We start from the raw sequence: 230686 nt of genomic DNA, 5'->3' as shown, positions 1-230686 counted from the left end.
CAGCACGATAGCTGCCACGACCAGCAATACATTCTGATAGATGAAGCTTTCCACGATGATCTCCCTATCTTGTTTCATAGAGGATTAGTTAAGACTTATTCCCTCTGCGAACCTTCAGCTGCTTGCCCTTCACTGTCGTATTTCGCATAACCTCCAGCACTAGCGAGCCTTTGCCATTCAAAATTTCAACATCGGTAACATTATCCAAAATCGTAATAATACCGATATCTTCTGCAGACACGCCTTCTATTTTGGCAATGGTTCCGACAAAATCGACCGCTCTAAGCTTCTTTTTCTTGCCGCCGTTAAAGTTAAGCTTCATAATCTGTTTGTTCAGCTGCTCGCGCTTGTCTTTTTTGAGAACGGGACCGATATTGAGCTTCTGTTCAAAATCTTCTCTGCGAAGGTCAACCGCTTCTTCCGATGGCGCCTTCGCTTTGTTAATGCTAAATCCGATGTAGCCTTCTATTTCAGCTAGACGCCTTGCATCCTTAGATGCTGCGAAGGTGATCGCTTTACCCGTCTTGCCAGCCCGTCCCGTTCTGCCCGTACGATGAACATAACTTTCCTTCTCCAGCGGAATATCGAAGTTGATGACATGCGTAATATTCGTAATATCAATGCCTCTTGCTGCTACATCCGTTGCAACCAAATAACGGAATTGCCCTCTGCGGAACGCATTCATTACTTCAAAACGCTCATCCTGCTCCATGCCGCCATGGATGCGGTCGCACGGATATTCGAGCTCCGCCATTTGTCTGAACACTTGATCCACGTTCTCCTGTGTCCGGCAAAAAATAATACAGCTGTCCGGATTTTCGACGATCATCACGTCTTGGAGCAGCTTAAACTTGTCTGCTTCCTTCACTTCAATAACCGAGTGCTCAATCGTAGCAGTCGTAAGTCCCTCTGCCTTGATCTCTACTTGTACAGGAGTGTTCATATATCTATGCGCTAGCTTAGCTACATCCTCAGGGAACGTTGCAGAGAACAGCATTGTCACTCGATCCGTAGGCAGCTGCTGAATAATAGCTTGTACCTGCTCGATAAAGCCCATGTTCAGCATTTCGTCCGCTTCGTCAATGACTAAATATTTGATTCGTTCGATGGGAAGTGTTCCACGCTCAATATGATCATGTACGCGTCCAGGCGTCCCTACGACCATATGCGTTCTTTGCTTAAGCTCGGCTCTTTGGATATGGAAAGGCGCTTTACCGTAGACGGCCATCGATTTGATTCGCTTGAAACGGCCGATATTGGTAATGTCCTCGTTGACTTGCAGTGCCAGCTCCCTCGTTGGTGTCAGCACAAGCACCTGAGGTTTGTTTTCGTTCCAATCGACCAGCTCGCATAATGGAATGCCGTAGGCTGCTGTCTTACCGCTGCCCGTCTGTGATTTAACGACCAAATCCTTTTGCTCAAGCGCAACGGGAATAACCTCTCGCTGCACCTCTGTTGGCGTTTCGTAGGACAGGCTCTCCAACGCTCGAACGATTTCTTGGCTTAACGCATAATCCGCAAACTTTATTTCACTCATCTATAGACCTCTTCCGCACTTTAGTAGTTAAATCTTTCGTAACCTTAAGAATAGCATAATAACGGCCCATTTGATTCATAAACCTTTGTACAGCCCCGCTTTCAAAATTTATTTGTTAGATCAGCCGCTAAATCGGGTTATATCGTATAAGAGCTTGCTTCGCTCTAAACAAGGCAGTACTACAAAAAGTGAGTACTAGTTCACTTTAGATTGGGTCATTATAATAAAAGCAAGATCAACTAGAAAGGCTTGTGAGTGCTATGCTTCGATTAAATGTTGCACGTGTTGGATTTCTAATGGGCGTTTCACTTCTGCTTGCTTCCATCATCTATTTCTTCGCGGCGAACTGGGGCGGCCTAGTCCGCGCCGATAAAATTCTCGCGTCAGCCGGCATCATGGTGTTATTCTATGGCGCAGCTTTCGTTTTTTCCAAAATGAAAATAATGCTTGGGCATCACGATTTTTTGTCTGTTACTTTTCTAGTCGGCGGCTGTGTTGCGTTTGGCGTGGCGGTTGCCCTTCTAAATCAAATATATAATTCACATGCGGACACCTATGAGCTGTTTCTCGTTTGGTCCATTCCTGCTCTGCTGCTCGCGTTCATTACCCGCTTTAATCCTTTTTATATCCTTGCCTATATACTCGTTCATCTAACCCTGTGGCAATACTTTTTCCCAAGCGCGTATTCTATCGTCCATAGCGACCAAGAAATTTTGTTGATTGGCTGGTTATTTGCGCTTATCAATCTTATTCTATTCGCATTAATAGAAGCCAAACGTCTCACATCAGCGCCGCTTAAATATATTAGCTTTATTGCCTTTCATATTTCTTTGCTCGTCTTGACAAGTTCCGATCTATACGAACATTATGGCGCATGGATGAACGTCGCAAGCGCTGCGGCAATCGCGTTCGGATTCTATTATTTCACCCAAGTGCGTCTGGACAAAATTATGCTTACCCTTAACGCGCTAGCTGCTTCCGCTTTCGCTGTATTTAAATATTTCGAGCTGATGTCCGAGCATTATTCCACCTTGTTTTTTATATTCGGACTCCTCTTTGTCGCTTTATTACTCACAGCCAACGTCTTTTTCTTCCGTTACTTAAACAAGCTCGGCAAGCATCAGTCAAGCTCTAATGAACGAGATGACCAAGCATCCCATCCATCAGAAGAACATAAGAGCACTCTTGTTGGCAAAATCGCATTCACAATCGTTACCGTAATCGGTGTTTTGATTGGCAGTATCTCCTTAGTAGGCTTAGTACTATTAGCCGCTGGTGAAATCCCGCCCGAAAACATTTTATTTGTAGTGTCACTGCTGTTTATTATTCCAACACTGCTGCTGACTCGCTTAAATACGGCTGTACGCTACACCGTGCTTACGATTGGATATATAGCTGGACTTATCTCTACCGCTTGGATTGATACTTCAGCCTTATCTATTTTTTTCATAGCGGTACTGCTGGTCGGATGGTTCAAATGGCAAGGAAGGGTACCGCATTTCTTTATCTATACCTTACTGAATATCAATATCGCTATTCTTCTGTTTCAGTTATTTGGATCTGTTCATAATGCAGCTTCCTTCATCGTGTTCATCGTGACGTCGCTCAATGCAGTCATTTACGCTAGTCACCATCTGCTCAGAGAAGGCGCCTTCAAGATTCATGTAAGAGAATGCGGTTGGTTCTTTACTTTGCTGCTTCTATTTTGGCTAACCTTTATGGATAACATTTTCCCTTACTCATATGAGCTATTTAATATATTGAATTTCATTGTAGTTACGATCGCAGCCTTTCTATTTGTTAGGCGCAGCCAAGCTCTTGAAGCAGCCATAAGCTTCGTATTCTGGTTCATTTTCCTTGCGTTCAAATATTACGACTTGTTCTGGACGTTATTGCACAAGTCGATTACACTCGCCCTGCTTGGCGTGATTATCATAGCAGCTACTTATATTTACGCCTATAGAACACGCGCAGCAGTGTCTGAACAAGCGGACTCATTCAGCCGATTGCTGCGCAGAAGCCCCGCTCTCATTGCTATCGTTGTAGTGCTGCAGCTCGGTTATGTCGGTTACCATGCCGCAGTAAGCGAAATATTGCTCTCGAGCGGCACTCCGATTAAGCTTGCCATCGTGCCGCTTGATCCACGATCCATTTTGCAAGGCGATTATGTAGCGCTCCAATATAATATTTCGGTACCGCCAGATCACATCACTCAGGAACTGGAAAGACGTCCAAGCAACAGCCGAATTAAGGTTGTGCTTCAACAAGGTGCCGGCGGCGTATACAACTTGGATCGTTTATATAAAAAAGGTGAGCCTTTAGCTGACAAGGAAATCATTATTAACGGTTCCACTAGCGGCTGGAGAAACATCCAGTACGGCATAGAATCTTATTTTGTACCCGAAGGCACTGGGCTGGAAACGGAGCAAAATGCCCGCTTTGCGTATGTAATGGTTGGAACAAAAGGCGACGCTATACTAGAGAAATTAACGAAAGAATAGTGCTGTATAATTGACCGCCCATAAACAAAAAAAGAAGCAGGACCTATACAGCGCAACAGCTGTGAAGGTCCTGCTTCTTTCAAAATAGAAGGAAATATTTCATTTGCTTCTACTTAGCTTATATTTGCCCAACAACGCTGCTACCGTTTGCTGAGGACGTTGATGGCTTTTTTGCATATTCTTTCGACTATCCGTGCATCAATTTGTTCAATTCCGTAAATTCCTCTAAATAACCGTTTCTCTCCAGCTCCATCAATGCCTTCCGAATGCTGATCTCATCCTCGCCAGATTGATCTGATAATGCTAAGAGCTCAGGCAATGTAATGTTTTTATGCTCCTTGCAATACGTGAGCAGCCCTTTGGCTGCCCAAGATAAGCGATCATCCTGGAATTCACCGATCATTTTACGGAACAATTTATGTGGGATTAGCTGCTCGTCAACTAAGGCTTGCATCGCTTTTATTGCAAGTTTTGTCGTCATACGGCCTTTTTTGGCAACCTCGTCTAAGGTGAGCGATGCGGAATCCGCCGTGCTTGAGCTGAGTACGATATAAATCATTTGCGAATAAATATCCAAGCTTTGGTTATAAAAGATTTCGGTGGAAACAGTGAAGTTTCTAACGTTTCCCGGTGCAATTTCTGTTGTCATGTTCTTTCTCTCCCTTCCGAATGGTCTATACCATAATAAAGGTTCGGATACGGGGTTTCAAATGGGGCTTCATTAGAAAAAGTTAATCGCAGCCGCTTAACCGCGAAGAAACATAATTTTCATCCGGGTAAGGTCATCTTTCTTCTTCTCTTTCCGGATTGTAGCGGTATTTTTCCAAATCAATTCGCCCGTTCTCGCTTGCTGAAACGCCTTCCTCTTTTAAATAAAAGATCTGCATGTAACGAGCTTCCTCCTCTTGAATCGATATCTCCCCTTTTGCATTAACAACTCTGTGCCAGGGAAGATTATAAATGCCGCTCATCGAATGCAGAACTCGGATAACCTGCCTTGCCCCCCTGCGATTGCCAGCCAGTTCTGCGACTTGACCATACGTCATTACGGTGCCTTCCGGAATCGCCTTAATGATGGATACAACTCTTTGCGTATAGGGCTGCATATTAGAACTCCTTTATGTATGTTTTTAATCATTGTTTTTTATTATCATAACTGAATTGCGCTTCATTTACGCTTATTGAACGATAAAGCGTTTAAAATCACGGTACATCATTCGATTTAATATCCATAAATTGGATGATTAATCAACGAACAGCAGCTATATGCCTGAATGACAGCAATATTCCAAATCTTTTTACCGAAAGCAATAAATTTCTTTTTAACTTTTGGTGAAAACGATGTAGAATAGAAACAAAGGGTTTAATCCGATTACGTCATACGCGCATTCACATCCTTCTGCCTCACGCAGAAATAAGACTGTTACGTCCGCATAAACATTTTTCGAATAACTATGTGAAAAGTGTAACAATCTTTCAGGATGCATCTTTATCTTTAGCGGCTGACACAATTGAGACTACAACTTACTTTCAAATTTACGTAAAGGAGGACATTCTATTATGTCACAACCATCTGCTGGACAAGAGGTTGCAGCTAGCCTCGTCGAAGAAAAACAAACGTTGGATGTACTTGATCAATTGATGAAGCCGGAGGTTCAAGAGTCTCTAACTGTACTCGTGGACAGCCTGCCAAAATTAGCTGAAATGGTTACTCTAATGACCAAAGCTTATGATTTTGCACAAAACATCGCTACAGACAAAGTGTTGATCAACGATTTCGCTCAAGGTATCGGTGAATTCGTTAAACCGGTTCAAGAGAAAGCAAAAGGTATCGCAACAGCAGCTATTGAAGCTGGCGAGCGCTCGCAAGAAGCGGCTAACTCTTCTGTTGGCCTATTCGCTATGTTGAAAATGCTTAAAGATCCGGAAGTTCAAAAAACGCTTCGTTTCGCGCAAGCTTTCCTAAGTGTTTTGTCTGAACGCAAAAACGATAAAGTATAATACACCGAATACGTATAGAACGAACGGAGGATGAACATGTCGAAGCAAATACTAATTCTTGGTGGCGGTTATGGCGGTCTTCTTACTGCTCTAACAGCACGCAAACATTTGACTGCAGCAGAAGCTAGCATCACAATCGTAAACCGTTTTCCAACTCACCAAATCATTACTGAGCTGCACAGACTTGCTGGGGACACAATTGCTGAGCAAGCAGTTGCTCTACCGCTTAGCAAGCTTCTAGGCGACAAACAAGTTAACATCATCGTTGACTCGGTTAAAGAAATTAAACCTAACGAGAAGCAAGTGGTTCTTGAAAGCGGACAAGTGCAAAAGTACGACACTCTTGTTGTAGCACTTGGAAGTGAAACAAACTACTTCGGCATTCCAGGATTGGAAGAGAACAGCCTTGTTCTTAAATCCGTTGCTGATGCTAACAAAATCCGCAAGCATGTTGAAGATCGTCTTGACGCTTACAAAAAATCAGGCAATAAAGCTGACGCAACAATCGTTGTTGGCGGCGGCGGCTTGACTGGCGTTGAGCTTGTTGGCGAATTCGCTGACAGACTTCCTGAGGTTTGCCGCAGCAAAGGCATCGACTTCAATGATATTTCGCTGTATTGCGTAGAAGCCGGCCCTGCCGTTCTGCCAATCTTCCCGAAAGTATTGATCGATCGCGCTGTAACAAGCCTTGAGAAACGTGGCGTTAACTTCATCACTAGCGTAGCGATTACAGAAGCGACAAAAAGCTCCGTATCGCTTAAAGACGGTCGTACGATTGAATCCAGCACAATCATTTGGACTGGCGGCGTTAAAGGTAATCCAGTTGTCGGCAGCAGCGGTCTTGCAGAAGACCGTGGTCGTTCACTTGTTACACCAACGCTTCAATCGACTTCACACGCTGATGTATTCCTTGCTGGCGACTGCGCAGTTGTATTCCCAGAAGGCAGCGAACGTCCTTACCCTCCAACAGCTCAGCTTGCTTGGCAAATGGGCGAAACGGTAGGCTACAACCTAGCGGTTCAAATCAAAGGCGGCGTTATGGATAAGTTTGTACCTGTATTCTCCGGAACACTGGGCAGCCTTGGCCGTAAAGATGGCGTGGGCACAATCGGCGGCAACGCGACTCAGCTTAAGGGCTTGCCTGCTTCCCTAATGAAGGAAGCAAGTAACGTTCGTTACTTGTCGCATATTCACGGTTTGTTCGCACTAGCTTACTAATATACACAAACAAAAAGAAGGAGGGCAGCGGCCCTCCTTCTTTTTGTTTTACCCTTCAGCTAACCTTACTTCTGCAATGCCTGCCATTCTTTAAATTGCTTCTGATATTCAGCGACAACCTTGTCTAATCCAGCAGCCTTTAAGCTTTGAAGAGCTGCCGGGAAGTATTTATCGTAGGATACCACGCCCATTTTAATTGGAATGATCTTCGATTTCACTTCGGATAGCACATTCGCATATTCAACAGCAATCGGCTCCGTATTGAGGCGGAAACCAAGAACAGGTGAGAATTCAACTGGATTCGAAGGCTCTGTCGTTTGCATTTTCAAATAATCTTCCGGCGTCTTCACATCAAACAACATGTAGTTAATGTTGCCGATTAGTTTTCTGATCCCAAGCATCCTAAGGAATAAAATTTATTTCCAGCTTAACGTTAACGCCGTCAGCCTTCAGCTTCTCATTTACTTTTTGGACAACCTCATCGGTATGAGGTTTGGCTGTACCCAGAATCAGCCCTTTGGTTATCGATGATATTAGCGTTTAAGCACTTCACGAATTTCAGAAAAATAAGACTCTACCGCTTCAAGGTGATTGCCGAGTATTCTGCTGAATACCTCAGAATCATACGTTTTCCCCGCATAATAGGAAGATCGGAATCTTAACTCGCCATCCTCATCATCCAGCTCGAAGCTGCCACTTAACAAGTCCATGTTCTCGTTCAATAATAACAAGGCAAGCTCCTGGCGCTGATGCTCAGGGACGAGCTCCGGATAGACGGAATACACCGCACAATAATCCTGGACTTCCTCGATCCGAATGAGACCAACCCAGCTTTCGCCTCTACTAGTAAATATAAGCTTGTACAGTTGATCGTCTATAACCTCATATTTCAGTTCATTGTCCGTTAGAAATGATGTGATATGCTCATTCAAAGCCCCATTTGCAATAGAAGGCTCTTCGGGTACTGAATTTCCTTGATCCATTTCTGCAGCCCACGCCGTCCTGAATCCTATCTTTAAGATGCCTTCATCCTTCAACGCTTCAGGCAAAACGACGCTTTGCTTTAATCCCAGCGCAAGCCAGCTCTCGGTATGATCTAAGCTCAGCAGCTTGCTCGTTGGCTCCGTACTTGAGCGCACACTATCGAATATAGCTTCTGCATCGAATCCATGCTGAGCAGCCAGCTTCGTCAGACTTGGCCTTAGCGCGACATGAACTTCTACGGGCTGATTCTCATCCATAGCCGTGCTGCTGCCTGTCCTCATGCTGGCGAACAAGTTAAACCACTCGTTTTCCATAATATCTTGATAAGTTTGGCCGCTAACCTCGATCATCATCTGACAAGAAAGCGACTCCTCGAAGCTTTGAAAATTAATTTTTCGCAAGACAGCAGGCACTAACTCTCCCGTCAGCGTATGGAAATTTATCGGCAGCTCTGTAGTAATGCTTGTATCTCCCGTATACTTATGTTGTTTGGACATGACTACGATCACTCCTAGCAAATATTAACCTATTTCGTGCCCTGCCAATTCTCCTGAAATGGATCCCGATCCACTCGCATCCTGCTCATATTGCAGCTTTCCAAGTCGCTTGGACTTCTCTACCGCTACATTCACGATGCCTGCTTCCACTTCGAATGACTTCGTTTGCGTAACTTCCAATGCAATTTCCCAGCCTTTGGACTTATTATCCTTATCCCACTTTTTGCTAAACCCAATACTCAAATCTAGCGAGCTTGCGAGCGCTATTTTGTTGCCTTGTTCAATCGCGCTAGCACTTGAATCACCCGTTAGCCAACCGCGAATCGTATCATTGACGGTTTCGTCGCCTTGGATTTTTGAGGCAAGGCTTTTGCCGGCTGCTTCAAATTGCGGAACTACAAATAACAGATCCGTCCCGGTATCCAAAGCTGAGCCTGCACCCTTCGCCACCAGATCCTTATCCTTTTTCACTTTGCTAGTGATAAGGCCAACGAGATTTTTGGCCGAGCCAGCTACAGGTGTCGCTACTTTCGATGCAATCTTCACCCATTCGCCCGCATCTTCACCGAATTGGAATGGAATAGAGCCGCTAGCTGTAATTTCGAGCGATCTCAAATTATTATTGATGACGGAACCTGCTGCTTCGAGTCCAAAGGCGATGTCGTTGCCGCCCAACTTCACCTTCGCTTCGGCAGAGGCTTCCATAACATGCACATTCATACCTCTGCGGAGGGTTGCTGCCTTTTCCTTCAGCTTCGTCAGATCCGTTGCTCCGCCAAATCCGTTAGGCGATTGTTTCTCAAGAGCTTCTTTGTCAAAGCGGCCTAAGAACTTATAGCCAAGGGCTGCTCCCATCTCGGCTACCCCTGCATTCGCTTCAGCCTCTCCCTTAAAGGTTAAGCCAATATCAACATGATTGCCTGCTTTTTGCAGCTCCTTTTCCTCGATCATAGCTGCCCATATTTCCGCTTCTTCGACCTCGGCCATACCGGACTTACCTCCCATACCCCAGAGATAATCCGCTGCCCTATCGGAAATGTTTCTTATTTGCCTGTACATACCGTACGAGGTTAAATTCATGACACCGGCTGAATCCGTTCCTATACTCTCTAGGAAGAAGCCCGCACGGAAATTGGCGTCGAAGCCAAACGACTGGAAGCCTGCTCCGAAAGTAATTTCAGCAGCCATCGTTAATTCTTTGTCTTCTCTGCCTACCGAGCCTGCCAGTCCGAACAGAACATAGACGCCGCTAGCATGAACGGGTATTTTCAAATCAAAGCTGAACGAGCTGGAGTCGCCAATATTCGGCGCGGCAAGATCAAGCACCTTGCCTATAACGAAGAGCCCTTTGTTTAGCGTAGGAGCCTCTACTGTTTTTTTAATGGCTTTGCCGGCTATATCATCCGCCGTAACCTGCTCCTTCGTTTTCTCAGCAAGTGCCGCAAGCTGCGCAGCATCCGGCTTCGAGCCTGGCACCTTTTTATCGCCTTTCGTAATGCTTCGAACAGCGTTCACCGCTTCGGTTTGTTTGCTCTTCAGCAGTTCAATCGCTTTCTTCTCAGCACCAACTAAAGCAGCTTCATTTACTTTTACACCCGGAGCGTTTGTACGTGCTACGCCATATGCTGAGGTTTGTGCTGCTTCTTTCAGCAGCTTCTTAATATCCCCTTCAGGCAGCACTCTTTTCGTGATATTGACTGCCTCAGTAGTCATAGCTGCATCGACAGAGCCCTTGGAGGTTGCATGTGATTCCTTCTTTGCCATCATGCCGGTAAACTTCTTATCGAGCTGCGTTTTGCCCGATGTTAGTGCATTCGTGTCCAATTGATTGTCAATATCCGTTCTCGACTGCTCTCGCGCAGCATCTTTCATCTTCTGACGGAATGCATTAAGTTCTTTGGATCTTCGCCAAGCGCCTCGTCCTACGCCGAGCTTCATAACGACAGCTTCTTTGATGGGTTCATACAGCTTATTCGTATAAACCGTATTAATAACAGCTGGCTGAACAAGCGTACTATCCATTTGATGCCGATTTTCCACTTCTGCCTTACCCAAATCGCCAACGTTTACACTGCTATCGAGAAATGCTGCACTTTGCTTAACCTTGTCCACAGCATCTTTTTTAATCTGTGCAAGAGATACATTAGACAACCGTTCAGCCTCAGCAGTTGCCTCCCTCGTCGCCTGTGCGTTCGCAGCTAACACTTGTTTAGCTAAAGGAACCTCAGGCCTTGCCTCCGTCTTGTTATAGCCTTCAATGAACTTATTCGCCAGCAGGCTCTTTTGGCTCGATGGAAGCTTGCTCACGACAGTATCGCTCGCATATTTCTTTAACGTATCGGATACGATGCCTTTTGCAGCTACATGTTCTGCAGCATAAAGCTTTTCATCTGCCTTCTCATGGGCCTCTGCTACACCGTTCTGATCGATATTCGCTTCTACCGCCGTCTTGGCTTTAGCCTGCAGACTGGCTCTTAGCGATGCTGTTTGTTTATCACTATTTAAGAACGTATGTATATGCTGACTCGTTTGCTGAATAAGCCCATCAAAGAGCTGCTGTGGTTTGACAGTGACCTGCGCATCACGATCTGCTTTGAGCTCATCCTTTCGCACATCTTTAGGTGACTTCTGAGGGGCAGTCGCAGCTCCGCCTACTTGTGCACTCGTAGACTGATTGCCTGCCGTCTGCTGCAATTGCAGGAGCTGCCCAGGATTCACAACCGGTGATTGAGGCGATTGCTGTGGCTGCGCAGGTGCAGTGCTTTGCGCTGGAGGAGCTGGTTTTGGTTTAGCAACGGTTGGATTCGAGCTTCGTGAGAAAAAAGGCATGGACGGCCCACCTCTATATAGTCTTATATACTAAACGGATATGATGAAAATAAATGGAACATATTACTATTATACACTAGGGTTACTAGACTTAAAGAACTGTTTTACGTAAAAAAACACCACAAGGAATGATCAAACCTCCCTTAGTGGTGTTTTGTATTATTCGGTAATACTTTGAATTACTTAGTCATACATAACATAACTAAGTAATTCTCTATATTACCTTTTTTTATTAGCTCCATGCTTCAATATCATCATCATCAATTTCTTCCTCTACAACCGGAGAAGCTTTTGGGTCAGGAATGGGAGCAGTGACAGCGGCGCTAACTTCAGCGATCGCTGCTGACAATTGTTCCTCCCCTGTTAATGGAGACCTGATTTCGCTGCCTTGCTGCAAGGCCGATGAGCCTTGCAATCGACTTCTCTCCATCGGAACAAAAGCTTGCAAATTCCGAACGCCATTTACGGCGATCTCATTTTCAACCAAATATCGAAGAGAATCCATGAGATTCGATTGTGAATTCAACCATAGCATAATTAAGGGATCCTCTGATTTCTTGGTTTTCAAGCTTATATTTTCACCGGGCAGTTTTGTTTTCTTCATACCTCTCACCTACCAGAATCCGTTAGATTATACCTCAACCTGATGATTAAGCTTATGCAGGCTGAACCGCTTTATTTTTTAATGCCTCATAGATTTTGCCACGCACAAATGCATCAAGACCCATTGCATTCAGCTGCACTGCGTACTCGGCAGGAATATACAGCAGCTGCATCTCTCTTTCCGTACACAGCTCTTTCAGCTGTCCGTAGAGTACTGAGCGCATAAGTATGCTTCCGCCGCCGTAAACGCAAATCAGATCGATTTCATTGCGTGCTTTGGTCAGCTGTTTTTTGACATGCTGCACAATTTGTCTAACCTGGCTCTCAAGCGGTCTTCTTAATGTTTTAAGCGCACGTGCATGGTATTTATGGTTAGGATTTTTGATGACATCGCTGAAAAATTGACGCGGGCTGTCCGCCAAATGAATGAGGCGGTTAAACTCCTGCAGCGCTTCTTCAATCGCATAACCGGCGCCATGATGGCTGCCATGCACGAATTGACGCAGAAACTTATTACCCTCCGTAATCGGATACTCGGTAGAGCCATCTCCAATATCGACATGAAGAATGCGCTTCTCTTTGAAATAACTGCCGTTGAATTTCTTATCTACTTCGTAAGATTCGAGGAAATCCCCAAAAATTTCGCCCTCTCTCCAGCCGCCCGCCGAATCCTTCTGCAGCGTGAAAATAACCGGAGTGGCTTCTGGAACGACCTTCGCAAACGGGAACACGATTTTTACAGCTACGCGCTGCATGCCCAAATGAACCGTCACATGGTGCAAGCCAGACGTAAATCGTTTCTCAAACTTAGCAGAGGTCTCATCCGTGTGCTGCGTAACCGGAAGCGCCGTTGCCATATCTACTTCCACATCGATTTGTGCAGGTATTTTTTTCTCTTCCTCGTACGCCTTCTGAACAGCCATCGCCGCAATTTGGGCAAGCGTATTGATAACCGGCAAATCCATATCGCTCTTCAGATCAATTCCGATTTGCAGATTGTCCAGCACTTCTCCGCTCTCTAGAGCGAACTTCCCGACATAGTACATCCCTGGTCTTGCTGATGGCGAGTCGATGGTTACAACCAGCTGATCCTGCAAATTCTTAATAAAGCTCTCTGGTGTTTGCTCTTCGCTCCATGGAAGCTCGTCCACCGTACAATTTACATTAGGCTGCTGAACCAGCTTGCCGTCAATGATAAGATCATGCTCACTGTTTCCGTTATCGTTGCCTACAAAGAAATGATAGTTCATAATGGCTTTCCTCCTAGAAAAGGTTTTTGGAAACTTGTACAGCTTCCAAAGATTATGTTTTTTTGTTGCAACAGTCATGGTAATACTTTGCCATACAAAGTATTAGTTTACATCAAGCTATAGTCCCAATGCCCGTTAATCTTTTCTCATCTGTTTCTGTCGCAATATGTTTGTATCGATCGGTTCTTTAACGATGCTGTCGTTTCTGCCCTTTTTCGTCAAAAAAAGCTAACCCGCTTCAGGCGGATTAGCTGTGATGCAATGATCTATAGGATAATGAATTATGCTCTGATTTCGAGAAGCTCGTATTTAATAACACCCATAGGAGCACTTACGTTAATGATGCTGCCTACCGTCTGACCAAGCAGCTCTTTGCCCAGTGGACTCTCGTAGGAAATTTTGTTCTCCGCAACATCTGCTTCCTCAGTACCTACGATTTTGTACTCGATCTTCTCAGAAAATTCGATATCGTTTAAAATGACGGTTAAACCGATGCTTACTTTCGATAGGTCTAAGGTTTTCGCTTCGATCACGCGAGCCTTCTTCAGCATTTTATCTAAAATAAGAATTCTCGTTTCCATGAAGGACTGATCATTTTTGGCTGAGTGATATTCGCTGTTTTCCTTTAAGTCGCCATAACTGATCGCGAGTTTAATCCGTGCAGCCAATTCCTTGCGCTTCACATATTTTAGATCATCCAGCTCAGCTTGCAGCTGCTCTAAGCCTTCTTGCGTCAAAATTACTTCGTCTTTCGACATTTAAACAACTCCTATCTGCTATCTTGTTTTAATTTTACTCTATATCCCGAAAATAAGCGAAATTCCACGACCTTCTTTTTTATACCAATCGCTGTAATCATTTTGAAATATCAATAAACCCTTCGCCAAATACGTCCCGCACATCATGAATTGTAATAAACGCATTTTTGTCGCATGTCTTCACAATTTTTTTCAACTGGCTCAGTTCCTGCTTGCTAATGACAATATATAAAATTTCCTGCGGTGTTTTCGTATAGTGCCCGCGGCCATAAATAACAGTAACTCCTCTATCCATCACCACATTAACCTGCTCAGCAATTTTGCCTTGCTCCTTGGATATAATGGTGACCGCTTTTTTCGGATTAACCCCTTCAATGATGAAGTCCATCACCTTGGTACCGATGTATAACATGACAATAGTAAGCATCAGCGCCTCGGCACCGATAATGAAATAAGAGGAGAACGCGACGATTAAGTCAAAAAACAACAAGGCATAGCTAATGTTCCAGTCCAAATACTTATTCGCGATACGTGCCAAAATTGTTGTTCCTGCAGTCGTGCCTCCAACGCGGATAATGAGCCCAATTCCCGCTCCGCCAAACAAGCCGCCAAACAGCGCATTTACGATTAATTCATCGGATTGAATACTCCAGTCTGCTGTTAAATGGAGAAATAAAGAATGGAAAAGCACCGCTGCGATCGTATAAATGACCGTCTGTCGATCCAGAAAACGATAGCCTACAATGAGCAGAAAGGAGTTGAAAATTAAGCTCATTAACCATGGTGCCCATCCAAAAACATAATATAAAATAATCGTTATCCCGGTAACCCCGCCTTCGCCAAACTCGTTCGGAATAACAAATAAGTTGATTGCTAATGCAAAAATAAGTGCGCCAACCATAATTGTAATGACATCCATTATTCTCTTCTTCATATGCATACACCCTTCTTATCTAAAAATATATGATCGTAGTATGTCCATCTTATCCGAAATTGTAAATATTCAGAAAAAATGGCTGTATAAACAAATAAAAAGAACACCTCTTTTAGAAGGTGTTCTCATATTATTCACATGATTATCTTTTAAAAGCAGCAGCTGCAAAGGTATGATACGCTTCTAGAGGGACGCTGCTGCTGAGCTTTCTTGCCCCAATTTCTGCTCTTTGGATTTTTTGATCTGTTTGCTCCGCAGCTGTCCGCAAGCGGCATCAATATCCGTACCATGCTCAAGGCGAACGCTGCAGCTGATACCCTGTTTCTTAAGCGTATCATAGAAAGCTCGCACCGTTTCGCGATCCGTTCGTTGGTATTGACTATGCTCATCCACCGGATTGTAGGGAATGAGGTTTACATTAGCGAGGTTACCTCTATGACCAATAAGCTGTGCAAGCTCTATTGCATGCTCTCTTTGGTCATTAACGTCCTTCAGCAATATATATTCAAGCGTAATTCTCCGATTCGTTTTCTCCAAATAATAATCGATGGATTGCATCAATTTCGCAATGGGAATCGCTCGGTTTATTTTCATAATACGTGTTCTAAGCTCGTCATTCGGTGCATGCAAGGAAACGGCAAGGTTAACCTGTAGATCCGAATCGGCGAACTCCACGATTTTGTTCGCTAAGCCACTCGTTGATACGGTAATATGTCTAGCGGCGATCGCAAGCCCCTTCTGGCTCTTAATTACACCGATAAAGTCTGTCAGGTTCTCAAAATTATCGAATGGCTCGCCGATGCCCATGACAACGACGTGACTGACATGCTCGCCCTTCTGCGCCTGATCCAAATGAAGCTGCACCTTCATAATCTGCTCCACGATCTCTCCGCCCGTTAAATCACGGCTCTTTGCAAGCAGACCGCTCGCACAGAAGCTGCAGCCAATATTACAGCCTACTTGTGTCGTCACACAAACCGATAAGCCGAATTTATGTCTCATTAGTACCGTCTCTATTAAGTTGCCATCATGCAGCTTGAACAAAAATTTATTCGTTCCGTCCGCTGATTCCTGCCTCGTATGCTCGGTAAGCGTTTGAATGACAAAATGCTCGGAAAGCAGCTGAATGATCTCTTGCTTCACATCCGTCATATCCTCAAAAGCCGTTACACGCTTCCGATAAAGCCAATCCCATACTTGTGATGCCCGAAACTTTGTATACTCTCGTTCTTTCAGCCATTCCGTCAGCTGATCAAACGTTAATCCATATATAGATGCTTTAGTCATAACTAATCCTCTTTTCAAAACTGCTAAAAAGCAGCCCTATTCTAGCTAGTAGGCCGAAACAAACAATCTGCTTATTATTGTCCCAAAATTACCTCATTAAAACAAGGGGGGAAAGCGCCCAATTATTATGTTAATGCCCCTCCCTTGGCCTATAATGTTACATTTCTTTTAAAAGTACCGTCTTCCTATTTTAAAATAGACCCGTTAGGAGGTGCCGAATTGCCGTTCACCTTTGCTCATCCGCTATATATTGCACCTTTAAAAGCGATTAAGCCTGCTTATTTTAGCTTAACTGGTCTCGTTCTCGGGAGTATGTCTCCTGACTTTGAATATTTTATTGCGCTTGAGCCCTATCAGACGATCGGCCATTCCTTTGGCGGGTTGATCTATCAAGCGATACCGCTGAGCATTTTGCTCGCTTATTTGTTTCATTGTGTTGTAAAAGTTCCCTTAGCTATAAACCTGCCTGCGCTTGGGAGTTTAGATCGTAAAGCCTACAGCCTCGCCCATGGATGGAAACTTAACACAGTGCAGAGCTGGCTGGTGTTTCTCATCTCCGTCATCATTGGCTTCTATTCACATCTTTTAATCGATGCATGCACGCACTATTCAGGCAGGTTCGTTACTACATTTCCTGTTCTTCGTGAATCAATTGCCGGGATACCGCTATACAAATGGTTTCAGCGAACGTTATCCATCGTCGGTCTAGTTATAGAAGCAATGCTGTTATACCGCTTTATAAATAAAGCTAAATTGGAATCTGTTTATACAGGCGCTGCCACGAAACACAAAATGGTATATTAGGCAATTGTTTTATTTTGTATATTGCTGACTTTAACGTTAAAGCTCATCTTCACGTCCAGCTCCAACTATATCGGGATAGCTGTTGTAGCTCCGATTTCAGGGTTTATACTCGGCATTCTCATGGCAAGCATCGTTCATCGTCTGTATAGGAGAAAATGAGTCTATCCCAATTTAGCATGAGCTCTCCTGATAAGGGCTTATTTTTTTTGTAAATAGAACCGCTATTGCATGACCAAATGCCGTAAATGATTTTTGCCATATTGGTGTAACATTCAAACTTTATGCTTGTTCTTATTCATCGTTCAGATAAACGGGAGGAACAAGCTTTGAAAAATAAAACGATCGTCGTTACAAAGCCGTATATAGGTTCAATTTTGAAGCAAAGTTTAAAGTCGGACAATATTCAGCGCGCGCTCCATGCTTGCGGCTTTACTTCCGATAAGCCCGTTCTACTAAGAATGGGCGGCAGCCTAGAGGCCGATAGCATTAACCAAATGGTGGAAACAACAAGGCATGAGCTGCTTGCGCTGCAGAAGAAATGCTGCTTATTTCGCATACAAGGGGGGAAGCCGCGTAGGGCAGCTTATGAATGCACAATATTTTGAGCAGGCCGGCTTTGCCAAGCTGCTGCTTCAAGAGCAAATGACCGCTCAAAGCTTTGTTAAGGCGATTATGCAGCTGTATGAGCACCGATTCGTATACGCCGAGCATATGAGCAGCTTTGAAAATGGGGAAGGTGCCTCTAAAATCATGGAGCTGATTAAAGTGGCCGGGAACCGAGAAGAGCTGATCAACGAGACAGGTTTATAATAAGATGAAAATAGCTGCTTGCTTGGTTGTCTTATTTTTTCTCATTGTCGTAGTCGTATTTAGTTATGGTTTTCTTACAGCCGCTTGACCTGAGGCTCCGCTGGTATGAAACAAAAACAAGATGTACAGCTTATTCTAATAACAGGTATCATATTCCTTACGTATTCTATCTCTCTACATTGCTGGGAAGGAGCCTTTAATGAATATATTAATTGCCGATGATGAGCCCTTTATGCTCAAGATTTTAAAAGCGTATTTTGAGAAAGAAGCCTTTCATACTTTCCTAGCACAGGATGGAGAGGAAGCGCTGAACATTTTCTATTCAAACAACATCCATTTAGCGGTATTAGATTGGATGATGCCTAAAATAAATGGTATTGAGGTATGCAAAGAAATCAAAAAACAAAGCAAAACGAAGGTATTGATGCTGACGGCAAAAGGGGAAGACGAGGATGAGCTCATCGCCCTTCAATCTGGAGCAGATGAGTATGTCAGCAAGCCGTTTGACCCGCGTATATTGATTTTGCGAGTAAAGAAGCTGCTTCATATGGACAATCAAATTGCGATAGGAAATATAAAAGTAGATATCGATAGCCAAAAAATTTTTAGAGATGAGACCGACCTACAGGCTACGAATAAAGAGTTTCATTTAATGAAGTACCTCATTGAAAACAGAGGGATCATCGTTTCACGGAAAGCTCTGCTCGATCGTATTTGGGGATTCGATTATTTTGGCGAAGAACGAACTGTCGATACGCATATCCGCAGGCTTAGAGCAAAGATCGGCGATCATTTGATCAGAACACATAGAGGGATGGGCTACAGCCTGGAAGAACCGCATGAATAAGCTAAACAAAAAGTTGATTGGGCGAATTTTGTTCGTGTTCTGTATCGTCGTTATTTTCTCATTTGTGATGAATTCGTTTTTCTTGCCCAAATATCTTTTGTATAAAAAAAAGCATGCCCTTGCAGCTATAACTGAGCAGCTCGATGCCATGGATACAAAGCAGTTATTGCGTAATATGGAGGCTCTTGAGAACAAATACGATGTTACCATTGTAAACACACCAGTCACAGCAAATTTGAATGCGCTAAATGAAACAATTATAGGTCTTTTAAATAAAAAAGGCATTACGCTGAGCAAGTTTTGGATCACGAATGAAAGCCTTGAGAAGCTTAACGAATATCAAATGGTCAGAAAAATTTACAATCAAGAGAAGCTGAAATCCAGCTTTCTCGTTACCTTTATGAAAAAAGATGAGATCGTTTTTGTAGTCGGTGAATCGATATCCCACTCGGCAGAAACATTAACCATCGTCAATCAATTTACCCTCTATACTTATGCAGGCGAGCTGCTGCTGCTGATCATCCTGTCAGCACTTTTCACAAGAAGCATCGTTCGACCGCTTGCCAAAATACAAGATGCAGCTGAAGGCATTTCAAGCTTATCGTTTACCAAGGTTCATATTCGTACGGGCGATGAAATTGAAGCCTTAGCAGAGAGCATCAATCAAATGAGTGATAAATTAGAGCATGCCCATCATGAGCTGGAAGCGAGAAATGAGAATTTACGGCAATTTATAGCCAACATTTCGCATGAACTGAAGACCCCTCTATCCTTAATAAAGGCTTATTCTTCAGGAATAAAAGACGGAATGGACGACGGTACCTATATTGATGTTATCCAGCAGCAAACCGATGACATTGCGATGCTGGTGGGCAAGCTGCTTGAGCTCTCCAAGCTGCAAACTGATCTTTATCGGATGAACACCTTTGATTTCAAACAGCTGCTCCATCGAACCTTGCAAAAATATCGTTTTTCCATTCAACAGGAAGCTATTCAGCTATCTGTAGATGACAGCTTGCTAAACCAGCACCATATATTCGCTGATGAGCAGAAGATAGAGATGGTTTTGAACAATTTCATTTCCAATGCAATGAAATATTCAACCAATCAACAAATTCGTATTACTGCTCTGAATAAAGATGATTTTTTACATTTCTCGATCACGAATGGGATTGAAAATGATGAGCAGCGACAATGGGATTTGATATGGGAACCCTTTTATGTAATGGAGAGCTCCCGCAACAAACAGCTTAGCGGAACGGGCTTAGGCTTATCGATCGCGAGAACGATTTTGCAAAAGCATGAAGCACCGTTTGGCTTTCATATCGAAAACGAGGAAATTACATTTTATTTCTCGTTGCCTATAGATACGAGTACGAATTAAAGGCACTGCGACAACCCTGTTGCGGTGCCTTATTTTTTTGTCACATTGACGTAACAAAAAAGGACTATGATTGCACTTAAAGATCATCATTGGAAGACATCAACAAGGAAAATGGAGGCATTATGCAATCAACTTCAGCACCTATGAGTAGACGGACGTTTTTGAAGAAGAGCTTGCATGTAACTTTGGGGCTGATGGGAACCGCTGCTTTATCCGGCGTATATTCGAATCTAGTTGAGCCGTATTGGATTGAGGTTAAACAGGTGAAGGTTGCCATCCCAAAGCTGCCTCCCTCCTTCAACTCCTTTCGCATCGTTCATTTCAGTGACCTGCATCTCGGCTTTCATTCTAAACCTGAACTGCTGACTGAGCTTGCAGAGCAAGTTAGGCGGGCAAAACCAGACCTTATTTGCTTCACAGGTGATTTGCTCGATCAATCCACCGCGTATATGCCGGAAGCCATTGCCTTCCTCTCGAAGCTCTCGAAGCTGCAAGCGCCATTTGGGCAATATGCCGTTCTAGGCAATCACGATGCCTTCGGCAATCGAAGAGCAGTTACCAGGGGGCTATCAAAAGCTGGATTCCATGTGCTCGATAACCAGCATGTCGCGTTAACAAAGGGCTCAGCGCATCTCTATATTGCCGGGGTCGATGATCCGATGGTTGGACACCCAAATATCGATCAGGCTTTGCAAGGCATTCCAGACGGTTCCAGTACCATTCTGCTCGCGCATGAGCCGGATTTTGCTGATGAGTATGCCCGCTATCCGGTCGACCTGCAATTGTCAGGCCATAGCCATGGCGGACAAGTGCGTATTCCTTTAGTCGGGGCACTGTATACACCTCCCTACGGGAGCAAGTATACTGCCGGTTTGTATCAGGTACTGAACAGCAAATTGCAAGTGTACACCACTCGCGGGATAGGAATGACACGCATTCCCGTTCGTTTCCATTGCCGGCCAGAGCTTACCGTTCTTACGTTAAAGGCACAATAAAGGAAATTGGATACTAGCACCAATTCAACATGGAAATAATACGATGGAGTATGCAGCATGACATTAGCCTAGGAAGGTGTGACGGTTATGACTGGAATCATCAAAAACTTCTATGTGAACGGAAATACAGCTCGCGGCTTGACCAGCCTGTTCGACTCGTCTTTGCAAGATTTGGAGCGTTTATTTATTTTGAAAGAAGGACCTGCTTTAGAACGATCAAACCTCATTCGTTCTATCGCTGACGGCATCGCGCAGGGTGGCTATGACATTTGGCTGCTGCACTCCCCCTTCGATAATGGCTCGCTAGATGGACTCATCGTTCCCGCACTCCGTCTCGGCCTTGTTGATGGAACACCGCCGCGCTTTATTGATCCCGCTTTGCTTGGAGCATCCGTTCAATACATTCATCTCGGCGAGGCCGCAGATGCAGCAGAGCTGCAGGCGCTAAAGCCAGAGATCGAGATTTTAAGTACACAAATTACGCAGGCGTACGATCAAGCTTATGCTGGCTTTGCTGAGGCGCTTCGTATTCATGACGACTGGGAGAGCGTCTATATTCAGAACATGAATTTCCAAGCAGCCGATGAGCTGACAGCTTCGTACATCAATACATTTTATGGCGATAACAGGCTGGAGAAAACAAGCCGTGTTGATCACCGTTTTTTGGGCGCTGCTACAGCTAAGGGCTCATTCGATTTTGTCCCGAATCTGACGGATGGTTTAAAACGATATTTCGTTAAAGGCAGAGCCGGCTCAGGCAAATCCACCATGCTCAAAAAAATAGCTGCAGCCGGGGTCGATCGCGGACTAGATGTTGAGATTTATCATTGCGGCTTCGATCCAAACAGCTTAGATATGGTCATCGTTCGTGAGCTTGGCTTCGCAATTTTCGACAGTACAGCGCCACATGAGTACTTTCCCGATCGTTCAGGCGATGAAATGATCGATATGTATGCCAGCTGCATTACACCTGGAACAGATGAAGCGCATTCAGAAACCATTACCGAAATAAAAAACCGTTACGCTGCGCAGATCAAAACATCAGTTCAGCAGCTAGCTCTAGCCAAGACATTGCAAGATGAACGGGAACAATTATACTCGCAAGCTGTTGATTACAATCAACTTGAACAAATCAAAAATGATGCGAAGCAAGCAATCGGCAATATTTTAGCCGCAGCCGCTCGTTAACATACATGCATTTTCCATAATAAAAAGCCTGCAAAGCTCCACCAATTGGTGAAGCCTGCAGGCTTTTCTGAATAAAAGTTATGATTATTTCGTTTTGTTAAGCAAACCAATAATGAGTGCTACTGCTTCTGCTCTAGTGGCAATCTGCTGAGGAGCGAAACGGTTCTGGCCAACGCCGCTAACAAGTCCCGCCTCTACTGCGGTTGCAACGTATGGAACAGCCCATGCGGGAACAGATTTGGAATCAGCAAAGGAAAGCTTAGCATTTGGATTTACTTTTATTCCACTTGCACGAACAATCATAGCGACCATCTCTGCACGAGACAGCTCCTTCTCAGGACCAAATGTGCCATCAGCATATCCGCTAATGATACCTGATTCAACAGCCTGCGTAACAAACGATTGTGCCCATGCAGGTATTTTATCAGAGTCCTTGAAGCTTAAAGCTTTGCCTGAGTCAGAGAGATTCAGCGCACGAGCCAGCATCGTGATAAACTCTGCACGATTAACTGATTTATTCGGGCGGAACTGGCTGTTTTCATAACCCTTAACGAAACCAATTTTTACAGCTTCATTGATAGCTGATGCTGCCCAGTGGCCTGCAATATCCTTCAATACAACTTCTGACTCATTACCGCCGCCAGTTCCAGTACCAGGATTTGTACCTGGGTTAGTTCCCGGATCTTTTCCTGGATTCGTTTCTGGGTTTGTACCCGGACCTGTTCCTGGACCTGGTCCCGGATCTGTTTTTTCCTTCTTCACAATACCGAATTGATCTACGATAAATGGTTTAGCATCGTTCAAGGTTTGGTCAATTTCATATGTTACAGCCGTTAGCTTGTTGCCATCGATCGTGATGCCAACGAAGTTTTGTACTTGACCGCGAACTGGGCGTGTGCTGTCGTTCTTATCTGGGCCGTATTTAGCCGCATGGTTCTCTTCCGCACGCTCGAACAGATTGTAATAAGCTTCGCCAAGTGCTGGTTTTACATTCTTGTAGTATACCTTCGGACCTGCTGTTGCAGGAATCATGTAGATTGAACCATCCGGATTCACCGTATACTCAATCTTTTCACCGTTCAGTGTTTCAGTAATCTTCTCTGTTGCTGCTGCTGTTCCATCCTTTTTGATCGGTTTTGTACGAGCATAGATATGGTCATGACCTTGTACTACAAAGTCAATTCCGAGCTCTGCCATAATCGGTGCGATTTGGTTTCTTACGCCGTTAGCGCCCATAATATCGCTGTCCGTTGCATGGTTTGAAGTCGTATATGGACCTTTGTGAATGTTGACAATAATCCACTGCGAGCCTGCTGCTTTCGCTGCTTGCACGTCTTTTTTCAACCACTCGACTTGCGCCTCGGAGAAGTTCGCATATTTTGCCGAAGTTTCATTCGAGTTCAGCACAACAAAGTGTGCGTTGCTGTAATCGTACGAGTAGTATGCACCCGTTACCGTTGCAGAGTTCTCTGCTTGTTTGATATTAAAATGCTCGTAGAATGCATTGTTCTTATCTTCATGGTTACCTGCTGATGGTGCAATGGTTGTGTTAAGCAAGCTTTCTTGTGAATGGCCAAGCAGCCAGTTCCACTGCTCTTCTTTTGTGCCTGTATCTACAATATCACCGTTGTGCACAACGAATTGTGCGCTTGGTACTGTAGCCAGTGCTTTCTCCAGCGTCTCAGCCGAAAGCTTCGCCTCATCTTCTTCTTTGGCTTGCGTATCCGCCAAGTCGATGAATGTGAATGCTCCGTTTACTGGTGCGGTTTGGAATGTTCCTACTTCACTCCAAATGTTCAGTGCCGCATCACCCACACGGAAATTGTAAGACGTATTTGCCTTCAAGCCCGTTGCTTCTGCCTTATGGACAAGCTCAGAAGGTGAGTTGGAAGAAACGGTAGAACGCCCTGCAAAATTAATTGCTTTTGTGAAATCTGGCGCTGCGTTCGTCTTCTCTACCACTTGCAGGTCATTGCCTTTAAGAAGCAGTGAAGTGTACCATGCAAAACCTTTGGAGCTTACTGGATCACCGTTAAAAGTTACCGTTACTTTGCTTACTTTTTCTTTGCTGTAGTCTGGTTTTTCTTCTTTTAGAATCCCGAATTGATCCACGATGAATGGCTTACCTGCATTTACTTGCTGGTCAATCTCATAAACAACTGCTGTAAGTTTACCTCCGTCAATGTTAACGCCAACGAAGTTCTGTACCTTTCCACGTGCAGCACTTGTCGTGTTGCCATACTTGCGAGCATGATTTTCATCCGCTTTGTCGAAGAGATTGAAATACGCATCGCCAAGCCGTGCATCTTGGTTTTTGAAATAAACCTTCTCACCCGCTGTAGCTGGAATCATATAAATCGTGCCGTCAGGCTTTACTGCATATTCAATCGTTTGTCCATTTAGAGTTTCTGTAATTTTTTCAACCGATTCTGCAGTGCCATCCTTTTTAATTGGTTTTGTACGAGCAAAAATATGGTCATGTCCTTGAAGTACAAAATCAATGCCTAGTTCATTCATGAGTGGAGCGATTTTGCTTCTTACGCCGTTAGCGCCCATAATATCGCTGTCTGTCGCATGGTTTGAAGTCGTATATGGACCTTTGTGAATATTTACGATGATCCACTCTGCGCCTGCCGCTTTCGCTGCTGCTGCATCTTTCTTTAACCATTCTACTTGGTCTACTGAGAAATTCGCATACTCAGTTGAGTTCTCGTTCGAATTCAGCACGATAAAATGAGCATTGCTGTAATCGTACGAATAATAAGCACCTGTTACCGTTGCTGAATTCTCAGCTTGCTTCACATTAAAATGATCGTAAAACGCATAGTTTTTATTTTCATGGTTACCTGCTGAAGGCACAATCGTTGTATTCAGCAAGCTCTCTTGTGAATAGCCAAGCAGCCAATTCCATTCCTGCTCGGATGTCCCATTCTCAACTACATCGCCATTATGAACGACGAATTTTGCATCTGGCACAGTTTCCAGCGCCTTAGCGATGGTTGAGCCCGATGTTTGTGCCTCATCTTTTTCCTTCGCCTGTGTATCTGTTAAATCAATAAAGGAGAACGCTCCGCCTGTTGGTGCGGTTTGGAATGTACCTGTTTCACTCCACAAATTCAACGACTGATCGCCGACACGGAAGAAATACGTCGTGTTCGCTTTCAAGCCCGTCGCTTCAGCTTTATGAACAAGCTCTGCTAAGGAATTGTTGGCAACGGTTGAACGACCCGTAAATGCTATTGCGTTCGTAAAATCTGCTGCAGCACCTGTTTTTTCTACAACTTGCAAATCACTTTGACTAGCTCGATTCACATCCAACGGCGTGTACCATGTAAATCCTTTGGAACTGACGGGATCACCATTGAAAGTGACCGTCACTTTACTTACTTCTACCTTAGGTGCCTCTTGCAGAGCAATCAGCTTCATATCAAAGAAGAGATCCGAGCTGCCGTCGCTTTGCTGATGAATCTCAACAGCAAGCTCATTATTACCGTCTTTTAAGGTATCCTTTAATGCTGTTGTAAGGTCTACATCCGGATAAACAACGGGATCACTCGCATTCGAAGATGCCGCTGTAGAATACTTAATTTCGCCTGTCGGCATGCCCAGACGGACAACCTCTACTCCATTTACATAAACCACTGCACCATCATCAATGGCAAAAGTAGCTAGCAGCTGTCCATAATGATCAATACTGTTCTTATCTACATTCAGATTCGTCCGAAAATATGTCGTCCGAGGTTTTTTACTTTTATTCGTTCCATAATCTACAACTGTTTTCAGTGCGCCAAAGCCAGCTGCACTAATTACAGCGCCAGAATCCTTATAACCAAGCGGGGCATTGCCTGAGCTCCATGCCGAGTCGTCATAAGTAGACCTCCATACTGTGCCTTGATCCATACCTTTATCGTAATATTTCCAAACCGAATTTCCCGGCAGTAACGTCACCGGCTCAGTCGCAGAAGCAGCAGCGACCGGGGATGGTGCGGCTGCTCCGAGCAAACCAAGCAATAATGCCAAGGATAACAGAATAGATAATACCTTTTTGTTGACGTAGTTCATAATAATCTCCTTTGTAAACAATTTTGACAATCCACATAAACATGACTGCCTCATCATAACAAGAAGATATCATTGCTCTATTATCTCAGGGTGAAGGTATTGTAAATATCGCTGCAACTTTTTTCCATATGGTTCCGTATAGAGAATGCCATTATTCATACAGATAAATAGGAGGACTTTAATTGTCAAACAAACCGGTTGGTGCGGCTGCTATTATCGTTGATTCTGAAAATCGTGTTCTGCTGGTGAAACATAACTATGGTAAATACAATTGGGAAATACCCGGCGGGTTATCCGAACAAAACGAGTCTGCGCAGGAAACGGCAAGAAGAGAAGTATTAGAAGAAACAGGTCTCGAGGTAACCGTAGATCGCTTAACGGGTGTATACTACGAGCCGCATCATGATATGCACCACTTTGTTTTCATTTGCAAAACCGTAAACAATCAAGCTCCTCAGCCTTGTTATAAAGAAATTACTGCCTGCCAGTATTGCAGCATTGATGATCTGCCTAGACCATTGAGTGACTTTACTTATAAACGTATCCAAGATGCTTTGAATCCAGATCAGACGGAGAGCTTCCACACGATAGGGCCGAGACAGTGGTTCGAATAATGAAAGGCTATGAAAAAAGTCGGTGCAGGCGTAATCCCTGCACCGACTTTTTTTTCATATCACATTCGATTTCACTCCGCTTGTCCGAGCAATGATTTCATCAATAAAGCATTGTAATGTACTCGTTAAATAGGAATCCTTGCGCCGAATAAAAATTGTCGTAATATCACGATATGGCTCAGGTACACTATGACAGTAAACGGTGCCGTTAGCAGCCAAATCAATAATCGAGGATTCGGGAATAATCGTTATGCCTACACCCGCTGCCACACTGCCAATAATCGTCCCAAAAGTGCCAAACTCCATAATTTGTTTTGGAATAATGCCTTCTACCTTCATCCAGCTTTCCAGTCTCCCGCGGTAGCCGCAGCCTTTGTTGTAGAGCAAGAGCGGTTTTGTCGTAATGTCGTCCATCGAGAACGCATCACCTTTGGTCACCAGCACTAGCTTTTCTTGAATAACCTCTACCTGCTCGATTAAAGGATGCCTGATTGGTCCGGTAACAAAAGCGCCATCCAGCTTCATATCGAGAACCTCCTGCAGCAGCTGATCCGTCACTCCGGCTGTCAACGATAACTCTACATTCGGATACTTGCTATAATACGACGATAAAATATGAGGAAGTGCGATAACGGTTTCCACAATTCCGATTTCTAGGACACCGGAAGGATTGGTTTTATTGTGAAAGGTACGCTTCATTTCTTCCATTTTGGACAAGATCTCTTTCGAATGCTCGAGCAGACGTTTACCTTCCGTATTTAAAATCATTCCGCGCTTATGGCGATAAAATAATGGCGTATCCAGCTCTTTTTCCAGCAGTTTAATTCTTGCTGTTACATTTGATTGCACGTAATTCAGCTCGAGCGCTGCTTTGCTGATACTGCCGTGTGCAGCAACGGTTTGAAAAATTTTCAAATCCTTAAATTCCAAGCGCACCCCTCCACTGCCATTCGATTCAGATGATCTTATATGTTAGATATCATTATAAATGATGATAAACTTTATTTTCAATCGTTTTACTATCATCTTGCAACCCCCTATCATTGGAAATAGACAATAACTCGGCATAATTTCTATTAGGGAGAGAGACCACTCGTGCTTAAAAAACAAGTCATTATCGGCTCTATACTTTGCCTCGTTGCAAGTATGTCGTGGGGAGCCATGTTTCCTGTAGCCCACGTTGCTTTACAGCAAATTGATCCATTTTATTTCTCGTTTATTCGCTATTTTGTCGTTGCAATCATTCTGAGCGTGCTCTTGTTAGTGAAAGAGGGTAAATCTGCATTCCGCTTAGAGGGCAGAGGTAAATCTCTGTTGTTTTATGGGACAATGGCCTTTACAGTCTACAATATGGCCGTATTCCTTGGACAGCATCTCATGGGGGAATCCGGCACCGTCGCCGCTTCAATAATGGAAGTACTTATGCCGATGATATCTATTATGGTATTGTGGGTCACTAAAAAAACCGCACCAAAAAAATATATGCTGACGAGTGTTGCCATCGCCCTTGTAGGCGCCTTACTCGTCATTACGAACGGAAAATTAGCGTTCTTCATGATGGCTGGCCAACATATTTTCCCGCTTCTGCTCATCTTTATAGGAGTTGTTGGATGGGTGATCTACTCCATGGGCGGTACGCAGTTTAAACAGTGGTCCATACTCCGCTATTCCACGTTAACCTGTTTGCTCGGCAGCGCCGTATCTTTTGTTATCGTTACACTAGCATCCACCTTTGGCGTGCTGCCTGTACCCACTTGGGAAGCGATACTTTCAATCAAATATGAAATGTCCTTTATGATTCTATTGCCTGGATTAGCCGCTTTGTTATGCTGGAATGCAGGCATCAAATTATTATCGCCGCTAAATGGCATATTGTTTATTAATTTCGTTCCGATTACTACTTTCGTCATTATGGCTTTTCAAGGCTACCACATTAGCGCTTATGAGTTTTTCGGTACCTTGCTCGTCATCTTCGCGCTTGTTCGAAACAATGTGCAGCAGAGAAAAGCAATGAACAAAGCTAATCCGAGCACTTATGCTGCTCCTCGTCATCCCAAAGGTCAGGCGGTCAAAGCTACCCCTTAACCAAACTATAAGATAAATATAAAACAACAACACCACTCCTGATGGAGTGGTGTTGTTGTTAACTTCGTTATTGTAAAGAAAGCGGATGGAAAGCTTGCCGTTTTATCCCGTAATTTTCCTCATCAGCAGTTCAATCGGCCCTCTTGAAAATCTCTTACGCCAAAGCACGCTACATAGAATGCTAAATAAGAAAAAACAAATTGAGTATATAGAGGCGAATATCAACGATTGGTTTTCTAGTCGATTTAATGCGATTAAAACACCAATACCGATCACCACATGACTAACATAATGAGTTAACGTTAACTGGCCAGTGTGAACAATGGCGTTTATAAACCAGCCCTTATCATATTTTTCAGTCAAGAACAGACTTAGAATTAAGAAGGCAATAGCCGAACCCGATGCAGATAAGATGTACAAAACATTCGGCAGAATCGGACCTGTGCTGAACAAAAACTCAGCACTTTCGCTGCCCATGCTCGGGATGAACAAATAAGTTAGCATTTTTGACAGCAGCTCCATCGTTATCGTGACACTTGCTCCAATGATCAGCAGCTTCATTCGAAGCGCCTTGTTATGAAAATCTATTCTTCCTATCAAGAGTCCGATGATGAAGAAACAAAACCATGGAAATATAGGATGATAGCCATTAAAAAATAAATTGCGAACAAAACCTTCCAACGTCCAAAAATCCACATAATGCATAAACGGTACAGGACCGCCCCATCCTTTAAAGGTATCGAATACAAGCTGAAGGCATTGTGCTGTTATTAATATAGCTGCGCCCAGTCCATACAATATCCTGTCTCTTACCGTAATTAGCACTGCTGCCATGAACAGATAAACACCATAATAATGTAAAATATCGCCTGTCCATTCCATAACATATAGCAGTAATCCGATTACAAACAAGAACAGCGATCTTTTCCAAATCATTTGGCGAATAGCTATAATCTTTGCTTTATTTTGACTAGCAACAGCTTTCCGAGACATGAACGAAATGCCTATGCCAGCAAGTAAAACGAATAAAGCCGAGGCTCGTCCTTGAAATAACGAAGTAACGGTAATCAACCACGCGGGGCCATTATGCTCAGCATTTGTAATTACAATAAAGTTTACGATAAGCATACCGAACAGCGCCCATGCACGGGCAAAATCCAGCCCAATCAATCGTTTACTTGCTTCCACTAGCATCACTTCCTTTGAAAACGCCGCTTACAGCCTCTACCCAGATCTGTTTATAATCAATATGTTCAACTAGCATCATAAAGTTGCCAATGTTATCAAGCACTAAGGCAAGCATATGTGCTTTGGCAGCACTCGCCTGATCTGAAACAAGTCCAAAATGTTTAGCTTTCTCCATCAGCATCTCAAAGCCGTGCAAATACCCTTTTTGGATCATAAGCAGCTTCTCGTGATAAAAGGGATACCTTGTTGCCATTAACATATATTCCTGTAAGACACGATTATAATAAGGGTCCTTAGCCTGCTCATCAATCATATGGATTCCGAGCTCAACAAGCTTCTCCTCAAAATTATCTTTTGTAAAAGTATCCATTTCAAAAAATGTCGAGAACTGAATCGCGCTGCACAAGTCTTCAAAAATTGCCGCTATGAGATCTTCTTTCGATTTAAAGTAATAATAAATGGACGGCTTAGCTATTCCAACCGCTTTAGCAATCATCGAATAAGTCGTTTTCGTAATGCCCACCTCTGCAAATAGTTGATAGCTCACTTCTTTGATGGATGCCAATGTTTCCTCGCTTTTACTCATTGCAACTCCTCCTGTACCTTGAATTTGTTTTAGAATATCACTCTTATTATTATTTTTCAACCTATCGTTAGGTAGAAATTTATGAAAAGTGAATGATCTACTCATTCTTTTTTATTTACTAATTGTTTTTATTTCTATATATTGACACCGCATATATCGGAGTGATATATTATGGATCGTAATATAAATATGGATATTTATTACACCTATACCCATTCTATCCTAAGTAAAATGACAAGGAGGAACATTTACTTTGAACAGTCAGGACGTTATTTTAGGCATGCTTATGAAACGATCATTATCCGGTTATGAAATTAAACAATTGTTCGAGGATATTTTCTCTTATTTCTATAGCTCAAGCTATGGAACGATTTATCCGATGCTGCATCGGATGGAAAAAGAGGCATTGATCACGAAGGAAAATGTGCTGCAAGAGGGCAAGCCGAATAAAAATGTGTTCACCATCACAGAGGCTGGAAAAAGCAGATTTTACGAATATCTGCACAGCCCGATGGAAACGGATACGGTTAAATCAGATTTCCTGATGCGGCTTTATTTCGGCCAGCTGGTAGGTAATGACATGGTAGTTATGTGGTTGAAGCAGGCACAAGAGTATACACAGACACAGCTCGATCAGTTGCGCGATAAATACGCCATGTATAAAAGCACCATGCAGCCTGGACATATCATATGCATTGAAATCGGAATTAAGGAATATAGTGCTAAGCTGGAAGCGATCCAAGAGGGGCTCGATCGTATGGATAAATTAGAACAGGAAAAGAGGGTTTAGGATGGAAAAATCACGTTCAAACAATAACCTCATCATTCTTGCCATGGCACTAGGGTTATTAATGGCATCTTTGGACAATACGATTGTCGCCTCCTGCATTAACAAGCTCAGTCAGGATTTTAACATTTTCGATAAAGTCAGCTGGGTATTTACCGCCTACATGCTGGCAGCAACAAGCACGATGCTCGTCTTCGGCAAAATGTCCGACCTATTCGGCAGAAAAATGTTTTATATGATTGGTATTGGCATGTTCTTGATCGGCTCCGCCCTATGCGGTATAGCTCAGAGCGCTGATCAGCTCATCTGGTTCCGCGTCATTCAAGGGATTGGCTCCGGCGCCTTGTTCCCAATCAGCTTCACCATTATTTATACGATATTTAAAGACCCGAAGGATGCAGCAAAAATGTCTGGCGTATTCGGTGCGATCTTCGGCCTATCCTCCGTTGCAGGCCCGCAGCTCGGCAGCTTCATTGCCGAACACTTTGGTTGGAGATGGAACTTCTATATCAACATCCCCATCGGTTTGGCATCCATGATTGTTCTGATGATTGCGCTCAAAGAAACACGTTCCGAGAAAAAACCAAAAATCGATTATTTGGGAACCTTGTTTTTGATCATTACTACGGTCTCCTTAATGCTAGCGCTCGAATGGGGCGGCAAAACCTACGCATGGAGCTCCTGGCAGGAAATTAGCTTATTCACGATTTCAGCTGTAATTGGCGCTTTGTTTATTTTTGTCGAGCTGCGTGCTCCTGAACCCGTCCTTCCTCTGAGCATCTTTAAAAATAAGATGGTCTTGGGCACAAGTATTCTTTGCTTCTGCCAAGGCGTCATTATGTTCTCCGCCATTACATATTTGCCTAGCTTTACGGTAGGGGTGTTAGGACATAGCAACTCAAACGGCGTATTGACGCCTATGATGGCCTCGTTAATCGGGGGTGCTATTCTATTTGGTTTCCTGCAATCCAAATTCGCCTTCCGTACACTCATGCTGTTCACTATGCTAATGACCATTATTGTAGCTACGCTGCTATCTACAGTTAGCGCCCATGCTTCCAGCGGCTATATGATTGTACTTATGATTCTGCTTGGTTTTGGCGCCGTTGGCCCTCTAATGAGTGTCGCACAGAGCTCGATTGCTGCAAACGTTGATCCTAAATATATGGGCGTCAGCTCATCTATCGTCGGCTTCTGGCGCAACATTGGCGGTATATTGGGTGCGTCCATTATGGCGACTATTGTGAACAACAACTTGCATCGGTTAATTACGGCGGGTGCAGATAAGGCTGGCATTCCTTCTGACAAAATCAATACACTTGCCAATCCTGAACTGCTCATGCGAGCAGGTGGTCAGCTAGACCCGCAAATACGCAAGTTTCTGCAAGAGGCGCTGGCAACAGCAATCAATCACGGCTTTATACTCAGCATTTGTGTTGGCAGCATTGGCTTAATCACCGCTATGTTTGTTGGTGCTAGCAGACTCGGAACCACAAAAAAAACAACGACCAGCGCTACACACATATAGAGGTAAACGGACATGCAACGGTAATCTGTGATCTGCGATACAAATTACCGTTGCGTGCATCCTTATTCTTCATCCGTAGGTTTATGTATACCGTCTTCATAAAAGTCAAAAATGAGCTTTCTTTGTCCCTCTGACCGCGTAGAAAACGTCAGATATTTTCTTCCCTTTTTTTCTCAGTTCGTTTTCCAGCCATTCCTTCGTCAGCCCATTCTCTTTCATTTCTTTTTCCAAAAGTGAACCATCCATAATCAATTCAATTGGAAACTCCAGCTTGTTTAATTGAAGCTTCATGTCCTTTTTCGTGACAAGCTGATACTCGTCTTTTTTTAATACAGACACCATTCCATTATCCTCAAGAACTGCATATTCAACCTCATCCATATTAAAAATCCCATTTTCTCTTAAAGCTTGATCCAAAGAATCCAACGTATATCTAACTTTCTTCATATTATTCTCAAGAATCTTCCCGCCTTCAATGAGAACGGTTGGGGAGCCTGAAATCCAGCTTCTTAATTTACGGCTCTTTAAGGCAACGACAGATAACAGATAAGACGTAACCGTCATAACCGCGAGTGATAAAATAATATGCGACCATTTCAATGTTTCATTGAATGCCAGGTTGGCTACAAGTGCCCCTATCGTAATGCCGGTCACAAAATCATGAAATGTCATGTTGGAAATCGTCTGTTTCCCCAATATTCTAGCTACTAATAAAAGCAGTAAAATAGCAACAATCGTACGTATTAAAATATCCATATAGGTATGCATGCTGTGATTCCACTTCTACTCTTATTGTTACCCAAGCGATTTGAAAAAAATCATGGAACAGCGTATCATCTTTAAAGTGAACAGATTAGAGACCACTTCTAGTGACGATGAAGATACGTCGCTTTTGTATTGTATTTTGCTATATGACTATTTGTATTGGAGCTGAGAATGATGAAAACCGAGATTATAAACAGATTTATCACTTACGCGCAGGTGGACACACAGTCCGATGAAAGCAGTGAAACCTGCCCTTCCACGCCTGGACAACTGACGTTAGCTAACATGCTAGTAGAAGAATTGAAAGCCCTCGGCATGCAAGAGGTGACGATGGATGCTAACGGCTATGTCATGGCTACCCTTCCAGCCAATACGGATAAAGAAATCCCAACCATCGGTTTTCTTGCACATATCGATACAGCAACTGACTTTACTGGCACGAACGTCAAGCCGCAAATTATTGAACAATATGACGGGAACGACATTATCTTAAATGAAGCACAGCGCATCATTATGTCGCCGAACGATTTCCCAGAGCTGCACGGCTATAAAGGCCATACGCTGATTACAACAGACGGCACGACACTGCTTGGCGCAGACGATAAAGCAGGCATAACTGAGATCATGACAGCGATGGCTCATCTCATTAATCATCCTGAGTTGAAGCACGGTAAAATAAGAGTAGCCTTCACGCCAGATGAAGAAATCGGCAGAGGCCCGCATAAGTTTGATGTACAAGCCTTTGATGCGGTCTATGCCTATACAATGGATGGAGGTCCGCTGGGCGAGCTTCAATACGAAAGCTTTAATGCCGCTGGCGCCGTCATTATATGCAAGGGCAAAAACGTGCATCCCGGAACGGCCAAAGGCAAAATGATCAATGCTGCCAAAATGGCGATGGAACTCCACGCAAAACTGCCGGCTAATGAAACACCTGAGCAGACAGAAGGCCATGAAGGCTTCTACCACCTGTCATCCATTCAGGGCGACGTCGAGCAAACAGAGCTTCATTATTTGATACGTGATCATGACCGCAACCGATTTAATGAAAGAAAGCTGGAGCTTGCTCGTATCGTAGAGGAACTGAAAGCGAAGTACGGAGAAGAACGTATTGTGCTTGAAATAAAGGATCAATACTACAATATGAAGGAGAAAATCGAGCCGGTGATCCAAGTCGTAGACATCGCAGAGCAAGCGATGATCAACCTTGGCATTACCCCGCTAATCGAGCCGATTCGCGGCGGCACAGACGGCTCGCAGCTTTCCTACATGGGGTTACCGACACCGAATATTTTCACCGGCGGAGAAAATTATCATGGCCGATTTGAATATGTATCGGTTAACAATATGGTACAAGCCGTCAATACGATTATTGAAATCGTTAAGCTGTACGAACAAAAAGCTTAATGATCGTCATAAACAAACAGGCTGTCGTCCACATGACGACAGCCTGTTTGTTTTTTGATGGTTTAACAAAGCACATCTTCTTCCTGTTCGACGATATCCATCTCAAGATTATTTAGGCCATTGTCTTCCAATACGGCAGCCTTATTGCCGTATTCTTTAATAATATGAATCTCACCCCATGAGCAAAGGGAGTCCAATATTGATTTTAAGCTCCATCCGTATTCACTGAGCTCATATTCAACCCGCGGCGGGACCTCATTGTAGCTTATTCGATTCACGATGCCATCTTGCTCCAGCTCTCTCAGCTGCTGCGTTAACATCTTTTGTGTAATGGAGGGCATAATACGTTTGAGATCACTCGTTCTTTTTTTGCCATGCGTTAAGTGACAAAGGATTACACATTTCCATTTTCCTCCAATAACCTCGAGGGTCGCTTCCACTGAAATATTGTATTTTTTCTTAATCATAGATATATCCTCCCCAACCGAGCTATCGCCTACTGTTCATACATTTATTACTTTTTAGTACCTATAGCACTTCAAAGTACGTACTGTTCATTACTGCCTAAACCCATCATAATAGCACTTACCGGCCGGCAATACCATACAAAAGGGGTTATACAAATGGCATTGGATAAAAAAAGAAGTACCCTTGCGCTTCTAGCGTTAGCCATAAGCGCCTTTGCGATTGGGACAACAGAGTTCATCAGTGTAGGGCTTCTCCCGCTTATCTCTGAAGACTTGAATATATCGGTTACAACATCGGCACTAACCGTTACGTTGTATGCTCTTGGAGTTACTTTTGGAGCTCCAATATTAACATCTTTAACATCTACGATTCCGAGAAAAACATTATTGTTTTGGATCATGATTGTTTTTATTGCTGGGAACAGTCTTGCGGCATCGGCAAGCGGCGTTGGTATTTTACTTACCGCACGCGTCATCTCAGCACTGGCTCATGGCGTATTTATGTCAATAGGCGCTACCATTGCAGCCGATCTCGTTCCCGAGAACCGCAGAGCTAGCGCAATCGCAATTATGTTCTCAGGACTCACTGTAGCAACCGTTACAGGCGTACCGTTAGGTACTTGGATTGGACAGCATATGGGCTGGCGTGCTGCTTTTGTTGGCATAGTTCTTATTGGCGTTATCGCTTTTATTGCCAATATGGTGTTGATTCCTTCCGATTTGCGCAAAGGAACTCGAACACCGCTGCGCGAGCAGATAAAGCTGGTTACGAATGGACGATTGCTTCTTGCATTCGCGATTACTGCTATTGGGTACGGGGGTACGTTTGTTGTCTTTACTTATTTATCCCCGTTGCTTCACGATATAACCGGATTTAAGGAAAGTACGGTAGCGGCCATTCTTTTGGTATACGGCATCGCCATCGCCATCGGCAATGTCATTGGTGGGAAAGCTGCCAATAAGAAGCCGATTTCCGCCTTGTTTTACATGTTTATTTTGCAGGCTGTCATACTCTTTGTTCTTACCTTCACCGCACCATTTAAAGTGGTTGGCTTAATTACGATTATCTTGATGGGACTGTTTGCATTCATGAACGTACCCGGCTTGCAAGTGCATGTCGTGATGCTCGCTGAACGTTATGCGCCGAAGGCGGTAGATGTCGCTTCGGCTGTCAACATCGCTGCGTTTAACGCAGGTATCGCCATTGGCGCCTATTTGGGCGGTGTCGTTACGGACTCGATGGGACTTATTCATACGGCATGGGTTGGGGGATTGATGGTTCTCGGCGCTGTTATTTTAACCGGCTGGGCTAGAGCTTTAGAGAAAAAAGATGAAACAAAACACAGGAGGGCTTCATTATGATCGCAAAAAATTTACAGGATACAACTACACTTCACAACGGTGTTCAAATGCCTTGGTTTGGTCTTGGCGTCTTTAAAGTTGAGGATGGCTCGGAGCTGGTTGAGTCCGTCAAAGCAGCGATTAAAAACGGTTACCGCAGTATTGACACCGCAGCTATTTATGGCAATGAAACAGGTGTCGGACAAGGCATTCGTGAAGCTATGGCTGAGTATAACGTGACCAGAGAAGAGCTTTTTGTCACATCAAAGGTTTGGAATGCTGATCTCGGATATGAATCTACACTAGCGGCTTACGAAACTACGCTAAATAAACTCGGTTTAGACTATCTTGACCTGTACCTGATTCATTGGCCTGTAGAAGGCAAATTCCAAGAGGCGTGGAGAGCTTTAGAGACCCTTTACAAGGATGGCCGAGTCAAAGCTATTGGCGTAAGCAATTTCCAGATTCATCATTTGGAGACGTTAATGAAAGACGCTGCCGTTAAACCGATGATCAATCAAGTGGAGCTCCATCCGCAGCTAACGCAGAAAGAGTTAATCGACTATTGCAAGAAACAAGGCATCCAAATTGAAGCATGGTCTCCGCTTATGCAAGGTCAGCTGTTAGATCATCCCGTTCTTAAAGAGATTGCTGAAAAGCATAACAAATCCATTGCTCAAGTCATTCTGCGCTGGGATTTACAGCATGGCATTGTAACGATTCCGAAGTCAACGAAAGAGCATCGCATCATCGAAAATAGTAATGTATTTGATTTTGAACTATCTGAGAGTGAGCTGTCCCGGATAGACGCTCTGAACCAAAATCTTCGGGTGGGTCCAGATCCGGATAACTTTGATTTTTAATATAATAGCGGAACAACAATAGGGCTGTCCCAAACGCAGATACATCTACGTTTGGGACAGCCCTTATTTAATAGTGCCTTATTGCAGGATAATGCGGAATGATATCGAAATGAATGTACGTATAACGTATTTTTGGCGAAAATCATTCGAATGAGATCCAAGTGGAGGGTACTATGGCGAACTTAAACTTTCGAGAAGACGGCACATTCAAAATTGTTCAATTTACCGATCTGCACTGGCAAAACGGGCAGCAAGAGGATTTACAAACATATTCTCTAATGAAGAACGTCCTGCAAGAAGAATCACCGGATTTGGTGATCTTTACCGGTGACGTTATTTATAGCGAGCATTGTACTGATAGACAAGAGTCCTTTAAAAATGCTGTCAAAGCAGCGGAAGAATTTAATATCCCATGGGCAGCTGTATTTGGCAATCATGATACCGAGGTTGGCACCACCAGAGAAGAGCTTATTCGCTTGCAGCAGGAAAGACCGCTCAGCTTAACCGAAATGGGCCCTAGCCTAAGGGATCGTGCTGGAAATTATGTGCTAGAAATTCATTCTAAAAATAATAGCAGCCCCGCTGCCGCATTATATCTATTGGATTCAGGCGAGTATGCCGATCAGCCCGTTGGCGGCTATGCCTGGGTAACTCATAGCCAGATTGGCTGGTACAAGGAGCAATCCGCTCGTTTGACCAAACAAAACAATGATGTGCCACTGCCCTCGCTTGCTTTTTTCCATATCCCTGTGCCCGAATATAACGAGGTATGGAACGAGCATACCTGCTATGGGCAGAAGCACGAAGGCGTAGCGAGTCCAAAAATCAATTCCGGACTTTTCACAGCATTTCTTGAAATGAAAGATGTCCGCGGTACGTTCGTAGGGCATGATCATATCAATGATTACTGGGGTGAGCTTCACGGCATTCGTCTATGTTATGGAAGGGCTACAGGCTATAACACCTATGGAAAAGAGGGTTTTCCGCGTGGTGCAAGGATCATACAATTGACCGAAGGGGAAGCTGACTTCCAAACATGGCTGAGACTAGATGATGGATCTGTTGTCGTCAATCAGCCTGAACATCTTCCTGAGAAAGGTTAATGGCAGCCATTAGGACGATATTAATACGAACCGCCAATGTGTAAACAGAACTGATGTAATAATACTGGAATCTCAACGACGTAGATAGTTTTTATATAAAGTGACACTGTATATCTTAATAGAGCATCCCTGTTGTCGATGGGGGTGCTTCAGATTTTTGCGGATTTAGTAGTTCCCTTAACTTTGATTGTTGTTACTTCTCCACTTTCAGGTTTGCCTACGCGATATTCCAAAGCTGGATACTCAAGATCAATCTTTTTTGGGAAATTATATATGAACAGGAATGCAGAAACGGCTACAAGTGGTAATGCTGTACACAACATAATTACTTTTAACCTTTCTTTTGGTGGTTCCATAATACCTCTTCCCGCTTTATGAGCCATGAATTTGAATATCCTTCTCTTACCAATTATCCATTCGATCATTTATATTTATCTATTAGTTAAACTGAAATTTGTTACTTGTGTTCTTTCCATTGGCATTCAGTAAATTTCATTTCTGTGAAAACGGCATTAAATGAAGAGTCTTCTGGACTGCAAGCATAAATACCAATCTGAATATTGTCTGCTCCTTCAAAAAGGTGTGCAATACGCATTTGCTTATAGTGAATGCCATCATAAGAATTTTCAATACAATAATCGCTTTCACGTCGGCTCAATCTGTAATACATAAATTTCTTTGTTGCAGAAATATCCGTAGTTGCCCAATCAGAATATCCTAAGTTCGTTACAACACTTCCTAATCTCTGATATTCTTCATTTTCATATTCAATAGAAGCCTTTATCCAGTTATCACTATTTTGATAGATAATTACACCGCACTGGTCGAAGCGTTGTTTACTGTCAAATTCCGTTTTTACTACAAACGAAAAATATTTCTCATTGGTTTTCATTAACAAAGCAGGAGCATTATTGTTTTGAAAGCCATAATAGGTTCTTTGCCAAAAATCTGTTCCAGCTTCTGTTTTAATCACAATTTCTCCATCTGTAATCGTATATTCTTTAGGCTCATGTACCCAGAATAAGTGATCTCTTTGGAATGTTACATCCATTTTGATTCCTCCATAAATCAAAATTTAACAAACATATTTTTCTTATTCGACGCTGTATTCACAATTTAGATAATACTTCGCCAATATTGCTCCACTCATATATAAGAAGATTCAATTCATTGCCGGAAATTGTTATCTTATCCGATTTAAATAAATGAGCACCGTAATATTCGTAGAAATAACGGGTTTTATTATCTTCTAATACTTCAACAAAAACTCTATTGTAGCCGAGTTCTTCAAATTGAAGAAAAAGTTGTTTGAAAAGTTGCTTCCCCACACCTTTTCCTTGATATTCTTCAAGCAAATATATAGATTTTAAATCACCAGAATTATCGATATTATTACTTTCTCTTTTCCCGCAATCTGCAAATCCTACGACTTCTCCCTCATTATTTACTGCGACAAATGTATAATTCTCCTTATCAGAGATATTACGATTCCACAAGTTCTTTCGTTGGTCATAAGAAAGGTTCTTTAAAAACTCATCTGAAACAATGTTTTTATACGTAGACTTCCAACTATCAACATGAACCTTGGCAATACTCTCTGCATCCTCTAAACAAGCTTTTCTTATGTACATTGAATCTCCCCCTCCTTACGGAAAGTAAAGCTCAATGTATATATTCCATCTCAATACTAATTCCCCTCCCTCAATTTAAACTGACCTGCCCGCTAGATTAATAAAATGGTATTGGCGGAGGCGAAACGTGGCTATGCAAAAAATATTTGTCGCAACGTGACGCCTTTTACCAATTGCTCAAGAAGGAATAACCCTCAGACGCTTCGAACTCAACCACATGCCTCCTGCTAAGACAGAGATTAAATAGGCTATGCCACAAGTAAAGAACAAAGGCTTCAAGTCATAATCAACATAAAGTAAGGAGCCGATCATCGGGCCAATTGCCATGCCTATATATCGGATCAAGTTATACACACCGATGGCAGTGGCGCGTTCCTCTGGAAACTGTTCCGCCAAAATAGTAGTTGGCATGGACACAGTCAGCCCCATCGTGAGGCCGAACAAGCAAACATCCACGATCAAAATCGGTAACGAGAGATTGGCGGTTAAAGCAAAAAGAACGACTGTAATCGATTGTAAAAGGAATGCATACATTAATGCTCGTCCACTTCCCATTCGGTTACGCATCCAACTGCCGACTCTAATACTCAGAATCGTACAGGCGGACATAATAAGCAGTACAATCCCAACCATCCCCGTAGACATGTTATACGACGTACTTAGGATTTGAGGCAAGAACACAAGATATACTAAGTAAACTACACATTGTACAAATCCATATAACAAAACAACAGCACCGAGATGGTTTTTAAAAATTACAATAAACGAGCTAAGGCTGAACCTTGTCGCGGATACATTCTGTGGCTTTGTCTCGGGCAAGAGCTTCATATTGGCGAGCAGAAGCAGCAGGATTAGGATTGACAAAAAGAAAAACACGCCTTGATATCCGAGTTTTTCCCCGATGAGTCCTCCGAGAAGAGGTCCGATAGCTGGAGCAAGCAAAAGCATAAGTTGGTAAGTAGCCATTCCCTTTGCCAATTCTTTTCCACGGAACAGGTCACCGATTACTGCTGCTCCTACAACGGGAACCGCTGCGGAGCCCATGCCCTGAAAGACGCGGAAAACCAGAAATGATTCAATGGAATAGGAAAATGCACAGCCTAAAGATGCTACACAATATACGGCGAGTGCAGGCAACAGCACTTTTCTCCTTCCTTTTGTATCTGCTAGTGGTCCGAATACGATCTGCATGACAGCTAAAGCAATCAAAAATAAAGAAATCGTCAAGCTCATTAAATAACTTGTTGTTTGCAGATCGTTCTGCATGTCGGCAAGTAAAGGCGTATATAAGTTTTGCCCCAGCGATCCTGCAAAGGCACTAAAGCCGATGAGATATAATATAATGCGCAGATTCATGAGTATTTTCTCCTTTTTATCCTGACTGACTAATAGTCGGTTTATCTTGCCCAGCCAATTTTATTGACTTTTAGTCAGTTTGTCAATAGAGTAAATACACGAGGAGGATGAACAACTTGTCGAGAGTTAATAAAAAACCAGAAATTAGGCGCGCCGAAATAATAGAAGCCTCATTAGAGTTATTCAGAGAAAATGGCTACAATCAAACTGCTGTGGACGATATAGTCAATAAACTGGGCATTGCTAAGGGTACATTTTATTATCACTTCAAAACCAAATATGATATTATGATCGCCATTGTAGAACGTTTGGCTGAAGAAAAAGTTAATATGGTGAAAGTTCTAGCGGAAACCGAAGGAATGACTGTAGAAGCAAAGATGTATACCATCTTGTGGGAACAACCATACGAGGATGAGAGCAAAATTATTGAATTTCTGCATCATGAACATAATGCATCGATTCACCAGAAGGTTCTCGTACAAGCTGTACAAGACAGTGCCCCTTACGTGACACAAATTCTGAATCAAGGAATGGCGGAAGGAATCTTTCAAATTCAAGACCCACAGGAAACTGCCGAATTCATACTAGTTGGCATCAACTTTATGTTTGATCCCGGAATTTTCTTATGGTCCGAAGATATAGTAGAACGTAAGAAGCTGGCATTCACACGAATAATCGAGCGTATGCTAGGAGATTCCTTTACCTTTTCCAACCTTTCAAAAACCTCACTAAAACAAAAATAGCGTCAAAAGCGCAGCCGAGACGCAATTGACGCTATTTTCTCTTGAACCAACTTTTAATGAGTAAAAAGGTTGCCGTGCATGCTGCTGTTCCAGCCATTACAGCGCCTTCGTTAATCAAAGACGGATTTCTCATGATTAGCTTAGTATCTAAAATGGACTGATGCGACTTCGAGGTTGTATTCCCTGCTGACCTCAAACTCGATTGTTAGTTCAACGAGGCTGCCGTTACATACCGGCAGCCTCGCCATAGTGATTGTTAAGTTGTTGTTACCCGTTTTTCTCCCAAAGTTCGATCAATCGACCTTCTGGGTCTTCAATCCAAATAAATTTCCCAAATTCACTAACCTCTAAGTTCTTTGCAAGAGGTACATTCATATGTTCAAGATGCTTAATAGTCTCGTCTAAATTATGTACTTGGAAATTTATCATCACTTGTTGTTCTAATGGAAAATAACTGTCATTCTCGTTAAAAAAAGAAAAAATAGTCTCATTTCCGGATTCGGGTTTTATCATCGCCCCATTCCAATTTCCTATTTCAAGCTTCAACACTTCACTGTACCATTTTGTTATCATTTCAAGATTTTTAGTTCTCCAAAATATACCGCCAAAACCTTTTATCATTGTATCTAACTCCTGTCTGTCATTAGATATTCGAGATTTACATTTAAGTTCCTTTTTCAATTTCCCTGCCCCGCACAATTTCTCCACATACTACTACATTATACTTTTCCACTTTTGTGCTATACTAGCTTGTCAGCATTTTAGCAACAAATATTGTTAAATTATCAACTTACTCACGAGGTGCATAAATGTCTCAACCGCCAGCTAAGAAGGCGCTTTTGACTGAGCTTGAGAGCCTACGCGCATTTGGCATACTTGCTGTCATTATGATTCACGCGACATCCTCTTCAGTAGTCAATTCCGATCCTAACTCCACACTGTTTTTGATTCTTGTCCTATTTAATACGTTATCCAAATTCGCCGTACCTCTCTTCATTCTGATCAGCGGCATATCTCTTTTCTACAATTACAATGATAAACCATTAAACAAACAAACAGCTACGATGTTCTACAAGAAACGCATCACTAAAATTATGCTGCCGTTTCTCCTATTTTCGTTTATGTATTATGCCACTATCATCTATTTCAGATACGGATTTATTAATTTCGAGCAGTTTATCTCTTATTTTCAAACTTGGGATTTTCTCGTTAAATTGCTGATTGGAAAAACCTATGCTCATTTGTATTTTATCTTTATTATTATCCAGTGTTATTTGCTCTTCCCTGTACTTTGGTATGTGATGAGAAAATGGCCGCGTCTCGTCAATTGGCTGATCACAGGCGGACTTCTCATTCAGTGGGTTTATATGCTGAACGCCAAGGAAATGGGAATCAAATACGTCACCAGCGGTTTTTTCGCATACAGCTTGTACTTTTGTATCGGGGCTTATATAGGAATCAACTATACGAAGTTTTATGCCTTCTGGGAGCGCAAACGCAGCAGCATTGCTTTACGCAGCACATTAATTGTAGTAGTAGTCATTTCCGGCACGATCAACGTGATCTACTTCTTGCGTGAGGCGCAGGGAAAACTACTATTTAACGATAGCTTTTTGGTGCAAATAAAAAATGAAATTTATATTACTTCGGCTTGTTTGCTGCTTATTCATCTAGCCCTTCGGATTAAGGCATCCCGTATGGAATATTTGAAATCGGTACTTATTCATCTCAGCCATGCATCATTTGGCATGTACTTGCTGCATCCGATGTTCCTCAGATATTACCGTATGATGGATGTGAATGGGAGTCCGCTCGTTTACGGAGCATGGATTGCAGGAGGCTTCTTCCTGGCTTTAATTGGCTCATGGATCATCGTTGCTTGGGCCGGAAAAGTGAAAGGACATTGGGTTTTATTTGGGCCTATCCCCAAACAGAAATCGCTCGGACAGTAGCCAAAAGTCTGAATTTAAAACATTTATGTGACGCCCCTCTGCTGAAACAAGGCAAAAGGGGCGTTTTCAATAATTTTCCCCTATGCGAGCTAGGTCTTTTCCGTTAAACTAGAAATTCTGGTATCGGCAGAATCAACTATACTATTGCAGGTTTACCCCTGAAAACTATTGGAGGTTTCTTTTCTAACATGCATAATGAACATCATTCCAATGTCAAAATTGTAACAGCCGACCCAAGCGCCATCGGCTTATTTGGGCTGGCTATCGTTACGCTCGTAGCTTCCTCGCAGAAGCTCGGCTTAACTGACGGTCTAAGCCTCGTTATTCCATGGGCGATTTTTCTAGGCGCCTTTGCTCAGCTCTTTGCTTCTATTCAAGATGCAAAACATAACAATACATTCGGTATGACCGCCTTTGGCGCTTATGCATTCTTCTGGATGGCGATGGCCGGCAGCTGGCTGATCAAGCTCGGTGTGTTCGGCGCTGAGCTGGCTGCAATCGCAGATAGTAAGCAGCTTGGTTTTGCTTTTGTCGGTTATCTCATTTTCTCGCTGCTGATGACTATCGGAGCTGCAGAGACCAATAAAGTATTATTCTTCATCTTCGTTCTAATTGATCTGCTTTTCCTTGGACTGAGCTTCGATGCATTCGGAGTAGCACCAGACGTGTTCCACGCACTAGCTGCCTATGCTGAAATGGGGATTGCTCTCCTATCGCTATATGCCGCAGGCGCAGCTGTATTGAACACCCATTTTGGGCGTGTGTTTCTGCCAATCGGTCGGCCTTTTGGCATCTTCAAGCCTCGTTCATAATCGGAATCTCATCATTAAACAATGTTAAAGCCAGCCGCTCTTCGTGCCGATCCCCGATAGAGCGGCTTTTTCTATGAAAATCAAAGAGGTAGAGTGCTTAACGATCGCACTCTACCTCTTTTTGTTCACCGTAAGCTTTATAGCAACTTCACAGCTACCGACGCAGCCGTGCTTTCCTTATTCCTTATTGAATCTTCATAGGTTCTTTTAAAATATTCCACATACAAAACATCGAGCAAGTAAAGCTGTGAAATTTTCGCAGATAATGAGCCGCCCTGCAAAGGTCCTTCATTCGCTCCGCACAGCAGCGTCAGATCAGAGTAAGAGGTCAGCGGCGACTTAACGAACCTCGTAATCGAAATGACGGTAGCACCGCTTTCTTTAGCCCTTTTCGCTACTTCAATCGTATCCTTTGTAGAACCGGAATAAGAAATTACGACAGCGACATCCCGTTTCGTCATCAAAGCCGCTGACATCATCTGCAGATGCGAATCGATGCTGCATTCCATTTTGTTTGTGATACGCATAAATTTGATTTTCGCTTCCATCGCCGTCATTAAGGAGGAGCCTACGCCAAAAAATATGACCCGTTCCGCTTGGAGCAAATGCTCGATCGCCTGATCCATTTTTTCATTATCGATTAAGTTATAGGTCTCGTTCAATGCGCTTATGTTCGATGACAGCACCTTAGAGGACACTTGATCCATCGTATCATTCATCAGAACCTTGTCCGTGAGCTGCGGTATTTCGTTTTCAGCAGTGATGCTGTGTGCAAGGGCAATTTTAAAATCCTGATACCCTTTATAGCTTAACGACCTGCAAAACCGGAATACGCTGGACTCGCCCACTCCACAGTGATCTGCAAGATCGGTAATCGACATGTAGACGACACCTTCCGAGTTATCCAGAATGTAGTCTGCTACTTTCCTTTCGGTATTCGTCAGGTTGTTGTATTTCGAATGAATCGTTGTAAAAATATTGATAGTGCGCAACCGATCACCTCCCTAAATCCTGTCCATTCAGCGTAGAAATAATGATGCCGCACCTAATAAGCCAGCTTTATTTCCAAGAGAAGCCTTTACGATGTTCACACCCGCAAAGCTCTCCATAATTAAGGCTTTGGTTTGTTTCTCAACCATTCGAACAAGCTCATCCTGCTCCATCACTCCGCCTCCTACAATAATAGCAGGTGGATTGAAAATATGAATGAGTGAAGCCAGACCCGCGGATACTTCGGTCGTCCATGCATGCAATATTTGTTGTAATGGTTCGTTTCCTACCTGTATTTTATCAAAAAAACCTTTTCCGTCTACAATTTCAGAATCAGCTTCTTGGGCCATTCGAATTAAGGCTGTCGTTGAGGCATAAGTTTCATAAAATGATTTGCGCGTGCCGCCATCCGTTTGCGACAATGGACGGGTAAACATATGACCGAATTCAGCAGCTGAGCCGCTCGCACCACGATAGATCTGACGATTCATGACGATAGCTCCGCCAATCCCCGTCCCAAACGTTAAGCATAAAAAATCAGTAAACGACTTTGCCGCTCCAAAACACGCCTCGCCTAAAGCAGCTGCATTCACATCATTTTCAACCTTCACAGGCTTATGGAACCGATTCTCTACGATCTCTCTGACCTTCATGCCTGTATAGCTTGGGATATTCTCGTTGGCATACAAGATGCAGCCCTCATCCGCGTTCACTTGTCCGGCCGTACTAATAGCGACAGCATCAAAATGCTGATATGACTCCATTTGGGAAAGCAGCTTTTCCATGAGATGCTTGCCGCCCATATGAGCTTCGGTCGCATACTCCTTGAACTGAGTGATTCGGCCTCGTTCATCGCAAATGCCTATCTTCGTATGGGTACCGCCAATATCTGCTGCTAAAATATTCATTCCCATGGGCTATTCAACAGCCTTTACGAATTTTTTGGTTATTTCCATCGGTCTAGTAATGGAAGAGCCCACTACAGCCGAATATATCCCTTGGTCAAATAATCGTTTTAGTTCCTCAGGTGTTGAGATGCCGCCCTCCGCAATAATCGGAACGGAAATTGTATTCACGAGCTTCTCTATCAACTGAAAATCCGGCAAAACATTATCTTTTGTTGCTTCCGTATAGCCACTAAGAGTCGTCCCAATAATGTCAAACCCTAGCGCTGCAGCCTCGATAGCTTCAGCATAGGTCGAGCAATCCGCCATAAAGAGCTGATCTTTATACTTATCTCGTAGTAAAGGAAATAATTCCGATATCGTTGAACCGTCCGGCCTCACACGATTTGTTGCATCCATTGCGATGATATCCACGCCTTCGCGGCAAAGTTCATCCACTTCCTTCATCGTAGGGGTGATAAATACGGAAGAGCCCTCATAATCCTTTTTTATAATACCGATGATCGGTAGATCTACCTGCTGCTTAATTTCCCTAATATCCTCTACGCTGTTGGCACGAATTCCTGAAGCACCGCCTAAAAAAGCTGCATATGCCATTCTCCCCATAATAAATGGACTATGAAGCGGTTCATCTGGCAAGGCTTGGCAGGAAACGACCAACTTTCTTCTTATCATATCAAGTACATTTCTATTTGTATTCATTGGACTCCACTCCGCTGCTGTTTTTATTTACTCACTGACTGCTGCTGCCATCTAGGCAAAATCAACATATCATAATACCCTCATTTTGTAAATTAATTTCACCACTATTTAATTTATGAAAATTATTTTCACCTAAACATCAATAAAAAGGCCCGATAAGCTCTAAAGAGCCAATCGGGCCTCGCCTATACTTGAATTAAAAGCAAATCCTAAATCTTCTTAACAAATTCCGACTTCAATTTCATAGCGCCAAAGCTATCAATTTTACAATCGATATCATGATCGCCTTCAATTAAGCGGATGTTTTTTACTTTTGTGCCTATTTTGATAACGAGCGAGCTGCCTTTAACTTTAAGGTCTTTAATGACCGTTACAGAATCGCCATCGTTCAGCACATTTCCATTCGCATCTTTAATTATCCTTTTATCTTCATTGTTATCGGATTCTGATAGTAAGCTCCACTCATGACTGCATTCTGGACAGATTAGCAGACTGCCATCCTCATACGTGTATTCAGAATTACATTCCGGGCAATTTGGCAAACTAGACATAAGTTCATGTCCCCCATTCCTTATTATACATTCAAGTTCTCCTTGAAGTTGCCTTACAAGTATAGGGGATATTGTCCAATCAATCCACTGCCTCTGTCTATTTCTGAAACATTATTCTTTAATGAACTCCTTCGTACTGCGAACCGTATCGATTGGACGGACTAATTTTTCGATTTCTTCACGCTTAGGCTCTAGGAAAGGAGGCAGCGATAATTTTTCACCAAGCGTCTCATAAGGCTCATCACCCATAAACCCTGGACCATCCGTTGCAAATTCGAATAAAATTTGCGGAGCCACTCTAGCGTACAACGATTCGAAAAAGTGACGGTTTACATAGCCGGAAGACGGCAATCTGAAGCTCTCTAGACGCTCGATCCATTCATTTAATACGCCGCGGTCTTCAACACGGAATGCCACGTGGTGAACGGTACCGAAGCCTTGATGCGCTTGTGGAAGCACAGCATTGTATTCCACAATAACTTGAGCTCCGTTTCCGCCTTCACCAACCTCAAATAGATGGAATGAGCCGTCTTGGTCAATTTCTTTGAACAACAGCACTTTCTCCAGCATCGTTTTGAAGTTCTCGAAATTAGAAATGCGAATGAAGATTGGTCCTAGACCCGTAATCGCGTGCTCTAACGGGATTGGTCCTTTTTCCCAAGGCACCCCTGAAGCTATCCCTTTATTATTTTCATCCGAAATCAATTGATAGTGTTGGTCATCAAAGTCAACGAACGAAAGTGACTTCTTGCCAAACATCTCTTGAATACCGGTATGTTTCACATCTAGACGGTTGAATCGCTCTACCCAGTATTGCAAAGCCGCATCATTCGGAATTCGGAATGATGTTTTTGAAATTTCATTCGTTCCATGCACGCCCTTCGGAATATGTGGAAAATCGAAAAATGTCATGTCAGTGCCTGCGTTGCCTTTATCATCTGCAAAAAACAAATGATACGTTTGAATATCGTCTTGGTTCACCGTTTTTTTCACTAATCGCATACCTAACACGTTTGTAAAAAAATCATAGTTGCGCTCTGCACTGCTTGTAATTGCCGTAACGTGATGGATACCTTTTAATTGATTCATTATATATTCCTCCATTCAATTTTAGCTTTCCCGTGGTTCATGAATACAAATCATTTTCTAAAAACAATCTTTAATTTAATTATCTTTAATTTAAGATAAATATAACAGGTTTACTTTCCGATGTCAACAAGCCGCCATCTCACCTAAACAAAAAAACAATAAGCCTCGTCCTAATGACTGCGCTCATTGCTTTGTGTTTGTCGATCTATTTATTTAAAGAACACTTTTTCTACATTGTATTTCGCTCTGAATTTGTTTATAAGGTATGTTTCGTAAATCTCGCGATCAACCGAATCCTCATTAACATAAACCTCAATTTTAGTAACCTCATTGCGATGATTTTTCATGACGGATACGGAATCTTCAAAATGTTTTTTGATACGGGGTCTTAGCTTCCGTGCCTTGCCGACAAATAGCAGCTCGTCCTTATCGTTGTAAAACATAAAGAAACCGCCATGCTCCCTTGTAATCAGGTGAAAATCAGTAAAGCCATAAATATTGCTCAGCTGTGGATTAACCTGCTTGGTTATGGTTACGTCCGGCGCCGGAATCGTTATGTTGATCATAATGGTTCACTTCCTTCTTAGCGTATAGGTCTATATACTATCATAAAACGACAAATGAAAACCATTAGCAATGCAAATTAGGGGCGAATGAGCCGGTATATTGGGCTGCATTGCGTTTACAGGATCATTTCCTCCATAATGGTGGTAATTAGTGAGCTTCAACAATATGAATCATAATGCCCCTATGACAGTGCAATGACAAGGGCTAAAGAGGAGATTGAATCCAATATGGTGAAACAGCCCTTAATACTCATCGTTGAGGATGAGCCTCGCATGCGGGAGCTTGTTGCAGATTATTTGGAAGAAGAGGGCTACCACATCATACAAGCAGCAAATGGCTATGAAGCGTTAGAGCATGCTCGCCATACGCCGCCTGATCTCGTTGTGCTTGATATTATGATGCCCGGTATAGATGGTTTTGAAGTATGCAAGCAGCTTCGCAGTCACTCCCAGACTATAATTGTTATGCTAACGGCTAGGTCGGAGGAAGAAGATAAGTTATATGGCTACGAATTGGGCGCAGACGATTATGTAACTAAGCCATTTAGCCCCAAAGTATTGACCGCGAAAATTAAAGCCTTATTAAGCCGATGGCATGTTCATGATGGGGCCGCAGAGCTGAAGAAGCATCATGATTTGGAAATTAATGAACAAGCCCATGAAGTTTATCTTTACGGCAAGCTTCTCGAATTGTCGCCAAAAGAATATGAACTGCTGCTGTTCTTCTACCAGCATCCAAATATCGTATTAACAAGAGACACTCTTCTTGATCGCTTATGGGGGATCGATTATTTCGGCGATGCCCGTACAGTCGATACGCAGATTAAACGTCTACGCAAAAAACTAGGAGACAAGTCTGATTACATCCAAACCGTGCGCAACAATGGTTATAAATTTCAAAACAAAACATGAGGTATTTATGAAGAGAGAGCGATTGGATTTCAAAATATTTTGGGTGACCTTGGTCGCTTTGATGTTATTTATCATTCTTTGGATGGTGCTTCAGACTAAGTTTTTCGGAACGTTTTATATCGAGCAGAAGTCGAATGAGCTATCTCAGCAGATGGAGAGCATTTATAATAAGTATGCATCCGGTGTTTACGATCTAAACGTCAAGCCAGAAGAGGTCGTCAGCTTCGAACAACGCTTTTACGGTGTAACAGCCACGTTGTACAAGCAAGGAAATAAAATCGACGTGTATGCTGGGGGCTACAAAGCCATTCCTGCTATACCTGTGACGCCTTCCATCATCCTTAATAATAATTACGATATATCGATTCAACTCGATCCCGAGCCTTACGTCCAGCCTCATCTGGATGATAAGAACATTAGAAGCCAACCCCTCGTACCTGCAACTTATGTTAATCCCTACAGTAATCGGCTGTCAGATGCCATGAGCATTTGGCTGCAAAACAACGACCGATTCAGCACATTATCCAAAACAGGACATGTGAGCGTGACGAAAATATCATCCTTTAATGCTGATAACGAAAACATGCTACTTGCCGCAGTGAAACTGCCGAACACAGTAAACAATAGGGGTGGAGATGCGTATTTGATTGCGCTGGCAACACTCCAGCCCGTCGGCGATGCTGTTCAAGTTATGAGCCGATTTTATATGTATTTTTACGCGCTTGCCGCCATCCCTATTTTACTTTTTGCTTATTTCCTTTCACGCACCATTACATTGCCGCTGATGCAGCTGAACAAAGTAGCGAAGCGTTTAGCCAAGCTCGATTTCACAGCATTCGTACGTATGAACCGGAAGGATGAAATTGGCCAGCTCGCGGGAACGATGAATAGCCTTGCCCGTAATCTCCAGCAAACGATGGCCGAATTGCAGGAAGCGAACATGAAGTTGCTTGATGATATTGAGAAGGAAAAGCAGCTAGAACGCATGCGCAGGCAATTCGTAGCAAGCGTATCACATGAATTAAAAACACCGGTCAGTCTAATCCAAGGTTATGCAGAAGCGCTCCAAGACAATGTAGCAAACGGACTGAAACGCGATAAATATACGGCCGTGATTATCGAGGAATCGGAGCGGATGGCCCGTCTTGTCGCCGATTTGCTGGATCTATCCCAACTAGAGAGCGGCCGGTTTGCACTGCATTGGTCAAGTGTCCCGCTTTATGAAACCGTCCAATCAGTACTAATGAAAATGGCTCCACTCTTGCATGAGAAATCCATCCGTCCCCAGCTGATTGGGCTAGATGCTGAAGAACTATGGGTGCTATCAGATCGGCAGCGGCTGGAGCAAGTGCTGATCAACCTGCTTGGCAACGCTATACGCCATACCCCCGTTCAAGGACGTCTTGAAATTCGTTTAAAGACGGAACAGTCATCCGCCGTACGGATAGAGCTTAAAAATGAGGGCACGCCTATTCCCGAAGAGGATCTGCCTTATATTTGGGACACTTTCTATAGAGCTGACCAATCAGGCAGCCGTGAGCTTGGAGGAACCGGCATAGGCTTGTCAATCGTAAAAGCGATTTTACAACGACATGAAAGGGAGTACGGCGTGTTTAATGAAGAGGATGGTGTAACATTTTATTTGACCCTTCCTCTTCTGGATCATAATTAACTAAGGTCAATTAGCTGAAAATATAAAAAAACAGTCTATCCCCTTATCATTCGGGAGTATAGACTGTTTTCGTTTGCAACACGATATTGCCTTTAAACATCACTAAGTATTACTTCGTAATCCTTTATTTCCGAAGAGCATCCGCAGGCTCAGCAGCAATTAGTTTCTGACTAACAATCGTACTCATTAAAAGAATAATGATAAATGTTGAAATGACGGTAATCCCCATTTGCAGGGCTTGTATGATCATTCCGCCCCCTAGCAAAAGACTATATACATAACTGATGATGAAGAACATTCCGATACTGAAAATCGTTGATGTACTAGCTAAAAGGATGTTTTCAGCAGCTAATATCCCCCTGATCCATCCCTTGTTGTAGCCGAGAGCTGCTAAAATTCCGATCTCACGATATCTAGCGTTTGTTTGTTTAGCAAGCAGTACAATACTAATAAATAGTGCGATGGATAAAATAAGAATGGACACAGCGAGAAAAAGCTTCTTTACGCTGTTAAAGGTTTTCTCCAGAGCAGCGACTTGCTCCACAGCCGTTTTGGTCGTTATGTTTTGTTTTTCCAAACCCTCTGTTACCGGCACAATATCCGAAAAACTTGTCACATCATAAGAAACTGAGAATGGCTTCTCTCCTCTCTCATGCTCATAAAGTGATTGCTCCACATCGGAGCTGATGAAAAAATCATCATAACCTGCGTTATAGATACCGCTGATTGTGAGAGGGAAACTGTGTCCGTTATATTTAAGCATTATTTTTTGGCCAATGAGCTCACGAATATTATCGGTAAGTTTTCTCCCTACACTTGGCGTAATTGAAATCTCGTTCTCCCCATATCTCGGCATTATGCCATATGACATATTTTCAGTGGCTCTTGGCATGGGTATTTTCTCTTTAAAGCTAACGATCCCTACACTTAGAGTAAGTTCTACGTCCTTGAGTACATATTGATAATAGACATTTTCAATTCTATGATCCTGGCTTAGTAGTTTGAATGGATCTAGTTTCTCATTTAACGCGATGTATCCATTATTGAACGCGGTGTTTTTGTCTTTAAAATCAGTAATAGACTGACTCATGATGTTGCTGGATGAGAGTGAGACAACAAACAGTGCAATTCCTATTGCAATGACCAAGCTAACTGCCATATAACGAAATAGCCGCACTCTAAAATTTTTAACAGCACGTTTCCAAATGGAAACCTGGGCACGGTTACTCGTATGCTTTGCTTTGATTTGCTTTTGGACTATCGTTTGTTCTGCTGATATTGCTTGTGATGAAATAACCTGTATCTTCCCATTTTGGGTAGACAAAACTTCATCAGCCCACGAACATATCTTTTTATCATGGGTAATGACAACAACCAACCGATCCCTTGCCACTTCCTTTAAAATATCCATGATTTGATTAGCTAACTCACGATCAAGTGCTCCAGTAGGCTCATCTGCGAATAATATTTGTGGATCATTCACAAGTGCTCTCGCAATCGCAACGCGTTGCTTCTGCCCCCCTGATAGATTTTCAACTTTTTCTTCCACCTTCGTTTCAATGCCTAACTCTTTGATTAATGCAAATACCTTATCACGGTTTTCTTGCGCTGATTTCCCATTCAACTCAGCTGCGAGTAAAATATTTTCCATTACAGTATAGCCGCTTATTAAATTGTAACTTTGAAAAATAAACCCGATATGGTTTTGTCGGAATTGGCAAAGTTCTGCTGGTGTCATTTCTGTAATTTTCTCATCGCATACCGTGATGTTTCCTTTGTAATTCATATCAAACCCTGCGAGCAGGTTCAACAATGTACTTTTTCCACTGCCTGATGCGCCAAGAATACAAGTAATCCCTGTATCCCGAAACGTATATCCTATACGGTTTAAAATAGTTTGGTCACCATATTTTTTTGTTACCTCTTCTAAAATAATCATGCTCTGTCACCTGACTTCAATGATTTGAATGTATTCACAGTCCCAATCACCATCGTTGTTATTAAGCCGCAAAACAAAGCAATGAGGATAATCAGGCCCGCTTCTATAGCATATGATTTTGCTTCCAAAACACCCGGCGAGCCAGCAATCGAATTCATAGCCATGTTGATGAGTGGAGAGGCCAACACAAATAATACAAATGCCGCTAAGCTAACAAACAAGTATTCCACGAACGTAATTTTTGTTAGATGGCTATTCCTATAGCCGTTAATTTTGAAAATCGCATATTCTCTTTTACGCATAGCTGCTGTCATGAACGAAATGGCAAACGAAACGATTAGAGACAGAATGCTAATGACAATGACAGCTGAGCCTGATTGTTCTTTCGCCTGAGCATTTAATCGAACCATATCTTCGACCAGTTCAAATCTGCCATTCGGCACAATTCCCATCGCCAGCAGCTCGTCTTTCAATGAAATCATGTCCTCAGCGCTATTTGCTCTCATCGAGAAATTAGACGTTTTAGATTTCATGTTCGCCTGTTCGCGCATTTCCATAACCGATGATTTACTGAAAAAGAATGAGTCGTTTACTGGATACTCCTTAATCTCACCGTTCATCTCTACCGCAGCTGTTGTATCCGCTACACCAACAATTTTGACAGTCGTACCAACTGACTTTTCAACTGGCTCTCCGGAATCCCAATTAAATAACGTCCCGCGGAGGTCAATCGTTTTGCCGATGAGATCATTATTGGAAACGCCTAAAACATCTGCCAAGCTGTTTGAGACAACCACTTCATTATGATCACCCGTAGGCATTTTACCAGCTATTAGCTTTTTGAATACAGGGACATTGTTTGATCCCTCAATCTTGTGCTCCTTGCCATCTAAAACTACCGTAATATTATTCACTGCCTGAGCAAATACCACATGCTTCACACGTTCATCATTTAAGTATTTTTCATAAAGACCTGCAATGTCTTGATCCACATCGACATTCGGCTTTTGCTCTTGATCAGATTCGCTTGAACTGCCTGCGCTTATAAATTTAGATGCAATCTCAATATCAAAAAGGCCCTCGCCAATCGCAGCGTACAATTCATCAAAGCTGTTTTGACTCGTGTTTTGAATACGGCCTGTTGTATTCATTAATAGGAAGCTTGTCGATACCAATATGGCAATAACCAACACCGCGTATCTGCTTATTTTACTTTTTATATTGGTCATTGAGATTGCCATGGTCCGCTTCACAGATAATGCAGGTTTTGCTGTCATCGGAGATGGTTTTGGCTTAGCTTGTTCGACTTTGGTTTCCGACACGAGCTCACCTTTATCAAACTCAAAAACACAGCTGCTATCATCAAGCATCGAGCTATCATGTGTGACGATAATGACTGTACGCGTTTTGGCGATTTGCTTCAATATATTAATAATTACGCTGGCTGATTTCGGGTCAAGCGCTGCTGTGGGCTCATCCGCAATAAGGACCTCAGGATTTTTCATAAGCTCTCTTGCTATAGCAACCCGCTGCTTTTGACCGCCAGATAGATTTCTGACCTTCTGCTTTGCGAGTTCATTAATTTTAAGCTGCTTCATGAGCTGAGTTATTCGTTCACCTGAAATGGTATCGTTTAAATAGAGAGGCATTTTTATGTTATCAAATACCGATAAATCGTCGATCAAGTTAAACTCCTGCCATACGATCCCGATTTTTTTATTGTGATACTCACTCTTATCCTTTTGGCTGAGCGTTTTTAGATTTTGCTTTTTGTAATAAGCCTCCCCTTTAAAATCCTGGTCCAAGCCAGCTAATATTTTGAGGAGGGTTGTTTTCCCGCTTCCTGATGCACCTACGATAAAGTTAAGCCCACCCTTGATTTCAAGAGATATATTTTTAAGTGCATATTCCTGGCCAAATAATCTGGATACATTAAGAATTTCATACATGTTTATTTCTCCTATCTTTCCTTTATTATTGATGACAGTTTCTATACTATAAGGGGTCAATGTGTCATTCAGGTGGCGGTTAGGCAATAAAAAGAGCGTCAGCAAATAATCTATGTTTCACCATAGGTTATCTGCTGACGCTCAACTGTTTATAACGACTTATTTATTATCCATTAAATAAATGAATTGCACGAGGTTATCGTTCACTTTGTAGGCCATAATCAGCATGTAGTATCCCTTGTCCTCATTCGTACAGGGTCTACAGTGATAAATAAAATCAATAGCCCAATCGCATACTACTTTCTTTACGTATAGTTATTAGGTGAATACCTATATTAAGGAGGCAACACCTATGTACTATTCGATTCCTTGGTTATCAGAACCACGGCATCTACCCTCTCTCTTTTCAAGATATGCTGCTTATCCAGGTACTTATCCTTATAACCCATACACATGGCAGACGAATTATATCCCCTATAGGCAAACACCTACATCATTTTTTAGAATGAAATGGGGTAACGTACAAAGTAATACATGTATAAGTAAAGCTGAAGTAGAATTAAACCAAACTTTCCGGACGCTCTGGGAGCAACACGTCGCTTGGACGAGGATGCTCATTATTAGTATTGCGGAAGGCTTGCCTGATGAAGCGTTAGTTACCGAGCGTCTCCTTCGTAATCCCACAGACATGGCCGCCGTTTTTAAATATTATTACGGAGATACGGTAGCTTCTCAGTTTGACCGTTTAATGAGAGAACATCTTGTTTTGGCTGCACAGCTCGTTAAAGCTGCGAAGGCTGGCAATAATCAAGCAGCTGCGGAAGCAGAAAAGAAATGGTATGCCAATGCAGATGAAATCGCTGGCTTTATGAACAGTATCAACCCCAATTGGCCGAAGCCAGCCTTGGAGAACATGCTGCATGAGCATCTTCGCATGACCAAAGATGAAGCCGTATTTCGATTATCCAAAAATTATGAATCCGACATCGAAGCCTTTGATCAAATTGAGAAACAAGCACTGGATATGGCGGATGCATTTACAGCTGGCATCGTCACGCAATTCCCCCATGCATTTCAATAACTAACAGAATGTGAATATAAGCCAGCTTCTTTGTTGTTAAAAATGAGAGAGCACCCGCTTGGGCGCCTTTTCACTTTAAAGAAATAATAACCAAAAACACATTTTATTTTAAATCCCGCATTATTAATTAATATATCTATGCTAAGTCCACGTTTTAGGCATTCTTGATATAGCTTCACGGGAGAGCCTTCTTTGGATAGGTCTGAGACGATAACCTCCGTTTGAATGCCATGTTTCTTGCTTAGTTTCTCAGCTAAAGCAACGAACTTAGATTCCGAGCGTGCGGTTAAGATCAAATGGCTTCCTTTAGCAGCCAATTCATGAGCAAACGCTTCTCCTATACCCGAAGAAGCACCTGTAACCAGTGCCCACTTGTTTTGTACTTGTATCATTGTCTCAACCCTCTCAGATATTAAGTTTTCATATAGAAACATTGTTTCCTAATGAAACCATTGCATTTAATTACCCGCTTAATGTCAACTTACTGATCAAAAGTCATGATTGTTGTTAACGCGACACCCATTTTAGTTGGTGTTATGTAATTGAAAATAGTAAAATGAATGTCAGGAAACATTGTATCTCGAAAAAATTAAAGGTCTGAGGGTGAAGTTAGATGAACAATCCTTCCGATATGCCTTTCACAGATAACCGTACTGTTAAAACCTATCAGGAAACGAGACTGCAGCATACCGAGAATTTAAGACAAAACGTTGTAGAGGCAGCTGCAAGTATTTTGCAGGAACATGGCCCAGAGGCGGTTACGGTTCGCCGAGTTGCTGAGAAAATGGAATGTTCCACTAAAATCATTTACAACTTATTTAATAACAAAGAAGGTTTAGCTAAGCAATTATTTTTGGAAGGCTGCAAGCTGTTAGCCAAGTCCTTTGACTCGGTGCCAAAACAAGCAGACCTAGAGAAATATCTTCGTGACTTGAGTGAAGCTTATTGGAGTTTTGGACAATCCTATACAAGCTACTATATGTTGATGTTTGGCGGAGCTTTTAGCGAATTCAAACCGGAAGAGGAAAGTTTAAAAGCGACGATAACTGCTTTGCAACAAGTTATAAACATGATCGCTGAGGCAATAGAGCTAGAACTGATAGCCGAAAAAGACCCGATACTTGTTGTTCATGTGGTTTGGGCTTCATTACACGGAGTCATCCACCTTTACTTAGGTGGTCATATTCAAAGTGAGGCGATGGCGAAAATATTATATGACAGGACGGTATCCAATTTAATTCAGACGTTCTTTCGGCACGCTAGTTGATTAAAACAATTCCTTTCTCTATTTAAGGCTAGACAAAAAGTAAGGGCACCCGCGCTTGGGTGCCCTTACTTTTTTTATTTATCTCGCAGTAGCCCCGCCATCGAGAATGAATTCTGCGCCCGTTGAGAAAGATGATTCATCGGATGCCAGAAAAACGACCTGCAACGGAGGAGGCATTGATGACCGACCCGCCGCCTTTCTTCGCCATCAGCGGCATAACATGCTTCATCCCAAGAAACACGCTGGTGACATTGATGCTCATCATGCGATTAAAATCGTCCATTTACTGAAATACGAATTAGACCGCGGTGTAGCCGCCATCAACAAGCAGGCTGGCACCTGTTATAAATGAAGCATCATCGCTGGCAAGGAACAAAACGGCTTTACCGACTTCTTCAGGTTTGCCAAGGCGTTTCATCGGATGCAAATCGATAAGATGCTGCGTAATCGCTTCATTCCGTCCTGCGATGAGCGGTGTATCAATGTATCCTGGGCATATTGCATTGACTCGAATGCCTTTAGTTGCATAGTCCGCACTCAGCGACTGGGTCAAAAGCTTAACGCCGCCTTTCGCAGAAGCATAAGCGGTAACATTTGCTTTGCCAACGTGGCTATGGATGGAGCCGCAATTTACGATGGAACCGCCTGTGCCTTGTTCAAGCATTTGCTTGATTGCATATTTATCACAGAGAAATACGCCTGTTAGATTGATATCAATGGTTCTATTCCAAGCATCTAAGCTTAATAGATCAGCTGGCCCGTCCTTAGCTATACCTGCGTTTGCAAACAGAACATCCAGCTTGCCATATTTGTTCACCGTCTGGGATACCATATGAATGACGTCGTCCTCGTTAGACACGTCCGTTTTTACAAACAAGGTATCAAAGCCTCCTGTATTCAACTGATCGGAAACGCCCTGCCCATGATCAGAAAAATCCGCAATGACCACTTTCGCCCCTTCTTCGGCAAATAAGCGGACGGTTACTTCGCCAATACCGCTTGCACCGCCTGTAACAATAACAACTTTATCTTGGAATCTCATGTTATCAACACTCCTTCTTATGATTCGAGCCCCTAAACGGTCTCGATTACGTTGTCCATAATCCGCCAATTTCACTCTTACTATATAAGTACGAGTATCTGTACCTTGATTTCATCTTATCACTGATATAAGTTAAGATAAATTTAAACAAATTGAATTATACTTAAGAAAAACTAAAACAAAGGAGATAAGCCATTCATGAATATCGAAAAGCTGGAATATCTTGTTGAAGTTGTAAAGATGGGGTCGATCTCGGCTGCTGCTCAAAATCTACATGTCACCGTATCGGCTATTAGCCAGGCGATTTCAAGCCTAGAATCGGAATGGGGGGTTGTCATCCTAAAACGATCTCGGTCAGGAGCAGCACCGACAGCCGAAGGAATTGTCATTATAAAAAAGGTGTATGAAGTGCTTAACAAGTACAAAGAGCTAGTCGAGACCACTCAGGGCTATTCTAATTCTGTACAAGGCCATTTGCGATTCGCCACCATTCCCGGCCATGCTTTTCTGATTGAGAATGCCATCATGGATTTTAAAAAGGATTATCCGCAAATACGAATGGAGATTTTCGAGAAGGGCTCTCAGGAAATTATTGACGACATTCTGCATAATCGAGCCGACTTGGGTTTTATAATATTGTTTGAGAATCGCCTCGTTGACAATATCGGACTGTCCATTGAACGCTTGATGAGTGTAAAGATGGTCGCTGCAGTAAGCACACAGTCTCCCTTGGCGCTTAACAAAACGATTACGCCAGAGGAAATTATGCAGCAAACGATCGTCTTGTATAATGATGATTATGTGAAATGGTTTATGGATGACTTTCAAGCCAAATATGGCGCGGTGGATATTTTGTTTACGACAAACAACCCGATTTCGATTGGCAGGGCACTTCTAAATCATCATGCCGTAACCATCGGCCTTGATTACTCTTTTGTGAGTGATTTGTCCATTATTCGAGAAAAGTCGGTCATTTTGGAGCTTGATTTAACAGGCCAAGGTGCTGTTTATTTAGGCCTTATTCAGCCTGAGGGACATCACTCTACCCCTATCTCAAAGAGCTTTATTACCCGGCTTAAACATGATTTAGCGGATGTAAAGGCTAATTTTGAGTCGTAAACAACTCCCGCAAATAAGGGCTCATGAATAAATCATGAGGGTCCATTTGCTTTCTTATTTCGGCAAATTCCTGCCACATCGGATAGCGCTTAATTAAATTGGCAGCCTTGAGCGTATGCATTTTACCCCAGTGGGGTCTGCCTTCATAACGGAGAAAGATTTGCTCCATCACTTCAAAATAACGTTTGTACGGCATGCCTTTATACATATGGACTGCTATATAGGCAGAATCGCGGCCATACGCAGGACTAAGCCAGATTTCATCAGCCGCCACATACCGGCACTCAATAGGGAAATGAACATGGAATCGCTCACGTTCCATTGCCTCTTGCATTTCACGAATGACCGACGTCATGGCTTCTTTCGGCAAGCTGTATTCCATCTCATAAAAACGGACGGTTCTTTCTGTCGCAAATATGCGGTGGCTATAGTTCGCTTTCGTCGCAACGGGTACACTTGATGCACTTAACCTGCTTATGGCAGCACTTGCTGTGGGGATCATCTTGCAAAACCCTGATAGTAAGCCAAACAATGTGTTTTCAATTAGCTTTTCGTTTACATATTCAACCCATTTGTTCGTAGGTATGGGCGCATCTGTCTCATTCATCAGTTTGACCTGGCAAGTCTCCGCATATGGAAACCAAAAAAACTCAAAATGCCGGTTATCCTCTACAAGATTCGGCAATTGCGTCAAGCAGTCCGTCAAAGCCATACGTTTGCTCTCATAGGAAAGTAGATAAGAGCTCCTTAATTGAAGCTTAACCTGAACAATAATGCCTAATGTGCCTAATGAAACCTGTAATGCTCGAAATACAGCCGGATGTGACTGCAGCGTATATTCCATCACTTCTCCTAAGCCGTTCACGACCGTTATGCCAATCACCTGTGTAGCTATACTTCCTAAGCGCAGCCCTGATCCGTGAGTTCCTGTACTAATCGCACCTGCAATCGACTGAACATCTATATCGCCTAGATTTTCCTGCGCCAGCCCTTCTTCATGCAACAGCTCGCCTAACCGCTTCAGCTTCGTTCCTGCCCAGACGACAGCCGTCTGCTCATCAGCATTTACACTCACCACTCCTTGCAGCTCGTCGAGCGATACAAGCACCTGATTAGAAGCAGCAACCGCCGTAAAAGAGTGCGCTGACCCTACAACGCGCAAATATTTGCCTTTATTCAAACACTCATGACGAACGATTGCCACTACTTCATCTATCGTCTTCGGATGCCGAATAAGCTCAGGAGCGGCAGTGACTGACCCCGACCAATTTGTCCAGCTTTTCCGATTCGCTTTCATAGGAAACATTCCCCTTCTCCGCGGTAGGTTAAGTACTCGCCAACAATGCCTTCCCCCGTTATCGCATACAGCTTCGGAAACCGTTCACATAATTCCCCAGCCTTCGCATGCCGGAAAAAGATTGGATCTCCTAACTCGAGAGCCAAACCGCTCGGACAACGAAGCGGCGTCTGCACCTCACCCGCGCCTTCTAACGAAATCATCGTTAAGCCTTCAGGCAAATGCGGCTGCGGCGCTTTTTCCGCGCTAACAGCACCTGAAGCGGTGTAACCTCCGCCCAAGCAGGTTACCATATCTAATCTAGGCTTCCGCACGACTTCCACCGCATATCCAGCAGCAGGAAAATACTGAAAATCAGCATAATGATCGAACAGCGTAGGACAATAAAAACCAGAGCCCACGGTGATCTCCGTTACTCCCTGCTCCAATTTGGAGCTGCTTATACTCCCTGTACCTCCAGCGTTTACAAAACGCAGTTCGCCGCCTAACGCGTGAATACCTTGCAGCACTTCCTCACGTCTTTCAGCTACTTCTCGAATTGAACGCCGCTTCAGCTGGCGGATGAATGAATTTTTTAACCACTGTCCCGAGACTTGATCCCCTACCCCGGCAATTTGCGCCTCGTAGCCCATTACACCATCCAGCCTTACCCATTTGGATTGCATAATCCGTTCGACAATCGGCTTAGCCAGTGGCCATGAGGTAACCGGTGATCTCCATATGCCAAAATGCAGTCCTGGATAGTTTGCAGACATATCGATATCCAGACAAACGGCTGCCTGTACGCCAGTGGCCGCTGCAAGCCGCTCGATATGCTCCACATGCTGAATGGAATCAACCATAAATACAACCGTTCGGCCACTAGCTGCAGCTTCTAACAGAATTGAAATTTCGCGCGGCTCCCAAGCGGGATAACCAAGCAGCAACTCATCAAAGCCATGCCTCAGCAGAAAAGCCGCTTCTCTAGCCGTATAACACATGATACCTTGATACACTTTGTCTGAATGAAGAATACGTCGAAGAACCTCCACAGACCTTATTGATTTACTTGCGACACGAATTTTCTTGTCACCCGCCGCAGCCGCAATGGCTCTGCTATTCGCATCCAATAAATCAAGATTTACATAAGCAAAAGGCTTCGCTGTCTGTGCAAAAATCCTTTTATATTGCTCATAGTGAGGGAGCTCGATAGGCCATTCTCCATTCTATTTATGCATGTTTATTTTTACATTATATTCCTCGTTTCTGATTGAAATCCTTTTTATTTGCTGGCGCTTAGCTTGCCGGGAATGTGAGCAGCCTTGCGTTTGCCGCAAATCCGATTACAAAAAAAGAGCTGTCCTTCTCCCGCCAGCGGCGTTTAAAAGACAGCTCTTTTTTGTATATTCGAAAATGATCTTACGCTTTGTTGGATGAACCAAACTCACGCATTTTGCCCATAACGGTTTGTTTGATTCCTTCGCGACCTGGAGCAAGGAATTTACGCGGATCGAAAGCTTCGGAATCTGCGCTCAACACTTCACGAACGATTTTTGTGAATGTGATTTGGTTTTCTGTATTTACGTTGATTTTTGCTGTTCCTAGCGAAATGGATCTTTTGATGTGCTCAGTTGGGATACCTGTGCCGCCATGCAATACTAGTGGCAATTTGATTGTTTGGCAAATTTCTTCCATTTCTTTGAAGCCAAGGTTTGGTTCACCTTTGTAAGGACCGTGAACGGAACCAAGTGCAGGAGCAAGGCAGTCAATACCAGTACGTTGTACTAGCTCGAAGCACTCCTTAGGATCTGCATAAATAACGCCTTCAGCTATTACATCGTCTTCTTGTCCGCCAACTGTACCTAGCTCAGCTTCAACAGAAACGCCGCGCTCGTGCGCGTATGCAACAACCTCTTGAGTCGTTTTTACGTTTTCTTCAAATGGTGAGTGTGAAGCATCGATCATAACGGATGTAAATCCAGCATCGATCGCAGCTTTACATTTTTCAAAGCTGGAACCGTGATCCAAGTGGATCGCAACAGGAACTGTAATTTTCATTTCTTCAATTAGTGATTTCACGATTGCAGTTACAACTGTGAAACCTCCCATGTAACGAGCTGCGCCTTCAGAAACGCCAAGGATAACCGGGGATTGCTCTTCTTGAGCAGCGCCTAGAATGGCTTGTGTCCACTCCAAGTTGTTGATGTTGTATTGACCAACTGCATAGCCTTCTTTTAACGCTTTGTTCAACATTTCTTTCATTGATACCAATGCCATATTAAAATCCTCCTTAGAGTTTAACTAACTATTTTTAATCATGTAAATGCCTGATTATATTGTGAGAATAATCACTAATGAATAGTCAGGACCATTAACATTCTGAATACCCAGTACTTCTTTATCAATCACCCAACTATTGTACATCTTTATCCTTTAATAAATCAACTTATTTTGCCCCTAAATAACGAACACTTCCCAGCTGCAATCGCTTACACATAGGTTTTTCATCATTTTTTTCTCGAAAATAATAAAGTGAAGCAATAAAGTAATTTTATTCATGATTTACAAGTGCTGATCAACATAGCAAGGGATGTTTAGAGTTTGTACAGAGCAGGATGGTATAATTAGGATTGTGCCAATTAGCATATTTTTACAATTTGATGACCACAACCAGGAGGAAAAATCATGCATGTTGATCATCTACACAAAGATTCATTTTTTAGAAGGGTTTTATTAGTTGTTATTTCCTTTATTTTGGTACTCACAGCGGCGCCGATAACGCCTGTGCTGGCGAGCTCCGAGCCGGACTCGCTGCCAATCTATGTCGGCTGGCAAAATTTTAATCATACCGGTCCTACTGCAGTTGTATCTAATGATGCGACCAGAGTGCTGAGCTTCCCGGCTATTCCGGGCCGAAATAACACCGCCACAACAGCGAACGGACGATTAAGAGTAGTGCCGGTTACGAATGATTCAAGCGGCATCGTCGTTCGTACAAATAAAATTAAGCTTGACGGCGGCTTTAGTACTTATTTTGTCATGCATTTAAATGGAAGCACTTCGTTAAATAATACAAGCTTCCCGGGACCCGCTGATGGTCTAACCTTTATTATTCAGGATAATCCGACTCCTGTTCTAGGCGGGGTAGGCGAAGGCGTAGGCTATGCCGGTATTCCAAACTCCGTAGGTGTAGAGTTCGATACGTGGAAAAACCTCGGACCTCATAAGGGGATTCAATACAATGATCCTAATCTCCCTTATAGTCTCTCAAATCGATACCATCCGGCAACCAACCCAACCGGCCCTACTGCCGATCATGTCGCTATTGTAATGAATGGCAACAATCATCATCAACAGGGCAGTGGCGACGTTATTGATAATTTGCAAGGAGCCAACTTCCGTTTGTACGATTACGCCGCAAGCAATGCTTACGTTCATGTTTGGGTTGATTATGACGATAATGGACGTCTAACTACAACTTATGGTCCAAGTGATAATCGAACGAATGCGAATAACAGATCACTGACTCGTAATGTCGGCACATCCCTTATGAACAAAGAGGTATATGTAGGTTTTGGCGCGAGTACAGGGGGAGCCAACTCCCATCATGATATTCTGGCATGGTATTTCAAAAACTCCTACGTTGACGGAGGACTAAAACCCGACGGAAATTACAAGCAAGGACCAAGTGCAGTTACAATCAATAAAGTATTCTCCACAGGTGTTGGAGCACAGACGGGTATTGATATCAAGGTCAACGGCATTAGCAAAAGTGATAACTTGCCTAATGAACAGGTTGATATTTATGTTAACAATCAATTAGTAGATGGCGAGTACAGTACAAATAGTGAGGGCGTGCTTGTTTATACCTTTGATGATTCAAGTCATCTGCAGGCCGGTAATAACAATATTACTGTAATCACCAGCAACGGAGGCACATCTGCGAGTAGCTCAGCGATTATGACTGAGGCGCCTGTGGCAAATAACATTGTTTTGTCCTATACGGCTAATGGCATTGTGACGATTAATGGCGTTCCGAATGGAGTAGCCGTAACCCTATACGACGACAATCATGAAGTCATTGCAACTTCGTCAATTGCAACGAACGGAACGGTTCGCTTGACATTGACCGACGATGGCAAGGAAATACTAGCTGGCGCCAGCCAAATTGATATTTCATATGCAAAAAATGGTGAAGTAGCCAGTAACGTAACAGCAGTATCTCCTATTTTACGGAGCAGTGCGCCTGAAAAAGAGAAAATCACTACGAATGTACCCAAAAACACAGTAACCGTTAAAGACGTCCCACCGGGCTCGACTGTTAAAGTGTATGGTGACGATGACGAGCTCATCGGTACAGCAACTAACAACGGCAATGAAGAAACAGAAGTGGTAGTCACTATTGATCCGCCAACCAAGCTTCAAGAAGGTGACACCATTGAGGTTACAATTACAGAAGAAGACGGCAAGCCAGAAAGCGAACGAGTAACAAGCATAGCCAAGCTGGAGAGCGACCCGTTGGACGAGAAAAAGATCACAACAAACGCAACGAACAATACGGTAACGATTAAAGACGTACCGCCAGGTACAACCATCAACGTATATGACAAGAACGGCGAGGTTATTGGAACAGCTACTAACACTGGCACGGAAGCAGATATCGTAGTTGAAATTAAAGAACCGCATACGCTTGTGGCAGGAGACAACATTAAAGTTACAGTTACAGAGACAGGTAAGCTCGAAAGTGAGCCAGTGTCTAGCCAAGCGAAGCTGGACAGCGTGCTTGACACAAATAACGTTAAAACGAACGCAACAAACAATACCGTAACCGTCAAGGATGTACCGCCGGGTGCAACCATTCTAGTATACGACGAGAACGGTGATGTTATCGGTAAGGCTACAAATACAGGCACATCAAAAACAGCCGTTGTCGTTACTATTGAACCTACAACCGCGCTTGCTGAAGGCTATATTGTAAAAGTTACGATCACAGAAGACGGTCATCTTGAAAGTAAACCGATATCGAGCGAAGCAAAAACGGAAAGCGCGCCGCTTGAGAGTAACAATGTGGAAACAAACGCAACGAAAAACACAGTAACCGTTAAAGACGTACCACCAGGTGCAACTATCAACGTATATGACAAGAACGGCGATATTATTGGTACAGTTACAAACACGGATACGTCCATAGCTACCGTTGTAGTTAACATTGAAGCCCCGCATGTACTTGGTGAGGGAGACTTGGTTAAGGTTGCAATTGCAGAAGCTGGAAAGCTGGAAAGCCCCTCCACTTCTAGCACAGCAAAAATAGATAGTGCCTCACCGGAAAGTTCAAAGGTTAAAGCAAGTGTATCGAATGGCAGCGTTAAGGTAGTAGAGGTGCCTGCTGGGGCGACCATTATTGTATACGACGAGAATGGTACAGAGTTGAAACGTGCGGTAAATGCCGGAGAAGAGACGGGAACCGTGGTCATCGGAGGACTTGACCTGGAGCCTGGAACCAAAATTCAAGTGACATTAACGGAAAAAGACAGATATGAAAGCAAGCCCTTGCTTATAACGGTCGAATTCACGACAGACGAAGCCATTGATGATGCACTGAGGGCCCTGCAAATCGGTTACCAAGCAAACGATACATGGGAGAGTGTTACGCTTCCTGTACTCATTGTAACAACAGGGGCAAATGAAACGATGATCGATTGGGCTTCCAACAAGCCAAGTGCAATTGAAATTTCATTGCCTGAGAATGGATCAATCAAGACACTTGTCCATCGTCATGCAAAAGATGAGAGTGTTATACTCACCGCTTCCGTTTCTAAAAATGGTGTAACGAAAACCCGCACATTCCTGTTAATTGTCAAAGCCGAGAACCTAACAAAGACAACAATCGAGAATTATCGACAAGTCCCTGTTGTTGGCGGCTCAGACAACGAGGTGAGTGAGCCGGTTGGCATTAATCGTGTTATGTTGTCAAACGGAGTAAAAATTGACAAAGCCATTTTTGATCCGGCAGCAGCAGCAAGGTTTATTAATGATCTTAGAACAAAAAACGGAGTATCAACTGTGTTTGTTGATGAGGTTGCAGGAGACGAGCCAGGTGAGATTGCTGTCGAAATTCCAGGACAATCTATAAGACTGTTAAACACAAACCAAAATACGTTGGATATACGTACAGAATATGCAACTATATCCATTGCTGCAAATGTTATTGACCGAATGGCAGATCGTTATCTTGACTTGTTTTTCCGCTTAATTCCTGTAAAAGATGCTGGTCATCAAGCGGAATTAAATACCAGCATTGTGAATGAGACAGTTGTCAGAGCAGCTGCTGGAAGCCGAAATGTTGCAGTGATCGGCTCCTCGTTGGAAATTGAAACAAACTATCGCGATTACACAACAACACTGTTCTTACCATTTGCAAAGAACGGAATCACCGTGCCTGCAAGCAACTACGACAGCTTTTTAGATTCGCTGCGAATCTTTGTAGAGCATAGCGATGGAGAAAAAGTGGTAATGAAACCTGCCGTTGTGTACAGCGGTGATACTCCAATTGGGCTAGAGATTGAAATTGACAAATTTAGCATTTTCTCCGTTATTCAGTTAACAGAACGGTCGACAGGTGGAAGCACCGTCATACCCGCTCAGCCTGTGACGGAGCAAGTGAAGAAGACCACCATCGATCCAAAAGTGGGAACCATTGTTCTTGATCTAGTTGATGGCAGCGGTAAGGTGGACACATCAGGCTTTATAGTAAAATTTAGTGGCAAGGCAGTGGAAATAAAAGACGTTAGAATGGATGGCAATCAAGTTATTATTCAGCTGAAGAATCCTATTCCCGTTGGTTATGAAGCAACCGTATCTTATAAGCCGGGCAGCGGCTTCACAGGCACTTTGAAGTCTTTCACTGACCTGAACATTGCAAACCCTGGCCATCATAATGCTTATATTAAAGGCTTCCCTGATGGCACATTCCGCCCGAATAACACGATCACGAGAGCGGAGATGTCGGCTCTACTAGCACGCAACAAAAATTTACCAAATGTTTATGAATACCAAAAGCTCTACCCGGATGTTGCAAAAGGCTTCTGGGCCGCAGCTAACATCGAGCAGCTACAAGATATTGGATTAATGATTGGCGATAAGCAGGGCAACTTCCGGCCAAATGACCGCATAACGAGAGCCGAAATGGCAATGATTGCGGCCAAATGGTTAAATGCTGATCTTAACGGACCATTCACGAACACATTTGAGGACGTATCTGATCAGCACTGGGCTGCAGCAGCTATTGCCGCTGTAAACAAAGCGGGGGTTATGATCGGTTTTGAAGATGGCTCGTTCGGTCTGAAGGAATATGTAACACGTGCGCAAGCAGTTACCATTATGAACCGTTTGCTAGGAAGAGGACCGCTTACAGGCGTGACCACACCATCTTGGCCGGATGCGACTTCTGCTCACTGGGCATTCGAGCATATTGAAGAAGCTTCAAAAGATCACTATTATACGTATCTTTCGGATGGTAAAGAGCTATTATTTAAGCAATAGCACCATCCTGCCGCTATTGAAGTGGATTCAAGCTCGACAATTCATTCATACTCAAAAGCCAAGAAAATGCTGGGTTATAACTAGCATATTTCTTGGCTTTTCTCTTACTATGCAATCAACATGAAGGACTGTAAAGCCGTGTCAAAGTCAAGATAAGCGTCATCAGTTGTTGGATTGCATTCTCTGGTAATCAGATTACGAACTTCATCTGAATACAAGCGAATCAAAAAAATAAATGCCTGATTTTCGGCTACGTTATATTTCTGAAGGCTCTATAATAAGAGCATAATCTAAGATTAGGGCGTGCAAACATGGTACCTGCAGAGCGTAACGAGGAATACTACAGGGCGTTATTAGAGAAAAGAACGGAATATGAAGGCGTATTTTATGTAGGCGTCAAAACGACTGGCGTGTTCTGTCGTCCAACCTGCCCGGCACGAAAGCCTAAATTTGAAAACTGCGAATTTTATGAGACGGCACAACAAGCGCTGCTTGCCTCCTATCGGCCATGCCAAAGATGCCGTCCGCTTTCCCACCCAAACCATGTATCGGAGGTTGTTCGCCAGCTTGTTGCTGCCGTTGAGGAAAATCCTGAAAAACGATGGAAGGAACAAGATTTCAAAAACCTTTCGGTTGATGAGTCAACAGCGCGCCGTCAGTTCAAGAAGCGGTTTCGCATGACGTTTGTTGAATACGCTCGTGCCCGCCGCATGGGACTTGCCTTGAAGAACATTAGATCGGGTCAAACGATCATTGATACTCAGCTATCTGCTGGTTATGAATCCAGCAGCGGTTTCAGAGATGCTTTCTCGCGAATTATGGGGGCCGCGCCTACATTAGTAGAGAATAGTAAGGTTCTGAAAGCTTCTTGGATCGATACACCGCTTGGGCCGATGATTGCGATTGGGGATGAGAGTGCACTTTATCTTCTTGAATTTGTTGATCGGCGAGGGCTAGAGCGCGAAGTAGAAAGGCTTCGTCAACGGACAAAATCCGTCATCATTCCAGGTGTCACGGAACCAAGCCAATCGATTGAAAGTGAATTGACCCGCTATTTTGACGGAAAACTGACCGAATTTAAAACCCCCGTCTCGTTGCTTGGATCACCTTTTCAGAAGAGCGTATGGGAGCAATTAATGAAAATTCCGCCGGGCGAAACGCGTTCCTATTCAGACATCGCCGCTGCACTCGGCAAGCCATCCGCCTATCGTGCTGTCGCTCAGGCCAATGGCGCAAATCAGCTCGCGATTATGATTCCTTGCCATCGAGTCATCAACTCAAATGGTGATTTAGGCGGCTACGGCGGTGGATTAACACGTAAAAACTGGCTATTACATCACGAGAAACAAGGAGAATAATATGACATTGGAAGAAGTGCGCTGTCCGTGCATAACCAACCGTACTTTTAAAATGAAAGACCGATCCCAGCGTTCTACACGAAGCTGAGATCGGTCTTTCATGACGGATTATCCTATAAGCTTATCCTTTTCTACAACCGTTACTTCAAGACCGCCAAACTTTGTCGCTAGCTTACTATAGATGAAGGCACTTAACATCCCAATCAAGCCGTAAACAAAAATAAGTATAACGGGCATAATAATATAAGGAATTCCTGCTGCCAGTAAGCCTGGCTTGCCAATAGCGAGTCCAATAATTGCGACTAAAAAGCCTAATGCAACCATAATGGACAATGGAATAATAGCAAAATATAATGTCGCTTTAAAAGCACTCTTCGGCCCTATTTTTATAATTTCTAATTTTTTCATAGCACTTCCCCCCTCCTTTTAATTTTATTTTTGATATATTTCCCACAATAACATAATGTTACATTATTTTCTTTTTATTTTTATTAAATTCTTGCAAATTTTCTTAAAGCTGCCCCTCACCAAATACCTCAGCCCGATACTTCTTAGGCGTTACGCCCAAAGCTCCTCACCGAAAGCACCAACTAGTTTGGGAGCCTCCGTCGCATCAAGCAGTCAAATTAACTTGAGCTGGAACGCTTCCTCGGATAATGTGGGCGTGTGTTTTCTATTCAGGCGCCAGCGGCACTTCCGGCAGCCGCATCGTTTTGAAGGGTTGTGACCCAGCTAATCCCCCTATATTGCAAGGACCCGCTACCAATGATGGTTCTTACGGCATTCATTTAACAGGCGACTATTGGGAAATTAGCGATATTAATGTAACAAGAGCACAAAAGGGGATCATAGAAGTTCACCCTATATTAATAGCTTATAAAAAAAAGCAGCCTCTTTGTCGCTTTAATATGCGACGGTTTGTGACTTGCTAAATTTAGAGCAAGTCTTTTCGTTAATGATTATCAACGAAACTAGGGGGTTATCTGGCAATGGCCTGAGCTTACTTTTTGACCGCTTCTATACGGCAGATAGCACAAGGTCTACCCTAGGACCTTGGCTTGGCCTTTCTATCGCTGCACCAGACACCGAATAAATCGATCAAAGCCCCAGTACAATTGCACTGGGGTATTTTTGTATTATTTTACATAAAAATATTAATATCTCATAAATTTATCCCTAAAAATAGTTCGAATGTTGTAACAATCGACACGAACAAACAAAATAATATAGTTATTACCGTCTATATATTAAATTTTTGGAAGATTATATACTTGTTGTTGAAATTAACAAAATAGTTTAGGAGGATGTCTATGAAACGCAAACTGATAAGCAGAAAGCTCATCCGCATAAGCGTCATTGTATTATCCACTTTGTTATTATTGGCTCAATTGGAAGCGGTGTCAAAAACTGTGTCCGCCAATGCTGCTCAGCAGCAAGCTGCATTAACGGCCTCACCGTGGGTGTCTACCCAAGTGTATTTAACCGGCGATGAAGTGAGCTACAATAACAACAACTATCGAGCCAAATGGTGGACACAAGGCGATGTACCCGGTGCTGGCGCTCCATCGAGCTCACCATGGCTGCTGCTTGAGCCAGGTACGGGCGGGGGCAACCAAGATCCAACTCCGCCTACAGCTCCAACGAATCTTGCCTCGCCAGGAAAAACCGCTAATTCAGTCACATTAACTTGGAATGCTGCAACAGACAACATTGCTGTAACTGGTTACGATATTTACCGCGGCACTACAAAAGTTGGTTCCACAAACGCCTCCACATTAACTTACACCGATACTGGCTTGCAGCCTGACACTTCGTATATCTACTCTGTATCCTCAAAAGACAGCTCCAGCAACACAACAGCAAGTACGGCCATCACCGTAAAAACCTCTCTTGCCGAACTAAATGTCGGACAAAGCCGCGTTCTAACCGAAGAACAAATTACAGCACAATGGGGCGGAATTGATCCTCAATATTCACCAGCAAACGCAGCGGCAGCCGTACAAGCCGCACTGCCAAAAACAGAATATGAAGCACTGTTCCCGATGCGTATTGGTACACCTGCATGGCACACTTTCGCTGCTAGCAAAACGTATTATAAACCTGGTCAAGTCGACTATTATTCTTATGACAACCTAATCGCTGCAGTAACAGACGTTGCAAACATTAAGTACAAGCTTGAATACCGCCAAGGTGCTACATGGAACAACCGTGTATTCCGCTTGAACAAAACAACGAAAACAGAAACACTCATTTCTCAAAATGCAGATTTCAACGCTTCATGGAATTTGACCGTACCGGTCATCTCTAAAACGGTTGATTTTGGCACATTTATTAAAGAAGGTTCCGCTGTAAACCGCAAGCGCGAGCTGGCAGCTTTCCTCGCCAATATTGCGCATGAAACAGGCGGAGGCTGGGCGACAGCACCTGGCGGCGAGCTGAGCTGGGGACTGTTTTGGAATGAAGAAGTCTCTTATATTAATTCCACAAACACAGGGTACATTCAAAGCCATGCCGAATTCCCTCCAGTTCCAGGCAAGTCGTATCACGGACGTGGACCGATTCAGCTTAGCTGGAACTACAATTACGGACTTATTAGCGGAATTATTTATGGCACTCAGAACACATTGCTCCAACAACCTGAATTAATCGTAAACGACGGCAAGCTAGGCTTTATGACAGCTATCTTATTTTGGATGACTCCACAACCGCCGAAACCTTCTGCACATGATGTAATGGTCGGCAACTGGACACCATCTGCGTCAGACATTGCCAAAGGGTTAACACCTGCTGGGTTTGGTGTAACCATTATGATTATTAACGGCAACTTTGAAGGAAACAAAGACGAGACGGACTACCGAGTCGGTCGCCGTGTTGGTCATTACCGTGACATTACGACAAGAATGGGCATCAGTATAACTGGCGAGAAAATCAATACAATTGGGATGAGCCCGTTCTAAAAAATAAATACCAAACAATAACTCCGGTCAACAACAGCAAAATAACGACTGCTCTTTCTCAGTGAAGAGCATGCTCCCCGGCCAAGTTTAATAGCCAATCGAAGCAGTTGAAAAGACTGAAACAGCAGCCCCTATTGATAAGGGCTGCTGTTTTAAGTTTAATGCAGGTATCTATCCTGCTCGAATGACTCTGCGCCTTTTCGCGTTCCAGAACTTGATCCATACGTCCCTATCATCATCGCGATATAGACGAATACCTATGATTTTAAAAGGTGTCCAAATTTCATTAAAATAGTAGTGAGGCATATAACTCCATCCTTTAATAAAAATTCCAAGTTTCAGACTCTAGGATGCACTTATTCACTTATTCCGACTTGCCAGTATATTCAGCAAAACGGTTACAGCTTCAGCTCTTGTGGCATGGTCTTGAGGGGCGAATTCATTATTACCCTTCCCCTTTACTATGCCCGCTTGTTTTACGTAAGCAACGCTAGCTCTCGCCCACGCAGGAATATCATTATCATCCGCGAAGCTTGTAGCAGCACTCGCTTCCGTAGACTGACCCAAAGCTTTAGCTAGTATAACTGCCATCTCTGCGCGTGTAATCTCTGCATTTGGACGGAAAGTACCGTCCTCATAGACATTAATAATACCTTCCTGTACCGCTTGTGCGATTGCCTTCTGCGCCCAAGCTGGAATCTTTGTTGTATCTGTGAATGACAGTTCCGCTCCCGCTTCTTGCGGCTTCAACAAATTCATCAGCATGACTGCAAATTCTCCACGTGTCACGGTATGGTTAGGCCTAAATGTACCGTCCGGATAACCTGTCACGATTCCATTACTAATCGCCTGCTTGATGTTATCTTCAGCCCAGTGTCTGGAGATATCAACTAAGCTAATCGTTGGTGTTGGTGATGGTGTCGGTTTTGGCGTAGGTACCGGAGTTGGTGTTGGCGATGGTGTAGGTACCGGCAAACCACCTCCACCAGATACAACCTCTTTTGCACGTGTAACAATGATATTGTATTGCTTCTTTGTAACACCGTCTTCGGCTGTTACGTGAACGATGAATGTGTTCTCTCCTACTGAAAGCTGTTTGAAACCTAAATCTGTTTCATTAATCGTAGCTGTTGCAGCACTCTTAGTAGCTGTAATTGTTGTACTCGTCACGTTATAGGCTACATTCCCGGTATAAGCGAATGTACCATTTACAAACTTCGGACTGAGTGTCACGCCGTTTAATGTCAGTTCGCTGAGAGTTGCATCTGAGCTTTGCGCACGCGTTACGATAACGGTGTATTTTTTTGTACTGCGGTCCTCTGCTGTGACTTGCACAGTGATGGTGTTTTCACCTACCGTCAGCTGTTTCAACCCTAGATCGGCTGCTGTAATCGCAGCTGTTGCAGTACTCTTGCTTGCCGCAACTGTCGTGCTCGTCACGTCGTTAGCTACATTTGCGGTGTACGTTAATGTACCGCTGGCAAATGCCGGACTGAGTGTCACGCCGCTTAACGTCAATGCACTTAGCGTTGCATCTGAATTTTTAGCACGCGTTACGTTGACCGTATAACTGTTTGTACTGCCATCTTCCGCTGTTACATGTACGGTGATCACATTCTCTCCTACCGATAACTGCTTCAAACCTAGATCGGATGCTGTAATTGTTGCTGTTGCATCGCTCTTGCTTGCCGCAACTGTCGTGCTCGTCACGTGATTAGCCACATTTGCCGTGTACGTTAATGTACCGCTAGCAAATGACGGACTGAGTGTCACGCCGCTTAACGTCAATGCACTTAGCGTTGCATCTGGGCTTGTAGCTCGCGTTACGATGACCGTATAGTATTGTGTGCTGCCGCCTTCTGCTGTTACATGAACGGTGATCACATTCTCTCCTACCGATAACTGTTTCAAACCTAGATCGGATGCTGTAATTATTGCTGCTGCATTGCTCTTGCTTGCTGCAACTGTCGTACTCGTCACGTGATTAGCCGCATTTGCCGTGTACGTTAATGTATCGCTGGCAAACGCCTCGCTGAGTGTGATGCCGCTTAACGTCAACGTGCTTAACGTTGCGTCTGAGCTTAATGCTCGCGTTACGGTGACGGTATATTCATTTTTCGTAATGCCGTCTTCCGCTGTTACATGCACTGTAATCACATTCTCTCCTACCGATAACTGTTTCACACCTAAATCAGCTGCTATAATCGTAGCTGTTGCAGTTCCCTTGATTGCCGTAACTGACGTGCTCGTCACGTTGTTAGCTACATTTGATGTATATTCCATTGTTTCACTATCAAACGCTGGAATAAGCGTCACTCCGCCTAACGTAAGCTCGCTAAGCGATGCATCAGCACTCTTCGGATTTCTTACATTTGACTGCACGGTCAGTATTTGCGGCTCAGACTCCGGTTGCAGAGCTGTTGCCGCTATACGAACGGAGATCGTATCATTTTCCTTAACAGCAATATTATCGATGCTTGTTTCAGAAATTCTCTCATACAAATTATTGTTGACTTTATACTCCATCGCTGAGGTAATACCGTTTAACTTGGTTGTCTCACCAATCGTTCCTGGTTCCAAAGTGCCCGTTGTCGGTGCCACCGCAGACTTGATGTTCTCGCGTGTTACCGTTAACGTTTGGTCAAGTGATGCAGGTTGTGTCATCACAGCCGCTAATCGAACGGAAATCTTTTCTCCTGCATTGACAACAATATTGTCCATGCTTATACCCGTTATTGCCGAGTACGATCCAGAGCCCACTTTATATTCCATTGCACTCGTCACGCCAGTTAGCTTTGTTGTTCCCGCACTTGTCCCAGCGGTCAATGCCGACGTTGTAGGTGCACTACCCGACTTAATATTCGCTAGAGAAACCGTCAATGTTTTTGTGCTCAATATATCTGCTGCTGTACGAATAAAGACTTTATCTCCCGCATCTGCAATAAGGTTATCCGCTTCCATGCCGGTAATTGGAATATAAGTGCTGCCGTCAAATGAATATTCCATCCCCTCTGCAACGCGGATTAATTTGGTTGAACCGCCGTCCGTTCCTTGAGCCAAGGCTACAAACGCCCATAATTGAGGATATTTTTCCGGGAGAATATACCACTCCGTATTGAAATTCCAGCTGTTAAAATGGGATTTCGTTTGCATTTCAGCGGTTGATTTCCCAATACCTCCTCCTGTATCTCCTTGGTGAGTGGTTTGACTGTCGTAGTAGCTGTTATTGGTTGAATCATAAGCTACATTACCATTCAAGCCACCTACTAAAGAACTCCCCGACACAGATCCTGTTGCGTAGCTATTGCTTACTGAGCCAAATTGAGCGACACCAATCAAGCCGCCAACATAACTTGCTCCGCTCACACTACCTGTCGCGTAGCTGTTGCTAATGGACCCGTATTGACGAAAACCAACCAATCCGCCAATATAAAAGACCCCGCTTACATTTACCGCCGCCATGCTGTTTTGTATGGTTCCATTTTCACTATAGCCAACCAAGCCTCCTACAGCGGTAGAACCTTGTACCGTTCCTGTAACGCTGCTGTTGCTAATTTTTCCATAATTAGTACCAGCCAGCCCTCCTACGTTGCTGCTTTGACCAATTATATTAACATCTTCCAATACCATATTTGTAAGGGTGCCCTCTGCATTCACAGAACCAAATAATCCTTTGTTTCCAGCGTAATTAGTATCGATTTTTAAATTTGAAATTGGATATCCGCTGCCGTCTATATATCCTTTAAACGGCTCAATATCATTTCCTATCGGCTCCCAGTTTGCGAAACCGTTTAAATTAATGTTTGCTACGAGCTTGTAATAAGTGCCGCTATCCATATTATTTCTAACCTCATTAAGATGATCAGAGGTTTCTATGAGATATGGATCACTTATTGTACCCGCTCCTGCTCCTGGATACAGCTTTCTAACAAGCTGGCTTACCCCTACGTCTGGAAAGCCAGACGCGGATATGTTGATATTATGATTGCCTTTTGCCAGGACGCCGGCTTTTATCGTGATTTTCCCGTTATTGACCGTATATTCCGTTCCCATAGCGAGAGTGGCAGATCCATCCTTCACCGCCGTGATCGCTTGGCGCCACTCCGAATCGTCAGCGAACGTAAGCTCAATATCATTCGCATTATTGTTATCCGTCGTGTCCGCTATAACTGTGGGCGGGGTGAACATGATAGCCGTAATTTCTAACGGCAAACCGTAAGGCGTGTTATCGCTATCCAAAAAAGCCCCTGCATCAATCTTTATGGCGTTTGCCGCACCAACTAGATTGTCTTTAAAATTGATTTGAAGCGTGCTAGTTGTTGCGTTCGTAACGGTATCGTCTGCATCAAGAGCTGTAAAGTCGCCGTCACTTGTTTTTTTAATGGTAATCTTGCTTTTCAAATCCTCTAAAGTGCCAGCTTGTTTCGCATATACGTTAAACGTAACCGTTAATGTCTTATTGTAATTACTAACCACTTTGGTCATTTCACCAGAATCAAGCTGAAGGTTACGGTAATAACACTTTTTGGGGGTTCCTGCAGCAGGATCACCGAATACGTCATTTGAACAAGCTATACTGTTAGTCGCAATTTTTGTATTAAAGCTATAACTACCATCATTACCCCAGTATCGTACTTCTTTTGTTCCTTCAAAGCCGCATGTAGTACGCTCATCCGCACAATATGTCCAACCCGCACTGCCGTCTGGGCCAACGTTTGGCGCATCTGCAAATGCAGGCAACGCAAGAGACGACGAAAACAATGAAAAAACCATTAAGCCCAATAGTAAACGAACCATATAACCTTTTAACAATACTCGCGTCGAGCCTGATATTCTTTTTTTAAACATCGCTTTTTTAACTCTCCTATGGATAGACTTTAGTGATTCTAGGTATTTCACAACTATAAAGATAAGGCCGCAGTACAAACATTTAAATCTAGTTCCTAAGTATTACGAACTACTAATTATTTCCCCGATTTCAGCTTTATTCATTTTAGACTTATAGCTTTTATCCCCCTTTTATACTAATTTATTGTTGTAGATTATCTTTTTATGTCGAATCTCCTAATGGTCCCTCTAACTATAAGACTATATTTTCAAAAAAAAAACTCCCCGAATGGGGAGGTATGCGTAAGAAAAAGGGGACCTATTATACGATTAGCATTAATTGTTTGGCATGCTGCAACGCCTGCACCCGATTGTTTACTCCAAACTTTCTGTACACATTTTTTATATGAAACTTTACAGTTTCAGCCGTTATGTTCAGGCGACTAGCGATTTCCTTGTTTGACAATCCGCCCGCAATCCACAATAAAACCTTTGTCTCTTGTTCGGTTAGCAGGACTTTGTGCGATTTGTCCTCTACTTGTATGACAGTAAATGCTTGAAGCAACTGTCTAACATACTCCAGTGAAACCATGGGAGGAGCGGATAAAACTTTTTCTCGCTTTCCCTTCATATAAGCAGTCAGCAGTTCAGCTACTATAGGTCCTTCATCGATAAAGCTGCGTACATACCCCTCTGGTTGCCCTAAGTGTAATGCCTTCTCCAACTGTTTCCTGGCAGCCTCAGTATGACCCAAACGTTGATGCATCACGCTTTGCATAATTAAAACTTTAATTTGATCGCGGAGACGATCCTTCTTCTCTACTATACGATACATCTGTTCCAATAAGAAAAGCGCTTCTTCTATCCGCTCACACGCTGCAAGCACTCTGGCCAAAGATAGATACTCTGCCATTCGAGACAATGGAACCTCATCCGTATGTGCCAGACCACATCTTTGCATCCAATCAAAAGCAGCTTGGGGCGAACCTTGCTGCAGTGATAAACAAGCTTGTTCCGCTTCTATGCCCAACATAAATAATTCGAAATCAGGTGAGTCAATTTGTCGTGTCAACTGAATGAGCAGCTCTGATGCACGGATTGGAATTCCTTTGGCTTGCTGAATTCTCGAAGCACTTATATAATTCGGAATCATAATCCGGGCATATGGCACGATGTCCCTACGCTCAATAGCCTTATTTACATATAGCTCTGCCTCGTCCAATCGATTCCACTCGTATAGCAATTTGCTATAGGAAGCGTATAAAAAACCGATAAAGGGATATTCTTTTTTATTCTCCCAAACGTTAATCCATTCCAAGAGGAATGTGTCTACGGCTTGAAGATCATTGATATGCGCCAAATGATCATCAAATATATCATAAGCTTGATGTCTGTTACGCCCCATCGTTTGAAAAAAGCTGCCTTCCGGCACATATTTCTCTACCAACTCGAGGTATGTCGACAGTCGCTCCAAGTCCTTTTGAAGATACGAGGAAATAGAATAAAAAAAGTAGATATTGCCCATGACCTGGCGCCATTCCACTTCGCTCATCTTTCCCTGCAGCGCTTGTAGGCGAGTTTCTACTTCCCCAATTCTTATGAAGGCGGCTTGCCATTCTCCGATTCCTAGTAAGACCGAAATATACAATAAATCAATCATTGGTTTCTCTGCAAAAGCGTTTTCCGGTAAAAGCGATACCCACTTAACTAACAAAACCGTTTTCGAATGCACTAACTTATGCAAATTTTTCTCTATTAAACGGACAGCTTCCTCTATCTGCTTTCCCTCTAAGTAATGGTCTACTGCTTCTTCGTCAAAGCCACGATGCTCCAGCCAAGCAGCTGCTTGATTATGTACTTGCATCCACTTTTCCGAGTCTGTTCGAAACAATATTTGTTGCAAAAAATCTGAAAGCAGATGATGGTACCTATACCAATTTCTCTGATCATCCAACGGGATAACAAACAAATTCAGCTGCACTAATCTCTCCAATTGCTCCTGACTATTCGGGTGGCCCGTTACAGCCTCGCACAATGAATGATTCATCCGACTTAAAATAGAGGTTTCCAATAAAAAAGTGCGTATGGATGCCGATTGATGCTGAAATACTTCTTCCAATAAATAATCGGATATATGATGCTGCTGACCCTTAAATTGTTGAATGGTCGCAGCTATGTTATCACTTCGCTTCAGAGAGATTGCTGCAAGCTGCAAGCCGCTGATCCACCCTTCTGTCTGATGGAACAGCTCCGTCACTTGTTCTTTAGACAATGATAAATCAGTCGTATCCCGAAAAAAAAGAACGCCTTCCTCCAGCTTAAAACGCAAATCGTCGATGACGATTCGGTGTAAATCACCTTTTGCCAGCAGTCTGGCGGTAGGTATCGTCAACTCGGTACGGCTTGCGATATAGAGATGAATCTGAGAAGGCAGATGTTCGAGCAAATAGGCCATGGAATGGTTTATAGAGGAAAGTTCAATAACGTGATAGTCGTCAAGAATGATGACAAGCTCGCTGGTTAATTGGCTGAGCTCATTAAGCAGCGCTATAATGGCAAGCTCCGTCGAAGTCGATGAACCTTTTTCGAGCAGCACCCCTACTGTGGAGCCAAATCCGGTAATTTTTTCCTGAATAGAAGCTATGACATATTTCCAAAACTGAATCCAATCATTATCCTGCTTGTCGAGTGAAATCCAGGCAACAGCTGCATCGCATTGCCGCACCCATTCACTTAAAGCTGTCGTTTTCCCGTATCCAGCCTGCGCAGAAATAAGCGTCAACTTGGCTTCCATTCCCGCATTAAGCATATGTATTAGCCGTGGCCTTGGTACTAAAGAGTTACGCACATGGGGGATGTGAAGTTTTGTACTTACAATCAATGAAAGTTCCTCCGTATACCTGTTGCGATTGGTAGAACATAATTTTTAAGGTTCGCAGCGAACCTGCTGTTTATAATAGAAAAACCACATAATAAATTTACATTTAATTACCATTTTAGGAGTCTTATCTAATAGGAATAGTATATCAGTTAACTCGGTATTAAAATATGGAAGGATGAAATTGAACCTAAAAAAAGAACCATACCCCTTTTACATGGAGTAAAGCTCCTTCTTAGACAATCTCAGGCACCAAAGCCAGCTCTAATCCGTATTCCACATGACAGGTCAAATAATAACTGTGGACAGCGGACAAACCATATAACATTTATAGGACACCGTTCTAGTGAACGCGAACCTGGTCACCATCCTGAAGCGGATCTCCGCTCTCGAATACAATGGACTGCTGCTCGAACAGCCCATCTGTAACAGCAGATTGTGTATCATTTGAATCAACGACTGTAATGTACACTTTGCGCACATAAAAGGCGTTGCCTAATGGTCCACTCCTCTCCTCCATGGCAAATACATATTTTTTGTCTCCCTCATCGTGAATCGCTTTATTCGATACAAGAATGGCATCATTTGTCTTCTGAGTCAGCATAACCTCGGCACGCTCTCCTCCCTGCAATTGATTATCCTTTATCGCAACAAGCAATTTCTTCATTGCCGTATGCGAGGCTGTGCTCCCGCCTTCCCCTGCTGGGCTAAGAGCGTCAGTATCTTGAATTTCCACTAGGCTGCCCTCGATTTGTCTAGCCTGAGTGCCGCTCAATTGGACATCGAGCTTCGCTCCTTTTTCCAGCGGGGCCGCTGCAGCCTCAGGAACTAGAAATTCAAATTCAAAGCCAAGGCTTGTGTTGGCAATCGTGACAGCAGGCCCTCCTTCGGATGAAGCCACACCCTCGACTGCGCCAACCTTGGTTACAATCCCGTCAAAAGGGGCAACCAATGTGCTCGTTTCTGCCAAATTCTCCAGCAGCTTCTGAATTCTCCGCTGCTGCATATCCGTATCAATTTCGTTTACCTTCAGCGCATGTTTGGCGCTTTCGACGCTCTTCTCATCCCCGCTTTGCGAGGCTTCGACATAGCTTTGCTGCAGCCCTGTATTGAGAAGCTGCAGCTTGCTAAGAGCGGCCTGCTCGTCTAGTATTTGATTTTTTGCAGCCTTCTGATCATAAACAATCAGCACCAGCCCTTTCTTAACGGGCTCCCCTTCCTTAACATTCACTTTGTTTACCCTCATCCCGGGCTCACCTGACAAAGCCGTTTGTACCCGCCATTTCACGATCCCGCTGCCTTGAAAGGTATGGTTAAGTTCACCACGGTTTGGCGTTACTATCGCGACCTTGGGTAAGGTTAAGGACATTAGCGTATTGCTAAACAGCGTAAATCCGATTAACAGCCCCATAAACAAGCCAAACAAAAGGCGAATTTTTCTTTTGCGTCCAGGCACTGTTTGGCCAGCTAGTTGTAATTCCATTAAAATCCCTCCGTGAATGGGCTAACCTTTAATTCCCGATAACTGAACACCCTCAACAAAGTAAGACTCTGCATATAAAAATAACAGCACCATCGGAGTCATATACAAAACGGAGGCAGCAAAAGCAATGCCCCTTGCACCCTCGCTAATACGCGATAAATAGAGTGACAACGGCTGCTTGAATGTGTCCTCAAGAAATATAAGCGGCTGCTCAACCATGTTCCAATTATCAACAAATAACAAAACAATTAAAGCGGCGATTCCCGGCTTGACGAGCGGTACAATAATTTGATAAAAAATAGTTGCATGCCCTGCCCCATCAATTTTGGCTGCTTCAACATACGTATATGGAATATGCATCATGAACTGCCTAAGCATAAACACGCCAAAAGCGCTGAAAATCCCCGGCAGTATAATAGCGGAAGTTGTATTCATTAGCCCCAGCTTATCCGCAATAATATAATTGGGCACTAACGTCACTTGAAACGGCATAAGCATAGTCATCAAATATACAACAAACAGCTTATCCCTCCCCCAAAACCGCAGCTTGGCAAATGCATAAGCGGCTAGAGACGCGATTATCACTTGCAGTACAATAATGGGTACGACCAAAAACACGGAATTCCAAAACATATGGAGAAACATCGGTTTATGAACCAATACCTCCGCATATTGACCAAATGATACCCAATCGGGGATTAGCTTTAAATTGATGTATCCGTCCTTTTCCCCTGCCGCAATATTAACCATCTTGCCAATGAGATTGTAGTTATAATTAATTTCGGCCTCTGTCATGAATGAGTTGGAAAATGTAACAACAATAGGGAATAGCATTGCCGCAGCAAGACCCCCCATGATAACTGACAACACAAGCTTCTTTAATAATGGCAATCCCTTCACCACCCTTTCACCCATCCATGGAATTCCGAAAACGCCGTTCGATGGAAAGCATGACCATTACAAAAGCAAGAATACAGCCTACCATTAGAACTGCAGCGGCTGTCAGTTTCTGTACATCAAGGGATAAAAACATATTATTCATGTAATGCTGCAGCATATAGATGCGGTCATGAGGATAGTTGCCTGCGATCAGATACGTTTCACGAAACACTTTAAACGAATTAATAATAGAGATAAGGACGACAAAAAACAGGGTCGGAGTCAAATAAACGAGCGTAATATGAATCCATTTATGAAAAATGCCCGCACCCTCAATATCCGCCGTCTCATAATAGTCTTTAGGAATACTTTGGAGCCCCGCCAAAAATAATATGATGTTATACCCGATGTTTTTCCATGTGTATACGATGGCGAGCACACCGATTGACCACTCCGACTTCATCCAATCTATTCGATCCAGATGCAAGCTCTGCATCCAAGCATTCAATGTCCCATTCCAGTCGAACATGATTTGCCATATCATCACAATAGAGGCGACAGGCACGACAAGCGGCAGTACAAAGGCGGTCTGCAGCCAATTTCGAATAAACAGCTTTTGATTCAGCAAATGCGCAAACAACAAAGACAAAGCGATAATGAGCGGTACACTAACGCCAGTAAACAGAAATGTATTGGCTGCCGCTTTCCGAAAGGATGCGCTGGCCTGCAAATCCTTGTAATTGTCCAAACCAACAAATGAGCCGTTAACGGTACTATCCTGAAAGGAATACACAAATCCCATGGCAAACGGGACAAGATAAAATAAGGAAAAACCAATCAGGCTCGGTGCCAAAAAACAGGCTGCTGCAGCACCATCCTTGCGCAGCAGCCTGATCAGAACACTTTTCATGCTTTTCCTATTCATTTAAAACAGTCGTCACTCTATTTTGAATTAGCTTTGCCACGGCTTCAGGTGTTTTCTGTCCGGCGAAATAAGCTAAGGACTCTTCCCTTACAATGTCATCGATATGGGTATTGTTGAACTGAACCGAATATTTGGCCCCAGTAAGGAATTTATCTAGATCATCAATTTCCTTTTGGGTAATTTCAAACACTTTGCCTTTCATCGGCCCGATCGGTTGATCAGACTTAACCGTCCCTTTTTTTAATACATCCTGGACAACCCTGCTGTATGAAGCTTTACTGAGTGGGAATCCGGCACTGCCTGCTCGATGCTGCATCTCATCAGAGTGCATAAATTTCAAGAAATCCCATGCCTCCTCTTTTACAGAAGACTTTGCGTTTATGCCCAGCGTTTGATACGTTCTGAAGGAGCCGCCTGCCTGCTGACCGCTTGCGATCGGCTTTAAGTATAGTTTTGTCTTGTGGGATAGACCTCCTGTCAAAAACTCGCTTTGTTTTATCTCACGAATATAATCGTCAGGCGAGTTAATTTGGGTGTCTCTAAATATAGGAAAGCCTTTATCTCCACTCATAATTTTGTCATCGAACACGGATTTTACTTCTTTCAGCAAATCAGTAAAGGCAGCTGAGTCAAAATTAGCCTTCCCGCTCTCCTTATCCACAAACGTCCCATATTGATCATTAACCAGCTGCGTAATCATATACTCTGGCTGACTTGTGCCTAATACCGTTTGATTTTCATCTGTATGCTTGACGAGTTCTCTAGCCGTTTCTATAAACTGAGTCCAGTTCCAATGGCTGTCGTCAATTTTAACGCCACTTTTCTCGATCAACGTATGATTGCCGAAAAGACCATAAATAAAGAAGCCAAGCGGCATCCCGTATAATCCTCCATTCACTTTCATTCCGTCCAAAATATTGCCGAAATATTGTTCCTTCTTAAAAGTTGGGTCCTTATCGATCAGCTCACTCATATTGACCAGCAGCTGTTTTTTTATATAATCCCCTGATGGCAGCTGGTCCATCTCAATCAGGTCAGGCCCTTTACCGGATAATAAAGCTGTACCTGTCGTTTTGATAAACTTCTCCAAATTGACTTCTAAATCTGCGTCCGCTGTATCGATGTATTTGAGATCAATGGTGATATTGGGATGCTTGGCTTCATATTTCTTTTTGGCTTCTACAAAGAAATCGTTCTGAAAAAAAGTCGAGAACACAATCGTTTTTTTCTCATTGCTGTTTTTCGGTTCAACCGTTTCTTCCTTAGGCGGATTCGTACCGGTCGTCCCCCCGCTATTTGTCTGCGTACCTCCTGAATTTCCGCCTGTAGCAGAGCTGCATGCAGATACAACCATCATCATTATCGTCAACAAAATGAACAATGCCTTTTTCATAGGTTCTCTTCCTTTCAATTGCTATCATTGTCTACTGCTTGCAGTTCTATCGTTCCGAGGCATTACTTCATCAGTATAGTGACTGGATATATGATAAGTGAGATAGAGTTGTATTGAAGTTGTAAAATATAAAAATACAAAAAAGCCAATTGCACATGCAATTGGCTCTCTTCGTCTCATTCTATTTACAGTCTGGAATAGTAGCTTAACAATGCCATAACGTCCTTGCTAAACCCGACAACCTTATTTTGCCTCACATTCACCGTGACACAATATTTCAACTTCTTATCATCCTTGCTCGTATAATACAATTCCACAACGCTGTCCCAGCGGGTAATGTCCTCATTCAGCGACAATTCAGATAAGGGGTAGCTTCCTTTTTTATCGATAAACGCATTTGCGAGAGCAATGATTTTCTCTTGTTCACTTTGACTGCTGGAGGAAGGGGCCCGCACGACGCCTACCTCGGAAAGTTTAATCACATCACCGTCTTTGGCGTTCAGCACGATGTCATACACTTCATTAGGATCAGACAATCTAGTGAGCGTTATATAATACAAGCCGCCAGAAATGTCATCCAGTTCGGTTTGATAATCCAGCTTGGCCTCAGCGCCCTGTTCAATTACCTGCGCCCTTTCCGGTCTGGGGTCAACTCCATACTCCGCTTCATTTAGCAGCTCTCTAAATTTATGCTGGTCAATAGCCATCAGCTCGAATTGCAGCTCATCGATCGATAGACTCTTTTCCAAATACTTGTTGACTGCATTCAAACTAAGTGTCTTCACCGCCTCTTGGGACAGAACACCCTCGTATTCCACATCGTTGCTGCCCGTTTCTTTCGTTATTTTTTTAACCATTACCGTGTTTTTGGGGGTCCTATCCAATACGTTGCCACACCCCGTCGAAATGATTGCAAGCGCTGCGAGCACCATAACCAGAATGAGCTTGTTCATTCCTTAATCCCGCCTTTCGGATGACCCGGAGTGAACACAACTTCTACGGTTGTGCCCTGGTTTTCATTGCTTGCAATATGGATTGCAGCATGATGTACGCCTGCAATACTTTGACATATCGCAAGCCCTAGACCTGCTCCGTTGCTGCTTCTTGTTCTAGACTTGTCCGCCATATAAAAAGGTTCAAATATTTTATCCTGATGTTCTTTGGCAATCCCAATGCCCTCGTCCTGTACCTGCAAAATATATTGATCTCCGCGCCACAGAGCGCGCAGGATAATGGTTTGCTGCGGGGCTGAAGCTTTCAGCGCATTATCTACAAGATTGGAGATCAACACCTTTATCAAATCCTTCTCCACCAGCAGCTCGCACGGTTCGCATTCCACGATCATTCCCACATGCTTCTCGCTCGCCATTACACTAAGCGTCGGCTTTAATTCAGCAAAAATCGCCCCTAAATCGTGCAGCTCCATCTGGAAATCGTCCTCCTGCAGCAAAATCAAGTTCATGAGCTTCAATGACAACGACTCTAGGCGCTTTCCTTCCGAATAAATGACATTCAAACTATCCATGAACATTTCCTCGTTATATTTGGTTGTCCTCATAAAATTGGCGTAGGCAATAATGGAAGTCAAAGGCGTCTTCAATTCATGTGTGAAATTGTTAATGAACCGCTGTTTCTCTTCATTATTCCGCTCGAGAATCGTAATTTTGTCCTCAACAACAGCAGCCATATCGTTAAAATTTTGAGCCAGCATGCCAATTTCGTCCTTTGATTTTATCCGGACGCGCTCCGAGAAATCGCCTTGTGCAATAACCTGCGCGGTCTGGCTAAGGCGATCAATTGACCTCGTCAGCCCTCGGCTTACAAAGAACATAATCAACATATAGAGAAAGCAAGCAGCCACATCTACTTTTGCAAAAAACTGATATTGATCTACGCGGTCCTGGTACACAGAAGTAACGTCGATCATATAGGTGAACACATAGCTTTTATGGTTTATATTCGCAATATTTGATGTGAACAGTATCGTTCGCTGATCGATATCCCGCAAAATATAACTAATTTCGTCTACGGCCAGCTTGTCCAGTTCCTCACGCTGCTTTGGGATTTGAAAATCGGTATTGTTAAAGACTGACCGATTTTGCTCGTCCCTAATCTCCAAATAAACGAGCTGATCGTTATTTTTACCAACAAATTCATTAGCAATTCTCGTTAATACCGTTTTTTCGTAATCAATGGAGTCATAGATTCGAAGGATGGGTACAATCGCATCGACGCTGGAATGAATGCTCATATTCTGGCTTAAAGCGTTGTTGATTTCCTGCTTAAGCATTCGATTATGGCTCCGCTCGATTACCATAATGGAGGCAGCGTTAAAAATAATGATGAAGACCAGAATGGAGAAGACATAAATTTTTTGCCAAAATTTCATCCTCTTAATCCTCCAGCCGATAACCGAGTTTATAAATCGTCTTGATGTGATCCTGCAGCTCTAGCTTCTTGCGCAGCGATTTGATATGCATATCGACCGTTCTCGTCTCGCCATAATAGTCACCGCCCCATACCTTACTAATGAACTGCTCTCTCGAGAGGGCAATGTTCTTATTTTTCAGCAAAACTACAAGCAATTCATATTCCTTCGGCGTCAGCTCGACAACTTCCCCTTGACTGGTTACTTCTCGTTTATCCATATTGACTGCAATAGATTGAAATTGTAATACACTTTCTTCTTTGCCGTATCTTCGCAATACCGTCTCTATGCGGGCAAGCAGCTCGATAGCCTCGAAAGGCTTAACCATGTAATCATCGGCTCCCAGTTTTAATCCATTCACTTTATCGTAGACAGAGTTTTTGGCCGTCAAAAAAATAACCGGTATCTGATACGGCTTAATTCGTTCCATCAGCGCAAATCCATCCAAATGAGGGATCATCACATCCAGCAATATAAGATCAACCTTTTCCCGCTGGAGCAGCTCCAGCGCCGCCAAGCCGTCATAAACCTCCGCTGTATCGTAATTTACAAGGTTGAGATTCATTTTAATAATTTTGGATATATGAATATCATCTTCAACAATCAAGATCTTTTTTTTCATTTCCCGAATCTCCTAACACGCATCATTAATGTATCGCTCTTAATGTTACGATAACGAAGCAACGTTAAAGATGCAATGAATTAACTTATTTTGTTTTCTCCCAACACTTTTAAATGTCATACGTTATATTTAGTGTAATTAGAAAATGATGGGAGCGTGAAGCGTATGGAAAACGTACAGCAAGCTAATGTTCAAGAAAGAGCTTTGGAGAATATGGGTCTTCTCGATTTGACTGGAGTGAAAGCTGAAGATCTAGCTAATGTGACCTCCATTAGCAACATTGGTATTATCATTGCCCCAGAATCGCTATCTAGTGCTTTAAATCGCATACCCCAGCAAAATATTGGATGCGTTTGTTTAGTCCCTTCTACGGCAGGCAAAGTGAAAATCTTGTCCGGGCAAGTTTCATTGGGAGGCGAGTTTTTTGCCAACAGCAATGGCGCTCCCGAGGATATCGTCGTCATTGCGGGGCAAGCGGTCATCACTTCGCCGGTGGAGAAGATCGGGTTTCAAGATGTGATTTTAGCTGGACAGCTGATCCTGCCTAAGGGGAGCGAAGTCGTATTAGGAAGCGCCATATCGCGCATTCTCGGTCAAATCATTTATTATTCCAATACATCCTCCAATGTGCGGTTATTTCTAGGAGATGACACGTTCTCCAACAGCTTCTTTGAATTCGTCGAGGAAAAAATGTGTATGGTGCTGATTGGAAATTTCGAAATGGATAATGATGTGCAACTCGAATTAATTAAAAGTAAAGTTTCCGAGATTGTAGTCATTGGCGATATAACAGCTTCAAAGGCTATTGTGCCTCTACTCCAGTACCTTGCTATTTCAAAAACAGGAACGATCAAAACAAGAGATGATGAATGAGAAACAAGCTATGCCGATAAATGCAGAGGCTTTGTTTCAGCAATTGTATCGTACACATTCAAGGCAAATCTATTCTTATCTGCTCGGACGAACAGAAAGTAAAGAAACGGCCTCCGACCTGCTGCAGGACGTATTCATGAAAATCTGGAACCGCAAAGATGTCGTCGAAAGTATACCCGAGGATCAACAATTGTATTGGATATTTTCGATTGCTGCCAATCGGGTAAAGGATTATTATCGGAAATCGCAGAGCTATAAACAAGCTGTATCAAAAATTCAGCTGTATAGCTTTCCAAGTCCAAATGGTGACCTATCACAATTGTTAGCTGGGCGTGAGCAGTTTCACGAGCTTGAGTCAGCCATCCGAGAGCTGCCCGAGGAGCTTCGTTCTATACTGCTCATGAAGGCTGTTGGCGGTATGAAAAGCGGTGAAATCGGCGCTGCACTTGGGCTGCCTTCAGGCACAGTTCGCTATAAAATATTGCTGGCACGCCGTCAGCTTGCCGAAGCGCTTGGTATGCTGCCCAAAGAAAAGGCTGTAGGAAGGAAGGGTAATGGATGAGCGATTACGAGTCAGATTTGAAGCTGCCTTCGGATGTCGAGCTAATGCTGGATGAATTGCTGGATACCTGGGCTCATCATGTCCAGCTTTCTTCACAGCAAACAGATGAAATCAACACACAACTTTTTACGGTTTCGGACGATCTAGGCTGCGAATGGTGGCATTCGTTATTTAATCAGTTGCCATTTCATCATAAATCCTTTATCGTTTCACCCTATTTATATAAACGCTCTGGATAATCGTTTTAACAAATGGAAAGGGACCGCCTTCGGCGGTCCCTTTCTTGCTGTCCTGCAAGCCTAAACTCCTAAAATGTCACTTCATTTACATCAAGAATAGTAACAAATCTTCTATTCCAAACGTTCTCATGATGCTCGATAATTTTTTGTGCAGTCAGGACGGCATTATCTAATGTACTATGGCTGTTATTCGCTAAAATATTGTTCTTGTAACCACGGCTGTAGGCTGCCCGAATGGTGGTGTCCAAACAAAACTCCGTTTGTGCTCCAGCAAATATAAGCTGCTCAATCGACATTTCCTCCAAAGTAGAAGCCAGATCAGTATCGTAAAACGAATCCCAGCTTGTTTTGCGAATCACTGTATCTTCAGCCCTTATATCGAGTCCATGATGCAGCTTCCAATCCGGTGAATCTACAAAAAATTCATCATCTGCGTTGTCATAATCCGTATGCTGGATAAAAATGATTGGGACATTACCCTCCCGAGCGGCAGTAATCCACTCATTGATCCGCGCTACCAACTCTTCTTTTTTGTGAAGATAATTTTCCGGCAACGAAAAAAAGGCTTCCTGTACATCGATAACGACCAATGCTTTTTTCATGAAAAATCCCTCCACATTCGTTATATTCGCAAGAAAAAAACCTAAAACATAGGTATTACTGGTATAATTTTTAACTATAATCCCTGTTTAATTTGAAAACAAATATTATTTCAGCTGGCTCCCAGAGACTGCTTACTTGGAGGCTTCACCATGATTGATGTCAATTCTGAAGAACGTCTGAAAAATTTGCTTGAAAGCTACGGAAATAATTCACACACGCATTTATATTATCTTGGTGATAAAGAATGGTTCTGGGATTCCGATTACGAGGCTTTGATCGTGTACCGCACAGCCTTAAATAGAAGAATTGTACTTGGCGACCCTGTTGGAAACCCCCGGTTTACTAGGCGCGTTATTGAGCAGTTTGTAGCAGACTGCAATGAGAATAAGCAAATACCCGTATTCTATCAAGCAAAATCCTCATTTCTATCGCTGTATGAGAAGCTTGGGCTGCGCTGCTCCAAAATCGGCGAAGAAGCCCAGGTCGACTTGTCTACCTTTCAGCTGAATGGAAAGCAATGGCTTAAGCTGCGGAATCGCATGAATAAATTTGGACGCTCCGGATTTACCTTCGAGGTTCTGCACCCGCCATATTCAGACTCATTCCTCCATCGTCTCCAAGGCATTTCAGATGAATGGCTGGGTAATCGGAAAGAAAAAAGCTTTTCTGTAGGCTCTTTCGCAAAGGAGTATGTCATGCGTTTTCCAGTCGCGGTGCTCGTTGGGCCTGATGGAAATTATGAAGCGTTTGTCACCATTGCTGGGGATCATCAGCCATTTATTAAAACAATGGAAGAAGAATCTGTTTGTCGGCGATTAACGGTTGATCTCATGCGTTATACAAAAGCATGCCCGCATGGCACAATGGATGTTCTATTTGTTTCCCTATTCCTTTGGGCCAAAGAACAAGCCTATGATGTTTGCAGCTTAGGCATGGCTCCGCTTGCTAACGTTACTGATTCGCACATCATCAAGCTTCTCTATAAGTATGGGAACAAGCTGTATAACTTTAAGGGGCTTTATGAATATAAAAATAAATTCGCTCCAAACTGGGAAAATGTCTACCTCGTTTCGCAGGCTGCAGCTACTTCCATAAACGTTGCACTACTAGCATTAATCATCCATTCTAACGATTCCAATAAACAATCACCCAGCCAAATTCCGCCTAAGCATTTCATACATAAAGTGCTGTCTTCAAAGAAAAGGGCTTAGCAGTAGAGCAATGAAGTCACAGCATTACTATACCGAATTCATATGCAGGCAATAATAAAGGGCACCCTTGCGGGTGCCCTCGTTCTTTCTGGTAAGTATTACGCACAGCTATTCTGCATTACACTTTTTTAAATTCGATCCATTCAATTTGCAAGCCTGGTTTGATGAATTCTAGCTTCAGTTCATAAAAACCTGCTTCCAGCTCGACTTTCACAAGCTTCTGCTTGATCCATTTGCCTTCCGTCCCATTCGTCTGAATGGTCGTCATCAATTGATCGTTCAGTGTCACGTTGCAAGCACTTTGAGCCAGTTCAGGCTCAGGAGACATAATGCTGACAATAATCCGGTATTGGCCAGCTTGATCCACTTTCATAAAGCTTGATCCTGCTGACGCTGGTTTAACTTGTGCATTCTCGGAAAGTGCTTGCGCTTGCTCCGGAGATAGAGATGCACTCGCTTTGAATGTATCGACCTTCTCTTCAATGACTTGTTTTCTCGAGAATACCGGAGCATGCATAATGAACTCACAAATGTTCATCGCAGAGCGTTGAAGCTCCCCCCTTGTTAACGTTCCATTCTCCAGCGATTCAATCGTATTGTCATCCCAGCCATTGATTTCCGCGCCATAGTTAGGAACAACCATATACAGATCATTTTGTGCACGAACCATCCAGTTCGTATATTTACGATCCGCTGCTCCTCCATTGACGACATCGTTCATGATGGCCCACCAGTCTGTCATGACAATACCTTTAAAGCCCCATTCGCCGCGAAGCACAGTAGTGTTCATATCATAATTAGAAGCCGCCCAATGTCCGTTAATTGGATTATAGGAGGTCATAATCGAATTCGCGCCGCCCTCTTTTACCGCAATTTCAAAGCCTTTCAAATAAATTTCACGAAGAGCGCGCTCTGAAACGATAGCGTCTACTTTACTGCGATGCTTTTCTTGGTTGTTGCAGGCAAAATGCTTCAGCGTAGCATTAGAGCCGCCTTTCATAATTCCTCGAGTACATGCTGCTGCAAATACGCCGGAAATGAGCGGATCTTCTGAAAAATATTCAAAGTTGCGGCCATTCAGCGGGCTGCGGCGAATATTGAGGCCAGGCCCAAGCAGAGCATCCACGTTGTTGCTTAATAATTCTTGCCCTTCCATAACGTAGAGCTCTTCGACCAGCTCTGCATTCCAAGTTGCCGCAAGTAAAGTACCAATAGCAACCTGGGTCGCTTTCTGGCCACTATCCATGCGAATACCTGACGGGCCATCTGCTGTACAAGCAACCGGAATTCCGTAATTAAATAAGCTGTCGCTTACTCCGCCGAAAGCCGAAGCTGTACCCGGTGTAACAAGCGGGCTGCTCATGCCCTCTCCTCTGACAATGGCAGCCAAATCTTGATCGCTAAGCTGAGCGATAAAAGCTTCCATGCCAACCTTCTGCTCATAAACATCTCTTAATTTAAATCCTTTGTTTCCAGTTTGCTTAAGTGTTGCAGGAAGATTCTTCTCAATTCGTTCTGCTAAGGAAACGCTGCGAGTGGGTACTTCTTCCGTAATCAGCTCATATGAACCGTCTTCCTTCCGAGCGCCCGGCTTCATTCTGCTAAAGCCCTCTATTGGTGCCAGTGCCTCTTGCAGCTGCTCTACGACTTGAAGAGCTTCCACAACGTAACCGTCTTGGCCTTGTACACTTATTGCAATAAGGTTTTTAACGCTTGTTCCTACATAAAAGCGATACGTTCCCTCTTCCAAAACATAAGCGGAAGCATGCCCTGTCACACCAGCATCATCATAAGATGCCATTGTATCTACAAGAAAACTCACTGAAAGGCGCTCTGACTCACCTGCTTGAAGCACTTTGGTTTTGCCGAATGCAGCCAAAGCTTTAGCCGGTTGTCCCAATTTCCCTTGCGGTGCTTCATAATAAACCTGCACGACCTCTTTACCCGCATAGTCAGCTCCTGAATTGGTAACCGTTACGTCAATTTCAACGTATTTCTTCCCATCTTTAGTGGTCAGTTTAGCTTGCTCAGAATCAACTTTAAAGGAGGTATACGAAATCCCGTATCCTAATTCATATTGAACCTTCTCTGGGCAAAATGTTTCAAAATAACGATAGCCTACATAGATATCCTCTTGATAAAAATTTTTAAATTCATTGCCGTAGTTTCGAGTGGATGGATAATCATCGATGGAATAAGCAATGGTATCCGTCAATTTACCGCTCGGAGTCACTTCTCCGGCCAGAACATCGGCAATGGCGTTACCGCCTTCCATGCCGCCCTGCCAAGAGTAGATTGCACTTGAAATGGGGTGCACATAACTTTCATCGTTCATCCAGCTCATATCAATAATGTTTGATACATTCAGCACCACAATGGTTTGCTCGAAATAAGCTGTTACCTGCTTCAGCATCGCTTTCTCGTCCGACGTTAACTGATAGCTTCCCGGTGCATCGGCATTATCCTGATCTTCTCCCGCCGTACGTCCGATCACAATGATCGCCTTACTCGATTTAGCTCTTGCGCCCGAAACAAGTTCATCAGTTAAAGGCATTTCCTTCTGGTGCCATGGCTCAGCAGCCCAGCCGCCGCCGCCATTATCGAATGGATTTTGCTCAATCCACTTTTCATAGACAGCCGCAAGCTCTTCATTGACGGTCAGGTTCTTTTTACCGCGAAGACCGTCTAATAAATTCGTTGTATAAGAAACATGGACGCTCCCGCCTGACCCTGTACCGCTGCGGTAGTAATTCACTTGGGTTCTGCCAAAAACAGAAACGTTTTCGCCGTCTCGAAGCGGAAGCACTTGTCCTTCATTTTTTAAAAGTACCGCGCCTTCTGCAGCTACGGTTCGACTAAATTCAGCAAAACCTTCTAATGGAACTCCCAAACTCTGTGTACTCATTTTGTTTCCTCCCGGTTGTCTATTCCACACATATGGCTGGTTCGATAGAAAAGTATTTATTCTCTTTCTACATTTCTAGTTTTCACGAACCCATGTATGCTCCCTATAAAATCCTTTAAAAAATAAAAGATATACTAACAATATACAAGCACAGCTTGTAAAAAAGCAAAGTTAACAGCACTTACTGCTGCCTCTACACATAGTCGATTCGTTTTACTATTAATTCTCCTCCGTTAATGCTATTATTCTGTTGTAAGTTATTTTACTTATAAATATGAAGGAGGAATACCTAATGAAAAAGAGATCACTCAAATCCTTATCCTCTGGTATTGGGTATTCAACTGCTGTCTTTTTCTAAAATTGATGATGACGGGATAAGTCTGTCGTAAATCAAGAGAAGTTAAAATACAGCGAAAATATAAAACGAATCCTCGTTATATATTTTCTATTTATAAGGAGACTTGCACATTATGAGCTTAAATAATCATGTCATCAAAAGATCTAATCCAGAAAACATAGCGAAGCCGGTTGGAAGCTATAGTCATGTAACCAAAATAAGCAGAAACGCTGAGATGTACGTGTTTTCTGGTCAGATTGGCATAGATAAGAACGATACGATCCCTGCAGATTTTAATCAGCAGGTAACCAATACAATGAACAATATTGTTGAAATTCTAGCTTCGCAAGGATTGTCTCCTGATCATGTCATCAAAATCAACATTTGGGCGACGGAAGAGATAGATTGGGATCATTTCTATGGCATTTGGGATCAAGTATTCGGTGCCACGCCTCCCTCCATGACGATTGCGTATATTAAAGGATTGGGGTTGCCCGAGTTAAAAATTGAATTAGATGTTTGGGCTGCTGGTTAAATATCCCATACTTTCCTCAACGCATAACGAGCCTTAGAAGAAATTCTAAAGGCTCGTTTTTTATATTTTTTTGCCAACTCGTTACCCCACAATGTATCGAAAGTTCTCCACTGCTTGAGCATTAGGAGCAGCAAGCCGGTTCATATGATTATAAAAGCTGTATGGAAACTTAAAGGTATGTCCGAAATCCCAGTCCACGTGTTGAAAGCTCTTTATCCAATATTCATCCTCCACCGGAAGCCACTCCGATCGACATGCCAATGGAAGAGGCCAGCGGTCTACGGGGGACAGCAACTTGGGCGGATTGTCCAGATTTATGTCATGGCTCGTTCGAAGAACTTTAACCAGCTTTTGAAGAGAGGGAATGCCTTTCAGAAAATATTCGACATGACCAAGCTCATGCAAAATCGTTAATGCTTGCGAAAAAGTTAGCATATGTCCAATTAAATCATGGTGAGCCTCTGATCTGTAAATGGTTTGAAAAGACGAGAGTTCATTTATGATGAATTCGGATAGCTGCTCTGCATTTTGAATAGCAGGAAACCGATCGCTCTCTGCCACTTCCAGCCGCTTCACGTCCGATGCCGAATACCCTAGCCATGACCTTCCGGGAATGGTTTTATTAAAAGATGCAATCAAGCTTGAAATGCCTTCAATATCATCCGCATGTCCCCAACCGTCAAGTTCTCTGATCGCCATCAAACTGATAGCTGCATAGATAACATTGTGTCCGACCCAGTGGAGCCCATCCATTGTTGGCAGTAGAGCAGCTAGAATTTGTTTTTCGGCAGTTTCGGCATCCAGCTCTCCTCCGCTGCGAGCGATATGCTCGTACGCTCGACTGCGAAGCATCACATCTGATTCTGCTGCAATTCGAGCTGACGTCTCGGCTGGCATCAGGTTTTCTTTCACGAAAAAATAGCTTGCGATTGCTGCCGCACCGAAATGCGCCTCCCATATATCACCCGTTCGAACCTTGCACTGCGATATGATCGATAGGCCTCTTTCTAGGATACGATTGTCCATCTCCCCACCCCACCTTTAGGCATAAACTTTATCTTTTAAATAAGGTCACGTTTCTGCGCCTAGCTCAATAATCTTTTGTTCGATTGTATTCCAGCGCCACCGCGGAGTATATCCCTGCAAATGCACTCCGCCATACCACTCATCTATTCCTTTATTCGCGATCCAGTCCTCTTTTCCATCCAATACCTTTTTTCCGAATTCGGTTAACGTAACGATACAATCGCGGAATGATATCGATGAATCAAGATAAGACGGGATCGTCTGTAATCCGTCGATTTGTATTAATGAATACGGATCTCGAGACATTTCCTTTAAAATATGCCAGTATTGCAGATCACCCATACCCAAGGCGTTGAGTTTGTTTCCAACATGCTGAAATAATTCATATGGACCATTTATTCCATTCTGGATCATCGCAAGTGTTGTCTGCTCTGCGATGCCGAGACCATTTTGTATAGATGGGAAACGCGATAAATGAAATTGGAATGCTTCTTGCGCAAACGGCAGCACGGATGTATCTTGACTTAACAATCTCTGCAGCTGTTGTGGATTCTGTGACGTATAGGCTTGCCAAAACGCTCGGCCTAATTCCAGCTCTTCTGCCCCAATCGATTTCCAAGTTCCCGATAACGTCTCCATTTGCTCCCGAGAAAGCTGTCCCAACCCGCGAAACAGTTCAATTCCCGGATATTCCCCGATGCACAATAAGCTCAGCTTTGTTTTCAGCAAAGGCTGCTCTGAGAACCAATGGAGCAAATAGCACAGCATCGTCTGATCGAACAAATCATGCTCAAACCACAACACAATTTCCTCATATTTATGAAAATCAGCCAACACTTTCTCCTGCGCTTCACTACCCTGAACAAACTCAGAGCGAGGGATTCCCATTGTTTGTTCCAAATATTGTGATCGTCTAGAACGATTGTCTAATGTAGCAGAATCTAAAAACACAGGACCATGAGGGTACACTTCCCGCCATACTAAAATCTCGCCCTGCACAATGCCTTGCCGCAGCTTCTCTGCTACTGAATCTCCGTTTACAATATGAAGCACACCTTTTCCTCCTACATACAAATGATGATATACAGAGATCAAATCGGCTACTGGCAGAGCACCCTTCAATTTACGACGAGCATCAAAGAGCCGCTTCTTTAATATCGGAACCGAAGTGCCCACAAAGCTCGAAATTTCTTGAAGAGAATACCCTTGAATATAGAACAATTGAACCGCAATTCTCATATTCGGTGTTAATAAAGCTATAGAATCATGAACGGACTGCTGCAGCTCTCTTTTCTCAATAATATCAGAGACACTAATTTGAGCCTCTGCCGATTGCGCAACTTCCTCGTAAGGCACCATGGGATGATGCTTTCTACGCGTAATACGATAACATTACCGTATCACAATAGCTTTGAACCATCCCGGAAATGCTTCTCCTACTCGCAGTTTATTTAAATGCAGAAAGGCTTCAGTGAATGCTTCTTGCACTGCATCTTCCGCTAGTTGAAAATCGTGCAGCTTCTCGTACGCAACCGCGTTTGCCATTGCCGTATAGTGCCGGACAATAGATTCAAAAGCTTGCCGATCCCCTTGTTTTGCGTCTTCAATATACTGAAGCATGCTCCCGCTCCTTTCTTCCGTATTATATAGAAGTGCCAACGGATTTCTCAAAGGTTACGGGTTTAGGTTTTTTGCACTGCAAATAACAGCAGCCCCTTATTGCTCCAAATCATACAAGGAACTATCAACAGCTTGAATATAAGGCGTCCAATCTCCTGTCGTGTAGAGGATAAGCTGGTGCATCGCACGTGTGCATGCGGTATAGAAAAGCTTGCGTTCGCTCTCCCGTTGATAGGTCTGCGAAGAAGCATCGTAGATCAATACGGCATCGAATTCCACTCCCTTGGCAAGATACGCAGGAATGACATGCACTCCATTCTCGAAGGTAGGCGTCTTCTTCGTTATGAGCCGAAGCGCCTGAGAGCCTACGTCTGTCAACGCTTCGTAGGCATCGCTGCTCTCAGAAGCTGTCTTCGTAATGACAGCGATGGATTCGAAGCCTTCCGCTTGAAGCGCTGCGAGATCTGCCGCGATTCTTTCCACTCGTTTCTCACTGCTATCCGCCTTAAAGAGTAGCGGCTTCTTGCCACCTCTTTCGAAGGGTACAATCGTCTTCCCGTATGGCAGCAACAACCTTGTAAATTCCACAATTTCTCGGGTGGAGCGATAACTGCGAACGAGAAAGAAGCGTTTCGTTTCTCCTTCGCCATAAAGCCTTATAAGCGGCGAATCCATCTCGTGCAAGTTCGTCGCCTGCGTAAAGATCGCCTGACCGAAATCACCGAGTACCGTCATTTGAGCACGAGGAAACAGCTTTTTGAGAAATTCATACTGAAACATCGAGTAATCCTGCCCCTCATCAACAAATACATGCCGAACCTCCGTATTGGTCCGAATACCCTCAATGAGTTCTTTTAAATACAAGTATGGTGTCGCATCCTCATAAAACAATTCGAGCTTGCCCAGCTTCTCTTTCGTTTGCTTGCATATTTCAGTCCAATCACTAGGCGCTACGGTTTCATTCGTCATTTCCTGATAGGCGTTATTATCACTGAACAATTGATCATAAATACCAACCATATCTATAAATAATAACCGTCTCACACTTTTCCTCAGCGGTTTAAAGTTTTCTTTCACAACCATTCGGCGCAGCAGCTCTTCCTCCTGCTGGGCAAAATCAAATACATCGTCCTCTTGCTGGTGCTTATTGTTCATGATGTTATAGGCTTCGACATATTGCTCTGCAAACTCGAAGATCCCTTTGTCTTTACGCAAAAACTGATAGGCTGCCGCATATTGATCATTATCGAGGTAGTTGAGCTCCTCCTCCACCCAGCTTTCGTCCCGCTCCTTACGCTCCAACATGACCAGCTCACGCAGTATCCACTCCTGCAGTAAAACGACACGATTGACCAAGCGGATGGAGGGGTCGTAGCTGTAAAACTGCGATTTCATTTGCTCCGCGGTAATTAATTCACGATCTCGGAACTGAATCGCCTGAAATCGCATGCCTTTCTCGCCCAGCCATAAGGCATAGCTTCGGAGAGCTTGAAGAAAAACTTCCGACGACTTATATTGAATCCCCTTCATCCTCGCCTCGTATCCCGGATCGGATTCTTCCGTCAGCACATATTCGAGCTGATCAAACGGGTCCTCAAGACGAAATGTCCGTCCAAGCCAATATTCCAGATATTCCTGAAAGGTCGTCTGCTGCATATTTTCCTCGCCAAGCTCGGGAAGAACAGTGGAGACATAGCTGTTAAACATCGGATTGGGCGAGAAAAGCACGATTTGGTCAGCTTTCAGCCTCTCGCGGTGTTTGTACAGCAAGTACGCCACACGCTGCAGTGCCGCAGAGGTTTTCCCGCTGCCCGCGGCTCCTTGCACAATGAGCATTCGGCTATTGTCATTGCGAATAATCTCATTTTGCTCCTTTTGAATGGTTGCAACGATACTTTTCATCTGTGCATCTGCGCCTTTGCCAAGCACCTGCTGAAGCAGTTCGTCGCCTATAGTTAAGCTCGAGTCGAACAAATTCTGAATCTGCCCGCCCCGGATCTGGTATTGCCTCTTCAGTTCCATTTTCCCAGCGACATGCCCACCTGGTGTTTCAAAAGCGACCGCCCCTGGAGAATAGTCGTAGTATACACTCGCTATGGGTGTACGCCAGTCATACACTAGGAAGCTCATACCATCTGCATCGACGAAGGACGATACGCCGATATAAACTTGCTCCTTGGATTCAAGACCATCCTCATGAAAGTCGATACGCCCAAAATAGGGAGAAGGCAGCAAGCGGTTCATACTCTTCCACTGCCTCTTCAGCTGCGCGTGGCTTCGTTCCCGTTCGGACAACACCGCAGACTGCTGCTTAATCGTTAAGAAGGTCTCTTCAAAATCTTCGTCTGTGCTCGTATCGACCGTAACCTCTTCCCAAAATCGTTTGCGGATGTCCGCCGCCTGATCGCGAAGCTGATCCACTTCAGGCTCTAGCTCAGCGATACTTGCTTGCAGCTGTTTTGTAACCATATCCAACCGTTCCTGCTCTTGCTGCCAATCTTTTGCATTCATCATCCTCCTGAACACGCTCCTTGTTAGTTTGGTCTGGAGAAGAAAAAGAACATTTGACAAACTGTAAATCCATGTGATAAGATAAGAGTGTAGATAAGATGTAATAAATCTGTGAATTTTACATAAAATGATCAGTGGTTCATTAATATTAACATAGTCCTTCTTTATGTGCAATTTATTTTATATAGTTGGCCCCGGCAGCGTCTGCCGGGGTCTTTTTAATTTAGCGCATAACATCCCAAGACCATTTCTCTAACGAACTGTATGATGCTTATTATGCAGAAAACGACTTCCGTTCCATTTTAACGAATCTTATTAACGTTATTGCATGCTTTGTAACGTGTTATGAGCTGCTTTTCTCGAAATAACGATTCTGTGGTTCGTTACAATTTTAATCCACTACAATTGGTTAAAATAAGACCTGCTAGGTTCGTAAGCGCCTAAGCTTCATAAAAAATAGGAGCTGCTCCAAGCGTAGATAAATCTACTTGGGGCAGCTCCTTTTCCTTTATAACGATATAGAACTAACTTTTCAAAAAATCAGGTTTAATGAAATTAGGATTCGGATATTTATAAAATCCTTCTCCGGTGGCTCTTCCAAGCTTTCCTTTATCTACATACTCTGACTTCAATAGCGTAGCCACTTTCTCAAAATTTTGATCACCTGTAGCCTGCGCTTTTGCAAGTCCGATATTGTAAGCGGTATTGATGCCCACAACGTCCAAGATGGCAAACGGGCCTAGTGGTGCTCCTGTTGCTACCATCCATGTTTTATCAATCGTTTCTACATCAGCAACTTCTTTGACTAGGAGCAGCTGCGCAGCTTCCAATAGAGGAACTAATAAAGAATTCAAAATATAACCTGGCTGTTCTTTATGTAAAGGCAAAGCAACCATTCCGATGGCTTTCGCAAACGCAATAACTTCATCGAATACCTTCATATCTGTTCCCGGATGCCTCATGATTTCCGCCGTATTGTTTTTCCAAATCTCATTTGCAAAATGCAGCGCTAGAAACTTTTACGGACGAGCTGTTGCATGCGCAAATTGGCTTGGCAATAACGTTGAAGAGTTTGTTGCAAAAATCGTTTTGGCAGGAGCAGCCTCTCCCAACTTCTTGTAGAAATCAATTTTCATTTGTACGACCTCAGGAATGGCTTCAATGACAAGATCAGCATCTGCAACAGCTTGTGATAAATCAGAGCTGAACGAGATACGATCATAAGCTGCATTTACCTCCTCACTCGTAGCCCCAAGATCTTCTTGATACCGCGGCTTCAAATTTACAATTCTTTCTTTGGCACGCTCAAGAGCCTCATCGTTAATGTCATATACAGATACATTAAATCCTTTGAAAGCCGTTTGGTACGCGATTTGGCTTCCTAATACGCCGCTGCCGGCAACGGTGATATTCCTGTAGTTCATAACACTTCTCCTTCATTTGTTATAGGTCATATTTGCACATGCTTAATCGATCTTTAATATTCCCTAACTCAGGAAGCACATGCAAATAAAGCCCTGACCCTAACCCTGAAAGGTCATATACCTTGCAATAAATAAACTTGTCATATGACAAAACTGGTGACAATGCACACTATTTGTCATTTGAATAATAACTTAATATTTGATAGTGGCGTTAAATGATGCGGGAGAACTACGCAAGTTTAGAGCCGCCAATCATGTTGAAAAGGGAAAAGGGGAAATAAAACGTGCGGATAGTCAAGAACATACGTAAAGGTTTATTGCTAGGTTTAGCTTTTGCGGTTATGGTAAGCTGGGGGTCTACCCTACATGCTTCAGAAGCTTACGCTGCTAGTGCATTTCCAGCAAATCAGCCTATTGAGTCCATTTATGAGGATGCAACCAAGATAGAGTTTGATGAATTGGATGATGGTGTGTCCGGTGCTATTCCAATTGGATTTTCGTTTGATTTCTACGGGACAAAAAATGAACAGGTTTATACTAATACCAACGGCCTGCTCATGTTCAACAATCCTACCTATGATTACGGGATACCTGAAAGCTTAGAAGAACTGCCTTTAGCGAGTCCAAATCATTATATTACAGCTTTTTTTGCTGATCTTTCGCTAGAGCTGGATAGTACAGTCCTCTAAAAAACGATTGGAGAAGCACCCTATCGGAAATTTGTATTACAATATACGAATATGCGCTTTTGTTGCAACTCTAATATGAACCCCTTCGGAACCTTCCAAGTCATCTTATATGAATCTACTAATGTTATTCAACTGCAATACCCTAATCTTATGGCCATCCACTTACCTTATGATGCAGAACGTTTAGCTAATGAACCATTTGGCTCTGAGGCCCTAATCGGGATACAAGAAAGTGAAATAGGCGACTATGTAACGTATTCTCTGAGAGAGAAGAGCTTATCCGAGAAGCAAGCCATTCAATTTATTCCGGATGATCAAGGCAGCTATACAATGATTCGTCACGCTCAGTATGAGCCAATTTTATTGAATAATGAATTGTTTCCGGGTTATACCAAGCTTATAGGTCCAGCAGATGGTACATTCGCTCCCCTATCTCCAATTTTCCAGTGGGAGACTTCTGCTGCTGCCGTTTCTTATGAATTTATTTTATCAACTGATCCGGAATTTAATTATTGGGACAGCTTGAGCGATATTGAAGAAAATGAATTAAATATGAAGGAATTCGAAATAGAGTTAGACGACGGAGCAACCTACTATTGGAAAGTTGCAGCTAAGAATGACGAGGGTTATAAAACTTACTCCAATACTTACCGTTTTGTAGCTTCCTCTATTGAGCCTGCAACGGTTGAAACAGACCTAGAGGTGAGTCAAATTAACTCTATGTCGGCTGTCGCAGGAGGAACAGTAATTTCAAATGGCGGCGGCGAGGTGACAGAACGGGGAATCGTATACTCCACTCATCCGAATCCTACTGTAATAGATGGAAAATCCGCAGCTGAATTAGATGGGGCAGAAGCCTTTTCTGTTCATCTCACAGGACTTCAATCCGCTACAATCTATTATGCACGTGCATATGTGATAAATGAAATTGGAGTAAGCTACGGTAATGAAGTTGATTTTAGAACACTGAGCTCTAGTGCAAGCTTGAAAACATTAACCTTAAGCAAGGTGACATTAGATCAAACGGTAAGCGAAAATGTATATGCCTATACAGGCAATGTGCCTAACTCGTTGTCCAGCATTACCATATCAGCTACGGTCAGTGATTCAACGTATGGCACTGTAACAGCAAGTGTATACAATAGTGCCAATGTACTTGTAGCAGGTCCGATTAGCTTAGCAAATGGAGAAACAAGCAGTGAGCTTCCCCTTAACGTAGACAGCAATCGGATTGAACTATTCGTCATTGCTCAGGACGGCACTGGAACTAAATATACAGCAACGATAACAAGAGCTGCTCAAGACAATGGTTCAGTAAACAATGGAAATAACGGCGGTGGTTCAAACAGCAGCTCCGAACCAGTCATCTCCACGAATGGGAGCCTTACGCTTCCTATTGGAAGAGCCGGCGAGGTTAGATTGGACAATGAGCTCGTTATAACCATTCCAGCCAGTGCTAGTAGCAAGGAGCTAAAATTATCGATCGAGAAAGTATTGAATTCTCAAAATCTGCTTAGCAAAAATGAGATTCTCGCGAGCTCGATCTATGAGGTTCTAAAAAACTTTCCTGAAAATTTCAATAAACCGGTTACTTTGACGTTTGCATTCGATTCAGCCAAATTGAACAGTAATCAAACGGTCGCAATCTTCTACTTTGATGAAGTGAAGAAGGAATGGGTGAAGGTTAATGGCGGTAAAATTAACGGCAGCCATATTGCTGTAGAGGTCGATCACTTTACGAAGTATGCTGTACTCGTTGTAGACCAAGCAACAGGATTGCCAGTAACAGACTCATCCAGCTTTAGTGATACTACAGGACATTGGGCGGAAGCTCAGATTAAACAAGCGGTAAGCAAAGGGATCGTCAAAGGTTATAGCGACGGAACGTTTAAGCCAAATGCTACGGTAACACGCGCTGAATTCGCAGTTATGCTGATGAATGCGCTAAAACCTGCCGACAATGGTACAATACTGAACTTCACAGATCCCATTGCAGAATGGGCTCAGAAGGCCATTGCACAAGCAACCGAAGCAAAGATTGTAAATGGCTATGAAGACGGCAGCTTCCGTCCAGCAGCGAGCATCTCTCGGTCAGAATTAGCGGTTATGATGGCTAGAGCAGCTAAAGCAGATACAACAGCTGCTACAGTGACAAATTTTTCTGATGACAGCCAAATTCCAGCATGGGCAAAAGGTGCAGTAGCAGCTGTGAAGGAATTGGGAATCGTAAGCGGACGCAGCGGCAACCTATTTGTACCTAATGATACGGCAACAAGAGCCGAAGCAGTAACGATCATTATCAATTTGCTTCAATTAAAGAAATAAGCATAAACGAGAACATGCCTAAGACCGTCCTTTGGACAGTCTTAGGCATGTTTTAAATAATAGGCAGCTTGCAAAGCTTTACCTATCCTCTTTTTAACAAACACCAGTACTATTCACTGCAACCACAATCGTGCGTATACAGAAAATCTAGTCCTCTTTATTCAGCTTACTATACAGGTTGGCTAGCTGCTCCCGCTCCTGCTCGGTCAATTTATCTAATAAATTTGTACGCAGCCTTTGTCCCTCCAGCTGTGCTCTTTTAAGAATATCTGCGCCTTTGTCGGTAATGCCCAAATAAATAATTCGACGATCAGACTCATCCATTAATCTGACGACTAATTTCTTGGCGACAAGTTTTTCCGATAAATAACTAAGCGTAGGCGGGGTAAGCCCTAATATTTTTGCAATGTCCGACGGCCTGCTCTTTCCGTTTTGTTTAAGATGGCCGAGCACAAGCACATGAGAAACACCTAAGTCCTCATTGAATGACTTGTTCCACTGAATAATCATTTTATTGGTGAATTTATCCATGTTATGTATGAGATTGAAGATGGTTTGCTCTTCCATAAAGACCTCCTTGGTGCACATAAATGACAGCCCTTAATTAAAATTAAGGGCTGTCATCATATTACACATTATTGAGCTGAGTATCCACCATCAATTACTAACTCAGATCCTGTAATATACGAAGAATCATCAGAAGCTAAGAACAACGCTGCTTGGGCAATATCGTCAGGTTGGCCTAAACGCTGTAGAGGTGTGGCCTGGATTAAGCGGTCTAACAGGTCCTTTGAGGTACTCAAAGCTTGTGTCATTGGTGTTTCGATGATCCCAGGAAATAGTGCGTTCACCCGAATGCCTTGACGGCCAAAAGCTGTAGCCGCCGCTTTAGAGATCGCGCGAACCGCACCCTTAGAGGCTGAATAGTGATTAAAGCCTTGGCCGATCAAAGCCGTGTACGAAGAAATATTAACGATGGAGCCTTTCTTTTGGGCTGCCATATAGGGAGTGACATGCTTCATCCCGGCAAATGGTCCAAACCCATTAATGGAGAGCATTTTCTGCCAATCCTCGATATTGATTTGCTCGTATGGTTTTTCAGAAGAAATGCCAGCGTTGTTGACGAGAATATCAATTTTACCAAAACGATCATGAACATCCTTTGCCAGCGCCTGCCAATCATCATCAGAGGCAACATTCAATTTCATTCCGTAAACATTCTGTTTTTGACTTGCCAATTCAAGAGCTGCCTCATTAATGTCTGCGGCAATAACGATAGCACCTTCTTGTGCAAACAGATTAACCATGTGTTCGCCTATACCCGATGCCCCACCCGTAATGATTGCTACTTTATTGTCCAATTTCCTCATATCGCATTCTCCTAACGTAATTTGATTGATCTGTTATTTGTTCCTATCATTAATACCGCATAGCGAATTTCTATTATTCATGTCAGCATACTTTGGCTAGCCGCTTCAGTCGCAAGCTGCAGCTGTTATGGATGCTGTGCCAGTTTCATATATTGCTCGAAATCAGGGACGGATGGGTTTGCAATATAATGCCCTCCCTCAACCTGAATCGTCTGTCCAGTAATAAATCTGGATTCATCTGAAGCCAGGAACAGGACGGTATGTCCAATATCATCGGGTTCTCCGTGATAAGGCAGTGCGTTATATTTAGCGAAGATATCCAATACCTCCGAGGGCATATTATTTTTAGCAGCCGGCGTCAAAATCAATCCAGGTGCTACTGCATTACAACGAATGTTATTCTTCCCATATTGGGTAGCGATATATTTGGTAAGATTTATAACACCCGCTTTCGAAGCTCCGTATGCAACCCGAACTGCGTCTCCATGAAAACCCGCCATAGAAGCTGTATTGATAATCGAGCCTCCACCAGCTTGGATCATATGAGGGATAGCGAATCTGCAACCGAGTAATACACTTTTTAAATTAACATTCATAAGCCGATCCCACTCATCCAGATCAACGTTAACAATATCTATATCCTTCTTCAGGTTTGTCGAGCCGACATTGTTGAACAGGCTCGTGATTTTACCATATTGTTGTACCGTAAATTCAACGGCTTCCTTAATGGACACTTCGTCCCCGGCATCAAGAAATACGCTTGCGGCTTCGCCGCCTTGGATTTTAATATTTTCGGCAGCTTCTTTGGCCCCCTCAGCATTAAAATCTGCAATGACTACTTTTGCTCCCTCTTTTGCCATCAAGTTAGCTGCGGACAAGCCTATGCCTGAAGCTCCTCCAGTGATAAGCGCCACTTTCTCGTTCATTCTTCCCATTATTCGCAAACCCCTTCCTTAGAGACACTCACGATAAAGTAATATGGTTGCATAATATTTAGACATCTAACTATTTGATGTCTAAATATTATCAAATTAATTATTGTCGTGCAAGGGTACAATTTGGTATCGAAAATACGCAAGAAAATAGGGACAAGCGCCACACGATAAAATCATAAAGCCTATGAACGCATATCAGCCCTTTTGCATTCTACAAAAGGGCTTTTTTTAAGTCGATATGAGTAGTTGTTCTACTTATTATTCGTTCTCTATTGTTTTCAAAAAAGAAAGCACCGCAGCATTCATCTGCTCTAGCCCCGGCTGTTCAATTGGAAAATGGCCTGCCCCTTCTAAAGCTACATAATCCTTTTTACTTTTTATTTTTTCAAAAAATGGTTTGCTGAAGCTATACGGAGTCATAGGATCCAATTGAGGATGGACGAGCAAAACCGGACAAACATCAAAATGCTCAGGTTTTATTGCCGGTTTCATATTTAAGAACGTTCTTAATAAGCGCAAAGGGATCTTCGTGCCTGCGGCATGAGCATCATTCATAATAAGCTTGGTCAATTCGACATTGTTCGTAATTAATTTCATACGAGATACACGATTAACAGAGATATGTAAGGAATCCAACAGCTTAGGAAAACTGTCCATCAAAAATTTCCCCAACCGGCTAATGAGTTTGTTAGGAGCTAATTGATCACGAACGCTGGAATCACTCGTATCAACAAATGTTGTTGCAATTAATCCTTTTACTTGCTTACTCTGTACAGCGGTGTGATAAGCTAACATGCCTCCAATACTAGTACCCAGCAAGATAATCGGTTTACCGTCCCGCTTCAATTCCTCATTAATCAATGCCGTAAGGATGTCAATCCAAAGCTGATAATCTAATTGTTTTACCGATTTTGCATAGCTTAAGCCATACGGCGGCAGATCCGGAGATACCACTTCATAACCGTATGTTTGTAATATTCGTGCATACGGAGCCAGCAATCTTCCATTCCCGCCAGCGCCATGGATGAAAATAATTTTTAATTTTGCATCCGGGGCAGGCATTCGATCCAGATGAATATGAACATTGCTATATATCATCCATTCTTCTTGTGGCAATCCGTTTTCATTTATTTGCATTTCTTCAGGAAAAAACTTCTGATATTGCTTCCAGTAATCCACCGATTGATTATAGGTTTGAGGCGTATTCATGAATTTAAAAATCCCTCTTCCTTGATTTAAGTCAATGACCAGTCATATTCCTCCTAGTTAAAATGAAAACAATACAGGATCTATAGGAGGCTATCTTATGACTATCACCGTACAAGAAAAATCAAATCAGCGAACTGCCGCTTTAACGGCTGGCATTTCACTTATCATCATGACTCTTGCCTCATTTTTTTCCTATGGCTTTGTCCATGGGAGCCTTGTTATGGAAGGCGATGCCAGCGCGACATTCAACAACATCGTATCATCAAATAACCTTTTCAAAGGTGAAATCTTTGGCTGGGTCATCATTATGATTTCTGACATTCTTGTCACCTGGGCTTTTTATGTGTTCCTAGAGCCATTGAATAAAAGCCTTTCCTTGCTAGGTGCATGGCTCCGTCTTACCTATACGACTATACTCGGAATTGCCATTTTAAACTTGATCCTTGTATTGCTGCTCTCGAAAAATACAGACCAGTTGGTCTCATTCAACATCGAACAAACGCAATCACTTATGATGCTATTTCTTGAGGCATTCCAATCGATTTGGTCTATTGGTTTGATCGTTTTTGGCGGGCATTTGTTCATTGTGGGCTATGTGGCTTTAAAATCAAACCGTATTCCTAAAGTGATCAGCATTTTATTGCTGCTTGCTTCAATAGGCTATATCGTCGTTCACCTTAGCAAAACATTTCTTTCACAATACGATGGGGTAATTGATGTACTTAATGTCGTATTTATGGTGCCAATGATTGCAGGAGAGCTAGGCTTTGGAATTTGGCTGCTGCTCAGAGGAGGAAAACTTCTCAAAAGTGAAAGATAGCTTCCTTAACTATCGCTGGTGTTGACCCGTTTCTTGATTCTGCTTAATGACTCTGGCGTTATGCCAAGATAGCTTGCCAATTGATGTTGGGGTACACGATCGACGAGATGAGGCCTTTTTCGCAAAAGCGCTTTGTAGCGTTCTTCAGGTGCAGAAGCAATGAATGATGTCAACTCATCTTGCACCTCACCCAGATTTTCTTCTACCATTATGCGTACCATTGATTCGAGTTGTAAGTGTTTATTGAACATGCCTTTTTCATCATTGAGCTCCCCAACCACCAATATACAATCTTCAAGGCAAGTTAAGGTGTACGCGGACGGCTTATTTTGCTGATGACGATTAAAAATCGATACGGCTTGCTCTTCTGTGAAAAAATTCGATGTAACCTCTTTTCCCGCTTCATCTATTAAGTACTGTCTGACAATGCCCTTCAGCACGAAATAACACTTTGTGGGAACATCTCCTTGTCTAAGGAGTATCGTTCCCTTTTTATATTCCTCGATAAGGATGTCATCAACGATAGCCTGTTGTTCCTCATCGCTAAGAGACGTAAATTTAGTCATATACTTAAACAATATGCTTTTCATTTCGTTATCCTTTCATCAGTACCGCTTTACGGTTCAGCATATCATCTAGAAAGCCAATTTTAAAGCGCACCTGCCCTTAAAATAAGTCAAAGCGCCTCGCTTGCTGCAACCTTATTATTGGGGATTCGAAGCTTCCGTTTATAGGCCGTAAATAATATGAAGTACCCCAGCGTTACGAGGATACAGATTAGAATGTCAACAACAATCAGGTTCTGATAACTCCCAAAATAATCGAAAGATAAGCCTCCAATTAATGCTCCCACTATACCGCCTCCCTGATGGAATAGAAGAAGGACTCCCGTATGTTTTCCTTTTCCTTTTGCAAATTCATTAATGACAAGGATTCCTCCCGGTACTGCGGTTAAGTAAGTAATTCCGAACGCGATTGCAAATACAATGGGTGAGCTTCCCAAGTGCATAAAGAGGAAAACAAAACCCAAAATACGTATGCCATACAATATGGTCATCATCATTAATTTATTGTATCGATCTAGAAAATAGCCGCAAATGAGAGCCCCCGTAATTTCCATAATGCCAAGTATACTCATGGATAAGGCGATCATGCTTGGTGACACATCTGCCAACTGATGTATAGCTACCAAGTTCATTTCGACGGAACCCATATTAATACCGCAGGTGAACAGTGCAATAGCGACAACGACAAAGATAGGAAGATAGACAAATTTCTTGGGTGATGTTGTTACTTTAAGCAGCATATCATGCTCCTCGATCACTACTGGACGATCCTTTTGAGCTTTATTTATATTTTGCTGTTGAGAGCTCTTAATTCCAAGCCAAATAACAGGTAATGTCACAACAATTCCTAGAGCAAAAGAAGCCATAAAAGCATCCTTCCAAGTCAGCCATCCCGCGGATACGAAAATTGGTGTAATAATCGCTAATCCTACAGAGGAAGCACTCCCCAGCAGTGCCATTGCTTTAGCACGATGATGCTTAAACCATTCAAACATCAATATATAACTTGTCGTCAGCCCAATACCAGCTAAACCAGAGATAACACCATATCCAATGAAAAACAAGATAGGCTGGTTCCCTAACACGACAACGCCAGTACCCAAGGTACTCAAGACTGCACTTATAAACAATATCCTTTTTGCACCGTAACGATCTACAAGCCAGCCACCCAAAGGAGCGCATATCGCTGTAATTAATAAATTAGTCGACCATGCCATCGAAATAAATCCCCTGCTAATCTGTAAATCCATTGCTATTTGCACCTGAAAAAAAGACATGCTGAACCTGGTCAATGCACCAATAAATCCAATAATCCAAAGAGACCCTAATCCAATCCATGCATAGCTGGATTCCTTAAACCATGTTGTGCCCATTATCGTTTCACCCCTGCCGCTCACAAAAGATACCGTTCGGTATCTTTTATGATAACATAGATGTTATGTTTTGCAAGAGTGCAAATTCGTTTGATATACTACGTGTACAAATACAGTTACGTACGGGGGGATGACGATGGAGAAAGGTGAAAAGACACGCCATTACATCATAACGAAAGCCGCTGAACTTTTTAACCAAAAGGGATATTCGGGCTCATCCTTATCTGATATAACAGAGTTGACAGGCATTAAGAAAGGCGGCATTTATCGTCATTTTTCCAGTAAAGATGAGATTGCATATGAAGCCTTTAGTTATGCCGGGCGTATTGTTGGGGCTCAGCTTGCTCATGCAATCAGTCAGCAGGAAACAGCCTCTGGCAAGCTGCTGGCATATTTACATGTATACGAGAAAGTCGTTGACGCGCCTCCCTTCATCGGGGGCTGCCCGCTCCTAAACACCGCTATTGAAAGCGACGACAGTCATCCAGGCCTACGCGAGAAAGCCCAGCAAGCAATGCAAGGTACGTTGGAAGCCAAGAAAAAAATCATTTTCGATGGTGTGCAAAGCGGTGAATTTAAAGCAGACCTTGATATAGAGGCGCTGGCTACCTTCTCCCTTTCCATCATGCAGGGTGGTATTATGATGAGCAAGCTTGAAGGCAATAATCGGCATATCCGGATGAATATTAAGAGCTTTGCTGCTCATTTAAAAACAGCGTGCTTACGCGAACCCAGTTAGATGAGCTCAAGCTAAAAAAAGAGCCTCGTGAGTAGTCACGAGGCTCTTTTTAATAATTCATAATGAGTAAACATTTAGGAAAATTGACTGCCGTCATTCCTATTTCATACTTTTTTCTCTTCCTACGCCTCAACAGCTGTTTTTCGGTTCAGAGCTATTTTAGTTTCTTCTACTTCCTCGGCTTGCCCCACACGTTTAATGAAGAAGGAAAGCACCAGACCTACTACTCCGATTCCAATGATGACAAGATATGCATCATTAATACCTTGAATAGAAGCCTCCATCATAATATGCTCCTTCGAAAAATTAGCCGCGTCGCCTGCTGCAGACATATCTAGAAGATGCGCCTTTGTCCGGCTAGCCATAACCGTAACAAGCAGAGAAGTACCTATTGCGCCAGCTACCTGCTTGATGGTGTTGGATATTGCAGTACCGTGCGCATTTAGTCTTGCTGGCAGTTGGTTGAGACCCGCCGTAGTGATTGGCATCAGGAACATTGCCATACCGAAGCGTCGTCCTGTGGACATCAGCACTAAATACGTATAGCTAGTCGAATCGGTTAGATTAACGAAGCCGATGGTTGTGATGATCGTAATAGCCATACCGATGATGGACAGCCATTTTGCTCCAAACCGGTCGAATAGCTTTCCTGTTATCGGCATCATTAGTCCCATTAGAAGCGCGCCAGGGAGCATAAGCAAGCCTGACTCCAAAGCGGTGTATCCACGTGCGCTTTGCAAATAGAGTGGGAGCAGCATCATATCTGCATACATGACCATGGTTACAGCAATATTAATAATGGTGGTAAGAGAAAACATGCTGTATTTAAACGCTCTTAGATCCAGAAGCGGATCCTTCGAAATCAGCTGTCTCCATGTAAACAAAATCAAGGAAACCACACCAATAACAATCGATGCAATCACTTCCGCGCTTGACCAGCCTTTGCTTCCAGCACTGCTGAAGCCATAAAGAACGGTACCAAATCCGACTGTTGACAGAATGACACTCAAAAAATCAATTTTAGGATAGGTTCGTTCAGCTACATTTTTCAGGAAAATATAAGCAACTACAATAATGAGGACGACAATTGGAAGCATGCCATAAAACATCGTACGCCATGAATAATGCTCCATGACATAACCAGCGACTGCAGGTCCAATTGCAGGAGCAAAGATAATAGACAATCCAACCATACCCATGGCAGCTCCGCGCTTATCAGGAGGAAATACGGTCAGAATAACATTCATTAACAGAGGCATAATAATCCCCGCTCCAGCTGCTTGAATAAGGCGGCCAGTTAGCAAAATGTCGAAGTTAGGCGCAACTGCCGAAACAATCGTACCGACGAGAAAAATGATCATGGAAGACTGAAACAGCTCACGGGTCGTAAAACGCTGCATGAGGAATGCAGTGATTGGAATAAGTACCCCGTTAACCAGCATGTATCCGGTTGTCAGCCACTGCGCTGTAGACGCCTCAATGCTAAAGTCAATCATCAACTCCGGCAGCGCAACGCTCATTATCGTCTGATTCAGAACTGCGATGAACGCACCCAGTATCATGACAAACAATAAGGGACCTTTCTTAATTGAATTACTGTCAAAAGCTAAACTTGTACTCATGATGTTCAATCCCTTCAAATTGTTCGTGAATTTAATAAACACTTTGTAGTATAATAAACTCAATGTAAAAGATTATAATTACATCGCGCCTAATTTACAAACTACAGATTTTTTGAAAATGTTTATTAGTTTACAGATCATCAGATTCTGTCGTCTATACCGAGAATAAACTACATAAATATCTGTTCTTGTCGTTTAAATAATTTGTAGGGAAAGGAAATGAGTACCTATGTCAACTACATCACCGCGAATGGATCCACGTGTACTTCGCACGCGTCAATTGATTCGAGATGCCTTTGTAGATTTGCTGCAGGAGATTGATCTAGAAAAAATAACTGTGAATCGTATTGCGGAACGCGCGACCATCAATCGTGTTACTTTCTATCTTCATTACCGAGATATTCCGGAAATGCTTGAGAGATTATCAGACGATATGATTAATGAAATACATACTATTCTTCATGACATTCGAAATCAGCCTCGTTCTACTGATTTGGATTGGTCCATTCTGCTTAAAGTGCTCGAGCATATTGCTGAGAACTCTAAGTTTTATAAGGTTCTGCTCGCTTCGCAGCGCATACCGATCTTCACGGATAAGCTTTCGAATTTAATTGTTGATCTTATCACTAGCAGAAGAGAGTACCAAAACAACTCCTCATCTAAACCGGCCGTAATCGTATCAAAAGATATTGCAATCTGGTACGGCTCCTCCGCCTTTATTGGTACAATTGTCTGCTGGCTTCGCAATGATATGCCTTATACGCCGCTTTTTCTCGCCAAGCAGCTCTCTCAGCTGTTCCGTTTGCATCAAAATACGGACCAGCTCGTAGATCTGGAATAACTTATTAAAAGAGGGACGCTCTTCCCAGAGGTCCCTCCATTGCAATTCTGTTATTCCATTTTCTCCGCTTGTTATAAGTTCATGATCACCGTCTAAGTAATGCTATTATCCACTTGAGTTCGTTAAATATTGGGAATAGGTGGGGGGATTTTATGAAGGGGTTATCGAATCGCCTATGAGAAAATATATCTTTTGTACGCTGCTTGTACTTGTTTGTGTCATCTGCGCGAGCTGCTCCAATAAAGAAAATCGACCATTGGACTCTACTTCCAATGATAACTCGCAGCTCATGATGACAGATTATTTCTCGCTGGAAGAGATGGTCACCGATGCGGAATCCATCATTGAAGTTCGAAAGACGGGAAATAATGAAAATCTAGCGGAGAAATATGTTCCTGGGACTTTAACTGAAGTTGAAGTCACACACGTCATTAAGGGCAGCTCCATTCTAATGAATCGAAAATTGAAAGTAATGGGTCTGGAAGACACAATAGAGGAACAGCTAATCTTGTTCCTTCAACCTGAAATTCAATCGTACGGGGATGATGTGTATGCCATGGTCGGAGCACGCAATCAATACTTTCTATCCATCGACCCAAGGAGCAAGGTACGATATGACGCCAAGCATGCAACCGGCAAAAGCAAGCAGATAATGAACGAAGCATTTGACCGCATTCCACTTAAAAAAGCGATACAGAAAATCAAATTAAAAATAGAGCACTGACCAGGAACCTTTCTTTTGATAAACTTCAATGCCTTCATTCCGAATATTTTTGCGCCGGACGCCGTTCACTCTTCCGATATGCCTTCGGAGACATTCCATTCCATTTTTTAAATACCTTGTTGAAATAGCTTTGATCGTTGAAGTTCAGCCATGCTGCGATATCGGTAATCGGATAATCGGTCAGTGTGAGCAGCCTCTTCGCTTCCTCAATCCGTTCACGCTGGACATATTCGGAAATGGTAAGTCCAACCTCCTTCTTGAACAAGCTCGACAAGTAGTTGGGGCTAAGATTCGCACTCTCGGCTAGCCGTTCAAGAGTAATGTCACCGTATAAATGGTTAGCGATTTCGTGAAGACTATCCTGTATTGCGGGTGAGTAGTGACCCCGGCGAACCTCCGAGACCCGGTCAACAAAGTCGAACAGTACCTCGGTCATGATGGCGCTTATCGCTTGCAGCGTATCCTTCTCCTCCAGCTGCTGAATATAGAAATCACTCAGCGTAAACGCATCCTCCTCGTGCATTCCTCCTTCAATTGCAGCTCGGCAAATCAGGGCGATTCCCGTAATCATCAAGTTCTTCTCACTTCGAATCCTGCTCCGCTTGGCCAGCACGCCAAACTCGTCCTCGGCAATGATGGATTCCATGACGAATGTTCTTATTCTCTCCCGCTCTCCGCTACGCACATAATGCAGCATGACACGCTCATGCGACAGGTTGGCGTGCAGCATACCGTTTCGACGTCTTCGCGACAGCTCAGCTTCCGGCTCTCTCTTCTCCACAACCGGTTCCTGCATCGACATTGCATCCGCTAGAAGACTGATCGACGAATCAACGAGCTGCCTGCGAAGCACATAATAAATCATTCGGCTAAATACGGCTATGCGCTCCGTGGAGAGCAGCGCAATCTCCTCATACAACTCCAATAAATGCCTCCGGTTACCAATGGGGAGGGAGCTTATTGTCTCGTTCCATTCACCCTCTTGCGGCTTCTCATTCATGTACGGACCGACGACAAGCGTGCCAGTAAGCTGGTTCTCATCCATCGCATTCACAAAAAAATATTGGAGCCGTGATCGGGTAAAATGAACCGGCTGCTCTGCAGCATAAAGTGCATAAGCGTAGCCCGCCACCTGTTCACGAATGGACGTAAAGTAAGGATTAGACTGAAGCGAACGGTCTACAAACTCCGCTTCAATTGTCCGACCCGGATGAATGATAAATATAGGGATTCCAATCACATCAGAGAGAAGCTGGCCAAAAACAACCAGCTCAGAGAGCTTATTCATACGAACCTCCATAGGGTACGATTAAGGTTAAAAAGAAGATGATAAGAAAGTACTACAAATCGTTGATAAATACAATTTTCAAAAATGAAAGCGCATTACAATGAAGAAAGCAAAGATCCTTTGCTATTACACTCGAAAGGGATGAACTCATATGTTGGAAAATAAAATAGCTATCGTTACTGGAGCAGGAAGCGGCATCGGCCGTGCAAGCAGCTTGAAAATGGCCAGCAACGGCGCAACGATTGTCGCTGTTGATTTTAATCAGGAATCCGGTCAAGAGACGGTTCGAATGATTCAGGAACAGGGCGGCGAAGCCATCTTCGTACCGGCCGACGTGTCAAAAAGCGAGGATGTTCAGCGTTATGTAAAAGCGGCCGTCGATACTTACGGACGTATCGATATTTTCTTCAACAATGCCGGCGTTGTACAGAAGTTCTCGAAGCTCGCTGATATTGATGAGAACGAGTTCGACCGAATTATGAACGTTAATGTCCGGGGCGTCTTCCTCGGCATGAAATATGTTTTAAAGGTAATGGAGGAGCAAGAAAGCGGAACGATCATTAATACCGCTTCGACAGCTGGAGTCAAAAGTGAGCACAGCGCATCCGCTTATTCCGCCAGCAAACATGCGGTTGTCGGTCTTACGAAAGGCGCAGCAATCGAGTATGTGAAAAAAGGCATCCGTATCAATGGCATTTGTCCGGGTGGTGTGGAAACGGCTCTGACGAAGAGTGTTGAACAGGCTTTCATGTCCGGAGGATACGTGCCTGAGGAAGTCGGCAATATGCGTATGGGCCGCTATGCTAAGCCGGACGAGCTGGCGGAGGTCGTCACATTCCTTGCTTCCGATCGCTCCAGCTACATGACGGGCTCCATCGTACTGGTCGATGGTGGGCTGACACTTTAAACGAATGAAAATGCTTCTTTACTGAATTCAAACCGTTCTAAGTATACGCGAGTAAAGTTCCCCCCATCCAGACTATAGCGAAAATAGGGCATCCCCAATACGGGTATGCCCTATTACGCTTGGCTTTATCGTTGTAACTCCGTCTATTCTTCTTCCCCACAAACGACCCCAAGCAGCTATTTTTTCAACTTTGATACAGCCATATGTTTGAAACCGTCATGACCGCTGGCAGCGCTGTTTCATCCACAGCCACATTGTCATACCAGCCCCCAACAGCAAGGTTAAGCACCAAATAAAAAGGCTCGTCAAAGGGCATAATGCCCGGCTCCATAGGGCGCTCGGCGAAGCAATGCCCATCTACCAGCCACCTTATGGAGCCAGCATCCCATTCCAATGAATAATCACGGAATTCGTTAATGGTTCCCTGTTCAAGCTGGTAGGAGAACTCATCGGTAACCTTATGGTCCCAATCCTTCCCATAGTGCAGCGTTCCGGATACTTGCCTCGGCAAGCGGCCTTTAGCTTCCATAATGTCAATCTCGCCAGAGGCAGGCCAAGGACCGTAGGCCTGATGCTGCGGGAGCAGCCATATGGCAGGCCATAACCCCTGTCCCACTGGCAGCTTTGCGCGAACGATAAGCTTTCCATAGCAAAAGGAGAGATAGTCTTTTGTATCTATACGGGCCGAGGTGTACGCAAATTGCCGACCGTCTTTTTCAATGACTTCACGTCGCGCGCATAGGTTCAGCCCCAATTCATCGATATATAGATTGCTAGCATGTTCGGTATAAAACTGCTGTTCCCCATTGCCCCAGCCCGGATCTATTGGTTTGCCATCGTTATCAAGCAAATCGTTGCCAAGGCGAATGTTCCATGCGCTCAAATCGGTGTTTCTATTTAAAAAATCCTGCTCCCATAAAAGCTTGCCCATCCCATGCACACTCCCTTCATTTATTCACAGCATACTTAATTTTGACGCCCAGTCAAACAAATCCAAAAAAATGGGATAGGGTCAAAAATCATGGCCTTTTTTTCCTAGGTCTATTTTCATACGATGAAAAGGAAGGGGGCGCAGAACATGTTTCCATACAGGACGGGACAAATAAAAACTTTTTTTAGGCAATGGCAATTGCAAAGCATGGTAATCCCAGGCATTATATGGATGTTCATTTTTTGTTATATTCCAATGTTTTGGCTGATTATTGCATTTATGGACTTCAGTATCGCCAAGCCCATGCTGCAATCACCCTTTGTAGGGCTAAAACACTTTCAAGATTTTATTACGGATGACCGTTTTTGGCGCTCGATCCGCAATACTCTAGGGATGAGCAGCATCAAGCTGCTGCTAGGTTTTCCCATTCCCATCTTTTTCGCCCTGATGCTTAATGAAATACGGACGATTCGATTTAAGCGCACAGTACAAACCATTTCATACCTACCGCACTTTATTGCCTGGACTATTTTTGGCGGCATTATGCTCAATTGGCTGGGCGAGGGCGGTGTCATCAACCAACTGATGATGGCGCTCGGACTGCAGGATCGCGAAATTCTGTTTAATAGTGACGCTAAATATTTTTGGTGGATTACCTATTTCTCCGATACGCTGAAGGAAACGGGCTGGAGTGCCATCATTTATATCGCTGCAATCGCTGGCATTGATCCAGGGCTATACGAGGCAGCGGAGCTCGATGGCGCCAACCGTTGGCAGCGGATGTGGCATATTACCATTCAGAGCATACGTCCTACCATCGCTATTTTGTTCATCCTCGCTGTCAGCGGGATACTCGGCAGCAACTTTGAACAGATCTTTATGTTGAAGAACAACATGAACATGAAGATGGCCGAAAGCCTGGATTTATACATCTATAATATGGGCTTGGTATCTGGGCGCCATTCCTTCTCAACAGCCGTCTTGTTTGTCCGCTCCATTGTGGCGTTAGGGCTATTATTTTTGGCCAATTACACATCCAAGAAATTAACTGGCGACAGCATTTTTTAAGAAAGAGAGGGCAGATACATGGAAAGACGCAGAAGATTGCGGCGAACTGGCGTATTTGAGGTGTGCAATGCGCTGCTGATGCTGGCCGTTTGCTTCATAACGCTGTACCCGATGTGGTTTGTATTTATAAATTCGCTTAATGCGCCGGAGCAAGCCATGCTGGGCACAGTAAACTGGTTTCCAAAGGAATTTTCACTAGCCAGCTACAGTGTTGTATTCAATGATAAAAGTCTAATGCACGGCTTCTACATTACTACGCTGCGCACGGTGATAGGAACAGCGGTACATGTGTTATTTACCGCCATTGTAGCTTATGGAATGAGCAAATCCAACTTAATCGGCCGCAAAATCTATCTCAAAATCGCCTTGATTACGATGTTGTTTTCAGGCGGCTTAATCCCTTCCTTTATTCTGATGACAAAGCTGGGCCTTTACGACAGTTTTTGGGTATTCATCATCCCGGCTATGTACACTTTTTTCAATATGGTTATATTCATGAGCTTCTTCCGCACCATTCCCGACAGCTTAGAGGAATCCGCAAAGGTAGACGGTGCTTCGGATTATGGCGTTCTGTTTCGAATCGTATTGCCTAACAGCATGGCCGTACTGGCTACCATATCGCTTTTCTCAGCCGTCTATCACTGGAATGATTATTACCAGGGTGTAATCTACATTCGCTCGCAGGATCAGCTGCCTATGCAAACCATACTGTACAAAATCATTGCGGAGAACTCCATGTCCTTCATGCAGCAGCAAGCCATGGCTCAATTCGGCGCAAGACTGCCTGGCAACTCCATCAAATTTGCATCGATGATGGTGGCAACGCTGCCAATTCTCGTGTTCTATCCCTTTATTCAGCGCTATCTGGTCAAAGGCGTAATGATTGGTGCGATTAAAGGGTAAGTGCTGTACGTTTCTCTAAGCGATCGTTAGCGAGGCGTATGGAACCTATAAAAAAAACAGTAAAGAAAGGGTGTTCATGTCATGAAGCAAAACCTCATCAAGCTAAGCATGGTAATCATTTTAGCCGTAATACTTACATTAGGCTTGGCCGCATGTACCAAATCGGAGAATAACGAAAACAAGCCGACTTCAACGCCTGCGGAAAGTACCGAGCAGCCACAAGGCGAATCAACGCCGAGCCCCGAACAGCCTGCTTGGCAGCTGGATACCAGCCCAGTCGAGCTCTCGTGGTTCGTAGGCGCATCCTGGTATGCCCACAGCTGGGGAGAGAGCTTGACTTCCAAGTACGTAACCGAAAAAACAGGCGTCAATATTAAGCTCGAAGTACCTTCTGGTGAAGCGAATGAGCATATTACCTTGATGATGACCTCTGGCAAGCTGCCAGACTTAATTTCTATGGGCTCTTGGGAAAACGCTGTCAAGAAACTATGGGAAGGTGATCATGTATATGCTTTAAATGAATTGGCAGAGCAGTATGATCCCTACTTCTTTAAGGTTGCGGGTGACGGCACGCTGAAGTGGTATCGTCAAGAAAATGGCAATACGTATGGCATTCCGAATGACTCATATAGCCCTAATCTCATGCATGAAACAGGCATGACAGCCGCCAACCAAACCTTTTTGGTGAGAAAAGATCTGTATGAGGAGATGGGCAAACCAGATTTGAGCACGCCGGAGGGCTTTCTAAATGCACTGCAGCTGCTCAAGGATAAGTATCCCGAGTATAAAGGCCAACCGATTAGTCCCTTCTTTGCACAGGGGAATGTTCCTTATGGGATGAGTGAATACCTGCAAAATCTGCTCGCTGTTCCGCATGAAAAAGACGGCAAAGTCTACGACCGCATTACCGATCCGGATTACCTCGCTTGGCTGAAAACCTTCCGCACAGCATACGAGCGCGGACTGATTAATGTAGATTTCCTAGTGGACTCTGATACACAAGTAGAGGAAAAAACGAACAATGCCCGCTACTTCATGATGATTCGCGAATGGACGGGAATGACGGCTGTCAATCCGATGCTGGCCGCAAGCGGGAACCCGGATTCCAACTACATTGCAGTAGATGGACCGCAAAACAGCAAGGGTGACTCTGCAAAGCTGTTCCCTGGCAACATGGACGGCTGGATGGTTACAATGATTAGCAAATCGACTAAAAATCCTGAACGTGCTATCCGCTTCCTGACATATCTAGCCAGCGAAGAAGGCCAAAGAGATTTATTCCTTGGCAAGGAAGGCGAGACGTGGGAAATGGTGAGCGGCAAGCCGCAGCTGAAGGCTGAAATGGTGAAATTGCTTGAAACGGATATTGAAAAGTTTGAAAAGGAATACGGCATTATGGATACCTACTGGATGATGCGGAACCCTGTTATTATCAACCAGTGGAGACCGGAGAAAGCTCCTGTCATTAAGCAAATGGAGGACTTCGCCAATGCGCAGGCCGATATTGACAGCGGCATCTACAAAGGCTTAGATCCACTGGGTGATTCTGAAGTAGCGGTAGCCTGGTCACGCATCTCTCAAAATTGGGAGGAAGTGCTGCCTGAGCTGATTACGGCTAAGGATGAAGCAGCCTTTGATAAAATATTTGATAATTTTCTTGCCCGCCGCGTGAGTTACGGTTTCGACAAGGTCATGGAATATCGCCAAGCCGAGCTGGATGTACGAAAAGCAAAAATGGCAGAGTAGTTACACCTATAACCTATATACTGCCGGCTGCCGAAATGGTGGCCGGTATTTCCGACTTTACTTACACATTTGTAAGTAACGCCTTGTTACCTACCAGCCGGTTTGTAATATATGGTATATTACGGAGGTAGGGAGGGCCGTTAAATGAAGTATATGCTGACCAAAATGAAAAAGCTTTACCGCAATGCCCGCATATCCCAAAAGCTGTTTCTGGCCTTTAGCCTAGTCATTGCAATCCCTGCCATTTTGGTGTCCTTTTTATTTATCCGTATACAGGAAGCCCAGTTATACAAAGATGCTATGGCCACCGGCAGCAGCCATGTCGCACGGCTGAACGAACAGCTGCGCAGCAAAATGGACATGTTTGAAAACGCTTCCTCAACAGCGCTGACTCAAAAGGCATTCGTGGATTTTATCCACTCCAATATGCGCGGGGATGGTCTCCACCTCGTGAAATTTAAACAAAATCAATTTGAGCAGATGCATAATATCATTGAAAGCCATGAGATGATCAGTGAGCTCAGCTTTTATGTCGATAACCCTAACCTGTTCGAAATTTGGCCCGAAATCTATCATTATGACAAGTTTTGGCCGCAGGATTATTGGGAGACCCTTCGAGATGAAGGCGGCGCAGCATACCGCCTGTTTGCTTTTAAGGATGGCGAGCACACGCTAGCCTATTATCGGTTGGTACGGCTTCAGGGTCAACAGAACAAGTTTCCTACCATTATGGAAATTCGTGCCGAGCACAGCGTATTTTTCAACGACCTGCTGGAGGAGAGCGGAGGGGATTTCTTCTCGGTTGTCATGGACGGAACAAATCCTTCAAAAAATATATACAATACGCAGCATTTATTTTCTCAAACCGCTGGGGATGGGCTGAATAGTATCCTTGGCAGCATTCATCGGCAGCTGGACGTACTTCAACAGGATAGCCCCATGAAGGTCCAAGTAGGAGATCAAACCTACTATGCACTTTACCGTTATATCGCTCCACTGAACGCATATGTTGTGGATATTGCTTCCCATCAAGCACTGATGAAGGGTCCGCGCAGCTGGTATGCCTTTGTGGTAGTGATTGCTTTATGTGTGCTGCTGCTGATTATGCTGCTCGTTTCGCATACGACCCGGCGCATTTTCCGCCGATTGGACAGCGTGTTATCTTCTATGCGTCAGGTGAGGAAAGGCCAATTGGATGCGAAGATTAATATCGGCCTAGATGAACACGAGACCGGTGATGAAATTGATGAGGTAGCCATCAGCTACAACAAAATGCTGGACGAAATTAGTCGTCTGATGACGCAGGTGGTGGATAAGCAGCTTATTGCCAAAAACGCACAGCTGCACTCGCTCCATTCGCAGATCAATTCACATTTTTTATATAACGCACTGGAATCCATTCGGATGCTGGCGGAGGTTCAGCAGCAGCCTGCAATCGCCGATGCGCTCGTATCGTTAGGCTCGCAGCTGCGCTACAGCATGCAGTGGCGCAGCGATACCGTCGCCCTCCGTGAGGAGCTCGCCAACATCGAAAGCTATATCAAATTCATTAACTTTATGGAGGGCGGCAGCATCGTATTGACGGCGGATCTCCCGCAGGAGGTGCTTCACTATGCTATTCCTAAAATGTGCATGCAGCCCATCGTTGAAAATGCGGTTCATCATGCAGCACCTTTAGGCGGCAGTGTACACATACAAATGACCGTACAAGTGGTGAATGACAGCCTATTACGAATTGAGATACGCGATGACGGTGCGGGTGTTGATCAGAAGATGCTGGCTAGTCTGCAAGCTGTGCTGAGCGGCGATTCAGATACGCCAATTGTGACCAGCAAAAACGGCCTCGGCCTCGAAAACGTGCATAAGCGCCTGCAGCTTCATTATGGCAAGGGCTGCGGTCTTTCAATTGACAGTGTGCAGGGCGCTTATACCTGTGTAACCTTACGTTTGCCTTGGGAAAATGTGAATCTTGGAGGATGGTAGGGCATGATCAATATTCTGATTGTAGATGATCAAAAGCACATACGCGATGGCCTGCAGGCCATGCTGCGCCAATTTCCACTGCAGCTTGATGCTATTTATTGTGCCGCTAACGGAATTGAGGCGCTGCACTTATTGCGTCAGCATAACATTCATCTGGTGATTACCGATATTATGATGCCGGATATGGACGGACTGGCGCTAATGGAGCAAACCAAAGAAGAACACCTCAACGTGGATTACCTCATAATTAGCGGCTATAGTGATTTTGCTTATGCCCAGAAAGCCATTGGGCTTGGGGCAAAAGGCTACCTGCTCAAGCCGGTAAAACGGGAGGATCTGCTTACCGCAGTAGAGCATATTGGTCAGGAAATAAAGGCACGGCAAGCCCTTTCCCGCAATATGGAGCATATGTCCCGCCGCGCTGAGGAGACAGACCGTAAAGAGCTTTGCATGTTTATGCAAGGCGCAGTGAACGATGAAGCATGGATTCGGCAGATTCAGCAGCAAAACCCAAAACTTTGGCATAATTACCGTCTGTGCTTGCTGCGGGAAGAGTTGTGGATTAACCAACCGGGGGCAGACAGTGCCCATAGCATCGAATCTATTGCTTACCGTGTTTATGGCAGCCAGGGATATATATGTCTGCAGCACCGCCCATACCTGGTTCTTGCGGTCGATGCGGCCACAGATACGAATGCTTTGCCTGCTGTACTTAAGGCAAGTCAGATTGATGCCACAGCGGCTATGACTGGACCGCAGCAAGGCTTAAAAGGGCTTCCCGGCAGCTATACACAGGTGCTTGAACTATATCGCCATAGCTACTTGTTCCCTGATAAGAGGTGCATCCTACCCGCGCATATAGAGAGGCTGGAGTCGCAATGGGAAATCCCCTATGAAGAGCTATATGCCCTGTTTCAGCTTATTGGCACCAAAAACAGCGGGAAAATTGCCCAAGGCATTTCTACGCTATTCCACAAAAATGTGCTGCAGCGTTACCATATAAGGTACACGCAGCAGTTATGCAGCGCAACGGTGCAGATGCTGGAGGAATATGAGCGGGTGATCCGTCCCTACATGGGGGAAGAGGCGCTTGATATTGAATGCTTGCGGAATCTATTCGATTATCCGGGCATTCGAGATTATATTCAGGCGCTGCAGCAGCAGCTGCTTCGGCTGAATCAGTTTTATTATGATTACAAGTGCAGCTATCGCAAAACGCAGGACTTAAATGAAGCCATTCGTTTTATCCACGAATGTTATCATAAGCCGCTGGACCTCGCGATGGTTTCCAACCATGTGTCGCTTAATTACGCCTATTTTTCCAACCTGTTTAAAAAGAATATTGGCAAAGGCTTTACAGAATACCTGCGCGATGTGCGCCTAGATAAGGCCCGCCGCTTGCTAGCCGAAACCGATCATAAAATTATCGAGGTAGCCACCATGGTTGGGTATGAAAGCTACAAAAGCTTTACAAGGGCATTTCGCGATGTTATGAATATGCAGCCCACGGAGTACCGGCAGCTTATGCGGCGGAAGCTTGAAAGAGAAGGAAAATATCAGGGCAAAGCACTATGAGCCTTCAAAAATAATCAAAACCCAAAAAATTGGGTCATAACAAAAACAAATGGACCTTTCCAGCTGTTAATTGTATTCGATAGAATAAAGGTGCACTCCAATGTAAGCGGTTTCCTCCAAGAACTTACACAATCAATTGCCTCAAAATAAAAGGAGCCGCAGGGGTAACCATATTTTATTGAAGGAGGACAATAATGAAGGTACTTCACCATTCACAGAAACGGTTTAAGCAGAAGGTACTGAGCTTGTTCTTGGCGGTAGCGATGATGGCGAGCGTCGGGCTATTGCCATTTTCGAAAATTCAAACCGTCGATGCAGCAGGCACCACCGTTACCTCTATGGCTTACTTTTCAGCAGCAGATGGGCCAGTCATTTCAAAATCAGGGGTTGGGCAAGCAAGCTACGGTTTCGTCATGCCTATATTTAACGGCGGCTCCGCCACATGGAACGATGTTTCCGATGACGTAGGCGTAAATGTGAAAGTAGGGGGCAACTGGGTCAATATTGACAGTGCCGCTGGCTATGTCTATAACCAAAACTGGGGGCACTGGAGCGATAGCGGCACTTACGGCTATTGGTTCACTCTCTCCGCAACAACAGAAATTCAACTGTATTCTAAAGCTAATGGAACGACCCTTAACTACACGCTTGTATTTCAAAATATAAACAAAACAACGATTACGGCTATGACCCCTACCCAAGGGCCACAAATTACTGCAGGCTTTACAGGGGGTGCAGGCTTTACTTATCCTACCTTCAACAATAATCCAGCCATTATTTATGAAGCTGTAGCGGATGATTTGAAGGTGTTTGTAAAACCTGTAAACAGCAGCACTTGGATTGATATTAACAATAATGCTGCCAGCGGTTGGATCTATGATAGCAACTTCGGCCAGTTCACCGAAGGAGGCGGCGGCTTCTGGTTTACGGTAACCGAGTCTATTAACGTAAAACTTGAATCAAAAACCTCTTCGGCTAACGTCATTTATACGATAACCTTTAATCAACCCGTAAGAAATTCATATGTCATTACTCCCTACGATGGAACAACCTTTACAGCAGATTCGAAAGGCGTCATCGGCATACCGCTGCCAAAAATTGATGGTGGCGCGCCAATAGGCACTGAGCTCGGAAAATTCGTATACCAAATTAACATCAACGGGCAATGGGTGGATATGGCGAACTCCAGCCAGAGCGGATTCTCATATTCCGGCAATGGTTACAATAACATGTCCGATGCCAATCAGTGGGGATATTGGGCTGACTATATCTATGGCCTTTGGTTCCAGCCCGTCCAGGTGAATATGCAAATTCGAATCGGCTACCCATTGAATGGGCAGGCAGGCGGAAGTGTTGGCAGCAACTTCGTTAACTATACCTTTATCGGGAATCCGGATGCTCCCCGTCCAGATGTATCCGATCATGACGATGTGGCAATCGGAACGCCAAGCGACCCAGCCATTGCGGGCATGAATCTCATCTGGCAGGATGAATTTAGCGGTACAGTGCTCGATACGAACAAATGGAACTATGAAACCGGCTATTATATCGGTAACGATCCCAACAGCTGGGGCTGGGGCAATGCAGAGCTGGAGCACTATACCAATAGTACACAAAATGTATTTGTACAGGACGGAAAGTTGAATATCCGGGCGTTGAACGATCCAAAATCGTTCCCGCAGGATCCAAGCCGGTATGCTCTATATTCTTCAGGCAAAATTAATACCAAAGATCATCTATCCTTCCAGTACGGCAGAGTGGATATTCGCGCGAAGCTGCCTACAGGCAATGGTGTCTGGCCTGCGCTCTGGATGCTTCCAAAAGATTCAGCTTACGGTGCATGGGCCGCATCTGGTGAGATTGATATTATGGAAGCCAAAGGACGTTTGCCTGGCACAACTAGCGGTGCCGTGCACTTTGGCGGACAATGGCCAGTGAATCGATATATTGCTGGGGAATATCATTTCTCGGAAGGGCAAACCTTTGCCAATGATTATCATGTGTATACGATGATCTGGGAAGAGGATAACATTAAATGGTACGTGGATGGGGAATTCTTCTTCAAAGTCTCCAGAGATCAATGGTACTCCGTAGCTGCACCGAACAATCCGAACGCTCCATTCGACCAGCCTTTCTACATCATTATGAATCTCGCAATCGGTGGGCATTTTGATGGCGGTTTAGCTCCAAGCCCATCTGATATTCCTGCGACGATGCTGGTGGATTATGTACGGGTTTATAAAGAAAACGGTGGCCAAAATCCTACGAACGTGCCTGTTACCGGTGTAACTTTAAACCAGAGCACTGCACAGCTGCAAGTAGGACAGAGTGTACAGTTAAACGCCACTGTTGCACCCTCTAATGCAACAAATAAACAGGTAACTTGGAGCGTTTCGGGCTCCAGCATCGCTTCCGTAAATCAGAACGGTGTGGTGACAGGGCTCGCTCCAGGAACAACAACGGTTACGGCAACAACGGCTGACGGCAACAAAACAGCCAGCTCTACCATCACGGTTGTACCCGCGCCATCAACCGTTATCGTCATTGGCGATGCGGTGCGTGGCCTGAAAAAAGCGGGCAATAACTTGACGTTTTATGTGAATGGCGCAACCTTTGCCGATTTGCACTATAAGATAAATAACGGTGCACAGCAAAACGTAGCTATGACCTCGTCAGGAAACGGCAACTATACTTACCCTGTAAACAACCTGCAGTCTGGGGATACCGTCGAATACTTCTTTACCTATAATCCGGGACAAGGCGCGCTGGATACTCCTTGGCTCACCTATATTCATGGGGTAACGCAAGGAACACCGGAGTAAACCGGAGAATCCTGGCTAGACAATTCTTTACTGGCCTGCTAGTAGTAACACGCGAGGTCATTTGATAGGTTCTTTAACAGGCGAGGGTGAGTCTTCCCCTCGCCTGTTCACTTTGCAGCCATCTCTCTCATTGGAGGCCGATGAGCAACTAAACATGGAGCTTCATGATGATATTGACAGATTTAGATTTAGAGTAAAATTCTGTGTTCTAATATATTTTTCAAACTGATATGAGACTTTGAAGGTCCTAGCTTTATAAGGGAATCTTGAAATTCAGCAAGTTCCTCAATCGATGCTGTTTGTACCTTATGTAGATGAAATGTTTCAAAAAGCCCTTGCTCATGGAGCAATCTCTTTTATAGAACCGGATTATCTGTCACTTGGAGATTGCGGTTGGCTGGATGCCCTTAGAGGAAAAGCATGCAACGAACGTCAATTATATCTAAGTACTGTTCGCTGTATCACTCATTTTTTTTGAAAAAAGGCATCCAATGGGTGCCTTTTTTATCATTCTAGATCCCAACCCGGCAGCCGTGTATCCATGCACTCATAATTCTTCAGGACTGCTCCCTATTCGCAATCTGCTCTTGGGCGAGACGGATCATTTCCCGAACCATGGAACCGCCAATTTTGCCACCGACATGGCCCACTGATTCCGTAGTCAAATGACCATTGTTTCCTGGATGCAAAGGTACTCCAAGCTCCTTCGCCACTTCGTATTTTACGTCGTCCGGTTGATTCGGATTCACGGCATAGCCTTCGCGTTTCATTACATCTGCTTTGAAAGCTTGCATCCCCTGTTCAACCCCAGGCACCGCATATTTTCTCCTTCTTCTTGCCATCATACAACACTCCCCTCGATATTTTCTCTCTAACTTGCCCGTAAGCACAAAAATTCATCCCTCTTCCGCATCAGCACGAGAAATGCAGGACCATCAAACAGTTGATAAACTGTTGAAATTTATACGCACGACCGCAGTGGAAAATATCTTGGAGAATCTTTGTTTTCCTCTATACTCGACTTCTATTGGCCACCTACCATGAAACATAGAAATTCGACCTACTTAGAGCACAGCTCAGCTTAACGGATCAATCGTCGAAAATTATAAAAGGAGCAGCCGCAGCATGCTCCTTTGTTAGTGTTCTAATGAATTCTTACTTCATTTTGCAAGAGCTTTATCCAGCTCGTCAATGTTACCATGCCAGAGTCGGTCATCCTCCTTACGTAAAAATCGCCGTCCGATTCCCATCAGAGAACGTGAACGGCAACAATTTTGGAGTCATCACGTAAGTGGCAGTCCTTTAATAGACCAATTCCGCCAGCAGCTTCCCAAGTTTATCAAGCAACTGCTCATTAGCTTCTATGCAGATCGGCTTAGATTTTTCAAACTCTTCTTTATCCTTGAAACGTTGACGGAAGGTGACTCTGGTGCTGCCTTCAATGCTCTCGAAGGTAGCCGTTATCCGAAATTCGTGACCGGACACATGATCGAGCACAATCCGCTCTGACGGTACGATTTCAACAAAGACGATATGGTTAGGATAATTCACTCCATCCGGTCCATGCATGATGAACCGCCATGTGCCTCCCGGCCTGATACCACACACTTGATTCGTATTCGTGAAGCCTTGCGGCCCCCACCACTGGGCTATCAAATCGGGGGTTGTCCAAGCTCGAAACACGAGCTCCCGCGGAACATTGTATTCGCGAGTAGCCATAAGTTCGTTTTCAACTTTTGTCATGTTCCTACTCCCCGTCTACTGTTTTTCCAAGTGCGTCCAACATGATGTTTGTACCATGCTCCCGTATTTCTAGCGTATCGTGTCCGTCAAAGAACGCACCTTGCTCCGTGAAAATCAGCTTTGTACCGTCCTCCACTTTAATAAGCTCTATCGTTGTAATCGAGACGGAGATGCGTGTGCTTCCCGAATCCAGCGTGTACGTGTAAACAATGCGCTGCTCTGGAACAAGCTCCTGATAGTAGGCGTCAAAGGTAAAAACTGGCCCTTCCGGCGGCCCGCCGCTGCTGTACTCCCGCCCGCCGACCTGAAAATCGAAGATCTCTGGCTTCGAAAACCACTTCGCTTTGGCAATTGGATCGGCCCAAGCGTGATAAACCCTCTCCGGCGAAGCTGCATAAGTCCGCTCGACGACAAAAGTTCCATGTTTGACAAATCGTTCGTTCATTGATTTTCCTCCTTATTTTTTGGACTTCCGCTCTCCTCGATAAGAAAGTCCCCTAATAGGTTCAAATGTCGCTCCCAACTCGTTTGCCGTTCAATGACCGGTTTCTCGAATTCCATTTTCATCGCTTGCAGAAGGCTTGTGAAATCTTCAACTGTTAATTCCGCTTGACCTTGCATTAGCTTGGATACATGTCTGAGCTGCTCCAATAGTTTTTGCTGTCGTTTGATCTGTTCTTTGATTTGATTGATCTGCAGGTTGACGATCTCAAGCGGGCTGATCTGCCCACCGCTTAAGGCCAGCTTAATCTCCTCGAGAGATAACCCCAGCTCCTTAAGCGATAATATCTGGTGCAAGCGTGATAAGTTCGATTCACTATATAGCCGATGGCCCGATTCCGTCTGGTCGGATGGCGATAACAAACCGATTTGATCATAAAAGCGCAGCGTTCTTACGGTCAGCCCCGTCAGCTTGGCGAGGTCCCCGACCTTCCAATGTTGCTTCATTAACCATCTCCGATCTTTGGCGCTAGCTATATACCGGTAGCTCTATTGTAAAACATTACGTTACGTAAAGTGCAAGTGGAATTGTATCTCTCTCCCAATTTTTTTGCGTCGCTAATTTTGAACACAGGTAGGTTATTTTGTCTAATGGCGAAAACTCCGCCGCGGCGCTATTTTATGCAATTGTAATAAAAAAATACGCTTGGGGTTCCAAGCGTATTTTTGTGTTTTTTTTAATTTTCTCCCTGCTTCAGACGGATAACGCCGCCGCTCGTTCCGCTCGATTTACTTCTGACTTTCCTGTTGGTTCAGCAAATAAAACAGATAATCGGTCGGGAACCCCGCATATCCTTGCTGCCTCAGCATCGCGGTCACATTGCCCCGATGATACGTCCCGTGGTTGACCACATGCTGCAGAATCTCAGAGAACCGCGTATTGAGACTACCGTACTTCGGATGCTCGATCGTCATCTCCTTGTCCGGGTCGGGCGTTCGCTGCAGCAAATCTCGGTACTGTTCGGCGACGCCGGCGAACAGCTGCCGTGTCTCGTCCACTGTTTTGCCTTGCGCTTGCTCCGCCCAGACCGACATCCTCGGAAAAATGTTTTCATTCGGAACTCCCGCGAGCACGCACAGATAAAGCTGTTCGAACAAGTACATATGCCCGAACGTTTGTGACACGGACGGGAAAACGCTCGTTACTTCCGCATGGAACACATCCTTCGGAAGCTGCTCTAGATGTCCGAATAAACGCTCGTTCGCCCAAACGTGATAATCATACAATTGATGCGTTTGTTTAAGCATGGGTGAATCCACCATCCTTTATTCATCGTCGTTCGGCTGCTGCAGCCTTTCCATTATCATACACCGGGCTTGCTGACAACTGTTGTCAGTGAAGTACAATCGGAATCGTCTGCATAATGTTTTGCAATTCCTATCGCTAATTCCTGAATGCGATATTTCAGATCCAGCGGCTCACGAATGCGAATGGCTGTGCCGAACGTCATCAGATACATTGGAAGGTACTTGTTCATTGTTGGGGTATCGAGCAGGAATTGCGCCTCCCGGTCGGTCCGTTCCGTCAAATAGTGGCGCATATGCCAGTGGCCGCAAACTGCGTTCAACGTGACCGGGTCCCCCTCGATGCGAATGACCGTCAACGGTCCGTCCGCTTCTCGTTCCCGCTTGGACTGGTCATGGAAATAGGCGGACGCTGAGAAGTGCTCCGGCTTTTCGAACCGCATATCGGTCGGCTCCAGCCGTGCGATACGATCCACGCGGAACGTCCGAACCGCTTGCGACCGATGACAGAACGCGACAGCGTACCATTCGTTTCGGACATAAGCCAGCCCGTAGGGATCGATGTTACGTTCGTCGGCCTGTTCCGCATTCGGTTTGCGGTAGGTGATGCGCATTGTTTGTCCGTCATCCGCCGCCTGCTCCAGGTCTCGCAACAACGGAACGACGGAAGGTGGACGCGACGGAGCAATCACATCCATGCCGCTCGTCTGACGGGTTAGATCGTGAAGCTGATCTTCGTGCAGCCCGTTCTCCACCTTCTTCAACGCGCTTTCCAGCTGTTCTGTATACGGATAGCCAGCGCCTTGCGTAAATTTAAACGCGTCTACAAGCGCCTTCAGCTCTAAGGGATTGAAGAACAATGGTGTCTCCTTGAAGCTTTCCATAATGCGAATGCCGCCGTCATGGCCCGATTCCGCGACGACCGGCACCCCGCTGGCGCATAGTGCGTCGATATACCGGTACACGGTGCGGACGCTGATCTCCAAACTGTCTGCAATCTGCGCGGCGGTGAGCTTCCTTCCGGATCGCAGCATCCACAGCATAGACAGCATGTTATCCCATTTTGCCATAGTGGCCGCCTCTTTTCCTCGGGTAATTGAACTTCATTTCACCGTCATTTATGATACGGTTCTCCGCGCTGTCTGTAACGGCAGGTTTTATTAAAAAAACGGGCGCCAAATCCGGCGCGCCCGTTAATTTATATTAGTATTCGACTCTCAAGATTCCATGTCCTGGAGTCTATTGAATGTTGAAGCTGGCAATAATTTTGTCGTATTCCTTCAAATCTTTATCTTGATACCGGGTCTTATCGACAAAAAACATCAGTGTTGCGAAATTAGAATCTTTTTGGATGAAGACCAGTTTGCCGACCGTGTCACTTGTCTCGTAATCGATCACCTGGGCTTCTGCTCCGGCGATCTTTGTGTTCGTTTGCTTGTTTACTTTGACGTATTTGAACGCATTCTTTAATGCCTGCTTGATATACTCGTCCAAGCCTAAGCCTTTCTCTGACTCCAATTGGAAGTCGACTCCCATATAATAGTTGCTGTACAGCTTCCGATTATCAGTCATTACAGAGGGTCTCCAATTGCCATTAATGACAATCTGAAAGAAGTTCGCGGTGTCATGATCAGACAAATTCACATACATAGGACCGCCGATGATTAATTTGTTTGTCTTGTTGTCAAAAACGAGCTTCGAAGTGAGACCGAAATAATCAGAAACACTCTTGGCTGGCAAATATAAGCTTCCATTGTACTGTAATGCTTTGATACCATCGATTTCCTGACCGTTTAACTCCACTTTGATCGAAGGATGAAAGAGCGCCTTTACTTCCTTCCAAGCAGATCCTGCCCAGGCTCCAGTTGCGTTGCCAAGCAAGAACATTGCTGCAATAATCCCCACCCAATATTTCTTCTTCATTTACCTTCCCCCTACTATTCAACAATAGCCTAATTCTACCATATCTTTTCAAAAAGGGGCGTTTTAAGAGGATGTTGCACCTATCAAAATGGATGAAATTCTAAATAATTGATCTCGGCTTCGCCATCTACATCATGACTTCTTTGTAAAACTAAATATTTCGTTCCTCATACTCAAAGGGTTCTTCGCAAGAGTACATTTCATGAAAAAACCCTTTGTACGGGATATCGTCTTCCAAACATTTTATAAGATACGACAGCTCCTCATCACACTTTGGTTCCTCACCGTTGTTCTGCATAACCTCGAATGCATCAATAATATTTTCCAAGAGATTTACTTTGATAAATAAAGGCACCTTATCCAACGCCGAATCTTCGAGCTTGGTCTCGGATCTGTATCCCGCGAGGACTGTTTCAAAATAATCATCCATAAACTTTTTACGTTTACCGGCGTCTGGCTCAAATTGTATCCACCCCACTCCGCTTGTCCAGAGGCCTGCCAAGTCAAACATATACCAACCGAAACATGAATTATCGAAATCATATACGGTTATTTGTCCGGTATCAAAATCGATTGAATAATTCCCATCGTTGTAATCAAAATGGAGCATTCCGAACGTATCCTGGTTGCTGTCTAGTCCTTTTAAGGTATTAAGGAGCTCTACCAGCTTTTCCTTAAGCAGAGATAAGGAGTCGGGGATCAATTTATCAATATATTCGGCATTGTATTTGTCAAAAAAACTATGCCGACGATGAACAGGCATATACCCTTTCGATATTTGGTGCAGTTTCCCTAGGGCTTTGCCGCAATTGTAATAATATTCGGTAATTGGAGCTCCTTCTCGGTACTGATAATTATTTTCTACAAGCATTTTTCCCTTAGCCTTTTCAAACAGACAGACAAAAAAGGTGTGGTTATTATGTGTAATCTCCTCCAGCAGATTCCCCTTACGGGAGCTGATTACATTTGAGACACTTCCCCCATGCTCGAATAAATATCTAACATACTCAACTTCTCCCAGAAAATCTTCCCGGTTCCTGTCAGGTAAAAAAGCGATTCTAAGTATTTTTGCGTCGGTGCCCTCTTTCTCACAGGTATAAACGACATTCCTTCCTCCATCATGTGCCGGAATCAGCTGAATTTCATAGCCTTCTAATCCGAATAACTCCGATACTACTGTAAGCAAATAGGTATCACCGATTGAAACAACCTCGTTATAATTCATACAAGTTCCTTTCCGCACAAACATTTATTTTTTCATACTCTATAAAAAGAACGTACCATAATAGCGGCACGCTCAATGGACTTTTTTGATCATTTTACTCTGATGGGCGCAAACCATTCCATCTGACAGTACTCGCCATCGTATGCATCCGTGTCGATTTTTTCTACGAAAAATTCGCTATCCAGAAGCTCATATTTCCCTTCGTTCTCCTTTGCAAGCCTATCGATAGCATGATATAGCGCCTCTGCCCGCAGTTCACTAATCTCCTCATAATGATGGTTCCCTATATAACGAAAACCGACGCATAAGGAAGCAGGGACGGTGTCACCTGAAAAGCCGTCAGGAATATCGTTCAGATTCTGTACGCGTATAGACGGTAGATAGTGCGTCCAACTAAGTGATGGATCAAGTGTCTTTGTTAGACCATAATAAATATTAGGTTCTACTGGACTTGGCACTTTATGCCGATTGTTCCACCAAAACTGCTTAGCAACCTCGGGCGCTTTTGTCGGCGCTTCAGCAATTTCAATTCGATACATTTGCCCAATTAAATGAAACGATGGCATCATGACCATATTCGGCCCGTATACCAAGTTTCCGCAAACATTGTTTTTCGGAAACAGATGAAGAGGAGCTGTTATATGAATGTTTCTCCCGGAATGTCTGCATTCGCCAGGCGTAAGCCCATATTCGCGTTTAAACGCGCGTATGTAGGTTTGCTCATGTTCATAACCGCATTCGATTGCAATGTCGAGAATTCGTTTCTCGGTAAGCATCAAATGCTCCAAGCTCGCGGCAAGCTTTCGAGAGCGGATATAGCTTTGTAGCGGCACGCCGAAAGCGAACTTGAAGAGTCGACGCAAATGAACAATGGAAATCGGGAGATCGACCACATATTCTGCCTCCCTAGTACCAGAAACATTTTCTTCTATTCTTGATAGAAGCTCAGACAAAAGCTTGTATAATTCCATGCAACACTCCTAGGATGTTATTGTTCCTTATCATTAAAATACATAAGAACTATTAGCAAAATTATACCATGATATGGAAAACGTTGTTGTTTTCTGCATATAAAAAAGGGGCTGTCTCAAAAGTCATTTTGCGATTTTTTGAGCACTGCTTAGAACTTATTTTCATCGAGAAAAAGAACCTCAAGCTCCACTATACAGTGGAATTTGAAGTCCTTTCATTTGAAAATGGGGATGTTCCCCTGTCATGCAAAGACTTTTGCGGCAGCGTCTGCAGCAGCTTCATCTAAGTGCAGAAATGCACTTATTTAACCAAATCTTCTTCAAATCTGCTCAATTAGAGGTATTTGTACACCTATTTGCAACATTCCAATCTTGTTTGTTAAAAACAGGTGCACTTTTACACTTATTTACTCTCCACTTTCGGCTCGCGCACATTACAATCATACGACGATCATCGCTGATGCTGGATATGGTCAGTCTGAGTTATTATGCGCTACAAGCAGCAAGCAAGGGAAAAACTGAGCTGCGAGGAAGGATATTCGCTGTCGGTAAGACGAATGATTAAACCCGAAAGACTTTTAGGGCAGATAAAGAATAACCAAGGATTCCGGCGTTTCTGCTTCGCAGCTTACCTAAGGTAAGTCTGGAGGTCGGGTGGCTTTCGCTTGCCCATAATCCTATGAAGCAAGCAACCATAGACCAGAATAGAAAAATAGCAGTACAGGAATAGCTCTCCTGTACTGCTATATATTTACCAATACACCCGTTCAAAGCGAGCTATTCCTCAGCGAGCTTGATGCTTATGGGACAGCCCCTAGACATTCTTATTACGATTCGAGCTTACAGGCCGCTAGCCCTCTACAGTCCAAATTTTCGCTGTTGCTTATTTAATATTCTTTTTTAATTACAAAAAACGAACCTCGGATTGTTCCAGCTAGCTTAGACTTCTGCCTCGCAAACTTAAACTTTCCTTCTAACTCATTTGGTACTTCCATCCCCTCAGAAAGCTTAAAGCCAACAGCCCGCTTCTTAGCGTCATCAACCGTATACATGACGTTGATTCCAAGACCATCCTCATAAAATACGTATGCAAATTTAATATTCTCCACTTGGAAACGCGACGTTTCTAAAGGCTTGGCCGCAAACGCAATATCACGCTCTTTCAATACTTGGTTCACATAATCAAGTGTATCCTGACTTTCGCTAGCCGGCACAACCGTAAATTCATGTTTGTATTTATTCATAAAGTAACGGGCTTCATTAGCGCGCAAACCAGCAAGCGCTTCTGCTACAGGTGAAGACTCTAAACCAACCGTAGACACATTTTTAAAATCAACGATATAAGACATGTCCATCTCTCCTTTTATAACATTATTTCCAACAAAACTTGTCATTATTTATAATATCATTCCTTATCCCCACCATTCTACTACGCAAAGCGGAGAAAACAGATATGATAGGCGGTACGGTTCAAAAGCCTTCTTTACCTGCTTCGGTTTATAAATATGGACGAATCGTCACTTATGCTGATCACTAATTTGGCTTAGAATTACCGTATAAGATTGAAAAAGGCTGTGATTCTAATGTTAATCAAAAGAGACAAATGGTTGCAATATCGCATCTTTCGCAGCAGATCCTCTCTCGCCGGATGGTTGCCACAAACACAGTTGCTTAAGAAGAACACCTTGTCGAAAATGCTGCTTCAATATCAAAGCGTCGTACTGAAACCTCGCAACGGGAGTTACGGAAGGGATATCGTGTTCATCAAACGGAACGGTACGAATGCCTATCGTATTCATAACGAACAGAATGCAGTTACCATGAGAGACACTGATAAAATACTCAAATGGCTTCGTAAAAAAAACAGTGCTCATGGCTATATTGTCCAAAGACGTCTGCAGCTTGCTCAAATTGGGCACAAGCCGTTCGACATTCGCATAATGGCTCAGCGGAAAAAAGGCTCTTCATCCCCTTGGAACGTGACAGGCACATACGCAAAAGTAGCGGCGCAAGGATATCTAGTCACAAATGTAACTAGCCGCACCATTCCAGTGCTTGAGGCGCTAAAATTAGCCCGAATCGGAGATCGGAGCTTGCTTGTCAAAGTGGAACGGATCGCACTATTGGCTGCCAAAAGACTTGGAGAGCGTTACCCCAAGCTTAGACAAGTCGGGTTCGATATAGGCATCGACAGAAAGCATCGAATTTGGATCATTGAAGGCAATTATTAACCGGACTTGCGTCCTTTTCGGCTCTTGAAAGATTCCTCGATGCAGCGCAGAATATCATGGTATAAGAAACATTAGAGCGAAAAAAAGACGACCAGCCTTTTATCCTTGGCTTGTCGTCTTTTCATTTTTATAACCTATTCTTGATCATGCCCCGTTTGGGATTTTACTTGCGTCTACTTGTACTCACAACACGCGTCACTTGGAACTTATTTACCCCTACCTGTATAATAGCAAACTTGCTGAAAGAAGTGCCGGAAGAAGTATACGGCTCCGCTTCAATATTTCCACTCGGTGTTCTAACCGTTGCGGTGATTCTAGTCACCAAGCAAACTCCACGGCTAGATGCTGTCCACGTCTCGTCACGCTGAACCGCATAATTGTCGTCACTACAAAAGATGGATGCATATTCAACTTTTCCAAACGCATTAAACGATGTGGAGTTAAATATTTGAACAGGGTCGTAACCCGTAGGTCTTCTATTTCCCATCCCCAAAACCTCCTTGATATTGGTATCGTTCATTAAATGCAATTTAATAGTTTTTGGTAAGGTATAAATGTGGACAAGGAAAAAAAGCACGTTTGTCCAATGGTCGCGGAGATACGTCAGCATATGATGATGCACCTCAAACAAAAAAAAGAACCACCTTCGTAGTTAAACAGGTGGTTCGAGAACTATAGGTTTAATACAGCGAGCGCTATTACTATGCTTCTTATGGCTACTCGAGAGAGTTTTGCCCTCTTTTATCCTCCCGATGAAGGAAATTCTTTAATCTTTCCATTAACGCATCCTTCATAAGTTAATCTCCTTTGTACACTTTCTCCTCTACTAGTGTGACAAATAGCTATAACTCTCCCTCAAGAAACTTGATGAGGTACATTTCAGGCTGCGCGAGGAACTCTGTAAAGCTGCACAAATCCGCATACTCCTGGTGCTCCACGTCATAACAGCCTACCAAGCCTTTTTTCTTCGGATTCCATACTAGCTGCAGATCAGAGTAATTGTCGATATCGGCTGACAGACGCAACAGCTTTTGCCTGCCAACTTTCATCTCAATCGTATCAGTTAATGTAAAAAAATCGATATACCCGATTTTATATTCATTTTGCGCTAGCTCAAGGCGCAGCTTGTCTCCAGTAAGAAAGCTGACCAGTTCATCGGTCAGTTTATATTTTTTTAGCTCAAACTTTTTATTTTCCATATTATGAAGCTCTGCCGGCTCCAGCGATTTCAAATAGTCAGCCAAGATAGTATTCTTATTGCTGACTGCAATCGTATACGGGCGCTCGCCGTCCTTTTCCGCAAAAGTCACATCCGCACCGCGTTCAATTAAAAATTTGACCATGGCCAGATTACCCAAACGCGCGGCAACGGTCAACGGAGTCGCTTGATAAGGATAGACCATATCCGGTTTATTATAGTTGATGTCCACCCCATGATCGAGCAAATAGGTGAGTGTCTTATAGTCATGATCCGATACAGCTTGACGCAATACAGCACCGCCATGCAACTTTATATCTAATCCCAGCTCATGAATGAGCCGGATATTGTTTTTGTTGCCATAGTAGGCCTGTGAATAAGCGCCAGACCCGATTTGATTGAGCTTGTCCAGCTTGGCTCCTTGCGCTGCAATGTAGTGAATGATGTCTTCCTTGCAATAGCGAACTGCTCGCAAAAAGGCCGGATTATGATTGACATTCAGGTTGACGCCATGCGCTACCAGCAGCTTCACAACATCCATTTGCTGCAATATAAGCGCCAGATCAAGCGGACTTAACGTGGTATGCTTGCTAAGTATGATGCCAGCTTCAATATCCCAGCCTGCTGTAATTGCAGCTTGCAAAGCAGGAATATTTCCTTTGTAAATGTGCATCGCGATTTCCGGCAGATCCTCGAACTTTCCAATATCTTTTAGATTTATCATTCACTAATCGCTCCTACACCTAGTTCAACTGTTATTTTCTGAAATTGCTTCGCACCCTTTTGACAAGAGCCACTGCTTCATAACGGCAAACGCCTGTTGTACATCCTGTTCATAGAAAACAGCCACCTCTTGTTGGTAGGCATAATTCAATCGTACATAGCCACCTAGTTGCCGGTAGAACAGGAAGCATGCATATGGGGTCTCAATGGACAAATCCGGTGGAAAATCTGCTTGGCACATTCCGGCCAGATCGGGCAACGAAAGTCGGTTCTGCCCTTGTGGCAAACGTAAAAAGAGATGGCTCCGAGTGCCCGTCCACGGTTCATAATAGACAGCCTCCTCTTGACTAATTCCATACACCTGACGATATATTTCGTCCAGCACCAAGGCGTACATCCCTTCGTCTTCCTGCTCCCGTTCCTGCAGTGAAATCGCCTTAACGTGCTCCGCATGCCGAGGCAGCCAGAGAAGTAAAGCCGTCTGGGGATGCACGGCCAGAAAATCACCGTCCACTGTTGTGCCTATAACGTTACACTCACCGATCTGTTGCTCAGTAATGGGGCTGTCTTCGTCATGCTCCCATAACCCGTACTCAGCAAAGGGCTTAAGCACCTCCGTATCCGGCAGTTGGACATTCAACCACCCTCTGTAAGTCCCTTCGCCGAATCGCCGCAAAAACCGGAGGTAGCCCGGTGGATAAACAGCGCTGTCTTCCTTTGCAAGTGCTTGGTTTTGACCATCTGACAGCGGTTTTGGCCGAGATACAATGTACATGAATACTCCCCCCCCTATTTGGACTATTAAGTCTGCCGTTGTTGGCAGTCGGATTTACTTCATGGAAAATTCTTTTCAAAATTCATATGTCCCAAATTGTTTTTTGAGAGATTCTTCGTGCGGTATCCACTCCGAATCACTCCATAAAGACATTTTTACGTGTTCTGACAGCTTATCTACGGCTTGTACTGGACTCGTAATGCTAATGAAGTCGTCAAAATCCTCATTACGAATATCCAACGCTATCCGCAGGTAGTCATCATTAATACGCTCTTCTTTGAGATGTTCATATTCATCCCTCATCCACTGTTCACAAAAGATTTTTTCGGCCCTAATATCTCCATTCTCGAAAAACGACAACTCGAATAATTCCTCATTCATATATCCGGCGGTCATCACTGGCTCTTCGATAAGCCGGGACAATGTTTTGCCAACCTCCTTCACCGTACCCCATACAAAATAATCGTGCAGCACGCTGATCCAGTTTTCATTGCTTTTGCTTATGTACATGACGACTTTGATCTCTTGAGCCTCATTTGGCTTGCCTAATACTGTGGCATGCCCCTCGCTTAGCTCTTTTAATGCATCGACAGTCTTCTCAAGGTTTTTCGACTTAATATGCAAATTTGCAAATGATCTACCCACGAGATCGCCTCCTCTAATCGCTTTCTGACTCAGCCTGATTCTTGTTTATATCCAATAGATTGGCTCTATATATGTATCTTATTTCCATTATAGTGATCGCTTGTCCTGAGTCTACCTACTTTTCACCTGAATTTTGGAAATAAAGTTTGCAATGCTAGAGATATAGCCTTAATACTCTCCAACTTTCCACAAAAATATTTTTCACCGACACATATGGCATGGTTCTCCGCTTTGTCTGTAACGGCCAGCTTTTGAACAAAGACCATCCCGATAAAAGGATGGTCTTTGGGATCTCTAATTTATTTTAATTGCCTCAATATAAAGTTCGATTATCACTTCACTTCCGACAATAATTCCACCCGTTTCAAGCGGCGAGTTGAATTTCAAACCAAATTCATTACGATCAATACTGGCTGTTGAATGAAAGCCTATACGTTCACGGCCGCGAGGGTCTTTGTTTAATCCTTCAAAAACGGAATGAAAAGTGACAGGTTTGGTTACCCCATGCAGAGTTAGATTGCCCGTAAGTTCATACTGCCGTTCGCCAGCAAAGACGCAGTTGGTGCTTTGAAACACAATAGTTGGATACTTGTCAGCATGAAGAAAGTCGTCGCTCCTTAAATGCTCATCTCGTTGTGCTTGACGAGTTGTGATACTATTTGCTTCTATGGAAGCCTGAATACCCATCGTTGTTAACTCGTTGGGATCAAAACTTATAATCGCTTCGAAACGCTCAAATACTCCTTTAATTTTATTAATCATTAAATGCGTCACCGAAAACTCGACGGAGCTGTGGTCCGGATCCACTTCCCATTTGATATTACTCATGAATAAATTCCACCTCTATAATAAGATTATGAGAAAGGTCACCCTATCTCCAAAACACTGCGCTATTCGCATATACCTAATATACAAAAACGCTACTGACAACGTAATGTCAGTAGCGTTTTAGCATTTTTTTGGTTCGCAGATGTCGATCATCTGTAGTGTGATACTCCCTAATTTAAAATGGGCAGGCGGTTCCAGATCAAGTTTATTTAAGCTCCTGTAAGAGACTCTGTCCAAACTGCGGCATTTTCACATTAAAGTTATCTGCAACCGTTGCCCCAATATCCGAAAATGTCTTACTTACAGGTAGCTCACTTTGCTCAGTGAAACTCTTGTTGTAGATGAGTAAAGGTACATATTCACGGGTATGATCTGTACCCGCATGAATGGGATCATTGCCATGATCTGCTGTAATCATGAGAAGATCATCTTCACTCAGCTCAGCAAGAACTTCATTTAATCGATCATCAAATTGTTCTAGCGCTTTCCCATAACCGATCGGGTCTCTACGATGTCCATAAAGTGCATCAAAGTCAACAAGATTCAAAAAACTAAGTCCTGTAAAATCAATATGAATGGTCTCCATGAGTTTATCCATGCCATCCATGTTTGATACTGTGCGCAAAGACTTGGTGACACCTTCACCATCATATATATCTGAGATTTTGCCAATCGCTAATACATCGAACCCAGCATCCTTGAGCTCATTCATCACGGTTCTTCCATAAGGCTTCAAGGCATAATCATGACGGTTCGATGTTCTCTTGAATTTTCCAGACTCTCCGAGGAATGGCCTGGCGATCACTCTGCCTAACATGTATTCCTCACGTAGCGTAATCTCTCTGGCTATCTCACAGATTTGATAAAGATCTTCCAAAGGAACAACTTCTTCATGAGCGGCAATCTGAATTACTGAATCTGCTGAAGTATAGACAATGAGTGCACCAGTGTTCATATGCTCTTGCCCAAGTTCATCCAGAATAGCTGTACCACTAGCTGGTTTATTGCCAATAACCTTTCGTCCCGTTTTTTGTTCTAATTCGTTAATTAATTCATTTGGAAATCCTTCAGGGAACACTTTAAAAGGAACATCGATTTTTATGCCCATAATCTCCCAGTGCCCAGTCATCGTATCCTTCCCGTTCGAAGCCTCCTGCATTTTGGTGAAATAAGCTAAAGGCTGCTCTACTTTGGGTACTCCGGGTATTTGGTCAATATGGCTTAACCCTAACTTAGATAAAACAGGAACATGCAGCCCATTCATTTTTTCTGCAATATGCCGTAATGTATGTGATCCTGTATCCCCAAACTTTTCAGCATCCGGAGCTTCACCGATACCTACAGAATCCATAACGATGACGAAATCCGCTTAAACCGAGGTGTTTTCTTCATGTTAATGCTCCTTCTATTTTAGCTGTACTCAACTAAAATATGATTCCGATAACGATGGCTGATAAAACGCTTACAAGTGTCGCGCCATATAACAACTTTAATCCAAATCGAGCAACCACATTCCCTTGTTTTTCATTCAAGCCTTTTACGGCACCCACGATTGTACCAATGGACCCAAAGTTAGCAAATGAGATTAGAAATACAGAGACGATGGCTGTCGTACGATCACTAAAGCTGTCTTGAATTTTCACAAAATCAAGCATAGCCACAAATTCATTCGCCACTAATTTGGTCGCCATGATACTGCCTGCACTAACAGCCTCAGACCATGGCACACCCATAACAAATGCGATTGGTGCAAAGACATAACCTAATGCTTCTTGGAACGAGATACCGAATATTCCAGCGAAGACGCCGTTAATTAGAGCAATTAACCCAACGAAACCAACCAACATAACCCCAACCACGACGGCTACCTTAAAGCCATCCATGATATACTCGCCCAGCATTTCGAAAAACGTTTGTTTTTCTTGTTCCTGAACTTCAACGATATCCTCTTCAGGTTTAACCTCATATGGGTTGATGATGGATGCAATAATAAAGCCGCCAAATAGGTTTAGTATTAATGCAGCTACAACATATCTAGGCTCCAGCATCGTCATATAAGAACCAACGATTGACATGGATACCGTCGACATTGCTGATGCACATAATGTGTACAGACGCTGCTTAGACAATAATCCGAGTTGGTTTTTCACGGAAATAAACACTTCATTTTGTCCGACAATGGCAGCCGCAACCGCATTATAGGATTCCAATTTTCCCATACCATTTATTTTACTTAGGACCAGACCAATATACTTTATAATAAACGGCAGTATTTTATAATGTTGCAGAATCCCGATAATTGCTGACATAAATACGATAGGCATCAATACAAAGAGGAAAAACGTGTGTGCCCCTTCGTTTGCCATTCCACCAAAAATAAAGTTAATCCCTTCATTTGCATATCCCAGTAGTTTATCAAAACTATTGGCAAAGCCCTTAATTAATAATTCCCCTATACTCGTTTTTAGTAGAAGTATTCCTAAAACAATCTGAACCACAATCATGACAATAATTGGGCGATATTTAATTTTTTTCTTATCATTACTTGCAAGCCATGCCAGTATTAGAACAAGAATTAGACCAGCAACAGAGATGAGATAATGCATCTTTACCCCTCCAAATTTTTGTTTATTGTCTTACCTTACTCCGCTGTTTTTCCCTCCACATGAATCCCTGTTCCAAAATAATCGCTAACAGGCTTCCGCATATTAACCCGTTATTTAAAATGGCGATCACGATCGGAGATAAATGGATTGTGGCTGATGAAGGGATAAACATTAAGCCCACACCCACTAGCAGGGAAACTCCACTAACAATAAAAGGTCGCTCTTCATGAATGACCTTTCGCAATTCCCTCAACGATATTCCAACCATCTTCACAAAAATAACGAATGTAACAGCATAGCCAATCGGAGCTGGAATGCCGGATATGACATTCATAATTGGCGGAAACAAGGATATAACAATTACTAAGCTGCACCCTATTAAAAACGGCCTACGCTCTCTCATACCTGTCTGTTCAACATATCCCGCTGCTCCCGAAATAGGCACCGAGCCAATCGCCCCTAAAGAGCCGCCAATAAAATGTGTAATTCCGGATATAATTCCAGCACGCCAATAACGGCGATGATCCGTGGATTGCTTTTGCTCTATCACGGTTTCCATCAACCGGATGGATGCAATCGCATTGGTTATTAACAGCAGTGTTAATAACAACGCTGTAGTGATGGTCCCACCGTCAAATCGCGGCCATCCAAATGGCAACATTTCGGGTAGATTAACTAGGTTTTCAGCTTGTGAAAAAACCGGCATATGACCAAAAACTATAAATAATAGCCAACCTAACAATATACTAATGATCACCGAAAATTGTCGAAGTAACGCAATGCGGCAGCTCCCTAACCAAAAGGTAATGCAAACCACAATCACACTAAGCAAAAACACTTTAACATCTAACGTCGTATGGCTAGATGTAACTCCCATCATCCCTTTCATAAAAGAACCGCTTAATTGAAAGATCAATAACAGTAAATATATAAAAGTGATGGTTGGTGTAAATAATCGGGCTATTTTATCCATTAGCTTAAAGGCTGAAATGAGGATAAATAAGACACCGCTAATGATCATTCCTCCACTTAAAGCTTGCAGAGCATCAATGTTAGAAGAATATAATACCCCCACTAAACTCGCGTAAATGGTAAAAATGCTCCACCATAACCCTGCCGGACCTTCATGAATAGGAAGTTTATGACCAATCAGGCCTTGTAAAAAGCCCGCTATCCCCAAAGTAATAATGGTACTCTGGATGAGTCCAGCAGTCTCAATGGGTGTTAAGTTATATAAATCTGCGATAGCAATTGGTGCAGCAATTGCGCCTGCGATCATAAAAATCATCCACTGCAATCCGGACAGAATTACTCTCATTTCTTTCTCACTCTCTTTTCCTAACCCTTAAACCTATAAACTAGTGTCATCAATGATTGTATTAAGAGCTATTTCTACCATTTCATAAAAGGACTGTTCACTTTCTTGATGAGTTAAGTGCTCCTGCGTTAATAATTGACTGCCCACGGTCAAAATGGACAGTGCTTTTACCCCATATTTAGAAGCCAAAGTATAGAGCGATGTGCTTTCCATTTCTACTGCTAATACGCCAAAGTCCATAAATTTGTGAAGTCGATCCAACGTTTCACGATAAAATTCATCCGAATTATAAATGTTGCCAACAAAGACTTTCGCTTGCTTACCTTGTGTGTGTTGATATGCTTTCATTAACAATGAGAAATCAGCCGTAGGCGCATAGTTGCAACCATGGAAAATCTTCTCAGTAAGATTGCTATCTGAAGACACGGCTTGGGCTAATACAATATCACGGATATTTACTTCTTTTTGCATCGCTCCACATGTGCCAATGCGAATCAATTTCTTCACTTCGTAATCGATGATCAGTTCCGTTGCATATATGCTCATCGATGGGTTACCCATCCCTGTCCCCTGAACCGACACCGGCACACCTTTGTATAACCCCGTGTATCCATACATACCTCTTACTTCGTTATAGCAATAGGCTTCCTCTAGAAAATTCTCTGCTACAAATTTTGCTCGCAAAGGATCTCCTGGAAGCAAAACACGTTCTGCTATTTCTCCTTTTTTTGCACCTAAATGCCTGCTCATATGGTTTCCTCCAATAATCTGAATACTGCACTCAGATTTTCCGAAATCGCTTCCATTTACCGACGGGAAAATAGATGCTTTAGTATTTTCTAAACGAATTTCCTTAAGGAAGGTCAGCCTTAATCGTTTAGAACCTGCTTTGAGCATAAGGTTTTTTATCATCGCAAACTAGACCAAAATCTTACGTAGGGTACGGAAAATAATTGGTCAAATTATAAAAGTAATTCTTTACGAATATTGTCCAGATCTCTTTTAGATGGAATCGTAGAGATAGTAACAACAGGTACTGTCTTTAATGAAACCGGGAAATTACTAATGACAAAATCGATTTGATGCTGCTGCACCATTTCGTCTGTTAGTCCTTTCATAATGGAAGTATTAACGATCAACTGATCCCCAATTTCCTTTTTAATCAAATCCGCTATGTAATGGCGAATCGAAAATTCTTCACCAATCACTAAGAAGGCCTTTTTTCTTTTATAACGTAAGCTTGAACGAACAATTAAGGTTAGTTTTGTTAAATGAAAATCATTATACAAGACAGAAGGATAAGCTTCATTCCACGTTTTCATGCAGTCTTGCAATTGTTGATATATCTGCTGGCACTCTTTTTGAACATATGTCGATAAATTGCTTTTTGAAATCATCATCCATTCAGGAATGGCATTATCCATCAGAAGCTTATCAATGAAGTCATATACCTCCAATGTAAATCGTTCTTCCATATCCATATTCGGATATACCTTTGCCAGTAATGTAAAAAGCGAATTACCCATTTGATACTCTTCTTTATCCTTGTATAATTCGAATTCTTTCATCGGTGTCATTTCCGATCCTTCGTAATAATGGTATTGGCTGAGTCTCACTCGTGATTGCATAAAGGATATTTCACTTTCAGGAAATTCTATAGAAAGCTGTTCTTCTAGACTCTTCGCAAGAGCTTTCACCGGCAAATAAAACATCCCTTTTTCCCAGGGATATCTGACCTCGTCGACTTTTACACATTTCCCTCTCGTAACTCTATCGACTACAATCGCCAGCAAAAAGGATAATTTCCTTTTGGAATTGATAAAATAAACTATATTTTTCTCATTCTCTATATTTGTGATTAACTCATTAATATAAGCAAATTCAATATTCGCAAAGGGCCATCCTGTAAAGTCATAGGCATCACAATATAACTTCCAATAAAAATACCGTATATTCATTTCATTCCCTTTGATCTTAGGGCTGGAATAAGTAATGTGCAGCTTATACGGTTTCAGATCATTATTATTTAAATTTACAATTAACTTCTTCAAAGACGAGGTGCTCATAAACATTTCACCAGCAAGCTCCTCCACCGAGAATCGTCCGTCAGTGGTAAACAATAGATTCATCAGCCGATAAAAGGTGGTTTGTCTGAGCATAAAAGAAACCACCTCACTAATCGTCTTCCCTCGTCCATCACGTCGAAGAAATATTCCCTTTCCTCTAGTCACCTCAAAGGTGATATCGGGTGGCAGTTGCTTGCTTATCTCTTCAACCATCTTACGTATGGTTTTATCTGAGATTCCTAGACTTTTCTCAACTTCGGCTAAGGTAAACCACCTTTGTTCCGTATCAAGCAGTGTTAATAGTTGGCTAGCTAATTTATATTCCTTATCCATTTTCCCACCCTATTTCAATTTAATTTGAATGTTATAGGATAAACAAGGACAATTCCTCTTGCCCTTTTTGTCGTTCTTTTCCCGAAATTCCAACAAGCCCCTCTAACGAAAAATCGATTCTCCCAGAAGGAAGAATCGGCTTTTTGATCTGATTGAATATTATCTATGTTAAGTCTCACCCTAACCCAATTGTGCTATGCAGTATCAAATAAGAAATTTGTTCAGAATTATTCGCCCTACTTATGATACGATTCAGCTTAACGGGTCTAACAGCGAAAAATGCTAAATCAGCTACCACGGCATGTCCTTTGTTGATGTTCTTATGGGTTTTTAATTTCATGATCTGCACGACAGGCTGACAATTCGGTGCCGACACACTCGAAAAGTCAGCCTTTTTATTGATCTACCTTGTTGAATTAACTGGCACGTTATCATAACCCCCAAATTGCATCTCGTCAAGAGATAATGTGAGAATGAGCGACATAGCGGGGATCCCCCCTTATGCTTTCTAAATAGGAATGAATTTCCGAGTATGCAGGGCGATATCGCTTTTTCCAATTCATCTGCTGTCACGTAAAATATTCTTCAGATCGATTTGGAATAAGGAAAGGAGATCTGCATGAACAGCGTGGACAAAATCAGATTTTTGCTCTTTTACGGCGAAGCGCCCGAGGCAACTTGTTACGGGTATATGGAGCTGAATCGGGATGGCAATATGATCGCGCTCTACAATAGTTGTGGCGAGGAAATCGACATGTTTGGCGGACATGAATTTGTCAGGGTACGGGCGCTTGGCAAATTCGATGATGAAGACCGCGATAATTTTTACTCCTTATTAGAAAGTGATGGTGTAGGATAACCTGCACGACAGTCAGGTGAAGATTTGGTGTCAAGTCACTACGTGGAACGCAATGAATATTCTCTGGAGGTAGAAGATGAACAAACGGGTTCAAGAGGCAAGGGGAATGAAGAGAGGGCCGATGTTAGCCGCGTTACTCATAGGTGCATTTGTTGCGTTTCTTAGCGAAAATTTACTTGTTAATGCATTTCCTGGATTGATACGGGAATTCAACGTTGCTGCTTCGACCATTCAATGGTTATCTACGGCTTATATGCTCGCGATCGGCGTACTGGTGCCGGTGACCGCATTGCTGCAGCAATGGTTCACGACTCGCCAGATGTTTATGTCTGCGATGGCCTTATTTTTAGCCGGTACCTGCTTGTGTGCAGTATCCCCTGGATTCGAAATCTTGCTGATGGGCAGGGTTGTTCAGGCTTGCGGGACAGGATTATTGATACCATTGATGATGAATACGATTCTCGCCCTTTATCCTCTAGAGCGCCGGGGTGCGGCCATGGGTCTCATGGGGCTGGTCATTATGGTCGCCCCTGTCATCGGGCCAGCTTTGTCAGGTCTGGTCATCGATACCTTACACTGGCGATGGCTATTCTATATGGTGATTCCTGTCGCATTGTTTTCGATTATTTATGCGTTCATGTACTTAAAGAATGTGACAGAACTAACCAAGCCAAGGGTCGATCTTTTATCCATTGCGATGTCAACCATCGGTTTCGGTAGCGTCATCTACGGCGTCAGCCGGGTAAATGTCTGGACTGAGCCTGAGGGTTACATTTTGATTGCCATAGGCAGCCTCTTCTTGCTCTTGCTTGTATGGCGGCAGTTCAAGATCAAAGAGCCTTTGATTGATCTTTCCGTATTCCGGCATCCCACTTTTTCTTTGGTTGCGGCATTGGTAATCATCCTGATGATGGTTCTATTCGCCACCACGACATTGCTGCCGATCTATATGCAGGATGTGATGCAGTTGACAGCATTCGCGACAGGTTTACTTCTGATGCCAGGCTGCATTTTAAACGCAATGATGATGCCTGTGACGGGAAAATTATTCGATAAATTCGGGCCGAGATTCGTCATAATGCCCGGACTGGTCATGATCGCCCTATCGCTGTGGCTGTTTGCCGGTATCGATAGCGATACAACCCGAGTCTCCGTTCTGTTCAATCATGTCCTCTTATTCTTAGGCATATCGTTTGTCGTCATGCCGGCTCAGACAACGGGATTGAATCAACTTCCGCGTCATCTAGTAGCCCATGGCACAGCCATATACAATACGCTCCAACAGATTGCCGGGGGAATGGGCATCGCTTTGTTCGTTGGCGTCATGTCATCCGGAGCCAATCGTTATCTTCATCATTCGCTCGATCCCACTTCAATGCATGAGAAATCACAGAGTATCCTTACCGGTCTACAAACGGTTTTTTGGATTGAATTTATTCTTTCCATACTTGTTTTGGTGCTGGGTTGGTTTATAAAAAAGCCGATTACCAACCTTTAAATACCCGATTCAATGTACATCATTATCTAGCCAACGTAACATGCACAGAAGGCCACCGAAGTAATCGGTGGCCTGTTGTCGATGATTCAACTATCGTTCCTCGTTAGAATTCCTGTGGAACGTAAAATTTGGAGTTTGAATAAAAAAGAGCGCCTCTGTACGATGTGAGTACGAAACGGGTCTACAGCCCTTAAAATCCCACATCAGGAGGTCACTCTACTATGAAGTTTAAAGCTCAAGATAAGCAAAATCAACTCATTGAAAACATGACCGTTAATCACCTTGTTGTCGGTGTAGATACCGCTCAAGAAAACCACGTTGCTAGAGCTGTTAATTTTCGCGGAATTACTTTAGATAATCCATTGAAATTTTTCCTGACTCCCAAAAACCGGTGCCCTTATTTATGATACGGTTCACCGTATCATCTACAGAGCGAAATCAAAGGCACCCGATCGGGTGCCTTCCATAGTTGAAACACAGAGGTGGAATGATAAACATGACGAACTATAATTCCCCGTTTCATTCTGTCCAAATGGAGTCACTCTCCTTCGCCGCTCGAGAGAATACCTTTATTAGGGAGTTCCCCATATTCAATCCAGTATTTATATCTCTGATCTAAAAACTCTTTTCTTGCTTCTGATGTATATCTCATGTTTACTATTGCTTCTCTGAACCCTTTAGCCAAAACAAGTTCTTTTGCACAATCGGCACGATATCTAAAAGTAGGAGGAATATTCTTGATCCAGTACTCTTTATTTCGGACCTGGCTCGATGTAAATTCATAATAATCTCTAATTGGCCGAAGTCTATCAAAAGATATAATATCAATATTATCTTTTCTAACCGCTGCTCTTTTCCCTCTCAAGAGTTCATTAGTCTCGTACTCACCCCTTCTTCCATAAACCAAAAGAAACTGTGGCTTAAAATCTTTTTCTCTCAAAGATTGAGGAATATTAAAAAAGTCAAAAAACAATAGCTGATTTACTGGCTTATTAAGTATTGTCTGCCATTCATATATCTGACCGATAGCTTGCGAAAATGCAGCACTCATATCCCCACCTTTTGTGTACATAACTTTGGCTGGCTTTTCGATTTCAATAAAAACAGGTGTAAACGTAAGACTGTCATTTGCTAACCAAAGAAAATCTGGAAACCTCCTAAACGGGGCCCCAATTTGTGGTTGCGAAATTAAGGTGTGCATATATGGATAATGACCAGATTGTCCAAAGAGTTCTAGTGCTCCGGGTACAAATGCCGGGTTTTCTTCAAAAAATAATTGAAAAGCTTCCTCGCTATCACTAGATGATTTAAGCAACTCATAATATTCTTGCAAAGAAACTTTTTCATATTCTTCCCAAGAAATTTCTTTTGGAGCATCTTTTATGATCTCATATTTTTTTGAAAATACCACTCTGAACACCGCCCAGTTCACTTTTTTGTGTAGCTATTTTAAAAATGGAAACCTCTGATCTTCTACAGTTTTACGAATTTCCTCTATTTATTTCGTTCGGTAGGCACCGTAACTCGTCATAAACATATAATAATATTGCAAATAATCTGACATTCCCGTAACTAGTGGTTTCTTTTGGATCTAAACAAATCACGTGGCTAGATTAAAAACGACATTATTATAGTTAGTTACCACTTTGAGGATTGAGCTATTTTTCGTATAGAAGAATCTTGACCCAAAACAGCTAGATTTTGTAAAGTCATTTTTGCTTGTTTTTGAGATTATTTAGTCCTATAAATTGCTCCAGTGATTTTGGAAATATGTCTTCACCAAAATCAGACTTTCTTTTTAATGCATTCCAAATCCCTGAGCTATTTTTATCATTGGATTCATACCCGATGGCAGATTCTAATTTAGGAATATTAAAGTGTAAATTATTTAAAGAAGCCTCATTAATTAGTCTCCAATTCGTAGTTATCATGCCTCGTTTCGTTTGATCACTCAGGGACTCACCTTTTGCATTAAATGCCTTAAATACTGATACTTGCTCCTTATACACTTTACTTTCTTTAAGCTCATCAATGGAGTCAAACATTAATGTTGAAACGAAGTCATCCTCAAAATCAAAATCATTAATGCAAAAGAAATCTATCCCAAGGTGCTTGCATAGTCTAATCAAAATCGTTGCTGTTATCTTGCCATGGTGTGGAACTATTGATATGTTATTAAAATTCAAATATGTTTCAGCGTACTTTTCATCCTCCGTAATTTCGAGTACCTTTTTCTTTATTATTTCTTTATAGGTCATCAAATCATTTGGACCTTCTACAAGTATGACTCTTTGGCTAAATATGATTTTATTAAGGTTCGGTTCAATTAATTTTATATAATTATTGTAATCTTTAATTTCAGAAAGCAGCTCTCTATCTTCGTCTAATTCGGAAAGTTCCTTATCCGGTTTATTGTATTTTAGAACTGTCTGCTTACTGGTATCATCAAATTCAAAGCGAATCAGTCCTCTAGTATCGAATATATCTAGCATCTTTTCAGAATGAGTCGTATATATTACCTGATGACCATTCTCAGCTAGGCCGCAAAGAACTGTTTTATAAAAATACTCTTGATGATTTTCATGTAAAAAGCTTTCGGGTTCTTCAAACAAAAAAAGGCATTTATCTCTTTGGTTACTCTCCGCAATTGCTTGAATAACCGCCATAACAAACATAGAAATGTATCCGTCCCCAAAGTGATCAATTGGAATAAGATTTTCCATATCCCCATTTAGACCTATTTTAAATATCATCTCTAAGAAGATATCTTCATACTCTGGTAATCCGAATTCAATATGACACTTATTTTGCCGTAAATTGTTTGAATAATTAGTTTGTATTTTATCTAGGAATTCGTTTAGTTTTGAATCTTCAAGAACACTTTCAGTTGAACGCTCTATGTCCTTTTTAAAGGCTTCTCTTTTCCCTAGCATAATCTCATCATTGTCAACTATACTCTTTATATGTTTAGCCAAAAATGAAGATAGGTTTCCCCAACCCGTCTTTTTGGTCGCTAGTTCCTTTTTCACCTCATGAAAATTCACATAAAATATTTTAAAATATTTAGAAGCGCCGGATGCATCACGGTTTCGGTCTGTTTTACTCAGATTTTTATAGGATGAAATTTTAGCACTTTCTATTTCAATACCATCTAGTTTTATCTCCAAAAAATGATACCCTGAAAGTTCTGCTGGATTTCCATCTACTTTTACTTCAATACTACTTTTAATTTCGGTAGAAATTTGGGGCACATTTTCGTAATTCCGGTTATGAAAATCATTAATAGTAAAGGTATCCTTCGTTATATATTTTTCAGTAATTCCATATAAAATTGCATTTAGAAAATTAGTCTTTCCTGAGTTGTTATACCCAACTATAGCAACCGGCTTTTTATAATTTTCGTCTGGAAAACTAACATTTACTTCTTCTTTAAAGGACCTGTAATTCTTAACGCCTATTCTTTTAATGCGAATATAGCTCACATTTCCACACTCCTTTAGTTTGTTCATTAAATTTCATCAAGCACTCATATTCAAGAAATATGACGGATGTGTTCAGATGTGTCAGCCTACTCTCTGCTATTGTTCATCAACGAACTATTCCACAAACAGAATAGAAAATAAGGATCATTAGCAAGGTGCAAGGCTAATAAAATCGATTATAATAAATTGGCCTATTCTGCGCTTTGCACCAGTAGATTATCTTTGTGCTTCACATATACAATCGCTATAGGAAAACTTGATGGAGCCCCCTTTCCCCCCTCTAGCACTCTGACTTCACGTGCACCGAAAACGTAATAGTCACTGTCTAATAATTCCTTAATCAGTTTGGTTATTTCAAAACCGAATCTTACTCTATCACCTGATTCAAAATCGCTTAGTAAATCCCCAAAATCATGTAGGTATTGTAAAAAGCCTGAAATCAATTCAACCTCAGTTTCATTTTTGGGTTCATCATGATCAAATTCATATCCCATTGCTCTATCCAAAATATTAATGATTTCTTTTCCGGTTGTAACTCTTGGTAACTCTTTAGGAATGTTTTCCTTAATTCTTTTAATTCTCGGAGGTTTGTCTTCTTGTTGGTCAAGTCTTTTAGATACCCAAAGCTCATGGTTCACTTTAATTTGTTTAATAATTTCTTCGGTAAACGTTTCAGGTTGGTCATCAATCATCTTGTGATGAATACGACATAACAGAATTAAGTTATCATAAGTATCTATTTCATCTTTAAGACGGTTTGGATCATGTCTAGGCCCACTCCTCTGCCCAGAAATAATATGGCATTCCTCACCGACAACTGACGAATCATCTTTTTCAGTCTCATCAATAATTAGTTCTAGCTTGCATATGGAACATCTATTTCCTGATCTACCCCATAATATCTTTCTAGTCTTGTCTGAGATCGACATGGAATTGTCGCTGACCTCCCTTAAATATGACTTCAACTAATGTCCTACATATAAATTTTTATATTTCATCCCGAGTTCTTAATGGAACATGTAGCTCGCCATTAGTACAATCATAGCATTAAATTGGAAAACATTGTCGTTTTAGGTGGCGCAAATATCCCTCTAGTGCCTATCTCTAGAGGGATAATCGTATTTTTATAGCACCTTTCTTCACACTTTGGAAGTCTCTATACTCTTATTTTCGCCCTACTTATGATACGGTTCAGCTTAACATCTATAGAGCGAAATCGAAGGCACCCGACTAGGTGTCGGGTTGAAGTGTGGCAACATAATTGGTTGCTTCTTCGAGTAGTTTGTCAGCATAAGTGACGTAAGTAGCAACATGTCTATACGACACTATGCTTCGTCCACTCGGTAGTCCAGTGAAGCCTCTATTTTCAAAGTGTTAATAGCTTTAACATGGATTATGTTTGACCGCAACCGAAGCAAAACGGTTGAACTGCTCGCCAGATTCAAAGATCACGCCACGGGTGCGTATTATAAGGGCTTTCGCATGCTAACGATGGGGTGGTCAGACGGTCATACGTTTATTCCGATGGACTTTGCCTAACTCAGTTCAACAAAATAGCAGATCAATGGCATGACCGAAGACATCGACAAGCGTACAGTTGGCTACAAGCGTCGCGAGGAAGCGCTACTTCCTGCTCCAAAGGTTATCGCATCCATGATTGACCGGGCCATAGCCGCTGGTGCACGGCAACATATGCCTTAATGGATAGCTGGTTTACACATGCCCCGCTGATTCAGGAAATCATGGATAGGGGACTTCACGTCATCGAAAAAAATGACAACAAGCGTTATCTTGTGAACGGAATGCAATTATCACTGATTGATTTATATCTCAAGGCTTCACGCGTTGAAGGGAAGAGAATCCGACATCCTCCGCTCCATCCGGATGCAACTGGTTCCGGGCAATTCCGGTACAAGCTATCTTCATTCGGCACCGCACGAAGAAAAATGAATGACCGGCGATCCTCTCCACTGACCTGGCTTTGACGGCCAGAGAAATCATTCGTATCTACGCCATGCGCTGGGACATCGAAGTCTTCTTCCAATGCGCTAAGTCCTCATTGCGCTTGCATAAAGAATTTCAAGGGCTGTCCTACGATTTACTCGTTAGCCACACGACTATTGTATTTTTCCGTTATTTTCTGCTTGCATTGCAGCATCGGCAAGCGAACGCTCGGCGGTTTATTTTATTTGTTGATCAACGTGGTCGCGTCGCAGGCAAACAAGAAGCTTTCCAAACTAATTAAAAGTCAACTCCAACAATGGATCGCTAGTTTACCCAGAATCTCAGGGCTTGTTTGCCAATTTCAAACTGCGAAGTTTGAGTTATTTAGTACATAATAGCGAAGCTATCTAAAGACTTCGCACAGTTTAGTAGGATCTTCTATTCAGCAAATTTAAAGATTACAATGCTAGTTATACTATCGCGGGGTGGAGCAGCCCAGTTGCTCGTCGGACTTATAACCCAAAGGCCGCAGGTTCAAATCCTCCCACGCAACCAATCTAAAATTCTTGCTCGGTATATATAACAAAATGCCTTCACCCGCTGATTGGATTAAAGGCATTTTTGTGTTATCTTTGTTATTTCTGGTTCGCTTCAGTCTTATTAATGTCCCTCTGAAATTACTCTTTGCACGGTTTTGTGAAGTCTGTCCTGCCTCAGAGGTTTAACAATGTAATCATAAGCTTGTACATCGAATGCAGCAGGTGCATATTCTTTATAGGATGTAACGAAAACCAGCTTCATCTGTCCATCACGTTCTCTTATTCGATGAGCAAACGTTAGACCGTTCTCCCCCGGCAGTTTAATATCTAGAAATACCAAGTCCACGTCATGATTCATCAAATAAGAGAATGCAGATGTAGTCTCAAAGAAGATTCCCACGATTTCAATTTGATCAAGCTTAGCAAGCATTCGTCTCATAATGAGATGCATGGACTTCTCATCATCGATAATAACGACCTTCAACTGAAGCACCTCCTACAACGACAAGTGATATTTAGAAGGAGCCCTAAATAGCAGGGCTCCTTATTGTTATTCAAACTTGTTTACTCTTTAATATGAGCTAGTAGTTTCAACAGAACGGTAACTGCCTCAGCTCTTGTCGCATTGTCTTGCGGCGCAAATGTATTACCGCCTTTGCCTTGAATAATGCCCGCTTGCTTCACATAAGCAACACTGCCTCTTGCCCATGTCGGAATTTTATCTTCATCCACAAATCCCGTTACGGCATTCGTTTCGCTTGATCGACCCGAAGCAACTGCGATTATGGATGCCATCTCCGCACGTGTGATCTCCGCATTCGGACGGAAGGTACCGTCTGAATAACCCTTAATAAAACCCGCTTGTACAGCTTGAGCAACTGCCTTCTGTGCCCAAGCTCCAATCTTCGCAGTATCTGTGAAGATCAGTTCTACACCCTCACCCTGCGGCTTCAATGCATTGATTAGCATCACTGCAAATTCAGCCCGCGTGACGGTTTGGCCTGGCTTAAATGTGCCATCCGAATAACCCTTCACGATTTCACTGCTCACTGCTTGCTTAACACTAGCCTCTGCCCAGTGTCCAGTGACATCGCTAAAGCTAACATTGGGAGCTGTTGTCGGCACGTCTTTCACTTCGTCAACCGCAATTACCGCAAACTTCGTGAAGTGATCTACTTCTACCGTGATTTTATTCCCATTCACTTTACCACCGACTTCGACCCAAACCTTCTTCACTTCGTCATAGTAGAATACAGCTGCCCTTTGATTGCTCTTTATGCTTGCTGGATCGAATACAAAGGTTAGCGTTACTGGCTTTCTGAAGTTCTCAGGGAAATTCTTCAGAATCTCGAAGATCGGACTTGCTAGAACTTCTTGTTTCGTTAGCAGGTTCTGCGTGTTTATCTGCTTTTCTATCGTTACTTTTAACTCTTGTTTTGATGCATCCGCAGGAATAGATACTGTGACCTCCTTTAACAAGCTAACCTCACCTGATTTGCCTATAGGAAGCGTTAATTGACCATCTGTCGAGATCACAGGGGCATCACTAACTGGTAGAATTACCTCACCACCTGAATATGGTGTTTCCGTATTCGCTGCTACGGTTACTGTTACCGTGTATTCTTGTTTGTTGCTGTCTGCCGCTACTACCGTGTACATGACTGCAGAAGTGAAATTCTGCGCTGTTGTTCCGCTCACTTGATCCGTATTGCCCACCTTCACACTAGCACCCGTAGTTGTGAATGTAGGGACTAACGCCGTTATATCCGTTCCGTATGGCACGGTCAAGGCAATCGTCTTGTTCGCTTCGTCAACTGTGCCCGTTACCGCTGGGCTCAATCCCGCGAAGCTGAATGTAGAGATTGCTTTCGCCGTACTAATCCATTGCGCATACAGTGTCGTATTTGCTGTAATTACGAATTGGTCATCTTCCTCGTAGCTGGTGCCACTACCATCTGCTAACGTATTCCATCCTGTGAAGATGTGGTCCGTCCTGACTAGATTTCCAATTGATCCCACACTTGCAGTTGCACCACGCAAATAGATGTTACTGTCTATCGGAACTACTCCTCCTGTGTTGCCGTTGCCGTTATAAGTCATAAAACGGTAAAAAACTTTCAAATAGGGATATCCAGCATTAATTGATGAATCGATCCCCCATACATTAGAAGTGAACCAACCAGAATACGTACTTTCAGTCTTCATTAGTTCAGTCGTCTTACTCCGGCCTTTTCCTGTATCGGTCTCCGTTGTTGTGCTCTCGTAGAAGCTATTGTTGACTTGTCCAATGCCAGGGTAGTTGCTACCTACTAACCCGCCCACTGTACTGAGTATCGCCGACACACTTCCTGTGGCGTAGCTGTTGCTAATTGATCCTTTATTGGTACCAACCAACCCACCTATATCGCCTCTACCACTCACACTTACCATACTGCTATAGCTATTGCTGATTGAACCTTGATTGTATCCAACCAACCCACCTAGATAAAATTGATTACTTCCACTTACAGAACCTGTGCTGCTGTAGCTATTACTGATAGCACCTTGATTGAATCCAACCAAGCCGCCCATTTGATCGTTCCCGCTCAAATTAATATTTTCTAGCCCCATATTATTTAGACTGCTCGTGGACGATGTTCTACCGAATAGCCCTACATCCATGGTTGATCTAGCTATCTTTAATCCCGTGATTTTGTAGCCTTTGCCATCCAACTTCCCTCGAAATTCCTCACCATACTTACCGATTGGCAACCAGCCTTCACCGTCTACATATGGACTAACTCCGAGATCAATATCATCCACCAGCTCAAAATAAATATCCGATGCTAGAAGATACCTAACCTCATTAAGTTGATCCGCAGTTGCAATCTGAAAAGGATTGGACTGTGATCCTTCTCCTGCTCCAGAAAACTGGTGAGATACGAATTGTGAGACCGCAGCATCATCATAATTGATGGCTGTCACTGTTATGGAATGATTCCCTTTTGCTAGCACACCTGCGAATATCTTGATCTTACCTGCTTCAATTTTGTATTGCGTATCTTGAACGAGTGTCGTGGTTCCGTCTTTCACAGCCGTAATCACCCCGCGCCATGTCGGATCGTCCGTATATGTAATTTCGATCTCATTCGTGGGATAAGGACTTGTTGTGTCGGCTGTTAGAGCAGGAGGTTGCTTATTCGTTACCATCTGCGTTATCACTGCATCATCATAATTGGGTGCTGTTACTATAATCGAATGATTTCCCTTTGCCAGTACCCCAGCGAATATCTTGAGCTTTCCCGCTTCAATTGTATATTGCGTATCCTTATCGAGTGTCGTAGCCCCATCTTTCACCGCTGTTATCCCCGAAAGCCAAGCTGGATCATTGACGAACGTCATTTCAATGTCATTAGCCGTGTAGTTCTCTGTCGTATCAGCTGCTAGAGCAGGAGGCATAAGCCCTCTAATGTCTGACAGACTGACTGTCAAAGTGCTATGGCTTGATGGAGCTGCGATTATACGGACATCGATTATATCTCCAGCAACTACGGTAATATCGACAGAATCCCCTGTGATAGGAACATAAGGGTTACCGTTAAGCGAATACTCCATACCTGTGGCAACCTGAAATAATTTCGTTGTTCCAGCAGTTGTTCCTTTAATCAACTTAGTAAAAGCCCATAGTTGTGGATACTGACCTTCGAAGACATACCATTGCGATGTAAAGTCCCACCCTGTATAAGTGCTCGCTGTCTGCATCTCTACAGTAGTCTTTCCTTCGCCTTTTCCTGTATCTACTTGTCCTGAAGCGGTTGTGTCGTAGAAGCTGTTAGTGATAACACCCCCGTCTGACATTCCGATCAAACCACCAGTAAAGCTATTACCCGTCACATTTCCTGCCGTGTAACTGTTAACAATATCACCGTAATGGTACCCCACCAACCCGCCTACAAGTTGAGATCCAGTCACGCTTCCTATGAAGTAGCTGTTATTGATACTCCCTCCATAAAGGCAACCTGCCAAGCCGCCTACACTTTCTATTCCAACCACATTTCCCGTGACGTAGACATTGCTAACATTATTCTCGCCAATTCCAATTAACCCGCCAACATAATATCTCCCCAGCACATCAACATCCTCAAGAATAATGTTAGCAAATGAGCTGCCATATGCAGCTACACCGAAGAGTCCTACATGATCCGCACCACCTGTATTGATCGTTAAATTTCTTATTGTAAAGCCGTTACCGTTCAAATTTCCGTAAAAAGGATTGGCGTTGTTAGCACCAATTGGATTCCAGCCGGCACCGCTAGCGTAGGAGCTCAAATCAATATCAGACGTCAGTATAAAATAGATCCCTGCTCCGAGATGATTCCTGACTTCATTGAGCTGATCTGCGTTCGCAATTTGATACGGATCGCTTGACGTCCCCGTTCCTCCAGCGAACACTACTGCCGCATGGGCTTTGTCTACACCAACAAACAATCCATTCAATCCACCTATTATTAATACCATCACTAAAATGAATGAAATCCCTTTTTGAACCATAACTCGCATGCCATTTACCTCCTTGAAGTGTTGTTTCTTTTCCTACTTGGGACAAGTATACAGACCCCCAATGACAACAGAATGACAAACTTCAACAACAAAAAAGAGCCCTTCTATTGGGCCCTTCATCTAAGCGATATGTTATGAATCTAACCCTACAATCAATTCATTGTATAGCGCAGTAATTTCATTGGATGGGCTTATTCCCAACTCTCTGTCCAGCGTCTCTCTGAATTGGACATATAATCGGTTCAAGGCGTCTGTGTTCTTCATCAAAGCCCACGCCCTCATGTGCAGCTTCATGGTTTCATCATCTAGCTCATTACGGTCCGTTAGCTTGTTTAAGAGCCGGATTGCGACTTGCGTATCCCCTCTAGTTAATAAGGCGTCGCACAACCGATGCGTTAAGGATGTATACAGGTGCGATAAACGTTCAACCTCGCTCCTAGCCCATTGGAATGCACATTCTCCGAATAAATCTCCATTATATAGCTGCTCTAGCTCAAGCGCCTTATCGAAATTGTTGTCTTCTATGATTACCAGCTTTTTACAGCCTTCTTCAAATGTGATGTAATCGACACTTATCTGAGCAATATCCAGTGCATAATGTTTATGATCAGAATACAAGCTTCCCTTAAGTCCATAGGTGTCCAATAATTTGCGCAGCTGATAGACTGTCGTGTTCAGATAGGTCTCACTGTTCTTGATCGGCATATCACCGAAGATATCTTCAATAATTCTTGCTCTGGAGACAAGTCTACCTTTATGTATGAGCAAGAAGCAGAATAGCTCTGCACTCTTGCTAGTCTTCCACTTGACTAACACATTCTGAGCCGTTCGAATCTCCATTCCACCTAGAAAATGAAACTGTATCGAAGTCGGAGAAGCCTCATACTGAATAGGTTTGTACTTTGGAATCATACTGGATTGTGCCCTTTGTATCGTATGTTGAAGTCTCTCATATTTAACTGGCTTTACGATGTAGTCGAAGGCATATACATCGAATGCAGGCAGCGAATATTCGGTATGGGAGGTCACGAATACGATCTTCACTTGCCTGCCATCCTCTCTTAACCGCGCGGCAAATTCAAGACCACTTTCCCTAGGCATATTAATATCCATGAATAGGAGATCCACATCATGATCCATCAAATAAGTACTTACCGCCGCTGTCTCCTGGAAGCCTCCTATTATTTCGACATCATCCAGTTTACTGAGCATATGCTTCATAATGAGATGCATCGCCTTCTCATCATCAATAATAATAACCTTCATAGACTTTCCTTCCTTGCAACCAGATTCGATTCATAAGTTATGCAGAGGCTTTAGGGGGATACTGAAGTGAAAAATAAAAAGTACTTCCTTGCTTAAGCTTGCTATCAAACCATATTTCTCCACCGTTTAAGCGAACGAATTCCCTACAAAGCGTAAGCCCTAGCCCAACACCTCGCTCACCAGCAGTACCAAGAGATGAGACGAGGTAATCTTCCTGCAAGAGGGAGGCGGCTTGTTCAGCGGGTATGCCTGATCCTGTGTCGCTGACGGAGACAATAATCTTGCCAACTCCAAGCTCCGCGTTTAATCGAATACTGCCCCCGTGTTCTGTGAATTTAATCGCATTGGAAAGCAAGTTGCGGATGATTAAATCTAGCATCTCTTTGTCAGCAAATACGTACAAGCCTTCCGATATCTCGGATACAATATGAATATTCTTACCCGCACTTCGAACCTTCATGAATCGCATATTCGTCTGAACCACTTGGGCTAAGTCCCTTATAACTGGATTAAACACCATTCCTCCTCGCTGACTTTGAAACCATCCTACCAAGCTCTCTACTAGTGAGAATATATTGTGGATTTGCTGCCCCATCTCATGGACAATTTCTTCATGGTCCTCATCCGAGGTGTTCAGCTCCTCTTCCAATAACTCCATTAAGTTAATCAGAACAGCCAGAGGATCACGAATATCATGAGCGACTACATTAAACATCTTATCTTTGAACGTATTCAGCTCTGCTAGTTGTCTGGCATTATCTAGTAGTCTCTCCTCATAGAGAACAGTGTCCGTTATATCGCTTAGCAGAACCATCTTTCCAACCGGCTTCTGCTTCCTATCAGTAATCATCGTTATATGCACATGATAGAATCGATCTTCTCCTTCATTAATAATCTTCACTTTATTATGCGAAGAAGGTTCTTGAATCACTACTTCTAATAGCTCTGGATAGGGTGTGAATAGCTCCAATGCCGGCTGACCCATAACCTTCTTACGATGTAATCCTACAATAAGAAGACTTGCTGATTGATTATAGCCCGTAATACTGTAATCAAGATCAACTACAATAACGGCATCCTGCATCGATTCGAACACTTTCTGCAGCGCTAGCGGGGCTAACTTCAACATATTGAATTGATAAATTCCCCACAGATAGAATACTCCTGAGAAAATAAATCCGAACGGCGAAATATCGATAGATAGATCAACAATACCACTCAAATAAATAAGCGGAAATCCAAACGGTCCCAGGGAGCCAATGATCATGTAGGCAATTGGCTTCTTCATCTGAGGTGTTGATTTGCGATACAGCTGAATGATTAAGCCCATCCCAATTACAAAGAAGAAATAGGAATACCCCAGGTGCAGCATATACAAAGGCCCCTTAACCAAGTGAACCAGAGGGAATCCTTCTGACTGATCGATGGACATGGCACGATAAAACAGATGATGCTGGTCGTTCGTATATTGAGCAACAAGTGTAATCATAGGAACAATCAATAACGCAGCAACAAGCGGCTTCCGTAAGAGAGCCTGTCGTCCAGTATATTGCAGCACCATAATAATCCATAGCGTTGCTCCAAAGGGAATGCCAATATACTCAATTCGAAGCCAGAAGCGAATTTGCTCCAATGTTGTGCTTGTTAACTCGAAAGCGTACCCAAATGTATAGAATGCTCCAGCCAGCATTCCTAATCCGTAACTGATTGCAATCGGCAGCTCTCTTCTTTTCCATGCGAGATAGCACAATATTAATGTACTACAGGTAGCCACCAACAGTAGAGCCGATAAATACAGATTGTAATTCATGTGTCTAAGCCCCCGTATCCCACATACTGACGCATCTCATAGAGAGCTCGTCAAACCGATAATTTGACATTTTACAACATTATATCATTTTAACATGAAAGCCTCTCTAATCATGACTCCATTGACCGCTGGACAACTTTCCAAGCACCATAAGGCTTCACAGCCCAAAATTTCGCTCTATTTATGGTATGGTTCCCCCCGATTTATCTTCACTCCGCGATAAATCTGCTCAATCAGCACCAGACGCATCAGCTGGTGCGGCAAGGTCATGCGCCCAAAGCTCAGCTTCTGCTGGGCGCGCTTCATCACAGCGGGAGACAATCCCGTACTCCCGCCAATAACAAAAGCCACGTGGCTGCGCCCATACGTGGCTAATTTATCGAGCTGGCCCGCGAGATCCTCGCTTGACCAGAGCTCGCCATCCAGCGCGAGCGCGACAACATGCGCATCAGGCTTCAGCTGCGCTAGAAGCCTCTCGCCCTCTCGCTCGCGCACAATCGCTTCCTCCGCCGCACTCATCGTCTCCGGCGCCTTCTCATCGGGCACTTCCGTGAGCGTGAGCTTCACGTAAGGCCCTAACCGCTTGGCATATTCCGCTATGCCAAGCACTAAGTACTTTTCCTTCAGCTTACCAACAGCAGCTATCTGTATATGCAATCCTTACACTTCCCTTTATCATCTCGGATCTATTATTTCAGTCCGCAGCGCTTTCGTCCTTTAAATCCTCTATATCTCGGATATTCCCTTCAGTCCGATATGCTCTCCGAACAAGAGAGCCTTTATTCCTCAATATTCGAGTCTTTCTTCATACCTTCACGTTATACGGACATAACCCTATAGATCCTGCTCTGCGGTCAGTTAAACCACCAAAAAAGTAGCTGGTTCTTCACAAAAATCACATTTGCGCGGTGGATCCCAATCTGCAAACTGTGTTTCCTTCAGATCTACTACGTCTGGTGCATCCTCATACTCATCTACAAAACGGTCCAATGCTTTCTCAATATGCTCTTTACATACACAATACATCGTCTGCACGCTTCCTATCCCTAGTTGATGGTCGTCCTTATTGTCTATACACAGCATATCAGAAAACGCCTCTCCATGTGAAGACGACAATTTTCGTATTATCTCCGCACGATCCCTTTCCCAGTATGCTCCCCACATCCACGCACAAAAAAAACCGCAGCACACAAATGGGCTACCATTTGCATACCGCGGCTCCTTCGAGCTATTCCTAAAATTCCAGCTCAATAAGCTTGAACTAACCAAGCTGTATCCAGCGCTTATGCACTCGAACTTATTCCTCATCTGTCTTCTCAGCCAGCTTAAACTTCGTAACCTTCAGCTTCCCATCACGGTAAAAGCTAATCTCAATCTCGTCACCAATCTTCTTCTGTTGGTACAAATATTTGCGAAGGTCCATCGTACTGCTGATCGGATGACGATCCAGCTTAACAATCACGTCATTGAACAGCAAACCTGCATCCTTAGCAGGGCCAACCGCTTCAAGCACGATTACACCATCGTAAACCTCATCTGGCAGCGTAAGCTTCTGTCCGCCCTCAAGAATCTGATCATCACCTGGGTTAGCCTCTTCTTCGTCATGAGGAACATCGCCCTCCGGCAAAATTCCGCCTTCGCCAGGATTGCTGTATGCATCCTCAAAGTCCTGCTGCTCCCAATACTGCTCCAAGTCCATCGTGTATACGCCAAGATACGGACGCGGCACATGGCCCAGCTTGATCAAGCTTTCAACAATCGGCATAGCTAGATTGATTGGGATAGCAAAGCCAATGCCCTCTACGCCAAGATCAGCTATTTTCATACTGTTGATGCCAACTACACGTCCATTCAAATCGATCAGCGGTCCGCCGCTGTTTCCTTGGTTTATGGATGCATCAATTTGAATAACCTCTTGTTCCCAGTCGTACACTCCATCTTGATTAAGTGATACTGGTACAATTTGTCTTGTCTTGCTCACGCTGCCCGTGGTCACAGACTCTCCGAGTCCGAGCGGGTTGCCGATCGCAATAATATATTCAGCAGGGCGAAGCGCAGACGAATCGCCAATTTCTGCAACGACTTCAATTCCTTTTGCGTCAATTTCCAGCACTGCAAGATCCGTAATTTGATCTTTACCGACAATACGTGCCTCACGCGCTTCTCCATTCATCAGTACAACCTTTACCGCTTGTGCCTGATCAATGACGTGGTAATTCGTAATAATAATCGCTTTGCCATCCTTCTTGCTAATGATGACACCTGAGCCAACACCCGCTTCACGAAGTGTACCTTTGCCTTCTTCTTTTTCCGGCTGCGATTTGTCTTTTCCAATTCCAAGAGAGAACATTTGCTGATTAATGACGCTTACGACGGCCGGTCTTACTTTCGCTGAAGCCTGTATAGGACGCTCAAGCGGATCAATCACTTGTATACCACCCGTTACCGGTGCACCGCCGCCGCCGCTGGTCGTACCACTGCCTCCGCCGCCAAACACAGCACCGAACAACAACGTTGCAGCTACCGCGCTCGTGATAGAAGATACAAATGCAATACGAACGTTGGACCACTTGCGTCCACCGCTCTTATATCGAAATGCAAAGTCTCCTTTCTTACTCTCGCGAGCAGCACGCTTGGATACTTTGGTTGAATAAAAATCGTCGTCGAATAAGCTCATTACTATCGCCCCTCTCAAAGTCCCCTACATCAAGACTATTTTTTTGAATCTAGGAATGTTTTCGGAAGAAATGACTAAAATAATAATAGAATCATGCGATGCTTATCCGAAGTTTTTTGTTGCGCTTCAAAATTCGTTCCACTAAAGGAGAAATGCTTATATGAAAGCCAAAACGCCAGTCGCTTGGGAACATGTTCAGCTTGCTGCAAAGCTAGCAGATTTAAAGGATGATCACTACCGTACCGTTCTCACCTTAAGTGCGATGCTAGAATTGTTTATAGATAAGGGCATACTTACTAGAGAAGAGCTAAGTGCTAAAGCGGATGTGCTTGATGCACAGCTGGAATCCCTTATTTCTGCTTCACTACATCCCATGACGTAGGTCGGTCGTGATAGGTTGCGCGTAGAGGATGTTCTTCTTTCTTATAAAATATTCCATGGTCCTCTAATATAGTATTCACGGTCAGCATTGCCAAATCCATTAAATTATGGTCAAGGCTCAAATGAGCCAAATAAACGCGTTTTGTTCGATCTGTCATGAGCTCTAGCAGCGCTTCGCCTGCAGCCACATTGGATAAATGGCCAACATCGCTCAATATCCGGCGCTTCGTATTCCACGGATAACGCCCCATACGAAGCATTTCCGTATCATGATTGGCCTCAAGCACGAGCACATCGGAATCAATAATTTGACGTTTGACCTTTTCACTTACATAACCTAGGTCAGTAGCTAGACTCAGCTTCTCGCCATTCTCTACAAAGCAATAACCTACAGGCTCTGCCGCATCATGCGAGATCGGGTACGATTGAATGGCCATTGAACCGAGGTTGACCTCTTCACCTGTTTCCATAAACACTCGCTTCTCTGGAGCAATCGTGCCAACATGCCTCTCCATTGCAGCCCACGTTGCCTCATTTGCATAAATGGGCAAATCATATTTCCTTGCAAAAGCACCCAATCCCTTAATATGATCGGAATGCTCATGTGTGACGAACAGCCCGTCCAATTGATGACCCATTACTCCGCGCTCGCGCATAAGTTCATCCAGCTTCTTCGCGCTCATACCGGCATCTACAATGACCATCTTGTCATTCCCCTGAACAATGGTTGCATTGCCGGTCGAGCCGCTTCCTAGTACTGTAAATCGAAGTCCCATAATTGCTTTTTCCTGTCCCTTCTCCTGCTCCCGTTAACGTAAACCGTTCGCTGCCGCTTCCCCTTGCTCATCATCCGTTGCAACCTCGCCGCTGATGGCATGCACGTAAAACAGATGGCCGTCCTCCAGCATAACACGCCATGACGGCACCGATACTTGACGCTCCGAATCAAAGATTTGTCCTTTATAGCCAAGCTGGATATCGGTAATGACCGCACCATCGGGTAAATAAGTTTCAATCAAGCTCGCTACCACCTTGGCAGCTGGCAGCACCTGCTTGGCTTCACCTGATCCGAGCAGCTCTACGCGATCCTGCAAAAAAGAAGTAATCTTCTGATCTTTAATATAAAGCTTCAGCTTCACATCAAACATCGGACGTCCTTCTACTACTCGATAAAAAACAGACTCGCCTACGCTGCTGTTCAGCAAATCAAATGCATATTGATCAAGCTCAGGAATACGATCTCCCAGTGTCTTTATTAATTCTTTTTTGGAATAGATGATCGTACTATCCACCGGTTCTTTCAATATGACTGGTTCCGCATTTTTGCGGCTGTCAGAGTGGAGCAAATAAGTTAAGTCCTTGAGCTCAGGTGTTTCCAGCGATAGATTGGCTTCTAACGAAATTCGCTTCTGCTGCATGAGCAGTAACTTATCCTGCGGCAGCTCCGCCGTATTTACATTAATGTTCAACTGTTCCCTGATATCCAGCCATAGCTGATAACCAAGTAATACATTGAGCAGCAAAAACGAAATAATAAGCACGTTTTTCGCTCGTCCCCAATCCAATCGCCTTCACCTCCTGCTTTTGTATCCTATTTCTATGGTCCATTAAGCGAACGAATCTGGCTCGCACCCACTGATAAGCTTACAGCTCCTGCAGCATTAGCTGCTGTTGCTGTCGTATCATTTGGCTTCTCTGAATTGCCATCAGCCTCACCTTGCACAGCGTCCTCATCCTTCTGCTCAGGCGGTGTAAATCCGCTTCGATAAGCCTCTACCAATATTTCTTCCGTACCGTCTTTCAAGCGAACAGCCCATACCGGTATGAACCGAAGTCTGTTCTCATCGATCGGAGCTGCTTGCAGCGCTGGGAACAAAGCTGTCACTTCGCTGCGTCTATCGTAATTACTGAGCGTTTTCTCCAGCTCTTCCCCGCCTGACAACCAGCGAACATTCCTCGATTCCGACTGCGCTCCAAGCGTAATAAGTGTTCTCGAATATTCGGTTACGACACCTTGCTGAAGCCTTAATCTCATGTACCCATAGCGGAACGGCTTCGTATCCATAACAGGATACTGCTCGACATATTGCTTAAATCTAATATCCTTGCCTTCGCTGCCCGGCATAGCATTCACAAAACGATGTGTGCCGTCCCATCCGCCATGCTGATTGACAAAATCTACTGAGGCATACACATTGTCGCTAAGCAAGTTTTCCGTAATTTGCGGAGCGCTTGGATCTGTATAGCTGATCCACTTGCCGTTCTGTTCTACCTGCAATCCCCGCTTGCCGTCTGTATAAATTTGCGAACCGCCTCGGTCTTCAATTGCTCTTGTTGTGCTTTGATCGAAGAATAAGCTTCGTTTCATCAAATCTGGCGAATACGTCTCGTAAGGAAATACGATTTCCGTTGACTGAATTGGCGCAACCGGAATATAGAGGCCGTCTGCTGTCATGGTGTACTTAGGCTGGAACTGCCCGAACCCCACATAGTCCTGCACATCGCGTACCGTCAGATCCGCACGAACGGACTCATAAACCATCTCGCCATCAGCGCTAAAAAAGAACGTTCGAATTTCCTCGGTGCCCGACGTCTTGAAAATCCAGATGCGGTCAATCGTTTCGTTCAAGAACAGCAAATCGCCTTCCAGCTTAAGCAGCTTCTGCAGCAGCTCTACTGGAATGCCGTTATCAAAGCGAAGCTCGATACCAATATCGTTTTTGCGAATTTCTTCCCAGTTGAGCACATCTGAAGGGCTTCGCTGGAACCCTTTAAATTCTCTACCCTGAATGCGCTGGTTAAGAATCATCTCGTAGAACTGTGTCCCCGGATAGATGATGGTATGCTTATTGCCGCCTAAGTGGATAACTAACGCTTCTGGAAAAATAACACTCTCTACGCTTGTCGGTTTTCCTATTGGCTCCGAATTCACATAATCCTGATCGCTTCTTACCGTAGCGCCAAGACCAGGCATGCTGTATGCAAGCAAATAGCTTTGAAGGAGACTAAGCACGACTAGCAGGATAAGCGTTGTTGTCTTTATTTTTTCTTTCATGCCAGCTCGCCCCCTTCCTGTAGAAGTGGAAGAGTAAATGTAACCGTAGTTCCTTCATTTAGCTCGGAATCAAGTGAAATCGTACCGCTATGTGCCTTCACAATTTCCCGGGCAATCGAAAGCCCAAGGCCTGTTCCGCCCATATTGCGTGAACGTGCTTTATCTACACGATAGAAGCGGTCAAAAATACGATTCAAATCCTTTTTCGGAATTCCAATGCCAGTATCCTTCACACTAATTGAAAGTGATGCCGAATCGGCCGGCTTCTTCGCCGTTAATTCAATCGTTCCACCGTCCAGCGTATATTTGATTGCATTGGAGAATAAATTATCAAGCACCTGATCGATCTGATCGCGATCCAGCCAAGCGGACTCCAGCCCTTGATCAACGCTAACTGCGGCTTTAATCGACTTCTGCCTAAGCTGAAATGAGAAACGATCAGCCACTTCATCAAGCATGTCATGAACATTTGTCTGTCTGCGGCGCAGCGGCGCTTGGTTTGAATCGAGCCGCGACAAATGTAGCAGATCCGTGACGAGCCGAATCATCCGCTCCGTTTCATTGCGAATAACGCCAACAAAACGCTCGGATAACTCCCGTTCATCCAGCGCACCGTCATTAAGTGCTTCTGCATAACTCTTAATTGTAGTAAGCGGTGTACGCAGCTCATGCGATACATTCGCGACGAACTGACGCCGCGATTGCTCAAGCTTCTCTTGCTCTGTCACATCCTGCAAGACAGCAATCGTTCCGGTAATGCCCTTATCCCGACGATGAATAGGCGTAAAGGTTACTTTTAGCAGCCCTTCATCATTATCGTTCATCTCCTGCCCATCCTCATCACGTTCAATAAGCAGTGTCTGACCGCGCCCTTGCTGCAGCTCTTCGAGCCGCTCCTCGGATAGATCGAACAACTCGGACAACTCAAGTCCTTCACAGGAGCGTACGTTCAGCAGTTCTAGCGCTCTCCTGTTCCATACGATGACCTTGCCGTTTTCATCCGCTGCAACAACGCCATCGCTCATGTTGGAGAGAACGGAATTCAGCTTCTCATTTTCCTCTTCATTTACCGATAGAGCTTCTTTAAGCCGAATCGTCATATCGTTGAAGGCAACGCTCAAGCTGCCAATCTCATCATCGCCAAGCACAGGCACCTGCAGATCGAATTTCCCTTGTGAAATCGCCTCTGCTTGCCTCGTCAGACCTTGAATCGGGCTCGTAATGGTATGAGCAAGCAATATGCCAAGCACACCCGTGAGACCAAGCGCAATAAGAGTCCCTGAGAAAAAGATCTGATTGACCCTGTTGACGGTCTCATACAGCTCGTTCATCGACGCAACGACATATACAACCCCAACCACCTTGTTGTCATTAATCGTCACTGGCTGGGCAATCATCTTTTTGCGTGTATTATCATCATCTATAATTTCTTGCTCATTGTCTGTAATGTTCTGAAGCGCCCGGCTTACAGCAAGCGACTTGTTCTTCTGGCCAATATAGGTCTCGTTGCTTTGAACGGACGTCGCTACCATCTTCCCGTTCGAATCAAGCACCTGCACCTCGGCGCCGCTAATGCTGAACAGATTGCGAACGACCAAACTAAGATCCTCTGTCGTGCTTTCCGCAGAATCACCCTCAGTATCTGGTTTAGCCGCTAAGCTTGGAGCTGCAAACTTAGATAAAATATCCGCTTGCTCCTTCAAATTTTTCGTGAAGCTGTCAATTAAGGAGTTTTTGACCGTACTTATAAAATAAACACCGATCAACTGCATAGCCACCAATATAAGCAGCAAATAGATGATGACCAGCTTTACTTGGATTGTGCGAAAAAAACTTTTGCCCTTCATCCTGGGCCGAAGCCTCCGGACTTGGAGTTGCGCATCATATAGCCGAGACCGCGCCGTGTCATAATGTACTCAGGGCGACTTGGATCATCCTCAATCTTCTCGCGCAATCTTCTAATCGTAACATCAACCGTTCGCACGTCTCCGAAATACTCAAATCCCCATACTGCTTGAAGCAAATGCTCCCGCGTCATTACCTTGCCGCTGTTGCGGGCCATATAATAAACGAGCTCATACTCACGATGTGTCAGATCAAGCGGTACGCCGTCCTTATAAACGACATACATATCAGTATCCACAAATAGGTTGAACAGCTTAAAGCCCTGCTGCTCCTGCTCGGCGGAATGATCGGCAGTGCCAGAATGATCACCGCTTGCAGCTTCTTCTGTCTTTTGCTGCCTGCGCAGATGCGCCTTCACTCGCGCGAGCAATTCCCTTGTGCTAAATGGTTTTGTCACATAATCATCAGCGCCCAGCTCAAGCCCAAGCACCTTATCAATTTCCGTATCCTTGGCCGTCAGCATAATGATTGGCATTTGCAGCTTGGCACGAACCTCGCGGCATACATCCATACCGTCCTTTACAGGCAGCATCAGGTCCAGCAAAATAAGATCAGGAAGCTCCTCGAACGCAAGCCGAACCGCCTCACCGCCATCGAAAGCGCAAATAACTTGATGCCCTTCCTTCTCCAAATTAAACTTTATAATATCTGCAATCGGCTGTTCGTCATCGACCACTAATATTTTTCCGTGCATCGCTACACCCGCCCGTCGCTTGTCCTTTTTATTACCTTCTATTTTAACACTGTTATCCCTTGCTTCACAATGAAACTTCCCTCATGTTGAAAGGTTTTTCCTCAGTCCGCCATCACTGCATGAATCAGTTAAATACTCCATGTCCATACACATCATTTATATACGCAAAAAAAAGAAACACTTCGCTTATAGCAAAAGTGTTTCTCTCTAGTAAATTATGGGTATATGTTATAAGTACTTTAATGGATTTTGCAAAACGCCGTCCTTGTGTACTTCAAAATGCAAATGAACGCCAGTAGAGTTTCCTGTACTGCCCATGATAGCAATCTTTTCACCCTTCTCAACAATATCCCCTACTTTGGTATTGTAAGAGCTAAGGTGACCGTATACGGTTTTGTAGCCGTTCTTATGATTGATAATAACCGTTTTGCCTAGACCTGGCTTCGTTCCAACAAACTCAACTTTTCCTGTATCGGATGCAAGAATGTTCTTGTTGCCAGTAAGGTCAATACCGTTATGCATGCGTCCCCAACGTTTCCCGAACTTACTAGTCATTCTAGATCCGGAGACAGGCATTGCAAAACGTCCTGATCCTTCTCCCAAAACAACCTTCGTTCCTCGTTCAACAATTTTTGGAGTCGCTTCTTTAATTACTTCTTTCGTGAGAAGCTCTTCGGATACGACGTAACCGTTTTGCTTCACGATGCGATAAGTCATTCGTTTGGATCCAGCCGTACCATTTGCTATCGTCTTCGACTCGCCTACACGCATGCTCGCATTTTTCTTAATTTCAACGGGTGGTTCTATCGTTTCAACTTCAACTAAATTCTCGGTTGTCTTTACTGTGAGCTCCGGTTGGAGCACCGTTAGATCTAGAACATCGCCAATCGTTATCTTATCATCTTTAATCCATGCATTATTCTTATAAATAACCTCTGGGGAAATATCAAATTTCTGTGCGATACAGCCAACGCAATCGCCTGCTTGTACCGTATATTTAGTTGGTTGAATACTGCCTTGAACGAGCATCTTATAAATGGCTTCTGCTTCCATGATCTGTTCTGGATCGGTATCGATTGATTCCATCATTACCGCTTCAATGAATTCAACTTCTGTCACTTCACGCCCAGGCTGCTTAGAGGCTGCCTTTGAATCAAGCGCTGGCGGCTTTGCATCTTTTGCATTGAACGAAAGCGACTTCACTTCCTTTGCTTCCTTCTTCGCTGCGGCAAGCTTCGGTGCAAACTTGCTTTGCACGCGCAATAAAACTTCATCTGCTGTCTGTTGGTCTTTCACTATGCCGATGACTTTTCCATCAACCTTCACTTCGACACCAACCGCATGAGAGGTAAACAACCCTTCAAGCTTGTCCAGCGTACCAGCAGTTTCTGGAGCTCCTTTGAATGCATGATCAGGCTCATAGGTAATTGTTCCTGTATCAAGCACCATGTTAATGCCCGGGTTAGCTTGCTGAACCTCTTCGGTTTCCAGCAAAACTAGCTGCTCTACTTCTTGTGGATCACTTACGGTTCCAACGGCTGTTCCATTCATATATACGTTATAAAATTCGACTGTGTTTGCTTGAACATATTGGATTCCGCTAAATCCGGCTACTGTGAGGAGTACGAGCGCCCCGCCCGCTAACTGAACCGGCTTTTTTCGCCAAAACGGCTTGTTTGCCTGATCACTTGCGGATTGTTGCTGTGTCTTGCCATCCAGTTGTTGCGATCGGTCATGCCGAAAGTACTGAATCGCTTGATTCCATACTTTCTGAATCCGACCCTTGTCCCTGAAAACGGTCATGATTGTCTCCTTTTCGCGCTAATGCAACTTTTTTTCCGATTTCCGACATAAAAAAAGACGAATTATCCTGTCGGATCGTTCGCCTAATACTGTAACATATGCCCAACAATTGGAGCAACCTTTACACCCTATTCACAATATTAATATTTTTTCAGAATCTCCATCATTTGCCCATATTCGGTCTTGTCGAGGTGCTGTGCCATTATTTGTTGAATCTCTGTCAACTCTTGTTCTGTCAACCCATTTTCGATATATTGAGAGATTGTTTGCCACGATTCTTGCGGTAATTTTGTCATAAGCAGACTGAATAACTTTTCCTTATCCTCATCGCTCATTTGATCCTTTACCTCAGTCAAATCATCCGTTGTCATCGCTGTCTCGGTATCATCAACACCTGCTGTTCCCTCTTCAACACTGCCATCTTCAGGTTTTGCGCCACTTCCTGCTTCGGTGCCCCCGCCAATGCCCATATCGGTAAGCGGAGCATCCGTTGCTTGGCCAAAGGCGTCGATGGCTGCCGGTGAATCAGCCTGCTCATTTTCACCTGCATCTGTTGCTGGAGTATCCTCACCATCAACTATAGTCTTCTTCTCTTCTTTATCTGCAATATCCGTCGTTACTAGCGGATCTGCTCCCCATAGTTTGCCCCATACGCCTGACATTGCCATCGGCGGCACTTCAAGCGGTAAATTGAATTGTTTTAATATCGTTTCCACATAGCTGGTTACAATATATCCCGTCGTCCAAATGGATAAGAAGCTTACGATTAATCCTGCTGCTACAATTTTCGCCAGCCATTCTACTTTTTTCAACATTGCCGCACCAATCCCTTCGTCCAGCAGCTGACAAATTGTTATTTAGCAGCTGCAATTGCCATAATCTGATATATACCATTATGGTCAACATTAGGGACAACCATTCTTCTAAACTCTATTAATTTCCTATAAATTACGTGTTTAAAAGCGAGTTTTCAACATTTTTATATACAAAAAAAAAGGATGGCCCGCAGGCCACCCTTTGTAAGAAACATTTTATTCGTAAATCGGACGAACCGGATTTGTTTGCTCACGGTTACGGCCAACGGAGAAGATCGCAATTGGAATACCTGTAAGCTCGGATACACGGTTCAAGTAATTGCGTGTATTCACTGGAAGATCCTCAAGTGTTTTCGCGCCAGAGATATCCTCTGACCAGCCTGGGTGCTCCTCGTAAATCGCTTCGCACTCTGATACCATTTTGAGGCTTGCTGGGTAAGTATCAATCACTTCGCCGCGCAATTTGTAGCCTGTGCAAATTTTAACTGTTTCAAGGCCTGTAAGAACGTCTAGCGAGTTCAGAGAAAGACCTGTAATACCGCTAACACGGCGTGCATGACGAACAACTACCGTATCGAACCAGCCAACGCGGCGTGGACGACCTGTTACTGTACCGTATTCATGGCCTTTGTCACGAATCATTTGACCGATTTCGTTGTCTTGCTCTGTTGGGAAAGGACCATCGCCTACACGAGTTGTGTATGCTTTAGCAACACCAATAACTTGCTGGATTTTTGACGGACCAACGCCAGAACCGATACAAACTCCGCCAGCTGATGGGTTGGATGATGTTACGTACGGATAAGTTCCTTGGTCAATATCGAGCATGACGCCTTGAGCGCCTTCGAACAAAACCTTCTGACCAGCATCGATAGCATCGTTTAGAATAACAGAAGTATCTGTTACATATTTGCGAAGCACTTCTGCATAACCAAGATAGTCGGCAACGATGGAATCCGCATTAAGATGCGCTCCGCCATATACTTGCTCAATCAATTGGTTTTTCTCGATGATGATGCTGCGAACTCTGGATTCAAATTCCTCAGCATCCATCAAATCAGCAATACGAATGCCGTTGCGTGCCGCTTTATCCATGTAGCAAGGGCCGATCCCTTTGCGAGTTGTGCCGATTTTATTATCGCCTTTACGATCCTCTTCAAGACCGTCAAGCACAAGGTGATAAGGCATAATGACATGAGCGCGATCGCTAATTTTCAAATTATCAGTAGAGAAGCCATTTTCGTGAATATAGTTAATTTCGTCAATCAGAGCTTCCGGATTAATAACCATTCCGTTACCGATGACGCAAGTTTTATCATGATTGAAAATACCCGATGGAATCATCGTCAATTTATATTTTTTGTTATCAATAAGGATGGTGTGTCCGGCATTGTTTCCTCCTTGGTAACGAGCGACGACGTCGGCTCCCTCTGCCAAGTAATCAGTGATTTTGCCTTTACCTTCGTCTCCCCACTGTGTACCAACTACAACAACCGTAGACATAATTATACCCCCGTCCGGTGTTTATAAGCACCGAAAATTACCGTCCCAATGCTTTATACACCAGCAAACCTTTAATAAAAGGGCCCGTGTCACAAGTCAAAAGACAGCATTAATAGTGTAGCAGTCCAACATCGAGAAGTCAAACTAAAAACGAACAATTGCATAACTACACATGCAATTGTTCGGATATTCACGACGCTTGCATCGGATCTTGATGCGCGCGATCGATACTTACGAATTTATTGTACTTTTTGAGAAACACGAGCTCAACCGTGCCTACCGGTCCATTCCGCTGCTTCGCGATAATGATCTCGATAATATCTTTTTTCTCAGACTCTTTGTCGTAATAATCATCCCGGTAAAGGAACGATACGATATCAGCATCTTGCTCGATAGATCCCGATTCCCGAAGGTCGGACATCATCGGACGTTTGTCTTGCCGCTGCTCAACGCCCCGGCTTAGCTGAGAAAGTGCAATAACGGGAACTTCAAGCTCACGCGCAATTTGCTTCAGTGTACGTGAAATTTCGGAAACCTCTTGCTGCCTATTCTCGCCCGCTTTGCCGCGGCCGGAGATCAGCTGCAAATAGTCTATCATGATCATGCCTAACCCTTTTTCCTTCTTCAAGCGACGGCATTTGGCGCGAATTTCTGCGACCGTAATGCCCGGTGTATCATCAATAAAGATTTGTGCCTCCGAAAGCGACCCAATCGCCATCGTCAGCTTTTCCCAGTCATCGCCTTCAAGATGCCCTGTCCGCATCCGCTGGGCGTCTACATTTGCTTCTGCGCAAATCATACGCTGTACAAGCTGTGCCGCTGACATCTCCAGACTAAAGATCGCGACGGTCTCGCGTGCGCGAACGCCGACATTTTGTGCAACGTTAAGCGCGAATGCCGTTTTACCTACAGAAGGACGGGCAGCAACGATGATCAAGTCGCTTCGCTGGAAGCCAGCCGTCATCCGATCCAGATCGGTAAATCCGGATGGAATGCCTGTTGTGCCGCCTTTATCCTGGTACAGCTGCTCTACTTTCTCGAATACCTCCATTAATACGTCTCTAATGGAGATGAACCCACTGCCGGAGCGGCGGTTCGATATTTCGAGAATTTGTTTCTCTGCATCTCCGAGAAGTACACCTACATCCTCCGAATTCGCATAACCATCGGATACGATGTTGGTTGCTGTGCGAATAAGGCGCCTCAGCATCGACTTCTCTTCTACAATTTGTGCATAGTAGTCAACGTTTGCTGCGGTTGGCACCGAGTTGGCAAGCTTCGCCAAATAGCTGACTCCGCCAATTTCCTCAAGCAAATGCTGATCCTGCAAATGCGCAGTCAAGGTCACGAGATCAACCGGCTGGTTGTTCTCCGCGATTTCAACCATCGCCTCATATATTTGTCTGTGAGGACCGCTGTAGAAGTCTTCACTGCGCACGCGCTCCATCGCTGTAATCAAGGCTTCTGATTGCAGCAATATCGCTCCGATAACAGCTTGTTCCGCTTCTAAGTTTTGCGGTGGAACACGATCAAACATCAATTCAGTGCTCATGGGCCCCTCCTAAAGGTTTTCGAAGAAAACCTACATCGTAAGCATACGCTAAGGTTTTCGAAGAAAACCTACATCGTAAGCATATAGCTAAGTCTTACATAAAAGCCTACTTCGTAAGCATAAGCCAAGGTTCTGTAACAAACCTTGGCTTATACTTTAGACTGCTCTATTCTTCAGACGCCTGCACGTTCAGCTTTGCTTTCACTTCAGGGTGAAGCTTCACAACGACTTGTGTAACACCCAGCGTACGGATTGGATCATCAAGCTCGATTTTGCGTTTATCTACTTTAATGCCTTTCGCCGCTAATGCTTCGCCAATTTGTTTGCTCGTAATGGCACCAAATAGTCTGCCGCCCTCGCCTGCTTTTGTCTTAATTACGATGGTCATCTCTTCAAGCTTCTTGCCTAGTTCTTGTGCGTCCTGCTTTTCTTTATCCTTGCGCTTCTGTTCAGAAGCATGCTGTACTTCAAGCGTCTTCAGGTTGCCGTCGGATGCCAGCTTCGCAAGCCCTTGCGGCAATAGAAAATTACGTACATACCCTTCGGACAGATCCTTTACTTGCCCTTTTTTCCCTTGTCCTTTAACATCCTGCAAAAAGATTACTTTCATTCAAATAACCCCTCTTCCTTTTCAATTTCTTCTAACACTTGTTTCAAACGTTCCGCTACTTCCACCACAGAGCCTTCCAGCTGAGCGGCAGCATTCGTCAAATGTCCGCCTCCGCCCATTCTCTCCATGACGACCTGTACATTCATATGGCCTAGTGAACGCGCACTAATGCCAATAAGTCCATCTTGCCGCTCTCCGATAACGAAGGAAGCAAGGATATCCGTCATATTCAGCAGCGTATCCGCTGATTGCGCTATGAGCAGCTGCGAATATTTACGACCGCTTTCGGTTACTGCAATGGCGACATGCTCATATAGCACCTCAGCATGCTTAATAATTTCGGCCTTGCGTACGTATTCCTCAAGATCCTCTTTCAGCATCCGCTGAATCATCATCGAATCTGCCCCATTACGGCGCAGGAATGATGCCGCTTCAAACGTTCTCGCACCTGTGCGAAGCGAGAAGCTCTTTGTATCTACTGTAATACCGGCAAGCAAAGCTGTTGATTCCCGTACATCGAGTACAACTCGATCATGGATGTATTGCAGCAGCTCCGTTACGAGCTCACATGTTGATGAAGCGTAAGGCTCCATATAAATTAATATCGCATTCGCGATAAATTCCTCACTGCGGCGGTGATGATCGACAACGACAATGCGGTCGGTCTGTGTAAGCAGCTTAGGCTCCTTAACCATCGATACCTTGTGCGTATCAACAACGACAGCGAGCGTCTGAGGTGTAATTAATGCCGAGGCCTGCTCCGGTGAGACAAAGCGTTTGGACAGCTTCTCGTCTTCGCGGATGAGCTCCATCATTTTCTGAATGGCTGGATTTACGCCTTCTAACACAATATAAGCTTCCTTGCCGAACAGCTGCGCTGCCTTCATAACACCGATAGCTGCTCCAATTGCATCCATATCGGGCATCTTGTGCCCCATAATGACTACGTTATGGCTCTCGCGTATCAGATCACGTAATGCATGTGCGACCACCCGTGCGCGCACGCGTGTCCTTTTCTCCACCGCATTCGACTTGCCGCCATAGAAGGATTGCCGACTGCCAACCTTCACCGCTGCTTGGTCGCCGCCTCGTCCGAGCGCGATATCAAGACTCATATGCGCCCATTGACCGAGCTCGATTATATGCTCAGCCCCTGCCGCAAAACCGATGCTCAGCGTAACCGGAATTTTGTGATCGCCGGTAATATCTCTAACCTCGTCCAGCACGACAAAACGAGACTGTTCAAGCTGCTTTAACGTTTTTTGATCCGTCACGAGCAGAAAACGATCCGACGTGAGCCTCTTCAAATAAATATGATACTTTTGAGCCCACTCGGTAATTTCCGTCGTCACCTTCGAGAGCATAGAGCTGCGCTGGTGATCGTCGAGACCCTGCGTAACTTCTTCAAGATTATCGATCATTACAATGCCGATAACGAGCTTCTCATCATCGTATTTGCGGCCAAGCTGCCACAGATCCGTAATGTTCTTCACATAAAGAATGCGTTCCTTCTGCTTGAAGATCAGCTGGTAAACTTGCGAGCCTACTGTAGCTTCAATCGTTCCTTCACGTTCCTTCACTTGCTGCAATGATGGGAACAGCTCCGCTAGCGGAACGCCAATGACGGTTTCCCGCTCCACCATATTAGCAATATAAGGATTATGCCATTCCACCATACGATCCTCGTTATATAAAATAATTCCGAAAGGAAGCTCGCTGACGACATCGTTTCCTGCCTTTTTAACCCGGTAGGACAACGTGCCTAGATACGATTTCAAATCTTTGCGGAAAGCACGTTCTGCCATTATGGTATAAAACAATACCAAGGCCGTGAGCAGTAATCCGAGCAGCCCTAGCAGCCACTCGAACCATGCAAGTCCCACTGACATGAGCACCATCAATGCAAAGGCCCACATTTGATGCATTCCGTGCCATCGTGTAACCAAAAACTTCGGCATTTCCTATCCGCTCCTGTGCTATGGTTTCGTAAACGACTTGCGGATTGGAAAAGCAGTATCCAGCACGCCGATCAAGCTAAGCGGCGGGATCAATAGCACCGGAATCGCAATAAGAATCGGTACCGCTTTGTTCCATCCTCGCTGATGAGCAAGGAAAAAGAAAAATCCGACAGCCTGAAACGCAAAAACATAACTAAGCAGAGGTAACAAGTTCATCAAAGCCACTGCAAAAAAAGAATCGCTCGTCGTCGACGAGAACAGCTCGATTACATAAGTAATTAAATAAAGCACAACGAGTATACGAGGCAAACGCCAATCTTTGGCACGCGTAAACCTAGGCACTTCCGGGCCGCCGCTCCACTTTACAGCTCTGCGAGCTATAAATTGCGATATAGCAGTGAGTACGAAAGCGATAATAATAAAGGTCACAGGAATAGAATTAACCATCGTACGAGCAACAACCTCAGTTAGATCCGAATTCCATTCTGTAGGAAGCAGCTGCTTTGTCATCAGTTCATCGACTGTTGACCTTATAAATGTTCTGAGCTCTTTAATGAGCGAAATATTCAAGAACGCCTCGAATATGATCAACTCAAGCATCAACTGAGCAAGAACGACAACGCTGACCGTCCGAAGAACCTTTGAGGCAGGCGCTTGTTTCATATACAAGTGGCCCATCACAATAGACGGTATGAGGAAAAATAATCCGATAATAAGTGTAGCTGGCCCGCCGATAATAAATGCCAGCGCCCATACCGGAAGCAGATGCAGCACAAAAGACTTTGGCGACAGTATCGTATACAGCACGACATACGGCACCATAAGCAGCAGCATGGTAATTACGTTAAATAGCGGTACTAGAAGGGACAATAATAAAAGGAGTGCCGCAAAGCTCCACAGCACTGGTTTCAAGCCGGTTCTCAAACCGTTCACCTCTTGCTTATATAATCTGGTTTCTTACGAAACTTTTACAACTCATTATAGCATAAAAGCTAAACATATCACTCACATTCCAGCAGGCTCACTCTTTAGTCGAACTGTCCGCTTAGGCGCTTCCTATAAAAGAAAAAGACGGAACAGCAAGCTTATTCCGTCTTATTGCTTATTATATTGCCCTGCCTAGTTTGAAAATAGTACCTGAAGACGATCCCAATCGCTGCCGTTTCTTATTTATCCTGAAGCACATTATGCTGCTCCATAATAATTTTTTGGCAGTAATCAATGATTTCACTTCTGCGTACAATGCCAATAAAACGGTTCATATCATCGACAACAGGCACAAAGTTTTGCACCTTCGCCAGCGAGATCAGATCATCCATATTGGCATCAATTCGTACCGTCTTGTTGTTCATTCGAAGCGGTACATCGATTAGCTTCACCTTATTGGTTTGTTCCAGTGATAAGTCAGCATGATTTTTAAAATACCATAACAAATCGCCTTCCGTAACCGTACCTGCATAACCGCCATCATCATTAATGATAGGGACCGCCGTATAGCGATGATACTCCATACGCTCTAGCGTTTGTCTTAACGTTACATCCTGGGTAACACACACAACCTCTTGCTTAGGCAACAAAAAAAACGCGATATTCATTTTTCTTAAACCACTCCGATCCGTTTGCTCTTTCCATTCCCATTGGTCATAAAGCAGCAAGACGGAGCGGAGCAAGCAGCATTAAGGCTGCTTAGTCGTCGTTTCGCTGCTTGATAATGCACCTACATCTTTGACCTTATCTTCATTGTACTTATCAGGCAATATTAAGCTGGAAGCAGGTGTATCTGCATCTAACCAGTTTTTGATCATGGTCTGTACCTTCGACAAATCTTCTTCATCGGCAAAATAATACCAAGCTCCGCCGCTCTTCAAGCGATGTCCGTCACCAAGCAGCGAATGGCTATAGATTTTGCGATCCTTCGCCATGAGCATGATTTGACCCAAATCGACTAGCTGCTGCGGACGCATATCTGTACTGAAATTATCGCCCATAATATCCATAAGCTCAGGAATTTTGGACCATTGATTCATTTGTTTCGCTTTATCCATAAGAAGATTCAAGAAAATCTGATGACGCTCTGTACGATTAATATCGCCGCCAGCATCCTCACGATAACGAACATAGTTCAGTGTATCCTTACCGTTGTAAGTGTCCTGGCCAGCTTTAATGACAAATTTCTCATGATCAGCATCTTTATTCACAATATCCTCTTCGATAGGAAGCGAAATTCCGCCAAGCGTGTCGATCACGTTACGGAATCCTTCAAAGTTAATTGAAGCGTAATATTGAATAGGTGTGTCTAAAAACTTCTCAACCGTGTTCATTGCCATTCCCGCACCGCCAAAAGCGTATGCATGCGTAATCTTGTCCTCTTTATTTTTACCGACGATATCTACATACGTATCACGCGGTATGGAAACCATGAGCATCTCGCCGTCATTTGGACGAACAACCGTATAGATCATCGTATCCGATCGTCCAGTCTCCTTGCCGCGTTGGTCAATGCCGAGCAGCAGGATGGAGAATGGATCTTGTTTCTTATTAATTGTACTCACTGGAACGGGTTCCCGTCCATCGATAGGTTTATAAGATTGCTCAAGCTGCTTCTTTACCTGACCTTCCAGAAACCAATCAAACCCTAGCATAGCCAATGTTCCTCTGTTGAAAAAACCAACAACACCAAGAAGCACTACTGCAGCTGATGCAGCAATTAACCATCTACGTTTATTCATTTTATTCATAATATGATGACTTCTCCTATCTTATCAATTCTTTTATAAATACGCATTCTTTAGTTTAGACGATAATTTGTCGAAACAGGTTACAAACCTTTTACAAAGTTTTGATACCAATTTTGGATAATATTTTATAAAATAAAGAGGTCTACTGAAAATGTATGACGAATACAATCATTGCAAGTATAGGTAAAATAGAAAGGGTGAATCTCTTGAATCAACCTCCATCCTTACAACCAGACAGCTCATCAACGGGACTTGATCCGAAAGTAGCAGGCTTGCTTTGCTACCTGGCAGGTTTTATAACCGGCATTATATTCCTTGTGCTAGAGAAGAAGAGCCGCTTCGTTAGATTGCATGCTGTACAGTCTATCGTCTTATCGGTCGCTTTCATTGCCGCTAATATTTTGTTAGGCTTTATCCCGATAATTGGTTGGCTGCTAGGGATATTGCTTGGTCTAGCCGCTTTCATTGCATGGATTGGCCTCATGCTGCTCACGCTGCAAGGGAAGCTGAATAAGCTGCCTGTCATCGGTGAGTGGTCAGAGCAGCAGGCAAATAAGTTTTAATATCGCCTAAACTACGAAATATAAGGTAAGTAGCAGTAAATCATATCCTTTCTTATATTTCAAAAAAATTGGACGGCCTGCTGCCGTTCTTTTTTTTATTGATTTCGAGTTCATAAGAACTATTCATTAAACCAGACAAATAATCTCGTAATCGCTAGGTATCGGCTAATATTGTTCTACTGGCTTCTCTAAATCGGTAAAATTGAGCTTTTGCAGCCGTATAACCCTTTTTCAGCGGTTTGATGAATTGGCAGAAAGTTCGTACTATTAAATAACATCAATTAAATACGAATAAGAAGGATTGTGAACATTTATTATGGGTATAGGACTTAATCTGCTCTTAGTTGCTTTACTAATTGTGTTAACCGCTTTTTTCGTAGCTACTGAATTTGCAATCATTAAGCTTCGTTCCAGCCGTGTCGACCAGTTAGTCGTTGAAGGCAAGAAAAACGCAATTGCCGTTCAACGTGTTGTAAGCAATTTGGATGGTTACCTATCTGCCTGTCAGCTTGGCATTACAATTACAGCGCTCGGACTTGGTTGGTTAGGAGAACCTACCGTTGAAAAACTGCTTCTCCCTCTATTCGAGCAATGGAATCTAAACAGTAATTTGAGTCACATTTTGTCATTTCTAATCGCCTTTCTATTTATCACATTTATCCATGTGGTCGTTGGTGAGCTTGCTCCTAAGAGCATTGCCATCCAGAAGGCAGAGCTTGTCAGCTTCACTGTCGTAAAACCGATTATTCTTTTCTACAAAGTCATGTACCCCTTCATCTGGGTCTTGAATGGATCTGCTAATGCGTTGGTTCGTTTGTTTGGCTTAAAGCCAGCGAAGGAGCATGAGAACGCCCATTCCGAAGAAGAAATTCAAATTATTTTAACAGACAGCTTAGAGAGCGGTAAAATCAACAATACGGAATATGGTTACGTAAATCGGATCTTTGCTTTTGATGAAATTTTAGCTAAAGAAATTATGGTTCCGCGTACAGACATGACCGTCTTATATAAGAACAATACGCTGCAAGAAAACATGGATATCATTCGCAAGGAACAGTATACCCGCTTCCCTGTTGCCGGCGACAGCAAAGACCATATCGTCGGGATGATCAACACGAAGCAATTGTTTCTTCAATATCAAGTAAACAAAGAAATTGATTTGCAAACACTTATACAGCCTGTCATGTCCGTATCCGAGGTGATGCCTGTCAAGACATTGCTAAAACGGATGCAGCAGGAGCGCGTACATTTTGCGATCGTCGTAGATGAGTATGGCGGCACTTCCGGCCTTGTAACGATTGAGGATATTTTGGAGGAAATTGTCGGCGATATCAGAGATGAATTTGATGCCGATGAACGCAAAGACATCGAAATGCTGTCGGATACATCTTATATGCTGGATGGCAAGGTATCGCTCACTGAGCTGGGCGACCTCATAGGAGCTGAGCTTGAGCATGAAGAAGTCGATACGGTCGGCGGCTGGCTGTACAGTGAAATGGAAGAAGCTAAGCCTGGTAAACAATTTGGCTTCCATAATTTGACCTTTACCGTTCGTGAAGTAAGCAAACATCGCATCAATAAAGTTGAGCTGACGATCGGACCACCCATTCGACTGCTCAAACCAGAGGTTGGTTAAAACATAAAGGAAGGCGCACTTGGCGCCTTCCTTTTTTCTTTTTCCCGCATGCTGATCCGGATTCAGGACATTCTAATAAAAAATGTTCAAGAAAGGAACTTATAATGCTTATCAATACTATATTTGGGTTCTTTGTTCCTTGGATTGCCGGTATATATTTGGGTATAAAAAGCCCCAAAACCTTGCTTCTTATTTTCCCTATCGGAGCCGTCTCCTCTTTAGTCATCAACGCAATCGGTTTTCAATTAAATTTTTGGGATTTCACCCCTCTTATCCCAAATGACGAGTCCGTTTCCGCTTTGCCGCTTGATATCGGTCTTTACCCGATTTTAGCATGCTTTATGATCTGGTTAATCAATGCACGCCCTGTGTTAACCATGCTAATTTTGTTCTTGTTCGTACTGGGCACTACACTGCTTGAGTTTATGGCTCTAATCTTTGGCAAAGTATCCTACGGCAACGGCTGGAATATTGGGTATACCTTTTTATCCTACCTGCTGGCTTTCGGTATTGTTTTTATATATTTCAAGCTGCTTAAGCGAAATCGGTTATTATAGCACGTTTTCGCCATTCTTATCCGCTTCATAAAGAATCGAGCGGCTTCTAAACCATTCGAACAGATGAATTACAACGACCTTGATAACTGCATAACCCGGTACAGCGAGTACAATCCCTGCAAGGCCAAACAAGTTGCCCGCTGTCAAAATAACAAAAATAATGGTAATCGGATGGATATGCAGCGTTTTGCCCATGATTTGCGGCGAGATGAACTTGCCTTCGATTAATTGAACAATCGTCCATATAACCACCAACTTCAGGAGCATGACAGGCGAAGTCACCATAGCAACAATTAAAGCTGGTGTAATCGCAATGGCAGGCCCTAGATACGGAATAACGCTTGTGCACGCAGCTACCAGCGCAAGCACAAGTGAGTACTCAAGGCCAATAATTAAGTAACCAATATATAATAGCAGCCCAATACAGAAGCTCACTATAATTTGACCTCGGATATAGCTGCTGACTTGTCCGTTCATCTCTGCCATAATTCGTTTCGTGTGCGGCTGAAGCTTGTTAGGCAGGACACTAACGATCGTTTCCGGCAGCTTTTTCCCGTCCTTTAGCAAATAGAACAATATAAACGGAAGCGTCAATATCGCAAGAATAACCTCTTTAAGTGCACCGACAAAGGAACCCACGCTAGTTAACGTTCCATTCAAAATGGACGTCGCTTGCTCTGTAATATTGGACGTCAGCTTCTCCGGATTTAAATTAAACCACTCTTGTACTTGAATAAATCCAGCGCTATCCATAAACTGCTCGAATTTAACCCGCAATTGCTCACCGTATTTAGGGAAGCTGTTCACGAAGCTCACGGCTTGCCCATTTAATAATGGGATGACGATGACCAGCAAAATTGTAATCAGTCCTGCGCCAACCAGAAACAGCATAATAATAGAATATACCCGTTTGACTCCCTTTCGTTCTAAGAAGTCGACGACTGGATTAAGTAAGTAATAAGCAATTCCCGCCAATATGACCGGCAGCAGCAAGGTCTTGAGCAGCACGGTTAAAGGCGTGAAAATGTATGAAATTTTCGTCAGCACCATAATATTCAGTCCAACAAGCAACAAAACAAGCAGAAATAATACGAACTTATTGTTCAAAATAAATCGCTTAAACCGCTCCGTTCCAGTTTTGCTATTTTCCATGGTTATGCTCCCTCTTTTCTTCTCATACAGGTGATCATTTTGGTTTATTGTAGCATTTCTTTAAATATAAACGCGAATGGCATCGATTCTGCATTTACTTGCAACGACTCGCTTGCTCTTCGCGTATTATGACTTATGCGTACTACGATTCTAGGAGGGATTTCATTGTCCATATTTAAACGACTGCGCGATCTTACTTTATCGAATGTATATGCTCTAATTGAGAAAGCGGAAGACCCTGTTAAGTTGACCGATCAATATATTCGCGACATGCAAGAGGATCTAGCCGATGCCGAGAAAGCAGTCGCAGCACAAATTGCCATTGAGAAAAAATTCAAGCAGCTTTATGAAGAACAAGCACAGCTGGTAGAGAAGCGCAGTGAGCAAGCCCATCTGGCAGCACAATCGCAAAACATTGAGCTCGCTCGTCGTGCCTTGGAAGAGAAGAAAACAGCCGAACAAAAATCAACGGAGTACAAAACGAGCTTCGATCAGAATAAATTGCTCGCAGACAATCTGCGCGGCAAGCTGGATGAGATGCGCCAGCAGCTCACTGAGCTTAAAAACAAACGCGAGACACTCGTCGCTCGTTATAATGCAGCCAAGGCACAAACGGAAATCAATAAAGCAATGTCTGGCTTCGGTACGGATTCAGCTGCTTCAGGCATGAAGCGTATGGAAGAGAAGATGCTGCAAATGGAAGCGCAAGCTGAAGCCAGTAACGAATTGAGCGCCAAAGGAAAATCGCTTGATGCTGAGTTTGAGAAGCTCGGCAAGGATAAAGCGGTCGATGATGAGCTTGCCGCCTTGATGAAGCAATACGAGAAACAGTAATAGCTTAGTCACTTCATAAATATTATCTAGTGTGGCCGCTTATGTTACGAATCGGAGGACCGGTTTTAACGGAAGCGGTCTTTTTTATAAATTGAACCATTGGAGGAACTGACGATGTCTTGGATTGACCTTATTCGAATTCCGATTTGGACAGGTGCTGGAGCAATTTTGTTAATCATCATCATGTTTTTAGACTCGCGTTTTACGAAGTACAATGATTTGCAGGAAATAAAAAAAGGAAATACTGCGGTAACGACTCGCTTCGTACTCAAATTATTTGCACAAGCGTACATACTGTCCCAATCCATCAGTAAATCAAGTGAAATGTGGGAAGCTCTACTCATCTCGCTCATCTCCTTCGTGCTGCTGCTCATACTGGAGTGGATCGTAGAGAAAATCGTCATCGCTGTCAGCGGTATGAAGCTGGAGCAAGGTATTCATGAGGGTAAAGTCAACTACGCATTATTCGCAGGTTCACTGCATGTTGCAGGTGCACTAATTATCGGGTCTATCTAATTATTCAGAAGGAGTATATACGATGAGCTTGTTCAAACGGATCAAAAACCTGATTGCTGCTTCTCCACCCCCCATCGCTGAGAAAAGCATAATGACATTGTCACCTGGCGATGCTTGCGAGGTTTCCTTAATAACTTATAACGTCACAGGCAGAACTCATAATCGTGCACGCAACGCGATTGTCCTCACGCTTCAGGATGGAATAACCATTCGTTATTTAACGATAGAGGAGCGAGAAAGAACCGTGTTCGCGCTTTATGACCCTATAGACGGGCGCTTGGAGTCGATTGACGAGGTGCCTACCATTTTGGAGCTGGATGAACGTACTTATCATATGGAGGAGCAATTCTCCGGTTTAATTACGGCGACCGGCAAAACGCCATACATGCAGGGAGGCGAACAGTCTGTCTGGCAATATCAATCGGATGATATGAAGCTGCTTCGTATCGAATGGCAAAACGGGCGCTTTATGCTCTATGAAGGAGAAAGCGTGCTGCCTGCAGATGTTCGCGTGCTGCGCGGCGGCTAGGAGGATAACGATGAACAAATGGTGGCATCAATCTTTGAAATACCTGCTTCTGCTTAGCTTTATCATCCCGCTTCTCACAGCATGCACCATTTCAGATACAGTTAAGGAGCAGTACCCATTAGAATCAGTCAACGGCTCTGGCAACCAAACCTCTTACGTCTATCGTGCCGCAAATCGTTCCGTTCCTGATGTCGCTTCGGATTTTAACGAGCAGCGTAAACCGAAGCAGCAAAGCGAGACAAGTACTGAGCGGATGTTTCTCGTCTATTCCGATGAAGTCATCGATTTGCAGCAGGCTCCTGATGCACCGGAAGATACACTGATCGAAATTAACTCAACGGAATATGTACGTCAGAACTATAGCTCAAGCTTTCTCCAAGCCTATTTAATCGCGAGTGTTCTTGATGATCTGTTTGATAAGGGCAAATACGGCAGCGGCAAATACCGAGGTTATTCGTCAAAGGATACATACAAGCCTAAGACAACGTACCGCATACCTACTGTTGATGATAAGAAGCTTGCACCGCCAGTTACCGTTAATCGTACCGGCTCGGTCATGAGACGCTCCAAAGAGGCGGGTGTTTCCTCCTCCTCCCCCAAAGCAAGCACGAACACAATCACCACAAAGCCAGCGACCAAGGGCAAGATTGTGAAAGACAATAAGCAAAAGAATAGCACAAGCAAAGTATTCACCAAGCCGCGAACGTCTAAACCTTCCATTAAAGTTGGCAAAAGCAGAATTTCACGGCGACGCTGAAGCTAATTGTGGCCGCTTTGACAGAGAAATATAAGATAACAGCAGCAAATGATCTGCTTTCTAAAATTTCAAAATAAGGGCAGTATCCTCTACTTGGGTACTGCTCTTTTATTATGCTTGACTGAAATCTCCTTTATCGCTTATTGTGAATATAAAATAAAATTATTCATAAAATCATAAAAAAGAAAAGAGAATCCATATGCCCAAAAAATTCAGTGAGCAAGAGAAACAATGGATTAGCAAAAAGCTGTTCGAAGAGGGCAAACGCTGCTTCGAAGCGGCTGGTCTTCGCAAAACAAGCATTGAAGATTTAACGAAAGCTTGCGGCATTGCACAAGGCTCCTTCTATATGTTCTTCAATTCGAAGGAGGAGCTCTTTTATCACATTCTGCTTGAAGAGGAGGCTTTAATTCGCAATCGTCTGCTTGCTTCATTAAATCGGAGTGAACTCGTAACCAAAGAGAGTATTCATCAATTTCTTATTGAATCCTTCCGTCTATTAGGCGAAAGCCCTATGGTTCGTCAAATGTATTTGGAAGGTGAATTTGCTCAGCTTGTACGCAAGCTGCCTCCAGAACTCTTGGAACATAATTTCTCGGATGATGCAGATGCCTTAATACCAATTATTCACCATTGGCAAGCAGCTGGCATTCTCGCTCATACAAAGCCTGAGCTTATCGTCAGTATGATTAGAGCGCTTGTCCTTCTTACCTTGCATAAGCAAGAAATCGGGCCCGGCATTTATTCCGATACCATTTCATTTATGCTTGATATTGTTGCGGAAGGTATGTATGCAAAGCGTGATTTAGGAGGCGAAATTATCAGATGATCGAAGTGAATCAGCTTGAGTACAGATATCCCGGTACAACAAATACGATTCTGCACGGCCTTACCTTTTCAATCGCACCGGGAGAAGTATTTGGTTTTCTCGGTCCATCAGGTGCTGGAAAGAGCACCACGCAAAAAATATTAATCGGCGCACTCAAAGGTTACACAGGCAGTGTGCGCGTTTTGGATTTTGAAATCAAGAGCACTGGTCCCGACTATTATGAACAAATCGGCGTTGCTTTTGAATTCCCCAACTTCTACAGCAAGTTTACAGTCCTTGAAAACTTAAAATTGTTTCGTTCTCTTTATGCAGGCGTTACCTTGGACCCTATGCAGCTCCTCTCCCAGGTCGGACTGCAGGATGCGGCGAATATGAAGGTTTCACAGCTATCCAAAGGCATGAAGATGAGGTTGAATTTTTGTCGTGTATTGCTGCATCAACCAAATATTTTGTTTCTCGACGAACCGACCTCCGGCCTTGATCCCGTAAATGCAAAGCGGATGAAAGAGTTGATTTTAGAGAGGAAAGCTGCAGGTACTACCATCGTCATCACAACGCATAACATGCAAGCAGCCGAGGAGCTTTGCGACCGTGTTGCTTTTATTGTTGATGGTCAGATTAAGCTTATTGATTCTCCTAGAGAGCTAAGACTGCGCCATGGCCAAAACAGTGTTCGTATTGAATATTTAAAGCAGCATGAGCTGATAACCGAATATTTTTCTATGGATGGGCTTGCGGGGAATCAGCAATTTATGACCCTTATACGTCATGAAAAAATCGAAACGATTCATTCCTTAGAAGCAACTCTTGAACAAATATTTATTGATGTGACAGGCAGGGCTTTAGTATGAGAATGTGGATGACCGTATGTCATGATCTTCGTTTCCAGTGGCGCCATAAATTTTACCTGATCTACTTGCTCGTCTGCACAATATATCTCCTATTGCTCCACTCTATTCCCACAGACTACAAAGCAACCGTTGCTCTATTGCTTACCTTCTCTGATCCAAGTGCGTTAGGGTTAATTCTAGCCGGCGGCATTGTCTTGCTTGAGAAAGACCAAGGCATTCATGACAGTCTGTTCGTAACACCGCTTCGTGTAACCGAATATTTGCTCGCCAAAGCCTGTTCTCTTGCCTTGCTCTCGATTTCTTCTGCCTGGGCTATACATCTACTTTCCATTGGTGCACCCGCTTCACCCTTTCATTTTACGATTGGCATCCTGCTTACATCCAGCTTTTTCACCTTATTATCCATTGGCGTAGTTGTACGCTCGCAATCGGTAAACGGTTTTATTCTACTTTCACAGCTCTATGCTCTGCCGTTTGCGCTTCCTCTACTCGGCTTCTTTCACATTGGAAATCCATATTTATACATGATTATCCCTACAGAAGGGACCCTCTTGTTGTTAAAATCAATGATCAAACAACCAACTGTCGCAGAAACGATGTATGCCATTTTCATTTTATTATTGGGCAACACACTCGTTTTCTTATGGGCTAAACGGTCATTTCAGCAGATCATTCTTATGAAAATAGGAAAAGGGGATTCAGGATGATACTGAAAATTAAAGCTTTTATGAGGAATGATGCGAGGCAAATTAGGATGGATCCTATGCTTATGGCCAGTTTATTTGGTCCCCTAGCCATTATCGTGGTTGCACGTTATGCCTTCCCTCCATTATCCGATTGGATACAGGAGCAGTATGGCTTTTTATTGATGGATTATTCCAATTTCGCGGTAACGTTCCTTATGCTTGTCATACCGCTGCTTCCAGGGACAATGGCTGGGCTTCTTATGCTCGATGAACGGGATGAAAACATGATTGCTTATTATGCGATCACCCCTTTTACACGTAAAGGCTATTTTTTGTATCGATTACTGCTGCCATGCGCACTTGCAATAAGCTTATCCAGTTTATTCATCCTATTATCGGGCATTGCAAAGATTCAAATCGAAAGTTTATATACCATTGTATTGCTAACCCTAGAGGCCCCATGCTTGGCTTTGTTTCTAGCGACTTTTGCTTCTAATAAGGTCGAAGGCTTAGCCTTGTCCAAAATAAGCGGTTTACTTTTTGCAGGGCCTATTATTGCAGCTTTCACCCCCTTGCCATGGCAATATTTAGGCGCATGGATTCCAAGCTACTGGCCTGCCAAAAGCTATTTATTAGGCATAGCAGGCGAGCCTTCAGCTGCTTTAGGGGTATTTGGCATCGGGCTCGCCTATCATCTTATTTTATTAATAATCATGTTTCATTCCTTTTTGAAGCGGATCGATTAGAAAGGTATGCTGGCCTTTGCTGGAAATTATCCCTGTTCCTCTTTAGAGGCTTCCTTCAAATCATCCTGTACGCTTTTATTCCATAGCGGTACGCCTGAACGATAGGCTGCTCTTCCATTCAAATGTCCGGCTACCGGTCCCGTGATGAATACGAACACAATACCTAACAGCAGCTTGGCGCTCGTATGCTCCAAATAAATCATAAAGTATAGGAAAGCGGCTACTAAAATGAACAACACCCCAAGCGTCGCGCTTTTGGTTGCCGCATGTGATCGTAAATAAACGTCAGGAAGCCGAATTAAGCCAAAAGCACTTAGAGCACCAATTAATGCACCAAACAGAACCATCAGACCAATAATCAGCTCTCCTGCTTTACTTATCATCTCCATGTTCAAAGACGACACCCCTTTCAATATATCTTGCAAAAGCGGTTGTCCCGATAAAGGTCAATATGCCGATCAATAATATGATATCGAAATAATTTTGTGTTTTTAGCAGCATGCAAATGACTGCAATCATCGATAATAAAATGACGCCAATCGTATCCAAAGCAGCGATCCGATCCGTTATGGAAGGACCTTTGAGCAGCCGGTACATACAACCCAAAATAGCTAGTGATAGTATGACTAATGATGCAATAAGCAAAGTGGACAGCATTACCGAGTCACCTCCATAATCGCTTTTTCAAAGGAATCCTTGATCTGCTGTGAGAGCAGCTCCGCATCATCCATATCCATCGCATGAATATATAATGTTCGTCCATCCTTGGATACGTCGAGCGTCAGCGTCCCTGGTGTCAAACAGATTAGGCAGGACAGCACTGTGATTTCCCAGTCTGTTTTGAGCTCGGTTTGCATTGCAAAAATTCCTGGACGTATGGCGAGCTTAGGACGAACGATTAGTCCAATCACAACGAAGCTGGATACAAACAATTCTTTTATGAACAGAACAAGCAGCTTAAAGATTGCCCATACTCTCTTCATATAAAAGTCCTGCGGCCAAAACCTGCTGAGCAGCCCTATAAATAAAATACCGATGATATAACCTATGATAAACCGCGGAGCCGACCAGTCATTGTGAAGAAACATCCATACGAACGAAATGATTAAGTTTAATAAGATTTGCAACGCCATCTCATCTACTCCTTTAATACGGCATTGATATACTGCGCCGGATTGATAAGCGTATGCCCTGCTTCAGAAACGTATTGGTACACCCACTCTGAGCCGATGCCCATCGCAACGACGATCAAGCATAACCCTGCTGTGGAAACGATAAATCCTTTATTAACGGCAGGCAGTGAATCGACGTTCTTCATCTCTGCACCCCAGAAAGCCGCCATAAATATTTTGATCAAGGAATAGAGCACGATGAAGCTTGATGCTAGCGACACAGCTGTAAGCCAGAAATATTTTTCCTGAAAGCCGCCCATAATGATCAGCAGTTTTCCTGTGAATCCACTAAGTGGAGGAATGCCTGCAATGGCTAACGCTGTGATAAAAAACATCCAGCCCATAAACGGATAACGCTTGATCAAGCCTCCCATTTCCTTTAAACGCCCCGTACCAGCAATATACATAAGCATTCCTCCAATGATAAAAAGGAGTGCCTTGGCAACCATATCGTGCAGCAAATAGAACACGACTCCATCTAACGCTTCCTTTGAGCTCACTGCTAACCCAAAAGCTAGAAAACCAACGCTGATGATGACATTGTAGTTCAAAATACGGCCAATATCGGAATAAGCGGCTGCCCCGAAAGCGCCTAAAACCATCGTTGCAGCGGCCATCCAAGCCAACCAATGATGCGTAATCCCAGGTTCATGATAAAAGATAAGCGTAAATGTCCGTATGAGAGCATATAAGCCTACTTTCGTGAGCAATGCGCCAAACAAAGCAGATACCGCTGCCGGAGGCGCACTATAAGAGCCGGGCAGCCAGAAAAATAGGAACAGTCCCGCCTTTAAAGAAAATACGATCATGAACAGTATCGCTATGACGTTCAAGACGCCGCTCTGACCTACTTCAGCTATGCGCTGTGATAGATCCGCCATATTCAAAGTGCCTACAACTCCGTACAAATAGGCGACTGCTGCTACAAATAGTGTTGAGGATAAAATATTAATTAATATATATTTCAACGTTTCGCGGAGCTGCTTCTTCGTCCCTCCAAGCACGATAAGCGCATAGGAGGAAATAAGCATAACCTCGAAGCAAACAAATAAATTAAACAAATCTCCCGTAAGAAACGATCCGCTCACACCGACGAGCAAAAACTGATAAAACGGATAAAAATAATATTTTTCTCTCTCCTTGCCGATCGTTCCGAATGCAAAGAACAAACAGAAGGTGCCGACAATCGAAGTAGCCAAAACAAGCAATGCGGCAAGCATATCCCCAACGAACACAATACCATACGGCGGCAGCCAGCCTCCCATATGCAGCGTTTGAATGCCCTCCGTTTTTACTTGATAGATAAGGACAATAGCTGCAGCCAGATTAAAAAGCATACCAATCGCACTTATCCAGCGCTGCCCGATCACACTATTTTTAAAAAACAAAAGAACAACTGCCGTACACAAAGGAATGAGAAGCGGGAATACAAGCAGATTATTCATCGTCATTCCCCCTTAACTGCTCCATATCGTCAGTACCCAGCTTCTGATAAGCCTTATAAGCGAGTACAAAGAAAAAAGAGGTTACGCCAAAGCTGATGACTATAGAAGTTAGAATCAGAGCCTGCGGCAGCGGATCAACATACGTTTCCGCCTTTTCGCCAAGCAGCGGCGCAGCTCCTGTTTTTAACTTGGACATCGTAAGCAGCAGCAAATGAACACCATGGGTAAGGATAGAGGTTCCCAAAATGATACGCAGCAGGCTTTTGGACAAGATCAGATACACCCCGACTGTAAAAATAACACCGATTGCGAGTGACATATACAATTCCATAGCTACTTATCCCTCCCTATCGTTAAAATGATGGTCATCGTCACGCCAATAACGGTCAAATATACCCCTAAATCAAACAGCATTGCCGTAGCAAGCTCCGTATCGCCCAATAGCGGCAGCTCGAAGTGACCAAAGGCATGACTGAGAAATGGTGCGCCAAATATAAAAGATCCTACTCCCGTCAAAATAGCAATCGACAGCCCAATCGCTGTTAATACTCGGAAATCGATAGGAATGACCTCTCGCATCGTCTGCAATCCAAAGGCCATCGTAAGCAAAATAAATGCAGCCGACGCCATTAATGCCCCGATAAATCCTCCGCCTGGATGGTTATGCCCTGCGAACATCAAATACACTGAGAACGTCAATATAATGAAGATAACGACTTTCGCTATCGTCTGCAGAATAACATCGTTGCTTCTTACTACGGGAAACGCCAGCTTTCCTCTATTGCTTTGCTTAGGCAGAAACACTCTTTCATCCTCTGCATCCAGCTTCAGCTTAATCATGGCATAAATACCTAACGATGCGATGGCAAGGACAACAATTTCAAGCATCGTATCAAAGCCGCGGAAATCAACGAGGATGACGTTAACCACATTTTTGCCGCCCGCTAATTCGTAGCTCTCTTTTAAGAAAAAGTCTGATATAGAATCAAACGCGCGATTTCCGCTTGCACCAAGCGCAATTAAAGTCATTATAATCCCCACACTAAGCGCAATAACGAAATTAGATAGTCGAAAACGCAGGGCGGCTATTTCCTTGCTCAGCTTCGGCAAATGATAGAAACATAAGAGGAACAGCGTCACCGATACTGTCTCGACGATCATCTGAGTCAAAGCTAGATCAGGCGCCTGTAGGATGACAAAAAACAAGGTGACCATATAACCTGCCGCACCCGTCAAAATGATAGCCATCATTCTCGACTTCGTAAACGGTATAGCAATAACCGATAAGACTAAGACGATAATAATAACCGCCTCATATACGGATATTGGAGCATAATCCGAGAACTGAAACACATTCACTTTCTCTTGAATCATCGTTAACCCAAGTGACACAATTAAAAATACAAAAATGTACATCAAATAGTGGCGAATGGAACCCGTCATATAACGGTTGGTCAACCGATTGGAGCCTCTATCCAATACTCGAAGCCCTCCATCATACATTTGGTTCAATGAGATGTGCTGGAAGAGCGGTTGATTGATCCACTGGATACGTTGATGAAACTTGAACAAAAGTGTCCCCGCAATAACAACGCCCATCGTCATAAATATTTCAGCTGTCCAGCCATGCCAGAATTGAATATGCACAAGGAATCGCTCGCCGGGCAGCAGCACATTAGGATGAATCGCAGCCATCGCCGGTTCAATTAAAGAGTACGCAAGCAGATTTGGGAACAAACCGATAACGACAGCTAAAGAAGCAAGAATGACCGGGGAAATAAGCATGCCGAGCGGCGCTTCATGCGGCTTCTTCGCCAACTTTTCAAACTGTGCTGGTCCCATAAACGTTCTAAACAGCAAAATCATGCTGTATACAAATGTAAATATACTTGCAACCCATGCGATAACGGGAATGATAGCCAGCATAAATGAAACGTTGAAAAAGTCCAGCTGCCTAATATTAAGAGCCGCTGTAAAAAACATTTCCTTGCTCAAAAAGCCATTAAACGGCGGCAGGCCCGCCATCGAGAAGGCTCCAATGAGCGCAATGGAGAAGGTTATTGGCATTAGAGCCATAAGACCGCCTAGCTTGCGAATGTCTCTCGTACCTGTTTCATGGTCAACGATTCCAACAACCATGAACAAAGCACCTTTAAACACAGCATGGTTGATCAAATGAAAGATGGCCGCCATCGTTGCTTTTGCATAAAAGAGTGAATCTGTACCACCTGTATAGAAAGCCGCCGCCGATCCAAGTCCAAATAAACTCATCAGCAAGCCGAGCTGGCTAATCGTTGAGAACGCGAGTAATGATTTTAAATCCGTCTGCTTCATCGCTCGGAAAGAGCCATAAATCATCGTCACAAGACCAAAGAACGAAACGAGCCAGAACCAAGCCGACTCTCCAGAGAAGATTGGACTGAACCTTGCGACTAAATATAAACCTGCCTTAACCATCGTCGCTGAGTGCAGATACGCACTTACAGGGGTTGGAGCCTCCATAGCATCGGGCAGCCAAATATGGAATGGAAACTGCGCCGATTTTGTAAACGCTCCGACTAGAATAAGCAGCATTGCGGGCAAAAACAATACATGGCCGCTTAGCGTATCAACGCTGCCGATGATCTCACGAATGCTAAAGGTGCCTGACATCACATACAGCAGTACAAAACCAGCCAGCATAGAAAGGCCGCCGAATACTGTAATAAGCATAGATTTTAATGCGCCATATCTCGATTTCTCTCTATGGTTCCAGAAAGCGATCAGCAAGAACGAGGAAATGCTCGTCAGCTCCCAGAAACCATACAGCACAATAAGGTTATCTGATAGGACAACCCCGAGCATAGCTCCCATAAATAAAAGCAAATAAACATAAAAGGATGTTATCGCTTCCTTATTTTTATCCAAATAATAAATCGAATAAAGGACGACTAACGCGCCAATTCCCGTAATTAATAAGGCAAATAATAAACCTAAACCATCCAAATAAACGGTGAAATTGACTCCTAATGAAGGTATCCATGGGATGGTTGCTGTTATGGTTTCACCGCTTTGAATCGCTGGTATTTTCCATAGAAAATAACTAAACAGCAAAATTGGCAAAGGCAGAATAATCCAACCCGTATGAAGTCCATGCAGCAGCTTTCGCAGCAAAGGACTAATAGCAGCCATAATAAATGGTAAAATGATGATGACAGATAGCAAAAACACTCTCCCCTTCCTCTACAAATGACTTCCATAGCTTTTCCCTATTTCTATAAAAGTACTTCCATTTCTGCCGGAGCCTTAAAAAAACGCAAAAAGAGCCCGCTGTTGGCAGGCTCCTCCGATAAAAAAGTTAATTTAGTTGTTTTTTGACTACACTTTAGTATATCGTTCAAGTCTAAAATTGTCAAAAGAATTGAGATGACAAAGCGGGGAGAATGAAAATAGTTAAAATGGGGATTACTCTTACTAAAGGAGTGATCATCATGCGGCATACAAAAATAGCGATCAGCTCATTCATTTTCATTCTGATTTTAGCTGGCGCATGGCATTTGGATCAGCAAATGGACCAGCAGCGGAGCAAACAGCTGCTGCAGCCTGCATCCTTACTGCAATACAAAATATTTTCAGCGCATGATTCTATCCATCACTTAGAGCCATATTCCCCTTATTTACCTCGTGAATATATGCGTATTATTCGATTAGAAATACAAAGAAAGCCTACTGAGAAACCCCAGTAGGCTTTTTGATTGCAGACATCAACCTATTCAGTCGTGTAAGGAAGCAATGCGATTTGACGTGAACGTTTAATTGCGATTGTAAGCAAGCGTTGGTATTTCGCGCTTGTACCAGTCACACGACGTGGCAAGATTTTGCCGCGCTCGCTAATAAACTTTTTCAACAAATCAACATCTTTATAGTCAATTTTAGAAATTTTGTTTACAGTGAAGAAACAAACTTTACGGCGTTTGTTGCGTCCGCCTTTACGTCCGCTGAACTTACGTTCTGGACGCTCGTCGCCACCGTTATCTCTTTGCTTGAAAGCCATGATAGGTATCCTCCTTATCGTTGAAAATATTACAATTACACAACAGCTTTATATCACAATAAAGGCTGTGCAACTGCTCCATTGACATGTGCAACCTAAGCTACACTATTATCAAAATGGCAAATCATCCTCTGATATATCAATCGGGCGTCCGTCATCCTGAAACGGATCACGGCTGTCGTTACGTGAGTTATTACCAGATGGACGGTTACCGCTGCTTTGGGACGCATTGCCGCCGAAATTGCTTCCGCCGGTGCTTGTACCGCCGCTGTAGCTGCTTCCACCCTCTTCACGCGATCCACCGCCATCTTTGTTGGATTCCAAGAACCGAACGTTATCAGCGATAACTTCCGTCACGTAGACGCGTTTGCCTTCGTTGTTCTCGTAATTCCGAACTTGAATGCGACCTTCAACCGCTGTTAAACGGCCTTTGCGCAAATAGTTGGCGCAAGTCTCGGCCAGTTGACGCCATGTTACAACCGGAATAAAATCCGCTTCACGCTCACCTTGACCACCGCTTGTAAACGGACGATCTACCGCTAACGTAAATTGTGTAACTGCGACACCTGCAGGTGTATAGCGAAGCTCTGGGTCTCTCGTCAATCTACCAATTAGTATAACACGATTCAACATCGTTTCTGACCTCCCAATCGAACAATCCAGCTTGGATTAAGCGGCGTCTCTGACGATCAACGAACGGATAACTTCATCCGTAATCTTCATGATACGGTCAAGTTCATTTACAACTTCAGTAGTTGCATTGAAATGAACGAGTACAAAATAACCATCACGAAGCTTGTTGATTTCATACGCAAGACGACGTTTTCCGCTCACATCTTGCTTTGTGACTTCTCCGCCATTGGAGATAATGCCATGGAATTTGTCAACGATCGCTTGCAAGGCTTCTTGCTCAACGTCTGGACGAACGATGTACATTACTTCATATTTGCGCATATTGTTTCACCTCCTCTTGGACTAACGGCCCCATAAATGGAGCAAGGAACGAGCTTCTGCTCGCATCTCTATACTATATCAAATCTGTACGCCTATGACAAGCGAAAATAGATGATGTTGCTTCGCAGGCAACTTCTGGCGATGGTCAATCCATTTTATAGCCGTTATCTGCTACTCATGCAAATTCCATTGCCCGCTAATACTACAACATGAAGGGATAGATCTTGTGCATTTATCTATCCGCTCTAAATATAAGCTGGAGGCTGATCATAATGGGTGAAGGTACAATGTTTTCGCCGGGCGACAAAGCTCCGAATGATGGCACATACATCGAGGACGGTGTGAACTCATTTCATATGGGAATCAATAATCCGAAGAAGGTCAAGCTCAGCAAAGGGCAGCGTTTTCCTGACACCTCTAACCACGAGCGTAAATGGAAACGAATGGGCCATTAATTTTTCTACATGGTTTTGAATAATAAAACATCACTTTGGCCATTCTAATTTTTGACGGTGCAAGAGAGGTGTGGTTCCATTGAACCATTTCGGCAAACGCGGAGACACTATACCCGTCTAAAAACGGATTAGCTCTCATCGCGTGAGGATTTCGTCCACTCAGGAGAGAAGCGGAGGGTTGTGCCAAAGACACTTGTCTGTAACACACGCGCATTCGAGCATTGATAGACGTTACCGTTCAATCGGCCGTGTATGATTGTGCTCAAAAGGATTTAATGAAGCTTTAGCTGATTTGTTCCGATTGACGAATGATGTTTCAACAGCTTGCAGTGAGAATTGATCGACTCAGCCATTATTCACCGTCAGGAAGAGAGCTCGCAAGAGCTCTCTTTTCTATATTATTTATTCCTATGGTTTTTCCTAACCTATTAAAAAGACATAAAAAAACGGTTCCTCTGAAGGAACCGTAAATGTTTAATATAATGGCGGAGAAGGTGGGATTCGAACCCACGCACGGTTTGACCCGCCTAGCTGATTTCGAGTCAGCCCCCTTGGGCCTCTTGGGTACCTCTCCGCATGTAAAAATTATTGTATCACAGTGCTTGTCAACGCGCAAGTATTTCCTTAAAACCCCTTAGCCGTTCGTACTTCTGCTTAACTTAAGCCTTCTTCAGAGGCTTTGGAGCGCAGCACCTTTTTCATGTTTTTTTCAAATTTAGCTCTAGGTATTAGAACGCTGTGCTTACAACCGACGCATTTAATTCGGATATCCATCCCCATCCGAATGACTTCCATTTCATTAGAGCCGCATGGATGCTGTTTTTTCATTTGAACAACATCGCCTAGCTCAAATTGCTTACGCTCCATCTTTTTCGCCTCCCTTTCCATTGCGATGATAAGTGACCATTCGAGGATATGGAATTTCAATACCACTCGCATCTAATGCCTTTTTCAGCTCCATATTTAACTTGCGTGATACGATCGGATGCGTATTCGGTCGACACTCAGCAATCACTCGAAGCGTTACCCCTGTTGGAGCAATAGCCTGAATACCAAGCACTTCCGGTGCATTAATTAAATTTTCATCCTTCATCGTGATCATCGTATGTCGAATGACCTCTAGCGCACGATTTACTTCTTCCTCAAAAGCAATCGAAATATCAACAACTGCGATGCTATTATTAATCGAGAAGTTTGTAACCTCATTGATCATGCCATTGGGAACAATATGAACCTCCCCTGTCCAGCTCTGAATACGGGTTGTCCTAAGTCCAATGACTTCTACGGTCCCTTTGAATTGCCCTGTCTGAATCACATCGCCTACAGCGAATTGATCTTCGAGTACAATAAAAAATCCCGTAATAATATCCTTCACCAGGCTTTGAGCACCAAACCCGACAGCAAGTCCGAGTACACCTGCTCCTGCGAGCAATGGCCCTAAATTAATCCCGAATTCAGACAATATGAGCATAATGGTTATAAAATAGACGACGTAAGAAGTTACATTTTTCATCAGCTTGCCTACGGTTGTCATTCGCCTTGTATGGTTGATCAACATCTTGTTCTCACGCTCTAAAATAATTCGATCAATGGTTTTATGAATTACCCATACAACTACACGGCCAATGAATAAGAACATGACGATTCGCAGCGCAGAACTCCCAAATGCTTGCCATAATTCATTGTTTGTCAACCAATCAACAAATTCATCATATCGTTCTCTGATTGACATCACAATTCCTCCTCATTAACTTTGAATATATTTACATGTCGATTTGCTCATAACCGGCTTCAATCGGCTTAAATATACCTCTAACTTCCACGTTTTCCTGCACAATAACTTCCTTAACCGTTATCAAATCTTCCTCAGGAAAATGAATAGATAATGCGCAGCCGGCTGTAATTTCCTTCGGCGTGGGACATATGTCAATTTCAATATCTGCGTATTCGAGCAGCATTTCTGCACGCAATGCTTGCTGAGTTGAATCGAAGGCAATTAACACAAGCAAGACCTCCATTAAATTAGCATGACAAACTTTCTTGGCAAACAAAATATCAAAACTATCTGACGTATAAAATGGTTGTCCTATCCATATACTAGTAGCATATCGGTATAATCGGAGGGATTCTATGAAGCTTTCATTTATTAAAGAGACGCCTTTGAAGGTGCCCTACACCACCGCAAACGTAATTGGCATGCTAGTAAATCGACTTACAGCCATGCTCGAAGAAATGGCTGCTGCACGCCCCATCGTAGTTGTCTGCGTAGGCACGGACCGTTCAACAGGAGACTCTTTAGGACCGCTGATTGGAACCTCACTATCAAAATACCGCAGCCCTCATTTTTCACTATTTGGCACGCTTGAAAATCCGGTTCATGCTATGAATTTAGATGATACCCTTATCGAGATCAATCGGCGGTTCCACAAACCATTTGTGATTGGTATTGATGCCTGCCTTGGTCAAGTATCCAGCGTAGGCAGCATTCAAGTTGGTGTAGGACCTGTGCGTCCTGGTGCTGGCGTCAACAAGGACCTTCCTCCTGTTGGCGACATTCATATTACTGGTATCGTTAATGTAGGCGGATTTATGGAGTATTTTGTGCTACAAAACACTCGTCTGCATCTCGTTATGAAAATGGCCGACATTATTTCGCTCAGTTTATTTACTGCTATTGCGAACAATGCGCATATCACGACCAGCGTTCTTGAACAAACCGCTGCTTCGGATAATATTTAATAACAAATAAATTTCCTATTTTGCTTCCAAAATAGCTTTATGCTCTTCAGGGGTTAATGGGTAAACTGATTGGCCTTTTTCAAGAGGTTTTGCATAGACATAAGTATTCTCCCTGCTATGAATACCTGAGAATACGGCTCCATCTTTCTCATCATTAATAATTGCGATTGAAAAGCTGAGATCACTGCCCTGTTCAGCAAAAGCATTATAACGAATGACACCTACTTTTCCTTTTTGCGTTGTTACAGTAGATTGCATTTCAATTAGCTGCGCCTTCAGCTCCGCATTCGCTTGCTGCTGCTCGGCAAGGCCTTGCTTCAATTCAACAATGACATCTTCCATATTCGTCACACCTGTATTCCCCATTACCGCTGTATATTGCTTTCTTAGCTTTTTCAGCCGTCCGCCTAAAACCGCTATCCAAATGAATAATACGATGGCAAATAACGCAATGCCCACCGTAACTGCATTCATCGGATTTGATGTCCAATCTTCCATCTTAGTTACTCCGCCCCCAGTTCAATGCTAAACGCCATATTGCTGTGCAATCTCTCTGATTGCACCTGTTAACGCATCAATTTCTTCATTCGTTGTAAAAACACCGACACTTGCTCGTATAGCTCCTGTTTCCAATGTTCCTGCACATGCATGTGCGAGTGGAGTGCAATGAAATCCAGCTCGCACAGCAATTTGGTAATGCTGATCCAATATGAATGATAATTCAGAAGGATCAACGCCCTCTAGATTAAAAGCTACAATTCCAGTTCTCTGTTTGCCAAGCTCTGGCCCCAGTATTTTGACTCCCTTTACTGGTTCAAGGCCTTGCATTAATCTCTGAGTAAGCATCCATTCCTTAGTATGGATATTGTGCACCGTCTCATTCAGAACATACTGTACACCGGTTTTGAGCCCTGCCAAGCCCGGTGTATTTTGTGTTCCCGCCTCATAACGATCTGGCCTCACTTGAGGCTGCTCTACTGCCTCAGATTGGCTTCCTGTCCCGCCATGTAATAAAGGCGCCAAATCAAGCTCAGGATCGATGTACAGCCCTCCTGTGCCTTGTGGGCCCAATAATCCTTTATGTCCCGGGAATGCCAGCATGTGAATGCCCATTGTTCTTACATCTATAGGTAAAATACCTGCGCTTTGCGCGGCATCAACTAACAATTTTATTCCATGCTTCCTTGTTAGTTCAGCTATATCCGCTACAGGCATAATTGTTCCTAACAGGTTGGAACTATGATTAACAATAGCAAGTGTTGTGTTAGAACGAATAGCTGAGGCAACATCATCTATGTTAATATTTCCACGTTCATCCGATTCTACATATGTCACTTCAATACCGATTGTCTGTTCCAGATAATATAATGGTCTTCTTACTGAATTATGTTCTACTGAAGTTGCGATAACATGATCACCAGGCTTCAACCAACCTTTAATCGCCATGTTTAATGACATCGTCGTGTTAGAGGTGAATGCTATGTCATTCGGGTTTTTTATGTTAAACAGTTTAGCCAATTGTTTGCGCGTTTCAAATAATATTCGACTTGCTCGCACAGCCATAGCATGACTGCCTCTTCCCGGATTAGCAGCGTCATTTAACATAGCATTAACGACTGCTTCTGTTACTGCAGGCGGCTTAGGCCAAGAGGTTGCCGCATGATCCAAATAAATGAGTGATTGATTATGATTGCTCACGAATTTCACACCTTTCCTAGCTGCCTGCTCACAACAATGGCATACCTTAGTTTAATCTTTCAAAAGCAAGATTACAACTAAGGTATGCCATTGTTTGGTATAGTCTATGCCATGTATTGAAGCAATTCTAGCAAACGTTCCAAATCCTGTTTACTATAGTATTGTAGCTCAATTTTACCTTTATCTTTTTGCTGTTTAATTTTCACTGTCGTTTTAAATCGTTCACGAAGCGACTCCTCTAAATGGTCAATATACGGATCGCGTTTTTTCTGACTCGGCTTGGCTGTATCTTCCGGCTGCTTCGAATCAAGCTTCTGAATCGCCTCTTCAAGTTCGCGGACACTCCACTCTTGAGAAACGGTAAGATCTGCTAATTCCTTTTGCACCTTATCATCTTTAATGCCGACCAACGCTCTTGCGTGACCCATAGAAATTGTTCCACGTGAAACATTATCTTTTATTTCAGTTGGCAACGAAAGCAACCGAACGAAGTTGGCAATATGAGAACGTGACTTTCCGACTTTCATGGACAACTCTTCTTGCGTAAGCTTGAACTTATCGATAAGCGCCTGATAAGCAATAGCAACTTCAATTGCATTCAAATCCTCGCGCTGTAGGTTCTCTATTAAAGCAATCTCCATAACCTGTTGATCAGTAAACGATCTTACAACAGCAGGTATTGTTGCATTTCCACAATATTGCGAAGCGCGGAAGCGTCTCTCACCTGCTATAATTTCGTAACCCTTCAATACAGTACGAACAATAATAGGTTGAATGATGCCATGCTGCTTAATGGATTCTGCTAATTCTTTAATCGAATCCTCATCAAATGTTTTCCTAGGTTGATACGGATTTGGCCTTAGTTGGGATAAGGTAATTTCAATCACTTTATCATCGTCATTCACAGAAAGCGATGGGATAAGCGCATCCAGCCCTCTACCTAGCCGCTTGCTCATACATAATCACTTCCTTTGCGAGTTCAAGATAAACTTCTGCACCTTTAGAACGCGGGTCGTATGTGATAATAGCTTGTCCATGTGATGGCGCTTCACTTAAACGTACATTACGTGGAATAATCGTTTGGTACACTTTTTGCTGGAAATACTTTTTCACTTCTTCAATAACTTGAATTCCCAAATTCGTTCTCGCATCAAGCATGGTCAGAAGAACACCCTCAATTTGAAGCGATGTATTTAAATGCTTTTGAACGAGTCGAACCGTATTAAGCAATTGACTCAAACCTTCAAGAGCATAATATTCGCACTGAATAGGAATAAGAACAGAGTCAGCTGCGGTTAACGAATTTATCGTTAATATCCCAAGTGACGGAGGACAATCAATAAGGACATAATCGAAATCATCCTTAACCATATGCAAAGACTTTTTCAAACGCAGCTCTCTTGATATCGTCGGTACTAATTCGATTTCGGCACCAGCCAATTGAATCGTTGCTGGAATGATTTTCAGACCTGGAACCGCCGTCTCGAACATTGCATCTTTTGGATGGACTTCATTAATAAGCACATCGTAAATACAATTCGTTACGTCCCCTTTGTTAATACCGAGACCACTTGTTGTATTCCCTTGTGGATCAATATCAACTAGCAGCACTTTTTTACCAAGTGATGCAAGACAGGCAGCTAAATTGACAGACGTTGTCGTTTTTCCGACACCGCCCTTCTGGTTGGCTATTGCAATTATCTTCGACAAAACCGGCTCACCTCTATGTGTACAACTTTTATGTGCTATTTTCTTAAGATCCATTAACGTATAAATGCTAATAACTTAAAACTAGTTAATTAACATGAACCATACATGTGCAGCTCATTTAATAAAAAACTAGCTACAAATGGCATCGCCGCCCTCAGTGAGGGCGGCACAAATAAGCATTAAATTATACTATTTTAAGATATAACTTTATCTTTTAGGGATCTGGATCGTTATTTCATAATGATCTTCATGATCCTTTTCATTCGTCTTAATTTGCAATCCAGAACCAGAAACCATTTCAATGGATTGTCTGATTGTATTAAGGGCTAGTCGTACGTCCTTAGTAAAAGAAATACGTTTCGCTTTCTTGAGTTTTGTAGACTCTTTTAGGAAAGCGATTCTAACCTCAGTCTGCTTAACATTCAAATCTTTAGTTATGATTTCATCTAATACTTTAAGCTGCAATTCTTCATTATCGAGCGACAACAAAGCCCTTGCATGTCGTTCCGTAATTTTCCGTTCCATTAAAGCCATCTTAATCGTATCATTCAACATTAACAATCTTAATTTATTGGCAATCGTCGATTGACTTTTCCCTAGACGCTGAGCCAAGCTTTCCTGTGTTAATTGATGAAGCTCGATTAATTTTTGATAGGCTATCGCTTCCTCAATTGCCGATAAACCTTCTCTTTGAAGATTCTCAATTAAAGCAATGGAAGCTGTTTGTGAATCGTTGAATTCACGAACAATACCAGGGATCGTATCGTAACCAAGCTTAGTAACAGCACGCCAGCGACGTTCCCCTGCTATGATTTCATATCTTCCATTACGCATACGAACAACGATAGGCTGAATAACACCATGCGTTTTTATCGTTTGACATAATTCTTCAATTCGGTCATCATCAAAAATCGTCCGCGGCTGAAATGGGCTTGCGTCGATTTCTTGAATCGGTATTTGCCGTACTTCTTCTTGCGGTATGCGCTGCTCGGACAGGCCGAACAATCGAGAAAATTGTTCTTTCATATCGATAATTACCACCCGATCATGAGATAAACCTTGTTTCTAATCACTTCAAAAGAAACCATATCCCCCATCGTAGTAATGGGAAGCATGCGTTTCATACAAAATGTCAGCATCAACACTAGTAAACTAGGAAAATGTCTCCATTCTATTAAAAAGCAATTACAAGGTTTTTGCAATAAATACGCTTCAGCAGTAAGATTGGTTCATTGCCAATTGGATTATTTCGGTTACTAGAACCTCTCTCAGGTAATAATCGTCAACTGCACGGCGAACATCCATAACAAATTTCATTCGGAAATGATAGGAGAGGCTTCAGTTAAAATATAATCAGGTATGGCTGTAACGCTTGATACGATGCTTATATTTGCCCGTGATACGAACTTCAATATGTCTTATGAAGACATTTATTGGTTCGTCTATGTAACGGTATCGTCCAGTCTCTTCATCTACTATAATAATTCGACTATCACTGGACGATCTCCTGCTTGACATCATTTTAGAACAAATAATTGTTATAAGAAAATGGAAGTTCTTTTCCCCAAGTAACCATTTGCAAAATGTTTCACGTGGAACATTAGATGCCAGCTACACAAGTGGCTGTTTTAGTGGAGTGCCTGCTTTTCTAGGGTATTTACGCGGAGTAGCATCTAGCTTCTCTATTAAAATAATATGTCGCTCTGATTGTTCGTTTGGAAGCGATAACTGATGCTGTGATTTAATTTTTCCTTTGAGTTCTCTTAGGCTTAAAGCTGCCTCCCGAACTTCTTCATCCGATTGCGAGCCTTTCATTGCAGCAAACAATCCACCTTTTTTTACGAAGGGCAAACAAAATTCATTTAATACATTTAATCTCGCAACTGCCCTTGCCGTTACTAAATCATACTTGTCACGGTGGTCTGGCAATTGTGCAATATCTTCAGCCCGGCCATGCAAACATAAAACCTGATCTAAACCAAGCTGCTCTGTCAGATGCGTTAGGAATTGTATTCTTTTATTCAAAGAATCAACAATCATGATTTGCAAATGAGGAAAACAAATTTTCAAAGGAATACTAGGAAAACCCGCTCCGGAACCTATATCAGCAAGCTTGCGAACACTGTCCATCTTCGTATAAAAAGAAAGCGATACGGAATCATAAAAATGTTTCTCGTATACAGCATCACGTTCGGTAATGCCGGTCAAATTCATTTTCTCATTCCACTCAACGAGCAGGCGATAATAAGTTTCGAATTGTTCAAGCTGAACGGGAGAAAGCGGAATACCGCTCTCCTCCATTCGTTTTGTAAACCATTTTAATGTTTCATCCATATTATGACCCTCTCGCTGCAGTAACACGGTTGTAATGTTCCAAGTAAACAAGCAGTATGGAAATATCAGCTGGTGTAACACCGGCAATCCTTGACGCTTGACCAATAGATAGCGGTCTGATAACAGAAAGCTTTTGCTTTGCTTCAGATGCTAAGCTGCGAACATCGCTATAATCAATGTCATCAGGAATACGTTTTTTCTCCATTTTGTTCAAACGTGCTACTTGCACAAGCTGCTTCTCAATATAACCTGCATATTTAATTTGAATTTCAACCTGTTCCTTCATTTCCTCTGTCATTTCTGGAACGGAAGGTACAACCGTTTCCAGCATCGCATAAGTAACTTCCGGTCGACGAAGCAACGATAACGCATCAGTGCCATGCTCCATTGGCGCTGTACCCGCTGCTAACAGCATTTCATTTGCTTGATCAGGTTTTACTTTAGTTCCGCGTAGACGTTCAATATCAATTTCAACCAATTCTTTTTTACGCAAAAATTTATTGTAACGCTCTTCCGAAATAAGACCGATTTCGTAGCCAGTTGGCGTTAGACGATAATCTGCATTGTCATGGCGAAGCAGCAATCGATATTCCGCTCTTGAAGTGAGCAAACGATAAGGATCGTTCGTCCCCTTCGTAACAAGATCATCGATCATTACACCGATATAGCCATCTGCACGACCAATAATAATTGGTTCTTTCCCTTGTACCTTGCGTGCAGCATTAATGCCAGCCATAACGCCTTGTCCCGCAGCTTCCTCATAACCAGAAGTTCCGTTTATTTGTCCAGCTGTGAATAAACCATCAATCACCTTTGTCTCCAAAGATGGCCACAGCTGTGTAGGAACTACCGCATCATATTCGATCGCATAACCGTTGCGCATTATCTCAACTTTTTCCAAACCTGGTATAGAACGTAAAATACCAAGCTGTACATCTTCTGGCATACTTGTGGAAAGACCTTGTACATAATACTCAGAGGTATTTTTACCTTCTGGCTCTAAGAAGATTTGGTGTTTTGGCTTATCAGCAAAACGGACGATTTTATCTTCAATAGAAGGACAATATCTTGGACCCGTTCCCTCAATCGCACCTGAGAACATTGGCGCACGATGAAGATTGTCATTGATAATTTTGTGCGTCGCTTCAGATGTATATGTTAACCAGCAAGGCAATTGCTCGTTTGTGGAGGATTCCGTCTCATGCGAGAAAAACTTCGGTTTATCGTCGCCAGGTTGAATTTCTGTTTTCGAAAAATCAATCGTATCTTTGTGAACACGCGGAGGCGTACCTGTCTTGAAACGTACAAGCTCCAAACCATGCTCCTTCAAGCTTGCCGAAAGTCTGACTGACGGCTGTTGATTATTTGGTCCGCTCTCATACATCAGCTCTCCCATAATAATTTTGCCGCGCAAATAGGTGCCCGTTGTAACAACCGTAGTCTTTGCACGGTACTCAGCGCCTGTTTTTGTAACGATTCCTAAGCATTTTCCATCCTCAACAATAAGCTCTTCAGCCATACCCTGTCTCAGAGTCAAATGAGGTGTTTCTTCAATTGTCTTTTTCATTAAATGCTGATAATCAAACTTGTCAGCTTGCGCACGCAGTGCGTGCACCGCTGGACCTTTACCTGTATTAAGCATCCGCATTTGAATGAACGTTTTATCGATATTACGTCCCATCTCACCGCCGAGCGCATCAATTTCACGCACCACATGGCCTTTTGCAGGTCCGCCGATAGATGGATTACATGGCATAAAAGCAACCATGTCTAGATTTATTGTAAGCAGCAGCGTTTCGCAGCCCATACGTGCAGCCGCAAGTGCAGCTTCACAGCCTGCATGCCCCGCTCCAATGACGATCACGTCATATTCACCAGCTATATACCTCATTGTCCTTTACCCTCCTAAAGGTTTTCGTAGAAAACCACTTCGTAAGCATTAACTTAGGTTTTCGTAGAAAACCACTTCGTAAGCATAACCGAAGGCTTTCATAGAAAGCTTTCATATGCCCCATCATTTCAGTGAAACCTATATGCTGAATAGAATAACGATTAGCTCGAAATTCTATTTCCTTAATTAACACTTAGAGCTGCGCTAATCTTAAATAGTACAGGCAGCTGGAAACTCTGCCTCATTAGTAAAATCACTTTTTAGCAACGTACTTCATGAAAGCCACATGTTGTAAGTTTAATTCATATCGGCTGCAAAAGCCTACTTCCATCTATTTCCCTAAGCAGAACTGCGAGAAAATTTGATCAATTAATGAATCTCCAGCCTCATCACCCAAAATTTCACCAAGCGACTCCCACGCGGATCTGGCATCAATTTGAATAAGGTCAATCGGTATTCCTGTATCAGATGCTTCTATTGCATCGACTAGCGATTGCCTCGCCCGCTTCAATAAAGCAATATGTCGAACATTGCTCACATATGTCAGATCACCTGATTCAAGCTGGCCTTCAAAAAACATCTCGCTTATCGTCTTCTCTAAACGGTCTAACCCATCTTCCTCAAGAACCGACATTTTAACGATGGAATCGACCGGAATCGACTCCTCCACCACCTCAATTTCTAATTGACGCGGCAAGTCAGTCTTATTTATGATCGCAATGACTGGGCGACCCTTCATTTGCAACAATAGCTCCCGATCATCAGCCTGCAACGGCTCATTATAGTTCAGCACTAGCAAAATGAGATCCGCTTCTTCAAGCGCATTGCGAGAGCGCTCCACCCCAATTCGCTCAACAACATCCGTTGTTTCACGAATACCGGCCGTATCGAGCAGTCGAAGTGGAATTCCGTTTAGAGCTACAAATTGTTCAATGACATCACGAGTCGTACCCGGGATGTCGGTAACGATAGCCTTATTCTCCTGCGTAAGTACATTCATTAAAGACGATTTACCGACATTGGGACGCCCAACGATAGCTGTTACAATACCTTCTCTTAGTATCTTGCCTTCGTTTGCGGTTTTTAACAGACGATCTATTTCATTAATAGCAGAATCGCATTGGTCACGAATGAATGAACTCGTCATTTCCTCTACGTCATGCTCCGGATAATCGATGTTCACTTCTATATGGGCAAGCAGCTCAATGACCGTCTGCCGCAAAGCTTTAATCCGCTTCGACAGAACGCCCTCTGCTTGTTTGCGGGCAGCGGAAAATGCTCGATCAGATTTGGAACGAATCAAATCGATAACAGCCTCTGCCTGCATAAGATCGATTCGACCATTCAGGAAGGCACGCTTCGTAAACTCGCCAGGCTCCGCTGTGCGATAGCCGTCCAGCTGCAATACGACATCAAGCACCTTTTTAACGGCAATAACACCGCCATGTGCGTTAATTTCGACAACATCCTCCGCGGTAAATGAACGGGGACCTCTCATCAGCGTAACAAGTACTTCTTCAACCTCTTCTCCAGACCTCGGATCGAGAATATGACCATAATGCAGCGTATGTGTATCCGCATCATTTAGATTTATTTTCGAACGAAAAACACTCGCGATACCTGCAATTGCCTCAGGTCCGCTTACTCTAATTATTGCGATTCCGCCTTCTCCGACTGCTGTGGAAATGGCAGCTATCGTATCATGTACCATTGCTGTCAGCACCTCTCAAATGGAAAAACAGCAATGACCATTATGAGCCATTGCTGTGGATAGCGTATTGATTCGTATACATTTATATTGTACAGCTTATTGTCTTAATGCAATAACGACTCGCCGGTTCGGCTCATCGCCTTTACTAAACGTTTTCACCTTAGGGTGGTTCTGCAACTGCGAATGAATAACTTTGCGCTCATGCGGCGACATCGGCTCCAAGACAACTTCTTTTCTTGTGCGGATAACTCGTCCCGCCAAACGGTCGGATAAATCCGCTAACGTTTTGCGGCGGCGCTCCCGAAAATCTTCTGCATCAAGTACGATACGCAAATGACTGTCAGAATAACGATTAGCCACAATATTAACCAAGTACTGTAATGCATCCAACGTTTGTCCGCGACGTCCAATCAGCATGCCAAGATCTCCACTGCCTGTTACAGCAATATGTATACCGTCTCTTGTTTGCTTTCGATCGATGTTTACTTGCAATCCCATCGTGCCAGCCACTTCACGGAGGAAATTCTCCGCTTCAAGCATGGGATCGGGAATAAGCTCAAGCTCAACTTTCGCTTCCTTTGCGCCGAACAGTCCAAAGAAACCTTTGGTTGGCTGCTCAAGCACAACTTGTTTAACGCGGTCTTCAGTTACTTGCAATTGTAATAATCCGTTACGTACAGCATCTTCTACCGTTTTCCCCGATGCAATGATTTTCTTCATTTCGCAGGGGCCTCCTTACCTTTGTCAGATGAACGAACGTATAGGAAGTAGTTTTGAATGATTGTGTAAATGTTGCTGTAAACCCAGTACAAAGGAAGAGCCGCTGGGAAAGAAAGTGCCATTACAAAAATGAGCACAGGGAAGATCGCCAGCATCATGCCCATACCTGGCATTGTTTGTGTTTGCTGCTTCTGCATCATCTTTGACTGAATGAACGTTGTAGCGGCAGCAAGAATAGGAAGAATGTAATATGGATCTTTCTCTCCAAGCTGAAGCCACAAGAATGTATGCTCACGAATATCAGGGTTTTTGTAGATTGAATTGTACAAAGCGATAAAAATCGGCATTTGAACAATTAGAGGCAAACAGCCCGCCATCGGATTTACTTGATGCGTTTGGAAAAGCTTCATTGTCTCTTCTTGCTGTTTTTGCGGATTGTCTTTGTATTTTTTCTTAATTTCAGCCATTTGCGGCTGCAACGCCTGCATAGCTTTGGAGCTGCGGTATTGTTTTAGCGTTAACGGCAAAATCAATGTTCTTACAATGATCGTCAGGAGCAATATCGCAAGTCCGTAGGATTCGCCAAACCAGCCTGCGAACGTATCAAGCGTTAAGGCAAAGTAATAAACGACGTTCTTCTCCCAGAAGTTCCCCTTCAATAGATCAGCAGTCTCGGTTGTCTCTGTTGATGGAGCGCCGCATCCTGCCAGCACACCCATAAGCAGAACAAGACCGAACACTAAAATCATTTTCTTGTTTTTTGTCCAAAACAACAACTTTAAAACTCCTCTCTGAAAGCCATTACATCAAGCGTCAGCGGCAATAGCCGTACTCTTGCGGCGCAGCATATGTTTCGTGGAAAAATACAGGCATTGTATGACTAATACAATCTTATATTTTCAATCTAGACTATACCATAATTTATGGGACAAAGAAACAACGAGACTATCCATGCATCCGCTTTCTTGGCGCATGCTGTATCACGTTTTTTAGGCATGCGAAGCAAGCCGGCAAAATATCGTTAATCTGCCTGCTTCTCTTTTGAACTACTCGTGCTTTTCAGCAAACCGGCCTTCTTCAATACATGAAGAACGCTCTTCTCCATATCCTTCATCTTCATCAATGTAGCAGGCTTTCTTACTATTAGTATGAAGTCGGTTCGGGGAACGATTCGATTAGCTTGGTGACGAACAATTTCTTTAATCATTCTGCGCATGCGATTACGTACTACCGCATTGCCTATTTTTTTGCTTGCCGATACACCGAGGCGAAATGGTTCCGCCGATGGTTGTTTCGACCAATAGACGACGAATTGCCCATTCGCAAACGATTTGCCGCCTCGATAAATCCGGCTGAAGTCTTCACGATTGCGAAGACGCAATTTTCTATGCACGACTGTTGGCCACCGTTCTCTTGTTCATCTTCTAAGTATAGTCAGCAAGCGAGCAGCCTAAGCTGCTGCTCACTCACTCCTCATCCTCACAAGCAAAAAAAAAAGACCACCGGACGTGGTCTTCTGCTTATGCGCTCAGTACTTTTCTTCCTCTTTGACGACGCGCTGCCAAAACTTTACGTCCGTTCTTCGTGCTCATCCGTTTGCGGAATCCATGCACTTTCGCGCGTTTGCTTACATTAGGTCTAAATGTAGGTCTCATCGTTCTGCACCTCCTATACTGCGTGTTTCCAATCAAGCGTAAACGGCTCTCGCCGTCATAGTTTGACGGAGCAGCATCGTTTCGCGGTGTATATAAGCAGCATTATAAGCATGCACCTATAACGTCTTATATTTAAAAAAACGCTTTTTTTATTAAACCATGCCCAGCCCCAAAAGTCAATGATCAGCTCCAGCACCCTCTTGTTGATAAAAATAATTTCAAGTCAGCTGTGGATAAACGCATGAATTGACTTCATTTTTCAAAAACTAATAACATGTGCACAATCCACAGGCGGGTTAAACGAACTTTGTCGAAATCTTAACAAGATATAAACAATATGTAGTGGTGTAGATAACTTTTATGCACAAGCAGTTGAGAATGTGGATAAAATATGCGATTTCGTTGAAATATAAGGCATCTTTTGCTATGATAATTATGTTTTCACTGTGGATTAGATCAATATTGCCTCAGTTTTATCAACAGCCTGTGGATAACATTGTGAACAAACTCATCCCCTATTTATAACTCATTCACTTATTTCTCTTCATAATGTGGATGCTTTCGTTATAATACCCTTGTTTTCGACATTTTTTCTTGCAACTGCGCCACTTGTGGCGATTTGGATAAGGAGTGACAGTCTGTGGACAGCCATACCTATGATTTATGGCAGCAAGTGTTGTCGATCATACAGACGAAATTGAGCAAACCGAGCTTTGACACTTGGTTCAAAGCAACGAAAGCTAATTTTGTTGATGATTCCATGCTTGAAGTAACAGCGCCGACAACATTTGCGGCCGAATGGCTGGAGGGCCGTTATACGAAGCTAATAAGAACGACACTGTTTGAGTTTTTGGGCAGACAAGTCGATGTTCGCTTCTCTATTGAGGAACCTAAGGGTGCGGAGCCCGCATATATGTTCCCGCCGAAAGCGGTGCATTCCCCTGTCATGAATGAGGAAGCGACACCTACTCATATGCTTAACCCGAAGTATACATTTGATACATTCGTTATCGGTGCTAACAACCGTTTTGCGCATGCAGCATCGCTTGCCGTAGCGGAAGCGCCGGCCAAAGCTTACAATCCATTGTTTTTATACGGTGGAGTTGGGCTAGGCAAAACCCACTTAATGCATGCCATTGGCCACTACATCATGGATCACAACCCGAATACGAAAGTTCTTTACATCTCGTCTGAGAAATTCACCAACGAATTCATTAACGCTATCCGTGATAATCGTGGTGAAAGCTTCCGTACGAAGTATCGCAATATCGACGTTCTGCTCATTGACGATATTCAATTTCTAGCCGGAAAAGAACAGACGCAGGAAGAGTTTTTCCACACCTTTAATGCGCTGCATGAGGAGCGGAAACAAATTGTCATTTCAAGTGACCGGCCTCCAAAGGAAATTCCTACGCTGGAAGAAAGGCTTCGCTCTCGCTTTGAATGGGGACTTATTACCGACATTCAGCCGCCGGATCTGGAGACGCGGATTGCAATACTGCGCAAGAAAGCACGCGCTGAGAATCTAGATATTCCTAACGAAGCGATGATCTATATCGCTAATCAAATCGATACAAATATTCGTGAACTGGAGGGTGCCCTTATTCGGGTAGTCGCCTATTCATCCTTGATAAATGCAGACATTACGTCGCATTTGGCGGCAGAAGCGCTTAAGGATATCATTCCTTCCAGCAGACCTAGAATGATTACGATGCATGATATTCAGACGAAGGTTGGGGAGTTCTACGGGCTGCGGCTAGAGGAATTCAAAGCGCGGAAACGAACGAAGGCGGTAGCCTATCCTAGGCAAATCGCAATGTATCTATCCAGGGAGCTCACCGATTTCTCGCTTCCGAAGATTGGCGAGGCTTTTGGCGGGCGTGACCATACAACCGTTATCCACGCACATGAGAAAATTACACAGCAGCTTAAAATAGATCAGGACCTGTACAAAATCATTCAAAACCTGACCGAAAAGATCAAAAATCATATGTGAACAACTAAGCAAGCCTATGCACAAGCTATGCACATGTGGATAGGCTTGCTTTATCGGTCTTCCAAGGGGTTATCCACATATTCAGTGCCCCTACTACTACGACTACTAAAAATCTTTAAAAAAACATCATCAAATACGGCAAAACGGCTGATGCCAGCCTTTACAGGCAAATGCTCGCTTCGCGGTGAAGTATAAGGTTTGTATAACGTTTAAAATAAACGCGAAATCATCAAAACATAACCAATTTACGCCATTTTCAAAAAAATCGTTTGTGAGAGCTCATACTTGGATGAATTTATAAGAACGCTAGGAGTGAAATCATGAAATTAACAATCTCAAAAAATGAATTAAACGATGCGATCCAGCAAGTAGCAAAGGCTGCTTCCTCACGTCCTGCTATACCTATTCTCGGCGGTATCAAAATTGAGGTTACTCATCTTGGGGTAACACTTACAGCAAGCGATACCGATATCTCTATTCAAAGCTTCATCCCTGTGGAAAGAGATCAATTCGTTATTGCACATGTGGATAAACCGGGAAGCGTCGTTTTGCCCGCAAAGTTTTTCGTGGAGATTGTAAAAAAACTCCCATCCGAGCAAGTCGTTATCGATGTGAGCAATACTTATCAGACGATGATCCGTTCGGGCTCTACTGAAATACAAATGGTCGGACTTGATCCGGAAGAATTTCCAGTACTTCCTTCCATCGAACAAAACGATATATTGCAAATGCCTGGCGATCTATTAAAAGCAATGATTCGCCAAACTGTGCTTGCAGCCTCAGCAAGTGAACAAACCCCTATTTTGACAGGTGTACTTTGGAACTTGCTTGAAGGGGAATTGAAATTTGTAGCAACGGACCGCCACCGACTAGCAAGCCGTACGGCACAAGTTGAAACAGAAGCACAGCTCAAATTCAGCAATGTCGTCATTTCAGCGAAAACACTAATTGAGCTATCCAAGCTCGTTCCAGAGCAAAATGCTCTTGTCGATATCGTTGTAACAGACAACCAAGTGTTGTTTAAACTCGGAAATGTATTATTTTATACACGTATCCTTGATGGAACTTATCCCGATACTTCTAAAATTATTCCGCAAACGTTCAAAACAGAACTTGTACTTGATACAAAAAATGTGATGGACGCGATTGATCGTGCCTACCTCATGTCTCGTGAGGAAAAAACGAATATCGTTCGCCTTATGACGCTTGAGGATGGAACGATTGAAATTTCATCCAGCTCGACTGAGCTTGGACGAGTAACGGAGCAGCTTGAAGCAAAAGAATTTAACGGCGAGCCTCTTCGAATCGCATTTAACTCTAAATATATGCTCGACGTCCTTAAAGTCATTGATAGCGAGCAATTGTTTATTGGCTTTACAGGTGCAATGAGCCCTATTATTATTCGTCCTATGGATCATGCATATAGCATGTATGTCATCTTGCCTTATAGAACAACGGGCTAAATCTCAAATATAAGCAAGAAAGGGCTGACCTATTTTCATGAAAGAAATCGCCATCAAGACGGAATATATAACGCTGGGCCAATTTTTGAAGCTTTCTGATTGCATTCAAACCGGCGGTCATGCGAAGTTTTTCCTTCAAGAAAACACTGTCGTTATTAACGGAGAAGCGGATAACCGCAGAGGAAGAAAATTGTATGCTGGCGATAAAGTAGAAGTTGAAGGCTGCGGCGTCTTTACGGTAGGTAGAGAGTAACGCACCAACGGACCGGGAGGTCAAAACGTGTTTTTAACGAGCATACAGCTGCAAAATTATCGGAATTACAGCGAGATTGACTTGCAAACGCCGAATAAGGTCAATATATTTCTTGGGCAAAATGCTCAAGGCAAAACCAATTTGCTAGAGGCTATATTTGTACTTGCATTAACGAAGTCTCATCGTACCTCTAAGGACAAGGAGCTTATTGGCTGGCAAGAAAGCTCCGCTCGTATTACTGGCGAGGTCGATAAGAAGTACGGAGCGATTAAGCTGGATCTCCTTTTCTCAGCGCAAGGAAAAAAAGCGAAAATAAACGGACTTGAGCAGCGTAAGCTCAGTGATTTCATCGGTTCGGTAAATGTCGTCATGTTTGCGCCAGAGGATCTTGAAATTGTAAAAGGAACGCCGGGAGTGCGAAGACGGTTTCTCGATATGGAAATCGGACAAGTACAGCCCGGCTATTTGTATACACTCCAGCAATATGGAAAAGTGCTGCAGCAGCGCAACAATTTTTTGAAAGCCTCCTATCCTGGAGGGGCAAATCAAACGATGCTTGAGGTGTGGAATCAGCAGCTCTCAGAGCATGGTGTTAAAATCATGAAAAAAAGGAAACACTTTATACATAAATTACAAACGTTTGCAGAACGAATACATGCAGGCATAACGAACGGGACTGAGCAGCTCACGATTGACTACCGTCCTTCTTTTGATACAGATGCCCAGCAAGATGAATCTGTTTTATTTGATCAATTTATGATAAAGTTAACACAGGTGAAAGATCAGGAGATTCGCAGAGGCGTTACGCTCGTGGGTCCGCATCGTGATGATTTGGCGTTTTTTATCAACGGCAAAGAAGCGCAAGTCTACGGCTCACAGGGGCAGCAGCGAACAACGGCCCTGTCTTTAAAATTGGCAGAAATAGAACTCATTAACGAGGAAATCGGTGAGTATCCGATTTTGCTGCTTGACGATGTGCTGTCAGAGCTTGATCAGAACCGTCAGACGCAGCTTATTGAGACATTTCAGAGCAAAGTACAAACCTTTATTACAACGACCGGCCTTGAAAGCGTGAATGTGAGCAGGCTTCAGGATGCCGGCATCTATCATGTGCATGACGGCCGAGTGACACGTTAAATTGCGAATAGGAGAGGTGAGGAAGAGGACATGTACATCCATTTGGGCGGCGAGAAAATAATTCGGGCTGCGGAGCTCGTGGCCATCTTTGATATTTCTATCGAGCAATCCTCTAAACTATCCAAGCAATTCGTTGCGGGAGCACGCAAGCGTAAGGACGTTGAAACGATAGGCGAGGAAGAGCCAAAATCGATCGTTGTAACGAAGCAAAAAATATATTATTCGCCTATTTCATCCTCTACGCTTAAGAAAAGAGCCCATCAGTTTGTGGCTAACGGCTAGAGCGAAGGCGATCAGGAACAGCAGTTGAGAGGAGCAGTGAAGTTGCATGTCTTTGGAACAGCATACGTATGACGAGAGTCAGATACAGGTCTTGGAAGGTTTAGAGGCGGTACGCAAACGTCCGGGGATGTATATTGGCTCCACTAGTGGCAAAGGTCTTCACCATCTCGTATGGGAGGTTGTTGATAACAGTATTGACGAGGCTTTGGCCGGTTATTGCTCAAAAATCGAAATTATCGTGCATGAGAATAACAGCGTAACGGTTATCGATAATGGACGCGGTATCCCTGTAGGAGAGAATGCGAAACTGAAAAAATCGACGCTAGAAGTCGTTATGACTGTTTTGCATGCGGGAGGTAAGTTCGGCGGAGAGGGCTATAAAGTATCCGGCGGCTTGCACGGGGTCGGCGTATCTGTCGTAAACGCACTGTCCGAGCTTGTCATTGTTCAAGTAAAACGCGAAGGCAATATCTATCAGCAAGAGTACCGCAAGGGTGCTCCACAGTATGATATAAAAATTGTCGGCGAGACAACGGAAACAGGTACTCAAGTAACGTTTAAGCCTGATACAGAAATTTTTACGGAAACAACCGTATACGACTATGAGACGCTGCAATCGCGTATTCGCGAGCTTGCGTTTTTGAATAAAGGCATTGAAATTGTGCTTAGTGATGAGCGTACTGGCGTATCCAATACGTTTAAATATGAGGGCGGTATTATCGAGTTTGTAAAATACTTGAACCGCAATCGTGAACCTTTGCATGAGCTGCCAATTTATGTGGAAGGCTCGAAGGATCATATCCAAGTAGAAGTCGCTCTACAGTATAATGACAGCTACACCGAGAATATATACTCTTTCGCAAATAATATTAATACACATGAGGGCGGTACGCATGAGTCGGGCTTTAAGAGCGCGCTTACGCGTATTATTAACGATTATGCCCGCAAATCAAATCTCATCAGGGATAATGATTCGAATTTCTCCGGCGATGATGTGCGTGAGGGCTTGACGGCTATTATTTCTGTCAAAATCCCGGAACCGCAATTTGAGGGACAAACAAAGACTAAGCTTGGCAACAGCGAAGTCCGCGGAATCGTAGAATCATTTTTTGCCGAGAAGCTGCAGGAATTTCTAGAAGAGAATCCTTCTGTTTCGCGCAAAATCGTAGAAAAAGGTCTATCTGCTGCTCGTGCTCGTGAAGCTGCGCGCAAAGCGCGTGAGCTGACTCGTCGTAAGAGCGCTCTGGAAGTTGGCTCACTACCTGGTAAGCTTGCTGACTGCTCATCCAAGGATGCATCGATCAGCGAACTGTACATCGTAGAAGGTGACTCTGCCGGTGGATCTGCCAAGCAGGGCCGCGATCGTCATTTCCAAGCCATTTTGCCGCTTCGCGGTAAGATTTTGAACGTAGAAAAAGCGCGTCTCGATCGTATTCTTGGCAATGCTGAGATTCGGGCAATGATTACAGCGATGGGCACCGGTATTAGCGATGATTTTGATTTAACTAAAGCACGTTATCACAAAATCATCATTATGACTGATGCGGATGTCGATGGCGCTCATATTCGTACGCTCATCTTAACGTTCTTCTATCGCTATATGCGTGAAATTATAGACGCTGGCTATATTTATATTGCACAGCCTCCTCTATTCAAGATCGAGCGTAATAAGGTTATTCGCTACGCGCAAACCGAGAAGGAACGCGAGAAGATTTTGGCTGAATTTGGAGAAGGCGTAAAAGTAAACGTTCAGCGCTATAAAGGTCTTGGAGAGATGAACGCTACTCAGCTTTGGGAGACAACGATGGATCCTGAAAGCCGCACAATGCTCCAGGTAACGATTGAGGATGCAATTGAAGCGGATATCGTGTTCGACACGCTTATGGGCGATAATGTTGAACCGCGCCGCGAATTTATTCAAAAATACGCTAGATACGTAACGAATCTAGATGTTTAAGATAAAGGATTTCGAAAAGAAGCAGCCGCCCATTATGGACGACTGCTTCTTTTTTTAAATCGGCCATAGGCGACTGCATAACGATATACTTTATGAAAAACATTTTGATCAGGCAGCTTTCGAAAGATAAATGGGTCGGGTAATGTATTGACTTCCAAAATCCATGGATGCAGCTTTGCATCAATTGCGATGTCCACGCCTAGCTCTTTTATATTGGGGTAGGCACCTTGTAGCTGGTTGGCAATCGTAATGCTGACTTTTCTTAATTTGTTTTTGAAGGCAGCAAGTTCTGAAGCATTAGCATGATCGCCCATGAGCCGCTCAAGTGCCATCGGAGTCCCGCCGCTGTGATAATTGGTTACTATTTTCGCAGGATGGGCGAGTCTACCGATAATGCCAGTGGCCTCCCATTCGTTATGAGGGTTTTTCTGAACCATAACGCGAATATCGAAGCGCCGCTTTTGATGTTTTAGCAAATGGATACCTCTTTGAACAAGATAGCTTCGCTTCTTCGTTTGTTGAGCTAGCTTATGGTATAACTGGTCGAGTGTTGAGAAAAACAAGATTTTTGTCCCAAGCTGATAGCGATATCCGAGAGCAGGTACAGTAGTTCTCTCCACGCGGATGACGCCATTGCCGAAAGTACCGTTTATCGGCTTGACGTAGACCATACCATATTCACTAAGCATTGACTGAAGGCTGCCGCGTCCGAATAGTTTTGTTGGGGGCATATAAGAGCGCAAATAGTCAGATTTCAACATGACTTTTGTTTTGGCCCATTTGCTCGTAACGCGTTGTATACTCAACGATTTTTCTCCTTTCAAAATGCTGCTTTTACAGGTCATCGATTTGAAATGATGCAGGAGACAGACTTTCGATTGAGTGGTATAATGAAAGTTGGGTCTGTTTATTTTATGGCAGGTTTTCATGTATGGAGAGCGGTAATTCACCTATTTTTAGCAAGTAAATACGAAAGTTTCGCAGGAATTCCAAAAGCATGAGCGCAAAAGGTTTATATGCTCGCTTTTTGAGAAAGTAATATAAGAGTTATGTTGATTTAAGAGTAGCTATAGATGGCGTCAGGGAGGTAAATCATGGCGGAAGAACAACGTATGTCTGTAAGAGATCGAGATATTGGTACGGAGATGCGGGATTCCTTTATGGATTACGCAATGAGTATCATCGTAAGTCGCGCTCTTCCCGATGTTAGGGATGGACTTAAACCAGTGCATCGACGCATATTGTATGCGATGTCTGAGCTGGGCATGTCACCGGACAAGCCCCACAAGAAGTCAGCGAGAATTGTAGGAGAAGTAATCGGTAAGTATCACCCGCATGGTGATTCCGCAGTTTATGAGTCGATGGTACGGATGGCACAAGATTTCTCCATGCGTTATATGCTCGTAGATGGACATGGTAACTTTGGTTCTGTTGATGGCGACTCTGCAGCTGCCATGCGTTATACGGAAGCTCGTCTTTCGAAGATGGCAATGGAGTTGCTACGCGATATCAACAAGGAAACGATTGATTTCGTTCCTAACTATGACGGTGAAGAGTCGGAACCAGTTGTATTGCCAGCACGTTATCCAAACCTTCTTGTAAACGGGGTTACTGGGATAGCGGTTGGTATGGCTACGAATATTCCACCTCATAACTTGAATGAGGTTATTGATGGAGTACAGGCGCTTATTGTTAATCCTGACATTACGCCACTCGAACTCATCGAACACATAAAAGGTCCGGATTTTCCAACAGCCGGTTTTGTAATGGGCCGTATGGGGATTCGTCAAGCTTATTTGACAGGCCGCGGTTCGGTAACAATGCGAGCAAGGGCGACGATTGAAGAGAATAACGGCAAAGCGCGCATCATTGTGCATGAGCTGCCTTATCAAGTCATTAAAGCTCGTTTAGTTGAGAAAATTGCCGAGCTCGTTCGCGAGAAGAAAATTGAAGGTATTACTGATTTGCGAGATGAATCGGATCGTAACGGCATGCGCGTAGTCATTGAGCTTCGTCGTGATGTTAACCCGAGCATTGTACTTAATAATTTGTACAAGCATACACAGCTGCAATCCAACTTTGGGATTAACATGCTGGCACTCGTAAATGGTGAGCCTAAGACGCTTAACATACGCGATATGCTTTATCATTATTTACAGCATCAGATCGAGGTCATTCGTCGTCGTACGGAGTTTGATCTTAAAAAGGCTGAAGCTCGCGCACATATCTTGGAGGGCTTGCGAATAGCGCTTGACCATTTGGATGAGGTCATTGCACTCATTCGCGCTTCCCAAACAGCTGATCAAGCTCGTGAAGGCTTAATTACAAGATTCTCGCTCAGCCATGAGCAGGCGCAAGCGATTTTGGATATGCGTTTGCAGCGCCTGACTGGTCTGGAAAGAGATAAAATAGAAGCAGAGTATGCAGAACTTATGCGTAAAATTGCTGAATATAAAGCGATTCTAGCTGATGAGCAGCTTGTGCTCGATATTATTAGCACAGAGCTTGCTGAATTGAAGGATCGTTTCGGTGATGAGCGTCGTACGGAGATAATGGCAAGTGATGAGGAAATTCTCGATGAGGATCTTATTCCTCGTGAGGATGTTATCATCTCCATTACTCACACGGGCTATATCAAGCGTTTGCCGGTTGGCACTTACCGCAGCCAGAAGCGCGGCGGCAAAGGCGTTGTCGGCATGGGTACTAAGGATGATGACTTTGTTGAGCATCTATTTGTATCCAATACGCATCACTACCTGCTGTTCTTTACGAACAAAGGTAAGGTGTATAAGCTGAAAGCCTATGAGATTCCTGATCTTAACCGTACTGCACGCGGTACGCCTATTATCAACCTCATTCAAATTGAACAGGGCGAGACAATCAATGCGGTCATACCTGTACAAGAATTTGATTCGGAACATTACTTGTTCTTTGCTACAAGGCAAGGGGTTGTGAAGAAGACTCCGCTTGATGACTACGTCAACATTCGGAAAGTCGGATTGATCGCAATCTCACTTCGTGAGGACGATGATCTAATTGGCGTTAAGCTGACTGACGGCAATCAGGAAATTATTATGGGAACGGCGCAGGGCATGTCCATACGTTACTCTGAGCAGGATGTCCGTTCGATGGGACGTTCCGCTACAGGCGTAAAAGGTATCCAGCTTGATGATGAAGATACCGTTATTGATATGGATGTTATCGTACCGGATAATGATATCCTGATCGTTACCTCCAAAGGTTACGGCAAGCGGACACCAGTGGCCGATTATCGTATTCAGAACCGTGGCGGTAAAGGGATTAAGACGCTTAACGTAACTGATAAGAATGGACCGATCGTCTCACTCAAAGTGGTTGAGAATGATGAGGATCTTATGATTATGACTTCATCTGGCACGATGATTCGTACCAGCATGGAAGGCATATCTACGATGGGACGGAATACGCAAGGCGTAAGGCTGATTAATACACGCGAAGATGATACGGTAGCGACTGTTACACGTGTTGCTCGCAGTGAAGAGAATGAAGCTATAGATGAAAATGAAGAACAAGATGGCGGCGAAACGACGCAAGAATAAATGAAAGCAGACGCAGCTGACTCCGTCGCATGACGGGTCAGCCCAGGTTTGCTTTATTTATGGGAGTACATAATTACTATTCAGGCACAAGGGGAGAGGACTCTCGTGGCAGCAGTAACATTATTACATCTCAAATTAGGCGACAAAATCATTGAAGATGTCCTCACCCCACTTGGCAGTGTTTTATTTCAAAAGGGTAAGATCGTTACCCCTAAAGAAATAGAAATATTGCAAGCATTTCTCATCACAAGTGTCGAGATTGAATCCAATATTGATTTGAGCAAGACAAAAGAGGATACCGATGAGGATGCAAGCCAAGAATCGAGTTCAGCATTAGTCGCATCTCCCCTTCATGAAGAGTACGACAAAATGATTATTGTTTTACGCCAAGTATTTAACTCTGTTGCAGCGGGTCAAGCCATGCCGATCATGGATGTACGCAAGCAGCTAGAGAAAATGCTGGAGCACATAAAGAGCTACAACTTGCTGACCTTTGTACCGCGTCAATTTTTGGAGAAAGACTATTTGCTTCATAACAGCATTACGTCTGCATTAACCTCCTATCAAATTGCACAGTGGACGGGTTTTCCTCAAAAGGATTGGATGCAAATTGCATTTGCCGGTTTATTGCACGATATCGGCAACGTCCGAATTGACAAAGCAATCTTGACGAAGCCTAATACATTATCAACAGAAGAAAAAGAAGAAATGATGCGTCATACGGTTCTTGGGTACCAATTGCTCAAGAATGTATCTGCTCTTAATGAGGGTGTAAAGATGGCGGCGCTTCAGCATCATGAGAAGGTTGACGGAACAGGTTATCCGCTCGGCATTGATGCGACGAAGATAAACCCGTACGCCAAGATCGTAGCGATTGCTGATATATTTCATGCAATGACTTTGAACAAGGCATATAGGAAAGCTGCATCTCCATATCTCGTATTGGAACAAATTCAAAGCGATTCCTTCGGGAAGCTGGATCCTACTTATGTCCGTACATTTGTAGAGAAGGCTACTCAGTTCCATAATGGGACGGTCGTTAAGCTTAGCGATGAACGTATTGGAGAGATTGTATTCTCGGATCGTAATTATCCGACTAGGCCTTGGGTATCCATTGAAGGTGTCATTGTAAACTTAATCGTAGACAGGCATCTTCATATTAAAGAAGTGCTCAGATAAGCGAATTCGTCAAAACTTTAAGTAAGTACAGTGTAACGATAAGGAGACTAAACGAAGTCTTCTCACCGTAACATTGTACTTACTTTTTTTATTGTATTAGAAGAATAATTAATGAAAGTTAGGAAATTATATAATATGTTGTAGCAAGTTATATTGTTTAAACAAGCCATTATGGCTAGCTGAAAAGGTGAAAAGAAGGTATGAAATGCTAATGCAAAAAGTTTTTCGCAAATAATGAAAAAAACACTTGCAATGCCATAGGCGCCTATGATATATTATCTAGGTCGCCAACGAGATACACGGTCGACAAGAGAGAAAAGATTGCTCTTTGAAAACTGAACAACGAGTAATAACTGCC

205 protein-coding genes, 1 tRNA gene and 5 pseudogenes (1 of these 211 cut by a window edge) are annotated in these 230686 nt (G+C 43.5%); 77 read left to right on the top strand and 134 right to left on the bottom strand.

The annotated features are described in order from the left end of the window. Both ACIFSR_RS08150 and ACIFSR_RS08145 read right to left on the bottom strand, forming a co-directional pair. A protein-coding gene (locus ACIFSR_RS08150) for a class I SAM-dependent methyltransferase (RefSeq protein WP_430056543.1) crosses the window boundary here: on the bottom strand, nt 1-54 show its beginning. Its footprint begins 507 nt before the window's first position; the window shows 54 of its 561 coding nt (coding positions 1-54); it begins with the start codon at nt 52-54; its stop codon lies beyond the left edge, outside the window. Nucleotides 55-88: 34 nt separating this feature from the next. Next, complete coding sequence (locus ACIFSR_RS08145) at nt 89-1537, bottom strand: DEAD/DEAH box helicase (RefSeq protein ID WP_076266428.1); 1449 nt, start codon at nt 1535-1537, stop codon at nt 89-91. 260 nt (nt 1538-1797) lie between these two features. On the opposite strand from ACIFSR_RS08145, the gene ACIFSR_RS08140 reads away from it, so the two are divergent. Further along, nucleotides 1798-4038, top strand: coding sequence for a GDYXXLXY domain-containing protein (locus tag ACIFSR_RS08140; RefSeq protein ID WP_430056541.1), 2241 nt, complete (start codon nt 1798-1800; stop codon nt 4036-4038). A gap of 187 nt (nt 4039-4225) precedes the next feature. Here ACIFSR_RS08140 and ACIFSR_RS08135 read toward each other — a convergent pair whose 3' ends face one another. Together ACIFSR_RS08135 and ACIFSR_RS08130 are read right to left on the bottom strand one after the other, a co-directional pair. Continuing rightward, nucleotides 4226-4687 carry a hypothetical protein gene (locus ACIFSR_RS08135; RefSeq protein ID WP_430056539.1) on the bottom strand — a complete coding sequence of 154 codons (462 nt, stop codon included), beginning with the start codon at nt 4685-4687 and terminating at the stop codon, nt 4226-4228. Between the two features lie 133 nt (nt 4688-4820). After that, nucleotides 4821-5144, bottom strand: a complete 324-nt coding sequence (locus tag ACIFSR_RS08130) for an MGMT family protein (protein WP_430056536.1) — start codon at nt 5142-5144, stop codon at nt 4821-4823. Between the two features lie 454 nt (nt 5145-5598). Here ACIFSR_RS08130 and ACIFSR_RS08125 point away from each other — a divergent pair, with 454 nt between their 5' ends. Both ACIFSR_RS08125 and ACIFSR_RS08120 read left to right on the top strand, forming a co-directional pair. Next, the gene (locus tag ACIFSR_RS08125; protein WP_054025638.1) at nt 5599-6039 is read left to right on the top strand and encodes a DUF1641 domain-containing protein; all 441 of its coding nucleotides are present in this window, start codon (nt 5599-5601) and stop codon (nt 6037-6039) included. 36 nt (nt 6040-6075) lie between these two features. Continuing rightward, nucleotides 6076-7257 (top strand): NAD(P)/FAD-dependent oxidoreductase, encoded by a 1182-nt coding sequence (locus ACIFSR_RS08120; RefSeq protein ID WP_339205607.1) that lies wholly within the window; start codon nt 6076-6078, stop codon nt 7255-7257. A 65-nt stretch (nt 7258-7322) separates the two neighbouring features. Here ACIFSR_RS08120 and ACIFSR_RS08115 read toward each other — a convergent pair whose 3' ends face one another. The 8 genes from ACIFSR_RS08115 to rlmN form a co-directional block, all read right to left on the bottom strand. Continuing rightward, complete coding sequence (locus ACIFSR_RS08115) at nt 7323-7619, bottom strand: DUF3502 domain-containing protein (RefSeq protein WP_430056533.1); 297 nt, start codon at nt 7617-7619, stop codon at nt 7323-7325. A 171-nt stretch (nt 7620-7790) separates the two neighbouring features. Beyond that, complete coding sequence (locus tag ACIFSR_RS08110; protein WP_430056530.1) at nt 7791-8738, bottom strand: YbjN domain-containing protein; 948 nt, start codon at nt 8736-8738, stop codon at nt 7791-7793. A 24-nt stretch (nt 8739-8762) separates the two neighbouring features. Beyond that, nucleotides 8763-11567 (bottom strand): hypothetical protein, encoded by a 2805-nt coding sequence (locus ACIFSR_RS08105; protein ID WP_430056528.1) that lies wholly within the window; start codon nt 11565-11567, stop codon nt 8763-8765. Nucleotides 11568-11799: 232 nt separating this feature from the next. Further along, a complete protein-coding gene (locus tag ACIFSR_RS08100) occupies nt 11800-12171 on the bottom strand; it encodes a hypothetical protein (RefSeq protein WP_339205616.1) in 372 nt (123 codons plus the stop codon). 52 nt (nt 12172-12223) lie between these two features. Continuing rightward, nucleotides 12224-13420 carry a ParM/StbA family protein gene (locus ACIFSR_RS08095; RefSeq protein WP_076266439.1) on the bottom strand — a complete coding sequence of 399 codons (1197 nt, stop codon included), beginning with the start codon at nt 13418-13420 and terminating at the stop codon, nt 12224-12226. A gap of 281 nt (nt 13421-13701) precedes the next feature. Then, nucleotides 13702-14178, bottom strand: coding sequence for a transcription elongation factor GreA (gene greA / locus ACIFSR_RS08090; RefSeq protein WP_076266440.1), 477 nt, complete (start codon nt 14176-14178; stop codon nt 13702-13704). Nucleotides 14179-14275: 97 nt separating this feature from the next. After that, nucleotides 14276-15112, bottom strand: coding sequence for a YitT family protein (locus tag ACIFSR_RS08085; RefSeq protein WP_430056525.1), 837 nt, complete (start codon nt 15110-15112; stop codon nt 14276-14278). A gap of 183 nt (nt 15113-15295) precedes the next feature. Next, complete coding sequence (rlmN, locus tag ACIFSR_RS08080) at nt 15296-16399, bottom strand: 23S rRNA (adenine(2503)-C(2))-methyltransferase RlmN (RefSeq protein WP_339205620.1); 1104 nt, start codon at nt 16397-16399, stop codon at nt 15296-15298. 219 nt (nt 16400-16618) lie between these two features. Here rlmN and ACIFSR_RS08075 point away from each other — a divergent pair, with 219 nt between their 5' ends. The 7 genes from ACIFSR_RS08075 (at nt 16619) to ACIFSR_RS08045 (ending at nt 22427) form a co-directional block, all read left to right on the top strand. Then, nucleotides 16619-17203: a DUF4184 family protein gene (locus ACIFSR_RS08075; protein ID WP_430056522.1), complete on the top strand. Its 585-nt coding sequence runs from the start codon at nt 16619-16621 to the stop codon at nt 17201-17203. 326 nt (nt 17204-17529) lie between these two features. Beyond that, complete coding sequence (locus tag ACIFSR_RS08070; RefSeq protein ID WP_430056519.1) at nt 17530-17808, top strand: hypothetical protein; 279 nt, start codon at nt 17530-17532, stop codon at nt 17806-17808. Then, on the top strand, nt 17789-18013 hold the full coding sequence (locus ACIFSR_RS08065) for a hypothetical protein (RefSeq protein ID WP_430056516.1): 225 nt from the start codon (nt 17789-17791) through the stop codon (nt 18011-18013). The genes ACIFSR_RS08070 and ACIFSR_RS08065 overlap by 20 nt, the downstream gene beginning before the upstream one ends. 199 nt (nt 18014-18212) lie before the next feature. Continuing rightward, on the top strand, nt 18213-18860 hold the full coding sequence (locus tag ACIFSR_RS08060) for a response regulator transcription factor (protein WP_430056513.1): 648 nt from the start codon (nt 18213-18215) through the stop codon (nt 18858-18860). Further along, a complete protein-coding gene (locus tag ACIFSR_RS08055) occupies nt 18853-20244 on the top strand; it encodes a histidine kinase dimerization/phospho-acceptor domain-containing protein (RefSeq protein ID WP_430056511.1) in 1392 nt (463 codons plus the stop codon). Before ACIFSR_RS08060 ends, ACIFSR_RS08055 begins: the two co-directional genes overlap by 8 nt. 122 nt (nt 20245-20366) lie before the next feature. Continuing rightward, complete coding sequence (locus ACIFSR_RS08050; protein WP_430056508.1) at nt 20367-21239, top strand: metallophosphoesterase; 873 nt, start codon at nt 20367-20369, stop codon at nt 21237-21239. Between the two features lie 87 nt (nt 21240-21326). Beyond that, on the top strand, nt 21327-22427 hold the full coding sequence (locus tag ACIFSR_RS08045) for a PRK06851 family protein (RefSeq protein ID WP_430056505.1): 1101 nt from the start codon (nt 21327-21329) through the stop codon (nt 22425-22427). Between the two features lie 84 nt (nt 22428-22511). On the opposite strand, the gene ACIFSR_RS08040 is transcribed toward ACIFSR_RS08045, so the two are convergent. Next, a complete protein-coding gene (locus tag ACIFSR_RS08040; RefSeq protein ID WP_430056502.1) occupies nt 22512-26489 on the bottom strand; it encodes an S-layer homology domain-containing protein in 3978 nt (1325 codons plus the stop codon). Between the two features lie 182 nt (nt 26490-26671). Here ACIFSR_RS08040 and ACIFSR_RS08035 point away from each other — a divergent pair, with 182 nt between their 5' ends. After that, entirely contained in the window at nt 26672-27103 is a 432-nt protein-coding gene (locus tag ACIFSR_RS08035) for an NUDIX hydrolase (RefSeq protein WP_339205633.1), read from the top strand. A 54-nt stretch (nt 27104-27157) separates the two neighbouring features. Here ACIFSR_RS08035 and ACIFSR_RS08030 read toward each other — a convergent pair whose 3' ends face one another. Continuing rightward, nucleotides 27158-28033, bottom strand: coding sequence for a LysR family transcriptional regulator (locus tag ACIFSR_RS08030; RefSeq protein ID WP_430056500.1), 876 nt, complete (start codon nt 28031-28033; stop codon nt 27158-27160). Between the two features lie 216 nt (nt 28034-28249). Here ACIFSR_RS08030 and ACIFSR_RS08025 point away from each other — a divergent pair, with 216 nt between their 5' ends. Further along, on the top strand, nt 28250-29188 hold the full coding sequence (locus ACIFSR_RS08025) for a DMT family transporter (protein WP_430057068.1): 939 nt from the start codon (nt 28250-28252) through the stop codon (nt 29186-29188). A gap of 102 nt (nt 29189-29290) precedes the next feature. Here ACIFSR_RS08025 and ACIFSR_RS08020 read toward each other — a convergent pair whose 3' ends face one another. Both ACIFSR_RS08020 and ACIFSR_RS08015 read right to left on the bottom strand, forming a co-directional pair. After that, nucleotides 29291-30376, bottom strand: coding sequence for a DUF418 domain-containing protein (locus tag ACIFSR_RS08020; protein ID WP_430056497.1), 1086 nt, complete (start codon nt 30374-30376; stop codon nt 29291-29293). After that, nucleotides 30363-30962 carry a TetR/AcrR family transcriptional regulator gene (locus ACIFSR_RS08015; protein WP_430056494.1) on the bottom strand — a complete coding sequence of 200 codons (600 nt, stop codon included), beginning with the start codon at nt 30960-30962 and terminating at the stop codon, nt 30363-30365. The genes ACIFSR_RS08020 and ACIFSR_RS08015 overlap by 14 nt, the downstream gene beginning before the upstream one ends. A gap of 253 nt (nt 30963-31215) precedes the next feature. Between ACIFSR_RS08015 and ACIFSR_RS08010 the strand changes: the two genes are divergently transcribed. Both ACIFSR_RS08010 and ACIFSR_RS08005 read left to right on the top strand, forming a co-directional pair. Further along, entirely contained in the window at nt 31216-31752 is a 537-nt protein-coding gene (locus tag ACIFSR_RS08010; RefSeq protein WP_339205638.1) for a PadR family transcriptional regulator, read from the top strand. Nucleotide 31753: 1 nt separating this feature from the next. After that, nucleotides 31754-33277 (top strand): DHA2 family efflux MFS transporter permease subunit, encoded by a 1524-nt coding sequence (locus ACIFSR_RS08005; RefSeq protein ID WP_339205640.1) that lies wholly within the window; start codon nt 31754-31756, stop codon nt 33275-33277. Nucleotides 33278-33382: 105 nt separating this feature from the next. Here ACIFSR_RS08005 and ACIFSR_RS08000 read toward each other — a convergent pair whose 3' ends face one another. Further along, nucleotides 33383-34045, bottom strand: coding sequence for a DUF421 domain-containing protein (locus ACIFSR_RS08000; RefSeq protein ID WP_430056492.1), 663 nt, complete (start codon nt 34043-34045; stop codon nt 33383-33385). 171 nt (nt 34046-34216) lie between these two features. Between ACIFSR_RS08000 and pepT the strand changes: the two genes are divergently transcribed. Further along, complete coding sequence (pepT, locus tag ACIFSR_RS07995; RefSeq protein ID WP_430057064.1) at nt 34217-35449, top strand: peptidase T; 1233 nt, start codon at nt 34217-34219, stop codon at nt 35447-35449. A gap of 62 nt (nt 35450-35511) precedes the next feature. On the opposite strand, the gene ACIFSR_RS07990 is transcribed toward pepT, so the two are convergent. Then, nucleotides 35512-35916 (bottom strand): winged helix-turn-helix transcriptional regulator, encoded by a 405-nt coding sequence (locus ACIFSR_RS07990; RefSeq protein WP_339205642.1) that lies wholly within the window; start codon nt 35914-35916, stop codon nt 35512-35514. 156 nt (nt 35917-36072) lie between these two features. On the opposite strand from ACIFSR_RS07990, the gene ACIFSR_RS07985 reads away from it, so the two are divergent. The 3 genes from ACIFSR_RS07985 (at nt 36073) to ACIFSR_RS07975 (ending at nt 39223) form a co-directional block, all read left to right on the top strand. Then, the gene (locus ACIFSR_RS07985) at nt 36073-37278 is read left to right on the top strand and encodes an MFS transporter (protein ID WP_430056489.1); all 1206 of its coding nucleotides are present in this window, start codon (nt 36073-36075) and stop codon (nt 37276-37278) included. Next, nucleotides 37275-38120, top strand: coding sequence for an aldo/keto reductase (locus ACIFSR_RS07980; protein WP_430056487.1), 846 nt, complete (start codon nt 37275-37277; stop codon nt 38118-38120). The genes ACIFSR_RS07985 and ACIFSR_RS07980 overlap by 4 nt, the downstream gene beginning before the upstream one ends. A gap of 173 nt (nt 38121-38293) precedes the next feature. After that, nucleotides 38294-39223: a metallophosphoesterase family protein gene (locus ACIFSR_RS07975; RefSeq protein WP_339205646.1), complete on the top strand. Its 930-nt coding sequence runs from the start codon at nt 38294-38296 to the stop codon at nt 39221-39223. Nucleotides 39224-39372: 149 nt separating this feature from the next. Here the strand turns inward: ACIFSR_RS07975 and ACIFSR_RS07970 are convergent, their stop codons facing one another. The 4 genes from ACIFSR_RS07970 to ACIFSR_RS07955 all read right to left on the bottom strand — a co-directional run bounded on the left by ACIFSR_RS07970 (nt 39373) and on the right by ACIFSR_RS07955 (nt 42210). Next, the gene (locus ACIFSR_RS07970) at nt 39373-39606 is read right to left on the bottom strand and encodes a hypothetical protein (RefSeq protein ID WP_430056485.1); all 234 of its coding nucleotides are present in this window, start codon (nt 39604-39606) and stop codon (nt 39373-39375) included. Nucleotides 39607-39680: 74 nt separating this feature from the next. Next, entirely contained in the window at nt 39681-40274 is a 594-nt protein-coding gene (locus ACIFSR_RS07965; protein ID WP_339205649.1) for a DUF1349 domain-containing protein, read from the bottom strand. 58 nt (nt 40275-40332) lie between these two features. After that, a complete protein-coding gene (locus ACIFSR_RS07960; protein WP_430056483.1) occupies nt 40333-40854 on the bottom strand; it encodes an N-acetyltransferase family protein in 522 nt (173 codons plus the stop codon). Between the two features lie 177 nt (nt 40855-41031). After that, on the bottom strand, nt 41032-42210 hold the full coding sequence (locus ACIFSR_RS07955; RefSeq protein WP_430056480.1) for an MFS transporter: 1179 nt from the start codon (nt 42208-42210) through the stop codon (nt 41032-41034). 116 nt (nt 42211-42326) lie between these two features. Between ACIFSR_RS07955 and ACIFSR_RS07950 the strand changes: the two genes are divergently transcribed. After that, entirely contained in the window at nt 42327-42953 is a 627-nt protein-coding gene (locus tag ACIFSR_RS07950; protein ID WP_430056478.1) for a TetR/AcrR family transcriptional regulator, read from the top strand. Between the two features lie 267 nt (nt 42954-43220). Here the strand turns inward: ACIFSR_RS07950 and ACIFSR_RS07945 are convergent, their stop codons facing one another. After that, nucleotides 43221-43574 (bottom strand): VOC family protein, encoded by a 354-nt coding sequence (locus ACIFSR_RS07945; RefSeq protein ID WP_430056476.1) that lies wholly within the window; start codon nt 43572-43574, stop codon nt 43221-43223. Between the two features lie 188 nt (nt 43575-43762). On the opposite strand from ACIFSR_RS07945, the gene ACIFSR_RS07940 reads away from it, so the two are divergent. Continuing rightward, a complete protein-coding gene (locus tag ACIFSR_RS07940) occupies nt 43763-44905 on the top strand; it encodes an acyltransferase (RefSeq protein ID WP_430056474.1) in 1143 nt (380 codons plus the stop codon). A gap of 188 nt (nt 44906-45093) precedes the next feature. Next, entirely contained in the window at nt 45094-45717 is a 624-nt protein-coding gene (locus ACIFSR_RS07935) for an acetate uptake transporter (protein ID WP_430056472.1), read from the top strand. Nucleotides 45718-45854: 137 nt separating this feature from the next. On the opposite strand, the gene ACIFSR_RS07930 is transcribed toward ACIFSR_RS07935, so the two are convergent. The 6 genes from ACIFSR_RS07930 to ACIFSR_RS07905 all read right to left on the bottom strand — a co-directional run bounded on the left by ACIFSR_RS07930 (nt 45855) and on the right by ACIFSR_RS07905 (nt 50520). Beyond that, nucleotides 45855-46709, bottom strand: coding sequence for a MurR/RpiR family transcriptional regulator (locus ACIFSR_RS07930; protein ID WP_430056470.1), 855 nt, complete (start codon nt 46707-46709; stop codon nt 45855-45857). Nucleotides 46710-46736: 27 nt separating this feature from the next. After that, nucleotides 46737-47621: an ROK family protein gene (locus ACIFSR_RS07925; protein ID WP_430056468.1), complete on the bottom strand. Its 885-nt coding sequence runs from the start codon at nt 47619-47621 to the stop codon at nt 46737-46739. A gap of 3 nt (nt 47622-47624) precedes the next feature. Next, the gene (locus ACIFSR_RS07920; RefSeq protein ID WP_339205662.1) at nt 47625-48314 is read right to left on the bottom strand and encodes an N-acetylmannosamine-6-phosphate 2-epimerase; all 690 of its coding nucleotides are present in this window, start codon (nt 48312-48314) and stop codon (nt 47625-47627) included. Between the two features lie 209 nt (nt 48315-48523). Beyond that, nucleotides 48524-48865 carry a zinc ribbon domain-containing protein YjdM gene (locus ACIFSR_RS07915; protein ID WP_339205663.1) on the bottom strand — a complete coding sequence of 114 codons (342 nt, stop codon included), beginning with the start codon at nt 48863-48865 and terminating at the stop codon, nt 48524-48526. A gap of 111 nt (nt 48866-48976) precedes the next feature. Continuing rightward, a complete protein-coding gene (locus tag ACIFSR_RS07910) occupies nt 48977-49954 on the bottom strand; it encodes a ring-cleaving dioxygenase (protein ID WP_339205665.1) in 978 nt (325 codons plus the stop codon). Between the two features lie 209 nt (nt 49955-50163). Beyond that, nucleotides 50164-50520 carry a nucleotide excision repair endonuclease gene (locus ACIFSR_RS07905; protein ID WP_076266468.1) on the bottom strand — a complete coding sequence of 119 codons (357 nt, stop codon included), beginning with the start codon at nt 50518-50520 and terminating at the stop codon, nt 50164-50166. A 228-nt stretch (nt 50521-50748) separates the two neighbouring features. On the opposite strand from ACIFSR_RS07905, the gene ACIFSR_RS07900 reads away from it, so the two are divergent. After that, nucleotides 50749-51432 carry a response regulator transcription factor gene (locus ACIFSR_RS07900; protein WP_430056463.1) on the top strand — a complete coding sequence of 228 codons (684 nt, stop codon included), beginning with the start codon at nt 50749-50751 and terminating at the stop codon, nt 51430-51432. A 7-nt stretch (nt 51433-51439) separates the two neighbouring features. After that, nucleotides 51440-53104, top strand: coding sequence for a sensor histidine kinase (locus ACIFSR_RS07895; protein WP_430056461.1), 1665 nt, complete (start codon nt 51440-51442; stop codon nt 53102-53104). Between the two features lie 124 nt (nt 53105-53228). Here ACIFSR_RS07895 and ACIFSR_RS07890 read toward each other — a convergent pair whose 3' ends face one another. Next, nucleotides 53229-55043: an ATP-binding cassette domain-containing protein gene (locus ACIFSR_RS07890; protein WP_430056459.1), complete on the bottom strand. Its 1815-nt coding sequence runs from the start codon at nt 55041-55043 to the stop codon at nt 53229-53231. After that, nucleotides 55040-56992, bottom strand: a complete 1953-nt coding sequence (locus ACIFSR_RS07885) for an ATP-binding cassette domain-containing protein (protein WP_430056458.1) — start codon at nt 56990-56992, stop codon at nt 55040-55042. Before ACIFSR_RS07885 ends, ACIFSR_RS07890 begins: the two co-directional genes overlap by 4 nt. Before the next feature lie 352 nt (nt 56993-57344). Here ACIFSR_RS07885 and ACIFSR_RS07880 point away from each other — a divergent pair, with 352 nt between their 5' ends. Continuing rightward, entirely contained in the window at nt 57345-58073 is a 729-nt protein-coding gene (locus ACIFSR_RS07880) for a LysM peptidoglycan-binding domain-containing protein (RefSeq protein WP_339205672.1), read from the top strand. Here ACIFSR_RS07880 and ACIFSR_RS07875 read toward each other — a convergent pair. Next, complete coding sequence (locus tag ACIFSR_RS07875) at nt 58067-58465, bottom strand: SDR family NAD(P)-dependent oxidoreductase (RefSeq protein WP_430056456.1); 399 nt, start codon at nt 58463-58465, stop codon at nt 58067-58069. The two genes, ACIFSR_RS07880 and ACIFSR_RS07875, sit on opposite strands and share 7 nt — an antisense overlap. A gap of 221 nt (nt 58466-58686) precedes the next feature. Between ACIFSR_RS07875 and ACIFSR_RS07870 the strand changes: the two genes are divergently transcribed. Next, nucleotides 58687-59340 (top strand): TetR/AcrR family transcriptional regulator, encoded by a 654-nt coding sequence (locus ACIFSR_RS07870; protein WP_430056455.1) that lies wholly within the window; start codon nt 58687-58689, stop codon nt 59338-59340. 157 nt (nt 59341-59497) lie between these two features. On the opposite strand, the pseudogene ACIFSR_RS07865 reads toward ACIFSR_RS07870, so the two are convergent. Both ACIFSR_RS07865 and ACIFSR_RS07860 read right to left on the bottom strand, forming a co-directional pair. Further along, nucleotides 59498-59623 (bottom strand): annotated as a pseudogene (locus ACIFSR_RS07865) (SDR family oxidoreductase); the annotation flags it as partial. A 15-nt stretch (nt 59624-59638) separates the two neighbouring features. After that, complete coding sequence (locus ACIFSR_RS07860; protein WP_430056453.1) at nt 59639-60382, bottom strand: SDR family NAD(P)-dependent oxidoreductase; 744 nt, start codon at nt 60380-60382, stop codon at nt 59639-59641. Between the two features lie 198 nt (nt 60383-60580). Here ACIFSR_RS07860 and ACIFSR_RS07855 point away from each other — a divergent pair, with 198 nt between their 5' ends. Beyond that, nucleotides 60581-61501: a LysR family transcriptional regulator gene (locus ACIFSR_RS07855; protein WP_430056450.1), complete on the top strand. Its 921-nt coding sequence runs from the start codon at nt 60581-60583 to the stop codon at nt 61499-61501. On the opposite strand, the gene ACIFSR_RS07850 is transcribed toward ACIFSR_RS07855, so the two are convergent. The 3 genes from ACIFSR_RS07850 to ACIFSR_RS07840 form a co-directional block, all read right to left on the bottom strand. After that, nucleotides 61485-62807, bottom strand: coding sequence for a D-arabinono-1,4-lactone oxidase (locus tag ACIFSR_RS07850; RefSeq protein WP_430056449.1), 1323 nt, complete (start codon nt 62805-62807; stop codon nt 61485-61487). The genes ACIFSR_RS07855 and ACIFSR_RS07850 overlap by 17 nt on opposite strands. Continuing rightward, complete coding sequence (locus ACIFSR_RS07845) at nt 62795-63955, bottom strand: amino acid deaminase/aldolase (protein ID WP_430057061.1); 1161 nt, start codon at nt 63953-63955, stop codon at nt 62795-62797. Before ACIFSR_RS07845 ends, ACIFSR_RS07850 begins: the two co-directional genes overlap by 13 nt. 241 nt (nt 63956-64196) lie before the next feature. Continuing rightward, nucleotides 64197-65054 carry a class II fructose-bisphosphate aldolase gene (locus ACIFSR_RS07840; RefSeq protein WP_054025684.1) on the bottom strand — a complete coding sequence of 286 codons (858 nt, stop codon included), beginning with the start codon at nt 65052-65054 and terminating at the stop codon, nt 64197-64199. Between the two features lie 408 nt (nt 65055-65462). Here ACIFSR_RS07840 and ACIFSR_RS07835 point away from each other — a divergent pair, with 408 nt between their 5' ends. Further along, nucleotides 65463-70319, top strand: a complete 4857-nt coding sequence (locus tag ACIFSR_RS07835; protein ID WP_430056446.1) for an S-layer homology domain-containing protein — start codon at nt 65463-65465, stop codon at nt 70317-70319. Nucleotides 70320-70630: 311 nt separating this feature from the next. Then, nucleotides 70631-71677: a bifunctional transcriptional activator/DNA repair enzyme AdaA gene (locus tag ACIFSR_RS07830; RefSeq protein ID WP_430056444.1), complete on the top strand. Its 1047-nt coding sequence runs from the start codon at nt 70631-70633 to the stop codon at nt 71675-71677. Nucleotides 71678-71785: 108 nt separating this feature from the next. Here the strand turns inward: ACIFSR_RS07830 and ACIFSR_RS07825 are convergent, their stop codons facing one another. After that, nucleotides 71786-72085, bottom strand: coding sequence for a hypothetical protein (locus tag ACIFSR_RS07825; protein ID WP_339205687.1), 300 nt, complete (start codon nt 72083-72085; stop codon nt 71786-71788). A 902-nt stretch (nt 72086-72987) separates the two neighbouring features. Between ACIFSR_RS07825 and ACIFSR_RS07820 the strand changes: the two genes are divergently transcribed. Further along, the gene (locus ACIFSR_RS07820) at nt 72988-74634 is read left to right on the top strand and encodes a glycoside hydrolase family 19 protein (RefSeq protein ID WP_430056442.1); all 1647 of its coding nucleotides are present in this window, start codon (nt 72988-72990) and stop codon (nt 74632-74634) included. A gap of 360 nt (nt 74635-74994) precedes the next feature. Here the strand turns inward: ACIFSR_RS07820 and ACIFSR_RS07815 are convergent, their stop codons facing one another. The 9 genes from ACIFSR_RS07815 to ACIFSR_RS07775 form a co-directional block, all read right to left on the bottom strand. Next, on the bottom strand, nt 74995-79482 hold the full coding sequence (locus ACIFSR_RS07815) for a cadherin-like beta sandwich domain-containing protein (protein ID WP_430056440.1): 4488 nt from the start codon (nt 79480-79482) through the stop codon (nt 74995-74997). A 301-nt stretch (nt 79483-79783) separates the two neighbouring features. Next, a complete protein-coding gene (locus ACIFSR_RS07810; protein ID WP_430056438.1) occupies nt 79784-82342 on the bottom strand; it encodes a LuxR C-terminal-related transcriptional regulator in 2559 nt (852 codons plus the stop codon). A gap of 340 nt (nt 82343-82682) precedes the next feature. Beyond that, a complete protein-coding gene (locus ACIFSR_RS07805; protein WP_430056436.1) occupies nt 82683-83822 on the bottom strand; it encodes an efflux RND transporter periplasmic adaptor subunit in 1140 nt (379 codons plus the stop codon). A 21-nt stretch (nt 83823-83843) separates the two neighbouring features. After that, complete coding sequence (locus ACIFSR_RS07800; protein WP_430057059.1) at nt 83844-84677, bottom strand: carbohydrate ABC transporter permease; 834 nt, start codon at nt 84675-84677, stop codon at nt 83844-83846. A gap of 52 nt (nt 84678-84729) precedes the next feature. Continuing rightward, on the bottom strand, nt 84730-85611 hold the full coding sequence (locus ACIFSR_RS07795) for a carbohydrate ABC transporter permease (protein WP_430056433.1): 882 nt from the start codon (nt 85609-85611) through the stop codon (nt 84730-84732). Nucleotides 85612-85618: 7 nt separating this feature from the next. Then, nucleotides 85619-87019, bottom strand: a complete 1401-nt coding sequence (locus ACIFSR_RS07790) for an ABC transporter substrate-binding protein (protein ID WP_430056430.1) — start codon at nt 87017-87019, stop codon at nt 85619-85621. Nucleotides 87020-87204: 185 nt separating this feature from the next. Continuing rightward, on the bottom strand, nt 87205-87972 hold the full coding sequence (locus tag ACIFSR_RS07785; RefSeq protein ID WP_430056427.1) for a hypothetical protein: 768 nt from the start codon (nt 87970-87972) through the stop codon (nt 87205-87207). After that, entirely contained in the window at nt 87969-89408 is a 1440-nt protein-coding gene (locus ACIFSR_RS07780) for a sensor histidine kinase (RefSeq protein ID WP_430056424.1), read from the bottom strand. Before ACIFSR_RS07780 ends, ACIFSR_RS07785 begins: the two co-directional genes overlap by 4 nt. Before the next feature lie 4 nt (nt 89409-89412). Continuing rightward, nucleotides 89413-90069 (bottom strand): response regulator transcription factor, encoded by a 657-nt coding sequence (locus ACIFSR_RS07775; protein WP_339205700.1) that lies wholly within the window; start codon nt 90067-90069, stop codon nt 89413-89415. A 165-nt stretch (nt 90070-90234) separates the two neighbouring features. Between ACIFSR_RS07775 and ACIFSR_RS07770 the strand changes: the two genes are divergently transcribed. The 3 genes from ACIFSR_RS07770 to ACIFSR_RS07760 are packed head-to-tail and all read left to right on the top strand — an operon-like array spanning nt 90235 to nt 91743. Further along, nucleotides 90235-90942 carry a hypothetical protein gene (locus ACIFSR_RS07770; protein ID WP_430056420.1) on the top strand — a complete coding sequence of 236 codons (708 nt, stop codon included), beginning with the start codon at nt 90235-90237 and terminating at the stop codon, nt 90940-90942. Between the two features lie 10 nt (nt 90943-90952). Next, entirely contained in the window at nt 90953-91504 is a 552-nt protein-coding gene (locus tag ACIFSR_RS07765; protein ID WP_430056418.1) for an RNA polymerase sigma factor, read from the top strand. Beyond that, nucleotides 91501-91743: a hypothetical protein gene (locus ACIFSR_RS07760; protein ID WP_339205703.1), complete on the top strand. Its 243-nt coding sequence runs from the start codon at nt 91501-91503 to the stop codon at nt 91741-91743. The genes ACIFSR_RS07765 and ACIFSR_RS07760 overlap by 4 nt, the downstream gene beginning before the upstream one ends. Nucleotides 91744-91811: 68 nt before the next feature. Here the strand turns inward: ACIFSR_RS07760 and ACIFSR_RS07755 are convergent, their stop codons facing one another. Beyond that, on the bottom strand, nt 91812-92345 hold the full coding sequence (locus tag ACIFSR_RS07755) for a cysteine hydrolase family protein (protein WP_430056416.1): 534 nt from the start codon (nt 92343-92345) through the stop codon (nt 91812-91814). Nucleotides 92346-92495: 150 nt separating this feature from the next. On the opposite strand from ACIFSR_RS07755, the gene ACIFSR_RS07750 reads away from it, so the two are divergent. Beyond that, nucleotides 92496-93557: a phosphatidylglycerol lysyltransferase domain-containing protein gene (locus ACIFSR_RS07750; RefSeq protein WP_430056414.1), complete on the top strand. Its 1062-nt coding sequence runs from the start codon at nt 92496-92498 to the stop codon at nt 93555-93557. A 118-nt stretch (nt 93558-93675) separates the two neighbouring features. Here the strand turns inward: ACIFSR_RS07750 and ACIFSR_RS07745 are convergent, their stop codons facing one another. Beyond that, on the bottom strand, nt 93676-96462 hold the full coding sequence (locus tag ACIFSR_RS07745) for a glycoside hydrolase family 3 C-terminal domain-containing protein (RefSeq protein ID WP_430056411.1): 2787 nt from the start codon (nt 96460-96462) through the stop codon (nt 93676-93678). A gap of 470 nt (nt 96463-96932) precedes the next feature. Here ACIFSR_RS07745 and ACIFSR_RS07740 point away from each other — a divergent pair, with 470 nt between their 5' ends. Then, nucleotides 96933-97334, top strand: a complete 402-nt coding sequence (locus tag ACIFSR_RS07740; protein WP_430056408.1) for a RidA family protein — start codon at nt 96933-96935, stop codon at nt 97332-97334. 81 nt (nt 97335-97415) lie between these two features. On the opposite strand, the gene ACIFSR_RS07735 is transcribed toward ACIFSR_RS07740, so the two are convergent. The 5 genes and pseudogenes from ACIFSR_RS07735 to ACIFSR_RS07715 form a co-directional block, all read right to left on the bottom strand. Beyond that, nucleotides 97416-98360: a hypothetical protein gene (locus tag ACIFSR_RS07735; protein WP_430056406.1), complete on the bottom strand. Its 945-nt coding sequence runs from the start codon at nt 98358-98360 to the stop codon at nt 97416-97418. Nucleotides 98361-98405: 45 nt separating this feature from the next. Then, nucleotides 98406-99719, bottom strand: a complete 1314-nt coding sequence (locus ACIFSR_RS07730) for a DUF1835 domain-containing protein (protein WP_430056403.1) — start codon at nt 99717-99719, stop codon at nt 98406-98408. A 33-nt stretch (nt 99720-99752) separates the two neighbouring features. After that, nucleotides 99753-99980 (bottom strand): RNA polymerase sigma factor, encoded by a 228-nt coding sequence (locus tag ACIFSR_RS07725; RefSeq protein WP_430056400.1) that lies wholly within the window; start codon nt 99978-99980, stop codon nt 99753-99755. 96 nt (nt 99981-100076) lie between these two features. Continuing rightward, on the bottom strand, nt 100077-102491 hold the full coding sequence (gene helD, locus ACIFSR_RS07720; protein ID WP_430057056.1) for an RNA polymerase recycling motor HelD: 2415 nt from the start codon (nt 102489-102491) through the stop codon (nt 100077-100079). A gap of 524 nt (nt 102492-103015) precedes the next feature. Then, nucleotides 103016-103915: pseudogene (locus ACIFSR_RS07715) on the bottom strand (3-hydroxyacyl-CoA dehydrogenase). A 284-nt stretch (nt 103916-104199) separates the two neighbouring features. Between ACIFSR_RS07715 and ACIFSR_RS07710 the strand changes: the two are divergent. Beyond that, entirely contained in the window at nt 104200-104604 is a 405-nt protein-coding gene (locus ACIFSR_RS07710; RefSeq protein ID WP_430056398.1) for a hypothetical protein, read from the top strand. A 75-nt stretch (nt 104605-104679) separates the two neighbouring features. Next, nucleotides 104680-106929 carry an S-layer homology domain-containing protein gene (locus ACIFSR_RS07705; RefSeq protein ID WP_430056396.1) on the top strand — a complete coding sequence of 750 codons (2250 nt, stop codon included), beginning with the start codon at nt 104680-104682 and terminating at the stop codon, nt 106927-106929. A 147-nt stretch (nt 106930-107076) separates the two neighbouring features. Here the strand turns inward: ACIFSR_RS07705 and ACIFSR_RS07700 are convergent, their stop codons facing one another. From ACIFSR_RS07700 to ACIFSR_RS07685, 4 genes are all read right to left on the bottom strand, one after another. Continuing rightward, nucleotides 107077-107496: a MarR family winged helix-turn-helix transcriptional regulator gene (locus ACIFSR_RS07700; RefSeq protein ID WP_339205714.1), complete on the bottom strand. Its 420-nt coding sequence runs from the start codon at nt 107494-107496 to the stop codon at nt 107077-107079. 68 nt (nt 107497-107564) lie between these two features. After that, the gene (locus tag ACIFSR_RS07695; RefSeq protein WP_339205716.1) at nt 107565-108299 is read right to left on the bottom strand and encodes an SDR family NAD(P)-dependent oxidoreductase; all 735 of its coding nucleotides are present in this window, start codon (nt 108297-108299) and stop codon (nt 107565-107567) included. A gap of 125 nt (nt 108300-108424) precedes the next feature. After that, on the bottom strand, nt 108425-109234 hold the full coding sequence (locus tag ACIFSR_RS07690) for an SDR family NAD(P)-dependent oxidoreductase (protein ID WP_339205718.1): 810 nt from the start codon (nt 109232-109234) through the stop codon (nt 108425-108427). Nucleotides 109235-109492: 258 nt separating this feature from the next. After that, nucleotides 109493-110443: an alpha/beta hydrolase gene (locus ACIFSR_RS07685; protein WP_430056392.1), complete on the bottom strand. Its 951-nt coding sequence runs from the start codon at nt 110441-110443 to the stop codon at nt 109493-109495. Nucleotides 110444-110540: 97 nt separating this feature from the next. Between ACIFSR_RS07685 and ACIFSR_RS07680 the strand changes: the two genes are divergently transcribed. Beyond that, the gene (locus ACIFSR_RS07680; protein ID WP_430056390.1) at nt 110541-111263 is read left to right on the top strand and encodes a DUF4386 domain-containing protein; all 723 of its coding nucleotides are present in this window, start codon (nt 110541-110543) and stop codon (nt 111261-111263) included. Nucleotides 111264-111268: 5 nt separating this feature from the next. Here ACIFSR_RS07680 and ACIFSR_RS07675 read toward each other — a convergent pair whose 3' ends face one another. Next, on the bottom strand, nt 111269-111853 hold the full coding sequence (locus ACIFSR_RS07675; RefSeq protein ID WP_430056387.1) for a Crp/Fnr family transcriptional regulator: 585 nt from the start codon (nt 111851-111853) through the stop codon (nt 111269-111271). Between the two features lie 86 nt (nt 111854-111939). Next, entirely contained in the window at nt 111940-113202 is a 1263-nt protein-coding gene (locus ACIFSR_RS07670; RefSeq protein ID WP_430056384.1) for an MFS transporter, read from the bottom strand. A 136-nt stretch (nt 113203-113338) separates the two neighbouring features. On the opposite strand from ACIFSR_RS07670, the gene ACIFSR_RS07665 reads away from it, so the two are divergent. Next, entirely contained in the window at nt 113339-113941 is a 603-nt protein-coding gene (locus tag ACIFSR_RS07665) for a TetR/AcrR family transcriptional regulator (protein WP_430056382.1), read from the top strand. Between the two features lie 122 nt (nt 113942-114063). Here ACIFSR_RS07665 and ACIFSR_RS07660 read toward each other — a convergent pair whose 3' ends face one another. Then, a complete protein-coding gene (locus ACIFSR_RS07660; RefSeq protein ID WP_339205727.1) occupies nt 114064-115563 on the bottom strand; it encodes a DHA2 family efflux MFS transporter permease subunit in 1500 nt (499 codons plus the stop codon). Nucleotides 115564-115792: 229 nt separating this feature from the next. On the opposite strand from ACIFSR_RS07660, the gene ACIFSR_RS07655 reads away from it, so the two are divergent. Both ACIFSR_RS07655 and ACIFSR_RS07650 read left to right on the top strand, forming a co-directional pair. Beyond that, nucleotides 115793-116404, top strand: a complete 612-nt coding sequence (locus ACIFSR_RS07655) for a TetR/AcrR family transcriptional regulator (protein WP_430056379.1) — start codon at nt 115793-115795, stop codon at nt 116402-116404. Nucleotides 116405-116579: 175 nt separating this feature from the next. Next, nucleotides 116580-117128, top strand: a complete 549-nt coding sequence (locus tag ACIFSR_RS07650) for a hypothetical protein (protein WP_430056377.1) — start codon at nt 116580-116582, stop codon at nt 117126-117128. Between the two features lie 34 nt (nt 117129-117162). Here ACIFSR_RS07650 and ACIFSR_RS07645 read toward each other — a convergent pair whose 3' ends face one another. Then, nucleotides 117163-118416, bottom strand: coding sequence for a helix-turn-helix domain-containing protein (locus tag ACIFSR_RS07645; protein ID WP_430056374.1), 1254 nt, complete (start codon nt 118414-118416; stop codon nt 117163-117165). A gap of 151 nt (nt 118417-118567) precedes the next feature. Here ACIFSR_RS07645 and ACIFSR_RS07640 point away from each other — a divergent pair, with 151 nt between their 5' ends. After that, nucleotides 118568-119323, top strand: coding sequence for an SDR family NAD(P)-dependent oxidoreductase (locus ACIFSR_RS07640; RefSeq protein WP_076266514.1), 756 nt, complete (start codon nt 118568-118570; stop codon nt 119321-119323). Nucleotides 119324-119507: 184 nt separating this feature from the next. On the opposite strand, the gene ACIFSR_RS07635 is transcribed toward ACIFSR_RS07640, so the two are convergent. Next, the gene (locus ACIFSR_RS07635) at nt 119508-120254 is read right to left on the bottom strand and encodes a glycoside hydrolase family 16 protein (protein WP_430056371.1); all 747 of its coding nucleotides are present in this window, start codon (nt 120252-120254) and stop codon (nt 119508-119510) included. 147 nt (nt 120255-120401) lie between these two features. Between ACIFSR_RS07635 and ACIFSR_RS07630 the strand changes: the two genes are divergently transcribed. The 6 genes from ACIFSR_RS07630 (at nt 120402) to ACIFSR_RS07605 (ending at nt 130351) form a co-directional block, all read left to right on the top strand. Then, on the top strand, nt 120402-121322 hold the full coding sequence (locus ACIFSR_RS07630) for an ABC transporter permease (protein WP_430056368.1): 921 nt from the start codon (nt 120402-120404) through the stop codon (nt 121320-121322). An 18-nt stretch (nt 121323-121340) separates the two neighbouring features. Further along, nucleotides 121341-122225 (top strand): carbohydrate ABC transporter permease, encoded by an 885-nt coding sequence (locus tag ACIFSR_RS07625; RefSeq protein WP_430056365.1) that lies wholly within the window; start codon nt 121341-121343, stop codon nt 122223-122225. Nucleotides 122226-122306: 81 nt separating this feature from the next. Further along, nucleotides 122307-123971 carry an extracellular solute-binding protein gene (locus ACIFSR_RS07620; protein WP_430056363.1) on the top strand — a complete coding sequence of 555 codons (1665 nt, stop codon included), beginning with the start codon at nt 122307-122309 and terminating at the stop codon, nt 123969-123971. Nucleotides 123972-124115: 144 nt separating this feature from the next. Next, nucleotides 124116-125954 (top strand): sensor histidine kinase, encoded by a 1839-nt coding sequence (locus ACIFSR_RS07615; protein WP_430056360.1) that lies wholly within the window; start codon nt 124116-124118, stop codon nt 125952-125954. A gap of 3 nt (nt 125955-125957) precedes the next feature. Continuing rightward, a complete protein-coding gene (locus ACIFSR_RS07610; protein WP_430056357.1) occupies nt 125958-127529 on the top strand; it encodes a response regulator transcription factor in 1572 nt (523 codons plus the stop codon). 194 nt (nt 127530-127723) lie between these two features. Then, complete coding sequence (locus tag ACIFSR_RS07605; RefSeq protein WP_430056354.1) at nt 127724-130351, top strand: family 16 glycosylhydrolase; 2628 nt, start codon at nt 127724-127726, stop codon at nt 130349-130351. 557 nt (nt 130352-130908) lie between these two features. On the opposite strand, the gene ACIFSR_RS07600 is transcribed toward ACIFSR_RS07605, so the two are convergent. The 9 genes from ACIFSR_RS07600 to ACIFSR_RS07560 all read right to left on the bottom strand — a co-directional run bounded on the left by ACIFSR_RS07600 (nt 130909) and on the right by ACIFSR_RS07560 (nt 137959). After that, nucleotides 130909-131196: an alpha/beta-type small acid-soluble spore protein gene (locus ACIFSR_RS07600; RefSeq protein WP_430056352.1), complete on the bottom strand. Its 288-nt coding sequence runs from the start codon at nt 131194-131196 to the stop codon at nt 130909-130911. A 457-nt stretch (nt 131197-131653) separates the two neighbouring features. After that, on the bottom strand, nt 131654-132094 hold the full coding sequence (locus ACIFSR_RS07595) for an SRPBCC family protein (RefSeq protein ID WP_430056350.1): 441 nt from the start codon (nt 132092-132094) through the stop codon (nt 131654-131656). A 4-nt stretch (nt 132095-132098) separates the two neighbouring features. Beyond that, nucleotides 132099-132539, bottom strand: a complete 441-nt coding sequence (locus tag ACIFSR_RS07590) for an SRPBCC family protein (protein WP_430056348.1) — start codon at nt 132537-132539, stop codon at nt 132099-132101. Beyond that, nucleotides 132536-133042, bottom strand: coding sequence for a MerR family transcriptional regulator (locus tag ACIFSR_RS07585; RefSeq protein WP_430056345.1), 507 nt, complete (start codon nt 133040-133042; stop codon nt 132536-132538). The genes ACIFSR_RS07590 and ACIFSR_RS07585 overlap by 4 nt, the downstream gene beginning before the upstream one ends. Before the next feature lie 282 nt (nt 133043-133324). Continuing rightward, nucleotides 133325-133843: a DinB family protein gene (locus tag ACIFSR_RS07580; RefSeq protein ID WP_430056342.1), complete on the bottom strand. Its 519-nt coding sequence runs from the start codon at nt 133841-133843 to the stop codon at nt 133325-133327. A gap of 56 nt (nt 133844-133899) precedes the next feature. Next, nucleotides 133900-134910, bottom strand: coding sequence for a helix-turn-helix transcriptional regulator (locus ACIFSR_RS07575; protein ID WP_339205747.1), 1011 nt, complete (start codon nt 134908-134910; stop codon nt 133900-133902). A gap of 169 nt (nt 134911-135079) precedes the next feature. Next, nucleotides 135080-135763: a hypothetical protein gene (locus ACIFSR_RS07570; protein ID WP_339205749.1), complete on the bottom strand. Its 684-nt coding sequence runs from the start codon at nt 135761-135763 to the stop codon at nt 135080-135082. A 151-nt stretch (nt 135764-135914) separates the two neighbouring features. Continuing rightward, complete coding sequence (locus ACIFSR_RS07565) at nt 135915-136988, bottom strand: phosphotransferase enzyme family protein (protein WP_430056339.1); 1074 nt, start codon at nt 136986-136988, stop codon at nt 135915-135917. Nucleotides 136989-137077: 89 nt separating this feature from the next. Continuing rightward, nucleotides 137078-137959: a helix-turn-helix domain-containing protein gene (locus ACIFSR_RS07560; RefSeq protein WP_430056337.1), complete on the bottom strand. Its 882-nt coding sequence runs from the start codon at nt 137957-137959 to the stop codon at nt 137078-137080. A gap of 244 nt (nt 137960-138203) precedes the next feature. Here ACIFSR_RS07560 and ACIFSR_RS07555 point away from each other — a divergent pair, with 244 nt between their 5' ends. Both ACIFSR_RS07555 and ACIFSR_RS07550 read left to right on the top strand, forming a co-directional pair. Next, a complete protein-coding gene (locus ACIFSR_RS07555) occupies nt 138204-138524 on the top strand; it encodes a hypothetical protein (protein WP_430057104.1) in 321 nt (106 codons plus the stop codon). Then, nucleotides 138448-138689: pseudogene (locus tag ACIFSR_RS07550) on the top strand (transposase); the annotation flags it as partial. The gene ACIFSR_RS07555 and the pseudogene ACIFSR_RS07550, both read left to right, overlap by 77 nt. 157 nt (nt 138690-138846) lie before the next feature. Here ACIFSR_RS07550 and ACIFSR_RS07545 read toward each other — a convergent pair. After that, nucleotides 138847-139308: a phage tail protein gene (locus ACIFSR_RS07545; RefSeq protein WP_430056335.1), complete on the bottom strand. Its 462-nt coding sequence runs from the start codon at nt 139306-139308 to the stop codon at nt 138847-138849. Nucleotides 139309-139542: 234 nt separating this feature from the next. On the opposite strand from ACIFSR_RS07545, the gene ACIFSR_RS07540 reads away from it, so the two are divergent. Next, nucleotides 139543-140190 (top strand): YheC/YheD family protein, encoded by a 648-nt coding sequence (locus ACIFSR_RS07540; protein WP_430056333.1) that lies wholly within the window; start codon nt 139543-139545, stop codon nt 140188-140190. Nucleotides 140191-140353: 163 nt separating this feature from the next. Here the strand turns inward: ACIFSR_RS07540 and ACIFSR_RS07535 are convergent, their stop codons facing one another. The 10 genes from ACIFSR_RS07535 to ACIFSR_RS07490 all read right to left on the bottom strand — a co-directional run bounded on the left by ACIFSR_RS07535 (nt 140354) and on the right by ACIFSR_RS07490 (nt 150682). After that, nucleotides 140354-140677: a hypothetical protein gene (locus ACIFSR_RS07535; protein ID WP_076266536.1), complete on the bottom strand. Its 324-nt coding sequence runs from the start codon at nt 140675-140677 to the stop codon at nt 140354-140356. Between the two features lie 355 nt (nt 140678-141032). Next, a complete protein-coding gene (locus ACIFSR_RS07530) occupies nt 141033-142112 on the bottom strand; it encodes an ankyrin repeat domain-containing protein (protein WP_430056331.1) in 1080 nt (359 codons plus the stop codon). Nucleotides 142113-142136: 24 nt separating this feature from the next. After that, on the bottom strand, nt 142137-142886 hold the full coding sequence (locus ACIFSR_RS07525) for a hypothetical protein (RefSeq protein WP_430056328.1): 750 nt from the start codon (nt 142884-142886) through the stop codon (nt 142137-142139). A 75-nt stretch (nt 142887-142961) separates the two neighbouring features. Further along, nucleotides 142962-143531 (bottom strand): hypothetical protein, encoded by a 570-nt coding sequence (locus ACIFSR_RS07520; protein ID WP_430056325.1) that lies wholly within the window; start codon nt 143529-143531, stop codon nt 142962-142964. A gap of 294 nt (nt 143532-143825) precedes the next feature. Further along, nucleotides 143826-144359: a YceI family protein gene (locus tag ACIFSR_RS07515; protein WP_430056323.1), complete on the bottom strand. Its 534-nt coding sequence runs from the start codon at nt 144357-144359 to the stop codon at nt 143826-143828. Between the two features lie 205 nt (nt 144360-144564). After that, a complete protein-coding gene (gene deoB / locus ACIFSR_RS07510) occupies nt 144565-145710 on the bottom strand; it encodes a phosphopentomutase (protein WP_430056321.1) in 1146 nt (381 codons plus the stop codon). 73 nt (nt 145711-145783) lie between these two features. Then, entirely contained in the window at nt 145784-146965 is a 1182-nt protein-coding gene (locus ACIFSR_RS07505; protein WP_430056319.1) for a NupC/NupG family nucleoside CNT transporter, read from the bottom strand. A gap of 22 nt (nt 146966-146987) precedes the next feature. After that, nucleotides 146988-148283 (bottom strand): purine/pyrimidine permease, encoded by a 1296-nt coding sequence (locus ACIFSR_RS07500; protein WP_430056316.1) that lies wholly within the window; start codon nt 148281-148283, stop codon nt 146988-146990. Nucleotides 148284-148316: 33 nt separating this feature from the next. Beyond that, nucleotides 148317-149033, bottom strand: a complete 717-nt coding sequence (gene deoD / locus ACIFSR_RS07495) for a purine-nucleoside phosphorylase (protein ID WP_430057054.1) — start codon at nt 149031-149033, stop codon at nt 148317-148319. Between the two features lie 212 nt (nt 149034-149245). After that, nucleotides 149246-150682 carry a helix-turn-helix domain-containing protein gene (locus tag ACIFSR_RS07490; protein ID WP_430056313.1) on the bottom strand — a complete coding sequence of 479 codons (1437 nt, stop codon included), beginning with the start codon at nt 150680-150682 and terminating at the stop codon, nt 149246-149248. Between the two features lie 619 nt (nt 150683-151301). Between ACIFSR_RS07490 and ACIFSR_RS07485 the strand changes: the two genes are divergently transcribed. From ACIFSR_RS07485 to ACIFSR_RS07475, 3 genes and pseudogenes are all read left to right on the top strand, one after another. Further along, nucleotides 151302-151541, top strand: a complete 240-nt coding sequence (locus ACIFSR_RS07485) for a hypothetical protein (protein WP_188535161.1) — start codon at nt 151302-151304, stop codon at nt 151539-151541. 76 nt (nt 151542-151617) lie between these two features. Then, entirely contained in the window at nt 151618-153039 is a 1422-nt protein-coding gene (locus tag ACIFSR_RS07480) for an MDR family MFS transporter (RefSeq protein ID WP_430056310.1), read from the top strand. 221 nt (nt 153040-153260) lie between these two features. Next, a pseudogene (locus ACIFSR_RS07475) lies at nt 153261-153410 on the top strand (IS110 family transposase); the annotation flags it as partial. A 167-nt stretch (nt 153411-153577) separates the two neighbouring features. Here the strand turns inward: ACIFSR_RS07475 and ACIFSR_RS07470 are convergent. From ACIFSR_RS07470 to ACIFSR_RS07460, 3 genes are all read right to left on the bottom strand, one after another. After that, nucleotides 153578-154450, bottom strand: coding sequence for a Shedu anti-phage system protein SduA domain-containing protein (locus tag ACIFSR_RS07470; RefSeq protein WP_430056307.1), 873 nt, complete (start codon nt 154448-154450; stop codon nt 153578-153580). Nucleotides 154451-154748: 298 nt separating this feature from the next. After that, nucleotides 154749-156521, bottom strand: a complete 1773-nt coding sequence (locus ACIFSR_RS07465) for an ATP-dependent nuclease (RefSeq protein WP_430056304.1) — start codon at nt 156519-156521, stop codon at nt 154749-154751. Between the two features lie 191 nt (nt 156522-156712). Next, nucleotides 156713-157450 (bottom strand): HNH endonuclease, encoded by a 738-nt coding sequence (locus ACIFSR_RS07460; protein ID WP_430056301.1) that lies wholly within the window; start codon nt 157448-157450, stop codon nt 156713-156715. A 466-nt stretch (nt 157451-157916) separates the two neighbouring features. Here ACIFSR_RS07460 and ACIFSR_RS07455 point away from each other — a divergent pair. Continuing rightward, nucleotides 157917-158844: pseudogene (locus tag ACIFSR_RS07455) on the top strand (IS4 family transposase); the annotation flags it as partial. 281 nt (nt 158845-159125) lie between these two features. Here ACIFSR_RS07455 and ACIFSR_RS07450 read toward each other — a convergent pair. The 7 genes from ACIFSR_RS07450 to ACIFSR_RS07420 all read right to left on the bottom strand — a co-directional run bounded on the left by ACIFSR_RS07450 (nt 159126) and on the right by ACIFSR_RS07420 (nt 169296). After that, nucleotides 159126-159488 (bottom strand): LytR/AlgR family response regulator transcription factor, encoded by a 363-nt coding sequence (locus ACIFSR_RS07450; RefSeq protein WP_430056298.1) that lies wholly within the window; start codon nt 159486-159488, stop codon nt 159126-159128. A gap of 80 nt (nt 159489-159568) precedes the next feature. Next, a complete protein-coding gene (locus tag ACIFSR_RS07445; RefSeq protein WP_430056296.1) occupies nt 159569-163543 on the bottom strand; it encodes an S-layer homology domain-containing protein in 3975 nt (1324 codons plus the stop codon). Between the two features lie 132 nt (nt 163544-163675). Then, nucleotides 163676-164809 carry a response regulator gene (locus ACIFSR_RS07440; protein WP_430056293.1) on the bottom strand — a complete coding sequence of 378 codons (1134 nt, stop codon included), beginning with the start codon at nt 164807-164809 and terminating at the stop codon, nt 163676-163678. Between the two features lie 37 nt (nt 164810-164846). Continuing rightward, on the bottom strand, nt 164847-166619 hold the full coding sequence (locus ACIFSR_RS07435) for a histidine kinase N-terminal 7TM domain-containing protein (protein ID WP_430056291.1): 1773 nt from the start codon (nt 166617-166619) through the stop codon (nt 164847-164849). Nucleotides 166620-166796: 177 nt separating this feature from the next. Continuing rightward, entirely contained in the window at nt 166797-167276 is a 480-nt protein-coding gene (rlmH, locus tag ACIFSR_RS07430; RefSeq protein WP_339205773.1) for a 23S rRNA (pseudouridine(1915)-N(3))-methyltransferase RlmH, read from the bottom strand. A 201-nt stretch (nt 167277-167477) separates the two neighbouring features. After that, entirely contained in the window at nt 167478-167645 is a 168-nt protein-coding gene (locus tag ACIFSR_RS07425; protein WP_063847536.1) for a CxxH/CxxC protein, read from the bottom strand. Nucleotides 167646-167916: 271 nt separating this feature from the next. Further along, nucleotides 167917-169296, bottom strand: a complete 1380-nt coding sequence (locus ACIFSR_RS07420; RefSeq protein ID WP_339205775.1) for a S1C family serine protease — start codon at nt 169294-169296, stop codon at nt 167917-167919. 160 nt (nt 169297-169456) lie between these two features. Between ACIFSR_RS07420 and ACIFSR_RS07415 the strand changes: the two genes are divergently transcribed. Beyond that, a complete protein-coding gene (locus ACIFSR_RS07415; protein WP_339205777.1) occupies nt 169457-169678 on the top strand; it encodes a hypothetical protein in 222 nt (73 codons plus the stop codon). On the opposite strand, the gene ACIFSR_RS07410 is transcribed toward ACIFSR_RS07415, so the two are convergent. The 14 genes from ACIFSR_RS07410 to ACIFSR_RS07345 all read right to left on the bottom strand — a co-directional run bounded on the left by ACIFSR_RS07410 (nt 169647) and on the right by ACIFSR_RS07345 (nt 186310). Continuing rightward, the gene (locus ACIFSR_RS07410) at nt 169647-170453 is read right to left on the bottom strand and encodes an MBL fold metallo-hydrolase (RefSeq protein ID WP_076266550.1); all 807 of its coding nucleotides are present in this window, start codon (nt 170451-170453) and stop codon (nt 169647-169649) included. The two genes, ACIFSR_RS07415 and ACIFSR_RS07410, sit on opposite strands and share 32 nt — an antisense overlap. Nucleotides 170454-170486: 33 nt before the next feature. Beyond that, the gene (gene yycI / locus ACIFSR_RS07405) at nt 170487-171242 is read right to left on the bottom strand and encodes a two-component system regulatory protein YycI (RefSeq protein WP_339205778.1); all 756 of its coding nucleotides are present in this window, start codon (nt 171240-171242) and stop codon (nt 170487-170489) included. Between the two features lie 32 nt (nt 171243-171274). Then, nucleotides 171275-172732 carry a YycH family regulatory protein gene (locus tag ACIFSR_RS07400; protein WP_430056287.1) on the bottom strand — a complete coding sequence of 486 codons (1458 nt, stop codon included), beginning with the start codon at nt 172730-172732 and terminating at the stop codon, nt 171275-171277. Beyond that, nucleotides 172729-174579 (bottom strand): cell wall metabolism sensor histidine kinase WalK, encoded by a 1851-nt coding sequence (walK, locus tag ACIFSR_RS07395; RefSeq protein ID WP_430056284.1) that lies wholly within the window; start codon nt 174577-174579, stop codon nt 172729-172731. The genes ACIFSR_RS07400 and walK overlap by 4 nt, the downstream gene beginning before the upstream one ends. Continuing rightward, on the bottom strand, nt 174576-175331 hold the full coding sequence (gene yycF, locus ACIFSR_RS07390; protein ID WP_076266554.1) for a response regulator YycF: 756 nt from the start codon (nt 175329-175331) through the stop codon (nt 174576-174578). Before yycF ends, walK begins: the two co-directional genes overlap by 4 nt. Before the next feature lie 228 nt (nt 175332-175559). Continuing rightward, entirely contained in the window at nt 175560-177134 is a 1575-nt protein-coding gene (locus tag ACIFSR_RS07385; RefSeq protein ID WP_339205784.1) for a M23 family metallopeptidase, read from the bottom strand. A gap of 140 nt (nt 177135-177274) precedes the next feature. Next, nucleotides 177275-177949: a hypothetical protein gene (locus ACIFSR_RS07380; RefSeq protein WP_430056281.1), complete on the bottom strand. Its 675-nt coding sequence runs from the start codon at nt 177947-177949 to the stop codon at nt 177275-177277. A gap of 216 nt (nt 177950-178165) precedes the next feature. Next, nucleotides 178166-179452: an adenylosuccinate synthase gene (locus tag ACIFSR_RS07375; RefSeq protein ID WP_076266557.1), complete on the bottom strand. Its 1287-nt coding sequence runs from the start codon at nt 179450-179452 to the stop codon at nt 178166-178168. 190 nt (nt 179453-179642) lie between these two features. Beyond that, complete coding sequence (gene dnaB, locus ACIFSR_RS07370) at nt 179643-181004, bottom strand: replicative DNA helicase (RefSeq protein WP_076266558.1); 1362 nt, start codon at nt 181002-181004, stop codon at nt 179643-179645. Nucleotides 181005-181170: 166 nt separating this feature from the next. Further along, a complete protein-coding gene (rplI, locus tag ACIFSR_RS07365) occupies nt 181171-181614 on the bottom strand; it encodes a 50S ribosomal protein L9 (RefSeq protein WP_076266559.1) in 444 nt (147 codons plus the stop codon). After that, nucleotides 181611-183572 (bottom strand): DHH family phosphoesterase, encoded by a 1962-nt coding sequence (locus ACIFSR_RS07360; protein WP_076266560.1) that lies wholly within the window; start codon nt 183570-183572, stop codon nt 181611-181613. The genes rplI and ACIFSR_RS07360 overlap by 4 nt, the downstream gene beginning before the upstream one ends. A gap of 18 nt (nt 183573-183590) precedes the next feature. Next, entirely contained in the window at nt 183591-184496 is a 906-nt protein-coding gene (locus ACIFSR_RS07355; protein WP_430056277.1) for a DUF2232 domain-containing protein, read from the bottom strand. Between the two features lie 242 nt (nt 184497-184738). Then, a complete protein-coding gene (locus ACIFSR_RS07350) occupies nt 184739-185167 on the bottom strand; it encodes a CBS domain-containing protein (protein ID WP_076266562.1) in 429 nt (142 codons plus the stop codon). Nucleotides 185168-185248: 81 nt separating this feature from the next. Further along, entirely contained in the window at nt 185249-186310 is a 1062-nt protein-coding gene (locus ACIFSR_RS07345) for an LCP family protein (protein WP_256710808.1), read from the bottom strand. Between the two features lie 197 nt (nt 186311-186507). On the opposite strand from ACIFSR_RS07345, the gene ACIFSR_RS07340 reads away from it, so the two are divergent. The 3 genes from ACIFSR_RS07340 to ACIFSR_RS07330 all read left to right on the top strand — a co-directional run bounded on the left by ACIFSR_RS07340 (nt 186508) and on the right by ACIFSR_RS07330 (nt 189066). Next, entirely contained in the window at nt 186508-186873 is a 366-nt protein-coding gene (locus tag ACIFSR_RS07340) for a DUF4870 domain-containing protein (protein WP_430057051.1), read from the top strand. A gap of 316 nt (nt 186874-187189) precedes the next feature. Next, nucleotides 187190-188509, top strand: coding sequence for a hemolysin family protein (locus ACIFSR_RS07335; protein ID WP_076266563.1), 1320 nt, complete (start codon nt 187190-187192; stop codon nt 188507-188509). Nucleotides 188510-188613: 104 nt separating this feature from the next. Next, a complete protein-coding gene (locus ACIFSR_RS07330; RefSeq protein ID WP_339205796.1) occupies nt 188614-189066 on the top strand; it encodes a CBO0543 family protein in 453 nt (150 codons plus the stop codon). Here ACIFSR_RS07330 and ACIFSR_RS07325 read toward each other — a convergent pair. Next, on the bottom strand, nt 189061-190218 hold the full coding sequence (locus ACIFSR_RS07325) for an AI-2E family transporter (RefSeq protein ID WP_430056272.1): 1158 nt from the start codon (nt 190216-190218) through the stop codon (nt 189061-189063). The two genes, ACIFSR_RS07330 and ACIFSR_RS07325, sit on opposite strands and share 6 nt — an antisense overlap. A gap of 165 nt (nt 190219-190383) precedes the next feature. Between ACIFSR_RS07325 and ACIFSR_RS07320 the strand changes: the two genes are divergently transcribed. From ACIFSR_RS07320 to ACIFSR_RS07285, 8 genes are all read left to right on the top strand, one after another. Further along, nucleotides 190384-191052, top strand: coding sequence for a PspA/IM30 family protein (locus ACIFSR_RS07320; protein ID WP_430056271.1), 669 nt, complete (start codon nt 190384-190386; stop codon nt 191050-191052). Between the two features lie 114 nt (nt 191053-191166). Next, entirely contained in the window at nt 191167-191568 is a 402-nt protein-coding gene (locus tag ACIFSR_RS07315) for a DUF350 domain-containing protein (RefSeq protein WP_076266567.1), read from the top strand. A 22-nt stretch (nt 191569-191590) separates the two neighbouring features. Beyond that, nucleotides 191591-192097 carry a DUF4178 domain-containing protein gene (locus ACIFSR_RS07310; protein ID WP_430056269.1) on the top strand — a complete coding sequence of 169 codons (507 nt, stop codon included), beginning with the start codon at nt 191591-191593 and terminating at the stop codon, nt 192095-192097. A 10-nt stretch (nt 192098-192107) separates the two neighbouring features. Continuing rightward, the gene (locus ACIFSR_RS07305) at nt 192108-192854 is read left to right on the top strand and encodes a DUF4247 domain-containing protein (protein ID WP_430056267.1); all 747 of its coding nucleotides are present in this window, start codon (nt 192108-192110) and stop codon (nt 192852-192854) included. A gap of 199 nt (nt 192855-193053) precedes the next feature. Then, nucleotides 193054-193683, top strand: coding sequence for a TetR/AcrR family transcriptional regulator (locus ACIFSR_RS07300; RefSeq protein WP_430056265.1), 630 nt, complete (start codon nt 193054-193056; stop codon nt 193681-193683). Further along, a complete protein-coding gene (locus ACIFSR_RS07295) occupies nt 193680-194534 on the top strand; it encodes an ABC transporter ATP-binding protein (protein WP_430056263.1) in 855 nt (284 codons plus the stop codon). Before ACIFSR_RS07300 ends, ACIFSR_RS07295 begins: the two co-directional genes overlap by 4 nt. After that, nucleotides 194531-195241 (top strand): ABC transporter permease, encoded by a 711-nt coding sequence (locus ACIFSR_RS07290; RefSeq protein WP_430056261.1) that lies wholly within the window; start codon nt 194531-194533, stop codon nt 195239-195241. Before ACIFSR_RS07295 ends, ACIFSR_RS07290 begins: the two co-directional genes overlap by 4 nt. A gap of 47 nt (nt 195242-195288) precedes the next feature. Further along, entirely contained in the window at nt 195289-195966 is a 678-nt protein-coding gene (locus tag ACIFSR_RS07285) for a hypothetical protein (RefSeq protein ID WP_430056259.1), read from the top strand. 26 nt (nt 195967-195992) lie between these two features. On the opposite strand, the gene mnhG is transcribed toward ACIFSR_RS07285, so the two are convergent. From mnhG to ACIFSR_RS07255, 6 genes are read right to left on the bottom strand one after another with little or no spacing between them, the layout of a single operon-like run. Then, on the bottom strand, nt 195993-196355 hold the full coding sequence (gene mnhG / locus ACIFSR_RS07280; protein ID WP_430057048.1) for a monovalent cation/H(+) antiporter subunit G: 363 nt from the start codon (nt 196353-196355) through the stop codon (nt 195993-195995). After that, nucleotides 196339-196623: a Na(+)/H(+) antiporter subunit F1 gene (locus ACIFSR_RS07275; protein ID WP_339205809.1), complete on the bottom strand. Its 285-nt coding sequence runs from the start codon at nt 196621-196623 to the stop codon at nt 196339-196341. The genes mnhG and ACIFSR_RS07275 overlap by 17 nt, the downstream gene beginning before the upstream one ends. Beyond that, complete coding sequence (locus ACIFSR_RS07270; protein WP_430056257.1) at nt 196623-197099, bottom strand: Na+/H+ antiporter subunit E; 477 nt, start codon at nt 197097-197099, stop codon at nt 196623-196625. The genes ACIFSR_RS07275 and ACIFSR_RS07270 overlap by 1 nt, the downstream gene beginning before the upstream one ends. A gap of 5 nt (nt 197100-197104) precedes the next feature. Then, entirely contained in the window at nt 197105-198583 is a 1479-nt protein-coding gene (locus ACIFSR_RS07265) for a Na+/H+ antiporter subunit D (protein ID WP_430056255.1), read from the bottom strand. After that, nucleotides 198576-198914 (bottom strand): Na(+)/H(+) antiporter subunit C, encoded by a 339-nt coding sequence (locus ACIFSR_RS07260; RefSeq protein ID WP_054025754.1) that lies wholly within the window; start codon nt 198912-198914, stop codon nt 198576-198578. The genes ACIFSR_RS07265 and ACIFSR_RS07260 overlap by 8 nt, the downstream gene beginning before the upstream one ends. Nucleotides 198915-198916: 2 nt before the next feature. Then, nucleotides 198917-201793 (bottom strand): Na+/H+ antiporter subunit A, encoded by a 2877-nt coding sequence (locus tag ACIFSR_RS07255; protein ID WP_430056252.1) that lies wholly within the window; start codon nt 201791-201793, stop codon nt 198917-198919. Nucleotides 201794-202053: 260 nt separating this feature from the next. On the opposite strand from ACIFSR_RS07255, the gene ACIFSR_RS07250 reads away from it, so the two are divergent. Beyond that, nucleotides 202054-202308 carry a hypothetical protein gene (locus ACIFSR_RS07250; protein ID WP_430056249.1) on the top strand — a complete coding sequence of 85 codons (255 nt, stop codon included), beginning with the start codon at nt 202054-202056 and terminating at the stop codon, nt 202306-202308. Nucleotides 202309-202331: 23 nt separating this feature from the next. Here the strand turns inward: ACIFSR_RS07250 and rpsR are convergent, their stop codons facing one another. From rpsR to rpsF, 3 genes are all read right to left on the bottom strand, one after another. Further along, nucleotides 202332-202616: a 30S ribosomal protein S18 gene (gene rpsR, locus ACIFSR_RS07245; protein ID WP_054025756.1), complete on the bottom strand. Its 285-nt coding sequence runs from the start codon at nt 202614-202616 to the stop codon at nt 202332-202334. 111 nt (nt 202617-202727) lie between these two features. Next, the gene (gene ssb / locus ACIFSR_RS07240) at nt 202728-203249 is read right to left on the bottom strand and encodes a single-stranded DNA-binding protein (RefSeq protein WP_054025757.1); all 522 of its coding nucleotides are present in this window, start codon (nt 203247-203249) and stop codon (nt 202728-202730) included. 36 nt (nt 203250-203285) lie between these two features. Beyond that, nucleotides 203286-203570 carry a 30S ribosomal protein S6 gene (gene rpsF / locus ACIFSR_RS07235; RefSeq protein WP_054025758.1) on the bottom strand — a complete coding sequence of 95 codons (285 nt, stop codon included), beginning with the start codon at nt 203568-203570 and terminating at the stop codon, nt 203286-203288. Nucleotides 203571-203842: 272 nt separating this feature from the next. Between rpsF and ACIFSR_RS07230 the strand changes: the two genes are divergently transcribed. Then, nucleotides 203843-204025, top strand: coding sequence for a YjzC family protein (locus ACIFSR_RS07230; protein ID WP_076266580.1), 183 nt, complete (start codon nt 203843-203845; stop codon nt 204023-204025). A gap of 483 nt (nt 204026-204508) precedes the next feature. Here the strand turns inward: ACIFSR_RS07230 and ACIFSR_RS07225 are convergent. The 4 genes from ACIFSR_RS07225 to ACIFSR_RS07210 form a co-directional block, all read right to left on the bottom strand. Beyond that, nucleotides 204509-204599 (bottom strand) — tRNA-Ser (locus ACIFSR_RS07225). An 80-nt stretch (nt 204600-204679) separates the two neighbouring features. Then, complete coding sequence (locus ACIFSR_RS07220) at nt 204680-204892, bottom strand: DUF951 domain-containing protein (protein WP_339205821.1); 213 nt, start codon at nt 204890-204892, stop codon at nt 204680-204682. After that, nucleotides 204882-205757: a mechanosensitive ion channel family protein gene (locus ACIFSR_RS07215; protein ID WP_076266582.1), complete on the bottom strand. Its 876-nt coding sequence runs from the start codon at nt 205755-205757 to the stop codon at nt 204882-204884. The genes ACIFSR_RS07220 and ACIFSR_RS07215 overlap by 11 nt, the downstream gene beginning before the upstream one ends. Before the next feature lie 31 nt (nt 205758-205788). Then, a complete protein-coding gene (locus ACIFSR_RS07210; RefSeq protein WP_076266583.1) occupies nt 205789-206043 on the bottom strand; it encodes a DUF3343 domain-containing protein in 255 nt (84 codons plus the stop codon). Nucleotides 206044-206155: 112 nt separating this feature from the next. On the opposite strand from ACIFSR_RS07210, the gene yyaC reads away from it, so the two are divergent. After that, entirely contained in the window at nt 206156-206764 is a 609-nt protein-coding gene (gene yyaC / locus ACIFSR_RS07205; protein ID WP_339205822.1) for a spore protease YyaC, read from the top strand. A 15-nt stretch (nt 206765-206779) separates the two neighbouring features. On the opposite strand, the gene ACIFSR_RS07200 is transcribed toward yyaC, so the two are convergent. From ACIFSR_RS07200 to rpmH, 12 genes are all read right to left on the bottom strand, one after another. Then, nucleotides 206780-207262 carry a DUF4446 family protein gene (locus ACIFSR_RS07200; RefSeq protein WP_430056242.1) on the bottom strand — a complete coding sequence of 161 codons (483 nt, stop codon included), beginning with the start codon at nt 207260-207262 and terminating at the stop codon, nt 206780-206782. A 27-nt stretch (nt 207263-207289) separates the two neighbouring features. Next, nucleotides 207290-208462, bottom strand: a complete 1173-nt coding sequence (locus ACIFSR_RS07195; RefSeq protein ID WP_430056240.1) for an aminotransferase class V-fold PLP-dependent enzyme — start codon at nt 208460-208462, stop codon at nt 207290-207292. 104 nt (nt 208463-208566) lie between these two features. Continuing rightward, nucleotides 208567-209418, bottom strand: a complete 852-nt coding sequence (locus ACIFSR_RS07190) for a ParB/RepB/Spo0J family partition protein (protein ID WP_076266587.1) — start codon at nt 209416-209418, stop codon at nt 208567-208569. Beyond that, nucleotides 209399-210172: a ParA family protein gene (locus tag ACIFSR_RS07185; RefSeq protein ID WP_076266588.1), complete on the bottom strand. Its 774-nt coding sequence runs from the start codon at nt 210170-210172 to the stop codon at nt 209399-209401. The genes ACIFSR_RS07190 and ACIFSR_RS07185 overlap by 20 nt, the downstream gene beginning before the upstream one ends. Before the next feature lie 207 nt (nt 210173-210379). Beyond that, on the bottom strand, nt 210380-211198 hold the full coding sequence (gene noc, locus ACIFSR_RS07180; RefSeq protein ID WP_076266589.1) for a nucleoid occlusion protein: 819 nt from the start codon (nt 211196-211198) through the stop codon (nt 210380-210382). Between the two features lie 585 nt (nt 211199-211783). Next, complete coding sequence (rsmG, locus tag ACIFSR_RS07175) at nt 211784-212506, bottom strand: 16S rRNA (guanine(527)-N(7))-methyltransferase RsmG (RefSeq protein WP_430056237.1); 723 nt, start codon at nt 212504-212506, stop codon at nt 211784-211786. Nucleotide 212507: 1 nt separating this feature from the next. Next, on the bottom strand, nt 212508-214397 hold the full coding sequence (gene mnmG, locus ACIFSR_RS07170) for a tRNA uridine-5-carboxymethylaminomethyl(34) synthesis enzyme MnmG (protein WP_430056234.1): 1890 nt from the start codon (nt 214395-214397) through the stop codon (nt 212508-212510). 331 nt (nt 214398-214728) lie between these two features. Continuing rightward, a complete protein-coding gene (gene mnmE / locus ACIFSR_RS07165) occupies nt 214729-216108 on the bottom strand; it encodes a tRNA uridine-5-carboxymethylaminomethyl(34) synthesis GTPase MnmE (protein ID WP_430056232.1) in 1380 nt (459 codons plus the stop codon). Between the two features lie 96 nt (nt 216109-216204). Beyond that, nucleotides 216205-216828, bottom strand: a complete 624-nt coding sequence (jag, locus tag ACIFSR_RS07160; protein WP_076266593.1) for an RNA-binding cell elongation regulator Jag/EloR — start codon at nt 216826-216828, stop codon at nt 216205-216207. After that, entirely contained in the window at nt 216825-217577 is a 753-nt protein-coding gene (locus tag ACIFSR_RS07155) for a YidC/Oxa1 family membrane protein insertase (RefSeq protein WP_339209793.1), read from the bottom strand. The genes jag and ACIFSR_RS07155 overlap by 4 nt, the downstream gene beginning before the upstream one ends. Before the next feature lie 272 nt (nt 217578-217849). Beyond that, a complete protein-coding gene (gene rnpA, locus ACIFSR_RS07150) occupies nt 217850-218221 on the bottom strand; it encodes a ribonuclease P protein component (protein ID WP_430056229.1) in 372 nt (123 codons plus the stop codon). A 127-nt stretch (nt 218222-218348) separates the two neighbouring features. Continuing rightward, complete coding sequence (gene rpmH / locus ACIFSR_RS07145) at nt 218349-218483, bottom strand: 50S ribosomal protein L34 (RefSeq protein ID WP_054025773.1); 135 nt, start codon at nt 218481-218483, stop codon at nt 218349-218351. Nucleotides 218484-219123: 640 nt separating this feature from the next. Here rpmH and dnaA point away from each other — a divergent pair. From dnaA to gyrB, 6 genes are all read left to right on the top strand, one after another. Beyond that, nucleotides 219124-220479, top strand: a complete 1356-nt coding sequence (dnaA, locus tag ACIFSR_RS07140) for a chromosomal replication initiator protein DnaA (protein WP_076266595.1) — start codon at nt 219124-219126, stop codon at nt 220477-220479. A 320-nt stretch (nt 220480-220799) separates the two neighbouring features. Continuing rightward, on the top strand, nt 220800-221942 hold the full coding sequence (gene dnaN, locus ACIFSR_RS07135; RefSeq protein ID WP_076266596.1) for a DNA polymerase III subunit beta: 1143 nt from the start codon (nt 220800-220802) through the stop codon (nt 221940-221942). Nucleotides 221943-221979: 37 nt separating this feature from the next. Then, nucleotides 221980-222195, top strand: a complete 216-nt coding sequence (gene yaaA, locus ACIFSR_RS07130) for a S4 domain-containing protein YaaA (protein WP_339205835.1) — start codon at nt 221980-221982, stop codon at nt 222193-222195. A 27-nt stretch (nt 222196-222222) separates the two neighbouring features. Then, a complete protein-coding gene (recF, locus tag ACIFSR_RS07125; protein WP_339205837.1) occupies nt 222223-223332 on the top strand; it encodes a DNA replication/repair protein RecF in 1110 nt (369 codons plus the stop codon). 30 nt (nt 223333-223362) lie between these two features. Beyond that, nucleotides 223363-223614 (top strand): extracellular matrix regulator RemB, encoded by a 252-nt coding sequence (gene remB / locus ACIFSR_RS07120; protein ID WP_054025778.1) that lies wholly within the window; start codon nt 223363-223365, stop codon nt 223612-223614. A gap of 46 nt (nt 223615-223660) precedes the next feature. Beyond that, entirely contained in the window at nt 223661-225571 is a 1911-nt protein-coding gene (gene gyrB, locus ACIFSR_RS07115) for a DNA topoisomerase (ATP-hydrolyzing) subunit B (RefSeq protein ID WP_076266599.1), read from the top strand. A gap of 32 nt (nt 225572-225603) precedes the next feature. On the opposite strand, the gene ACIFSR_RS07110 is transcribed toward gyrB, so the two are convergent. After that, nucleotides 225604-226377: a YheC/YheD family protein gene (locus ACIFSR_RS07110; RefSeq protein WP_430056223.1), complete on the bottom strand. Its 774-nt coding sequence runs from the start codon at nt 226375-226377 to the stop codon at nt 225604-225606. 288 nt (nt 226378-226665) lie between these two features. Here ACIFSR_RS07110 and gyrA point away from each other — a divergent pair, with 288 nt between their 5' ends. Both gyrA and ACIFSR_RS07100 read left to right on the top strand, forming a co-directional pair. Further along, nucleotides 226666-229149 carry a DNA gyrase subunit A gene (gene gyrA / locus ACIFSR_RS07105; RefSeq protein WP_339205842.1) on the top strand — a complete coding sequence of 828 codons (2484 nt, stop codon included), beginning with the start codon at nt 226666-226668 and terminating at the stop codon, nt 229147-229149. Nucleotides 229150-229254: 105 nt separating this feature from the next. Further along, a complete protein-coding gene (locus tag ACIFSR_RS07100) occupies nt 229255-230328 on the top strand; it encodes an HD-GYP domain-containing protein (protein ID WP_339205844.1) in 1074 nt (357 codons plus the stop codon). Nucleotides 230329-230686: the final 358 nt, after the last annotated feature.

Origin of the sequence: Paenibacillus sp. NRS-1760, from assembly GCF_050467785.1 — a bacterium.
In the GTDB taxonomy this organism is placed as follows: domain Bacteria; phylum Bacillota; class Bacilli; order Paenibacillales; family Paenibacillaceae; genus Pristimantibacillus.
This window is presented reverse-complemented; position numbering and strand designations above follow the sequence as displayed.

Excerpts from the sequence above, each read along its gene's own strand:
- ACIFSR_RS08145 (WP_076266428.1), bottom strand. The coding sequence starts at position 1,537 with ATGAGTGAAATAAAGTTTGCGGATTATGCGTTAAGCCAAGAAATCGTT.
- ACIFSR_RS08140 (WP_430056541.1), top strand. The coding sequence starts at position 1,798 with ATGCTTCGATTAAATGTTGCACGTGTTGGATTTCTAATGGGCGTTTCA.
- ACIFSR_RS08135 (WP_430056539.1), bottom strand. The coding sequence starts at position 4,687 with ATGACAACAGAAATTGCACCGGGAAACGTTAGAAACTTCACTGTTTCC.
- ACIFSR_RS08130 (WP_430056536.1), bottom strand. The coding sequence starts at position 5,144 with ATGCAGCCCTATACGCAAAGAGTTGTATCCATCATTAAGGCGATTCCG.
- ACIFSR_RS08125 (WP_054025638.1), top strand. The coding sequence starts at position 5,599 with ATGTCACAACCATCTGCTGGACAAGAGGTTGCAGCTAGCCTCGTCGAA.
- ACIFSR_RS08120 (WP_339205607.1), top strand. The coding sequence starts at position 6,076 with ATGTCGAAGCAAATACTAATTCTTGGTGGCGGTTATGGCGGTCTTCTT.
- ACIFSR_RS08115 (WP_430056533.1), bottom strand. The coding sequence starts at position 7,619 with ATGTTGTTTGATGTGAAGACGCCGGAAGATTATTTGAAAATGCAAACG.
- ACIFSR_RS08110 (WP_430056530.1), bottom strand. The coding sequence starts at position 8,738 with ATGTCCAAACAACATAAGTATACGGGAGATACAAGCATTACTACAGAG.
- ACIFSR_RS08105 (WP_430056528.1), bottom strand. The coding sequence starts at position 11,567 with ATGCCTTTTTTCTCACGAAGCTCGAATCCAACCGTTGCTAAACCAAAA.
- ACIFSR_RS08100 (WP_339205616.1), bottom strand. The coding sequence starts at position 12,171 with ATGAAGAAAACAAAACTGCCCGGTGAAAATATAAGCTTGAAAACCAAG.
- ACIFSR_RS08095 (WP_076266439.1), bottom strand. The coding sequence starts at position 13,420 with ATGAACTATCATTTCTTTGTAGGCAACGATAACGGAAACAGTGAGCAT.
- greA (WP_076266440.1), bottom strand. The coding sequence starts at position 14,178 with ATGTCGAAAGACGAAGTAATTTTGACGCAAGAAGGCTTAGAGCAGCTG.
- ACIFSR_RS08085 (WP_430056525.1), bottom strand. The coding sequence starts at position 15,112 with ATGAAGAAGAGAATAATGGATGTCATTACAATTATGGTTGGCGCACTT.
- rlmN (WP_339205620.1), bottom strand. The coding sequence starts at position 16,399 with ATGACTAAAGCATCTATATATGGATTAACGTTTGATCAGCTGACGGAA.
- ACIFSR_RS08065 (WP_430056516.1), top strand. The coding sequence starts at position 17,789 with ATGAATGCACAATATTTTGAGCAGGCCGGCTTTGCCAAGCTGCTGCTT.
- ACIFSR_RS08060 (WP_430056513.1), top strand. The coding sequence starts at position 18,213 with ATGAATATATTAATTGCCGATGATGAGCCCTTTATGCTCAAGATTTTA.
- ACIFSR_RS08055 (WP_430056511.1), top strand. The coding sequence starts at position 18,853 with ATGAATAAGCTAAACAAAAAGTTGATTGGGCGAATTTTGTTCGTGTTC.
- ACIFSR_RS08050 (WP_430056508.1), top strand. The coding sequence starts at position 20,367 with ATGCAATCAACTTCAGCACCTATGAGTAGACGGACGTTTTTGAAGAAG.
- ACIFSR_RS08045 (WP_430056505.1), top strand. The coding sequence starts at position 21,327 with ATGACTGGAATCATCAAAAACTTCTATGTGAACGGAAATACAGCTCGC.
- ACIFSR_RS08040 (WP_430056502.1), bottom strand. The coding sequence starts at position 26,489 with ATGAACTACGTCAACAAAAAGGTATTATCTATTCTGTTATCCTTGGCA.
- ACIFSR_RS08025 (WP_430057068.1), top strand. The coding sequence starts at position 28,250 with ATGTCGTGGGGAGCCATGTTTCCTGTAGCCCACGTTGCTTTACAGCAA.
- ACIFSR_RS08015 (WP_430056494.1), bottom strand. The coding sequence starts at position 30,962 with ATGAGTAAAAGCGAGGAAACATTGGCATCCATCAAAGAAGTGAGCTAT.
- ACIFSR_RS08005 (WP_339205640.1), top strand. The coding sequence starts at position 31,754 with ATGGAAAAATCACGTTCAAACAATAACCTCATCATTCTTGCCATGGCA.
- ACIFSR_RS08000 (WP_430056492.1), bottom strand. The coding sequence starts at position 34,045 with ATGCATACCTATATGGATATTTTAATACGTACGATTGTTGCTATTTTA.
- pepT (WP_430057064.1), top strand. The coding sequence starts at position 34,217 with ATGAAAACCGAGATTATAAACAGATTTATCACTTACGCGCAGGTGGAC.
- ACIFSR_RS07990 (WP_339205642.1), bottom strand. The coding sequence starts at position 35,916 with ATGATTAAGAAAAAATACAATATTTCAGTGGAAGCGACCCTCGAGGTT.
- ACIFSR_RS07985 (WP_430056489.1), top strand. The coding sequence starts at position 36,073 with ATGGCATTGGATAAAAAAAGAAGTACCCTTGCGCTTCTAGCGTTAGCC.
- ACIFSR_RS07980 (WP_430056487.1), top strand. The coding sequence starts at position 37,275 with ATGATCGCAAAAAATTTACAGGATACAACTACACTTCACAACGGTGTT.
- ACIFSR_RS07975 (WP_339205646.1), top strand. The coding sequence starts at position 38,294 with ATGGCGAACTTAAACTTTCGAGAAGACGGCACATTCAAAATTGTTCAA.
- ACIFSR_RS07970 (WP_430056485.1), bottom strand. The coding sequence starts at position 39,606 with ATGGCTCATAAAGCGGGAAGAGGTATTATGGAACCACCAAAAGAAAGG.
- ACIFSR_RS07965 (WP_339205649.1), bottom strand. The coding sequence starts at position 40,274 with ATGGATGTAACATTCCAAAGAGATCACTTATTCTGGGTACATGAGCCT.
- ACIFSR_RS07960 (WP_430056483.1), bottom strand. The coding sequence starts at position 40,854 with ATGTACATAAGAAAAGCTTGTTTAGAGGATGCAGAGAGTATTGCCAAG.
- ACIFSR_RS07955 (WP_430056480.1), bottom strand. The coding sequence starts at position 42,210 with ATGAATCTGCGCATTATATTATATCTCATCGGCTTTAGTGCCTTTGCA.
- ACIFSR_RS07945 (WP_430056476.1), bottom strand. The coding sequence starts at position 43,574 with ATGATAAAAGGTTTTGGCGGTATATTTTGGAGAACTAAAAATCTTGAA.
- ACIFSR_RS07940 (WP_430056474.1), top strand. The coding sequence starts at position 43,763 with ATGTCTCAACCGCCAGCTAAGAAGGCGCTTTTGACTGAGCTTGAGAGC.
- ACIFSR_RS07935 (WP_430056472.1), top strand. The coding sequence starts at position 45,094 with ATGCATAATGAACATCATTCCAATGTCAAAATTGTAACAGCCGACCCA.
- ACIFSR_RS07925 (WP_430056468.1), bottom strand. The coding sequence starts at position 47,621 with ATGGGAATGAATATTTTAGCAGCAGATATTGGCGGTACCCATACGAAG.
- ACIFSR_RS07920 (WP_339205662.1), bottom strand. The coding sequence starts at position 48,314 with ATGAATACAAATAGAAATGTACTTGATATGATAAGAAGAAAGTTGGTC.
- ACIFSR_RS07915 (WP_339205663.1), bottom strand. The coding sequence starts at position 48,865 with ATGTCTAGTTTGCCAAATTGCCCGGAATGTAATTCTGAATACACGTAT.
- ACIFSR_RS07910 (WP_339205665.1), bottom strand. The coding sequence starts at position 49,954 with ATGAATCAATTAAAAGGTATCCATCACGTTACGGCAATTACAAGCAGT.
- ACIFSR_RS07905 (WP_076266468.1), bottom strand. The coding sequence starts at position 50,520 with ATGATCAACATAACGATTCCGGCGCCGGACGTAACCATAACCAAGCAG.
- ACIFSR_RS07900 (WP_430056463.1), top strand. The coding sequence starts at position 50,749 with ATGGTGAAACAGCCCTTAATACTCATCGTTGAGGATGAGCCTCGCATG.
- ACIFSR_RS07895 (WP_430056461.1), top strand. The coding sequence starts at position 51,440 with ATGAAGAGAGAGCGATTGGATTTCAAAATATTTTGGGTGACCTTGGTC.
- ACIFSR_RS07890 (WP_430056459.1), bottom strand. The coding sequence starts at position 55,043 with ATGATTATTTTAGAAGAGGTAACAAAAAAATATGGTGACCAAACTATT.
- ACIFSR_RS07885 (WP_430056458.1), bottom strand. The coding sequence starts at position 56,992 with ATGTATGAAATTCTTAATGTATCCAGATTATTTGGCCAGGAATATGCA.
- ACIFSR_RS07880 (WP_339205672.1), top strand. The coding sequence starts at position 57,345 with ATGTACTATTCGATTCCTTGGTTATCAGAACCACGGCATCTACCCTCT.
- ACIFSR_RS07875 (WP_430056456.1), bottom strand. The coding sequence starts at position 58,465 with ATGATACAAGTACAAAACAAGTGGGCACTGGTTACAGGTGCTTCTTCG.
- ACIFSR_RS07870 (WP_430056455.1), top strand. The coding sequence starts at position 58,687 with ATGAACAATCCTTCCGATATGCCTTTCACAGATAACCGTACTGTTAAA.
- ACIFSR_RS07860 (WP_430056453.1), bottom strand. The coding sequence starts at position 60,382 with ATGAGATTCCAAGATAAAGTTGTTATTGTTACAGGCGGTGCAAGCGGT.
- ACIFSR_RS07855 (WP_430056450.1), top strand. The coding sequence starts at position 60,581 with ATGAATATCGAAAAGCTGGAATATCTTGTTGAAGTTGTAAAGATGGGG.
- ACIFSR_RS07850 (WP_430056449.1), bottom strand. The coding sequence starts at position 62,807 with ATGTTTCCTATGAAAGCGAATCGGAAAAGCTGGACAAATTGGTCGGGG.
- ACIFSR_RS07840 (WP_054025684.1), bottom strand. The coding sequence starts at position 65,054 with ATGGCATTGGTATCAATGAAAGAAATGTTGAACAAAGCGTTAAAAGAA.
- ACIFSR_RS07835 (WP_430056446.1), top strand. The coding sequence starts at position 65,463 with ATGCATGTTGATCATCTACACAAAGATTCATTTTTTAGAAGGGTTTTA.
- ACIFSR_RS07830 (WP_430056444.1), top strand. The coding sequence starts at position 70,631 with ATGGTACCTGCAGAGCGTAACGAGGAATACTACAGGGCGTTATTAGAG.
- ACIFSR_RS07825 (WP_339205687.1), bottom strand. The coding sequence starts at position 72,085 with ATGAAAAAATTAGAAATTATAAAAATAGGGCCGAAGAGTGCTTTTAAA.
- ACIFSR_RS07820 (WP_430056442.1), top strand. The coding sequence starts at position 72,988 with ATGAAACGCAAACTGATAAGCAGAAAGCTCATCCGCATAAGCGTCATT.
- ACIFSR_RS07815 (WP_430056440.1), bottom strand. The coding sequence starts at position 79,482 with ATGTTTAAAAAAAGAATATCAGGCTCGACGCGAGTATTGTTAAAAGGT.
- ACIFSR_RS07805 (WP_430056436.1), bottom strand. The coding sequence starts at position 83,822 with ATGGAATTACAACTAGCTGGCCAAACAGTGCCTGGACGCAAAAGAAAA.
- ACIFSR_RS07800 (WP_430057059.1), bottom strand. The coding sequence starts at position 84,677 with ATGGGGGGTCTTGCTGCGGCAATGCTATTCCCTATTGTTGTTACATTT.
- ACIFSR_RS07795 (WP_430056433.1), bottom strand. The coding sequence starts at position 85,611 with ATGAAAAGTGTTCTGATCAGGCTGCTGCGCAAGGATGGTGCTGCAGCA.
- ACIFSR_RS07790 (WP_430056430.1), bottom strand. The coding sequence starts at position 87,019 with ATGAAAAAGGCATTGTTCATTTTGTTGACGATAATGATGATGGTTGTA.
- ACIFSR_RS07785 (WP_430056427.1), bottom strand. The coding sequence starts at position 87,972 with ATGAACAAGCTCATTCTGGTTATGGTGCTCGCAGCGCTTGCAATCATT.
- ACIFSR_RS07780 (WP_430056424.1), bottom strand. The coding sequence starts at position 89,408 with ATGAAATTTTGGCAAAAAATTTATGTCTTCTCCATTCTGGTCTTCATC.
- ACIFSR_RS07775 (WP_339205700.1), bottom strand. The coding sequence starts at position 90,069 with ATGAAAAAAAAGATCTTGATTGTTGAAGATGATATTCATATATCCAAA.
- ACIFSR_RS07770 (WP_430056420.1), top strand. The coding sequence starts at position 90,235 with ATGGAAAACGTACAGCAAGCTAATGTTCAAGAAAGAGCTTTGGAGAAT.
- ACIFSR_RS07765 (WP_430056418.1), top strand. The coding sequence starts at position 90,953 with ATGCCGATAAATGCAGAGGCTTTGTTTCAGCAATTGTATCGTACACAT.
- ACIFSR_RS07760 (WP_339205703.1), top strand. The coding sequence starts at position 91,501 with ATGAGCGATTACGAGTCAGATTTGAAGCTGCCTTCGGATGTCGAGCTA.
- ACIFSR_RS07755 (WP_430056416.1), bottom strand. The coding sequence starts at position 92,345 with ATGAAAAAAGCATTGGTCGTTATCGATGTACAGGAAGCCTTTTTTTCG.
- ACIFSR_RS07750 (WP_430056414.1), top strand. The coding sequence starts at position 92,496 with ATGATTGATGTCAATTCTGAAGAACGTCTGAAAAATTTGCTTGAAAGC.
- ACIFSR_RS07745 (WP_430056411.1), bottom strand. The coding sequence starts at position 96,462 with ATGAGTACACAGAGTTTGGGAGTTCCATTAGAAGGTTTTGCTGAATTT.
- ACIFSR_RS07740 (WP_430056408.1), top strand. The coding sequence starts at position 96,933 with ATGAGCTTAAATAATCATGTCATCAAAAGATCTAATCCAGAAAACATA.
- ACIFSR_RS07735 (WP_430056406.1), bottom strand. The coding sequence starts at position 98,360 with ATGGACAATCGTATCCTAGAAAGAGGCCTATCGATCATATCGCAGTGC.
- ACIFSR_RS07730 (WP_430056403.1), bottom strand. The coding sequence starts at position 99,719 with ATGGTGCCTTACGAGGAAGTTGCGCAATCGGCAGAGGCTCAAATTAGT.
- ACIFSR_RS07725 (WP_430056400.1), bottom strand. The coding sequence starts at position 99,980 with ATGCTTCAGTATATTGAAGACGCAAAACAAGGGGATCGGCAAGCTTTT.
- helD (WP_430057056.1), bottom strand. The coding sequence starts at position 102,491 with ATGAATGCAAAAGATTGGCAGCAAGAGCAGGAACGGTTGGATATGGTT.
- ACIFSR_RS07705 (WP_430056396.1), top strand. The coding sequence starts at position 104,680 with ATGAACCCCTTCGGAACCTTCCAAGTCATCTTATATGAATCTACTAAT.
- ACIFSR_RS07700 (WP_339205714.1), bottom strand. The coding sequence starts at position 107,496 with ATGGAAGAGCAAACCATCTTCAATCTCATACATAACATGGATAAATTC.
- ACIFSR_RS07695 (WP_339205716.1), bottom strand. The coding sequence starts at position 108,299 with ATGAGGAAATTGGACAATAAAGTAGCAATCATTACGGGTGGGGCATCG.
- ACIFSR_RS07690 (WP_339205718.1), bottom strand. The coding sequence starts at position 109,234 with ATGGGAAGAATGAACGAGAAAGTGGCGCTTATCACTGGAGGAGCTTCA.
- ACIFSR_RS07685 (WP_430056392.1), bottom strand. The coding sequence starts at position 110,443 with ATGAATACGCCTCAAACCTATAATCAATCGGTGGATTACTGGAAGCAA.
- ACIFSR_RS07680 (WP_430056390.1), top strand. The coding sequence starts at position 110,541 with ATGACTATCACCGTACAAGAAAAATCAAATCAGCGAACTGCCGCTTTA.
- ACIFSR_RS07675 (WP_430056387.1), bottom strand. The coding sequence starts at position 111,853 with ATGAAAAGCATATTGTTTAAGTATATGACTAAATTTACGTCTCTTAGC.
- ACIFSR_RS07670 (WP_430056384.1), bottom strand. The coding sequence starts at position 113,202 with ATGGGCACAACATGGTTTAAGGAATCCAGCTATGCATGGATTGGATTA.
- ACIFSR_RS07665 (WP_430056382.1), top strand. The coding sequence starts at position 113,339 with ATGGAGAAAGGTGAAAAGACACGCCATTACATCATAACGAAAGCCGCT.
- ACIFSR_RS07660 (WP_339205727.1), bottom strand. The coding sequence starts at position 115,563 with ATGAGTACAAGTTTAGCTTTTGACAGTAATTCAATTAAGAAAGGTCCC.
- ACIFSR_RS07655 (WP_430056379.1), top strand. The coding sequence starts at position 115,793 with ATGTCAACTACATCACCGCGAATGGATCCACGTGTACTTCGCACGCGT.
- ACIFSR_RS07650 (WP_430056377.1), top strand. The coding sequence starts at position 116,580 with ATGAGAAAATATATCTTTTGTACGCTGCTTGTACTTGTTTGTGTCATC.
- ACIFSR_RS07645 (WP_430056374.1), bottom strand. The coding sequence starts at position 118,416 with ATGAATAAGCTCTCTGAGCTGGTTGTTTTTGGCCAGCTTCTCTCTGAT.
- ACIFSR_RS07640 (WP_076266514.1), top strand. The coding sequence starts at position 118,568 with ATGTTGGAAAATAAAATAGCTATCGTTACTGGAGCAGGAAGCGGCATC.
- ACIFSR_RS07635 (WP_430056371.1), bottom strand. The coding sequence starts at position 120,254 with ATGGGCAAGCTTTTATGGGAGCAGGATTTTTTAAATAGAAACACCGAT.
- ACIFSR_RS07630 (WP_430056368.1), top strand. The coding sequence starts at position 120,402 with ATGTTTCCATACAGGACGGGACAAATAAAAACTTTTTTTAGGCAATGG.
- ACIFSR_RS07625 (WP_430056365.1), top strand. The coding sequence starts at position 121,341 with ATGGAAAGACGCAGAAGATTGCGGCGAACTGGCGTATTTGAGGTGTGC.
- ACIFSR_RS07620 (WP_430056363.1), top strand. The coding sequence starts at position 122,307 with ATGAAGCAAAACCTCATCAAGCTAAGCATGGTAATCATTTTAGCCGTA.
- ACIFSR_RS07615 (WP_430056360.1), top strand. The coding sequence starts at position 124,116 with ATGAAGTATATGCTGACCAAAATGAAAAAGCTTTACCGCAATGCCCGC.
- ACIFSR_RS07610 (WP_430056357.1), top strand. The coding sequence starts at position 125,958 with ATGATCAATATTCTGATTGTAGATGATCAAAAGCACATACGCGATGGC.
- ACIFSR_RS07605 (WP_430056354.1), top strand. The coding sequence starts at position 127,724 with ATGAAGGTACTTCACCATTCACAGAAACGGTTTAAGCAGAAGGTACTG.
- ACIFSR_RS07600 (WP_430056352.1), bottom strand. The coding sequence starts at position 131,196 with ATGATGGCAAGAAGAAGGAGAAAATATGCGGTGCCTGGGGTTGAACAG.
- ACIFSR_RS07595 (WP_430056350.1), bottom strand. The coding sequence starts at position 132,094 with ATGACAAAAGTTGAAAACGAACTTATGGCTACTCGCGAATACAATGTT.
- ACIFSR_RS07590 (WP_430056348.1), bottom strand. The coding sequence starts at position 132,539 with ATGAACGAACGATTTGTCAAACATGGAACTTTTGTCGTCGAGCGGACT.
- ACIFSR_RS07585 (WP_430056345.1), bottom strand. The coding sequence starts at position 133,042 with ATGAAGCAACATTGGAAGGTCGGGGACCTCGCCAAGCTGACGGGGCTG.
- ACIFSR_RS07580 (WP_430056342.1), bottom strand. The coding sequence starts at position 133,843 with ATGCTTAAACAAACGCATCAATTGTATGATTATCACGTTTGGGCGAAC.
- ACIFSR_RS07575 (WP_339205747.1), bottom strand. The coding sequence starts at position 134,910 with ATGGCAAAATGGGATAACATGCTGTCTATGCTGTGGATGCTGCGATCC.
- ACIFSR_RS07570 (WP_339205749.1), bottom strand. The coding sequence starts at position 135,763 with ATGAAGAAGAAATATTGGGTGGGGATTATTGCAGCAATGTTCTTGCTT.
- ACIFSR_RS07565 (WP_430056339.1), bottom strand. The coding sequence starts at position 136,988 with ATGAATTATAACGAGGTTGTTTCAATCGGTGATACCTATTTGCTTACA.
- ACIFSR_RS07560 (WP_430056337.1), bottom strand. The coding sequence starts at position 137,959 with ATGGAATTATACAAGCTTTTGTCTGAGCTTCTATCAAGAATAGAAGAA.
- ACIFSR_RS07555 (WP_430057104.1), top strand. The coding sequence starts at position 138,204 with ATGCAAAGACTTTTGCGGCAGCGTCTGCAGCAGCTTCATCTAAGTGCA.
- ACIFSR_RS07545 (WP_430056335.1), bottom strand. The coding sequence starts at position 139,308 with ATGTCTTATATCGTTGATTTTAAAAATGTGTCTACGGTTGGTTTAGAG.
- ACIFSR_RS07540 (WP_430056333.1), top strand. The coding sequence starts at position 139,543 with ATGTTAATCAAAAGAGACAAATGGTTGCAATATCGCATCTTTCGCAGC.
- ACIFSR_RS07535 (WP_076266536.1), bottom strand. The coding sequence starts at position 140,677 with ATGGGAAATAGAAGACCTACGGGTTACGACCCTGTTCAAATATTTAAC.
- ACIFSR_RS07530 (WP_430056331.1), bottom strand. The coding sequence starts at position 142,112 with ATGATAAATCTAAAAGATATTGGAAAGTTCGAGGATCTGCCGGAAATC.
- ACIFSR_RS07525 (WP_430056328.1), bottom strand. The coding sequence starts at position 142,886 with ATGTACATTGTATCTCGGCCAAAACCGCTGTCAGATGGTCAAAACCAA.
- ACIFSR_RS07515 (WP_430056323.1), bottom strand. The coding sequence starts at position 144,359 with ATGAGTAATATCAAATGGGAAGTGGATCCGGACCACAGCTCCGTCGAG.
- deoB (WP_430056321.1), bottom strand. The coding sequence starts at position 145,710 with ATGGATTCTGTAGGTATCGGTGAAGCTCCGGATGCTGAAAAGTTTGGG.
- ACIFSR_RS07505 (WP_430056319.1), bottom strand. The coding sequence starts at position 146,965 with ATGCATTATCTCATCTCTGTTGCTGGTCTAATTCTTGTTCTAATACTG.
- ACIFSR_RS07500 (WP_430056316.1), bottom strand. The coding sequence starts at position 148,283 with ATGAGAGTAATTCTGTCCGGATTGCAGTGGATGATTTTTATGATCGCA.
- deoD (WP_430057054.1), bottom strand. The coding sequence starts at position 149,033 with ATGAGCAGGCATTTAGGTGCAAAAAAAGGAGAAATAGCAGAACGTGTT.
- ACIFSR_RS07490 (WP_430056313.1), bottom strand. The coding sequence starts at position 150,682 with ATGGATAAGGAATATAAATTAGCTAGCCAACTATTAACACTGCTTGAT.
- ACIFSR_RS07485 (WP_188535161.1), top strand. The coding sequence starts at position 151,302 with ATGAACAGCGTGGACAAAATCAGATTTTTGCTCTTTTACGGCGAAGCG.
- ACIFSR_RS07480 (WP_430056310.1), top strand. The coding sequence starts at position 151,618 with ATGAACAAACGGGTTCAAGAGGCAAGGGGAATGAAGAGAGGGCCGATG.
- ACIFSR_RS07460 (WP_430056301.1), bottom strand. The coding sequence starts at position 157,450 with ATGTCGATCTCAGACAAGACTAGAAAGATATTATGGGGTAGATCAGGA.
- ACIFSR_RS07445 (WP_430056296.1), bottom strand. The coding sequence starts at position 163,543 with ATGCGAGTTATGGTTCAAAAAGGGATTTCATTCATTTTAGTGATGGTA.
- ACIFSR_RS07440 (WP_430056293.1), bottom strand. The coding sequence starts at position 164,809 with ATGAAGGTTATTATTATTGATGATGAGAAGGCGATGCATCTCATTATG.
- ACIFSR_RS07435 (WP_430056291.1), bottom strand. The coding sequence starts at position 166,619 with ATGAATTACAATCTGTATTTATCGGCTCTACTGTTGGTGGCTACCTGT.
- ACIFSR_RS07425 (WP_063847536.1), bottom strand. The coding sequence starts at position 167,645 with ATGTATTGTGTATGTAAAGAGCATATTGAGAAAGCATTGGACCGTTTT.
- ACIFSR_RS07420 (WP_339205775.1), bottom strand. The coding sequence starts at position 169,296 with ATGAGCTTATTCGACGACGATTTTTATTCAACCAAAGTATCCAAGCGT.
- ACIFSR_RS07415 (WP_339205777.1), top strand. The coding sequence starts at position 169,457 with ATGAAAGCCAAAACGCCAGTCGCTTGGGAACATGTTCAGCTTGCTGCA.
- ACIFSR_RS07410 (WP_076266550.1), bottom strand. The coding sequence starts at position 170,453 with ATGGGACTTCGATTTACAGTACTAGGAAGCGGCTCGACCGGCAATGCA.
- ACIFSR_RS07400 (WP_430056287.1), bottom strand. The coding sequence starts at position 172,732 with ATGAAAGAAAAAATAAAGACAACAACGCTTATCCTGCTAGTCGTGCTT.
- walK (WP_430056284.1), bottom strand. The coding sequence starts at position 174,579 with ATGAAGGGCAAAAGTTTTTTTCGCACAATCCAAGTAAAGCTGGTCATC.
- yycF (WP_076266554.1), bottom strand. The coding sequence starts at position 175,331 with ATGCACGGAAAAATATTAGTGGTCGATGACGAACAGCCGATTGCAGAT.
- ACIFSR_RS07385 (WP_339205784.1), bottom strand. The coding sequence starts at position 177,134 with ATGACCGTTTTCAGGGACAAGGGTCGGATTCAGAAAGTATGGAATCAA.
- ACIFSR_RS07380 (WP_430056281.1), bottom strand. The coding sequence starts at position 177,949 with ATGTTGAAAAAAGTAGAATGGCTGGCGAAAATTGTAGCAGCAGGATTA.
- ACIFSR_RS07375 (WP_076266557.1), bottom strand. The coding sequence starts at position 179,452 with ATGTCTACGGTTGTTGTAGTTGGTACACAGTGGGGAGACGAAGGTAAA.
- dnaB (WP_076266558.1), bottom strand. The coding sequence starts at position 181,004 with ATGAGCACTGAATTGATGTTTGATCGTGTTCCACCGCAAAACTTAGAA.
- rplI (WP_076266559.1), bottom strand. The coding sequence starts at position 181,614 with ATGAAAGTAATCTTTTTGCAGGATGTTAAAGGACAAGGGAAAAAAGGG.
- ACIFSR_RS07360 (WP_076266560.1), bottom strand. The coding sequence starts at position 183,572 with ATGCCGAAGTTTTTGGTTACACGATGGCACGGAATGCATCAAATGTGG.
- ACIFSR_RS07350 (WP_076266562.1), bottom strand. The coding sequence starts at position 185,167 with ATGAATATCGCGTTTTTTTTGTTGCCTAAGCAAGAGGTTGTGTGTGTT.
- ACIFSR_RS07345 (WP_256710808.1), bottom strand. The coding sequence starts at position 186,310 with ATGAATAAAATGAATAAACGTAGATGGTTAATTGCTGCATCAGCTGCA.
- ACIFSR_RS07335 (WP_076266563.1), top strand. The coding sequence starts at position 187,190 with ATGGGTATAGGACTTAATCTGCTCTTAGTTGCTTTACTAATTGTGTTA.
- ACIFSR_RS07330 (WP_339205796.1), top strand. The coding sequence starts at position 188,614 with ATGCTTATCAATACTATATTTGGGTTCTTTGTTCCTTGGATTGCCGGT.
- ACIFSR_RS07325 (WP_430056272.1), bottom strand. The coding sequence starts at position 190,218 with ATGGAAAATAGCAAAACTGGAACGGAGCGGTTTAAGCGATTTATTTTG.
- ACIFSR_RS07315 (WP_076266567.1), top strand. The coding sequence starts at position 191,167 with ATGTCTTGGATTGACCTTATTCGAATTCCGATTTGGACAGGTGCTGGA.
- ACIFSR_RS07310 (WP_430056269.1), top strand. The coding sequence starts at position 191,591 with ATGAGCTTGTTCAAACGGATCAAAAACCTGATTGCTGCTTCTCCACCC.
- ACIFSR_RS07305 (WP_430056267.1), top strand. The coding sequence starts at position 192,108 with ATGAACAAATGGTGGCATCAATCTTTGAAATACCTGCTTCTGCTTAGC.
- ACIFSR_RS07300 (WP_430056265.1), top strand. The coding sequence starts at position 193,054 with ATGCCCAAAAAATTCAGTGAGCAAGAGAAACAATGGATTAGCAAAAAG.
- ACIFSR_RS07295 (WP_430056263.1), top strand. The coding sequence starts at position 193,680 with ATGATCGAAGTGAATCAGCTTGAGTACAGATATCCCGGTACAACAAAT.
- ACIFSR_RS07290 (WP_430056261.1), top strand. The coding sequence starts at position 194,531 with ATGAGAATGTGGATGACCGTATGTCATGATCTTCGTTTCCAGTGGCGC.
- ACIFSR_RS07285 (WP_430056259.1), top strand. The coding sequence starts at position 195,289 with ATGGATCCTATGCTTATGGCCAGTTTATTTGGTCCCCTAGCCATTATC.
- mnhG (WP_430057048.1), bottom strand. The coding sequence starts at position 196,355 with ATGGAGATGATAAGTAAAGCAGGAGAGCTGATTATTGGTCTGATGGTT.
- ACIFSR_RS07275 (WP_339205809.1), bottom strand. The coding sequence starts at position 196,623 with ATGCTGTCCACTTTGCTTATTGCATCATTAGTCATACTATCACTAGCT.
- ACIFSR_RS07270 (WP_430056257.1), bottom strand. The coding sequence starts at position 197,099 with ATGGCGTTGCAAATCTTATTAAACTTAATCATTTCGTTCGTATGGATG.
- ACIFSR_RS07265 (WP_430056255.1), bottom strand. The coding sequence starts at position 198,583 with ATGAATAATCTGCTTGTATTCCCGCTTCTCATTCCTTTGTGTACGGCA.
- ACIFSR_RS07260 (WP_054025754.1), bottom strand. The coding sequence starts at position 198,914 with ATGGAATTGTATATGTCACTCGCAATCGGTGTTATTTTTACAGTCGGG.
- ACIFSR_RS07250 (WP_430056249.1), top strand. The coding sequence starts at position 202,054 with ATGCGGCATACAAAAATAGCGATCAGCTCATTCATTTTCATTCTGATT.
- rpsR (WP_054025756.1), bottom strand. The coding sequence starts at position 202,616 with ATGGCTTTCAAGCAAAGAGATAACGGTGGCGACGAGCGTCCAGAACGT.
- ssb (WP_054025757.1), bottom strand. The coding sequence starts at position 203,249 with ATGTTGAATCGTGTTATACTAATTGGTAGATTGACGAGAGACCCAGAG.
- rpsF (WP_054025758.1), bottom strand. The coding sequence starts at position 203,570 with ATGCGCAAATATGAAGTAATGTACATCGTTCGTCCAGACGTTGAGCAA.
- ACIFSR_RS07230 (WP_076266580.1), top strand. The coding sequence starts at position 203,843 with ATGGGTGAAGGTACAATGTTTTCGCCGGGCGACAAAGCTCCGAATGAT.
- ACIFSR_RS07220 (WP_339205821.1), bottom strand. The coding sequence starts at position 204,892 with ATGGAGCGTAAGCAATTTGAGCTAGGCGATGTTGTTCAAATGAAAAAA.
- ACIFSR_RS07215 (WP_076266582.1), bottom strand. The coding sequence starts at position 205,757 with ATGTCAATCAGAGAACGATATGATGAATTTGTTGATTGGTTGACAAAC.
- ACIFSR_RS07210 (WP_076266583.1), bottom strand. The coding sequence starts at position 206,043 with ATGGAGGTCTTGCTTGTGTTAATTGCCTTCGATTCAACTCAGCAAGCA.
- yyaC (WP_339205822.1), top strand. The coding sequence starts at position 206,156 with ATGAAGCTTTCATTTATTAAAGAGACGCCTTTGAAGGTGCCCTACACC.
- ACIFSR_RS07200 (WP_430056242.1), bottom strand. The coding sequence starts at position 207,262 with ATGGAAGATTGGACATCAAATCCGATGAATGCAGTTACGGTGGGCATT.
- ACIFSR_RS07190 (WP_076266587.1), bottom strand. The coding sequence starts at position 209,418 with ATGAGCAAGCGGCTAGGTAGAGGGCTGGATGCGCTTATCCCATCGCTT.
- noc (WP_076266589.1), bottom strand. The coding sequence starts at position 211,198 with ATGAAAGAACAATTTTCTCGATTGTTCGGCCTGTCCGAGCAGCGCATA.
- rsmG (WP_430056237.1), bottom strand. The coding sequence starts at position 212,506 with ATGGATGAAACATTAAAATGGTTTACAAAACGAATGGAGGAGAGCGGT.
- mnmG (WP_430056234.1), bottom strand. The coding sequence starts at position 214,397 with ATGAGGTATATAGCTGGTGAATATGACGTGATCGTCATTGGAGCGGGG.
- mnmE (WP_430056232.1), bottom strand. The coding sequence starts at position 216,108 with ATGGTACATGATACGATAGCTGCCATTTCCACAGCAGTCGGAGAAGGC.
- jag (WP_076266593.1), bottom strand. The coding sequence starts at position 216,828 with ATGAAGAAAATCATTGCATCGGGGAAAACGGTAGAAGATGCTGTACGT.
- ACIFSR_RS07155 (WP_339209793.1), bottom strand. The coding sequence starts at position 217,577 with ATGATTTTAGTGTTCGGTCTTGTTCTGCTTATGGGTGTGCTGGCAGGA.
- rpmH (WP_054025773.1), bottom strand. The coding sequence starts at position 218,483 with ATGAGACCTACATTTAGACCTAATGTAAGCAAACGCGCGAAAGTGCAT.
- dnaN (WP_076266596.1), top strand. The coding sequence starts at position 220,800 with ATGAAATTAACAATCTCAAAAAATGAATTAAACGATGCGATCCAGCAA.
- yaaA (WP_339205835.1), top strand. The coding sequence starts at position 221,980 with ATGAAAGAAATCGCCATCAAGACGGAATATATAACGCTGGGCCAATTT.
- remB (WP_054025778.1), top strand. The coding sequence starts at position 223,363 with ATGTACATCCATTTGGGCGGCGAGAAAATAATTCGGGCTGCGGAGCTC.
- gyrB (WP_076266599.1), top strand. The coding sequence starts at position 223,661 with ATGTCTTTGGAACAGCATACGTATGACGAGAGTCAGATACAGGTCTTG.
- gyrA (WP_339205842.1), top strand. The coding sequence starts at position 226,666 with ATGGCGGAAGAACAACGTATGTCTGTAAGAGATCGAGATATTGGTACG.